Source organism: Rhodobacter capsulatus (assembly GCF_003254295.1).
Classification (GTDB): Bacteria; Pseudomonadota; Alphaproteobacteria; order Rhodobacterales; family Rhodobacteraceae; genus Rhodobacter; species Rhodobacter capsulatus.
Window position 1 is genome coordinate 142,820 of sequence record NZ_QKZO01000002.1, and the last position, 223,910, is coordinate 366,729.

Consider the following 223,910-nt stretch of genomic DNA (forward strand, 5'->3'; position numbering starts at 1 on the left):
CCGGCCGCTGAAGCTGCCCCGGTTGAAGCCCCGGCTGTTGAAGCTGCTCCGGTTGACCCGGTTGCCGCCGCGCTCGCCGCTGCCGAGGCTGCGAAACTCGCCGCCGAAGCCGCTGTCGCTGCCGCTGCCGCTGCCGAAGCTGCCGCCGCCGCCGCTGCCGCGCAATAAGCGCCGCGCGCCTGACATCGACAAACGCCGCCCCTCGGGGCGGCGTTTTCTTTTGCCCCGCCGCAAGCCGAACACAGATGCGCCAAAGAAAAAGGCCGCCCCGAAGGACGGCCCGTTTCCAATCTGCCTGACGGCTCAGATGCCGTCGCCGACGAAGGCCTTTTCCACCACGAATTCGCGCGGCTCGGAATTGGCGCCCTCGCGCAGGCCGTAGCTTTCCAGCACTTTCATCACGTCGACGTTGAAGGCGAGCGAGCCGCAGACCATCGCCCGGTCGGTCTCCGGGTTCATCGGCGCGATCCCCAGATCCTCGAACACCTTGCCCGAGGCGAGGTTGTCGGTGATCCGGCCCATGTGGTGGAAGTCTTCGCGGGTGGTGGTCGGGTAGTATTTCAGCTTGCCCTCGACCAGCTCGCCGATCAGCGGATCCTCTTGCAGCGCCTCGACCAGCTGGCGGCCGTATTCCAGCTCGGCCACCGTGCGGCAGGTGTGCATCATGATGACTTCGTCGAATTTCTCATAGGCCTCGGGCTCGCGCATGAGGGACGCGAAAGGCGCAATCCCGGTGCCGGTGGCGAGGAACCACAGCCGCTTGCCCGGCAGCAGCGCGTCGATCACCAGCGTGCCGACGGGTTTCGGGCGCAGGATGATCTGCTCGCCCACCTTGATGTGTTGCAGCCGCGAGGTCAGCGGGCCATCGGGCACCTTGATCGAGTAGAATTCCAGTTCCTCGTCCCAGGCGGGCGAGGCGATCGAATAGGCGCGCATGATCGGCTTGCCGTTGTCATCCAGCAGCCCGATCATCACGAACTCGCCCGAGCGGAAGCGCAGCGTCTGCGGCCGCGTGACGCGGAACGAAAACAGCGTGTCGGTCCAGTGCCGGACAGAGGTCACCGTCTGCGCATCGGGCAGGACTTTCGCGGGGGCAATCGGCGTGGTCTCGTTCACGGTCGTCTCGTCTTTGAGGCCCGAAGGGGCGATGAAGAAGCGCCGCACCGGCGCGGGTGAAGGCGCGGCAGGAAACATGCGCCGCAATTACCACAAAAGGCCGCGGCGTGCCATGACTATGGGCAGATGCCGCCTGCGACCTTTCGCGTCAAGCGATCACGCTGTCGCAACCGATCCGAAGAGGCGCGCGCGGTAATCATGCGCCTGCCAGTCGGCCCGGGCCAGCCATTGCGCCTCGCCCTGCCGGGCGGCCAGATCATCGGGGATCTCCACCTCGTCAAAGCCCGAGCGCCGCGCCATGCCGTATTGATCGGCGATGATCGGCCCGCTGGCGCGCAGCCGCCCCGTATAGCCCGCGTCGCGGATCAGCCGACCCAGCGTGAAGCCGCGCCCGTCCGAGAAGCTGGGGAACAGCACCTTGACCAGCTCTGCCCCCGCAACCAGCGCCGCCAGCGCCTCGGGCGCGGTGGTGGGGGGAACCTCGACGGCCACCCCGGTGAAATCCTCGGGCGCAAAGCCCGTATCGCGCACGATCACGCTCATGCCACCTTGTCCTTGTCGCTGCCTTCGGGGGCGTCCTCGGCCGGTTTGACCCGCACCATCTTGCCGCCGATGAAATGGATGCCGCATTCGGTCTTTTGCGAGCCGCGCCAACGGCCTGCGCGCGGATCTTCGCCCGGTTTCACCGGCGAGGTGCAGGGCGCGCAACCGATCGAAGGATAGCCCCGCGCCACCAGCGGATGCCGGGGCAGGCGGTTTTGCACCATGTATTCTTCCAGATCCTCGCGCCCCCAATGCGCCAGCGGATTGATCTTCATCCGGTCGGGGGTTTCGACTTCAAAGAAGTCGATCTCGGCCCGGGTCTGGCCCTGATAGCGCTTGCGCCCGGTGATCCAGGCGTCAAAGCCCGCAAGCGCCGTTTCCAGCGGCACGGTCTTGCGCAGATTGCAGCAGGCGTCGGTGTCGAACTGATAAAGCGTGCCATCGGGGTCATCGAGCGCCAGCGCGGCTTTCGTCGCGCGGATGGTGCGGATTTCCGACAGGCCCAGTTTCGAGGCGACCTCCTGCTGATAGGCGAGCGTCTCGGGAAACAGCATCATCGTATCGACGAACAAGACCGGCGTCGCCGGGGCGATCAGCGAGACCATGTGCAACAGCACGACCGATTCCGCGCCAAACGAGCTGACCATCGCCACCCGCCCGGTGTCGGGATCGGAAAGCGCCTTTTCCATCACCGAAATCGCGGCATGATGTCGATAGCGGTCATTCAGCGCCGCGACGCGGGGGCCGATGTCAGGCAGCATCCTGGGCCTCGTCATAAAGCGCCGCGCGGAAGGGCTCGCGGCCCAGCCGGTGCAGCGCCGCCAAAAAGCTTTCGTCCGCCGAAAGCCGCAAGGCCAGATAGGCGCGCACCAGCCGTTCGATCGCGGGAACGACGGCGTCATAGGCAAAGCCCGGCCCCATCTTTTCGCCGATCGCCGCCTCGGGCCCCTCGGCGCCGCCCAGGGTGATCTGGTAATTCTCGGCCCCGGCGCGGTCGAGGCCCAGAATGCCGATGGCGCCCAGATGGTGATGACCGCAAGCATTGATGCAGCCCGAGATTTTCAAGGGCAGCGGCCCGATGGTTTCGACCAGACCCAGCGTCTCGAAATGCTGCGCGATCTCTTGCGCGAGCGGGATCGAACGCGCCGTGGCCAGCGCGCAGTAATCCATCCCCGGACAGGCGATCATGTCGGAGATCAGCCCGACATTCGCCGCCGCCAGCCCGACCTTGCGCAGCGCGGCATGAAGGGCGGGCAGATCGGCGCGGGCGACATGGGGCAGAACGATGTTCTGCATGTGGGAAATCCGCAGCTCGCCATAGCCGTGCAGGTCGGCCAGATCCGCCACGGCGCGCATCTGGCGGGCCGAGACATCGCCCGGTTCCTCGCCCGGGGTCTTGACCGAGATCGTCACCACCGCATGATCGGGGCGCTTGTGATCGGTGACGGACTGCTTCGCCCAGGCCGCGAAAGCCGGATCCGTGGTCCGCGCCGCGGCAAAGGCGGCGGGGTCTTTCGCCACCAGATCGGGCAGGGCGAAATGCGGGGTGATTTCCGCCAAAAGCGCCTGATCGGCGCCGGTGAATTGCGGGCGGATACGCGCGAATTCCTGCTCGACCAGATCGCGGAAGGGCTCGATCCCGGTCTCGAACACGGTGATCTTGATGCGCGCCTTGTATTTGTTGTCGCGCCGCCCGATCAGGTTGTAGGCGGCCAGGATCGCCTCCAGATAGGGCAGCAGATCGGCTTTCGGCAGGAAGTCGCGCAGCTCGGGCGCCAGCATCGGCGTGCGCCCCAGCCCGCCGCCCACCAGCACGCGAAAGCCGGTTTCGGCGCCGCGGCGGATCAGCTGCAGACCCACGTCATGGGCGCGGATCGCGGCGCGATCCTCGGGGCTGCCGGTAATCGCGATCTTGAACTTGCGCGGCAGGAACTGGAATTCGGCATGATCCGAGGACCATTGCCGGATCAGCTCGGCATAGGGGCGGGGGTCTTCGATCTCGTCGGCGGCGGCGCCCGCAAAGGCATCGGTCGTGACGTTGCGGATGCAATTGCCCGAGGTCTGGATCGCATGCAGACCGTCATCGGCCAGCCGCTCCAGAATGTCGGGCGTGTCGGTGAGCTTGATCCAGTTGAACTGGATGTTCTGGCGGGTGGTGAAATGGCCATAGCCGCGGTCGAACCGGTCGGCCACATCGGCCAGCGCCCGCATCTGGTGCGACGAAAGCGTGCCATAGGGGATGGCGACGCGCAGCATATAGGCGTGCAGCTGCAGATAAAGCCCGTTCATCAGCCGCAGCGGGCGGAATTCTTCCTCGGTCAGGCTGCCGTCCAGCCGCCGCGCCACCTGATCGCGAAACTGCGCCACGCGGTTGCGCACGAAGGCTTCGTCGAAGTCGGAATATTCATACATTGGCGGATTCCTTGGGGGCGGCTTCCTTGGCGGCGGCTTCTTTCGTCGGGCGGATCGAGGGGCCCCTGGCGCGGAACTGCTCGCGCAGCGCCACCGGCACCGGGCCCTGCGGTTCTTGCGTCACATCCACCAGATAGACGCCGACGGCAACGGTAGGATGACCCATCGCGGAAAGCAGGCGCAGCTGCGCCTCGGCCTCGTCGGTCAGCACCTCGGCCTCTGCAATATCGCGCACCCAGTCTCCGCTGGCGGCGAAATAGACCACGTGACCGGCGCGCAGATCATTGGCGCTGACGACTTTCGGAACAAAGGAACGACTCATATCACGGCCTCAAGCGATTGGGCGGCGGCCGCGCGGGGGGCGAGACCGAACAGGATGACGGCGGGACCTTCCAGACGCGCGGCGGCGGCGGGCAGATCGGCCAGGGTGGTGGCAAGCACGCGCTCCTCGGCGCGGGAAACATTTTCTACGAGCGTCACCGGCGTCGTGGCAAGGGCGCCGTGCATCATCAGGCGGCCTTGCAGGAAACGTGCGGCCTTCTTGCCCATGTAGATCGCGGCGACCGCGCCCGGACGGGCAAGGCCCGCCCAATCCGCCTCGGCGAAACCCGCGATGTCATGGCCGGTGATCAGGCGCAGCTCCTTGTTGCGGCCGCGCTCGGTCAGGCTTTGCCCCAGGCTGGCGGCGGCGGCCGAGGCGGCGGTGATCCCGGGCAGGACGGTGAAGCCGATCCCGGCGGCTTGCAGCGCGTCCAGCTCCTCGCCCAGACGGCCGAAGACGCCCGGATCGCCCGATTTCAGCCGCAGCACATCGCGCCCGGCCTGCGCGAAGCCCAGCATCAGCGCGGTGATCTCGTCTTGCGGCATATGGGTGCCAAAGCCGGTCTTGCCCGTCTCGATCACCAGGGCCTGCGGCCCGGCCAGCGCCAGCACCTCGGCCGGGACCAGCCGGTCGTGCAAGATCACATCGGCCGCGCCAAGCGCCCGCGCCACCGCCAGCGTCAGATGATCCGCGCAGCCCGGCCCGGCCCCGGCCAGCGTCACATGGCCGGTGCGATGGTCCGTGCGGCGGGGAGCGGGGGTCTCGGGCGTGCGACGGGTCTGGGTCATGGCGGTCTCCTTTCGCGCAATATAGGAAATTTTTCCCCGCCTGCGCCATGCCCCCTTGCGAATAAGGAACTTCGTTTCCTATCCTGGGTCCGGCAGAGGAGATTTCCTGCGAAACGGGGGAAAAGGCGAATGGCGGTCCGGTTGGACGAGATGGATCGGAAGATCCTGTTTCAGATGCAGGAAGACGCGAGCCAGTCGCTCGACGAGATCGCGCGCAAGGTGGGCTCGTCGAAGACCCCGGTGTGGAACCGGATCCGCAAGATGAAGGATCTGGGCGTGATCGGGCGGCAGACGGTGCTGCTCGATGCCGAGGCGCTGGGGCTCGAGGCCTGTTTCTTCGTGCTGATCCGCACCTCGGAGCACGAGGCCGAGTGGCAGCGCCGGTTTCTGGCCACGCTGCGCGCCCGCCCCGAGGTGCTCGAGGCGCATCGGCTGGCGGGCGACATCGACTATATCCTGAAGGTGCGGGTGAAGAATGCGCGCGCCTATGATCTTTTCTATCAGGCGCTGATCTCCGAGGTGAAGATCTACAACGTCACCGCGCTTCTGAGCATGGAAGAGATCAAGTCGACGACGATCTTGCCGGTGTGAGGGGATCAGGCCGGGCAGGGGGGCGCTGCCCCCCTCTGGCCTGTCGGCCATTCACCCCCCGGGATATTTGTCCCAAGGTGAAAGGCAACCCGGTGCTGCTTTCACCTTGGTGCAAATATCCCGGGGGGAGTCCCGAAGGGACGGGGGGCAGCGCCCCCTTCTGCGTCAGGCCGCGTCGAGCGCGCTCAGGATCGCGCCGAAATCGGCGGCCTTGAGCGAGGCGCCACCCACCAGCGCGCCATCGACGTTCGAGGTGGCAAAGATCTCGGTCGCGTTCGAGGGTTTGACCGAGCCGCCGTAAAGGAGCCGCATCCCTTCGCCCTCGGCGCCGAAGCGCGCGACGAGTTCCGCACGCAGGAAATCATGCACTTCGGCAATCTGTTCCAGCGTCGGCGTGCGGCCGGTGCCGATCGCCCAGACCGGTTCATAGGCGATGACGGTATTCGCCGCCGTCGCGCCGTCCGGCACCGAGCCCGCCAGCTGCGCGCCCACCAGTGCCAGCGTCTCGCCCGCATCGCGCTGCGCTTCGGTCTCGCCAACGCAGATCACCGCGACCAGACCCGCGGCGCGGGCGGCGGCGGCCTTGGCGCAAACCATCTCCGAGCTTTCGCCATGATCGGCGCGGCGTTCGGAATGGCCGAGGATCACATGGGAGGCGCCGCAATCGGCCAGCATTTCGGCCGCGATGTCACCGGTATGCGCGCCTGCGGCCTTCATGTGGCAGTCCTGGCCGCCGACCGCGATCTTGCCCGCCGCCGTCGCCACCATCGCCGCGACCAGCGTTGCGGGCGGGCAAAGCAGCACTTCGGATTTCGGATCGGGATGCGCCGCGATCAGCGCCGCCACTTCGGCCAAGCTTGCCTTGGTGCCGTTCATCTTCCAGTTGCCCGCGGCCAATTTTCTGCGCATTCCTGCCTCCTTGCCAAAGTCGGGCGCAGATTAGGCAGGCGCGCGGCCCGTGCAAGCAAGAAATGGGCCTCAGCCCGCGGCGGTGTCGCGGAACTTCACCGATTCGCCGCAGCCGCAGCTTTCGACCACATTCGGGTTGCGGAACTTGAAGCCCGATTCGAGCATCGTTTCCTCGTAGTCGATTTCGGTTCCAAGCAGGAACATCTGCGCCAAGGGCGCGATCAGCACGCGGGCCGGGCCTTCCTCGACGACGATATCCATCGGATCGGCCTCGGCGGCGATTTCCATCGTATATTCCATGCCCGCACAGCCGCCCTTTTTCACGCCGATGCGGAACCCGGCGGCGCCCTCGCGCGCCATCAGATCGGCGATCTGCGCGACGGCGGCGGGGGTCAGTGTGACGGGGGGCTTGCCGGGGAGTGCGAACATGGGGGGCTCCTTTCGCCTCAAGATAGGCGCGCGGGGGCGGTCCGGCAAGCCTGCCGGGCCGCCCGGAGGGATCAGGGCAGGGCGGGATAGTCGGTGTAGCCCTCGGCGCCGCCGCCATACATCAGCGCCAGCCGCAGCGGGTTCCATTCCGCGTCCCGCTCCAGCCGCGCCACCAGATCGGGGTTGGCGATGAAGGGTTTGCCGAAAGCCACCGCGTCGGCCGTGCCCGTTGCCACCGCGGCCAGGGCGCTTTCGCGGTCATAGCCGTTGTTGGCGATATAGGGGGCGCGGATCGCCTCGCGCAGCGCTTCCAGCTCGCCCGCGGGCCAGTCGCGCGGGCCGCCGGTCTGGCCCTCGACCATATGGACAAAGGCCAGCGGCCGGTCGTTCAGCGCGGCGATGGCGGCGCCGAAAAGCGCGGGCGTGTCGCTGTCGAGGCCGATATTATTGGCGTTCGAGAAGGGCGAAAGCCGCACGCCGACCCGCCCCGGGCCCCAGACCGCGACGCAGGCATCGACGGCACCCAAAAGGAAGCGGATGCGGTTGGCGACCGGGCCGCCCCAGCCGTCGCTGCGGATGTTCGACGTGTCCCGCAGGAACTGGTCGATCAGATAGCCGTTCGCCGCATGCACCTCGACCCCGTCGAAGCCCGCCTGTTTCGCCAGCTGCGCCGCATGGCCGTAATCAAGGAAGGTGCGTTCGATGTCTTCCGCGGTCATTTCGCGCGGCATGCCGGTTTCGACGAAGCCCTTGCCGTCGAAGGTCTTCGAGGCCGCCGACAGCGCCGAGGGGGCGACCGGTGTCAGCCCGTCGATGATCGTTTCATGCGAGACGCGCCCGACGTGCCAGAGCTGGATCACGATCTTGCCGCCCTCGGCATGGACGGCCTCGGTGACCCGGGCCCAAGCCGCCGCCTGCGCCTCGGTGTGGATGCCGGGCGTCCAGGCATAGCCCTGTGCGATGGGCGAGATCTGCGCGCCTTCGGTGACGATCAGCCCGGCCGTCGCGCGCTGGCGGTAATACTCCACCGTCAGATCGGTGGGCATCCGGTCGGGCGCGCGATTGCGGGTGAGCGGCGCCATCACGACGCGGTTTGCGATCGAAATTTCCCCAAGCTGGCCGGGGGAAAACAGGGTGTCGGTCATCTGACCCTCCGTTCAAGAAGACCCCCACCGTAAAGGATCGGCGCAAGGGGACAAGGGCGCTGCCGCACAGGGGGGCCGTCCGCTCCGCACAGCCCGCCGCGCCCGCCCCCGCAAGCTCACATGAAGCCGAGTTCGAGCCGGGCCTCGTCCGACATCATGTCCATGCCCCAGGCCGGGTCGAAGGTCATCTCGATCTCGCAGCGCTGCACCCCCTCGACCGCCTCGACCGCGTCGGCAAGCCATTGCGGCATCTCGCCCGCCACCGGACAGCCCGGGGCGGTCAGCGTCATGGTGATGGCGACGACGCCGTCCTCGCCGATCCGGATCGTGTAGATCAGACCGAGATCGAAGATGTTGACCGGAATTTCCGGGTCGAAGACGGTGCGGCAGGCCTCGACCACCGAGGCGTAAAGCGGGTGCTCGATATCGGACGGGGCAATCAGCGGGGCCCCTTCGGGGAGCGCGTGTTCGGTGCTGGTCATGACTCTCTCGGGCTATTTCCTAGAGTTTATATAGGGTATCAGGGGGAGAGGTAAAGGCCGTCGGTGCGGGGCGGAAAGCCGCGTGCCAGGTGGGATTTCACCGAGGCGGGGCCTCGGCGACCCGGGCGGGGGCTCCGCCCCCGCACCCCCGGCGTATTTGCGCCAAGAAGAAACAAGCCGCGGCAAGCACGTCTTTCGGCGGCATGTCGCGTCCGTCAACGGGCAAAGGCCCTGTTTTTCCTTGGCAAAATACGCACTTCTTTTTTCGGGGGGGGCGGGGGGCGAAGCCCCCCGCGGGTCGCCTCGGGCCTGCCCGAGGCGAAAGCCTTCCCCGCCCGCGTGCAAACCCTGCCTGCGCGGGTCCCTTCCCCTTTCGGCACGGCGCTGCTACATGCGGCCGAAAGGAGCGCCCGATGACCCAGTTCAGCTTCACCCTGTCCGCCACCGACGGCGCCGCCCGCACCGGGGTGATCCACACGCCGCGCGGCGAGATCCGCACCCCCGCCTTCATGCCCGTCGGCACCGCCGCCACGGTCAAGGCGATGCTGCCCGAAAGCGTGCGCGCCACCGGTGCCGACATCCTTCTGGGCAACACCTATCACCTGATGCTGCGCCCGACGGCCGAGCGCATCGCGCGGCTGGGCGGGTTGCACAAGTTCATGAACTGGGAGCGCCCGATCCTGACCGACTCGGGCGGGTTTCAGGTGATGAGCCTTGCATCGCTGCGCAAGCTCACCGAGGAGGGCGTGACCTTTTCCAGCCATATCGACGGCTCGAAACATCACCTGAGCCCCGAACGCTCGATGGAGATCCAGAAGCTTCTGGGCTCGGATATCGTCATGGCCTTTGACGAATGTCCGGCGCTGCCCGCCGACGAGGCTGCGGTGGCGAAATCGATGCGGCTCTCGATGCGCTGGGCCGAGCGAAGCCGCGACGCCTTTGGCGACCGGCCGGGGCATGCGCTCTTTGGCATCATGCAGGGCGGCGTCACGCGGGAGTTGCGCGAGGAAAGTGCCCAGAAACTCAAGGACATCGGCTTTGACGGCTATGCGCTCGGCGGGCTGGCCGTGGGCGAGGGGCAGGAGGCGATGTTCTCGGTCCTGGACTATGCGCCCGGCTTCCTGCCCGCCGACAAGCCGCGCTATCTGATGGGGGTGGGCAAGCCCGACGACATCGTCGGCGCGGTCGAGCGCGGCATCGACATGATGGATTGCGTGCTGCCCTCGCGCTCGGGGCGGACCGGGCAGGCCTGGACGCGGCGCGGCCAGATCAACATCAAGAACGCCCGGCACATGGACGACCCGCGCCCGCTCGACGAAGCCTGCAACTGCCCGGCCTGCCGGAATTACTCGCGCGCCTATCTGCACCATGTCTTCAAGGCGCAGGAGATGATCTCGGGCATGCTGCTGACCTGGCACAACCTGCACTATTATCAGGATCTGATGGCGGGCCTGCGCGCGGCGATCGCGGCCGGGCGGCTTTCTGCCTTCGTGGCCGAGTTCCATGCCGAACGCGCGGCGGGCGATATCGACCCGCTTTAATGCCCGGCGATCAGGATGACGGCGGCGTAATGCGTCGCCGCCGCCGCAATCACATGGCCGTGCCAGATCGCGCGCGAAAACGGCATCCGCTTCAGCTTGTAGAACACCGTGCCCAGCAAATAGACGGCGCCGCCGATGCCCAGAAGGATCAGCACCGCCAGCGGCAGCCGCTCGATCAGCGGCCAGATCGCGACCAGGCCCAGAAGCCCCATGACAAGGTAAAGCAGGAACCCGGCCTTCTCGGCGGCATGAAAGAAGCCAAGCTTCATCACCATGCCGATCAGCGCCAGCGTCCAGATCGTCACGGTCAGCGCAATGCCCACCTTGCCGCCCAGTCCGATCAGCGCCATCGGCGTGTAAGTTCCTGCAATCAAAAGATAAATCGCCGCATGATCGAAGCGGCGCAGCACCGCGCGGGCAGGCGCGTAAAGCGTCAGGTTGTAGCCCGCCGAAAAGCCGAAAGAGGCGATCAGCCCGACCGCATAGACGACAAGCGGCCAGATCTTCGGCCCAAGCCCCGCCATCGCCGCCCAGACCATCAGCGCCGAGACCGCCGCGACGGCAAAGGTCACCCCCAGCACATGCATCACGCCATCGGCAAAATGCTCGCGGAACGAGTGGGCCAGCTCATGTCGTGTCATCGCAACCTCCGGGAATGGCGCATTCTAGCAGCCGGGGCGGGCAAGCCAAAGGCTGACGCTGCGTCAGCTGCGAGCCGGGCAGGGGGCGCTGCCCCCCGTCCTGCGGACTCCCCCCGAGGTATTTCGGGCAAGATGAAATTGCGGCCTTCATCTTGCTGCAAATACCTCGGGGTGCGGGCAGAGCCCCGCTCAGCCGAAGATCACAAGATCGGCGGCGCGGTTTCCGGTCGTCAGCAGACGCCCGTTCGGCAGGTCGTTCTCCTCGGTCCGGCGCGTGGCTTCCGCCAGTGGCAGGTCGGCCCAGCGCGCCATCAGGCGGCGGCGCAGCTCGGCCTCGGTCACGGCAAGCCGGACCGAAAGATCGAAAATTGGCGCCAGATCGCGCCAGCCCGGGCGGGTCAGCAGCAGGTAATTGCCCTCGACCAGGATCACCTGCGCCGTGGCCGGGATCACCGCGCCCGCAGGCACCACGGCATCGGCGGCGCGATCGAAGCTTGGCACCGCGCAGTCGCCGGTTGCCGCCTTGACCTGCGCCAGACAGGCGGCAAGGCCCGCGACATCGAAAGTGTCGGGATGGCCCTTGAGTGCGCGCAGGCCCTGCGCGTCCAGCCAGTCATTGGCGCGATGAAATCCGTCCATCGGCAGGATCGCGGCGCGTCCGGGGCTGCGGGCATTCAGCTGCCCCGCCAGTTCCGCCGCCAGCTGCGACTTGCCCGAGCCGGGCGCGCCCACCAGCGCCACCAGCACGCGCTCCTCGCCCAACTGCCCGATGTGGCCCGCCAGATCGGCGCGGTCCACCCGCAGCTCGGAGCCCATGAAGGCGCCGACATCGCCCATCGGGCCGTTGGAATCGCCCAGCCAGAATTCCGCCATCAGCCCATCGCCGCGACAAGGCGGCCGAGCGCCGCCACCGGGTCCTCCGCTGTCCAGATCTCCTCGCCCACGGCGAAGAAATCGGTGACGGGGGCAAAGTCGCGCACCAGAGCCTCGGTCAGCGCGCCTTCGGCCACCACCGGCACCTCGATCACCTCGGACCACCACTGGAACAGGTCGCGCTCGGCCCGGGCGCCGGTGCCAAGCCCGGTTTCGCCCACCGGACCAAAGCAGACGTAATCCGCCCCGGCCTCGCCCGCGGTCATGCCGTCATGCTGCGAGGCGGCGCAGAAACAGCCCACGATCGCCTCCTGACCCAGCTCCTTGCGGGCATAGCGCACGGTGCGGGCGCCATCGGTCAGATGCACGCCGTCAAGCCCGTGGCGTTCCACCAGCGCGATGTGGTTCTCGATCACCAGCGCGACATCGAACTCATGCGCCACCTGACGCACCGCATCGGCCGCGCGCATCACCTTGTCCTCGTCTTTCGTCGCCAGACCCAGACGCAGGCAGGCAATCTCCTGCGCGCCCAGCACGCGCGCCAGCAGCTGCGGGAAAACCTCCAGATCGAAGCTGGGCGGGGTGGCCAGATAAAGCTGCGGGCGATCCTCGGACATGATGGCTCCTTTCGGGTTTGGCGCCTTCTAGCGCAGGCCGCCCCGCCTTGCCAGCGGCTTTGCGCTTCTGTATCGGGGGGCATGACTTCGCATCCGACCCCCGTCTTCATCCTGATCCGTCCGCAGATGGGCGAGAATATCGGTGCCGCCGCCCGCGCGATGCTGAATTTCGCGCTGTCGACCCTGCGGCTCGTCGATCCGCGTGACGGCTGGCCGAACCCGAAGGCGGTGGCGATGGCCTCTGGCGCGGCGGGCAAGGTGCTCGATCATGCGGGGGTGTTCGCCACCACGGCCGAGGCGATTGCCGATTGCGATTTCGTCTTTGCGACCACGGCGCGCGGGCGCGAGCTGACGAAACCCATTTACACCCCCGAGGCCGCGATGGCCGAGGCGCGGGCGCGGATCGCCGCCGGTCAGCGCGTCGGCGTGATGTTCGGCCCCGAGCGCACGGGGCTGGAAAACGACGACATCATCCGGGCGAATGCGATCATCACCGTGCCGGTGAACCCAGACTTCTTCTCGCTCAACCTTGCGCAGGCGGTGCTGCTGACGGCGTATGAATTCGCCCGTCAGGGCAGCGACGCCCCCGCGATCGACCCCGGTCTGGCCGGGGCCGAGATGGCCAATGCGCTGGAAATCGAGAAGCTGGGCGATCATTACGAGGAACGCCTCGAGGCGGCCGGGTTCTTCTTCCCCGAGGGCAAGGCGCCGATGATGAAGCGCAATCTGCGCAACATGTGGAGCCGGTTCGGCCTGACGCGGGCGGATGTACAGACGCTGCACGGGATGCTGCGGCAGCTGCTGCGCAACCGCGACTGATCCGCCGGCCGGGCCGCGGGGGCGCGACATTTGCGCCAAGGGCCGCGCCCGCGCCCTGCGCCTGCGCCGAAAAACCCTGCCCGCCCCGGGGGTTGCGGGACGATCCGGGCCGCGCCGCCGCCCGGGCAAGCGCCAATCCCCTTGCCCCCGCCCGCCCCGCGCCCTAGTGTCGCGCGAAAGCGACAGGAGGCCCGCATGGGGATGAAACCCGTCAAGAACCGCTCGCGCGCGATCTTCGAGGAGGTGGGCGTCGAGACCCCGAAACAGATGCCGGTGGCGCCGAAGGGCGGCATGATCGACGCGCGGCCGAAAGGCGCGCGCAAGGCGCTGATGTTCTGGATGGTCTCGCTGATCGTGCTCGCGGTGCTGCAACTGGGGCTGGATGCGACGCCGGGCTTCGGCATTGCCGAGCTTGATCTGGTGCAGCCCTATACCGGGCTCGCGCTCTTTGCTGTCTGGGCGCTTGGCGCGCTGGGGCTGGCTGTCAGTCGCCGCCTGCCGCCGGGCTGGGGGATGCGCGTCGCCGGTCTGGGGCTGGGCTGCCTGCTGCTGGCGGCCTCCGACCCCGCGCCGATGTCCCAGCTTTCCAAGGCCTTGTCACCCGCCCCCGCGGCCGAGGTGCTGCCGCAAACGGGCGCCCTGCCGCCGCTGCAATTGCTGCCCGCAACCCCGCCGACGCCTGCGCCTGTGGTGGCGCCCCCGACCCCGCAGGAGCGGGTGGTGCAAGCCGCCAATCTGGTCGTGGCACAGATCGAACGGGCGCAGACGACCCTTGGCGCAGCCCCCTTTGCCACGCTGCGCCTTGGGCTGGCCTTCGCGCTCGCAGGCTTTGCCTTCTGGTATGCGCTCTTGGCCGCGCGGACCGAGGCTGCGCTGATCTCGGCGCGGCGTCAGGCGGAACCGGGGCTGGTCGGGCTGGCGACGGGGCTGATGCATCTGAGCTTCCTGCAACTGCTCGTGGGCGGGCTGGTGACCGGGATTGGCGCGGGGGCGGTTTTCACCGACTGGCCGTTGATGGGCGGCCTCTGGCTGCCGCCCGACATGCTCTCGCTGCAACCGATCTGGCGCAATGCGCTGGAAAATCAGGCGCTTTTGCAGTTCAGCCACCGGGCGCTCGGCTATCTGCTTGTGGTGCTTGCGCTTGTCGCGTTGATCCGGTCGCGCCGGTCGGTGCATGCGGTGACGCGCATGGCCTTCGTGCTGGCCGCGGTCTGGATGCTTCTGCAGGCGGTGCTGGGCGTCGTCACGCTGCTGCATGGCGATCCGCTGGCGCTGCGGCTGGCGCATCTGGGCGGGGCGCTGGTGCTCTGGCTCTTTCTCATCCGCGCGCGGTTTCTTGCGCGCTATCCGCGCGTGCAATCGATCCGGGGGATCAAATGACAGCTTTGACCGACCTGAAAGCCTACCTTCGCGAAACCGAGGCGCTTGGCCATGTGGCCGAGCGTCTGGGCTGGGATCAGGAAACGATGATGCCGCGCGGGGCGGCCGAACAGCGGGCCGAGGAACTGGCGGCGCTGGAATCGGTGCTGCATGCGCGCCGCACCGATCCGCGGCTCGAAGACTGGCTGGCCCGTGCCGAGGCGACGACCGAGGCGGATGCGCGGCTTCTGGATCTGGCCGGGCGCAATTACAACCGCGCCACCCGCATTCCGGCGCGGCTGGCCACCGAACTGGCGCGCCTCACCTCGCTTGCGCAGGGCGTCTGGGCCGAGGCGCGCGCGGCCGAGGATGCGGCCGCCTTCCTGCCGACGCTGGCGCAGATGGTGGCATTGAAGCGCGAGGAAGCGGCCTGCCTGTCGCAAGGCGATCTTTACGATGCGCTGCTGGATGATTACGAACCGGGCGCCACGCATCGCGCGCTTGGCGCGATGTTCGACCGGATGCGCCCGCGCCTTGTCAGCTTGCGCGAAAAGGTGCTGGGATCGGAACACCAGCCGCCCGCGCTGAGCCATGTCTTCCCCGAGGCGACGCAGCTGCGCCTTGCCCGCATCTGCGCCTCGGCCTTCGGCTATGACTGGACGATGGGGCGGCTCGATCTCGTGGTGCATCCGTTCTGCTCGGGCTCGGGGCGGGATGTGCGCATCACCACGCGGGTGTGCGAAAGCGACCCGTTCAACTGCCTTTATTCCACCATCCACGAGGTCGGCCACGCCTGCTACGAACAGGCGATTTCGCCCGACTATGCCTTCTCGCCGCTCGGCCGCGGCGTCTCGATGGGGGTGCATGAAAGCCAGAGCCGGATCTATGAAAACCAGCTTGGCCGCTCGGCCGCCTTCACCGGCTGGTTGTATCAGCGCATGCTGGATGCGTTCGGGGATTTCGGCGTGGCGGACGCGCAGGCCTTTCATGCGGTGGTGAACCGGGTCAATCCCGGCTTCATCCGCACCGAAGCCGACGAGCTGCACTACAACCTGCACATCATGCTGCGCTTCGATCTGGAACGGCAGCTGATCGCGGGCAAGCTTGAAGTGGCCGATCTGGAAGCGGCCTGGAACGCCCGGTTCCTGACGGATTTCGGGGTGGCGGTCGAGAAACCCTCGCAGGGCTTCTTGCAGGATGTGCACTGGTCCGCCGGCCTCTTTGGCTATTTCCCGACCTATACGCTGGGCAATGTCTATGCGGGCTGCCTGAACAGCGCGATGCGCGCGGCGGTGCCGGGGATCGATGCGGCTCTGGCCGAGGGCACGGCAAAACCCGCGACCGACTGGCTGCGGGAAAACCTGCAACGCCACGGCGGGCTGCGCCCCCCGCGCGAGACGATCGTCACCGCCTGCGGGTTTGAGCCTTCGGAAGAACCGCTGCTCGACTATCTCGAAACCAAATACGCGGCGATCTACCGGCTTTGAGGGCGAGGGGGCGCTGCCCCCGCCGAGGCGATGCCTCGGCCCCCCGGGATATTTCGGGCAAGATGAAAGGCATCCGGTTTCATCTTGCTTCAAATACCTCGGGGGGAGTCCCGCAGGGACGGGGGGCAGCGCCCCCCTACGCCATTGATGTAAAGCGGTTCGCGGGCGTCTCGATCACGCTTTTTGACGGCAGCGTCTGCGCGAAGCGCTCGGCCAGGGTCAGGGGCCCGGCGGTGATGCGGAAGTAATCATAGGCGCCGGGGCGGTCGAAGGCGCAAAGATACTGGAAATGCAGCCGGAAGAAGCGCCAGCGCAGTTGCTTCCAGCGCGCGGGCGAGAGTGTTTGCGTGAAGGCGGCAGACAGGATCAGCGGCTGGCGTTGATCGGCGGGGCTGACGCCCGAGACCTTGACCGGATCGCACAGCGCAAAGGCGCAGCCGTCGCCCGGGGCGGTGACATCGACCCAGGTCAGTTCGGTCCGCGTGCAAAGATAAGCCAGATCGCCGCGCAGCCGTTTCGCCTCGGGCAGGAAGCTGACCATCGGCACGACATGGCCCAGCGACAGGAAGCCGAGCCGCGGCCCCGGCGCAGGCACCCGGCCCGCGCGGATCAGATCGGCCAGAACCGAGACCGCCAGATGCGCGCCCGAGGAATGGCCGACGATCAGAACCTCGTCCCAGTCCTCGGTCAGCGCCTGCGCGATCGTGTCGGCAAAGCCGGCCATCCGGGTTTCGAGCGCGGCCGGATTGGCGCCGCCCCAGCGCGCGGTGAAGGCGTAATCATGCATCAGGTAATAGGCGTAGAAGGTGCCATCGTGCTTGCGAAACCAGCGCAGCACCGCCCAGGTGACGGCGGCACAGATCGCAAGGCCGAGCGCCCCGTCAAAGGCGAAATCGGGCAGTGGCCAAAGCAGCAGCGCGGCCAGCGCCGCCCCCGCGCCAAGTCCCGCCAGCGCCTGCAAGATCAGCGCGACGATCGGGTAAAGCGCCGCGATCACCGGGCCCTTGCGCAGCCGCATCAGCCGAAACAGCGCGCCTGAGCCGATATAGGCCCAGGCGGTACGCACCAGCTGCAGATAGGTCGCGGGGATCGAGGCCGCCATGCTGTCGCGCACGATATCGGCCCAGAGCAGCACCTCGATATCGGTCTCGACTGCCTGCCCGTCCTGGGTCGCGCTCACATGCCAGCCATAGGGGCCGCCCGCGCGTTTGGGCGCCAGCGCCAGCGCATAGCCCGAAATCGCCGCCTGCGCCGTGCCCTCGGTCCGGTACAGCTCGCGGTAGCGGCGGGGGGGGATCGGGTCATAGCCGGGGATGTAGAACACCCGGCGCTTGCGGACGGTCTGGCTCATCTTTGGGTCCTGCTTTTGCCTGTCCCGGTGATAGCGGAAAAAACGGCGCCGCGCTGTGACTTACGCCGCAGTCCAGCGGGCGACATTGGCGCGGATCGCGGCCATGCGCCGCTCCGTCTCGGGATGCGAGGAAGCCCAGGCCGGGGCGGCGCCCGCGCCCGCGCCCACAAGCCGGTCGAGCCGGGCGAAAAGGCTCAGCTGCGGCTCCGGGCCGATCCCCGCCTTGATCAGCAGCGCGGTGGCAAAGGCATCGGCCTCATATTCGTCGCGCTGGCTCAGACGCGCGGCAAGAGCGGTGGTGATCAGATTGGCGATCCAGATCCCGGCAAAGGGCACGATCCGGCCCAGCACGCCCACGAGCAGCAGCTGCAGCAGGTTCTGCCCGGTGAAGTCGATCATCCGCCGCCGCGCATGGCCGCTGGCGACATGGCCGATCTCATGGGCGATGACCGAGGCGAGCTCCTCGGCGGTGACCTGCCCGCTGCGGTAAAGCGCCAGAAAACCCTCGGTCAGGAAGACCCGGCCATCGGGGGCGGCGAGGCCGTTCACCTTGGGGTCATCGAGCACGAAGACGGGCAGGGAAGGGACCCCCAGCGCCGCGCGCAGCCGGTCAAGCACCGGGGCCAGACCCGGTTCCGCCAGCGGCACCGAGCGGGCGGAGAGTTGGCGCAGCAGGTTGCGCGACGAAAAATGCCACATCGCAAGCGCGGCAAGGATCGTCAGCAGGAAGGGCAGAAGGCGCAGAAGCATCGGCCAAAGATGGGGCCGGGGGCGGCCCGGGTCAATCCCCGCCGCGCCCTCAGCCAAGCAGCTTCATCGCCCGGGTGATGCCGTCAAGCGTCAGCGGGAACATGCGGCCTTCGAACGCCGCCTGGATCATCGCGATCGACTGTGTATAGCCCCATTGCCGTTCCGGCACCGGGTTGAGCCAGACATGGCCCGGCCATTGCGCCCGGGCGCGGGCCAGCCAGACCGCCCCCGCTTCGGCGTTCCAATGCTCGTTGGCGCCGCCGACATGGCTGATCTCATAGGGCGACATCGACGCATCGCCCACGAAAATGCATTTGTAATCAGGCCCGTAGCGGTGAAGCACCTCCCAAGTGGGGGTCAGCTCGTCCCAGCGGCGGCGGTTGTCGCGCCAGACCCCCTCGTAAAGGCAGTTGTGGAAGTAATAAGGCTCCAGATGCTTGAATTCGCTGCGCGCGGCGGAAAACAGCTCCTCGACCAGTTGCACATGCGCATCCATCGAGCCGCCCGCATCCAGAAACAGCACCACCTTGACCGCATTGTGCCGCTCGGGCCGGGTCTTCACGTCGATATAGCCGCTTTCGGCGCTGGCGCGGATCGTGCCGGGCAGGTCAAGCTCCTCGGCTGCGCCGTGCCGGGCCCAGCTTCGCAGCCGTTTCAAGGCCACCTTGATGTTGCGCGTGCCCAGTTCCACCCGGTCGTCGAAATCGCGAAATTCCCTTTTGTCCCAGACCTTCACCGCGCGCTGATGACGGCTCTCGGCCTGGCCGATCCGCACCCCTTCGGGGTTGTAGCCATAGGCGCCAAAGGGCGAGGTTCCGGCGGTGCCGATCCATTTGTTGCCGCCCTGATGGCGGCCCTCCTGCTCTTTCAGCCGTTCGCGCAGGGTTTCCATCAGCTTCTCAAACCCGCCCAGGGCTTCGATCTGCGCCTTTTCCTCGGGGGTCAGATGCTTTTCCGCCAGCTTGCGCAGCCAGTCCTCGGGCAGCTGCAACGCGTCCAGAACCGCCTCGGGCGGGATCGCGTCAAGGCCGCGGAAGCTTTCCGCGAAGGCCCGGTCGAAACGGTCAAGGTGGCGTTCGTCCTTCACCATCGTCGCGCGCGCGAAATAGTAGAAGCCGTCAATGTCAAAGCGGCAAAGACCCGCCGCAAGTCCTTCGAGAAACGCCAGATATTCGCGCGGACTGGCGGGCACGCCGTGACGGCGCAGGCTGTCGAAGAAAGGCAGGAACATCGAAAACCCCCCGCGCCGCTGCCAAGGCGCGGGGGTCAGCCGGGCCTCAGTTGTACCGAGCCCCGGCCCGCGCCAAAGCTGCCACTTCGGCCGCGCGTGCCTGCACGGCGGCATCCGAGCCGAAACCGTAGCGTGCCCATTGCGCCGAGTCGAGCCGTGCCTGCCGCGCCTGCGCCGGATTGCCCAGCGTTTCATAGGCCTCGGCGCGGATCAGATAAAGCGTCGCCATCAGCGCGGCGTTTTCCCCGGTCAGCGCCTGCGGAATCGCCCGGTTCACCAGCGCGATCGCATCCGAGGCCCGGCCCGAGGACAGTGCAAAGGCCGCCAGCTGCATGTCGACATGGGCCGACTGGATGCCCGCGCCGGGCGTCGCCCGGTAGATCGCGCCCGCATTGGCAAAGGCGGCAATCGCGGTCTCGGGGTCGTCATAGACGCTCAGCCGACCGAGCGCGAACCAGCCAAAGGCGGCCCTTGTGTCCTGCCAGCGCTGCGCCCCCGACATCTGGATCGCCGTCATCGCCGCCGCCTTGCGCGCGCCTTGCGAACCGCGGCCGATGGCGCGTTCGAGTGCAGTGACGAAGGCGCGCGGGGTCGGGTCTTCGGGCAGGCCGGTGACTTTGCCGCCGCCGGGATTGATCCGGGCGAAGACCGCGGGCAGTTTCGCCTGCACCTCGGGCACCGACATCCCCGAGCGCAATTCGGGCGCATAGACGGCGCGCAGCTGCATCATGTCGTAGCGGGTCAGGACGGTGTGGAAGTTGTCGTCGTTCCAGACCGAATTCGACAGCCGGTACAGGTCGTTCAGCGGCCCGAGCGCCTGGCTGGTCTCCTCGTGCAGGCAGTCGCGCAGCTCCTGCGGCGTCGCCTCGGCGGGGATGAAGACGGTGGCGGCGGTGCGGCGCTGCACCTTGGTCCAGTCGCCCGCGGCAGAGCGGCGGTTGGCGCGATACTCGGCCCAGGTGGCGGCATTGGGCACGACGAAACAGGCGGCATTCGGGACTTCGCGGCTCATCTCGGCGCGGGGCACGAAGGCGATGCTGATGCGGTTCGTGGCGCCCGCGCCGGTCGAGATCGGGATATGCGCCTCGCTGCGCAGCCGGGTGACGAGGCGGGACAGCTCGGTCGCGGCGGTGGGCGGCGCGGCGCCCTGCAGCGTGACGCTGATCGGCCCTTCGAAGCGCGAGAATTGCGGGATCGGGCGGCCCGATTCCAGCATGAAATTCAGTTCCATGAAGTCGCGCGCCAGCACGCTGTTGCCGGGCAGTGCCCCGGCGCGGGGGGCGGGGGTCGGCAGCCCGATCGTCGGATCGTCCAGCGGCATGTCGATCGCGGCGGTCGAGGCGCGCGAGGTCGGCACATCACGGCCCCCCGGCGCATCGGCACAGCCAGAAAGCGCAGCGGCCAGAGCCAGCCCCGAGAGGGCAGCGAAAGCGTGACGGGCCCGTGGCGCAATGCGCCCGGACCGGGTGGCTTCCGCGGGGGCAGCCGCGAAAACCGCCCGAGGCGGCAGACAGTTCAAACGCATGGCAGTGCGTATCCCAGGTTGTGGTGCCAACATTCGGCACAGGCCTTAAAAGCGACCAGTCATGCTTCGGGTTTCAATGAGATATTAATGTGGCAGGTCCAGATGTAGTGCCAAGACGAGGTCATGTACACGCCTTATTGTGGCCGTAATTCAATCGCTCGCGCCGTCTTTGGGTCTGGCGGGGAAACAGTGGCGGCGCTTCGCGGCGAATCATTGCCGCGATTTCAGCGCGTTCCCCCGCGTCCGGCCCGGGGATGTTTCCGGTTTTGAAACGGAAAATTTTTTAACACTTCGTTAATCACTATGTCGAAAACCTTGCGGCGGGCGGCCCCGGGGGCGGGTCGGGCGGCATTGATCCCGGCGCGGCGGGCAATCGGGGGCGATTACCGGCGGGCCCGGAAACGAAACGCCCCGGCCGGGGCCGGGGCGTTTGCAAGGGGCGGGGCGCTTCGTCGCGGGGGCGCGAATCGCGCCGTCTCAGCGGGCGCGGCGGCGTCCGCCGCGCGTGGCCGAAGCGGCGGCGGCCGAGGCCTCGGCGAAGCTCGCGCCCTCTTTCATCGCCTCGAGCACCTTCGAGAGCCGGATCCAGTCCATCGCATTGTCGTCGTGGTTCATCAGCAGGTTGGCGGCGCGGATCGCCTCCATCTCCTGGCTGCGGACCGGGTTCATGATCGCCGAGGTCATGCCCGCGCCGATCGCCATCGGCAGGAAGGCGGCGTTGACGCCATGCCGGTTCGGCAGGCCGAAACTGATGTTCGACGCACCACAGGTGGTGTTGACGCCCAGCTCGGTGCGCAGCCGGTTGACCAGCGTGAACACCTGCCGCCCGGCCGAGGCCATGGCGCCCACCGGCATCACCAGCGGGTCAACGACGATGTCATGCGCCGGAATGCCGAAATCGGCGGCGCGTTCGACGATCTTCTTCGCCACGGCAAAGCGCACGTCGGGGTCTTCGGAAATGCCGGTGTCGTCGTTCGAGATCGCCACCACCGGCACGTTGTATTTCTTCACCAGCGGCAGCACGCGTTCGAGCCGCTCTTCCTCGCCGGTGACGGAATTCAAGAGCGGACGGCCCTCGCAGGCGGCCAGGCCCGCTTCGAGCGCCGCCGGAACCGAGCTGTCGATGCAAAGCGGCACATCGGTGATCGCCTGCACCCGCAGGATCAGATCGCGCATCAGGGGCGGCTCGACGAAGTTGTTGTCGGCATAGCGCGGATCTTCGGCCATCTTGTTCGAAAAGACCGCGCCCGAGTTGATATCCAGCACCGTCGCCCCGCAGGCCACCTGTTCCAGCGCGTCCCTCTCGACGGTGGTGAAATCGCCCAGCTCCAGCTCGGCGGCCAGTTTCTTGCGGCCGGTCGGGTTGATGCGTTCGCCGATGACGCAGAAGGGCTCGTCGAAGCCGATCACCACGGTCTTCGATTTGCTTTCCAGAACGGTACGGGTCATGCCTCAGCCTTTCGTTTTGTCCGCGATCCAGGTCGCATTGGTCTTGATACCGCCGAGCGGGAAGAAATGCACCGCCTCGATGCCGAAATCGGGATGCTTGGCCTTGTGGCGGGCCAGATCCATCAAAAGATCGGTGGGCTCGAAGGGGGTGAGCAGTTTCGTCACGTCCTTGGCGCGCTTTTGCAGCACTTTCAAGGACGGGCCGACACCGCAGGAAATCGCGAATTTCAAGAGCGTCTGCAGCTTCGCGGGGCCCGCGATGCCGATATGCACCGGCATCTTGATGCCCTCGGCGGCCAGACGGTCGACCCATTGGATGATCGGCCCGGCCTCAAAGGCGAATTGCGTCACGATGGCCGTGTCGGCATCGGTCGCGTCGGCAAATTTCTGTTTCAGGGCAAGCGCCTGCATGACGATCTTGTCGGTGCCGTCGGCGTCGATGTCGCGGTTGCCCTCGGGGTGACCGGCGAAATGCAGCCGCTCGAACCCCGCGAAGGCGCCGGTTTCGACCAGCTGCATCGCATTGTCGAGGGTGCCCACCGGCGTCTTGACGCCGCCGCCCAGAAGCAGCGCCTGTTTCACCCCGGCCTCGCCCTTGTAGCGCGCCACCCAGTCGCGCAGCTGCAACGCGTCGCGGAGGATCCGGGCGGGGAAATGCGGCATCGGCTCGAAACCTTCGACGCGCAGGCGTTTCGCCGTGGCGACCATTTCCTCGATCGGCGTGCCCTCGATATGGGCGACATAGACACGGGTGCCCGCGGGCAGAAGGGCGCGGAAATCCTCGATCTTTTCGGCAGTGCGCGGCATCACCTCGATCGAGAAGCCGTCAAGGAAAGCGGTCAGCGTGCCGTTGGTGGGGGTCTCGGCCTCGCGGCGGAAGTTCAAAAGCGCCATCAGATCTCTCCGTCAGGGCGGCGGGCCTGGTCCCAGCCATCGTTGCCAATCAACCGCAGCAAGGCGGCGGTGTCGTAGTCGCAGAGAACCCGGGCCAGCTCGGCCTCGGCGGCTTCGGCATCCGTGCCGTCGCGGGTGCCGATCACCACCTTGCGCCATTCGGCCAGGTAAGCGTCGCTGTCCTTCGCGCCGATCTTCATCGCGCAGCGGTCGATCGCCTGCTCGAAGCGTTCGGGCAAAGGTTTCTTGACGGCCTTGCGACCGGTCCCGGCAATGATCTGCGCCGGGATGTCGCGCCAGAAGACGATCGTGATTTCAGCCATGTGCGTGATTCCCTCTGAGACAGGGATACGCCCGTTTGCGACGCGCCCGGTGACGGATTTCGACATGTTGCGCCAGATTGGCGACAACCGCGCAGGTTCCTTGGCCCTGCTGCGCCTGTCCTTGCATCTTCAAAAGATGCATCAAGATGATGAGGCGCGCCCAAGGCCCCGCCCGGTCGCCTTGCCCCGCGCGGCAGAGCCTCCGGCGGAGGTATTTGGGGCAAGATGAAATGGCGGCCCTTCATCTTGCTTCAAATACCTCGGGGGGAGGCCGCAGGCCCGGGGGGCAGCGCCCCCCGCCTTGCTTCGGCCTTGCGACGTCACGAAGATGTCATCGGGCGCTTGAACCTTCGGCCCCCCCGCGCTACCTAGGGGGTAACTTGAAATCGGAGGGCGTAAGATGGCGCCCAGGCGTCCTCGGGCTGCGGGCGCGATCCCGAAACTGGTCGAACGCGCCGCATCCCACCCCGCCGAGCCGGGCGAGCTTTATGCTGCGCTCGATCTCGGCACCAACAGTTGCCGGATGCTGATCGCCCGACCGAAGGGCGATCAGTTTCAGGTCGTGGACAGCTTTTCCAAGGCTGTTCAACTCGGTCAGGGGCTGGAAGCCTCGGGCCGGTTGTCGCGCTCGTCGATGGCGCGCACCGTTCAGGCTTTGCAGATCTGCCGCCGCAAGATCGAGACGCATGGCGTCAAGCGGATGCGGTTGGTCGCGACCGAGGCCTGTCGCCGCGCGGGCAATGCGCGGGATTTCATCCGCTATGTCCGGCGCGAGACCGGGCTGCCGCTGGAAATCATCCCGCCCGAGGAAGAGGCGCGGCTGGCGGTGATCTCCTGCGCCTCGCTGGTCAATCCGCGCAGCGAGCAGGTGCTGGTCGTCGACATCGGCGGCGGCTCGACCGAGCTTGTGTGGATCGACATTTCCAGGGTGCCGCATTCGGACCGGCCGCGCTCGATCATGCGGCTTTCGGGCGGCTTCGATCAGCCCGAGGGCGAGATCCCGCAGGCGCGGGTGGTGGACTGGATTTCCGTTCCGCTGGGCGTGGCCACGCTCAAGGACCAGTTCGGCGATGTCGAGGATGACGCCGCGCGATTCGCGCTGATGTCCTGGTTTTTCGAGGAAAAGCTGGCCGATTTCACCCCCTATGCCTCGGGGACGCCGCAGGAGGGGTTTCAGGTGATCGGCACCTCCGGCACGGTGACGACGGTTGCCGCTTGCCATCTGAACCTGAAGCGCTATGACCGCAACCGGGTCGATGGTCTGACAATGACCTCGGGCGAGATCGACGCGGTGATCCGCTCCTTCCTGACGCTCGGCCCCGAGGGACGCCGCGCCGATCCGCGCATCGGGCGCGACCGGCACACGCTGATCATGTCGGGGGCGGCGATCTTGCAGGCGCTGATGCGGGTCTGGCCGACGGACAAGATGTCGGTGGCCGACCGCGGCCTGCGCGAGGGGCTTTTGTATGCGCAGATGGCCGAAGACGGCGTGATCGAAGAAATGAAGCCGATCGAGGGAGAGATGAAATGACGAAACCCCCCAGCGGCAAATCGGGCGGTGCGGGCTCTGGCAAGAACACTTCGGGGCGCGGGCAGCGCGATCTGCGGGTGCGGGTGAAGACCGCAAAGGGGCGCAAGCTGTCCTCGACGCTCTGGCTGGAACGGCAGCTGAACGACCCCTATGTGGTGCGCGCGAAGAAAGAGGGCTATCGCGGCCGCGCCGCCTACAAGATCATGGAACTGGACGACAAGTTCCGCTTCCTCGTGCCCGGGGCGCGGGTGGTGGACCTTGGCTGCGCGCCGGGGGGCTGGTGTCAGGTCGCCGTCGCGCGGGTGAATGCGCTGGGCGAAAAGGGCGGCAAGAAGGTCGGCACGGTTCTGGGCGTCGATCTGCAGGAGATCGCGGCGATTGCCGGGGCCGAGCTGCATCAGCTTGATTTCCTCGAAGATGGCGCCGACGACAAGGTCAAGGCCTGGCTGGGCGGGCGCGCCGATGTGGTGATGTCGGACATGGCGGCGGCCGCCTCGGGCAACCAGCAGGTCGATCACCTCCGCATCATTACCCTGTGCGAACACGCCGCCTATTTCGCCTTCGACGTGCTGGAACTGGGCGGCACCTTTGTCGCCAAGGTGCTGGCGGGGGGCGCCGAACAGGGGCTGATGACGGTCTTGAAGAAGAATTTCGAGAAGGTGGTGAACATGAAGCCGCCCGCCAGCCGCAAGGACAGCTCGGAAAAATTCGTCGTCGCCACCGGCTTCCGCGGCAAGCGCCACGAAGAGGGGCAGGCGGAACCCGCCGAGGACTGAGCCTTAGACCAAAGTCGTAGCGCTGCGGCCTGCACTTGCGTGAGGCCGCAAAGCGCCTATCCTGCGGAAAGCACCGAAAAGAGGGGAGGCTTTCCGATGCGTCTTTCTGCCCCCACGCGCAACCATGCCGAGATCGTGCAAGCGGTCGTCGCCTCGTCCAATGCCGGGGCGCGGGCCGGTTTTGCCGCCAGTTGGCGCCGCTCGATGATCCATCACAAGCTGGACCCGGCGCGGGCGCGGGTTACCGACCGGCTGACCGCCGCCGATATCGCCGCCCGGCGCGAGGCGGCGGGGCTTTTGCTGCGCGTCGCAACCCCGGTGCTCGACCGGCTCGCCCGCGCCGCCTGCGAGGCGGGCTGTGCCGTCTTTCTGTCGGATGCCGAGGGGCTGGTGCTGGAAGAACGCATGCGCGAGGCCGACCGGCGGGCCTTTCACGGCTCGAACCTTGCCCCCGGATCGGACTGGTCCGAGGGGCGCGAGGGCACGAACGGCATCGGAACCTGTCTGGCCGAGGGGCGGCCCGTCACCGTCTGGCGCGATCAGCATTTCCGCGCCACCAACACCGGGCTGACCTGCATGGGCGCCCCCGTCTTTGGCGCGCGGGGCGAGCTGGCCGGGGTGATCGACGTCTCTTCCGCGCGCGAGGACATGACCGAGGGCTACGCCCGTCTGGTCGCGCTGACGGTGCAGGATGCGGCAAGCCGGATCGAAGCGGATCTGTTCCGCGCCTCCTTCGAGGGGGCGCGCATCCTCTCGACCGGCGCGGCCGAGGAGAGCCCGCAGGGGGTGGTGCTTCTGGCGCTTGACCGCGACGATCTGGTGATCGGGGCGACGCGGGCGGCGCGCCGCCAGCTGGGATTGGACGAGGCGCAGATGGGCCGGGTGCCTGCCACGGATCTCTTCGGCGCCAGGCGCGAGGCGGGGCAGGGCGCGCTGGCCGAGGCGCAGCGCGCCGAGATGGTGCGGGCGCTGGCGCGCGCGGGCGGCAATGTCTCGGCGGCGGCGCGCGATCTCGGCATCGGCCGCGCCACCTTTTATCGCAAGGCCAAGGCGCTTGGTCTGAGCGTGTAAGGGGGGGGGGGCGCTGCCCCCCTCTTGCCCGTGCCGGGCAATTCACCCCCCGGGATATTTGCACCAAGGTGAAAGGCAAGGGCGCTCCGGCCGGGGCGCCTTTCTCATGCCGTTTCACCTTGGCCGAAATATCCCGGGGGGTGAGGCGCAGCCGAGGGGGGCAGAGCCCCCCTTTCCCCACCTGCGACCCCGCGCCGCCTTTACGAATTTTGCGATGCTGCAGCTGCACCTGTCTCGTCCCTGAAACAGCTCCGCCATAACGGAAAAACAAAGCCGCTATGCAAGAATCGCAAAGAGGCGCAGTCTTTTCCCATCGACACCCCGGGGAGGGGGTCAGACCATCAGGGAGGACAAGATGGCCAACGACATGCCGCATGATTTCAAGGGGGTGATGGTGTCGCCCTTCAAGCCGCGCTACGACAATTTCATCGGCGGCAAGTGGACCCCGCCGGTGGGCGGCAAGTATTTCGACAACATCACGCCGATCACCGGCGAGAAGATCTGCGAAGTCGCGCTGTCGGGCGCCGCCGATGTCGAGATGGCGCTCGATGCCGCCCATGCCGCCAAGGGCGCCTGGGGCACCACCTCGGCCGCGCATCGCTCGAACGTGCTTTTGAAGATCGCCGACCGGCTGGAAGAGAACCTCGACCTGCTTGCCGCCGCCGAGACCTGGGACAACGGCAAGCCGATCCGCGAAACCACCGCCGCCGATATTCCGCTGTCCGTCGACCATTTCCGCTATTTCGCGGGGGTGCTGCGCAGCCAGGAAGGCTCGATGTCGGAAATCGACAATGACACCGTGGCCTATCATTACCACGAGCCGCTGGGCGTCGTCGGCCAGATCATCCCGTGGAACTTCTCGATCCTGATGGCGGCGTGGAAACTGGCCCCGGCGCTGGCGGCGGGCAATTGCATCGTCTTGAAACCGGCCGAGCAGACCCCGTCCGCAATCATGGTGCTGATCGACGTGATCAAGGACCTGCTGCCGCCCGGCGTTCTGAACATCGTCAACGGCATGGGGCCGGATGTCGGCGCGCCGCTCGCCCGGTCGAACCGGATCGCGAAGATCGCCTTCACCGGCTCGACCGAGACCGGCCGCAAGATCATGCAATATGCGACCGAAAACCTGATCCCGGTGACGCTGGAGCTGGGCGGCAAATCGCCCAACATCTTCTTCTCGGATGTGATGGCCAAGGATGACGCCTTCCTCGACAAGGCGGTCGAGGGCTTCGTTCTCTTCGCCTTCAACCAGGGCGAGGTCTGCACCTGCCCCTCGCGCGCGCTCATTCAGGAGGACATCTATGAAGAGTTCATCGCCCGCGCCATCGCCCGGGTGAAGGCGATCAAGCAGGGCGACCCGCGGCTGATGGAAACCATGGTCGGCGCGCAGGCAAGCCAGGAACAGCAGGACAAGATCCTGTCCTATCTGAAGATCGGCCGCGAGGAAGGCGCGCAGGTTCTGTGCGGCGGCGACGCGGCGAGCCTGGGCGGCGATCTGGCGAACGGCTTCTACATCCAGCCGACGATCCTCAAGGGTCACAACAAGATGCGGGTCTTCCAGGAGGAGATCTTCGGGCCGGTCGTTTCGGTCACCACCTTCAAGGACGAGGACGAAGCGCTGCACATCGCCAATGACACGATGTATGGCCTGGGCGCCGGCGTCTGGTCGCGCGACATCAACACCTGCTACCGCTTCGGCCGCCACATCCAGGCCGGGCGCGTCTGGGTCAACAACTACCACGCCTATCCGGCCCATGCGGCCTTTGGCGGCTACAAGCAATCGGGCATCGGGCGTGAAACCCACAAGATGATGCTCGACCACTACCAGCAGACCAAGAACATGCTGGTCAGCTACAACCCGAACAAGCTGGGCTTCTTCTGATCCCTCCCGCCCGGCCCGGGCCGCGTTTCGACGCGGCCCGACTGGTCTGTCTCAGGATTTCGCCGCGTCGTATTTCGCGGTCTTCTTCATCGACTTGGCGTGATTGGCAATCCAGTCCATGAGCGCGAGCAGCACCCCCGAGATGACGAAGACCAGATGGATCACCACCATCCAGGTGATCTTTTCCGGCGGATATTTGTCGATATCCATGAACACCTTGAGCAGGTGAATCCCGGAAATCGCCACGATCGAGGCGACCAGCTTCAGCTTCAGCGTCGAGAAATCGACCTCGCTTTGCCAATCCGGCCGGTCCTCGTGGTCGTGGGTGTCCATGCGCGAGACGAAATTCTCGTAGCCCGAGAAGATCACGATCAGGATCAGGTTCGCCGCCAGGCTCAGGTCGATCAGCGACAGCGCCCCCATCACCGCGTGATCCACCGTCAGCTGCGGAATTTCGAGCGCGAAATGGTAAAGCTCCAGCACGAAGGCCCAGAGCAGGATCGCCAGCGTGCCCACCAGCCCCAGATACATCGGTGCCATCAGCCAGCGGCTGGCAAAAAGCACCCGTTCGATCGCGCGTTCCATGAATACTCCGTTAATGTCTGCTCCGCCTAGATAGGGACGGCCCCGCCGCGCGCAAGAGCCGGGCGCCGACCCTCGGCTCAGCCGCCCTTGCGGAAGGCCGAGGGGGTCTTGCCGACCCGGGCCTGAAAGGCGCGGGTGAAATAGGCGGGGCTGTTGAAGCCAAGTGCTGCGGCGATGTCCTTGACCGGGGTTCCGGTCTCGCTGAGCAGCCGACGCGCCTCGTAAAGGCGGCGATCCTGCAGCAGCTCGGAGGCGGCCCGGCCACAGCTGATCCGGCACGAGCGCGTCAGATGCGTCGCCGTCACACCGAGCTGCGCGGCATAGTCCGCCACCCCCAGGCCAGAACGGAAATCGCGTTCGAGAACCGCGGCATAGCGGGTCACCAGCTTGCGCGCAGCCTCCGAGGCGCGGGGCTCGGCCGCCTGCGACATGCCCTGACGTTCGATGATCACGCTCAAAAGGCCCAGATAATGCAGCGCCGCCCGGTCCGATCCGGGGCGGTTGCTTTCCAGCTCGCGGATCACCGATTCGATCAGCCCCGAGATTTCCGCCTGCACCGGAGGTTCGCGCACGCGCAGATATTGCGCCGCATGCGGCAGCGTCAGGTCCGAATTCTTGCCGAAAAACACCGCCATGCCGGTGGTCTGGGTCGAGATCTCGAAGCCGTGCATCACCCCCGCGGGCAGGAAGGCGGCCGAATAGGGGCCATAGCCGCGGGTCACGCCGCCCATGGTGATGCGGCCCTGACCGCGGGTGAACCACAGGAAACAGGGTTCCGACAGAGCCCGCATCGCCTCGACCCGCCAGCGCCCGCCCTGGGCGAGCCGGGCGATCGGCACGATGCGCGGCACCGAGGGCGGCTCGGGCAAAAGCGACTTCGGCCGCGTGGGCTTGGCCGCGACAGACAGGGCTGGGGCGCCCGGGCGCAGGGTCTTGGCGAAGGGCGCGAGCGGGGGGGTCTTGAAAAGGGTCACGAAAGCTTCCGGGGCGGCGGCGGTCGGCCCAAGGATAGGGAAGATCCCCTTGTTAATCCAACGAAAAACGTGACCGCGCCGAAATTGGCACGGCCCGGTTTCAGCCCCGCAGGATGTTGTGCCAGCCCCCCATCCGGCCACGAAACCATGTGCGTTGCCGCTTCGCATATTGCCGCGAGGCGGCCTTGGCGCGCTCGGTCGCGGTGGCCAGATCGATCTCGCCGCGCAGATGCGCGACCAGCTCGGGGGCGCCGATCGCCTTGGCCCAGAGCGCCGCGCCGTCCCACTGGGGCAGCAGGGCGCGGACCTCGTCCAGCGCGCCCGACTCAAGCATCGTCTCGAAGCGGGCATCGATCCGCGCCGCCAGAAGGTCGCGCTCGGGCGAGAGCAGCAGCGGCACGGCGGCGGCCAGCGGCAGAAGCGGCGGCGGCGTCGCGTCCTGCCAGGCGGCCAGCCCGCGGCCGGTCGCCCGCATCACCTCCCACGCCCGTTGCACCCGCATCGGGTTCAGCCCGTCAACGCGGGCGGCGGTGGCGGGGTCCAGCTCGGCCAGCAGGCCCGCGTGCCCCTCGGTCAGGCGGCGGCGGTCGGCCTCGGCGCGGATCTCGGGCGGGGTCGCGGGAATTTCGGCCAGCCCCTCGGTCAGCGCGCTCAGGTAAAGCCCGGTGCCGCCGGTGATGATCGGGCGCGGCCCGGCGCCTGCGCGAAAGGCAGCAAGGATCGGGCCGATCTCGCGCAGCCAGGCGCCGACGGAATAATCCTCGCCCGGGGCGCGGTGGCCGTAAAGCGCATGGGGCGCGCGGGCTTCTTCCGCCGCGGAAGGCCGGGCGGAGAGCACGCGCCAGCACGACCAGACCTGCAGCGCATCGGCATTCACCACCACGCCGCCGGATTTTTCAGCGATTTCAAGCGCCAGCGCGGATTTGCCCGAGGCCGTCGCCCCCGCGATCAGCACCGGGCGGTCAGCGGGCAGGGCGGCAAGGTCGAACACGGCGATGATCCCGAGGCTGCGGTTGAGGTTGATCCCGGACGCCATTTGCGACATTTTGCGCCCCGATGACAACCAGGGACCGCCAAGGAGCCGCGATGACCGACACCGACGAACCGATCGTGAAATACAAACGCGTGCTTCTGAAGATCTCGGGCGAGGCGCTGATGGGCGATCAGGGCTATGGCCTGCACCCGCCGACCGTCGAGCGCATCGCCCGCGAGATCAAGTCGGTGCGCGATCTGGGCGTCGAGATCTGCATGGTGATCGGCGGCGGCAACATCTTCCGCGGCCTTGCGGGCTCGGCGCAGGGGATGGAGCGCACGACGGCCGATTACATGGGGATGCTGGCGACGGTGATGAATGCGCTCGCCATGCAGGGCGCGCTCGAATCGATGGGGGTCTTTACCCGTGTGATCAGCGCGATTCCGATGGATCAGGTCTGCGAACCCTACATCCGCCGCCGCGCCGTGCGGCATCTGGAGAAAAAGCGCGTCTGCATCTTCGCCGCGGGCACCGGCAACCCCTATTTCACCACCGACACCGCCGCCACACTGCGGGCGAATGAAATGTCCTGCGAGGCGATCTTCAAGGGCACCAAGGTCGATGGCGTCTATGACATGGACCCGAAGAAACACGCCCATGCGAAGCGCTACGATACCGTCAGCTATGACGAGGTGCTGCAAAAGAACCTTGGCGTCATGGATGCCTCGGCGATTGCGCTGGCGCGGGACAACAACCTGCCGATCATCGTGTTTTCGCTGGATGAGCCGGGCGGGTTCCGCACCATTCTGGCCGGGCAGGGCACCTATACCCGCGTGCAGGGCTGAGACCGGCGACATGTGACGCAACGGAACGGGTGTGCGCGCTTGGCCCCTATCCAAGCGCCGCCCGCCCCGTTAAGAAGACGAAAACGGAAAAAAGCGGGGGACCCCATGTCCGACGACATCGAAATCGACACCGACGACCTCGAACGCCGCATGGAGGGCGCGATGCATGCGCTGAAACATGAATTCGGCACGCTGCGCACCGGGCGGGCTTCGGCCTCGATGGTCGAGCCGATCATGGTCGACAGCTACGGTTCGCTGGTGCCGATCAACCAGGTCGGCACGATCAACGTGCCCGAGCCGCGGATGGTGACGGTGAACGTCTGGGACAAGGGCATGATCAGCAAGGTCGAAAAGGCCATTCGCGATTCGGGCTTGGGCATCAACCCGCAGACCAACGGCCCGATCATCATGCTGCCGATCCCCGAGCTGAACGAGGAACGCCGCCGCGAGCTGACCAAGGTCGCCGCGCAATATGCCGAACATGCCCGTGTCGCCATTCGCAACGTGCGCCGCGACGGCATGGACCAGATCAAGAAGGCCAAGGCGAACGGCATGTCGGAAGACGACGTGAAGTTCTGGGAAGCCGAGATCGAAGAGCTGACGAAAAAGCACATCGGTGTGGTCGACAAGGCGCTTGAGGGCAAGCAGGCGGAGATCATGCACGTCTGAGACGTGCGGAAAGGCAGATGATGACCGCGACCGAGCCCCGACCCGCGCCGACCGGCGGTGGCGTCACCGATTACGGCGTCTCGCATGTCGCGATCATCATGGATGGCAACGGCCGCTGGGCCAAGCAGCGCGGCTGGCCGCGGCTCGTCGGGCACCGAAAGGGTGCGGAACGGGTCAAGGAGATCGTCCGCGCCTGCCCCGATCTGGGGGTGAAATGGCTCACCCTTTATGCCTTTTCGACCGAGAACTGGAAGCGCTCGACCGAGGAAGTCCTTGGGTTGATGTCGCTTTTTGCCCGCTACATCCAGCGCGAGGCCGATGCGATGTCGGCCGAGGGGGTGCGGATGCGCTTCATCGGCGACCGCGGGCCGCTCGATGGCAAGCTGCGCGGGCTGATGGACGGGATCGAGGCGCGCACGGCGATGAATGCGCGCCTCAACCTGACCGTGGCGATCAATTACGGCGGCCGCGACGAGCTGCGCCGGGCGGCGGTCCTGATGGCCGAGGCGGTGGCGGCCGGGCGGCTGGCCCCCGAGGCGATCACCGAGGCGGTCTTTGCAAGCCATCTCGACACCGCGGCGATCCCCGATCCGGATCTGGTGATCCGCTCCTCGGGCGAGACGCGGACGTCGAATTTCCTGCCCTGGCAGGCGGCTTACGCGGAATATGAATTCACGCCGACGCTTTGGCCGGATTTCAACCCGGCGGCGCTGGCGGCGATACTTTCGCAATTTTCCGGCCGCGAGCGGCGTTTCGGCGGGGTGAAGGGATGAGCGGCAACTGGTCGGATCTGCGCGTGCGCACGGGCTCGGGGCTGGCGATGGTCGCGGCGGGGGCGCTGGCGATCTGGCTGGGCGGGCTGCCCTTTGTTGCGCTGGCGGTGCTGGTCACCGGGCTGATGATCTGGGAACTGGCGGCGATGACGCGCCCCGAGGGGGCCGCGTCCTGGCCTGCGGTCGCGCTTGGCCTGACCGCCGCTGCGGCGCTGTTTGTCGTCGTTTTCGGGCATCTGTGGTTTCTGACGCCGCTTCTGATCCTGCCCGCGGCGCTTGGCAGCTTCGTCACGGCCCGCCGCGACCGGGCGATTTTCGCCGCCTATGCGGTGCTGATCCTGCTGGCGGGCTATGCTTTGGTGGCGCTGCGCCTTGGCGTCGGGCCGGGGGTGATCTTGTGGCTGGTTTGCGTCATCGTCGCCTCGGACGTCGGCGGGTATTTTGCGGGCCGCGCATTTGGCGGGCCGAAATTCTGGCCCAGCGTCTCGCCGAAAAAGACCTGGTCGGGCACCGTGGCGGGCTGGGTCGGCGCAGGCGCCGTGGGCGGGCTTTTCGCCGCAGCGGGCCCGGGCGGGCTTGCGCTTGTCTGGCTTTCGCCGATTGTGGCGCTTGCCGGGCAGATGGGCGACATCGCGGAAAGCGCGATCAAGCGGCGGATGGGGGTGAAAGATTCCTCGGCCCTGATCCCCGGTCACGGCGGAGTGCTGGACCGGTTCGACGCGCTGATCGGCGCGGCTGTGGTGGTGCTTTTGCTTGTGCCCTTGATGCCGCAAACGCTTTTCGGAGGCTAAGTCATGCGACGCATTACGGTTTTCGGGTCCACCGGCTCGATCGGGGTCAATACGCTTGACCTGATCGCCCGCAGGCCCGGGGCCTTTCAGGTGGTGGCCCTGTCTGGCGGGCGCAACATCCGGCTTCTGGCCGAACAGGCGCGGGCCTTCCGGGCCGAGGTCGCGGTGACCGCGCATGAAGACTGCCTGCCCGCGCTGCGCGAGGCTTTGGCCGGAACCGGCATCGAGGCCACGGCAGGCAAAGCCGCGCTGATCGAGGCGGCGCTTCGTCCGGCCGACTGGATCATGTCGGCGATCGTCGGCGCCGCGGGGCTGGCGCCCGGGTTTGCCGCGCTGAGCCAGGGCACGACGCTGGCGCTGGCGAACAAGGAATCGCTGGTCACCGCCGGGCCGCTGCTGCTGGCCGAAGCCGCGAAACACAACGCGCGCCTGTTGCCGGTCGACAGCGAACATTCGGCGGTCTTTCAGGCGCTGGTGGGCGAGGAGATCGACGCGGTCGAGCGGGTGATCATCACCGCCTCGGGCGGGGCCTTCCGCGACTGGCCGATCGAGAAACTGGCGCAGGCGACGGTGGCCCAGGCCTCGACCCATCCGAACTGGGCGATGGGGCAAAGGATCACCATCGATTCCGCGTCCATGTTCAACAAGGCCTTGGAACTGATTGAAACCAAGGAATATTTCGGTGTGAAGCCCGAGCAGATCGAGGTGCTGGTGCACCCGGAATCGCTGGTGCACGCGCTGGTCGGCTTCAAGGATGGCGCGCTGATGGCGCATCTGGGCGCGCCCGACATGCGCCATGCCATCGGCTATGCGCTGAACTGGCCCGACCGTATCGACCTGCCCGTCGCGCGGCTTGATCTGGCGAAGATCGGCGCGCTGACTTTCCGCGCCCCGGATGACGCGCGCTTCCCGGCGCTGCGTCTGGCGCGCGAGGTGATGGCGATGGGCGGCACCGCGGGGGCGGCCTTCAACGCCGCCAAGGAAGCCGCGCTTGATGCCTTCATCGGCGAGGAGATCGGCTTTCTGGCGATGAGCCGTCTGGTCGAGGCGGTGCTGGCCGAGATGACCGCGCGTCACGGGCTTGGAAAACCGCTCGACAGTCTCGATATGGTGATGGACACCGATGCCACCGCGCGGGCGCTTGCGCGCAGCCTTGTGCCGACAGTAAGGACCTGACCCTTGGATTTTCTTCCCGACCTCGTTTCGATGCTGCAGACCGTGCTGGCCTTTGTCGTCGCGCTCTCGATCATCGTCACGGTGCATGAATACGGCCATTACATCGTCGGACGGCTGTGCGGCATCAAGGCCGAGGCCTTCTCGATCGGCTTCGGGCCGAAGCTGATCAGCCGGGTCGACAAGCATGGCACGGTCTGGAAGATTTCTCTTTTCCCGCTGGGCGGTTACGTCAAGTTTCTGGGCGATGCCAACGCCACCTCGGCGGGGGTGGACGAGGAGACCATGGCGCGGCTGAACGCCGAGGAACGCCGTCATTCGATGCATGGCGCGCCGCTTTGGGCGCGGGCGGCGACCGTTGCCGCGGGGCCGGTCTTCAACTTCATCCTGTCGATCCTGGTCTTTGCCGGGGCGATGGCCTGGGAGGGCAAGCCCGCCGTGCCGCCGCAGGTGGCCGAGCTGGTGGCGCTGCCCGGCGGCTCGGGCGATCTGCGCCCGGGCGACCGGCTTCTGGCGCTCGAAGGCGTCGCGCTGCCCGATTACGACCGCCTGCGCGAGGTGACGACGCCGGAAAAACCCTTCCTCAGCTATCGCGTGCTGCGCGAGGGCACCGATCTGGTCGTCGAGGGGCCGCAGCTGGCGCCGCCGCGCGCCGCGCAGGTGCTGCCGCAATCGGCCGCCGATGCCGCCGGGATCCGGATGGGCGACGTCATCACCGCGATCGACGGGCAGCCGATCTGGCGCTTTGAAGATCTGGTCGCCAAGGTCGGTGCGGGCAAGGGCGCGCCCCTGACGCTGGATCTGTGGCGTCCCGCCGAGGAGGACAGCGGCGGCAGCACGCTCTCGGTGACGCTGACGCCGAAGATCGTCGACATGCCGCGCCCGGATGGCAGTTTCGTCAGCGATTACAAGATCGGCCTGATCGCGGGCCCGGGCTTCAGCCCGGTCACCGAGGCGATCGGTCCGGTCGAGGCGCTGACCGGCGGGGCAAAGCAGACCTGGGCGGCGATCACCGCCTCGGTCTCGGCGATCCAGCATATCGTGCTGGGCAAGATTTCCAGCTGCAACCTGCGCGGCGCCATCGGCATTGCCGAGGGCTCGGGCGCGGCGGCCAAGGCGGGGGTGGCGGATTTCATCTGGTTCATCGCCATGCTCTCGACCGCGGTGGGCTTCCTGAACCTGTTCCCGATCCCGGTGCTGGATGGCGGCCATCTGATGTTCCACCTCTGGGAAGGCGTCACCGGCAAGCCGCCGTCGGACCGGGTGATGAGCCTGATGGTCTCGGTCGGGCTGGCTTTGGTGCTGATGGCCTTTGGCCTTTGGAACGATCTGGTGTGCTGAGACCGGACGGGGCGCGGGGCGGCGGCGCCGCAAATTCGCCCCGATCCGCCCTAATTAGGCCGTATTGAACGGGTATTTCCTTTCCGAAAGGCAAAGGAGACCCGATCATGCAGGCGGTTCTGAGCGAAGGATACCGGAGCGTCTCGCTCGTCTTCGATCTTGCGGCCGACCGCATTCTGGTGCCGGTGGCGATCTTCGTCGCGCTGGCCGGGGCTCTGGTGATCGGCATCGAGGTTTCGGCGCTGCTTTCCCCCGCCGATCCGGCCCTGTATCAGCTTTGACCGATCTACCATATCTCGCGCTTTCCTGGCGCCCGAACACGGTCTGTCGCTTTGACAAGGGCCGTCTTTCTCGCTAGTCACGTCAGAGAACTGCGCCAAGCGACCTGACGGGGAGAGTGCGATGACGATCCGGCTGCAACTTGCCAAGCCCAGGGCGAAGACCCGTCTGGGGACGCTCGCGACCAGCACATTCCTTGCCCTTGCCGTGCCTTGCGCCTTTGTCGCCGCGCCCGTGCTGGCGCAGGACTATGCCTTTCAAAGCGTGAAGATCGAGGGCAACGACCGGGTCGAACCGGCGACGATCCTCAGCTATGCCGGAATCGCCAAGGGCGCCAGGGTCAGCGCCGGGGCGCTGAACGACGCGTTTCAGCGGCTGCAGGGCTCGGGCCTGTTCGAAAGCGTCGAGATCGTGCCGCAGGGCGGCACGCTGCTGATCCGGGTCAAGGAATATCCGACCGTCAACGTCGTCGATTTCGAGGGCAACAAGATCCTCAAGGATGACAAGCTGGCCGGGCTGGTGAAGACGCAGCCGCGCAAGGTGTTCTCTCCGGCGACGCTCGAGGCCGATGCCGCCGCGCTCGCCGAGGGCTACGCCACCACCGGCCGTCTGGCCGCCCGCGTCGATCCGAAAGTGATCAAGCGCGACGGCAACCGCGTCGATGTCGTCTTCGAGATCAAGGAAGGCGCCGTCTCCGAGGTCAACCGCATCACCTTCACCGGCAACCGCTCCTTCTCGGACCGGCGTCTGCGCGACGTGCTGGGCACGAAACAGGCGGGCATCCTGCACCGGCTGATCCAGCGCGACACCTTCGTCCCCGACAGGGTGCAGCTTGACCGGCAGATGCTGGTCGATTTCTACCATTCCCGCGGCTATCCGGATGTGGAAGTGACCGGCGTCTCCTCGGAAATGACGCGCGACCGCGAAGGTTTCTTCATGACCTTCAGCATCCGCGAAGGGCAGCAATACAAGTTCGGCCAGATCACCACGGTGTCCGAAGTGGGCGAGCTTGACGCCAAGGAGTTCGAGGGGCTGGCAAAGATCCGCTCGGGCCGGATCTATTCGCCGACCGACATCGATTACGCCGTGACCCGGATGGAGGAAGTCGCGCTGCGCAAGGGCGTGAACTTTGTCCGCGTCGATCCGCGCATCACCCGCGATCCGCGCACGCAGACGCTGAACGTCGAATTCGCGCTGGTGCGGGGCGAGCGCGTCTTTGTCGAGCGCATCGACATCGAGGGCAACACCACCACGCTGGACAGCGTGATCCGGCGCGAGTTCAACACGGTGGAAGGCGACCCCTTCAACCCGCGCGAAATCAAGAACGCCTCGGAACGGATCCGCGCGCTTGGCTTCTTCTCCAAGGCCGATGTCGGCACGAAACCGGGCACCGGCCCCGATCAGGTGATCGTCGGCGTCGATGTCGAGGAACAGCCGACCGGTTCGCTGACCTTTGGCGCCAGCTACGGGGCTTCGGCCGGGTTCGGGATCAATGCCTCGCTCGAGGAAGCGAACTTCCTGGGCCGTGGGCAATATCTGGGCATCTCCATCGGCACGACCAAGGACAACCAGCAGAATTCGATCGACTTCATCGAGCCGCATCTTCTGGGCCGCGACCTGAAGGGGCGGTTCCGGATCTGGTACAACACTTCGGAAAGCGACAATTCCGATTACAACACCAAGATGATGGGGCTTACGCCCTCGCTCGAATTCCCGCTGGCGCGGAACGCGCGGCTGGAAATGCGCTACAGCTTCCTGAACAACGAGCTCTACGGTGTGACGGACTATGACGCCGATCCGGATAGCGATTCCGCGACGAATGATGCGGTCGGCTCCTCGTGGATCCTGAGCGACGAAGAGGGCAAGCGCAGCAGCATGGGCCCGGGTTATACCTACACGTTCGACACCCGCCGCACCGGCATCGACCCGCGCACCGGCTTCACCTTCCGTTTCAGCCAGGATCTTTATGGCCTGGGCGGCGATGTCGAGGCGCTGAAGACCACGGCCCTGTTGCGCGCCGAGCGCAAGGTCTGGAACGAGGATGTGACCTTGCGCGCCGAGCTGGAAGGCGGCGCGATCGCGGCGCGGGGCGATACCACGCTGACGGTTCTGGATCGCTTTTCGGGCAACAACAAGGTGCGGGGCTTCGAGGGCAATGGCTACGGCCCGCGCGATCTGAAGGTGCCGAACCAGGACGCCCTGGGCGGCAAGTATTATGCCGCGCTGCGGCTGGAAACCGAATTCCCGCTGGGCTTGCCCGAGGAATACGGCATCCATGGCGGTCTGTTCTGGGATACCGGCTCGGTCTGGGGGCTCGACAAGACCGCGGGCGGTCCGAGCCGCACCGATACGGTCGATGACTCGATGCATCTGCGCTCCTCGGTCGGTTTTTCGGTGTTCTGGGATTCCGCGCTTGGCCCGCTGCGGCTGAACTTCATGACGGCGCTGAAAAAGGAAGACTACGACGAGGAACAGAACTTCGATCTGACCATCGCGACGAAGTTCTGAGCCGATGCGGCGGATGCGCCAGCGCAAAGCCCTGACGGGGCCGGGGAGCCTCCCCGGCCTTTTGCGCCTGTGCCTTGCCGCGGCGGTGCTGGCGCTTGGCCTTGCGGCGCCGGTCCGGGCCGAGCCGGTGGCCCCGGCCGCGGTGCCGGTGCTGACGCTCGATTTCGAGCGGCTCTTCGATGACACGCTCTGGGGCAAGGCGATCGCCGCCGAGATGACCCGCGAGTCGACGGCGCTTGCGGCGGAAAACACCCGCATCGCCGATGACCTGATCGCCGAGGAAAAGCTGCTGACCGAACGCCGGGCGAAGCTGACGCCCGCGGCCTTTCGCGCCGAGGCCGATGCTTTCGACGAACGCGCGACGGGGATCCGCGCGGCGCAAAAGGCCAAGGCGCAGGCGCTGACGCAAAGCTTCGAGGCGGCGCAGCAGGCGTTTTTCGTCGCCTCCGGCCCGCTGATCGACGAGATCCTGACCCGCCGCGGCGCGGTGATGGTGCTCGATCGCCGGGCGATCATCCGCGGCCTGGAAGCCGCCGACATCACCGAGGATCTGGCGCGGCTGATGGATGCGCGTCTGGGCGCGGGCCCCGCCGCCGCGCCCGGCCAGCCCGGGTCCGGGGCGGGCGGCGGCGAATAGCCGCCCATGCCGATGCGCCCCGTCCTTGCCAAGCGGAACGCGCGACGCTAGCAACGGCCAAAGGCCCCGACCCTGCAGCAGGGCCCGTTTTGGAAGGATCGAAGATGAGCGAACCCGCCCCCCATACCAGCGCCGATCTGAGCCTGATCAAGCGGATCATCCCGCACCGTTACCCCTTCCTGATGGTCGACAAGGTGCGCGACATCGTGCCCTTCGAAAGCGCGGTCGGCATCAAATGCGTGACCAACAACGAGCCGCAATTCACCGGCCATTTCCCCGAGGAACCGGTGATGCCGGGGGTGATGATCGTCGAAGCGATGGCGCAGACGGCGGCGGTGGTCGTGGGCATTTCGATGAACGTGATCGACAAGCCCTTGGGCACCTATTTCATGGCGATCGACGCCTGCAAGTTCCGCCGCAAGGTGGTGCCGGGCGACGTGCTGGAAATGCGGGTGACGGTCAAGCGCGGCGGTGGCAAGGTATGGAAATTCCTCGGCGAATCCTTCGTCGAGGGGCAGCTGGCGGCCACCGCCGAATTCACCGCGATGATGGATCTGAAGGGCTGACCATGGCCGTTGACGCAACCGCCCGCGTGCATGTCTCCTCGGTGATCGAGCCGGGGGCGGTGATCGGCCCGGGCTGCCAGATCGGCCCGTTCTGCCACATCGGCCCCGAGGTCGTGCTGGCCGAGGGGGTGGAGCTGAAAAGCCATGTGGTGATCGCCGGCGCGACCGAGATCGGCGCGGGCACCGTGGTCTTTCCCTTCGCCTCGCTGGGGCAGATCCCGCAGGATCTGAAATTCAAGGGCGAAAAGACCCGGCTGGTGATCGGTGCGCGCAACCGCATCCGCGAATATGTGACGATGAACTGCGGCACCGAGGGCGGCGGCGGCGTGACCCGGGTCGGCGACGACGGGCTGTTCATGGCCAATGCCCATGTCGCGCATGACGTGCAGATCGGCAACCGGGTCATTCTGGTGAATTCGGTCGCCATCGCGGGCCATTGCGTGATCGAAGACGATGTGATCGTTGGCGGGCTTTCGGGCGTGCATCAATGGGTGCGCATCGGCCATGGCGCGATCATCGGTGCTTTGTCGATGGTGGCTTCGGATGTGATCCCGCATGCGCTGGTGGCGGGGCCGCGCGCGGGGCTTGAGGGGCTGAACCTTGTCGGGCTCAAACGCCGCGGTGTCGAACGTTCCGAAATTTCAGCATTGCGCGAACTTTACATGGCGCTTGGCGAGGGCAATTTCCGCGAACAGGCCCGCAAGCTCTCGGAAGAGGGGACGGAGAGCCGCCACGTTCGCGAAGTGCTTGATTTCATCCTCGGTCCCTCGGACCGCAGCTTCCTGACGCCGCGATGAGCGTGGGATCTGAAACCGCGCTGATCGCCGGGGGCGGCGCGCTGCCCGGGCTGCTGCTGCAAGCCGCGCCCGGGATGCTGGTCTGCGCGCTTGAAGGCCAGCCCGCTCCGGGCGGATCGGTGCTGCCGTTCCGCATCGAACGGCTGGTGCCGTTCCTCGACGCGCTGACGGATCGCGGCATCCGGCGTGTCTGTTTCGCGGGCGCGATGCAACGCCCGAAGCTGGAGCCCGAGCTTTTCGACGCCCGCACCGCCGCGCTGGTGCCGCGGCTTGTGGGCGCGATGCAAGCGGGCGATGATGCGACGCTGCGCGCGGTGATCGCGCTTTTCGAGGAATGGGAGTTCGAGGTGATCGGCGCCGACCGGGTCGCCCCGGGTCTTGTGCCGGGCGACGGGCTTTTGTGCGGCACGGTCGGCGATCAGGACCAGCTGGATGCTGCGCGCGCAGCAGAGATCGTCGCGGCCTTGGGCGCGGTCGATGTCGGGCAGGGCGCGGTCGTGGCGCGCGGTCTCTGCCTTGGGGTCGAGGCGCTTCCGGGCACCGATGCGCTGCTGGATTTCGTCGCCGCGCATCGCGGGCTGGTGCCGCTGCCGAAGGCGGGCGTCTTCTTCAAGGCGCCGAAACCGGGGCAGGATCGCCGCATCGACCTGCCCGCGCTCGGTCCGCAGACCGTGGCCAAGGTCGCCGCGGCCGGTCTTTCCGGCATCGTTTTCGAAGCGGGGGGCGTGCTGCTTCTGGACCGCGCGGCGACGATCGCGGCCGCCGAAGCGGCGGGGATCTTCCTTTGGGGGCGCTCTCCGTGAAGCTTTTCCTCGTCGCCGGCGAAGCCTCTGGCGACAAGCTTGGCGCGGCGCTGATGGCGGCGCTGACCGACCTTGTTCCCGGTGTGACTTTCGTGGGCATCGGCGGGCCGCAGATGGAAGCCCTTGGCCTGCAAAGCCTTTTCCCGATGGAAGAGCTGTCGGTGATGGGCCTTCTGGAAGTGCTGCCGAAATATCGCCAGCTGAAACGCCGCATTGCCGAGACGGCAGAGGCGGTGCTGAAGACGGCACCCGACGCGCTCATCACCATCGACAGCCCGGATTTCTGCCTGCGCGTGGCGCGGATCGTCAAGGCGGCGCGCCCGGCGCAAAAGACCGTGCATTACGTCGCCCCCTCGGTCTGGGCCTGGCGTCCCGGTCGCGCGGCGAAGATGGCCGAGGTGATCGACCACGTTCTGGCGCTTTTGCCCTTCGAGCCGCCCTATATGACCGCCGCGGGGATGAGCTGCGATTTCGTCGGCCATCCGGTCGTGGCCGAGCCGCGGGCCCCGGCCGCCGAAGCCGCCGCGCTGCGCCAGACCCTGATGATCGGCCCGGATCAGCCGGTGCTGCTGTGTCTGCCCGGCTCGCGCCGCGGCGAGGTGAAGCGGCTGATGCCACGCTTTGCCGCGACCGTTGCTGCGCTGCGGCGAGATCTGCCCGGGCTGCGCGTGCTCATTCCCACCGTGCGCGGCGTGGCGCCTTTGGTGCGCAAGCTGGCCTGTCGCTGGGACGAGGTGCCGAATGTGATTTCGGACCCGGCCGAAAAGCGCGCCGCCTTTGCCACGGCCAATCTGGCGCTTGCGGCCTCGGGCACGGTCAGTCTGGAACTGGCGGCGAACCGGGTGCCGATGGTGATCGGCTACCGGATGAACTGGCTCACCTGGCACATCACGAAACGCGCGATGCTGATCGACACGGTGACGCTGGTGAACCTTGTGTCCGAAACCCGGGCCGTGCCGGAATTCCTGGGCCCGGCCTGTCGGCCGAAACCCATGGCGCGGGCCTTGCAGGAATTGCTGCAAGATCCGCAACGCCGCGCGGAACAGGTTTCCGCAATGGAAACAACGATGCAGCGGCTGGGCGAGGGCGGCGAGGCCCCGGGCCTGCGCGCCGCGCGATCGGTTCTTTCCTTCCTTCAAAGGGGCTGAAGCACGACCCCTTCGGCCTGCAATTTGCTGCGCAGCAATTTCGCCATTTCAAGAGCTTGCGGCGTGTCGCCATGCAGGCAGACAGTGTCGATCCGCGCCGGGATGCGATGGCCGCTGGCGGAAAGGATCGCGCCCGCGTGCAGCATCGCCAGAATCCGCGCCGCGGCCTCCTCGGCGTCATGCAGCACCGCGCCCGGAAGCGACCGATCGAGCAGCGTTGCATCGTCGTTATAGGCGCGGTCGGCGAAAATCTCGCCCGCCCAATCGGCGGTCAGATCCCGCGCCGCAGTCTCTTGCGCGGTGGCCGAAAGCACCATCAGCTTCAGATCCGGCACGACGGAAAGCGCTGCCGCATAGCAGGTGCGGGCCAGATCGGCATCTTCGGACGCCATATTGGAGAGCGCCCCGTGCAGCTTGAAATGCCGCAATTTCAAGCCCTTGGCCTGCGCCACGGCGGCCATTGCGCCGGTCTGATACGCGATCAGATCGACCAGCTCGGGTTTCGACAGCGCCATCCGCGTGCGGCCGAAATGCGCCCGGTCGTCAAAGCCCGGATGCACGCCGAGGCCGACGCCTTTCGCGGCGGCCAGCGCCATCACCCGCGCCATTTCCAGCGGCCCGCCCGCATGCAGCCCGCAGCAGATATTGGCCGAGGTCACGACGTCCAGCAGCGCCGCATCCGCGCCCGCCCCTTCGCCCATGTCGGAATTGAGATCAAGTTTCATGCGTCCTCCTCGTCGCCGCGGATCATGCCCGAGATCAGCTGATAGGCCAAAAGATCGGTCATGTCGCGCGGATCGCGGGTCAGCGGGCGGAGCAGGCGGCGGATCTGCGCCAGCCAGAGCGCCTCGGGCGGCGAGGCGGTCTCGGCGGCATCGAGCGGGATTTCGACCAGCCTCAGGGCGGTTCCGGGGCGCGCCTGCGCGGCGCGGGGCAGATCAAGCGGGATCACCGTTCCAAGGCGCGGATAGCCACCGATGGTCTGGCAATCGGCGAGCAGCACAACCGCTTGTCCCGTCCCGGTCATCTGGATGTCGCCCGGGCCGATGAAATCCGAGAGCAAGCCCGAGGTTTCGGTGGCAAAAGCGGCCCCGTCTTGCAGCAGCGCCAGCCCCTGACGGCTGGCCGGACCGGCGCGGAAGCGGGTTGCAAAGGCGCGGGTCCGCGTTTCGGTGTCGAAAAGCGCGGTCTGCGGCCCCGCGATCACCCGCAGCGCGCCGCCGGTGAACCGGTCCTCCGGCGGCAGATGCTGCGGCGCGGCATCGGGGGCCGGATCGGCGCCGAAGGGCAGGCGCAGGCCCGCGTGAACCGGCGTGCCCAGCCCCGCCGCGGCAAGGGTGGCGCGGGCGCCGAGCGTTTCGGGTGTCAAAAGCCCGCCCGCGAGCGACAGATAGCCGTAAACGCCGCTCTCGCCAGGGCGCAGATCCAGGCATTCGCCGGGCGCGAGCAGATGGGAGGCGTTCCAGATCAGGGGTTTGCCATCGCGGCTGGCCTGCATCGGCGCGCCGGTGAGCGCAATGCGGCTGGGGGCGGTGACGCGAAACCGCCCGCCCGTCAGCGGCAGTTCCAGCGCGGCTTGCGGGCCGGATTGGCCCAGAAGGGCCGCGGCTTCCCAGAGCGCACGCCGGTCGGCGGCGCCCCCGGTCGACAGACCGAATGCGGTGTAGCCCGGCCGCCCCAGATCCTGCACCGAAATTCCGGGACCGGCGGAAATTACTTCCAGATATCCCGTCATTTCGGAAAACTCCGAATTGCACCCCCCAAAGGATCGCCTTTTTCGATCAGCATGGCGATGTTTTCGGCACTTGTCGGGGTGAATCGCAGAAAATCGCCCGGGCGCAGCAGGAAGGGCTCGGCGGCCTCGGCGGCAAAGGGACGAAAGGCGGTGCGGCCCAGCGCCCGCCATCCGGTGGGCGAGGGCGCGGCGAACAGCACGATCTGGCAGAGCGCGGTGGTGATCGTGCCCGCCGCGACCCGTGGTGTCAGCGCGGGCAGGCGGGGCATCTGCCAATGGTCGGGCAGGGTGCCCAAGTAAGGCTGGCCGGGCGCGAAGCCCAGCGCCAGAACCCGCAAGTTCGTTGCGCAAAGCTCTGAAATCAGGGTGGTTTCGCTGCGACCGGCAAGGGCTGCGGCCGCGGCCAGCTGCGGGCCTTCCACGCCGCCGAAACAGGCGGGCACCAGCCAATGCCGCGCAGCATCTTCCGGCGCCGCCGCATGGTCGAGACGGTCGCGCACCGCGCCAACGATGGCCGCGCGCGTCGTTTTCAGCCGGTCGAAGCGCAACAGGGCCGATCCCAGACCCGGCGCAACCTCGGTTTGTCCGGGCAGCGGATCGGCCGAAAGCGCCGCGGCAAGCCGCTGCGCCGCGGTGTTGGCGGCCTCCGACCAGGTGGTGGAAAAGCGCACCAGCAGGGCATCAAGGCCAAGCGGCAGGATCTCGGGCAGGCTCATTCGGCATCCAGCGGCAGCACGTCGACCGCCTGCCGCGTCTTGGCCCGGCCGGCCGTGCGCAAGGCGCCGCGGATCGGCGCCACGTCGTCGTAATCGCGCCCGATCGCGACGGTGACGAAATCCACCCCGGCGGTCTGGTCATTCGTCGGATCGAATTCGATCCAGCCCATTTCGCGCCCGACCCAGGCCCGCACCCAGGCGTGCATCGCATCCGCGCCCTCCAGCCGCGGCTGCCCGGGCGGCGGAAACGTGCGCAGAAAACCAGAGACATAGCCCGCGGGAATGCCGATGCCGCGCAGGGCGGCGATCATCACATGGGTGAAATCCTGACAGACGCCGCGGCCGCGGGCAAAGGCCTCGCGCGGGGGGGTGTCGACCGTCGTCGCCTCGGCGTCGAAGGTCATGTGCCGGTGCAGCGCATGGCCCACCGCGGCGATGGCGGCAGCGGCGGTCATCGTGCGGCTGGTCGCGGCGCGGGCAAAGGCGGTGATCTCGGGGCAGGGCACGACGCGCGGCGAGGCGCCCAGAAAATGATGCGGGGCGGTGGCGGCCAGTGTCGTCTCGGCCGCGACCTCGGCGCCAAGTTTCAGCAGCGACGGCGAAAGATCCAGCGGCACGGGCTGCGCCAGCCGTTCGATCCTTGCGGAAAGTTCGAACCGCACATCGGCGACGGGGCGGTGCCAGACCACCGAAGTCACCGCATTGCCGAAGAAATCCAGCCCCTCGCGGCGCTCGTCCGGGGCCGGGTCCAGCGTCAGCCGCCGCGCCACCACCCGCTGCGCTCCGGCAATGTCGGGCGGCAGCAGCCGCGCCAGATTGCGCAGATGGTCCGAGGGCGCGGCGTAATCGTAGTCGATGGCCAGTTTGATGTCGTAGCGCATGACCTACCCCAGATAGCTTTGCGTCACCAGGTTCGAAATTTCCGCCACCTCGGCGCGCAGCGTGAACAGCCGGTGCGTGGTGATGTCTTCGGGTGCGGCGACCGAGAGCAGGCTTTCGATCGGCACGATCGCCCGCGAAAGCGCCGCCAGCCGCCCGTTGTCGCGCGCATGCGGCAGATCGGCGGCCAAGGCCCGCATCCGCGCGATCTGAAACAGGATCGAGCGCGGGTTGTCGCCGTCCAGCGCCAGCAGATCCACCACCGTCTCGCGCGAGCGTTCCATGCGGTAGCGGCGCTGATGCGTGATCACGCTGTCGGCCACCTCGATCGCGATATCCAGACAGCCCGAGGGCGCCTTGGCATCGGCGAAAGTGGCCAGAACCGCCGCCAGCGCATCGGTGCGTTCCAGCGCGCGGCCAAAGGACAGAAAGGTCCAGCCGGAAAACCGATACATGTTTTCATGCACGAGGCCGGAAAAGCCGGTGATCTTGCGCAGCAGCACCGACATCGCGCGGGCGGCATCGTCGCCCGGTTTCGCGGTCTGGCTCATCGACCTTGCCGTGCGGGCAAGGTCCGCCAGCGCCGCCCAGCCGTCGGTCGAAAACCGGTCGCGGACCTTGGCGGCGCAACCGCGGGCGGCCTCGATCCGGTCGATCAGCGCGCCGGGCACCGGCTGGGTCGTGGTGATGCCATAGCCCGCAAGGAAGCCGCGCAAAAGCCGCAGCCGCGCGTCCTCGGCATTGTCGGTGGCGGCCAGGCGCAGGTGATAGGCGCGAATGAGCCGGATCGCGTCCTCGGTGCGTTCGACATAGCGGCCCAGCCAGTACAGATTGTCGGCCGAGCGCGCGGGCAGGATGCCGGGACTGGCCCGGCGCACGCCCTTTTCCGGCCGCGGCAAAAGGCTGTCTTGCCGCACCGGGCGGTCGGCGACGACCCAGACATCGGCCACCGCCCCGCCGCGCTGCATCGCCAGCGCGGTCGTGTCGCCAGATCGCCCGATGCGGGCATAGCCGCCCTTCATGAAGGTCCAGTTGCCGGTCGCATCGCGGGCGGCAAAGACCCGCACCGTCATCGGCCGCGGCTCGATCCGGTTCGCGCCGGTGCCGCTTTCGACCCAGGCGGGGGTGGTGGACAGCGTCACCGCCTCCTGTCCGACCAGCATCTGCCCCTCGGCCTCCAGCCAGTCGGAAATCGACGCCCGGGCCGTGCCGCGCAGGGTGCCGCCCAGCGCCGTCGCCGCGCCCAGATCGAAGGGCAGATCGCAGGCATAGGCCGAGCCGATCATCATCCGCTCGGCATGGTCGCGCACGAAGGCGCGTTCCTCGGCGCCGCCGCACCACCAGGTGGCGATATTGGGGATCTTCAGCGGCTGGCCGCGCAGCACCTCGCAGATGCGCGGCAGAAAGGCCATCATCGCCCGCATCTCCATCACGCCCGAGCCAAGCGCATTCACCAGCGCCAGATTGCCCGCGCGGATTGCCTCGACCAGACCCGGGGTGCCGATCTGGCTCGTGGCGTCCAGTTCCACCGGATCGGCAAAGGCCGCGTCGATGCGCCGCCACAGCACGCCAAGCGGCTGCGGCCCCTCGATCGTGCGGACCATCGCCTGGCCGTCCTGCACCAGCAGATCCTCGCCCTCGAGCAGCATCAGGCCCAGATAGCGGGCGATATAGGTGTGTTCGTAATAGGTGTCGTTCGAGGGGCCGGGCGTCAGGATCGCCGCGGCGCGTTCGCGCCCGCCCGGCGCCTGCGCCAGCCGCTCCAGCGCGGCGCGGAAGGTGCCGAAGAACCCGGCCAGCCGGTGGATATGGGCGCGCGGGAAGCGTTCGGGAAAGATCCGCCCGGTCGCCATGCGGTTTTCCAGCGCAAAGCCCGCCCCCGAGGGCGCCTGTGTGCGGTCGCCCAGCACGAACCAGCGCCCATCCGGGGCGCGGCCGATTTCAAAGGCCAGCACATGCAGGAAATGGCCGCCGCGCGGGGCAATGCCGACCATCGGGCGCAGCCATTGCCGTGATCCGGCGATCAGTTCCGCGGGCAGATGGCCCTCGCTCACCAGCCGCCCGGGGCCGTAAAGATCGGCCATGACGGCTTCCAGCAGATCCGCGCGCTGCCGCAGCCCGGCGCAGATCGTCTCCCATTCCGTTTCATGCAGGATCACCGGAACATGCGAAAGCGGCCATTCCCGTTCCGCCAGCGGATCGTTCGAATATTGCCGGAAGAAGACGCCTGCATCGCGCAGATATTGATCGGCGCGTTCGAACCGGGCGGTGATCTCGGCCGGGCTCAGCCGGGCGAAGCGCTCGACAAAGCGCTTCCAGACCGGGCGCATCTGCCCCCGCGCGTCGAACAATTCATCCGCCACCCCGGGCGAGAGCCGGTAATTGGCGAAAAGGTCATGCGCGGGGTGGGGCGGGGGCGTCTGGGTCATGGGGCACCGGGGCTTGAGCCTCACTCAAGCCCGATGGGACGGCGCAGGTCAAGGGTCAGCGGAAATTCCGGGTGCGGCGTCTCGGGGGCGGGGGCATAGGCGCCGGGGCTGTGGCCATGCGGCTCGAAGCGCGCCAGCCTGCGCGCCTCGGCCTCGTTGGCGTTGATGGGGAAGGTGTCGTAGCTGCGCCCGCCCGGATGGGCGACGTGATAGGTGCAGCCCGCCAAAGCCCGGCCCGACCAGCGGTCGTAGATGTCGAAGACCAAGGGCGTGTTCACCGGCAGCGTCGGATGCAGCGCCGCGGGCGGTTGCCAGGCCTTGAAGCGGACGCCTGCGACCGAGGTCCCCGCGGTGCCCGTGCGCGTCATCGGGACGGGTCTGCGGTTGCACATCACCGTATAACGGTCCTGATGCAGCGAGGTCAGCTTCACCTGCAACCGCTCGACCGAGCTGTCGGTATAGCGCACCGTGCCGCCGATCGCCCCGGTCTCGCCCAGCACATGCCAGGGTTCCAGCGCCTGGCGCAGTTCCAGATGCACCCCTTCGGCCTCGATCTGGCCGCAGAAGGGGAAGCGGAATTCCGATTGCGCCTCGAACCAGACCGGGTCGAAGTCAAAGCCATGCGCGCGCAGATCGGAGAGCAGGGCGAGCAGATCTTCCCAAAGGTAATGCGGCAGCATGAAGCGATCATGCAGCACCGTGCCCCAGCGGACGGGGCGGCCGGTGACGGGCGCGTTCCAGCAGCGCGCGATCAGCGCCCGGATCAGCAATTGCTGCGCCAAGGACATGCGCGGATGCGGCGGCATCTCGAAGCCGCGGAATTCGACCAGACCCAGACGGCCGGTGGGGCCATCGGGGGAATAGAGCTTGTCGATGCAGATCTCGGCGCGATGGGTGTTGCCGGTGACATCGATCAGCATGTTGCGCAGCAGCCGGTCCACCAGCCAGGGCGGCGGCAGGTTGCCGCCATGGACCGGATCACCGATCTGGGCGAGCGCGATTTCCAGCTCATACAAAGTGTCATGCCGCGCCTCGTCGATCCGCGGCGCCTGAGAGGTCGGCCCGATGAACAGTCCCGAGAAGAGGTAAGACAGGCAGGGGTGGCGCTGCCAGATCAGGATCAGCGATTTCAGAAGATCGGGGCGGCGCAGGAACGGGCTGTCATTCGGCGTCGCGCCGCCGACGACGACATGGTTGCCGCCGCCGGTGCCGGTGTGGCGGCCGTCGATCATGAACTTGTCGGCGCCAAGACGCGAGAGCCGGGCCTCGGCATAGATCGCCTCGGTCGTGGCGACGCAATCCTCCCAGCTGTGCGCGGGGTGGATGTTCACCTCGATCACGCCGGGATCGGGGGCGACGCGGATCACGTTGAGCCGTGGATCCTGCGGCGGCGCATAGCCCTCGATATGGATGGGCAGGTTCAGCTCGGCCGCCGTCGCCTCGGCGCTGGCGATCAGGTCAAGGTAATCTTCCAGCGTGTCGCAGGGCGGCATGAAGAGACAGAGCCGCCCGTCGCGCGGCTCGATCGCAATCGCCGTGCGCACCGCGCCCGTGGCCGGATCGGCGCCCTGTGCCAAAAGCGCCCCCCGCTCGGTCGGATCGCTCTCGGTCCGGGTCGATTTCTGCTGATGCTCGGGGCTGACCGCAGGCAGGAAGGCCGCCTGTTCACGGGCTTCCTCGGCGGCAAGCCGGTCGCTCTCGGCCTGGATCTTCGCGCGCCGTTCCGCAATGGCGGCGCTGAAATCCGGCAGCGGCCCGACCTCGACGGTCGGATCGGCGGGATAGGAATAGGGATAGGATTCGGGGGGCACATGGGGCAGCGCGCCGAGCGGCAGGCGGAACCCCACCGGGCTGTCGCCGGGCACCAGGAACAGATGCCCCCGCCGCGGCTTCCACAGTTCCGAGCGCCAGCGCCGCCCCTCGGCCCGGCCCTGCCAGGGCTGGATCGGCAGTACGAAGCCCGAGGGCTCAGTCAGGCCGCGGTTGAAGACGCGGGCATAACGGGCGCGGTCCTCGGGGTTCTTCAGCTTCGGGTTTTCCGGGCTGACATTCGGCGGCAGGTTCGCCTCTTTCAGGATCCATTCGCCCGGGTCCTCATAGGCGGGCTGGGCAAAGATCGGGTCAAGGCCCAGGTGCGTGGCAAAGCTTTCCATGAAGCGCCCGGCCTCGGCGGGGCCGACCCCCGTGGCGGCATTTTCCCGCGCGATCAGATCGGGGTTTTTCCAGACCGGCGCGCCGTCCTGGCGCCAGTACAGCGAAAAGGTCCAGCGCGGCAGGCTCTCGCCCGGATACCACTTGCCCTGCCCGTAATGCAGAAAGCCCCCCGGCGCGAAGCGGGCCTGCAAGCGGCGGATCAGATCATCGGCCAAGGCGCGCTTTTGCGGCCCGACGGCCTCGGTGTTCCATTCCGGCGTCTCGAAATCATCGACCGAAACAAAGGTCGGCTCCCCCCCCATGGTCAGCCGCACATCGCCCGCCCGCAAGGCGTCATCGACCCGGTGGCCCAGCGCATTCAGCCGCTCCCAGGCGGCGTCGGAAAAGGGCTTGGTGATGCGCGGATGTTCCGCCACCCGCTTGACCGTCATGTCAAAGGCAAAGCGCGTCTCGGGCGTGCCTGCGGCGGTGAAGCCCCCGGCGATCGGCGCGGCATTGCGGTAATGCGGCGTCGCGGCCAAGGGGATATGGCTTTCCCCCGCCAAAAGCCCCGAGGTCGGATCAAGCCCCACCCAGCCCGCGCCGGGCAGGAAAACCTCGACCCAGGCGTGCAGATCGGTGAAATCGACCTCGGTCCCCGAAGGACCATCGAGCGCCTTCACATCGGGGGCAAGCTGGATCAGATAGCCCGAGACGAAGCGGGCGGCAAAGCCCAGATGGCGAGCCACCTGCACCAGCAGCCACGAGCTGTCGCGGCACGAGCCGGAGGCCAGCCCCAGCGTCTCGTCGGGCGTCTGCACCCCGGGCTCCATCCGGATCGTGTAGCGGATTTCCCGCGCGATACGGGCGTTCAGCGCCACCAGAAAATCGACGGTGCGGGTCTGGGTGAAATCCACCGTGCCGATGAACCGCGCCAGCCGCGGCCCCTCGGGCTCGGGCGTGCGGTAGATCGAGAGATCGTCGCGCAGGTCTTCGGGATAGTCAAAGGGCCAGGTCTCGGCGGTTTCTTCCAAAAAGAAATCGAACGGGTTGTAGACCGTCATGTCGGCGACCAGATCGACCTCGATCTTGAACTCGGTCACCGGCTCGGGAAAGACGAAGCGGGCCAGCCAGTTGCCATAGGGGTCCTGCTGGTGGTTCACGAAATGGTCGCCGGGCGAAACCTTGAGGCTGTGCGAAATCACCCGCGTGCGAGAGTGTGGGGCGGGGCGCAGCCGGATGATCTGCGGCCCCAACGTCACCGGCCGGTCGTAGACATAATGCGTCAGGTGATGGATGGATGCGTGGATCGCCATGGTCTTCCCCCCGTGTTGCCCCGACTGTAGGAAGCCGGGCGGAGGATGCCATGGGAAACCGGCCCCGGCCGCGGGGCGGGCGGCGTTTTCCGGGCAACTGCCTGAAAATTGGGCGCCGCGCGTCTTGCACCAAGGTCGAATAGGCAGCCTGTCCCGGCTCAAGCACAGTTGCGACATGATCCGGTTCCTGCTTCTTTGGCTGGCCTTCGCGACCCCGCTTTGCGCGGAGGTGCTGACGCGCGATGCGCTTTCCGCGCTGATCCTGGCGCCCTATGAACTGGGGGAGCCGGTGAATGACAAGGGCGTCTGGACGCTTTTGAATTCGGGCGGGGGCGAGGCGGGATTTGTCTTTGAAACCGAACCCCTGGCGCCCTTGCCCGGGTTTTCCGGCGCGCCCGTCGACCTGCTTGTCCTGCTTGACCGCGAGGGGCGGTTCATCGACGTGCGGCTGCTGCGGCAAAACGAGCCGATCTTCGTGTCGGGTCTGGGCGAGGCGCCGTTCCGGGCTTTTCTGGAACAATATCGCGGCCATGCGATCACCGAGCCGCTGGTCGTCGGCACGCCCTATGGCGCGGGGGGCACGGCCTCGGACAATGTCTATCTTGATGGGGTGACGAAGGCGACGGCCTCGGTGCGGATCGCGCATGACTCGATCCTGGCGGCGACGCTGGCGGTCGCGCGCGACAAGATGCAGGGCGTGGCGGCAGGCCCCGCGCCAAGGCCAGATCTTGCGCATGACGAGGCCCTGTCGTGGAAAGATCTTCTGGATCAGGGGCTTGTTGGCCGGTTGCAGGTGACCGGGGCGCAGCTTGACGCGGCCTTTGCGGGCACGAAATGGGCGCAGGACGGCGCGGGCACCGACCCTGACGCGCCTTTCATCGACCTTTACGCGATCGACCTTGGCCCGCCCGCGCTGGCCCGGGCGGTGCTGGCCCCCGAGACTTTGGCCGAGATCGCCCGCTTCACCGCCCGCGCCCCCGATGACGAATTGATCCTGCTGATCGAGGCGGGGCAGCATGGGCTGGTCTCCGACGCCTTCGTGCGCAACACCGCGCCCGACCGGCTGACGGCGGTGCAGGACGGCCTGCCGCTGGTCTTGCGCGATGCCGACATCCTGCCCGAACTGGCCGCCGCTCTGCCGCCCGAGTTGAGCGAGGCGACGAAGATGGTGGTGCGGCTCGACCGCCGTCTGGGCTTCGATCCGACCCGGCCGTGGGAGCTGCGGCTGCAGGCCGTGCGCGAACACGGGATGTTTCAGGCCGAGGTCGGCTCGGCGCATTTTCCGCTCACGCTGCAGACGCCCGAGCGGTTTTTCCTGCGTCCCGCCGCGCCCGACCGGCTCAGCCCCTTTCACGTGGCGCTGCGCCATCGCGCCGCCGATCTTTGGGCGCTGGGCGGGTTTCTGGCGCTGTTGATGGTGGCGCTTTTTGCGCAATCGCGGCTGGCGGGGCTGCGCGCCTTCACCCCGGTGCGGCTGGGCATCCTGTCCGTCGTCATCGGCTTTGTCGGCTTCTGGGGACAGGGGCAGCTTTCCATCGTCACGGTGATGGCCGTCGCGCGCGGGCTGGTTGCGGGCGGGCTTGACGTGCTGCTTTATGATCCTTTCGGGCTGGCGGTCTGGGCGGCGGCGGGGATCGGCTTTCTGCTCTGGGGGCGGGGGTTCTTTTGCGGCTGGCTTTGCCCCTTTGGCGCGGTGCAGGAATTCGCCCATCACGCCGGGCGGCTGTTGCGCCTGCCGCAGATCGAGCCGCCCGCAAGCCTCGCCCGGGCGCTGCTCTGGACTGGTCCGATTGCTGCAACTGGACTTATCGCTGTGGCCTTCCTTGCCCCCCAACATGCGGAAGCGGCGGCGGAAATCGAGCCCTTCAAGACCGCGATCACGATGCATTTCGACCGCAACTGGCCCTATCTGATCTGGGCGATTGGCTGGATCGCGGTGTCGATGGTCTGGTTCAAGGGCTTTTGCCGCTCGCTCTGCCCCTTGGGCGCGGTGATGCGGCTTGGGGGGCTGATGCGGCTGCGCGCCTTCATCCCGCGGCGTGCGGACTGCGGCAAACCCTGCCAGCTGTGCCGCGTGCGCTGCGCCTATGGCGCGATCAAGCGCACCGGCGAGATCCGCTATTCAGAGTGTTTCCAGTGTCTTGACTGCGTTGCGATCCATGACGACAAAAGCCGCTGCGTGCCCCTGGTGCTCGCGGCGAAACGAAAGGCTCGGGCATGAAGCGGCGGCGGTTTCTGCAGATCGTGGCGGGGGCGGCGCTGATCGCCCAAGGCGCGCGGGCCGAGACCTGGACGGGCCGGGCCTTTGGCGCCGATCTGCGGATCACCGCGCCCGGCGCCCTGCCGCTGGCCGAGATCCACGCCGAGATCGCCGCGATCGAGGCGACGTTTTCGCTTTACGCCGACAGCGAATTGACCCGGCTGAATGCGACCGGCCGCGCTTCGGGCTCGGACCGGATGCGGTCCGTGCTGGCGGTGGCCCGGCGCGTGCATGACCTGACGCGCGGGGCGTTCGATCCGACGGTGCAGCCGCTTTGGCTTGCGCTGGCCGAGGGCCGCGATCCGCTGTTGCCGCGCGCGGCAATCGGCCTGCATCGGGTGCAGATCGGGCGGGACATCGTGCTTGCGCGCGGGCAGGCGCTGACGCTGAACGGCATCGCGCAGGGCCATGGCGCCGATGCGGTGGCCGGGATCTGTGCCCGGGCGGGACTGGGCGACTGTCTGATCGACATGGGCGAGTATCGCGCCCTGGGCGGGCCGTTCCGGCTGGGCATCGCAGACCCCGAAGCCGGGCTGGTGGCAACGCGGATGCTGACGGACGGGGCGATGGCGACATCCTCGCCCGCCGCGATGGCCTTTCCGGGCGGCAGCCATATCCTTGGCCCGCATGGACAAATTCCGCGCTTCTCGACGGTGACGGTGGCGGGCGCCAGTGCCACGCTCTGCGATGCCGCCTCGACGGCCTTCGTGCTGATGCAGCGCGACGAGATCATCGCGGCGGCGCAAAGGCTGCGGCTGCGCGCGGTGACGGCGGTGGATTTTCAGGGCAATTTCGAGACGCTGGTCTAACGCGCCGGCGCCTCGAAGCTGATCCTGTGATCGGCGAAGATCTGCGCGATCCGGCCATCGGCCAGCGCCGCGGCGATCGCATCGTCGACCGCATAGCCAAGGTCGCGATGCTGAAAGGACAGCGCCAGCCCCAGCGTCCAGCTGGGCCGTGCGAGCCCCAGCAGCGGCGGCGTGTGCACCCCGATGCCGGGGGCAAGATGGGCCTCAAGCTCGGCGCGCGGCCCCATCGCCGCGCTGACCTGATGTGCCGCAAGCCCCGCCATCGCCGCGCCCGTGGTTCTGTAGCGATGCACCTTGTCCGCCGCCGCCCCATGCGCCAGCGAGGTCAGGAAGAAATCCGAAAGCGAGTCATTCTCGACCCCCACCGGATCGTAGCGAAACACCGCAGGCACCGGCGCTTTGTCCGGATAGCTGGCCTTGTCATAGGCGATCGCCAGCCGCTCGGTCGCATATTGGCCGGTGAAGACGACCTGATCGAAGCGGCACGCGTAATCGACGTCATAGGGCACATGGCCCATGAGATCAGAGACATGCCCGCCCACCGCCGCGCCGCGATAGACATAGTTCAGCAGATCGGCATCGAGCGTCTCGCCCGGTTGCACCAGCCGGATCCGCGCCACCACCCCCAGATCGGCGGCGATCAGCCGGGCGATCTCGACATCGATGCCCTGCGGCCGACCGCCCTCCGCCCAGGACCAGGGCTTGTAGTTCTCATACAGCGCCACCTCGATCCAGCCGTCCTCGCGGATGCGGTCCAGGCTGCGGCCGATGTCCTGCGCGGGGCTGTTTTGCAGCTTCTGTTCGGGGGGCAGCCCCTCGCAGGCGGCCAGCGCAGCCAGCGGCGCCAGAGCGGCAAGCCCGCAGAGCAAAACCAGGGTCCAGATCCGCGCCGACAGGGTCATTTCGCCGCCGACAGGCCCAGCGTCAGCAACTCGGCCGCGTGCTTGAAACTGGCCTTGTCCGCGCTCAGCACCTCGGCGGCGCGGCTGACCGTGCTGTCGGCCACCGGCGCCCCGGAAAAGGTCTTCACCCCGGAATTGATCTGTTGCAGCTCTTCCTTGACCGCCACGCCATCCGCCGTGCCCGCCTCCAGATCGGCGACGATCGCCCGCAGCCGGTCAGTGTGGCTGTCAAGCGCCCCGTCCTCGGGCCGGGTCTCGATATAGGTGCGGATCGCCCAGCCCGCCTTTTGCCCCAGCACCGGGCCAAAGGCGGGCATCTTCGTCGTGCCGTCCTGGGTGTAGCCGTGCTGGAACCGCTCGGCGAACCATTCATCGCCATATTCCTCGGCCTCGAGAAAGCGCAGATCCGGCGCCAGCCCCCCCGAAACCGCGCCCAGCCCATGGCAGCGCGCGCAATTCTGGTTGAAGCCGGAATCGCCGATCTTCACCGCCGCCTTCCAGACCTCCTCGCCCGCCGTGTCGGCGCGATAGGGGTTTTCGGTCAGCCATTCCTCGCCCACCTCGGGCAGGGCATCGGTGTTCACCGGCTGCGGCGCCACATCGCCATGCGCCAGAAGCGGCCCCGGAAGACCGGCCAGCAGCAGGGCCGCAAGGAAACGGCGGTTGCGGACGTCGAGCATCTCTCTCTCCCTAACGATCGGTGCTGCCAAGGTGGTAACGGCGCGGGCCTGTCCGCGGCCATTCGACCTTGGTCGGGGGGGGCGGGGTCTGCCGCGATCCTGCCCCAGCCGCGGTCGGGGGCGTATTGGCCATTGGTCTAATAGGAAGGCCGGGGGGGCGCGGTTAGCCTTTGCGCACCGAATGAGGGAGGAGACGATGATCAGAATGACGCGCCGGGCCGCGCTGGCCTCGGGCCTTGCGGCGATGCTGGCCGGGGCCGCCCCCGCGCGGGCGCAGGATCTGCCGGTGCTGACCGTGGCGGCGCTGGAAGGCGGCACGGTGAGCTGGGAACTCGACACGATCCGGCATTACGGTCTGGACACCGCGAACGGGTTCCGGCTGCAGGTGCTGGCCGTCGCGGGCAACCCCGCGGCCGAGGTGGCGTTGCAGGGGGGCGCGGCCGAGGCGATCGTGACCGACTGGTTCTGGGTCGCGCGGATGCGCGCCGCGGGCAGGGATTTCACCTTCATCCCCTATTCGCGCGCGGTCGGCGGGCTTTTGGTCAGGCCGCAAGCGGGGATCGTCGATCTGACGGATCTGAAAGGGAAAAAGATCGGCATCGCGGGCGGGCCGCTGGACAAGAGCTGGCTGATCCTGCGCGCCTATGCGCGCCAGAAATACGGCATGGATCTGGCGAAGGAGACCGAGCAGGTCTTCGGCGCGCCGCCCTTGATCATGGAGGCCGCGCTTTCGGGCGAGGTCGATGCGGCGATCAACTTCTGGCATTTCGGCGCCAAGATGCAGGCGCGGGGGATGGAGACGCTGGTCTCGACCGCGGACGCGGCGACGGCGCTGGGGCTGGACCCGGAAACGCCGCTTCTGGGCTATGTCTTCTCGGAGCAGCTCGCGCAGGACAAGCCCGCCGCGGTGGCCGGTCTGCGCGCGGCTTCAAAGGCGGCCAAGGCGCTTCTGGCCAGCGATGACGCGGCCTTTGCCCGGCTGCGCGCGATCATGAATGCGACATCCGATGCGCAATATCTGGCGCTGGTGGCGGGCTATCGGGCGGGCATCCCGACCGATGCGCCGGTCGATGCGGCCGCGGCCGACAAGATGCTGAAGCTGATGGCCGGGATCGGCGGCGAGGAGCTTCTGGGCCCGGTCCGGGATCTGCCCCCGGGCACATTCCTGGCGAACTGATGGTCAGCATGGCGCGCAAGCCGCAACCCGTCGCGGGGGGGGCGATCATCGCCCCTTCTGCCATGCCGGGCGGGCGGGAATGGCGCGCGGTCGGGCGCACGGCGGTTTCGATCCTGGCGGCGCTGCTGCTTTGGGCGGCGATCGCGGCGGTGCTGGGCGATCCGTCCCATGCGCCCGGGCCGCAGCAGGTGCTGCCGCAGCTGGCCGAGGGGCTGGTCTCGGGGCGGATGCTGCCCGATCTGGGCGCGACGCTGGCGCGGGTGGGGGCGTCCTTCGCTCTGGCGATGCTGGCGGGGACGGTGCTGGGCATCGTGCTGGGCCTGTCGCGGCGGGTGAACGACTGGTTCGACCCCTGGCTGACGATCTGGAACAACATCCCGGCGCTGGTGCTGATCGTGCTGTGTTACCTCTGGATCGGGCTGAACGAGACCGCGGCGATCACCGCCGTCGCCTTGAACAAGGTGCCGCTGGTGGCGGTGATCCTGCGCGAGGGCGTGCGGGCGCGGGACCCGGCGCTGTCGGAAATGGCCCGTGTCTTCGGCATGGGATTTGTCGCGCGGCACCGCCATATCCTGATCCCGCAGCTGATGCCGCATCTGATCGCCGCGGCGCGGGCGGGGCTTTCGCTGATCTGGAAGGTCGTGCTGGTGGTCGAATTTCTGGGCCGCTCGAACGGGATCGGCTTTCGCATCCATCTGAATTTCCAGATGTTCGACATTGCCGGGGTGCTCGCCTGGGCGGCGGCTTTCGTCTGCGTGATGCTGGCCGTCGAATGGCTGATCCTGGCGCCGCTTTCGGGGCGGGCGAACCGCTGGAGACGGGAATGATCGCGCTTGATCTGACGGAAAAGCGCTTTGGCGCGACGGTCATTCTGGGCGCGCTGCGCCTGCGGGTCGAGCCGGGCGAGGTGCTGGGGATTGCCGGGCCCTCCGGCTCTGGCAAATCGACGCTGCTGCGCATCCTGGCCGGGGTGGACACGCGGTTTCGCGGCACGTTGCAGGGGCCAAGCCGCCGCGCGATGGTGTTTCAGGAGCCCAATCTGATGCCCTGGCGGCGGGTGGTGGACAATATCATCCTGCCGACCGGGGTCGATGCGGCAACCGCCGAGGCCTGGCTTTCCCGCGTCGGTCTGGCGGGCTATGGCGCGCATTGGCCGGGGCAGCTGTCGCTGGGTCAGGCGCGCCGGGTGGGGCTGGCGCGGGCCTTTGCGGCGCGGCCCGAGCTGCTCATTCTGGACGAGCCTTTCGTGTCGCTTGATGCGGGCCGGGTCGAGGAACTGCTCGAGCTGACGGCGGATCTGATCGCCGAGACGCGCCCGGCGGTGGTGCTGGCCTCGCATGCGGCGCTGGAGTTGGACCGGCTGGCCACGCGCCGCGCGCGGCTCTCGGGCCGTCCGGCGCGGCTGAGCGAGGGGTGACGATCTGGCCAAGGCCATCGCCTTGGCCCTGCGGAACAGATGCCCCAAGACCGCCCAGGGCCCAAAGGCCCTCGGGCAGCGCCCGCCCCGCCCATGGCGGGCGCTTCTCGCCCGCCGGGCCGGGCGCTGCCCTCTGACATTGCTTGCGGAAGCGGTCTTGTCGCGGGCGTGGCGCTGGCGGGCGGGGAAAGGCGATGCCTTTCCTGATCCGCCCGATCCGGGCCTACTCCCCCTTCGGCCGCCGTGTCCGCGCCGGTTCATAGCCCCAAAGCGCCAGCGCGAAGAACACCGCCGTCGCCCCCGCCGTCACCGCCAGCGACAGCGCATTGCCTTGCAGATAAAGCGAAAACCGGATCAGCTCGACCGCATGGGTGAAGGGGTTGAGACGGCAGATCCAGGCCAGCGCGGGCGAGGCCTCCTGCATCTTCCAGATCGGGTAAAGCGCCGAGGACAGGAAGAACATCGGGAAGATCACGAAATTCATCACCCCGGCGAAATTTTCCAGCTGCCGGACCCGGGCGGACAGAAGCAGGCCAAGCGACCCCAGCATCAGCCCCGAAAGAAGCAGCGCGGGCACGGCGGCCAGATAGCCGAGCGGCGGCAGATGGATGCCATAAGCCCAGCCCACGCCCAGAAAGACCGCCACCTGCACCAGCCCGACCAGCGCCCCCGCCAGCAGCTTCGTGCCCAGAAGGAACCAGCGCGGCCAGGGCGCCGTCAGCATCAGCCGCATCGTGCCGCTTTCGCGGTCATTGACCAGCGAAAGCGCGCTTTGCATGGCGGAAAACAGCAGGATCATCCCGCACAGCCCCGGCGCGATATAGGTTTCATAGGTGATATAGGTGCGATAGGGCGGAATGATCGACATCCCCAAAGCGGCGCGAAAGCCCGCGGCAAAGACGAAAAGCCACACCAGCGGGCGCACCAGCGCCGCCAGAAAGCGTTCTCGCTGGCTCAGGAACCGGGCCAGTTCGCGCGCCATGATGGCGCCTGCGGCGCGCAGGGCTCTGGTAGTGGCGGCCCTCATGCTACGGCTCCGGTCCGGGCCAGAAACCAGTCGGGCAGGGGTGTGGCGCCCCGCAAGCCGCCGACCGCGCCCGCGGCGGCGACGCGGCCGCGATGCAACAGCACCATGTCGTCGCTGTCGCGCAATTCATCGACCAGATGCGTCGCCCAAACCACGCTGATGCCGGTTGCGGCCAGATCATGCACATGCGCGGTGATCGCGGCGCGGGCGGGCGCATCCAGCCCCACCGTCGGCTCGTCGAGCAGCAAAAGCCGCGGCCGGTGGATCAGCGCGCGGGCAATCTCCATCCGCCGCCGGTGCCCGCCATTGAGCCTGCCGACTTTTTCCCCCGCCCGTTCCGCCATGCCAAGCCGGGTCAGGGCTTCCTCGATCCGGGCCTCGGTCTCGGGGCGCGTCAGCCCCTGCAGCGCCGCGAAATAGCGCAGGTTCGCCGCCACCGTCCGGTCCAGATCCTGCGTGGGCTGCTGGAACACCACCCCGATCCCGGCCAACGCCGCGCGCGGGGCGCGGCCCATGTCCACCCCCGCGACGCTCACCACGCCGGGGCGCGGCCGGATCAGCCCGGTCAAGACCGCCATCAAGGTTGATTTGCCCGCCCCGTTCGGGCCCAGAAGCGCGCAAAAGCGCCCCGCGGGCAGGGTGAAGCTGACGGCGTCAAGCGCGGTCTTCGCGCCCCAGCGATGGCTCAGCCCCGCGACGGCAAGGGCGGGCTCAGTCAATGGTGATCGCCAGACGCTGATCGGACCCTTTTGCCCCCGGGATTTCAAGCACATAAGACCCGGGCTTCACCGCGACGAAGCCGATTTCCATCGTGCCCGCCTGATCGAATTCGATCGAATGCAGCCCCATCGGGCGGATTTCCAGCCCCTCGATCACCACCTCGTCGACCCAGATCGCGCGGAAGAAATCGCCGCCCGAAAGCCCGATCTCGCCCGAGCCGTCGGCGGTGATCTCGACCTCGTAATAGCGGCCCGATTTCAGCGCCCAGGGCCCGCCCAAGGGCTCGCCGACCGAAAGCATCACCTCGGGCAGGGTCTGTTTGTTCGGCCCCGCCAGAAGGCCTGCGGGGGCGTCATCATCTTCGGCCAAGGCCGGGGTGGCCAAGGCAAGGGCGAGCAGCAGCGGGAAAAGGCGCATGGGAACTCCTATTGCGGGGTGGGGCGGGCGGCGGCCCCCCAGGGGAAGCGGCCGACCTTGATCGTGGCAAGGGGCTCTAGCGTGGCGAGGTCGATCACCGTCACATCGCCTGAAACCCCGTTCGTGGTGAAAAGCCGGGTCTGATCGGGCGAAAGCGCCATGTGCCAGACGCGGCGGCCGACCATGATGTAGCGCTCGACCTGCAGGGTCTTGGCATCGACCACGGCCAGATGGTTGGCGGGGCCGAGCGCCACGAAAACCCGGGCGGCATCGGGCGAGAACCTCATCCCCACGGGTTGCAGCTTTTCCGCCCGCACGCCCGGAATTTCAAAGGAAATCTTGCCCTTCTCGGTCTGTGTTGCGGCATCGAACACCGTCACCGTGCCGCCGATTTCGGAACTGACCCAAAGTTCCGCGCCATCGGGAGAAAATTCGGCGTGCCGCGGGCGGCTGTCGACCAGCGTGTTCGCGACGATCCGATGCGTCGCCGTGTCGATCCAATGCGCCATGTTGGTGGTTTCCGAGGTCGTCACCTGCAGCTTGCCGTCGGGGGAAATCCCCATCCCCTCGGGCTCGACGCCGACATCGATCTGCGCCACCACAGAGCGGCTTTGCGTGTCGACGACGGTGGTGATCGCGTCATCCTCGTTCGCGATGTACAAAAGCCGGTCATCGGGGGCGAGCACGAATTGCTCGGGGTCCTCGCCCGAGGGCAGGTCATGCAGGATCGCCCCGGTGTCCGGGTCCATCACCTGCACCGCGTCGCTGTCCGAGGCGCAGATGTAAAGCCGCTTGAAATCGCGCGAAAAGGTGATGCCGCGCGGGCGTTCGCCGGTGGGGTAGGTGGCCTTGACGGCCAGCGTCGCCACGTCGATCACGCTCACCGTGTCGTCGGATTCGTTCGTCACCCAGATTTCATCGGCCATCGCGGGCGTGGCGAGCAAGGTGGTCAGCAAAAGGGCGCGGATCATAGATTGGCTCCGAAGGCTTTGCACAGGGTTTCGGGGCGGTCGGTGCCCAGCGTGTCAAGTTCGTTCGTCTGGTGCAGGAAGCCTTCCAGCGGGGCCATCGCCACCACGGCGCGCTCGGTCACCAGCGGCATCGGCTGGCGCATCTGCCCGTCCCAGGGGCGGAAGCTGACCGGCTGGCCGAGGAAGGCGGCGATCCGCGCCTTGTCCGAAAGCAGGAAGCTGCGCAGGTCCGCGGGATCGGCGGTCCCTGTGCGGGTGCGCGCATCCGAAATCGCGGCGATGGCGGCCCAGGCCGAGAAATCCGCGTCCTGCATCGGGCGGCTTGCGGTCTGGCGAAAGCGCACTTGCAGCTGTGCTGCGCCGTAGTCTTCGACCACCTCGGTCCAGCCTTTCGCACTCAGCCCCTCGGAGCCCGCGACGGGGCGCGGCAACCAGGTGTTGAAGGGGATGTAGCGGGCGAAATCGCCGCGTTCGTCGGCCACAAGCAGCAGGTCATGTTCGGGCAGATCTTGCGTGAAGAGCGGCACCTCGGCCGCGCCGGACCGGCGCATGTCGGCAGTGAGCGGCCAGTCCTTTTCGCCCGCAAGCGTCAGGCCGAATTTCGCCAGGCTGGTTTTCAGCGCCGCGGCAAAGGCGCGGTCCTCGGGCTGCGGGCCGGTGATCAGCGCAAGGCTTTGCCAGCGTTTCGCCCGCAATTGCTGCGCCAGCGCATCGGTGCGCATCGCGGTCGAGGGCAGCGTGTGCAGCACATTCGCCCGGCAGTCCTCGTTGCGCAGCCGCGGCTCGGGGGCGCCGGTGTTGAAGATCAGCGCCCCCGCGGCCTCTGGCAGATCGGCGAGCGCGAGCAGATCGGCGGCTGGCGCGCGCACGATCAGCACCCGGGCGCCCGTGGCCAGAACGCGTTTCGCGGCGGCCAGAAAGTCCTCCTCGGGGGCTACAACAGTTTCGTGCAACGCCCAGTCGATCTTGAGGAATTTTCCCGTCGTCGCGATATCGGCCAGGCTGAGCCGCGCCCCTGCAAGGCCCAGATCGGCCGGATCGCCGGTCAGGTTCGACAGCACCGGCGGCGGCGTCAGCTGCCGTTCCAGCCAGTCCAGCCGGACCGTCTCGGCAGCAAGCGGCGTGCAGGCCAGCATCAAGGCTGCGGATAGGACAAGGTTTTTCATGGTTTCCCCCCGGGTCTCAGGCTTCCCGCCCCGGCGCGCGGGCGCAATACGACCAAGGTCTAAGGCGGGCGCATCGGGCCGCGTGCTAGCCTGCGCAAAAGCCCGGAGGTGATGATGCGAAAGATGCTTCTGTGCGCCGGGCTGATGCTGGCGCTGGCTGCGCCGGTTCGGGGCGAGGAGGCGGGGCAGGGCGATCTGAACCCGCCCGAGATGAGCCTTGAGCGGGTGTTGCGCGATGTCGGGCGGGGCGAGACCTCGATGACCCATTGCGCGAGCGGGTATTTCCTGACGAAATCGGGCGATCATAGCGCGGCGCGCGCGGTCTTTGGCCTTTGCGCCGAACGTGGCTGGACCGGGGCGATGACCTGGATGAGTCAGCTCGACGACAACGGGCTGGGCGGCCCCGAAGACCCGGCGGCGGCGGCCGAGTGGAACCGGCAGGCCGCCGCGGCGGGCGATCCGGTCGGGTTGTTCAACCGCGGTCTGGATCTTTTGCGCGGGCGCGGCGTTGCGCGCGACCCGGCGGCGGGGCGGCAGTTCGTCGATCGGGCCGCCGCGGCGGGTCTGGGCGATGCGCAACGGCTGCAGCGCGCGGGCTACGACTGGCGCGAAGTCACCCCCGATGCCGACGAGGCGCGGTACCTGCCGCAGGGCTGAGGCGCCGGTTTCGCCGTGCCCTGCGACCAAAGTCCAATGGCGCGTTTGATGCGGATCAACCGAGGCTGCGGCAAGCGGAATAGACTGGCGCCGAATGATCAGGAGAATTGGCCATGAGAAAACGTTTCATCCTTGCCGCCGTGCTGGCCGCGGCCCTTGCCTCTGGCGCGCAGGCGGACCCGACCGAGCGCATCAAGATCGACGCCGGGCGGCAGTTCTTTGACGCCAACTGCCACCGCTGCCATTCGGTCGAGGCCGACAAGGCGAGCTATGGCCCGTTGCTGGAAGGCGTCGTCGGGCGCCGCGCCGGGTCGTTCCCCGGCTATCCCTATTCGAAGGCGTTGCAGGCGGCGGGCTTCGTCTGGACCAAGGGCGCGATCCGCGCCTGGATCGAGGCGAATGACCAGCTTGTTCCCGGCACGAAGATGCGCCATGTCGGCATCACCGATCCGACGGTGCAGGATTTCATCGTCGAATATCTGGCCAGTCTGAAGCCCTGAGGGGCGGGCGGCGCGGATCTGGCCGAGGCCATCGCCGAGGCCCTGCGCATCATCCGCCCCGCGACCGCCGGGGGCCCAAAGGCTCTCGGCCAGCGCCCGCCCCGCCCATGGCGGGCGCTTCTCGCCCGCCGGGACGGGCGTCGGCCTCTGCTGTGCCTCGCCGATGCGGTTCTCCGCCCCCCCCCCGGTCGAAACGGGCGGGGAAAGGCGATGCCTTTCCTTCTCCGCCCGAAACAGGCCGCTCTGCAGGGGTCGTAAGACCAATGGACAATACCCGCCGCTGCCGCCCCCGCCGATACTTCGCGAAGCCGTGATCAGACCTGTGCGGGGCGTGATCGGACAACAGGGAGGAATAAGACAGATGAACCGTTTCGTTCTGGCCGCGGTGGTGGCCCTGACATGTTTCGGCACCGCGCAGGCGGGCGGCGTGACCGAGGAGGATCTGCGCAACGACCAGCAGACCGCGGGCGACGTGGTGACGAACGGCATGGGGCGCGATCTGCAGCGGTTCAGCCCGCTTGCTACGCTCAACCGCGACAACGTCAAGAACCTGATGCCCGCCTGGGCCTTCAGCCTGGGCGGCGAGAAGCAGCGCGGCCAGGAAAGCCAGCCGATCGTCTATGACGGCGTCATGTACATCACCGGGTCCTATTCGCGGCTTTACGCGATCGACATCCACAGCGGCAAGGAGCTCTGGCAATACGACGCCCGCCTGCCCGAGGGCATCCTGCCCTGCTGCGACGTGATCAACCGCGGCGCCGCGATCTATGGCGACAACGTCTATTTCGGCACGCTCGACGCCCGCATCGTCGCGCTGGATCGCAAGACCGGCGACGTCAAGTGGAACAAGAAGATTGCCGATTACAAGGAAGGCTACAGCTATACCGCCGCGCCCCTGATCGTGAACGGGCTCGTCATCACCGGCAATTCGGGCGGCGAATTCGGCATCGTCGGCGAGGTGCAGGCGCGCAATGCCGAAACCGGCGAACTCGTCTGGACCCGGCCGATGATCGAGGGGCATATCGGCACGCTGAACGGCAAGCCCTCGACGATGACGGGCACGCTGAACGCGACCTGGCCGGGCGATCTGTGGAAGACCGGCGGCGGGGCAACCTGGCTTGGCGGCAGCTATGATGCCGAGACCGACACGCTGATCTTCGGCGCGGGCAACCCCGCGCCCTGGAACAGCCATCTGCGCAACGCGGGCAAGCCGGTCGAGGGCAACAAGGGCGACAACCTTTACGCCGCCTCGCGCGTGGGGATCGACCCGGCGACGGGCGAGATCAAGTGGCACTTCCAGACCACCCCGCGCGAGGGCTGGGATTTCGACGGCGTGAACGAGGTCGTGGGCTTCGTCGACAAGGACGGCAACAAGCGCTTTGCCACCGCCGACCGCAACGGCTTCTTTTATGTGCTCAACCGCGCGGACGGCAAATTCGTCAACGCCTGGCCCTTCGTGAAGAACATCACCTGGGCCAAGGGCATCGGTCCGGATGGCCGGCCGATCTACAACGAGGACAACCGCCCCGGCGCCCCCGATGCCGCGGCCGAGGGCGGCAAGGGCCAGCAGATCTTTGCCGTGCCGAGCTTCCTGGGCGGCAAGAACTGGATGCCGATGGCCTACAGCCAGACCACGGGGCTCTTCTACGTCCCCTCGAACGAATGGGGGATGGACATCTGGAACGAGCCGATCACCTACAAGAAGGGCGCGGCTTACTTGGGCGCGGGCTTCACGATCAAGCCCTTGTTCGAGGATTACATCGGCTCGCTCAAGGCGATCGACCCGAATACGGGCGCGGTGAAATGGGAATACAAGAATGACGCGCCGCTGTGGGGCGGCGTGATGACCACCGCGGGCAAGCTGGTCTTCACCGGCAACCCCGAGGGCGAGTTCCTGGCGCTGGACGCCGAGACCGGCGAAAAGCTGTGGTCGTTCCAGACCGGCTCGGGCATCGTCGGCCAGCCGATCACCTGGGAACAGGACGGCGAGCAATATGTCTCGATCATCTCGGGCTGGGGCGGCGCGGTGCCGCTTTGGGGCGGCGAGGTGGCCAAGCGCGTCAATTATCTGAACCAGGGCGGCACGGTCTGGACCTTCCGGCTGCCGAAACAGCTCGCCTCGGTCAACTGAGGGCGCCATCACGGCAGCGGGCGTCCGGGGGACCCTGGGCGCCTTTTGCCTGCGCCGGGCCAATGCGACCATTGGACAATACGGGGGCGGCGCTATGATTGTTAGGGTGGAGAGACACTTATCGCCCAGGGGGCGGAGAGAGACAGGACAGGCCCGATGACCCCGGAACCCGCCGCCGCCGCCAGCCCGCGCACCGATTTCCGCTCGGCGCTGATCGTCGATGACCACCCGCTGTTTTGTGACGCGCTGGCGATGACGCTGCAGGCGGTGGCCGGGATCGAGGAGATCGCCAGCGCCGACAGTCTGGAAACCGCGCTGATCCGGGTCGAGACCGCCGAGGGGGCACCGGCCGACGTGCTGGTGCTGGATCTGAACCTGCCCGATGTGAACGGGCTGGACGGGCTGATGCGGCTGCGCCAGGCGGCGCCAGACATGCCGATCGTGGTGGTGTCCTCGATCGACGATCCGCGGGTGATCCGCGCCGCGATCTCGGCGGGGGCGGCGGGCTTCGTGCCGAAACATTCGCGCCGGGAATTGTTCCGCGCCGCCTTTGCCGCCATCGCGCGCGGCGAAATCTTCGTGCCGGAATCGACCGGCGACAGCCTTGCCACCGGCGACGGCATGAGCCCGCAGGACGAGGCCATTCGCCGCCTCAGCCTGCTGACGCGGCAGCAGGCGAACATCCTCGAACAGATCTGCGCGGGCAAGATGAACAAGCAGATCGCCTATGACCTGTCGATCGCCGAAACCACGGTCAAGGCGCATGTGACGGCGATCATGCGCAAGCTGGGCGTCTATTCGCGCACCCAGGCCGTGCTTTTGGCGCGCGAGGCGCAGATCAATGCGCCCTTGCCGGAAGGCTGGCGCAAGCCCTAGGATGCGCGCGGAAGTTGAAATGCCAAAGCGGCAGGAGGAGGCTGCGATGGATCACCCCGACAGCGGGCTTTGGCGGGGGCCGGCCGCCGCCGTGCCCGCGCGCGCGGCGGTCTCTGCCGATCTGCCCGATCCCTTGCCGCGTCTGGCGCGGGCGCTCGGCCCCGGGCCTTTCGCGCAGGTCTTCCTGTTTGCCAGCCCCGAGGCCGATCTGGCGGCGCTGGCCGCCGCGGCCCCCGCAGTCTTCGGCGCGGCGCGGGTCTGCGGCTGTTCCACCTCGGGCGAGATCACCGGGCGCGGCTATGACAGCGGCCAGATCGTCGCCTTTGCCCTGCCCGCCGCCGGGTTCGAGGTCGAGCAGCTGGTGATCGAGCGGCTGGATGCGCTGGATCCGCGGACGCTGATTGCCGAGGCCCTGCGGGCGCGGCAGGCTTTGGGGCGGCGCGCGCCGGACTGGCCCCACGAGGCGGCGGTGCTGCTGATCGACGGGCTTTCGGGGCAGGAGGATGCGCTGGTGGCGGCGCTTTCGGGTGGCTTGGGCGCGGTGCCGGTCGTCGGCGGCTCGGCGGGGGACGGGGCGCGGTTCCGGACGGCCCCGGTCTTTGCCCGCGGCCAGCTGCGCGAGAATGCGGCGGTGCTGACGCTGATCCGCTCGGCCTGGGAATTGCGGCCGTTCAGCTTTGCGCATCAGCGCCCGACGGCGCGGCGGATGGTGGTGACGCGCGCCGATCCCTCGCGCAGGCTGGTGGAGCGGATCAACGACGAACCGGCGGCGCGGGAATATGCCCGTGCGCTGGGGCGGCTGCCCGAGCAGCTGACGCCGTTCCTGTTTGCCGCGCATCCGCTTCTGGTGCGGGCGGGCGGGCGGCATCATGTGCGCTCGATCCAGCAGGTGGCGCCCGATGGCGGGCTGACCTTCTTTGCCGCGATCGACGAGGGGCTGGTGCTGACGCTGGCCGAGCCGGTCGACATGGTGGCGCATCTGCGCGCGGAGCTGGCGGGCCTGTGCGCGGGCGGGCGTCCTGCGGTGATCCTGGCCTTTGACTGTTTCTTTCGCCGCCTTGAGGCCGAGGGGCGCCAGCTGGGCCGCGAAATGTCCGAGCTGCTGATGCAGCACGGGGTCTGGGGGCTGTCGACCTATGGCGAGCAGGTGGGGGCGATGCATGTGAACCAGACCCTGACCGGGCTGGCCTTTTACCCGCCCGAGGCGCGCCGATGAGCCCCGAGGACCTGCAGGCGGCGCAGGCGCTGGTCGATCCCCGCGATCCGCCCGAGCGGCAGACCGAGAAGCTTCTGACCATCGTCGGCGCGCTGATCCGCCATGCCGAGGAAACCCCGAAGGATCGCGGCGCCGCCTGGGTGCAGTTCGAACGCGCCGCGATGCTGGAAGAACAGGTCCGCGACCGCACCCGCGATCTGGAACGGGCGCTCGATCTGCTCAATGCCTCGAATGCGCGGCTGGCCGAGGCGCATCGCGAGACCGAGGCGGCGCGGCTCAACCTCGCCTCGGCGATCGAGACGGTGCAGGAGGGATTCGCGCTGTTCGATGCGAATGACGTGCTGGTGATGTGCAATTCGCGCTTCAACGCGCTGTTGCCCGACATCCGCGCGCAGATGAAACCGGGGCTGACCTTCACCCGGTATGTCGAGATCGCCGCCGGGTCCCGCCATCTGGGCATGCCCGACGGGATGACGCGGAACGACTGGGTGCGGATGCGGCTGATGCGGCATCAGCAGCACCATTTCATCCTGACCCAGCAGATGGGCGAGGATCGCTGGGTGCAGGTGTCCGAACATCGCACCCGCGAGGGCGGCACGGTGATCCTGCAGACCGAGGTGACCGATTTCATCCGCCGCGAACGCGAGGCCCGCGGGCGACGGCTGGACGATCAGGCCGCGGTGCTGCGGCCCACGCTCGAACATCTGAAGATCGGCGTCTGTCTGTTTGACGTGCGGCTGCATCTGCTGGTCTGGAACGAGCGTCTGGCGGAATTTCTGACCCTGCCGCGCAACCGGCTGTGGCGGGGGATGCATTTCGACGCGCTTCTGGAACAGGTGCGGGGCCAGTTCATCTTTCCGGGCGGCCATTCGGCGCGGCAATTGTCGGATTGGGTGCGGCGCGCGCGCAGGCTCGAGACCTTTCAGATCGAGGTCACCCGCGACGGCGGGCAGGTCTACGAGATCTTCGCGCAAGAATTGCCCGATGGCGGCTTCGTGGTGTCTCTGGAGGACATCACCGAGGTCCGCTCGACGCTTGCCGAGTTGAGCCGGGCGAACGAGACGCTGGAGGCGCGGGTGACCGAGCGCACCTGCGAACTGGAAGATGCGCTGGCCAGTGCCGAGCGGGCGAATGCGTCGCGGGCGCGCTTCGTGGCGGCGGCAAGTCATGACCTGTTGCAGCCGCTTTCGGCGGCCAAGCTTTATCTGGCCAGCCTTGGCGATGACGCGCTGACCGCACCGGCCCGGCGGACGCTGGAGAAGGCGCAGAACGCGCTGTTGTCGGTCGAGGGGATTCTGGGCGCGCTTCTGGATATCTCGCGGCTCGAATCGGGGCGGGCGGCGATCGACCCTTCGGCCGTGCCGCTCGGGCCGGTATTCCGGCAGCTGGCCGATGAATTCGCCCCGGCGGCGGCGCTCAAGGGCTTGCGGCTGCGGGTGCGCCCGACCGAAGCGGTGGTGTTTTCCGACCGCGCCTATCTGCGCCGGATCCTGCAGAACCTGATCTCGAATGCGATCCGCTACACCGCGCGGGGCTCGGTTCTGGTGGCGGCACGCCGACGCGGCGGGCTCTGGCGGGTCGAGGTGCGCGATTCGGGCCAAGGCATCGCCGAGGAACATCAGGACCTGATCTTTCGCGAATTCCAGCGCATCGACGCCCATGCCTCGGCCTCCGAGGGGATGGGGCTGGGGCTGGCCATCGTCGAACGGGCGGCGGCGCTTTTGGGCCATCCGCTCTCGCTGCGCTCGGCCTCCGGCTGCGGCGCGACCTTTTCGCTCGATCTGGCGCAGGCGGCGCGGCCGGTCACGCGCGTCGAACCGGGGCGGGCGGTGCCGCTGGCCCGCGATGCCGAAGCTTCGGAGCTGGTCGTGCTGCTGGTCGAGAACGACCCGGAGCTGTCGCGGGCGATGGTGCAGCTGCTGGAGACATGGGGGGTGAGCGTGTTCGACGTCCCCTCGGGCGAGGAGGCGCTGGCGCTGGTCGCGGCGACCGGGCTGGTGCCCGACCGCTGTCTGATCGACTATCAGCTGGGCGCGGGGATGAGCGGGCTGGACTGTCTGGCGGCCCTGCGGGCGCGGCTGGGGCCGGTGTCGGCGCTGATCGTCACCGCCGACCGCAGCGAGGCGCTGGGCGCCGAGGCCCGGGCGCTGGGGGGGGCCGTGCTGCAAAAACCGATCCCGACCGAGGCGCTTTCAGAATTCCTCTTTGGCGCCGGATCGGGCGGCGCGGCCGCTACGCTGTGACGATCCAGCCGCCGCCGAAGATCCGGCTGCCTTCGGTTTCGTAAAAGACGCAGGCCTGACCGGGGCTGACGCCTTCTTCGGGCTCGATCAGCTCGACCTCGGCGGTGGTGGCCGAGAGCGGCCGCAAGATCGCCGGCCGCGGCGCCCGGGTGGAGCGGATCCTCACCGAGACCTCCCGCTCCGGGCGGCTTTCGAACGGCTCGTCGCCCAGCCAGTTGATTTCGGCCACCCGCAAAAGCCGCGTGGCAAGCGCCTCCTTCGGGCCGACGATCACCCGGCGCGTGTCGGGATCAAGCTTCACCACGTAAAGCGGATGATCGCCAAGGCCGCCGATGCCCAGGCCGCGGCGCTGCCCGATGGTGTAATGGATCACGCCCTTGTGATGACCCAACACTTTGCCCGCAAGATCGACGATCTCGCCCGGATCGGCGGCGCCGGGGCGCAGCTTCTCGATCACGCTCGCATAATTTCCGTTTGGCACGAAGCAGATATCCTGGCTGTCGGGCTTGTCGGCGACAACGAGACCGAATCTGGCTGCCAGCTTGCGGGTCTCCGCCTTCGACGGCAGATGGCCGAGCGGGAATCGCAGGAAGGCGAGCTGCTCGGGCGTGGTCGAGAACAGGAAATAGCTCTGATCGCGCATCGGATCGGCGGCCGAGTGCAGCTCGGGCCCCTGGGCGCCCAGCTTGCGCTGGATGTAGTGGCCCGTCGCCATGCAATCGGCATCGAGATCGCGGGCGGTTTCCAGCAGATCCTTGAACTTCACCCGTTCGTTGCAGCGGATGCAGGGCACGGGCGTCGCCCCGGCCAGATAGGCATCGGCGAATTCCTCGATCACCGCTTCGCGGAAAGTGTTTTCGTAATCAAGGACATAGTGGGGGAAGCTCATCGCCTCTGCGACGCGGCGGGCATCGTGGATGTCCTGTCCCGCACAGCAGGCGCCCTTTTTCGCCAGCGCCGCGCCGTGGTCGTAAAGCTGCAAGGTCACGCCGATGACATCGTAACCTTCCTCCTTCAGCATCGCGGCCACGACCGAGCTGTCGACGCCGCCCGACATGGCAACGACCACGCGGGTCTCGGCGGGCGCCTTGGGCAGGCCCAGCGAATTCAGGGGAAGATCTTTCGGCATCGCAACAGTCCTTTAACCAGACCTGCACGAATATAGGAAAATGCGATCTACTCTCAACCCTTGGCTAAACCCAGCGTTAAGGCCCTCGGCGCATTCTGCCCCCATGAAGACGAGGGGGGTGAGCCCATGTATCTGAAAAAAGTGGATGGCCCGCGCGCAGTTACGCTGCCCGACGGGACGATTCTGACCCGGGCCGATCTGCCGCCGAAGGAAACGCGTCGTTGGGTGGCGTCGCGCAAGGCGATCATCGTGCATGCGGTGACGCATGGGCTGATCGGACGTTCGGAAGTGCTTGAACGTTACGGATTATCGGAGGAAGAATTCGATATCTGGGCCGAAGCGGTCAAGAAACACGGCATTGCAGGGCTGAAAGTGACGGCGATCCAAAAGTACCGACAACTTTAAGTTGCAAATGAACAGAATCCTGCGACAGTAACTACGTGTTAACCATTTGGTGACAAGGTCGAACGTGATCGAGGGATTAATGCGGAGAACCCAGGATGCGGATTTTGTTGGTGGAGGACGACCCGACGACCTCTCGCAGCATCGAGCTGATGCTGACCCATGCCAACCTCAACGTCTACTGCACCGACCTCGGTGAAGAAGGCATCGACCTTGCGAAGCTTTACGACTACGACCTGATCCTGCTCGATCTGAACCTTCCCGACATGAACGGGCTCGAGGTGCTGCGTCAGCTGCGATTGGCTCGTGTCGACACGCCGATTCTGATCCTGACCGGTGCCGATGACACCGAGAACAAGATCAAGGGCTTCGGCTTTGGCGCCGATGATTACATGACGAAGCCCTTCCATCGCGAAGAGCTGGTGGCCCGGATCCATGCGATCATCCGCCGCTCGAAGGGGCATTCGCAGTCGATCATCCGCACCGGCAAGATCTCGGTCAACCTCGACGCCAAGACGGTGGAAGTGGGCGGCAAGCCGGTGCATCTGACCGGCAAGGAATACCAGATGCTGGAGCTCTTGAGCCTGCGCAAGGGCACGACGCTGACCAAGGAGATGTTCCTCAATCATCTTTACGGTGGCATGGACGAGCCCGAGCTGAAGATCATCGACGTCTTCATCTGCAAGCTGCGCAAGAAGCTGGCCGAAGTGACGGGGGGCGAGAACTATATCGAGACCGTCTGGGGCCGGGGCTATGTGCTGCGGGACCCTGATCAGGGCGACCTCGACCGCCGCATGGTCGTGGGCGCCTGAGCAGCGGCTTCGCACTGGACGCTCCTTGCGGCTGCCCCTAAATGGGACAGCCGGAGGAAAGACATGATGAGCGCAGCACCGTTTTCGGACCTGGACAGCCTGACCCGCGCCGAGGCGGAGGCGGAATTGCCCGCGCTTGTTGCGCGGATAGAGGCGGCGAATCATGCTTATCATACCCTCGATGCGCCCGAGATTTCGGATGCCGACTATGACGCGCTGAAGCGGCGTCTGGCGGCGATCGAAGCGCGCTTTCCTGATCTGGCGCAGGCGGACAGCCCGACGACGCGGGTTGGCGCTGCCGTGGCCGAAGGATTTGCCAAAGTCGCGCATGAGATTCGCATGCTCAGTCTGGAAAACGCCTTTCTGGATGCGGATGTGGCGGATTTCGACGGGCGGATGCGCTGCTATCTCGGCCTCGGGCCCGAGGTGGCCTTGCCCTGCACTGCGGAACCGAAGATCGACGGGCTCTCGCTGTCCTTGCGCTACGAAGACGGGCTGCTGGTGCAGGCCGCGACCCGGGGCGATGGCGAAGTGGGCGAGAATGTCACCGAAAACGCCCGCACCATTGCCGACATTCCGCAGCGCCTGACCGGGGCGCCCGCCGTGCTGGAAGTCCGGGGCGAGGTCTACATGAGCCACGCCGATTTCGCGGCGCTGAATGCGCGGCAGGCGGACCGGGGCGACAAGAGCTTCGCCAATCCGCGCAATGCCGCGGCGGGTTCGCTGCGCCAGCTCGACGCCCGGATCACCGCCTCCAGACCGTTGAAATTCTTCGCCTATTCCTGGGGTGTTCTGTCCGCCCCCTTGGCCGATACGCAAATTGGCGCGATCGAACGGCTCAAGGATCTCGGGTTTCAGACCAACCCGCTGACCCGGCTTTGTGCCGATACCGGGGAGATGCTTTCCCATTACCGCGCGATCGAGGCGCAGCGGGCGGTGCTGGGCTATGACATCGATGGCGTCGTCTACAAGCTCAACGACCTTGCCCTGCAGGCGCGGCTTGGCTTTCGGTCGACCACGCCCCGCTGGGCGATCGCGCATAAATTCCCCGCCGAACTCGCCTGGACCCGGCTGGAAAAGATCGAGATTCAGGTCGGCCGCACCGGGGCGCTGTCGCCCGTCGCGCGGCTGGCCCCGGTCACCGTCGGCGGTGTCGTCGTCTCGAATGCCACGCTGCACAACGAGGATTACATCGCCGGGCTCTCCTCGAAGGGCGAGGTGATCCGCGACGGCAAGGACATCCGCGAGGGCGATTGGGTGCAGGTCTACCGCGCTGGCGACGTGATCCCCAAGGTCGCCGATGTCGATCTGTCGCGTCGCGATCCTGCCTCGCAGCCCTTTGTTTTCCCGCATCTTTGCCCGGAATGCGGCTCCGAGGCGCTGCGCGAGGAAGGCGATGCCGTGCGCCGCTGCACCGGCGGTCTGATCTGCCCCGCACAGGCGGTGGAGAAGCTGAAACATTTCGTCTCGCGCGCCGCTTTCGACATCGAGGGGCTGGGCGCAAAACAGGTCGAGGCCTTTTACAAGGATGGCTGGATCCGCGAACCGGCCGAGATCTTCACCCTGCAGGCGCGCTTCGGCGCGGGCCTGCAACAGCTGAAAAACCGCGAAGGCTGGGGTGAGAAATCCGCGCAAAACCTGTTTCAGGCGATTGAGGACAAAAGGAAAATCCCGCTTGCCCGGCTGATCTTCGCGCTTGGCATCCGCCATGTCGGCGAAAGCTCGGCGGCGCTTTTGGCGACGCATTATCTGACCTGGGAGCGGTTCGAAGCCGCGATGAGCGCCGCCGTGCCCGAGAGCGCCGACTGGCAGGAACTGCTCAGCATCGATGGTGTCGGCGAGACTTTGGCCGCTTCGGTGACCGCGGCCTTCCATCCCGGCGCCGAACGCGACGCGATCGACCGGCTGGTGGCGCATCTGAGCGTCGAGCCCGCCACGCCGCGCGCAAGTGACAGCCCGGTGGCCGGTCTGACCGTCGTCTTCACCGGCACGCTCGAACGGATGACCCGGGCCGAGGCGAAAGCCCGGGCCGAGGCGCTGGGCGCCAAGGTCGCGGGCTCGGTTTCGGCCAAGACCGACATTCTGGTGGCCGGTCCGGGCGCCGGGTCGAAGGCGAAGAAGGCGGCGGAACTGGGCGTCAAGGTGCTCGACGAGGAGGCCTGGCTGCGCCTCATCGGGGCGACATGACCGGGCGGCCTGCCGCGCTCTTTCCGCTTTTCGCCGCGATCGAGACCCTGCCGGGGATCGGGGCGAAGACGGCCAAGGCCTTGGAAAACCTTGGTATTACCCGCCCGCGCGATGTGCTGTTCACGCTGCCGCAGGCGGTGATCGACCGCCGTCCGGTCAGCTCGATCCGCGATGTGACACCGCCGCTGACGGTGACGGTTGAGGTCGAGGTGCTGACCCATATGGCGGCGCGCAACCGTGCGGGCCCCTCGCGCGTGCTGGTGCGCGATGGCGCAGGGGTGGAATTCACCCTCGTCTTCTTTCACGCCCGCGGCGATTATCTGGAGAAATTGCTGCCCAAGGGCGGGCGGCGGCTGGTCTCGGGGCGGCTTGAGCTGTTCGACGGCTTCGCGCAGATGGTGCATCCCGACCATGTCCTGCCGCTGGACGAGGTCGGGAAACTGCCGCGCTTCGAGCCGGTCTATCCGCTGACGGCGGGAGTGACGCAGCGTGTCATGGCGAAGGCGACCGAGGGGGCGCTGACCCGCTTGCCCGAGCTGCCGGAATGGATCGATGCCGCCTTGAAGGCCCGCGAAGGCTGGCCCGGCTGGGCCGCGGCGCTGCGGGCGGCGCATGCGCCCGAGGCGCAGGCCGACACCGCGCCGACCGCCCCCGCGCGGCAGCGTCTCGCCTATGACGAGCTTTTCGCGCATCAGATGACCCTGGCTCTGGCCCGTCGTCAGGCCCGCCATCCGAAGGGCCGGATCACCGAGGGCACCGGGGCCTTGACGGCCAAGGTTCTGAAATCGCTTCCGTTTCATCCCACCGGGGCGCAGTTGCGCGCCAGTCGCGAGATCGCCGCCGACATGGCGAGCCCAAGCCGGATGAACCGTTTGCTGCAGGGCGACGTGGGCGCGGGCAAGACGCTGGTCGCCTTCCTTGCGCTGCTTACTGCGGTCGAGGCGGGCGGGCAGGGCGTCTTGATGGCGCCGACCGAAATTCTGGCGCGGCAGCATTGCGAGGGGCTGGGTACGCTCGCCGCGGCCGCCGGGGTGCGGATGGAGGTTCTGACCGGTCGTGACAAGGGGGCGGAACGGGCGCGCAAGCTGACGGATCTGCGTGAGGGGCGGATCCAGATCTTGCTGGGCACCCATGCGGTCTTTCAGAAAGATGTGTTTTTTCAGGATCTTCGGCTGGTCATCATCGACGAGCAGCACCGTTTTGGGGTGACGCAAAGGATGGAGCTGGGCGCCAAGGGCGAGATGGCCGATGTGCTGGTGATGACAGCGACGCCGATCCCGCGCTCGCTGGCGCTGGCGCAATATGGCGACATGGATGTGAGCCTTTTGGATGAAAAGCCGCCCGGGCGGCAACCGGTGACGACGGCGCTGATCTCGACCGCGCGGATCGGCGAGGTGGTGGCGCATCTGGCCCGCGCCGTGGCCGAGGGGCGGCAGGCCTATTGGGTCTGTCCGCTGGTCGAGGAAAGCGAACGCGTCGATCTGGCCTCGGCCGAGGAGCGTTTCACGCATCTGCGCATGGTGCTGGGCGAGGGGGTCGTCGGGCTGGTGCATGGGCAACTGCCGCCCGCCGAAAAGGACGCCGCGATGGCGGATTTCGTGGCGGGAAAGACCCGGGTTCTGGTCGCGACGACGGTGATCGAGGTGGGGGTGAACGTGCCCGATGCCTCGATCATGGTGATCGAACGGGCCGAGACCTTCGGTCTGGCGCAGCTGCACCAGCTGCGCGGCCGGGTCGGGCGGGGCGCTGCGAAATCGACTTGTCTGATGCTCTATCAGGCGCCGCTGAGCGAGAGCGGCGAGCGGCGGCTGTCGATCCTGCGCGACAGCGAGGACGGATTTCGCATTGCGGAAGAAGACCTTGCGATGCGCGGCGCGGGCGATGTGATCGGCACGGCGCAATCGGGTCTGCCGCGGTTCCGCATCGCCGATCTGGAACGGCAGGCCGGATTGATGGCGCTGGCACAAAGCGATGCGCGGACGTTGCTGGCGATGGACCCGGGGCTGAACAGTCCGCGCGGGCAGGCGGCGCGGATGCTGATGTGGCTTACCGAGCAGGATCGGGCGATCCGGCTGATCGAAGTCGGTTAAATGTTCTTAAAATGTTCTTGACGCATCGGCTGGAACATGAGAACAAAATGGCAACAGGAAGGAGACCTGAGATGCAGCACCGTCCGACCCCGTTTTTCGCCCGTGAGACCGCCGAATTGGCGCAGGATATGCTCGGGGCGCTGTCGCTTTGCGCCACTTTCCTTGCCGTGCTTTACTTGCCCGGCCTGTTCTGACCGTCACTGCCACGCGCTTTCGCGACCCTGACGTCACATCACGGCCGCCTGTCCCCAAGGGCTTTGCCCGGAAAGCGCTTCCTGCGCCGCCATCCCCGGATGGCGGCGTTTTTTTACAGCCGATAGGCCAGACGCAGCCCGCCCCAATGCCGCCCGGAAACGAAGATCGGCGCCGAGAGATCCTTCATCAGCACGAAATTGCCGCCGCCCATGTCGCGCCGGTAGATCTGCAACAGGAAAGGCGCGGTCGATTGCCCGGCGCGCAGCCCGACGCGGTCGTTGAAAATGCGCCGGTTGCGGCAGTTCGCGGCGTTCCAGACCGGGTCCGGCCCCTGCGGCTGCGAGAATTTCCGATTGTGCGTCGGCAGATAGCCGTTGCGATCGACGGCGGCGCAAAACACGATCTCAGGCGAGAGGCTCAGCACCCGTTCCTGCACCGCGGGCAGAACGGCGTCGGTGAAGCCGGTGAAGGGCGCCATCACCTGCGCCGGATTGCTGCCCGCGATCGGGCTGTAACGCGCCTCGAAGAGCGTGCCCGCATTGATCCGGCCCGCGGAAATGCCCGCCTCGAACAATTGGCCCACCTCTTCGGCGGCGGATTTCACCGCCTCGATGAAGGTATTGTCGGCCAGCGCGCCGCCCAGCTCGACCGCCTCCTGCACGATGGTCTCGCCCGCGATGATCAGGGTCCGGGTCTTTTGCGTCGCCGCATGCACCTCGGTCGAGGTTTGCTGCATGCCATCGGCCATGCGCCGGAACGCCGGGCCGAAGGAGGCATTGGCGCTGTTCACCTCGGCGGCGCGGGTGGCGATTTCGGTCACCGCCGCGCGGGTCTGCGTCAGCCCGCCGAGCATCCGCCCAAGCGCCGCATCGGTGCCCGAGGCGCCGGTCAGCACCGCATCGGCATCGGTCGAAATCGCCCCGGCCTCGTCATGCAGGGCGCGGATCGAGCCGGTCAGCCCGCCCACGGCACTGCCGATCCCCTCGGAGGCGGCGGCGGTCTTGCGCGACAATTCGTTGATCGCCTCGGCCACGACGGCAAAGCCGCGGCCCGCGTCGCCCGCCCGGGCCGCTTCGATTTTCGCGTTGATCGCCAGGATGTTGACCTGCATCGCCACGGATTTGATGCCGGCGTTTTCCGCCTGAACCCGGGTCAGGGTCGCGTTCAGCTCCTCCATCCGCGCGATCGCCGAGCGCACCCAGCTGGCAATCGTCTGCGCATGGGCCGAGGTCTCGCGCAGCTGCGCCGCCGTCTCCTCGACCATGCCCAGCGTCGCATCGGCGCTCTGGCCGACGCGCTGCGCGCCATCCAGCACCCGGGCATTGGCGTCCTGCACCGTCTCGGCCGCCGTCTGCGCGCTGCGCAACAGCGCAAGCTGCGAATCCGCAAGCTTTTCCAGCGCCTCAAGTGCACCGGCCACCTCGGCGACATCCCGGCCGAGATCGAGCGCGTCGGTCGCGATGCGGGTGATGCGCCCTTCGGAGCTGGTCGGAAGGGACGGGGAGGGAGCGGGCTGGGTCATGCAAGGTCCGGATGAGTTTCAGCCCACCATCGCATGCGCCCCTTGCACAAGAGTTAAGGTCCGTTCTCAAACTGCCGACAAGGCCGCCAAAGTCGCCTCCGGCGCGAGCAGAATCGAGGCGTGGCGGTTCGGATAGTCGCGCGCGGCGGTCAGAACCTCGTATGGCGCGAAGGGCGCGGCGGGCACCGGGCCACCCCGGAGCATGGTGGCCAGAGCCTCGCACAGCGCCGCCACCTCGGCGCGCGAGCGCCCGATCACCGCGGCGCCGAAAATCGCGGCCGAGGCCTGGCCCAGCGCGCAGGCCTGCACGGTCTGCGAAAAGGCGGCGATGCGCCCGCCCTCCAGCCGCAGCGCCACCGAGACGGTCGAGCCGCAAAGCGGCGCCCGTTTCGTCGCGCGCAGCGCCGGATCGGGCAGGGGCTCGGTATGCGGGATCGCGGCGGCCAGCGCCAGCACGCGATCGGCATAGAGTTTGAAAAGATCGGCATCGCTCATGGCTTTTCCCCGCAGGCTGCGCAGGTTAGATAGACCGGGACACGCAGGGAGGAAAGCATGGGTTTCGATCCGCAGAGCCTGAATTATGATGCGAACGGTCTGATCCCGGCGATCGCGCAGGAGGCGGGCACGGGCGAGGTGCTGATGATGGCCTGGATGAATGCCGAGAGCCTGGCGCGGACGCTGGCGACGGGGCAGGTGACCTATTGGAGCCGCTCGCGGCAGGCGTTCTGGGCCAAGGGCGAAAGCTCGGGCCATGTGCAGAAGCTGGTCGAGCTGCGGATCGATTGCGACCGCGACTGTCTGTTGCTGCTGGTCACTCAGGCGGGTCCGGCCTGTCACACCAACCGCCGGTCCTGTTTCTACACCGCGCTGCGCGGCGGCGAAGAGGTCGAGATTCTGACGCCGATGGCGGAGTGAGCGCGACGCCCGACGGCTTTCGGCCGCTTGCGGGCGGCAAGCCCTCTCGAAGTCAAGATGGTGCGGGTGGTCGGACTCGAACCGACACTCCTCGCGGAAACAGAGTTTGAGTCTGTCGCGTCTACCATTCCGCCACACCCGCACGTTGCACCGCCTGCAAGGTAGAGCCGGGTCGAAGCCAGGCCGCGGGCGGTCTTCTGCTGGCCGGTCGGGGCGGATCCGCTCCGTCCCGGCCGGTTTCTCGCATCTACCCTTGCGCGCGGGATCTGACAAGAGCAAACGGCGCGGCCGGTTCAGGGCGTGGTCCGGCTGAAACTGTCGCAGGCCGTGACCTGGCCGGTCTTGAAGCCCTGGGCGAACCAGAACTGGCGCTGATCCGAACTGCCATGGGTGAAGCTGTCGGGCATCGGGCGGCGGCCCGCATGGCGCGCCAGCGTGTCATCGCCGATCCGCGCCGCCGCCCGCATCGCCTCGGCCACGTCGCCGCGCTCGAGCGTGCCGAGATCCGCGGCGGCATGATGCGCCCAGACCCCGGCGAAGCAATCCGCCTGCAGCTCGAGCCGCACCGAAAGCGCATTCGCCGTGGCCGGGTCGGCGTTCGCGCGCGCGGCCTCGACCCTGTCGAGCAGGCCAAGCTCGTCCTGCACGCGATGCCCGATCTCATGTGCCACCACATAGGCGGCGGCAAAATCGCCCGCGGCGCCAAGCTCTTGCGAGAGCCTGTCGAAAAAGGCCGTGTCCAGATAGACCTTGCCATCGGCCGGGCAGTAGAACGGGCCGGTCGCCCCCGAGGCGGTGCCGCAGGGCGAGCGCGTCAGCTGCGAAAACAGCACCAGAACCGCCGGGTGATAGACCCGCCCCAGATCGTTGCGGAAGATCCCGGCCCAGATCTCCTCGGTATCGGCCAGCGTCACCGAGACGAAATCGCCCATCGCCCGGTCGCGCGCGCTCAGCGCGCCGCCGTCTTCCACCTGCGGGGCCGTCCCGCGCGGCAGCCCGTCACCGTGCAGCCCGTCCCTGTGCAGCCCGTCGCTGTTCAGAAGCGGCGTCAGATCCACCCCGAAGACCCAGCCCGCCAGCACCAGCGCCAGAAGGCCAAGCCCGCCCGCGCCGCCGGGCGAGATCCGCCGCCCGCCGCGCCGGTCTTCGATATTGTCGCCGCCGCGACGGTCTTCGATATTGTCGCCGCCGCGCCGGTCCTCGATGTTGTCGCTGCCGCGACGGCCTTGCCACCTCATCGCGCCCCTCCCGATCACGGTTGCGAAATTAGCCCCGCAAAGCCGCCCCGGACAGGGGGAAAACGTCGCGCCCCGGCTTGACGCCGCCCCCCCGCCTTGCGATGCACGGCCAGGATGCCGGAACCAGCCGCGGGGACCCATGTTCGAACGACTTTACCGCTGGACCCTCGGATTGGCCGGACATCGCCGCGCGGATTGGGCGCTTGGGGTCATTTCCTTCACCGAAAGCTCGTTCTTTCCGATCCCGGCCGATGTGCTTTTCGTGCCGATGGCGCTGGCGCGGCCCGAAAAGATCTGGCGCTATGCGCTGATCGCCTCGGTCACCTCGGTGCTGGGCGGGATCTTCGGCTGGTGCATCGGTCATTACGCCTTCGACCTGCTGGCGCGGCCCTTCCTGGAAGCGACGGGCAAGATGGCGACCTTTGAAGCCCTGAGCGACGGCGCGGGCACCTGGGCGATCCTGCTCATGCTGGTCACCTCGGGGCTGGCGCATATCCCGCCGATGAAGGTGGTGACGATCCTTGCGGGGGTGCTCAGCTTCGATCCGGTGCTGTTCATCCTCTCGGCCATCGTCGCGCGCTCGGCGCGGTTTTACGGCCTTGGCTGGCTGCTGGCGCGATTCGGCGAACGCATCGCCAGCTTTGTCGAGCGCCGTCTGGCCTGGGTCGCAGGCGGGGTGCTGCTTGTGCTGGCCGCGGCCTGGTTTGCCCTGAAAGGAGCCTGAACATGTCCCCGATCCTGACCGCGATGCTGACCCCGCGCGGGCTTGTCGCGCTTGCCGCCGCCGGTTCGGCCGCGGTGCTGATCGCGGCGCTGGTGTTTCAGGCGCTGGGATTTCCGCCCTGCGATCTGTGCGTGCTGCAGCGCTGGCCGCATCTGGTCGCGGCCATTCTGGGGGCGCTGATGCTGCTCTTGCGGCTGCCGATGGCCTTTGCCGGTTTCGGCGCGCTGGCGGCCCTGACCACGAGCGGCTTCGGCCTTTATCATTCCGGCGTCGAGCGCCACATCTTCGCCGGTCCCGACAGCTGCACCACGAACCCGATTGCAAGCCTTTCGGCGCAGGATCTGATGGCGCAGATCTCCGCCGCGCCGCTGGTGCGCTGCGACGAGATCGCCTGGCAGGTCCTGGGCGTCACCATGCCGAACCTGAACGCGGTCGCCTCGCTGGTCTTTGCCGGCCTCTGGATCGCCGCGGCCTTGAGCGATCGTCGCGCCCGCCGCTGAGCGCCAAGGGCGTATTTGAGCCAAGAAAAAGCAGCCGGCTTTTCCTGGTCCAAATACGCAAAATCCGGCCTTTGCCCCCGGGTGCGCCATTCGCCGTTGCACCCAAGCCATGGGTTGCGATATAAGACGACACAACAAAATCTGGCAGAAGAAGCCCCGCGTGACCGATATCATCGACACCTCGGACCCCTCCGGCGACACCCCGAAACGTGCCCACCATGCGGGCCCGGTGGTTTCCATCGCCGAGGAAATGAAGACCGCCTATCTCGATTACGCGATGAGCGTGATCGTGAGCCGCGCCATTCCCGACCTGCGCGACGGGCTCAAACCCGTGCACCGGCGCATCCTTTATGCGATGCATGAAACCGGCAACACGCATGACAAGCCCTATCGCAAATCGGCGCGTCCGGTGGGCGACGTGATGGGGAAATACCACCCGCATGGCGACGCCGCGATCTATGATGCGCTGGTGCGGATGGCGCAGGACTTCTCGATGTCGCTGCCGCTGCTGGACGGGCAGGGCAACTTCGGCTCGATGGACGGCGACAGCGCCGCGGCGATGCGCTACACCGAAGTGCGGATGGACAAGCCCGCCTCGTTCCTGCTGGCCGACATCGAAAAAGACACGGTCGATTTTCAGGACAACTATGACGGCAAGGACCGCGAACCCACGGTTCTGCCGGCGCGGTTCCCGAACATGCTGGTCAATGGCGCGGGCGGCATTGCCGTCGGCATGGCGACGAACATCCCGCCGCACAATCTGGGCGAGGTGATCGACGCGACGCTGGCGCTGATCGAAAACCCGGATCTGAGTTCGGAAGCGCTGATGGACTATGTGCCCGGCCCCGATTTCCCGACCGGCGCGCAGATCATGGGCCGCGGCGGCGCCCGCAAGGCCTATCTGGAGGGCCGCGGTTCCGTCATCATCCGGGCGAAAACCCGGATCGAGGAGATCCGCAAGGACCGTTTCGCGATCATCGTCGACGAGATTCCCTATCAGGTGAACAAGGCGACGATGATCGAGAAGATGGCCGATCTGGTGCGCGAAAAGAAGCTCGAGGGCATTTCCGGCATTGCCGATGAATCCGACCGCGTCGGCGTGCGGGTGGTGATCGAACTCAAGCGCGACGCCACCGCCGATGTCGTTTTGAACCAGCTTTACCGCTTCACCGCGCTGCAAACCTCCTTCGGCTGCAACATGCTGGCCTTGAACGGGGGGCGTCCCGAACAGCTGACGCTGCGCGATTTCCTGAGCCATTTCATCACCTTCCGCGAGGAAGTGGTAGCGCGGCGCACGGCTTACGAGCTGCGCAAGGCGCGCGAGCGCAGCCATATCCTGTGCGGTCTGGCCGTGGCCGTGTCGAACGTCGACGAGGTGGTGGCGACGATCCGCTCCTCGAAGGATCCGGCCGAGGCCCGCGACCGGCTGATGGCACGGCGCTGGCCCGCGCATGAGATCGTCGAATATCTGCGGCTGATCGACGATCCGCTGCATCCGGTCAACGACGACGGCACCTACAACCTGTCGGAAGTTCAGGCCCGTGCCATTCTGGACCTGCGGCTGCAGCGCCTGACCGCGATGGGGGTGCAGGAAGTCACCGAGGAACTCGCCGAACTTGCGGGCAAGATCCGCGATTATCTGGCGATTCTGGCCTCGCGCGAGCGGATCATGGAGATCATCTCGAATGAGCTGCGCGAGGTCCGCGCCGCCCATGCCGTGCCGCGCCGCACCGAGATTGTCGACTGGGCCGGGGATCTCGACGACGAAGACCTGATCGAGCGCGAGGACATGGTGGTGACCATCACCAGCGGCGGCTACATCAAGCGCACGCCTTTGGCCGAATTCCGCGCGCAACGCCGCGGCGGCAAGGGGCTCGCCTCGATGGCAACCAAGGAAGACGATGTCGTCACCACGCTCTTCGTTGCCAATACCCATACGCAGCTTTTGTTCTTCACCACCGATGGCATGGTCTACAGCCTGAAATGCTGGCGCCTGCCCTTGGCCGGGCGGACGTCCAAAGGCAAGGCGATCGTCAACATCCTGCCGATCCCGCAAGGGGTCAGCGTCGCCTCGCTGATGCCGGTCAACGCGCCCGAGGAAACCTGGGAGGAGTTCCAGGTCTTCTTCGCCACCTCGGATGGCGACGTGCGCAGGAATGCGCTCTCCGATTTCGCCAAGGTGATGCGCAACGGCAAACGCGCGATGGAGCTGCCCGAGGGCGTGACGCTGGTTGACACCCGGATGTGCCACGAGGACGACGACATCATGCTGGTGACGGCCTCGGGCCGCGCCATCCGCTTCCCGGTGCCGGAGGTGCGGATCTTCAAGGGCCGCTCCTCGACCGGCGTGCGCGGCGTGCGGCTGGCCGAGGGCGACAAGGTCGTCTCGATGTCGGTGATCCGCCATTTCGAGGCCGAGCCCTGGGAACGCGAAGCCTTCGTCAAGCGCTACCGCGCGGAACTGGGCGGCGAGACCGAGGACGAGGCCGAGACCGAACGCGATGCCGAGGACGAGGCCGAGGGCAGCGAAGGCGTGCTGTCTGACGCCCGTTATGCCGAAATGCTGGCGGCGCAGGATCTGATCCTGACGATCACCGCCAAGGGGCTGGGCAAGATCTCCTCAAGCCACAGCTATCCGGTGCGCGGCCGCGGCGGTCAGGGCGTCACGGCCTTTGAAAAATCGATGCGGGGCGGGGCGCTGGTGGCCTCCTTCCCGGTCGAGCCGACCGATCAGGTGATGCTGGCGACCTCGACCGGGCAATCGATCCGCTGCCCGGTGGCGGGGATCTCCTTCCGCTCCCGCGCGGCCGGGGGGGTGAAGGTGTTCAACACCGGCGCCGAAGAAGAGGTCGTCTCGGTCGCCCGCGTGGCCGATCCGGGCGATGACGAGGCCGAAGCGTAAGACCAAGAACAAACCATGAGGTTGAAGATGCAGAAGATTGTCCCTCTGGCGCTGGTTGCGGCGCTGCTTCCCGTTGCCGCGCTGGCCGAAGGTTCGGTGCGCGGGGCGGAGATTGGTTTCAGCTGGTCGGGGCTGGCCGAGGGCCAGCAGCGGCACAAGAACAATCTCGCGCTTGAAGGGGCGGTGGAATATGGCTTCACCCCGGGCTTTGCCGCGCAGATGGACGTGGCGCAGCACCATTTCACCAACAGCAACGACGAGGCGACGAACGTCACCCTGCATGCGATCGGCCATGTGAATGACGGCTTCGCGGTCGGCGGCTTTCTGGGCCACGAATGGGTTGGCGGCAATCACATGGAGCATTACGGGCTCGAGGCCACGCATGACTTCGGCCTGCTGACGCTTGAGGGCAATGCGACGCTGCTGAAGAATGACGGCAATGATGCGACGATCCTCGGCCTTGATGGCCGCTATGCGCTGACCGACGCGCTGTCGCTGGGCGGCCGGGTGGAGACGGTCAATGCCGATCACGGCTCGGACACCACCGCCTTTGACGCGACGGTGGGCTATGCGATGCCCTCGGGGGTGAAGATCGACGGCTCGCTCGGGCTGGTCGATGGCAACCAGTCGGACCGCGAGCTGACTGTGGGGCTGGGCGTGAAGCTGTTGATGGGCGGCAATGGCGTCACCTTCGGCAAGCGCGGGTTGTCGCAGTCGATCATCGGCAACTGACGCGGTTAAGCCATTCTCAAGACATCCATGCTTTTCTGTCTCTGCCCGAGGGAGAAAAGCATGGATCTTTATCACTGCATGATCGAGCTGAAGAGCGATGCCAAGGCCCTGGCCTTTGCCGCCTCGGTCGAACAATGGATGAGCGAGCTGAAGCAGGAAGGCCTGATCGGCGGCTGGCGGCTGATGCGGCGCAAGATGGGGCTGGCCTCGGGGCCGCATACGGGCTTCATCCTGGAAGTCGAATTCGAAAGCATGGCGGCGCTGGAAAAGGCGTTCCGGTCGGTCGCGCAATTCACCGAGGGCGAGATGCGGCATTACGAGCTGATGCATGCGATGATCGCCTCTTATTCGGTCGGGCTGTACCGGCCTTTCCCCGATGCCGAACGGCGCGAGCGCATCGCGCTGATCTGATCCCGCCATCCGATACCGTTGCACGCGGCCCCCCGGGGCGGTATCAGGCGGCATGGACACACTTCACATCATCGGCGCCGGTCTGGCCGGCTCGGAAGCGGCGTGGCAGGCGGCACAGGCGGGGGTCCCCGTGGTGCTGCATGAAATGCGGCCGCGCGTGGGCACCTTTGCGCATCGTTCCGGCGATTTCGCCGAAATGGTCTGCTCGAATTCCTTCCGCTCGGATGACGACGAAAGGAACGCCGTCGGCCTTCTGCATTGGGAAATGCGCGCGGCGGGCGGGCTGATCATGACCACGGCCGACCGCCATGCCCTGCCTGCGGGCGGGGCGCTGGCGGTGGACCGCGAGGCGTTTTCGGCCGCCGTCACCGCCGCCTTGCGGGCGCATCCGCTGATTTCCGTCTCGGAAGAAGAGATCACCGAGTTGCCCACCGACGGGCATTGGATCATCGCCACCGGGCCGCTGACCTCGGGCGCCTTGGCCGAGAGCATCCGGGCGGTGACGGGCGCCGACAGCCTTGCGTTCTTCGATGCGATCGCGCCGATCGTGCATGCCGAAACCATCGACATGTCCGTCGCCTGGCGGCAAAGCCGCTATGACAAGGGCGAGACCGAGGAAGAACGCACCGCCTATATCAACTGCCCGATGACGAAGGATCAGTACGAGGCCTTCATCGACGCGCTGCTGGCGGCCGAAAAGACCGAGTTTCACGAAGGCGAAACCGCGGGGTATTTCGACGGCTGCCTGCCGATCGAGGTGATGGCGGAACGCGGCCGCGAGACGCTGCGCCACGGGCCGATGAAGCCGGTCGGGCTGACCAATGCCCATGATCCGGCGACCAAGGCTTACGCGGTGGTGCAGCTGCGCCGCGACAATGCGCTTGGCACGCTCTACAATATCGTCGGCTTTCAGACCAAGATGAAGTATGGCGCGCAAACCGCTGTTTTCAGGATGATTCCGGGGTTGGAGCAGGCGTCTTTCGCGCGTCTGGGCGGGATTCACCGCAACACCTTCCTGAACTCGCCGACGCTGCTCGACGATCAGATGCGGCTGCGCGCGCGCGCGAACCTGCGCTTTGCGGGTCAGGTCACCGGGGTCGAGGGCTATGTCGAAAGCGCCGCGATGGGGCTTTTGGCGGGGCGGATGGCGGCGGCCGAGATCAAGGGCGCCAGCCTGCCCGCGCCGGGTCCCGAGACCGCGATGGGCTCGCTTGTGCACCACATCACTGGCGGCGCGGTGGCCAAGACCTTCCAGCCGATGAACGTGAACTTCGGCCTGTTTCCGCCGCTCGACGACGCGCGGGGCGGGCGGCGCGGTCGCAAGGACCGCTACAAGGGCTACACCGATCGCGCCAAGGAGGTCTTCACCGCCTGGCTCGCCGATCAGGCGTGATCACCCGCTTCGCCCCTTCGCCCACCGGCCCGCTGCATCTGGGCCATGCCTATGCGGCGCTGATCGCGCATGACATGGCGCGGGCGGCGGGCGGGCGGTTTCTGCTGCGCATCGAGGATATCGACCGCGCCCGCGCGAAACCGCAGTGGGAGGCGCAGCTGCTTGACGATCTGCGCTGGCTCGGGATCACCTGGGACGGGCCGGTGCTGCGGCAGTCCGACCGTCTGCCCGTTTATCGCCAAACCCTTGAAAAGCTGTGGCAAAAGGGGCTGCTTTACAGCTGTGCCTGCAGCCGCCGCGACATCGAACAGGCGGCCTCGGCGCCGCAGGAGGGGGTGCCGCTTGGCCCCGACGGCATTGTCTATCCCGGCACCTGCCGCGACAAGGGCCGCCCGCGCCCGGGCGAAGGCCTGCCCGACACCGCGCTGCGCCTGCGCATGGACTTTGCCGCGACCGCAACCGGCTTTGACGAAACCGGCTTTGACGAAACTGGCCCCGCCCATCGTGGCCGTCACCGGATCGACCCCGAAACGATGATCCGCAGCGTCGGCGATATCGTTCTGGCCCGGCGCGAGATGGGCACTTCCTATCATCTTGCGGTGGTGCTCGATGATGCGGCGCAGGGCGTCACCCATGTCAGCCGCGGCGAAGATCTGTTCGAGGCGACCTGCATCCATGTCACGCTGCAGCGCCTGCTGGCTCTGCCGGTGCCGGTCTATCACCACCACGGCCTGATCCGCGACCAAGCGGGCAAGCGTCTGGCCAAGCGCGACGATGCCCGGGCGCTGGCGAACTACCGTGCCGAGGGGGCCTCGCCCGCCGATATCCGCCGCCTGATCGGCCTGTAGGTTGCGGTTGGCCGGGCCCCGCCGCTGCAACCGGCGGTTGGATTTTCCACCGGCATCGCGTATGAACATCCCACTGTTTGCCAAGCAGTTTGCGAGGAATTCATGCGATTCGCTGTTTTTGCGGCGGCGTCGGGCCTGATTTTGGGGGCCTGCGACGTGACCAAGACCGATTTCCCGGTCCGCACCGAGGCCGTTCGGGCCGAGGTCGAAGAAATGTCCACCAATGTCATCGTGGTCAAGCTGACGGCCGACAACATCGAGGCCTTCAACACGCCGCGGGATCTTTCGGGCAGCCGGGCCTCGCTCTCCTCTGCCGCCTGGGATTACCGGGTCGGCGTGGGCGACGTGCTTGATGTCACGGTCTGGGACCATCCCGAGCTGACACAGGCGGCGGGCACCGGGCGCACGGTCGAACAGGCGGGCCAGCGCGTGCAGGCCGATGGCACGTTCTTTTACCCCTACGTCGGGCAGGTGCCCGCGCGCGGCAAGACCCCCGAGGCGATCCGCGACGATCTGCGCCAGAAGCTTGCGGCCTTCATCCCCGATCCGCAGGTCGAGGTGCGGGTGGCCAGCTACAAGAGCCAGTCGGTCTCGGTGACGGGCGAGGTGGGCAGCCCCAGCCGCCAGCCGCTGACCGATGTGCCGCTGACGCTGCTCGATGCGATCGACGCGGCGGGCGGGCTGACCGAAACGGCCGATCCGCGCGCGGTCACCATCCGGCGCGGCGGGCGCAGCCATCAGGTCGACATGAAGGCCTTTCTGGAACAGGGCATCGGCGCCAACAACCCGGTGTTGCAAAACGGCGATGTCATCAGCGTCGGGCGGCAGGAGGTGCAGGAGGCCTATCTGCTGGGGCAGATCGTCAAGCCCTCGACGATCGATCTGACGCTGGAGAACATCACCCTGACCCAGGCGCTGACCCGGGTTGGCGGGCTGGCCGAGGACAAGGCCGATGCCCGCGGCATCTTCGTCTTCCGCGACGAGCCGATGGGGATCACCGTCTATCAGCTCGACGCCTCGAACCCGACCGCCTATCTGATCGGCACCCGCTTCGTTTTGTGGCCGCAAGACGTGATCTATGTGACCTCGGCCCCGGTCTATCGCTGGAACCGGCTGATTTCGAGCATCTTGCCGACGGTGACGGTGGTGAAGACCACCGGCGACATCAGCACGGATTGAGCGCCATGTTCCGTTCGGTTCTGGTCGTCTGTGTCGGCAATATCTGTCGCTCTCCGCTGGGTGAAGCGGTTCTGGCCCGGGCGCTGCCGGGGCTGCGGCTGTCCTCGGCGGGGCTGGCGGCGGTGGTGGGGCAGGGCGCCGATGCCGATGCGGCGCGGGCCGCGGCCGAGGTCGGGCTGGATCTTTCGGGCCATGTCGCGCGCCAGCTGACCGCCGGGATCGGCGCGGCGCAGGATCTGATCCTGGTGATGGAACCGGGCCACCGTGCCGAGATCTTCCGCCGTTTTCCGGCGCTTTCGGGGCGGGTGATGCTGTTTGACCACTGGACCGGCGGGCAGGGCATCGCCGATCCGTTCCGCCGCGATCTGGCCGTGCATCGCGCGACGCGCGACCGGATCCTGGCCGCGGCGCAGCCCTGGATCGCGCGGCTTGGCCGCAACGACGAAAACGGCGCCTCCGCCTGACGCTTGGCCGGGCGGGGCCTGCTTGCGGGACCCTTCGTCCCGATCTGATGTTTGATTGATTGACAGGAAAGCCGATGACCAGCACTGCCCCCCGTCCGACCCCGGAACAGACCGACGAGATCGATCTGATGGAGCTTGCGGCGCATCTTTGGGCGGGCAAGCTCTGGATTGCCGGGATCACCGCGGCGGCGCTGGCGCTGGGGGTGTTTTCGGTGCTGCGCGCGACGCCGGTCTATCAGGCCGAGGGGCTGTTGCAGCTGGAGGCGAAATCGGGGGCGCTGGCGCTGCCCGAGGGGATGCAGGAACTGCTCAGCGGCGATCTGGGCGCGAAATCCCCCGGCGAGGCCGAGATGGCGATCATGAAATCGCGGATGGTGATGAGCGAAGTGGTGCAGGGGCTGAACCTGCAGATCGTCGCCGAGCCGCGGCCCTGGCCTGTGCTGGGCATGTTGCCGGTGCGGCTCGGGGTGCCGGATCTGCTGTTTCCGGCCTTCCAGCATGGCAACGAGGCGATCGCGATCAGCGTTCTTGACCTGCCCGAGGCGCTTTTGGGCGAAGATCTGTGGCTGCGGATCACCGCACCGGGGGAATTCCGGCTGACCCTGCCCGACGGCGCGGTGCTGGAGGGTCCGATGCGGCGGCGGCTGTCGCTGCCCGAGGCGGGGGTGACGATCCTTGTCGACCGGCTCGAAGGGCCGGTGGGGCGCGAATTTCTGGTTTCGAAACAGGCGCTGCCCGACAGGGTGCAGGAGTTGCAGGAAAACTTCGCCGTCGCCGAGGCGCCGAAGGGCTCGTCGATCCTCAAGGTCAGCTATCGCGATCCGGTGCCCGAGCGCGCCGAGCGGATTCTGGATGCGATCGCCCAGGCCTATGTGAGCCAGAACGTCAGCCGCTCCGCCGCCGAGGCGCGCAACTCTCTCGACTTCATCGACGCGCAGCTGCCCAAGGCCGAGGTGGCGGTGGCAGCGGCGCAGGATGCGCTGAACGCCTATCGGCAGGCGCAGCAATCGGTGGATGTCGATTACGAGACCAAGGCGCTTTTGGACCGCGCGACGCAGATCGAGACCGAACTGAACGCGCTCACGCTGAAGGAAGAAGAGCTGAAGGACCGCTTCACCATCAATCACCCGGTCTATCTGGCGTTGCTGCAAAACCGCGCCACGCTCGAGGCGCAGCTGGCCGAGCTGCGCAAGACGACGGCCAACCTGCCGGAAACGCAAAAGGAAATCTTCAACCTGAGCCGCAATCTGGAAGTGGCGCAGCAGGTCTATGTGCAGCTTCTGAACCGGCAGCAGGAATTGCGGGTGGTGCAGGCCTCGACGGTGGGCTCGGTGCGGATCATCGACACCGCCTATGCAAGCGACATCAAGGTGTCGCCGCGGGCGGGGCGGATCATGGCGGTGGCGCTGCTGCTGGGGCTGGTGCTGGGGGCGGCGGCGGTGTTCGGGCGGCGGCTGCTGAACCGCGGCATCCGCGGCGCGCAGGAGTTGGAAAAGCTCGGCCTGCCGGTCTTTGCGACGGTGAATTTCTCGCCCGAGGCGGCCAACCATCGCCGCCGCAAGGGCGCCTTGCCGATCATGGCGCTGAGCAACCCGGACGATCTGGTGATCGAGGCCCTGCGCAGCCTGCGCACCTCGCTGCATTTCGGCATGCTGGATGCGCGCACGAACACGGTGCTGATCACCTCGGCCGCGCCGGGGGCGGGCAAGAGCTTCACCTCGGTCAATTTCGCCGCGGTGGCGGCGCAGGCGGGGCAGCGGGTGTGTCTGGTCGATGCCGATCTGCGCAAGGGCTATCTGCGGCGCTATTTCGGCCTGGACCGGAGCCATCCGGGGCTGTCGGACTATCTGGCGCGCGAACGCACGCTCGAGGAGGTGCTGACCGAGGGCCCGATCGCCGGGCTGTCGGTGATCACCTCGGGGCGGTTTCCGCCGAACCCTTCGGAACTTTTGATGCGGGCCGAATTCGAGGCGCTGCTGCAGGCGCTTTCGGCGCGGTTCGATCTGGTGATCATCGACAGCCCGCCGGCGCTGGCGGTGACCGATCCGGTGGTGATCGGCCGCTTCACCGGGGCGCGGATCGTTGTCGCGCGGCATCTGGAAACCATGGCGGGCGAGATCGAGGCGGTCAAACGCGCCTTCGAGACCGCGGGCAGCACGATCACCGGGGCGATCCTGAACGGCTACAAGGTCGAGGAGGGGGCCCGCTACGGCGGCGCCCATCATTATTACAACTACCGCTATGACTACAAATCCGACCGGCGCTGACGGGCGCGGCGGCATCGCTGCGGCAGGCCCGACACGCCGGGGTGATATCGCGCGGGTTTCGCTCTGCTTTCGGTTGACTGCGCCGGTCGGACGAAGCAGGTTGGGTGAAAGTTCAAGGTATAATAGCGGCAGGGCAGTGACAGAATGTCGAGACCGTCGAAAGCAATTTTTCTGATCTCTTCCCTCGGCCTGCTTGCGGGACTGTCGGGCCTTCCGGCCGCGGCCGGGCCGACCGGGACGGCCTGGGGCTACAACAGTTACGGCGTGCCCGGGCTGATCGACATGCCCGGCGCCTTCGGCCGCGAAGACGGCGAGCTGAGCTATGGCGTCAGCCATTTCCAGAACCAGACCCGGCATGCGCTGACCTTCCAGATCTCCGAGCGCTTCTCGGCCTCGTTCCGCTATGCGCTGCTTTACAACATCCGGCGTCATCCCGGCGGCACGGTCGGGCCCTATCGCTATGACCGCAGCTTTTCCGTGCAGTATCGGTTCCTTGACGAGGGCAGCTACCGCCCGGCCTTCGCGGTCGGGATCAACGACATCGTCGGCACCGGGATCTATGGCGGCGAATATGTGGTGGCCAGCAAGACCCTTTCGCCGCAGCTGCGGGCCTCGCTCGGGCTGGGCTGGGGGCGGCTTGGCTCTCATGGCGGCTTCAGCAATCCGCTGGGCGTGCTGGCGAGCCGGTTCAAGACCCGGCGCATGCGGACCTCGGACGGGCTGGGGGGCTCGTTCAACGCCGGGGAATGGTTCCATGGCGATGCGGCCTTCTTCGGCGGGCTGGAATGGCGCCCGAACGACCGCTGGCGGCTGGTGGCCGAATATTCCTCGGATGATTACGCCCGCGAGGACGGCGCCGCCTTCGACCGCAGATCGCCGCTGAACTTCGGGGTGGATTATCACCACAACGACCGCACCACGCTGAGCGCGCGCTATCTCTACGGCTCGGAACTCGGGCTGCAGGTCACCTATGCGCTGAACCCGAAACAGCCGCGCATGGGCTCGGGGCTGGATGCCGCGCCGCCGCCCGTCGTGCCGCGCGCGGGCCTGGCCGGGCAAAGCCCCGATCTGGACGACAGCGCGCTGATCGCCGCCGTCCGGACCGCGCTGGACAAGGAGGGGCTGAGCCTGCACGGGCTTGCCCGCGACGGCGACACCCTGCGCATCCAGATCGGCAATGACCGCTATCCGATCGCCGCCCAGGCCACCGGCCGCGCCGCCCGCGCGCTGACCGGCCTCGCCCCCGCCCATGTCGAGCGCTTCGAGATCCGGCTGACCGAAAAGGGGATGCCGGTCTCCTCGGTGCTGCTGCGCCGCGCCGATCTGGAGGCGCTGGAATTCCACCCCGTCGCCTCCGATCTGATGCGCGCCCGCACCCGGATCGCCGATGCGCCGCAGTCGCTGGCGCCGAACGGCGGCCATTTCCCGGCCTTCACCGCGGCGCTGGAACCCTATGTGACGCCAAGCTTCTTCGACCCGGATTCGCCTTTGCGCATCGATGCCGGGGCGGCGGCCACGGCCCGGTATGAGCCGATGGCGGGCCTGGTTTTCTCGGGGCGGCTGCAACAGAAACTGGCGGGCAACCTTGACAAGACCATCCGCCCCTCGACCTCGGTGCTGCCGCATGTGCGCTCGGACGGCTATCTTTACGCCAAGGGCAGCGACACCAGCCTGACCGAACTGACCGCCGCCTGGTATCTGCGGCCGGGGCGGGACCTTTATGGCCGGGTGACCTTCGGCCTTCTGGAACAGATGTATGGCGGGGTGTCCTCGGAACTGCTCTGGAAGCCGCAAAACAGCCGCCTCGCGCTGGGGGCCGAGGTGAACTGGACGAAGCAGCGCGCCTTTGACGACATGTTCGGCTTTCGCGATTACGATGTCGCCACCGGCCATGTCTCGGCCTATTACCAGTTCGACGGCGGCTTCATGGGGCAGATCGATGTCGGCCGCTATCTGGCGGGCGACACCGGGGCGACGCTGACGTTGGCGCGCGAATTCGACAACGGCTGGAAGATCGGCGCCTTTGCCACGCTCACCAATGTCTCCTCCGAGGATTTCGGCGAGGGCTCCTTTGACAAGGGGATCAGCCTGACGATCCCGATCGACTGGATCACCGGCAAGCCGGAACGGCGGGCGATCAATACCACGATCCGGCCGGTGCAGCGCGATGGCGGCGCGCGGCTTTCGGTGCCGGGGCGGCTTTACGAAACCGTGCGCGGCCAGCAGGCCTCGGCGCTGGATGCATCCTGGGGGCGGTTCTGGAAATGACGGGAAAAGCGCTTGTTCTGCTTGCCTGCGCCGCGGCTCTGGCCGGTTGCGGGCCCTCGCCGCGGCACCAGGCCGAGCTGGCCGCCGCCGCGCAGCCGTTTCTGACCGCGCCGCTGATCCGCGCCGATCTGCCCGCGCGCAAGGCCCGGGCGGTGCTGCGCCCGGTGGGGCAGAATGGCACCGTCAGCACCTGGCAGACGCTGGACCGGATCACGCTCTCCTTTGACGACGGCATTCTGGTCGCCAGCCGCGGTCTGGGCGACGATCTGATGGGGGCCGATGCCGCCCCCACCCGCGCCGCGCTGGCCGGGCAGGCGGAGGGGGTCTACCGGCGCAAGCTGCGCTATCTGACCGGGGACAACCATTCGACCTGGCTGACGGCGGGCTGTGTGATGCGGGCTCTGGGGGTTGAAAACGGGCTGCGCCGGTTCGAGGAAAGCTGCCGCGCGCGCGACCACGCCTTCACCAATGTCTTCGAGCTTGATTCGGCCGGGAGGGTGGCAAAATCCCGGCAATGGCTCTCTCCCGCTTTGGGATATGTTGATATCGGGCCATTCAACCTAGGCGAAACTGAGGCAATGCCCGGCAGAAGCGGCTGAAATGCCCTTGAAGCGGCGTGACAAGCTTTGCAGACAAGGCCCCGCATGGTAGTCTGGGTCAAATTTTTCGGGAGACGATCATGAAGAAAATCTGTCTTGCATGCCTTCTTTGCGCCCTGCCGTTCGCGGCCCAGGCGCAGCAAGTTCCGGGCGCGGCGCGGGTCTCGACCAAGGCGCCCGCGGCACAGCCCGCGACCGTCAAAACCCCGGCCGCCAAAACTCCGACCGCCAAACCCGGCGCGCCCGGCGGCGCGGCGGCTGAGGCGAAAGAGGCCGGTGTCGAACCTGAAGCCACCGGTTTCCTGCCGCTGCTTGGTGGTCTTGGTGCCCTTGGCGGCGTGGCCGCGGCCGGTGTGGTGGCGGCGGCCGTGGCGGGCGGCGGCGGCGGTGCCACCACCGACACGCAATAAGCACGGCGCCGAACGGCCGTCTTCCGGCGGGGCCGACAGGCTCCGCCGGTGCTGATCACTGCGGCCTCAGCATTGCGGATAGCCCATCCGGATCAGCTCTGCGCCGCTGACCTTGTAATAGCCGTTGGTGATGTAGCGCGCCTTGGTCATGAACCACGAGCGCAGCGGCTCGCTGTAATTGCGGGCCATCACCTGCGACCAATAGTCGAAATCGCGCTGCGGCAATGGAATGCCGTTCTTGCTCGGGCCGTGAAAGCCCAGCACGGCATCCGGCGCGACGCAGACATTGGGCAGGCTCAGATACATCGTGCAGGCCGACAGGCAGGTGCCGCGCAGCTCGACCCGCTGCCCCATCGAGCGCATCCGGTCGATCTGGTCGCTGCGTTTGCCAAGATAGCCGCCCCGGTCCGCGGTGACGATGATCGGATTGGTGGCCAGATACATGTCCTGCGCCCGGGATGCCCCCGGCGGCATGCCGACCAATCCAAAGACCATGAAAGCGCCTGCGATCCTGCGCGCGGCAAAGCGCGGCAGGACCCGCAGACGGGTTGCCTGTTCCCACATAAGATTACCCCTTCGTTCCCACTTCACGTCGGGGGGATGGCCCTCACCATCATGCTTCCCCGACACCCGGAAGCCAGCAGACAGCAAGGATCTTAAGGAGTGGTGAGCGGGGCCCGGACCGGGGCGCGTTCTTCGTCTCAAACTTGAGGCGAATGACCGGGATTTTTCGCGGGCCGCGCCGTGCCGGGCCGATTTCCCGCGCCGATTTGCGGCCTGCCCGGGCGAAAGCCGCGCAGATCGAACATGCTTAACGGATCGGTAGTGTTTTCCTGCGCATCCTGTGATAGCGAGTGTGGAAAAAGGTTCGAACGGATGTCGGCTCTTCTCATCTTCCCGGTTTGCGCGATCCTGTGGATGGTTCTCAATGCCAGGCTCGGGCTCGTGCGGGACCAGCCGCCGCAATATGACGCGGAGGCCGCCGCGCCGCCCGCGCCCGATCCGGACGCCGAGGCCGCGCCGCCGCAGACGCAGGTGACGCGCGCCTGAGGGCCGCCGGTTCCGGCAGCCCGGGCGCTGCCTTGACCCCGTTCCGGATTGGCTGCGGTCTTCAAGGGCTTGCGGTACGCCGGAATTGACGGGGCCCTTCATGGATGGCATGGCAGGGGCAAAGGGCGTGACGGCGCCGCAGCTTGCGCCGATCTGTGCCGGGGGCGCGACGCCCTTTGTCGATGAACGGAGACATGCCTTGAGCGCAGACCTTCCCCGCGTCCTGATCACCGGCACCGCCGGTTTCATCGGTTTCCACCTTGCCCGGCAGCTGCTGGCCGAGGGCTGGCGGGTGCAGGGCTATGACGGGATGACCGATTATTACGATGTCGCGCTCAAGCAGCGCCGCCATGCGATCTTGCGCGACCATCCGCATTTCACCGCGACCGAGGCGATGCTGGAAGATCAGCCCCGCTTCGATGCCGTGGCCGACGCCTTCCGCCCCGAGGTGATCGTGCATCTGGCCGCCCAGGCCGGGGTGCGCTACAGCCTTGAAAATCCGCGCGCCTATCTCGACAGCAACGTGATCGGCACCTTCACCGTGATCGAGGCGGCGCGGCGGCTGAAGGTGAAACACCTGCTGATCGCCTCGACTTCCTCGGTTTACGGTGCCAACACCGAGATGCCCTTTGCCGAGACCGACAAGGCCGACACGCAGCTGACGATCTATGCGGCGACGAAAAAGGCCAATGAAAGCATGGCCCATGCCTATGCGCATCTGTGGAACCTGCCGACGACGATGTTCCGCTTCTTCACCGTCTATGGTCCCTGGGGGCGGCCGGATCTGGCGCTTTACAAATTCGTCGATGCGATCCTTGATGACCGGCCGATCGACATTTACAACCACGGCGAGATGTATCGTGACTTCACCTATATCGATGACCTCGTGCGCGGGATCCGGCTTTTGATCGATGCGGTGCCGGTGCGTCCGGCGGATGGCGTGGTGCCCGCGGGCGACAGCCTGTCGCCGGTGGCGCCCTATCGCATCGTCAACATCGGCAATTCCGACAAGGTGCGGCTGCTCGATTTCGTCGAGGCGATCGAGGCCTGTCTGGGCAAGACGGCGATCAGAAACTACATGCCGATGCAGAAGGGCGATGTGCCCGCGACCTTTGCCGATGCGACGCTGCTGCACAGCCTGACCGGCTACCGGCCGCAGACCGATTTCCGCGACGGCATCGCCCGCTTCGTGGCCTGGTATCGCGACCATTACGCGAAATGACCGGGCTTCGGGCCGCTGCCGCCGCGCTGTGAAAGCCGCGGCGGCCGTGCTATCGTTGCGGCGAACGGGCCTTTGGGGCGGGAGAGACGAAGATGAGATCTGCGGTGGTTCTGGCGGTTCTTGGCAGTCTGGCGCTGGCGATGCCCGCGCCGACGCTGGCGCAATCGGCGCCGAAGACCGGAAGCCAGACCGAAAAGGACGAAAGCAAACCCGCAGTGGTCCTGCCCGAGGGCGACCTGCCCGTCGGCCGCGCCACCAACCTGGTGTTCCTGCTGCCGCTTCTGGGCGGGGTGGCGGGGCTTGCGGCGCTTTCGGCGGGCGGCGGCGGCGGCAGCTCGACCCCCTCCACCAACTGAGCGCCCCCGGATCGCGCCGTCTTACTCGGCGACGGCGTTGACCGAAGAGACCAGCAGCGAGGGCGTCAGCGCCTTGATCACGTTGCTCCAGTGCTGCACCGGCTGGGCGGCGACGAAGATCACGTCATTGGCATGCAGATCGAAGCGCGTCGCCAGCAGCATCGCCGCCATGTTGCCCGCGTCCAGATGCCAGGCGGTGATCGCGTCATATTCCAGCGGATCGGCAGAGCCGCGCAGCACATAGATCTCTTTCGGGTTCGAACTGGCCGTGCTCAGCCCGCCGCCCGCATCGTAAAGCGCATCCGCCAGCGTCGCCTTGCGGTCGAAGGGCAGGGGATAGCGGCTTTGCTTGCCGATCTCGCCGGTGAGATAGACGTGATCGCGCGCCTCTGCCCCCAGATCGAGCCGCGTGGCAAAGGTCTCGCGCGCCTCGGACAGCTCGGACCGGCGCAGCGCCACCTCGGTCTGCAGCGCCTCGAGCCGCGACTTGCGCTCGGCCTGACGGAAATTCGCCAGCGTGATCTGCTGCTCGAAATAGGCCGCCGCCCTGTCCAGCGCATAGCCGCTGTCGACGAACAGGCTGTCGCCCGCCGCAAGCGGCAGCTGCCCCACCGCGGGGTCGTCCTGCACCGCCTTCAGCGGCATCTGGTAAAGCTTGCCGCCGCGATGCAGCCGCACCAGCGCAGTATCCGCATCGGCGGATTTCACCCCGCCCACCGCCGCCAGCGCCGCGTCCAGATGCAGCGGCGCCAGCGTCACCGGCACCACCCCGGGCGCCGCGACATCGCCGCCGATCGCCACGTTCTGCGAGCGGAATTCGGCGATTTCCAGCGAGAAGGTCGGGTCGATCTTCCGGTCGAGGAAGCTTTGGAACAGCGTCGCCTCGGCATCGTCGACGGTCTGACCGGCGATCTGCACCCGCCCGACCGTCGGCACCGAGATCGTGCCGTCATCTTGCACCGTATAGCCCTGCCGCGCGGTCTGCGCGGCAAGGATGCCGGTCAGCTGCCCGACCGTGCTGCCGTCGCGCGGCGTGGCCAGCAGCACGACATCGCCGACGCCGATCCGGTAGCTTGCGGGGGCAAGCGGCGGCGGCAGGCGCATCTGCGGCGGTGCGGGGCGCGCGAGGCGCGGCAGCGTCGCCTCGGGCGCGGCGACGGGCGCGGCCAGCGTGCCGCCAAGGCCCGCGGTCTGACGGAAATAGCCGGGCAATTGCCGCGGCTGATAGGGGGCGGCATTGGCCACCAGCACCGATTCCGCGGTGATCGGCAGGACGCGGACCTTGCCCTCGGCGCTGACGCCGGGGCGGACCTTGGCGCCATGATAGGCGACGCCGCAGCCGCCCAGTGCCTGAGAGAGCATCGTCGCGGTCAGCAGCACGGTCAGCAGGCGCAAGGTCATCTCCGGGGCAACGCGCTTCCGGGCAACGGCGGGCGCACTGCTTCCGCTCTAGGCCGCGGGCGCGAGATTCGCAATCTGGCCGTGCCCCGCCGTGCCCCGCCGGGCGAGGCGGCCGCGCCGGTCAGGCGCCGGTGCGGCGCAACACCACCCCGGCCGTGCGCAGGATCAGCGCAAGATCGCGGCGCAGCGACAGGGTTCGGCCATAGGTCTCGTCGAAATGCACCCGCGCGGCAAAGGTGGTGTCGTGGCGGCTGACGATCTGCCAAAGCCCGGTCACGCCCGGACGCATCCGGTAATAGGCCCGCCCGCCCGCCTGACGGTAAAGCGGCTCTTGCGCGGGCAGGAAGGGACGCGGGCCGACAAGGCTCATGTCGCCCTTCAGCACGTTGAAGATCTGCGGCAATTCATCAAGGCTGAGCTTGCGCAGCCAGGCGCCCGCGCGGGTGATGCGGGGGTCGTGGCGCAGCTTCTGATAGGTCGCCCATTCGGCGGCGATGGCGGGATCGCGGGCGCAGATCTCGGCCAGCACGCCTTCGGCCCCGGGAACCATGGTGCGGAACTTGTAGCAGGCGAAGACCCGCCCGTCCTGCCCGACGCGGGGCTGGCAAAACAGCGCCGGATGGCCGTCGCGCCGCACCCAAAGCCAGATCAGCCCGATCACCGGAAGCAGCACCGGCAGCATCAGCACCGCCAGCACCAGATCGACCAGCCGCTTGCCGAGGCGGGCGTAAAGCGCGCGCAAGGCACCGCGCCGGGGCGCAAGGCTGCGGTCCAGCGCGACAAGGTCTTCGGCCGAGGATCCGATGTCGTAAAAGGCCATCTCTCACTCCCAGAGGTCAGCTCAAAAGGTCTCAGCACCAAAAACGATCGCATGGTGTGATCTTTCGCAGATCACGCGTTAACCCATTGATTACGAGTATGGCGCAAATGAGACGCGACCGGTTCCAAATGGCGGCACTGCGCCCGGGCGGGACCGGATTGTTGCGCGCCCCCCCGACAATGCGGCGGTTGCCGCGGCGCGGTGGAAACCACTTAGCCTGTAGGGCAAACTCTGCTAGGACGGGGCGAATTGCGGGGACGCCGATCTTGCAAGCCCCGCCCGACGGTTTCGATGGAATGCAGATGAACGCTCCCCACTCTCCCGCCGAACGTCCCGCGCCCGAGGACGAGATGATCGATCTGGCGCAGGGGCTGCGCAGCCTGCGCGCGGGCTGGCGGACGATCGCGGCCAGCTTTGGCGTCGCGGTGGCGCTGGGGCTGCTTTATGCGCAATTCCTCGCGACGCCGGTCTATACCGCCAAAGCCACCGTCGTTCTGGAAACCCGCAAGCCGCAGGTGATCGACCTCGAGGGGATGATGGGCGGGCTGACCGGCACGTCGGACGAGCTGAACACCGAGGTCGAGGTGCTGCGCTCGCGCGGGCTGGCCGAGAAGGTGGTGGCGGCGCTGGATCTGGGCGCGGACCCGGAATTCAACGCGACGCTGGGGGCGCCGTCCTTGCGGGCGCGGCTGCGCGGGCTGTTCGGCGCGGCTTCGGCGCCCGATCCGGCGGCGATCCGGGCGGGGGTGGTGGATGCGGTTCTGGCGCATCTTGCGGTGCGCAACCTGCCCGACAGCTATGTCTTTGAAGTCGCCGTGCAATCCGAAGACCCGCAAAAGGCGGCGCGGATCGCCGATGCCTGGACGAAGCGCTACATCGTCAACCAGATCGAGGTGAAATTCGAGGCGACCGAACAGGCGACGGTCTGGCTGGGCAACCGGGTGGCCGCGCTCAAGCGCCAGCTCGAGGCGACCGAGGAAAAGGTGAAATCCTTCAATGTCGGCACGACGCTGATTTCCGAGGACTCGCTGGCGGCGCTGCAGGTGCAGCTCAAGGATCTGCGCGAGCGGATCGCCGACACCACGCAGGCGGCGGCGCGGGCTTCGGCGCGGGTCACGGCGCTGGAAGCGGCGCGGACGCGCGATGAAAAGGTCGCGGCGGCGGGCGAGGTTGCGCTGGAGCGGCTGGCGGCCGGGAACGGCGCCGAATTCGACACGCAATTCGCCCGGCTGCTGGCGCGGGCGCGGCTGGAACGGGCGCGGGCCGAGGATCAGCTCGCCGCGATGCGGCGCACCGAGACGACGCTCTCGCAGCAGATCTCGCGTCAGGGCGATGACATGATCGCGCTGCAGCAACTGACCCGCGAGGCCGAGGCGAACCGCACGCTTTACGAATATTTCCTTGGTCGGCTCAAGGAAACCTCGGCGCAGCAGGGCATCCAGCAGGCCGACAGCCGGGTCCTCTCGGCGGCGGTGGTGCCGAGGTCGCCGACCGCGCCGCGCAAGGGGCTGATCCTGGCGATGTGCGGCGTGCTGGGGCTGATCGCGGGCGTGGCGATCGTGGTTTTGCGCGACCTTTTGCGCAATGGCTACCGCACCGCGCGCGCGCTTGAGGAGGACACGGGGCTGGTCGTGATGGGGCAGATCCCGGTCATTCCCGGCGCGACGCGGGGCGAGGTGCTGGCCTATCTGGCGGCGAAACCCTCCTCGGCGGCGATGGAGGCGGTGCGCAACCTGCGCACCTCGGTGCTGCTGTCGAATGTCGATGCGCCGCCGCAGGTGATCATGCTCACCTCCTCCGTGCCGGGCGAGGGCAAGACGACGAATGCGCTGGCGCTGGCGATGAATTTCGTCGGCATCGGCAAGTCGGTGCTGCTGATCGAGGGCGACATCCGCCGCAACATGCTGGCGGAATATTTCCCGCAGCATGCCGGGCGCAAGGGGCTGGTCTCGCTGCTCTCCGGCGCGGCCGGGGTGGACGAGGTGGTGATCGCCGATCCCGATCTGGGCCTGTCGCTGATCATGGGCGAGCGCAGCCGGGTCAATGCCGCCGATCTGTTCATGTCCGACGCCTGGAAGGCCTTCATCGCGCAGATGCGGCGCCGCTTCGACTATATCCTGATCGACACGCCGCCGGTTCTGGTGGTGCCCGATGCCCGGATCATCGCGCAATCGGCCGATGCGGCGCTGTTTTCGGTGCTCTGGGACGGCACGGCGCGCAGCGAGGTCTTCGAGGCGCTGCAGCTGTTCGAGAGCGTGCACCAGAAGGTCAGCGGCCTGATCCTGAGCCGGATCGACACCGACCGGATGCAGCGCTACGGCCGGGGCGGCAGCTACGGCGCCCGCAGCGGGGCGCATGCGGAGTATTACCGCGACTAGTTAGTTGCGACCCTTGGCCGCGATCGGTGGCCGCGCTCAGCGCTGCGCGGGGTCGATCCGCCGCAGCGAGATCTTGCCGGTCAGCGGCCCGGTCCATTGGCTGGATTGCACGATCTCGCCGGTCTCGGGCACCACCCAGTAGAAGTTGTAAAACCGCGCCAGCGGGCCGCGGCAGGCCTCGGTCACCGTGCGGGTGGTGACCGCGCGGGCGCCGATGCGGAGGGTCTCGGTCTCGCCCGGGGTGATCTGGCAGCGAAAGGCCCGCGTCACCGCATGGTCATTGCCGTCGATCAGCGTCATCAGCCGTGTCGATGTCCCGGCCGAAAGCCGGTGCACCAGCGCCGCGCTTTGCGCCACCTCCGCGGCCATCACATCGGCGCCAAAGCCGCGGCTGCCGACCAGCACGCCGCCCTGAAACATCAGCTGCGCGCCATCGGCGGCGATCATCGTCTCGACGCCGTCGGGCTCCGATACGGTCTGCCGCCGCAGCACCGCAATCGCCTCCGGCCGGGATTCGACCGCCGCCGCAAGGGCCGGGGCGCCCGCGCGCTCGGCCGCGGCAAATTCCGGGTTCGGGTCAGCCGCGCGCGCGCCCAAGGGCAGCGCCCCGGTCAGCAGCGCCCGTGTTCCCGGGTCCGAGGAACAGCCCGCAAGAGCCGCCAGAACCGCAAAAGCCGTCAGAACCCGCCGCCTGTTCATCGCCAGAACTTGCCCCATTGATCGGAGAGCGTCTGGGCATTCGTGCCGCGGACCTCGTCGTAAAGCCGATGCGCGATCGCCACCCGGGCGCCGCCGTCGCGCTGGATCGGCCGGATCGTCTGCGCAAAGCCGCGCCGCGAGGGCTCGCCGGTCAGCCAGTCAAGCGGGATCGTCAGGCTGATGCCCTTGTCAAACGAGCCCTCGCCGAAATCGTCAAAGGAAATGCCGGTCAGGGTGAAGAAGGCCGCGACGCGAAAGCCGTTGTCGAATTCGCGCGCCAGCGTCAGCGTGCCGCCCCAGTCGCCCGCCAGATAGCGCCCCAGATCCAGCTGGCCGCGGTAGCTGTCGCCAAAGTCGTAATAGGCCGAGGCATGGCCGGTGGTGACGTGATAGTCGATCAGCCCCAGCCGCGCGGCGGGATCGCGCTGCGCGACATGGTTCAGCTCGGCGCCAAGGGCGAGGCGGCTGCCCTGCGGATACCACAGGATCTCGCCCGAGACGCCCGCGAACATCTGTTCGAAATAGCCTGCCGAGACCCGGCCATAAAGATCGCCCCCGGGCCGGACCAGGTAATCGGCGCTCAGCTGCACCAGCTGCGGCCCCGAAAGCTTGTCGTAAAGCGGCGCATCGGAACGCACATGGTGTTGAATCGAATTCGAAATCCGGCTCGATTGATCGAGCGTGCCAAAGGCTTTCTGCCGGATCAGCGTTTCGACCGAAAGGCCCGGCGCCAGCCGGTAGCTGGCACTGGCCGCCAGCCCGACATCGGCGCGCAGCGGGCTGTCGGGGTCGAAAAGCGCGGTGCGGAGATAGGGCAGAAGGCTCCAGTCAAGCGCCGGATAGACGCCCGGATCGGGGGCGAGCCGCGCGGGCGCATCGGTGATGTCTGCGCGGGCGAAGCTTTGCCAGCTGCCGTCCCAGGCATGTTCCAGCTGATGCAGGTCGGCGCGGCGAAAGCTGGCCCGCGTCGTCGGCATGCCCTGTGCGGTCAGGGTGATCTCGAAGCGTTCGATCCCGGCGTGCAGGCTGTTGGCCATCGCGCGCACCGCCCGCCCCAGCGCCTGCGGCGCGGCGCGATAGCGGGGATTGGCGAGCACGACCCGGGCGCGGGCGCCGTCCTCGGCATAGCTTTCCAGCCGCAGCCCCTCCCGCGTCAGCGCCGATGCCAGACGGCTGCGGCTGGCGCCTGTGTCCCCGGCGGGCCAGCCCAAAGCGGCGATTTCGGCGCGCGGCAAAAGCGGCGGCACCGCCCTTTCACGCCCGCCCGGCGCCCGCGGCGCGCGCGGATCGAGCTGATAGCTGAAGCCAAGCCCGAGCTGCGCCCCGCCGATCACCGCGGCCGTCAGCGTCAGCGCCTCGCTCGCCTGCCAGCTCAGGCCAAGGTTCACCGGGCTGCGATGCGCAAAGCCCATGCTGGCGACCTCGCGCCGATAGGCGTCGGAGGAATATTCGACCGCGAGCCGCAGCCGGTCGTTCACCTGATAGGAGAGCCCGCCAAACAGCGCCGCCTCGCCGCGGAAGAAACGGTTGAACGAGACGCGGCCGGTTTCCGACAGGCTTGTCAGGCCCGGCCGGGTCTCGAAGCGATCGCCGAGCCCCGCCAGCGGGTTGCGAAACCCGTGATAGGAGCCCAGCCGCCCCCAGCCGATGCCGCCGCTCAGCGCCAGCCGGTTGTCAAGGAACCGCTTCGTCGCGACCAGATATTCCGCGCCGAAAACCCCGGTGCCGCCGAAATCGCGCAAGCCCACCGCAAGCGCCGGAAACCGCGGGCTTTCGGTGCGAAAGACATAGTGCAGATCGAAGCTGCGGTCGTAAAGATCGGCCTCGGGCGTGTCGAAATAACCGCGCAGGATCGAATAGCGAAACACCCCCGACAGCCGCGGCGTGATCTGGAACTGCAGCGTGTTGCGAGTGTGCCCGCCCAGAAAGAGCGAGGTCCAGGCCAGCATGCCATCCGGCGCCGCCGTCGCCTCTGGCATGTCGATCAGCCCGGGGGTGCCGTAGCTTGAAAGCCCCTCGGCGCGGGCGGGCGCGGAAAAGCCGCTCAGCGCCGCCAGTGCAAGGCCGGTCAGCGCAAAGCCGGTCAGCGTCGGGGCAGCCGCGGGAAAGCGCAGGCGGGCCATCGGCTCAGGCGCCGATCCGGGCCAGGCTGGCGCGGATGCCCGCGACGAACCGTTCCTCCGAGAAATCCGCCGCCCGTGCGACGCAGGCCGCGGTGCAGTCGCGCCCCAGCCCCGAGGCCTCGAAGCGCTCGACCGCATCGACCAGCGCCTCGACCGATTGCTCGTGAAAGAACAGCCCGGTTTCCCCCTCGACCACCGTTTCCAGCGCCCCGCCGCGGCCCAGCGCGATCACCGGCCGCCCCGAGGCCATGGCCTCGACCGGGACCATGCCGAAATCCTCCTCGCCCGGGAAGATCAGCGCCTTGCAGCCCGCCATCAGCGCCTTGAGCTCGGCAAAGGGCCGCTTGCCCAGGATCTGCGTCCGCGGTCCGGCCTGCCGCGCCAGCGCCTTCGCCAGCTTGTCGGGACCGCCCAGCATCTTGAAGGGCAGGCCCAGACGGCGAAACGCCTCGACCGCGATATCGGGGCGCTTGTAATGCGTCAGCTCGCCCACCCACAGATAGTAATCGCCGCGCTCCGCCGCGGGGATCGGGGCGAATTCCTGCACCGCCACCGGCGGATGCACGACATCGGCGCCGCGGCGCCAGTATTTCTCGATCCGCCGCGCCACAAAGGCGGAATTGGCGACGAAGCCGTCGACGCGCGCGGCGCTGGTCACGTCCCATTGCCGAAGCGGATGCGCCAGATGCGGCATCATCAGCCGCGTCAGCCCGCCCGCGCCGTTCAGGTAAAGCGTGTATTGGTCCCACAGATAGCGCATCGGCGAATGACAATAGCACAGATGCGGGGCGTTCGGCGGCGCGATCACCCCCTTGGCCGGACCCGATTCCGAGGAGATCACCAGATCGTAGCCGCTCAGATCCAGCTCTTCGAGCGCGCGCGGCATCAGCGGCAGGTATTTCTGGTAAAGCCGCGGCGCAAAGGGCAGCCGCCCGACCCGGGTCTGAAAGATCGCATGGCGGCGCAGCGCGGGCGAGATCCGCTCGGGCACGACGACATGGGTGAAGATGTCGGCCTGCGGAAACATCCGGCACAGCGCTTCGAGCACCTTTTCACCGCCGCGCATCCCCACCAGCCAGTAATGGATCAGCGCCACCCGGCGCCCGTCGGCCGCCCCGGCCGCGAAAGGATCACTGTCTTGCACGGTCATCGGCTGCCCCCAAATCCGCCCGCGGCAGCGGCGCTGCCGGTTGCCCGTTCCGGCGCGACAGGGCTCACCCCGGCCTGTCGGGCCCCGGCCGTTATCGGGGCAAGTCAGGGCCCGGCGCAAGAGGGTTTCCGCGCCCCGCCGCGGCTCAAAGCTCGAGGATCCGGCGGGGATGCGACCGGCCGCGCAGAATGTCGCGCAGCGCCAGCCAGTTGCCCGCCGCCCGGGCACGGCGGTCGATCCAGGGCTCGGGCCGGGCCATTTTCAGGTGATTGGCCAGAAGGTTGCGCAAAGCCAGCCGGGCGGCAAAGCGCCCCCGCATCGAGCCCTTGCGCCACAGATACCAGGGATTGGCGATCTGGCTGTAGCCCAGCCGCCGCCCCGCCGTCTCGCGACCCGATTTCGTGCCGCGATGCACGCCGGCAAAGGCGTCTGTCCTGATCCGCCCCCCGGGCAGGCGGGCGGCGAAATCGCTGTCCTCCTGCCAGGCGTAAAGCGGCAGGGTCTCGTCGAACCGCGCCGGGCCGATCGCCGCCATCCGGTAGGCCATGTTGCAGCCGTAAAGGCTTTGAAGCCCCGCGCGCAGGATCTGCGGCGCGGCGCGCGGCGCGGCCTCGTAATCCGCGATCTTCGCGCGGGCCTGCGCATCGTCCAGCCCGGGGCCCAGGATGCCGTCGGCCAGCACAAGGCCGGTCATGCCGTTCACCTCGGGCCAGCGGGCAAAGGCGGCGACGATGCCTTCCAGCGCATCTTTGGCGGGGACGAAATCATCGTCGAAAAACACCACCAGATCGCAATCGCCGCTGATCCGGTCCAGGCCCGCATTGCGCTGCAGGCACAGGCCCTTGCGGGTCAGCACCGTCTCGGCGCGGGTTTCGGGGCCGAACAGCGGCGCCGGATCGAAGCCGATGTCGCTCTCCTGATGGCCGATCAGCAACAGCCGGTCGGGGGCGCGGCTTTGACGCTGCAGATGCGGCATCAGCTCGCGCAGGATGTCCGGCCGTCCGACCGAACAGATCACCACCGCGATACGGGTTTTCGGCTCTGCTGTCATGTCCTGCCCCGGGTCTGCCTGTCCGGGTGATGGCGGGCGCGGGGCGCGATGTCAACAAAGCGACGCCCCGGGCGACACGAAGCGGTTGCCGCGCCGGGGCAAAGCCGTCACAGTCGCCCCGCGCCGCAGGCGCGAGAGCGAAGGAAAGACCTCGCCGCAAGCGCGAGGGCGAAAGGAAAATCGGTGCCGAAGATCGTCATCCTCAACGATGCCAGCCTTGCGCGCGGCGGGGCCACCGGGTTGGCGCTTCTGCAGGCGCGGCTGCTGCGGGCGCGCGGGCTGGCCGTGGTCTTTGCCAGCGCCGATCGCGGCGCGGGGGCCGCGGCGCTGCGCGACATCGGCGTCGAGGTGCATCTGGCGGGCGCGCAGCCGCTGACCGAGGCGCCCGCCCATGTCGCGGCGACGCGCGGGCTTTACAACCCGGCGGTCGCGCGGATGCTGGCGCGGGTGATCGCCGCCCATGACGGGCCCGACACCGTCTATCATGTCCATTCCTGGTCGAAGACGCTGACGCCCGCGGTCTTTGCCGCGCTGCGGCCGGTGGCGCCGCGCGTCTTCATTCACGCGCATGATTTCTTTCTGGCCTGCCCGAATGGCGGCTTCATGGATTATCAGGCGATGCGGCCCTGCGATCGGCGCGGGCTCTCTGCCGCCTGCCTGACGACACAATGCGACAAGCGCAGCTTCGCGCAAAAGCTCTGGCGCAGCACCCGGCAAGCGATCTTGCACCGCAGCCTGCCGCGCCGGGCGCCCTGGGGCGGCATCGTGCTGATCCATCCGGCGATGGCGCCGCGCTTCGTGGCGCAGGGCTATCCGGCCGAACGGCTGCGGGTGCTGCGCAACCCGGCCGAGGCGCTGTCGCCCCGCCGCATCCCGGCCGAGACGAACCGCGGCTTTCTGTTCATCGGCCGGGTCGAGGCGGAAAAGGGCATCGAGGAGCTGATCGCCGCGGCGCAGGCGGCCGGGGTGGCGCTGACGGTGGTGGGCGAGGGGCCGCTGCGCGGGCCATTGTCGCGCGCGCATCCGCAGCTGCGCTTCACCGGCTGGCTTGACCGTGCCGCGATCCTGGCCGAGGCGCAACAGGCCCGCGCCGTCGTCATGCCCTCGCGCTACCCCGAGCCCTTCGGTCTGGTCGCGGCCGAGGCGGTGCTGTCTGGCCTGCCGGTGATCCTGTCCGAACCCGCGCTTCTGGCCCCCGAGATCGCGGCGCGGGGGCTGGGCTGGGTCTGCGACACCCGCGACCCGGCGGCCTTTGCCGCGCTGTTGCGCCTTGTGGCCGATCTGCCGCCCGCGGCGCTGCGGCAGGTCTCGGACGCGGGCTTTGGCGCCAGCGCCGGTCTGTGCCTGACGCCAGACAGCTGGTGCGACGGGCTTCTGGATCTTTACGCGGGCGTCACGGGGCTTTCGGACCCGGACCCGCGCTGAGCGCCGCCAGCAGCCGGTCAAGATCCGCCCCGGCCTCGGCGATCACCGCGGGGTGGCGCGAAAAATCCCCGCCCTTGGCGGCCAGCTGTCCGACCCGCTCCGCCGCCGCCTCCGGGGCCAGCCTGGCGGCATCGGCGAGCCAGCCCTCCTGCCCGACCGAGGCGAGGAAGGCGTCGAGCTTGTCATCCCATTTCAGCGCCAGAACCGGCACGCGGCTCGCATAGGCGGCGATGACCGCATGCATCCGAAAGGCGATCAGCGCGGCGCAGGGCGCGATCACCGCGGCGAGGTCTGCCGGAGTTTCGGGCTGCATGATCTCGGCGCCGAGCGCGCGCAGATCGGGGGCAAGCAGGGCCAGGGTCTCGCGGTCCTCGGGGGCGCCATTGGTAAAGACGCGCAGCCGCGCGCCGTCACGGCACAGCCTGCGGGCAAGGGCGCGATACCAGCGCAGCAGATCGGCGGCGCCAAGCGTGGTCTGCGCATGATAGCGCAGCGCCAGATGCGACATCACGCAAAGCCCGATCGGTGCTGCGGCATCCGGCGCGCGCGGCGGCAGGGCCCAGGTCAGCGCGGTGAGCAGCCCGGGGTCGCGCACCTGCCTGGCGCGCTGCCCGGTCGCCTCGGCAAAGCGGGCATCCCAGCGCGCGCAGGAGGGCGCATCGCGCAGGAAGACCGCCCGCAGATCGACGCCCGCAAGGGCGCGGCGCAGGCGACGGTGGCCCTCGGCGCTCCAGTCGGCGGCCATGCCGCAGGCGTGAAACGCCACCGGCAGCCCGCGGTCCCGCGCCGCGGTCAGCGCCAGCGCAAGCTTGGTCGGAAAATTCAGATCGTGATCGGACAGAAGATTGCCGCCGCCGATCACCATGGCCGTGGCCCCGGCCAGTTCGCGCGCATAATGCGGCGCCCATCTGCGCGCCGAGGCAAGGGCGAGCGGCGCCCGCACCGCCTGCGCGCGCAGCCCGGGCGGCATCGCCTCCAGCAGCCGCAGCACCCGGCCGCGCCCGGCCAGTCCCTGCCCGTAGCCCGTCCGCGCCGCCAGATCGATCGAGCCCGCCGCGGCGCCCCGCGCCCGCAGCCCGGCCTCGAGGCAGTCCGACAGCAGCCCGTCGCCCAGATTGGGGCTGAACTTCACGTTCATCAGGCGGATCAGGGGGGCGGGCGGCATCGGGGGCTCCGGTTTCGGCGGTCCGGCCAGCTAGACCGGAATGCGGCACGATGGCAAGCGAAGCGCGGCGAAAGGTCTTGAAACGCGGGCCCCTGCCGGGTCAGATTGGGCCTCGGGGGCAGGGGAATGCCGATGGAGGATCTGCAGGTAGCGCTGAGCGACCCGGCGCAGGACACCGGGGTTCTGGTGATTGGCGGCGGCATCGGCGGGCTGGCCGCGGCCGATGCGCTGGCGCGGGCGGGGCACCGGGTGGTGCTGCTGGAAGCCGGGGACCGGCTGGGCGGGATGCATCATTCGGTCGAGATCGGCCCCTACAGCTTCGATCTGGGCGCGATCTTTTACGAGGAGACGGCGGCGCTTTTCGACCTTGCGCCGGGGCTGCGCGATCTGTGCCCGCAGGTGCAGCGGGTGCAGTGCCGGATCGATCCCGAAGGCGCACTGTGCCATTACCCGATCGAGCTGCGCGATCTGCGCCGCTGGCCGCGGGCGCGGCTGGCGGTGGCGGTGGCGGCGATGCTGGCGGCGCGGCTGTTGCTGCGGCGCGACGGCACGCTGGAGCGGGCCTGCGTGAACCGGCTCGGGCCGGTGTTTTACCGCGGCACCGGGCTGCGCGATTACGTGGCGCGGTTCAACGTCAGCCCGCCCGAGGCGATCGACGAGGAATTCTTTGTCGACCGGATGCGCTTCGTGCATCGGCAGACCGATTTCGCCGCGATGGCGCGGGCGGGCTGGAACGGGCTGCGCCACGGCGCCTTCCGGGTGACACCGCGGGACCCGCTGCGGGTGCGCCCGCGCGCGGGCTATGGCGAGCTTTTCGAGCGCATTCGCGCCCGGCTTGAAGCCGCGGGAGTGCGCGTCGTGCTGCAGGCGCCGGTGACACGGATCGAGCGCGAGGCGCCGGGGCGGATGGTCGTCACCAGCCCGGCGGGGCGGTTTCGCGCTGCCACCGTGGTCGGGGCGGCGCCCCTTGACACGCTGCACCGCGCGGTCTTCGGCACGGAAAGCGGCTTTGAAAGCCTGTCGCTGCTGACGCTTTTCGTCTCGGCGGGCCGGTTTGCGCCCGGCGCGGGCAATCTTCTGTTCAATTTCCACGCCGAGGGGCGCTGGAAACGCGCCACCTTTTATTCGCGCCTTTATCCCGATCCGGCGATCGCGCGCGAGTATTTCTCGGTCGAGGCGACGCTTCTGCCCGGCGAGGCGCTGACCGCCGAGGCGGTCTTTGCCGCGTTTCGGGCGCAGTGCCTGCGGCTGGGTCTGGCCGAGGATCTGCGGCTGGAAGGCGCGGTGACGACGCCGCAGGCCTATCCGCTTTACCGCCCGGGCCAGCTGGCCCGGCGCGCGGCGGTACTGGAGCGGCTGGTGCAGGCGGGGGTGCTGCCGGTCGGGCGGCAGGGGCGGTTCGAATATCTGCCCACCGCCAGCGGCGTCGTGCGCCGGGTACAGGAAGAGCTGACCCGCGCGGGGCTTTCCCACGCGGGTCGCGACGGTCAGCCGTGACGGGGCTCAGACATAGGTGAAGGTGGCGTCGCTGACGCGGCCCGCCGCATCTTCGAGCAGCGCGATGACATGGCCGTCGATCGACACCGCGACATCGTTGCCGTTCACCGTCTCGTAGCTGGCCTGGCCCGCGAAGCCCTTGAGCTGGATCGTCTCGCCAAAGGAGAAATCGGTGATGACATCGGTCGCATCGGCGGTGCGCGCGACAAAGACGAAGGTGTCACACCCCGCGCCGCCGCTCAGCGTGTCGGCGCCGAAATCGCCCGAAAGCGTGTCCGATCCGCTGCCGCCAGAAAGCCGGTCGGCGTCCTTGCCGCCGTAGATCTCGTCATTGCCCGCGCCGCCGTCGATGCGGTCGGCGCCCGCGCCGCCCAGAAGCAGGTCATTGCCGGAGCCGCCCAGAAGGGTGTCGTTGCCGTCATTGCCGGCAAGGGAATCGGCGCCGCCAAGGCCAAGAACGAAATCGTTGTCCGCCCCCGCGCTCAGCCGGTTGTCGGAATTGTCGAGCACGTTCAGCTTGAGCGCCTTGAACAGATCAAGAAGGTTGACTTGAAAAAACGGAAAGCCACGCATCTGGGGTCCTTTCGGGTCTGGGTCGCGCAGAGGATCCTCCGGCCCCGGCAGGACCGGCCCCGGCGCCCCGCGCGAAGGGGGAAGACGACCCGCATCCTGCCGTGATGGTTATGAAAGAATTAAGGCCGAAATGGTTAATAATTGCGGCCGGGCGTCGAGCCGCCCGATCAGCCGGAAAAGGCGGACAGGCTGACCACCCGCAGCCGCCAGCCCAGCAGCAGCGTGCCCGCGCCCAGCGCCGCCGCCGCCGCAAGGCCAAGGCCAAGCCCGACAAGCCCGGCGCCGAAACCCGCCTGCAGCTCTGGCCAGACCAGCGCCAGCGCCAGCCCGTAGCCCAGCACCAGCCCGACCGCGCGCAAAAACGCCCGCAGCGCGGCGCCGATCGCGATGCCCTCGCGGCGCAGCAGCCACAGCGCGGCGGCGGTGCCCAGAAGGCTTGTCCCGGCCTGGCTCCAGGCCAGGGCGCCAAGGCCGAAGGGCGCCGCCAGCGCCACCGCCAGCACCGTGGCAAGGGCGAAGACGAGGTTGAACATCATGCCAAGCCGGGTCTTGTGCTGCGCCGCCAGCGCCGGTTCGAGCAGCAGCCCGCCCAGCCCGAAGACTGCCCGCATCGCCATCGCATAGGTCACCCCGATCCCGGCCGCATAGGCGGGGTTGAAGACCTCGGTCATCAGGGTGGGGGCAAAGACGATCACCGTCGCCGCGACGCCGCCGGTCAGCACCGTGACCGTGCCCGCAAAGCGCGCGATCAGCCCCGAGAGGTCGCGATCCTGCCGCGCGGCGGCGCCAAGCTGGGTCAGCGCGAAGCTGGACATCGGCTGTTGCACCACCTCGACCGCGCCGCCCGCGATGCGGTTGCCAAAGCGGTAAAGCCCGGCCTCGGCGGTGGTGAACATCAGCCCCAGCAGCAGATCGCCCGCGTAAAGCTGCAAAAAGCTCAGCAGCCGCGACCCGTAAAGCCCGCCCGAATAGCGCAGCGCCTGCCGCGCCAGCGCCGGATCGAAGCCGCGCCCGGGCCGGATCGGCGTCAGCAGGGTGTAAAGCAGCTGCGCCGAGAGCACGCGCAGGAAGCGGAACGCCACCAGCGCCAGCAGCGATTGCCACCACCAGAGCAGCAAAACGCCCCCCACCAGCGCGATGGCATTTTGCAGGAACATGATCAGGAAATGCCGGTTCACCTGCTGGCGGCGCAACAGCACCGCCGAATACCAGGCGCCCAGCCCCGCGACCGGCTGCACCAGCGCCAGAAGCTGCAGCACCCGGTTCAGTTCGGGCGCATGCAGCGCCGCGGCGATCTGCGGCGCCGCCAGCGCCAGCAACGCCGAGGCGGCGACCGAAAGCCCCGCCAGCAGCCAGAAACTGGTGGCCTCGACGGCGCGGTCGTCCTCTTTCGCGGTGACGATGAAATGGTAAAAGCCGGTGTAGCTGAGGGTCTGGATCAGGGTGATGAAAACGATCGCCAGCGCATAGACGCCATAGTCGGCCGGGGTCAGGAACCGCGCCGCCAGCAGGGTGATGACCAGGGTCGAGAGCTGCTGCGTCGCCCGCGCGACAAAGGCGAAGACCGCAAGCGCGCCGCGACGGCCGCGACCGGGCCGGATCCCGGGGCCCGGGACCGCAGCCGCGGGACCGGGGGGCAAATCGCTGGTCATGGGCTGCCACTGTCCCCTATACTGTCCGGGTGCCGTGAAGGCGCCAGACCGCCTTCGAGAGCAAGGCATATCGGAAATCACCCCGGCGTCAACGCCCCCAGCTCGGACCCGCTCTGGCTTCATGCAATTCGTCTCCAGCACGCTTTTTGGTCTGGCCTTGGTGATCTGGGCGCTTTGGCGCGGCCCGTCGGGGGCGGTGGTGGCACTGTTCGCGGCGATCCCCTTTGGCATGATGGCGGCGATCAACCTGCCCGCGCTGGGCAACACCTCGCTTCTGGCCAGCGATCTGGTGGTGGTGACGCTGGCGGGCATGGTGCTGGTGCGGCGCGGGATCGCCCGCGATCTCGCCCGTCTGCTGGCGCCGCGCGGGGCGGGGATCGTGCTGGCGCTGTTCCTGGCCTATGCGGTCTTCGCGACGCTGTTCTATCCGCGCCTGTTTGCGGGGGCGACGCAGGTTTTCAGCCTCGCCCGGGCGGGCAATGAGGCGGGGATCGTCAGCCAACCGCTGGCGCCGGGCGGCGGGAACCTGTCGCAGCTGTTGCGGATGCTCCTGAGCACGCTGCTGTTTTTCGCCGTCGCGCTGGTCACCGCGCGCCGCCCCGAGCCGCAGATCGTGCTGCGCGCGATGACGGCGGTGACGCTTTGCCATGCCGGTCTGGGCCTTCTGGACATCGCCACCCAGGCGACCGGGACAAGCTTTGTCCTGCAGCCTTTGCGCACGGCCAATTACGCGCTGATGCTGGGCAACGAGATGGCCGGGCTGAACCGGCTGATCGGCGGGTTTTCCGAGGCCTCGTCCTATGGCTACGTGCTGATCGGGCTGATCGGCTTCTGGCTGGGCCATGTCTATCACGACCGGTCGGGGCGGCGCTGGCCGGTGGCGCTGCTGGCGCTTCTGGGGCTCTTGTGGCTGCGCTCGACCTCGTCTTCGGCCTATGTCGGCGGGCTCTTGCTGCTGATCGTCTTCGCGCTGCCGCGGCTTTTCGAGCTGACCCGGCGGCGCCGGGTCGGGGTGCCGCGGCGGGCGGCGCTGGTGGTCTTTGGCGGGCTTGCGGCGCTGGTTCTGGTGCTGCTCGTGCTGGGGGCGCTGTATCAGACCCTTCCGGCGGTGGCGCAATTCCTTGACCGGGCGCTGCTCGACAAGCTGTCGACGCAATCGGCCGAGGAGCGCGGCAGCTGGGATGCGCAGGCCTATCGCAACTTTCTTGACACCTGGATGCTGGGGGCGGGGCTTGGCTCGGTGCGGGCGTCGAGCTGGATCGCGGCGACGCTGGGCACGACCGGGCTGATCGGGCTTGGGCTGCTTTTGCTCTTCCTGTGGCGGTTGTTCCGGTTGCGGTTCGACCGGGCGGATGCGGCGCGCTGGCAGCTGGCCGCGGCGCTGAAACTGGGGATGGCGGGCTGCCTGTGCCGGGCGCTTGTCGTCAAGTCGAGCCCCAATCTCGATTACATCTTTCTGGGCATGGCCGGTCTTCTGGTCGGGCTGTGGCTTGGCGGCCGCCGCCCGGCCGCGCCCCGGCGCCGCCCGCAACCGGGAGCGAAGATCCGATGACGACAGCCGAGCCCTGGCGCGAGGGGCTGAAACGCGGGCTGGGGCAGGGCGTGCGGCTGCTTTGGCCGCAGCAATGCCGCTTTGACCGTGCCGTCTTTCTTCTGGCGCATATGCGCTGCGGCTCGACGGCGCTGTCGAACATCCTGTGTTCGCGCCCCGACATCAGCGGTTACGGCGAGGCGCATGTCCGCTATGACGGCCCCGGCGCGCTGGGGCGGCTGGTGGTCAATCAGGCCCGGCGCGGCAGCTGGCGGTCCGGGGCGGCGCATCTGTTCGACAAGATCCTGCACGACCGCCATGACGCGCAAGCCCCGCCCGGGTTCTTTGCCGCGCGGGCGATCTTTCTGGCGCGACGGCCGGGGCCCAGCATCCGCTCGATCCGCGATCTTTTCCAGGGCATTGGCCGGGAGGAAGAATATCCCGACGATGCGGCGGCGGCGCGCTATTACATCACCCGGCTTGATGCGCTGGCGCGGCTTTGGGCGCAGTTCCCGCCCGATCGTCGCGTCGGTCTGACCTTTGGCGCGCTGATCCGCGACCCCGAGGCGGAGCTTTCGCGGATTTCCACCGCGCTGCGGATCGTTCCGGCGCTGGAAAACCGCTATGTCAGCCCCGCGGCCTCGCGCCGGGGCGGGGGCGGTGATCCGACGCAAAGCGGCCGCTTCACCCGGATCGAGCCGCGCCGCGACGACCCGGCCCGCGATGCCGCCGTGCCGCTCGACATCCCGGAAGCGCTGCGCGATCAGGCCGAGGCGGCCTATCTGCGCTTCGAGGCGATGATCCGCGCCGGTTGAACCGGGCGCTACAGGAACCGCCCGCCGCCCGCGTCGCGCCAGGCCCGCAGCGCCGGTTCCAGCCGGTCGCGGGTCGGTAGCCCGGCGGCCTCGGCCCAGAGCGGCAGGATGTTGGTCGAGATCATCAGCTTCTCGATCCGCTCGGGATGGATGCCCAGACCGGTGGCCGAGATCGGCCGCAAGGCCGCCGCCGCCGTCTTTAGCACCCCGGCGGGCAGCATCACCGTGCGCGCCTTCGGAAAGGCGACGCGGCGGAAGGTCTCGACGATCTCCTCGATCGTGTAGCGGTTCGCATAGGCGCCGTTGAGCAGCACGCTGCGCTCGCGCCGATCCGCCGCCGCCAGCATCCAGTCCAGCAGATCGGCGACATGGATGCAGGATTTGATCGTGTCCCTGCGGCCCGGATAGACGAAAAACCCCTTTTCCAGCATCCGCGCCAGCCGGGTGAAATTGCCGCCCTCGCCCAGACCGAAGACGACGGCGGGGCGAACGATCACCAGACGGCGGTCCGGGGCGGCCTCGAGCCAGTCGCGGTGCAGATCTTCGGCGATGCGCTTCGAGCGGCCGTAATCCGACACCGGCGCGGGGGCGGTGCTTTCGTCCTTGGCGGCCTCGTCGGGGCCATAGACGGAAATCGAGCTGGTGAAGACGATCTGCCCGCAGCCCTGCCGGGCGGCAAAGCGCGCCACCTCGCGGGCGCCGCGGACATTGGCGTCGTAATATTCCCAGGGCGCGTGACCGGGCGTCGTATGCACCGCCGCCAGGTTGAAGATCCGCGCCACCGGCCCCGAAAGCGTCAGCCCGGAAAGGTCGCGCACGTCGCCGATCCGGTACTCCACCCCGGCGACCGGCCGCGCGGGCGGGCGCAGATCGAGGCTGAGGATCCGTGCCGCGCCCGCGGCGCGCAGGCGCCCCAGAAGATGCGTGCCGATGAAGCCCGAGCCGCCGAAGACGACCTGGGTTGCGCCATTGGGGTCGAAATCTCTCATGCTCTCATCCCTTCGCGCCCTGACCGCGGGCATAGGCGTCGTCATAGCGGATGATGTCATCCTCGCCCAGATAGGCGCCGGTCTGCACCTCGATCAGCACCATCGGCATCTTGCCGGGGTTTTCCATCCGGTGCACCGCGCCCAAGGGCACATAGACGGACTGGTTTTCCGTCACCAGCGTCACCCGGTCATCGACGGTCACCCGCGCCGTGCCCTGCACGACGATCCAGTGTTCCGACCTGTGGTGGTGGCTTTGCAGGCTCAGGCTGGCGCCCGGATGCACGACGATGCGCTTGACCTGAAAGCGGTCGGCCAGCGCCAGCGTCTCGAACCAGCCCCAGGGCCGGTGATCCTTGGGAAACTGCTCCGCCTGCTTGGCCTTGCGCGTCCTGAGCGCCTCGACCGCCTTTTTCACCTCCTGCGCCCGGGACATGTCGGCGACCAGAACCGCATCGTTCATCGCCACCGCGATCACATTCGTCAGCCCGATGCCGACCAGTTCGACCCCCTCGCTTTCCGAGCGCAGCAGGCTGTCGTGACATTCGATCGCCGTCGCCCCCTGCGAGGTCGCCACCCCCGCCGCATCGCGCGGTTGCGCCGCCCAGACCGCATCCCAGCCGCCAAGGTCCGACCAGTCGCCGTCAAAGGGCACGGCGCAAAGGTTCGTCGCCCGTTCCATCACCGCATAGTCGATCGAGATGTCGGGGGCCTGCGCCCAGGCCTTGGGATCAAGGCGCAGGAACCCCAGATCGGCGCGCGCCGCGGCCAGCGCGGCCTCGACCGGGGCCACAACCTCGGGCGCATGGGTTTGAAAGGCGGCAAGCATGTCGGCGGCGCGAAACAGGAAAATCCCGGCGTTCCACAGATAGGTGCCCGCCGCCAGCATGGCCTCGGCGCGGGCCAGGTCGGGCTTTTCGACAAAGCGGGCCAGCGGCACCGGCGCCCCCCCGGGGAGGGGTTGCGCGGTCAGTTCCAGATAGCCATAGCCGGTTTCGGGGCGCGCGGGCGGGATGCCGAAGGTGACGATCTGCCCCGCCGCCACCGCGGGCAGGCCGCGGGTGACGGCATGGCGAAAGGCCACCGCATCGGGGATCGCATGATCCGAGGGCGCGACGAGCAGCACCGCCTCGGGGTCGGTTTCCAGCACATGCAGCGCGGCGGCCAGCACGGCGGGGGCGGTGTTGCGGCCCTCGGGCTCGATCAGGATCGCGCCCGGATCGATGCCCGCCTCGGCCAGCTGTTCGGTGACGATGAAGCGGAAATCGCTGTTCGTCAGCACCACGGGGGGCGCGAAGCCCGGGCCGTGCAGCCGCCGCGCCGAGGCCTGAAACAGCGTTTCCGGGCCCAGAAGCGGCACGAATTGCTTCGGATAGGACTTGCGCGAGAGCGGCCACAGACGGGTTCCGGAGCCGCCACAGAGAATCGTCGGATAGATCATCGGCGGCCCCCTCGGGATGGTGAAAGTCGTGACGGTGCAAGTCTGGACAGTGCAAGGCAAGCACGAAGGCGGCGCGGCCGCAATTCCCTATTTCCGGCCCAGCGCCGCGGCCACCGCTTCCATCGCGTCGCGCAGCAAGTCCTGTGCCGCGGTGGCGGTGGCGGCCTCGGTGTAAAGTCGGAATTCGGGCGCATTGCCCGAGGGGCGCAGATGCAGCACCCGCCCGTCCTGCAGCCCGATCCGCAGCCCGTCGGTGCGGTCAAGCGCGGTCTCGGTGCCGAAGCGGGCCAGAAAGGCGGCGCGGGCGGCGTCATCTTGCGACAGCCGCGCCAGAAAGGCGGCGCTGGCCTCCGTCGGCGTGTCGGTCAGCCGGTCCGAGGCGGTCACCCGCGCGGGCAGGGCGGCGACCAGCGCGGCCAGGCCTTGCCCCGCGCGCCGGGCGGCGACGAGCGGGGCGAGCAGCGGCAGCACCGCATCGCGGGTGCGCAGGGCGGGCAGCGGACCGGCCGGACCCGCCGCGTCAAAGCCGAGCAGAAAGCCGCCATTCGCCTCGAATCCCACGACTTTCGCGGCGGGATCTTGCGCCCGCGCCGCCGCCATCGCGGCGATGACAAAAGGCGAGCCGATCTTCGTGCGGGGGATGGCGTCGAAATCGGGAAGCTGTTCCAGCAGCGAATTCGACGAAACCGGGGTGCAGATCACCCGCGCGCCCAGCGCCCGCGCCGTCAGCACGCCCAGCAGATCGCCCGCGATCACCTGCCCGGTGCCGTCGGTCAGCATCGGCCGGTCGGCATCGCCATCGGTCGAGAGCACCGCCGCCAGATCGTGGGCGCGGCACCAGGCGGCCAGCTGCGCCCGGGTCGCGGGATCGACCGCCTCGGTATCGACGGGGATGAAGCTGTCTGAGCGCGCCAGCCGCACCACCGTCGCACCAAGCGCGTGCAGGATATCGTGCAGCAGATCGCGCGCCACCGAGGAATGTTCGTAAAGCCCGAGCCGCAGCCCCGAAAGCGCCGTGGCACCAAAGGCGGTGACGTAACGGGCGACATAGGCCTCGGCCGCCGCGGGGGCGGGGGTCAGCCGCCCCTCGGGCTGCGGCGGGGCCGTCTGGCCCAGGGCGGCCATGATCGTCGCCTCCTCCGCCTTGGTGATCTCGCCGCTGGGGGTGTGGAATTTCAGCCCGTTGCGATCGGCCGGGATGTGGCTGCCGGTGACCATCACCGCCGCCGCGCCGGACGCCATCGCCGCCATCGCCAGCGCGGGGGTGGGCAGGGCGCCGCAATCGCTGACCGCAAGCCCCGCCGCGCGCGCCGCCGCGATCACATCCGCCGCGATGCGGCCCGAGGAGGGGCGCAGATCCCGGCCGACGAACAGGCCGGTGCCGGTCGGGCAGGCGGCGAGGAAGGCCGCGACATGGGCGCCGATCAGCCCGGGCGTCAGATCGACGACACGTCCGCGCAGGCCGCTGGTTCCGAATTTGGGGGGCATCGCTGTCCTCTCGGGTTTTGCCCCGTTCTAAGGGCCGGGCGCGGCGCTGTCGAGCAAGCCGGTTCCGGGCGGGTTGCATGGCCTTTTTGGAGAACTTTAGCCATTCGTCCCGGGCCGTCCGGCACAAGCTAAGGCTTTGTTAAACCCCCGAGGCTCTACTGGCCGCGGGCGCTTGCGAGGCGTCCGGGGGGGCGTGCCTTGGCATGCCAGGACTTGGGGTGATCAAATGACTGAATTGTTCGCACGCCTTAGGGCGGGGCGGAGCCTTGCGCTTGTTCTTGTGACCATGGTCGGGGCGGGTCTGACCGGCCTGACGCCGTTTGCGCCGGGCTCTGCTGCGGCACAAAGCCTGCCTGCGGGCGAAGGCCAGCCCGCGCCGGTGATCGTGCGCAACGATCTGGGCGGCGATGTCGGCGCCTTTGCCAACCGCATCCGCGCCATGGCCGCGGCGGGCCAGACCGTCGAGATCCGCGGCGCCTGCTATTCCGCCTGCACGATGTATCTGGGCCTGCCCGGCAGCTGCATCAACCGCAACAGCCAGTTCGGCTTTCATCGCCCCAGCTATTTCGGCACCGCGCTGGCGCCCGAGGAGTTCGATTTCTGGTCCCGGGTGATCGCGGCGCATTATCCGCCCGCCCTGCGCGACTGGTATCTGCGCGAGGGCCGCTACAGCGCGGGCCTGCGGACGATCTCGGGGGCGCAGCTCATCGATCTTGGCGTGACGGAATGTCACCGCGCCTGAGCGCGGTCCTGAAGCTTGCCGCGCTCAGGCGCGGCAGGGCCGGACCGGGCGCCGCCAGAGAACCGGCGTTCCGGTCCGCAAGTCGGGCAGGCGATGGGGCAGGTGAGGGGAGAGGCGATTCGGCCGCGCGGCGGTCTTGCCCCGGTCAGAGCGCCGCGAAACCGGCGCGGATTTGTGCAGGCCGGAACGGTTAACCATTTCGGCGTCGAACTTTGTTCAATCCTGTCAGGGGGGCGTGCCGATCCCGGCGAATTTGCGGCATCGCAGCAAGCTCGGGGCGAAAGCCTCTAGGACAGAGCTGAAATCTACCTTAAGATGAATGAAGTGTTAACGGTGCACCCTGTGCGCATTCCTTGAAATACAGTTCTCAACTTCGGGTAGGTAGTGATGATCCACTCGGCCGCGTTTTCCTTTTCGCTGATCGCCAGTCTTTCCGTAGCCCTGACGATCATCCTGACGCAGCGATTTCATGGGCATCTGACCCATGACAGTCACAGCGGCGTGCAGAAGTTGCACCATATCCCGACCCCGCGGGTCGGCGGGCTGGCCCTGTGCGCCGGGATGGTTGCGGGCGGGGTGCTGTTGCCCGAAGACACGCGGGGCGTGTGGTGGGTGATGTCGCTTTCGGCGCTGCCCGCCTTTGTCTTCGGCCTGATCGAGGATGTGACGAAGCGGGTGGGGGTGAAAACCCGGCTGCTGGCGACGATCTGCTCGGGCCTGATCTTTTGCGTCGCCTCGGGCTATCATCTGACGCAGGTCGGCCTGCCCGGTCTGGATCTGCTTTTTGCCTTCGCCGCTTTCGCGATCCCGTTCACCGCTTTCGCGATGGGGGGGATCGCCAATGCGATCAACCTGATCGACGGGGTGAACGGTCTGGCCTCGGGCACGTCGATCATCATCCTCGCGGGCTTCGGGGTGGTCGCGGCCGGGGTCGGGGATCAGCAGCTTCTGGGGATCTGCCTGGTGCTGGCGGGGGCGCTTGGCGGCTTTTTCCTGATGAACTTCCCGATGGGGCGGATCTTTCTGGGCGATGCCGGGGCCTATGCGACGGGGTTCATGCTGGCGGCGCTGGCAGTGGCACTGCCCGCGCGCAACCCGGAGGTCTCGCCGCTGATCGGGCTGCTGGCGCTGTCCTATCCGGTGACCGAGACGATGGTCTCGATCCACCGCCGTCTGGTGCGTGCGGGGACCAATCCCGGTCAGCCGGACCGGCTGCATCTGCACAGCCTGATCTACCGCTCGCGGGCGCGTCGGCTGGCCGGACTTCTGGGCGCGCCGCAGTTGCGCAACGCGCTGTCGGGTCTGGTGGTGATGGGGCTGCCCTTCGTCTCCACCGTGATGATGGTGCTGTTTTGGGACAGCACGGCGCTGATCCTTGCGGCGATCGCACTGGTGAGTGCGGTCTATCTGGTGATCTACCGCAAGGTGGCGCTTCTGGGCGGGATCACCCCCGCGCTGCGCGGCAGGGTGATGTCCGAGGCCTGAGCGGGCCTCCGGCCCCGCGCCCGGAGCATCGCCAAGCGCCGAGATCCGTTTGCGCAAGCGCCGACCCGGGGCTTGCGCAAGGTCTTTTCGGTTCAGGGCCTGATCGCGGAGGGGCGTGGTGGGTGATGAGAGACTCGAACTCCCGACATCCTCGGTGTAAACGAGGCGCTCTACCAACTGAGCTAATCACCCTTCGCGGTGCTCTTACCCTGCTGCGGGCTGCAACCGCAAGGGGCATCTGGGCGGGCGTGTCGGCGGGCATCTTTGGCCGGATCAGCCGCCGATCTTCGCCAGATCGTAGGGCGTGTCCTGATAGATCGCATTCACCCAATTGCCGTAAAGCAGATGCGCGTGGCTGCGCCAGCGGTTCATCGGCAGCTGCGACGGGTCGTCGTCGGGGTAGTAATGCGCGGGCACGTTGATCTGCTTGCCCGCCGCCACGTCGCGGTCGTATTCGTCCTTCAGCGTTGTGCTGTCATATTCGAAATGGTTGAACACATAAAGCGCGCGGTGGCAGGCATCCTCGACCAGACAGGGGCCGGTGTCGTCGCCCGCGATCAGCGTGCGCAGCCCCGCCCGGTCCAGTTCGTCCTGCTTCATCTCGGTCCAGCGGCTCACCGGCACCAGCACGTCATCGGAAAAGCCGCGCAGATAAGGCGAGGTCGGCGCCAGATTGCGGTGGCGGAAACAGCCGAAGGCCTTGGCGTCGAGCATGTGCTTGGCAACATTGTGGAAGTGATAGGCCATCGCCATCCCCCCCCAGCACACGCCGAAGGTCGAAAACACATGGCTCTGCGTCCAGTCGAAGACGCGCTGCAGCTCGTCCCAATAGGTCACCTCCTCAAAGGCCAGATGCTCGATCGGGGCGCCGGTCACGATCAGCCCGTCGAATTTCTCGCCCGAGGCCGCGATCTCGGCGAAGGGGCGGTAGAATTCGGCCATATGTTCGGCGGCGGTGTTCTTCGTCTGATGCTCGGTCATCCGGATCAGCTGGAAGTCGATCTGGATCGGCGTCGCGCCGATCAGCCGGGCGAACTGGTTCTCGGTCTGGATCTTCTTCGGCATCAGATTGAGAAGCCCGATGCGCAGCGGCCGGATTTCCTGCCGCGCGGCGCGTTCGGGCGTCATCACCATCACGCCTTCCTGCGACAGGATGTCGAAGGCGGGCAGCGTGGCAGGCAGGGTGATGGGCATTGTCGTTCCGATACTTGGCCGATATTTGGCAGAGATGTGCAGAGGCCTCAGGCGGGCAGCGCCGAAGCTATGAGCGATGTAAGGTCTTTCTCGTCGCGCACAAGGGCGACATCTGACGCGGCGATCTTGACCCCCCAGTTCCGCGCCATCGCCGCATAGCGCGGCTGACGGTGATCCAGCGCCTGATGATAGGTCCAGCGGATGAAATCGTCCGGGTTCACCTCGTCTTCGCGCAGGCCGCGCTCGACGCGGTATTGCAGCCATTTCTTTTCCAGAAAGGCGGGCTGGTAATACATCGGCTTCGGCGCGCGGTCGAAGCGGCGGACCAGCTCCTCGGTATGTTCCGCGCTGCCCTCGATCCAGACCATCAAGAGGTGATCAGAGAGTTCGCGCAGGATCTTGTCGTCCGGGTCCTCGGGGTCGACCACCTCGCAGATCGAGCCGCCGCAGTCGCAGACGAAATGCGGCAGGCCATAGATCGCCTGCGAGCGGTCGATGAAATAGGTCGTGTCCATCAGCGCGGCCTGTTCGGCGCCGCGATGCTGGTTTTGCCGGATCATGTAATCCTCGAACGTCAGCCCGCCCTTGGCCTCGGAGCCGGGCTTGCCCAGATAGGTCGAAAGCGGCGCCAGATTGTCGAAGGTGATGTTCGAGGCGATATAGACCGAGTCGGAGAGCAGCAGCTCCGCCAGGAACGGGTTCTTCATCGCCTCGCGCTTGAAGTTGTCGGCGATATATTCGCCCATGTAGCGCGTGCCGATGCGGTAATCGACCGAATAATGGAACCAGCCCGTGGGCGCGGCGCGCAGCATGTTGGCCAGATAGGTCTTGCCCAGACCGGACATGCCGAAGAACAGCACCCGTTTGCGGCTGGCCGTCCGCCATTCGGCGCGGTTTGCGTAGATCATGCGAGCCCCCTCGTTTGGCCCGGGTTTAGCGCGCGTCGCGGGCGTCGTCACGCGGTTTTGGCCGCGAATTGATGAGCCAAAGTCCCGCAGCCAGCACGGCAAAGCCCGAAATCGCATGCGGGCCGAGTCGCTCGTGATAGACAAGCGCGCCTGCGACGATGGCGACAGGCGGAATGAGCAGCGTGACAAGCGAGAGGTTGCCCGCCCCCGCGATGGCCAGGATGCGGTAATAGATCAGATAGGCCAGCGCCGAACAGCCAAGGGCCAGCCAGATCAGCCCGGCCCAGACCTCGGCGCGGTAATCGAAGCTGGGCAGGCCCTCGAAGATCAGCATCGCCGGGGCCAGCCAGACGACCGCGCCGGTCAGCATGCCCGCGGCGGCGACCTCGGGGGCAAGGCCGGTGATCGCCTGTCGCGCATAGGCGCCCGCAAACCCATAGCTGAGCGAGGCGCCGATGATCGCCCATTGCGCCGCCGAGGTGAGGGTGAAGCCGCCCAGCGCGGCAGGGCCGATGGCGAGGATGACGCCCGCAAAGCCGATCAGCACGCCCGCAAGGCGGCGCCGCGTCAGCGGCTCGTCGGGAAAGACCGCGGCGGCAACTAGGACGCCGAAAAGCGCGGTCGAGGCGTTGAGGATCGCGGCCAGTCCGCTGTCGATATGCTGCTGGCCCCAGACGATCAGCGCGAAGGGAATGGCATTGTTCAGCGCCCCCATGATCAGGAAGCGGATCAGGAACCGTGGATCGGCGGGCAGGGGCAGGCGGCGCAGCGCGACCCAGAGCCACAAAAGAACGGCGCCGCCGGTGACGCGAAAGGTGACGGTGGTCAGAAAGCCGGTGCCGGTCAGCGCGGCGCGGTTCGACAGGAAGGAGGTGCCCCAGATCAGGGCAAGGGCCGCCAGAAGCGCCCAGGCAAGCGGGGGGATGCGGGTCGTGGTCATGATGGCCGCACGTTAGCCGGGGCAGGGCGGGCAGGCCACCCGGAACTTGTGCCAAGGACAATTGAAAAGCCCGCCGAAGCGGGCCTTTCGTGAATTTCGGAACTGCCGGAAAGATCAGAAGCTGACGCCCACGCGCACGCCCGCGCCCCAGCCCGAGTTGCCCGAAAAGTCGCCGTTGACGGGCGAATTGGTCGTGGCATCGCCGATATCGACATAGCGCACGCCCAGCGTGACCTTGACGTTCTCGGTCGCCTGATAGGTGCCCGCCAGCGCGATCGAGCGGAAACCATCGGTCGGGCCAAGCTGGCCGGTCCGCTCGTCGCTTGCCCCCTCGTAGCCGAGCACGACCGCGCCCGACCACTGGTCAGAGAACTTGCGGCCAAGGCCGAGCGTGTAGGTCGTCGTATTGGCCTTGTAGTCGACCAACGACCCAAGCCGACCCAGCGGGCCGGGGCCGTCAGGATCGATCCCGGAATAGACCGGGGGCGTGATGTCGAACTGCTTCCAGTGCACCCAGCGCACCGAACCGAAGACCAGCGTATCCTTGGCGACGCCGGTCTGGAACTCGAGGTTCACCGATTCCGGCACCGTTGTAGAGAACAGCGTCGGCACCGGCGAGAAGTTTTCATTCGCGGTGAAGTCATGGGTGATCTTCGAATTGTAGGTCAGCGCCACCCGCGCCGCGATTTCCGGTTTTTCCCAGGCGACGCCCACCAGATAGCCGAAATCGGTCTCGGTCGAGGAACTCATGCGGTAGCCGCCAAGGCCCGGCACGCTGACGGCCGGAAGGCTGACCACGCCGGAGGTGCGCAGCGCCCGGACGCCGCCGATGAGCGAGACATTTTGCGGCATCTTGTAGCGCATCATCGCCGTCAGCGACATGTTCTCGACCTCGGCGGTGGTGCCGCGCAGCGGATAGCGGGAGTCGATGGGATAGCCCACATTCGCGCCGATGGCGTTTTCCAGCACCAGCGCGAAGTCGATCTTCTCGTTCAGCGCGCGCTTGTAACCCAGGCTGTAGGTGCCATAGCCCCCGGTCATGTCGCCCGAAGACACGGCACCGCCGCCGACCGTGCCCGAGACATCCGGGCTGAAGCCGCCAAAGTTCAACTCGGCGTAGTTTCCTTTTTCGAACAGGATCCCCACCGACTGGCTGGACCGTTCAATACCCCCCGCAGTGGCGGCTGTCGCGCCAAGGGCAAGGGCGCTGGCCGTCATCAGTATTTTTTTCATGTGATTCTCATCCCTAGAGCGTGTTGGACTCTTCTCCCGATAGCGACCCTATCACGCTGTTAAGGTGAATCCATTCGGGCTGCGGCCTGACGTCACGTCCGCGTGAGGTTACCGTAGGGTCATGTGGCCGAACTGCCACGAAATGACGTAAACACAACGGTTTAGTTGCCGCAGGTGCGAGGGCGGGCGGCGGTTTTGCGCTGCGCTGCCGCATCCCGGGGCGGGGCGGGGTGCACGCCGGGGTTGTGCGGATCCGGTCTCAGATCAGCGCCCCGATCAGCCGCCACAGACCGAGCCCGAAGAGCCATAAAGCCGACAGCGCGCCCGCGATGCCAAGCGCAAACCAGAGCGTCGGCCGTGGTGCCGGGATCTCGGGCAGGTTGCGGGGCGGGGTCGGGGGAGTTTTCTTGCGCGTCATCGGGGCCTCCGGGGGCATTAACCCTGAATTAGGTAAACAGGGCTTTAATGGCGCCATGGACAGGATCGAGATCACGACTTTTGCGCCCGCCGAACCGGGGGCTTTCGATGCGGCGGTGGCGCGACTTTCGCCCGCGGCGGCCTTGCAGGCCCGGGCGGTCTATGGCGAGATCGCGGCGGCGGCCGGACGCGGGCTGCGGCGGCTGCAGATCCACGCCGGGGGGCGGCGGATCGGGTTGGCGCAGGTGCTGGGGCGGGGCGGGCTGTGGCTGTGCAGCCGCGGCCCGGTCTTTGCCCCCGAGCTGTGCGAAGACACAAGGCGACGGGCGCTGCGCGCCCTGGCGCGGGCGTTGCCGGGGCTGCTGATCGCCACGCCCGAGGTGCCGGTGGCGGGTTTCGGGCTGGTGCCGCTTGTCACCGCGCGCCACCAGGCGCTTTGGGATCTGACCCCCGAGGACACCGCCCTGCGCGCCGCTCTGCAGGGGAAATGGCGCAACCGTCTGGTGGCGGCGGAACGTTCCGGGCTGCGGGTCAAGGTCGAGCCCACCGCCGATTGGCTGATCGCCGCCGAGGCGCAGCAGCGCCGGGACCGCGGCTATCGTGCCCTGCCGCCCGGTTTCGTCGCCGCCTGGGCGCAGCGTGACCCCGGATCGGTGCTGGTGCTCTCGGCGGGCACGGCCGGGGCGCCGCGGCTGGCCGGGGTGATGGTGCTGCGGGCGGGGGCGGGGGCAAGCTATCATCTGGGCTGGTCGGGGCCCGAGGGCCGCGCGGCGGGGGCGCATAATCTTCTGCTCTGGCAGGCGGCCTTGCGGCTGCGCGCGCAAGGCGTGCGCGGCTTCGATCTGGGCGACATCAATTCCGAGGCCGGGGCGGGGCTGATGCGCTTCAAGCTCGGCACCGGCGCGGCGGTGCAGGCGCTTGGCGCCACCGTCTGGGTGCTGCCGGGCCGGGGCTGAGCCGGGGTCTGCTGCCGATTTGCCCTTTCTTTGCCGAAGCTCTTCTGCAAGATTTCCGCCCGATCCCGCATGTCCGGCGTTCCGACATGCCCCAGCCAAGGCAGACCGACACGATGGCCCCTGTTTTTCCGCAATCCACGCCCTCCGGGTTGTGGCGGCGCACCCCTCCCGCGATCTTTCCGCCCGCCCTCGGCCTTGCGGCGCTGGCGCTTGGCTGGCGCAAGGCGGCGCAGGTCTTCGATCTGCCCCCCGGCCTTGCCGAGGCGCTGAGCGGGGCGGTCACGCTTTTGTGCGCCTTCGTCTTTCTGACCTATCTGGGCAAGCTTCTGCGCCGCCCCGCGGTCGTGCTGGAGGACCTGCGCATCCTGCCCGGCCGGGCCGGGCTCTCGGCCGCGGTGCTGATGCTCTATCTGCTGGCCGCGATCCTCGGCCCCTATCTGCCGCAGGCGGCGATGGCTGTTCTGGCCGGGGCGGGGGCGCTGCATCTGGGGCTCTGCGCGGCGATGCTTTACGTTTTCGCCACCGGCCCGGCCGAGCAGCGCCGGGTCAATCCGACCTGGCATCTGCTGTTTTCGGGCTGGATCGTGGCGGCGCTGGTGGCGGCGCAGCTTGGACTGGCGACGGTGGCGGCGGCGCTGTTCTGGGTCGCGCTGATCTGCGCGCTGGCGATCTGGAGCCTGTCGCTGCGGCAACTGTCCCGCGAGACCGTGCCCGCGCCGCTGCGCCCGCTTCTGGCGATCCATCTTGCCCCGGCGGCGCTTTTGGGCACCACCGCGGCGCTTTTGGGCGCGCTGGCGCTGGCCTGGGTCTTCGCCATCGGCGCGGCGCTGCTTCTGGCGCTGTTCGTGCTGCGCGGGCGCTGGCTTCTGGCGGCGGGCTTCTCGCCGCTCTGGGGCGCGCTGAGCTTCCCGCTGGCGGCGACGGCCACGCTCTGGCTCTCGCTCGGCGATCTGTGGCGCCTTCCCGGCGCGGTGGTTCTGGTGGCGGCGACGCTGATCATTCCGGTCCTCGTCACGCGCCTTTACAAGATGTGGGCAAAGGGCGATCTGGCGGCGAAAACCGGCGCCGCCCTCGCCTGAGGGGTTGCGTCGGGGGCCAAGCCATGAAACAGGGACGTGCCAACCGTTCCCTGCCGATGGAGTCCCCCATGCAGATTCGCGAGGCCCTCACCTTCGATGATGTCCTTCTGGTTCCCGCAGCCTCAAGCGTGCTGCCCTCGGAGGCCGATGTTTCGACCCGCGTCACGCGCTCGATCCGTCTGAACATTCCGCTTCTGTCCTCGGCGATGGATACGGTGACCGAGGCGAACATGGCCATCGCCATGGCGCAGGCGGGCGGCATGGGGGTGATCCACCGCAACCTGACGGTGGAGAAACAGGCCTCCGAAGTGCGCCGCGTGAAACGCTTCGAATCCGGCATCGTCTACAACCCGATCACGCTCACGCCCGACCAGACGCTGGCCGATGCGAAGGCGCTGCGCGAACGCTACAATGTCTCGGGTTTTCCGGTCGTCGATGTGGCGGGCAAGGTCGTCGGCATCGTGACGAACCGCGACATGCGCTTTGCCACCGATGACGCGACCCCGGTGCATGCGATGATGACGCGCGAGAATCTGGCGATGCTGCGCGAGCCGGCCGACCGCGACGAGGCGATGAGCCTGATGAAAGCCCGCCGGATCGAGAAGCTTCTGGTGGTGAATGCCGAGGGCAAGCTGACCGGGCTTCTGACGCTCAAGGACAGCGAACATTCGGTGCTGCACCCGCAGGCCTGCAAGGACGACAAGGGCCGTCTGCGCGTCGCCGCCGCCTCGACCGTGGGCGATGCGGGCTATGAACGCTCGGTCGCGCTGATCGAGGCGGGCTGCGACCTGATCGTGATCGACACCGCGCACGGGCACTCCGAAGGCGTGGCGAAGGCGGTCGAGCGGATCAAGATCTATGCCCCCGGCATTCAGGTCTGTGCGGGCAATGTGGCGACGGCCGAAGCGACGAAGGCGCTGATCGGGGCGGGCGCGGATGCGGTCAAGGTCGGCATCGGCCCGGGCTCGATCTGCACCACGCGGATCGTCGCGGGGGTCGGCGTGCCGCAGCTCTCGGCGATCATGGATGCCTGTTCGGGCGCGGGCGACGTGCCGATCATCGCCGACGGCGGCATCAAGTTCTCGGGCGATTTCGCGAAAGCCATCGCCGCGGGGGCGTCCTGCGCCATGGTGGGCAGCGCCATCGCGGGCACTGACGAATCCCCCGGCGAAGTGATCCTCTATCAGGGCCGCTCCTACAAATCCTATCGCGGCATGGGCTCGCTCGGCGCGATGGCGCGCGGTTCGGCCGACCGCTACTTCCAGAAGGACGCCGCCTCGGACAAGCTCGTCCCCGAGGGGATCGAAGGGCAGGTGCCCTACAAGGGCCCGGTGGCGACGGTCATCCACCAGATGGTGGGGGGGCTGCGCGCGGCGATGGGCTACACCGGCCATGCCACCGTGGCCTCGATGCAGGGCGGCTGCCAGTTCGTCCGCATCACCGGCGCCGGGCTGAAGGAAAGCCACGTCCATGACGTGCAGATCACCCGCGAAAGCCCGAACTATCGCATCGGCTGAGACCGGGTCGCAGACATGACAAAGGCCGGGGGAAACCCCGGCCTTTTGCCTTTGCCCCAAAGCCCTGCGCGCTCTTTCATCTTGCGAAAAATACCTCGGGGGGTCCGGGGGGCAGCGCCCCCCGGCGGGTCGCCGCGGGCAAAGCCGCGGCGAAAGTCTCACCCGGCCCGGAAATGCTTGGCGAGCTTCAACCCCTGGCCCTGATAGTTCGAGGCGATCCCGGCGCCGTAAAGCCGCTCCGGCCGTTCGGCCATGCGCTCATAGACCAGCCGGCCCACCACCTGCCCATGTTCCAGCACGAAGGGCGCCTCGTGGCAGCGCACCTCCAGCACGCCCTTGGAGCCCTCGCCCCCCGCCGCGCCATGGCCGAAGCCCGGGTCGAAGAAGCCCGCGTAATGCACGCGGAATTCGCCAACCATCGCCAGATAGGGCGCCATCTCGGCGGCGAAATCGGGCGGGATCACCACCGCCTCGCGGCTGACCAGAATATAGAAGGCGCCGGGGTCCAGAATGATCCGCCCCTCGCGCGTGCGCAGCTCTTCCCAGAAATCCGAGGCCGGGTAATGCGCGATCCGGTCCAGATCGATCACCCCGGTATGCGGCTTCGCCCGGTAGCCGACCAGATCGCCCGCCGCGGGCCGCAGATCGACGGAAAAGCCGAGGCCATGGTCGATCACCGCCCCGCCGCTCCCCATGCCGCTCACCAGCGGCTCAGCCGCATGCAGCGCCTTCAGCTCCGGGTCCGAGAGCGCCGCTTGCCCGGCGCGGAAACGGATCTGGTTCAAACGCATCCCCGGCCGCACCAGCACCGAAAACGAGCGCGGGCAGATCTCGGCGTAAAGCGGCCCGGCGTAACCCTCGGGAATGCGGTCGAATTCGGTGCCGTCATCGGTGATCACCCGGGTCAGCAGATCGAGCCGCCCGGTCGAGCTTTTCGCATTCGACACCGCGGTCAGACCGGCGGGCAGCGCCAGGCGCTCCATCAGCGGCACCAGATAGACGCAGCCCTTTTCCAGCACCGCGCCCTCGGAAAGGCTCATCCGGTGCATCTCGAACTCGGCCAGCTTCGTCTCGACCCGCTGGCCGCGCCCGGCCAGAAACGAGGCGCGGATGCGATAGGCGACCTCGCCCAGGCGCAGATCAAGGCTGGCGGGCTGGATCTGTTCGGGGGTCACCGGACGGGCGGCGGCAATCTCGCCGCGGGCGATCATCGCGCGCAGGGCGCGGTCGGGAAGAACACCATGCATCATCGCGGCCTCGCGCAACAGGAGTTGGTCAAAAAAGAACGCCCACTCCGCAAGGAGTGAGCGTTCTTTTGATGGTCGGGCCGGTGAGATTCGAACTCACGACCTTCCGCCCCCCAGACGGACGCGCTAACCAGGCTGCGCCACGGCCCGACGAGGCGCATATAGAGCCATTGCGCCCCCGGGTGCAAGCGGCAAAACGCAATTTTTTGCACGGACTTGCGGGCGGGGGCGGCGGGCATCCTCAGCGCCGCGCCGGAACCGGCCGGGGCGGCTGCGCCAGACGGCCCGCCAGCCGCACCAGACGGTCATGCGCCGCCAGAAGCCGCATCCGTTCGATCGGCGATAGCGCGTCGGGGGCAAAGCGCGTCAGATCCTCGCGCAAGGCGCCCAGCGGGTTGGCCGTCGGATCGATCTGTCCGGCCGCGGCCAGCTCCACCTGCAGCGGCGCGGTGCCGCTCAGGATCAGCGACACCACCCGGTCGAGCGGATCGAATTCCGACGCCGGTTCGGGCGCGGGCGCGGGCTCTGGTTCGGGTTCCGGTTCCGGCGGGGCGGCGAAGACAAGAATCGGCTCGGGTGCGACGAAAGCGGGCGCCGCCGGGATCTCGGTCACGGCCGAAATCGGCTCCGGTTCCGGCTCGAACAACGGTTCCGGTTCCGGCACAGGCTCGGGGACCGGGGCTGGTTTCGGCGCGGCTTTCGGAGGCGGCGCAATATAGTCGAACAGCGAGCCCTGAATCGGCAGTTGCGGCTCCGGTTCCGGGACAGGCGCGGGCTCCGGGGCGGGGGGCGGCACGGGGTCCGGCTCGGGCTCGGGCGTCTCCACCGCCGCAGGACGCGCCAGCGGCCGGGGCGCGATGAAGCGATAGGCGATGTCCTCGAAGGGCGGCTCGTCCTCGATCCCCGCCTCGGTTTCGGGTGCCGTCTCAAGCGCCGCCGCGACCGGGCTCTCGGGCACCGGCGCGGGCAGGGGCGCGAGATCGGGGGGAAGCGCAGGTTCGGGCGGCTCCGCCTCGGCGGCCGCCCGCGTCGCGGCGGCGACCTGGGCGGCGAGTTCCGCCTCGGCCTTGGCCCGGGCCGCTTCCGCCCGGGCATTCTCGGCCTCGCGGCGCAGCCGTTGCAACTCGGCGCGCACCGCCTCGGCCTCGCGGCGGGCCTGCTCGACCGCCGCCTGCGCGGCTTCCAGCGCCCGCGCCTCGGCCTCGATCCGGGCCCGCTCGATCCGACGTTCCTCGTCGATCCGGTCCAGATCTTCCGGGGTCAGCGACGGCGCGGCCTCTGGGCCCGCAGCGTCCAGATGCTCGGCCGCTGCGGCATCCGGGACAGAGCCTGCCAGACCCTCCGCGGGTTGCGGCTCTTCGGGGAGGAGGGCCGATTCTTCCGCGGCGCATTCCTCGGGCGTTTCCGGCAACAGCTCGGCGACCGGATCTTCCAGCACCGCTTCGGCGGCCGGTTCCGGCGCCTCGGGCAAGAGGGCCGCTTCTTCCGCGGCGCATTCCTCGGACGTTTCCGTCAGAAGCTCGGCGACCGGATCGTCCAGCACCGCTTCGTCGGCCGGTTCCGGCTCCTCGGCGAGGAGGGCCAGTTCTTCCGCGGCGAGTTCCTCGGGCGTTTTCGGCAACAGCTCCGCGACCGGATCGTCCAGCACCGCTTCGTCGGCCGGTTCCGGCGCCTCGGGGAGGAGGGCCAGTTCTTCCGCGGCGCATTCCTCGGACGTTTCCGGCAACAGCTCCGCGACCGGATCGTCCAGCACCGCTTCGGCGACCGATTCCGGCTCCTCGGGGAGGAGGGCCAGTTCTTCCGCCGCAAGTTCCGCGGGCGTTTCCGTCAGAAGCTCGGCGACCGGATCTTCCTGCACCGCTTCGTCGGCTGATTCCGGCTCCTCGGGCAGGAGGGCCGCTTCTTCCGCCGCAAGTTCCTCGGGCGTTTCCGGCAACAGCTCGGCGACCGGATCTTCCAGCACCGCTTCGGCGGCCGGTTCCGGCGCCTCGGGGAGGAGGGCCGCTTCTTCCGCGGTGAATTCCGCGGGCGTTTCCGTCAGAAGCTCGGCGACCGGATCTTCCTGCTCCGCCTCGGCGGCTGATTCCGGCTCCTCGGAAACAAACCCCGGCATTTCCGCCGCGCATTCCCCGGGCGTTTCCGGCAACAGCTTGGCGACCGGATCTTCCTCGATCCCCTCGAACCTCGGGTCCGACGCGGCCAGGCTTTCGGGGATGGGCTCGCGCGGCAGATTCGCGCTCAGCATCTCGGCGCCAAGCGCCGAAACCTTTTTCGCGCCTTGTGATTTCAGCCGCGCCTGCGCCTCCTTGATCGGCAGCGCCTCGACCTGCAGCAGGTGCTTGATCCCCACCAGAAGCGCGACATCGGCCGGGCGGTAATAGCGCCGCCCGCCCGCCCGCTTCACCGGCTTGATCTGCGGAAATTTGCTTTCCCAGAATCGCAGCACATGCGTCGGGGTTTCGAGGAGCTCTGCCACCTCGGTAATCGTGCGGAAGGCCTCGGCTGACTTCGTCATCGCGGCGCGATCATCCCCTGCTCGGGCTCAATTCGGTGAACCGGTTCAACCGGTCCTATTTTGCGTTGCCTTCGGCAACCCGGTCCTTCATCAGATGCGAGGGCCGGAACGACAGCACCCGACGCGGCGAAATCGGCACTTCCTCGCCGGTCTTCGGGTTGCGCCCCATGCGCGAGGTCTTGTCGCGCACGGAAAACGTGCCAAAGGACGAGATCTTGACCGTCTCGCCGCGCACCAGCGCGTCGGACATGTGTTGCAACACGGTTTCGACCAGCTGCGCGGATTCATTGCGGCTCAGCCCGACTTCGCGGAACACGGCCTCGCTCAAATCCATGCGGGTCAGGGTTTTCTCTGACATCTCAATCCCCCCGGAACGATATGGATCACGATGGGGGCAAGTATTTCCCGAGTCAATATCAATGGCTTGCGCGGCAAGGTTGAGACGGCTTTTTCCGCCGCAATCGCGTCTTTACCAGCGCAGGACGACCGATCCCCAGGCCAGACCGCCGCCAATCGCCTCGGTCACGATCAGATCGCCCGCCTTGATCTGCCCGCGCGCCCGCGCCGTCGAGAGCGCGAGGGGAATCGATGCGGCAGAGGTGTTGCCGTGATCGGCCACCGTCACCACCACCCGCTCCATCGGCACCTGCATCCGTTCCGCCGTGGCGGTGATGATGCGCAGGTTCGCCTGATGCGGCACGATCCAGCTCACGTCGTCGGGCGTCAGACCGGCCTTTTCAAGCGCCGTATGCGCGGTCTCGGCCAGTTTTTGCACCGCATGCTTGAAGACCGCATTGCCCTGCATCCGCAGATGGCCGGAGCGGCCGTTGGTCGACACGCCGCCATCGACGTAAAGCAATTCCCGGTAGCGGCCGTCCGAATGCAGGTCGCTCGCCAGAATGCCGCGGTCCGCGGCCGTGCCCGTGCCCTCGGCCGCCTCAACGATCAGCGCCCCCGCGCCGTCGCCGAAAAGAACGCAGGTGCCACGGTCGGCCCAGTCCATGATCCGCGAAAACGTCTCGGCGCCGATCACCAGCACCCGTTTCGCCTGACCCGACAGGATCATCCCGTTCGCATTCGCCAGCGCAAAGACGAAGCCGGCGCAGACCGCCTGCACGTCAAAGGCAAAGGCGTTGGTGTTGCCAAGCCCCGCCTGCACCATCGTCGCGACCGACGGAAAGGTGAAATCCGGCGTCGAGGTCGCCACCACGATCGCGTCGATATCACCCGCGTTCAGCCCCGCATCGGCCAGCGCCGCCTCGGCCGCCTTGATTGCCAGCTGCGAGGTGGTCTCCCCCTCGGCGGCGAAATGGCGCCGCTCGATCCCGGTGCGGGACCGGATCCATTCATCCGTCGTGTCGAGCTTGCCCTCGAACTCGGCATTCTCCACCACGCGGGCGGGCAGGTAATGCCCCACGCCACGGACCACCGCTCTGATCGTCATTTTGCGTTCTCGATTCCTGCCTCCGGCGAGGCTGCATCCTGACCGTTTGCTGACGCAAGGGCAACCCGGGCCGCAAGACGTTCGGCAAAGCCCAGACCGGCCAGCCGCGCCGCAAGGTCGATGGCCGCCGCCACCCCCGTCGCATCGGCGCTGCCATGCGACTTGATCACGGTGCCGTTCAGGCCCAGAAACACCCCGCCATTGACCCGGCGCGGGTCGATCTTCGCCTTCAGCCGCTTCAGCGCGCCCACGGCCAGCAGCGCCCCGATCTTCGAAAGAAGGCTCGAGGTGAAGGCTTCGCGCATCAGCTCGCCCGCGAATTTCGCCGTGCCCTCGCCGGTCTTCAGCGCGACATTGCCGGTGAAGCCGTCGGTGACGATCACGTCGACGCGCGATCCGGGCAGGTCGGTGCCCTCGACGAAGCCGACAAACTCATAGCCGCCCGCGGTCTCCATCGCGCCGATCATCTCGGCGGCGGTCTTCAGTTCGGCATGGCCCTTGTGTTCCTCGGTGCCGACATTGAGCAGACCGACCCGCGGCCGCTCCAGCCCCAGCGCGTTGCGGGCATAGGAGGAGCCCATCAACGCATAGGTCAGCAGATCCCGGGCCTCGGCCTTCACATCCGCGCCCATGTCCAGCATGATATTGAAACCCGAAGGATTCTTGCAGGGCCAGAAGGCGGCGATGGCGGGCCGGTTCACGCCGGGCATCTTGCGCAGCCGCAGCATCGAGACCGCCATCAGCGCGCCGGTATTGCCGCAAGACACCGCGACCTGCGCCGCGCCATCGCGCACCGCATCGATCGTCGACCACATCGAGGTGTCCTTGCCGCCGCGCATCACCGCCGCGGGCTTGTCATGCATCGTGACCACGCCGGTCGCGTGACGGATCGTCACGCAAGAGGCCAGCTTGCGCGCCTTGACCAGCGGCGCCAGCTCGGCTTCGGGGCCGTGCACGAGAAATTTCAGATCGGGATAGGTCCGGCGCGCGAGGGCGATCCCGTCAAGGACGGCCGCGGGGCCCCGGTCGCCCCCCATTGCATCGATCGACAGCACGAGCGGGGCGGAAACCGGGACGCCGGAAATCAAAGCGCCGGAACTAACCGGCGCTTGAGCGGCTGCAGGACAGCCGCGACTTGACGTAACGTCAGCTTCCGCTCCCGCCGCGGTCGTCTCCTGTTTGAACAGTTTGACCATGGCGGAGGGACGGGCTTACGCCGCGTCGTCGTCCAGATCGACTTCGGCCGCTTGCGCAACCACTTCGCGGTCGTCGTAGTGGCCACAGGCGCCGCAGACATGGTGCGGGCGCTTCAGCTCACCACAGTTCGGGCACGAAGCCGGGTTGGCGGCCACAAGGGCATCATGCGCGCGGCGCATGTTACGACGGGAGCGCGTGACTCGGTTCTGCGGGACGGCCATGTGTCTAACCTCGGTTCTGGGGGCGCAAGGCCCTGTTTTTCCTGGGGTTTCGTCACGGCAGCCAGTGGCGGACCGGGGGCGAACCCTGCGTTCGAATGAGGCCGGGAACATACTGTAGTTCCGCCCCGTTGCAAGCCCTTTTTGCAGCTTTTTTCGGCACCGTCACAACCGCGTCGCAATCGGGCCGAAATGCCGCGCTCAGGACTTGTCGTCTTCCCCCCCGGTCTTGCCGCCCAGAAGGCTTTTCAGATTGGCGAAGGGACGGGTGTCCTCGTCGCGGATCGGTGCGGCCCCGGGCGGGGCGGCCTGCGCCGCGACCGGCGCGGCATCGGGCGCATGCGGATAAAGCGGCAGCGCCAGTTCCAGCACCTCAAGCGCGACCGCGCCCAGATCGATGCGGTCGGGCAGCGGCTCGGCATCGGTATCCTCGGGGATCTCGATTTCCTCGCCCGCGGGCGTTTCCATCTGCGCCAGATAGCGCCGGGCGACGGTTTCGCGCAAATCGGTGCGGACCGGCGCCAGCGTCACCACGCAGGCCTGCACGGCGCGGGCGGTGAATTCGGCGTCCAGCGCCCAGTCGTTGCGGCCGGTGGGCGTCAGCGTCCCCTTGAGCCGCAGGCTTTCCAGCGCCTCGATGCCCGCCCAGGCGGCGATGGCGGCGCAGGTGGCGGCATCGGGGGCGATGTCGAAGCGGGTGGGCTTGCGCGCGGCCAGTTCGGCGGGGCGCAGCGCATGGCTGAAGGGCAGGGCGTCGGTGTCGGTCATCACGGTCTCCGGGATCGCAGGCGGGTCAGGACGGTCGAGGCGCTTGAGGGCGGCGGCATCCTGTTGTAATCGGGATAGAAGGCCCGAGGTCACGAGGCAAGAGGGGGTAGGCTTGAGCAGCACGTTCGGAATTCGCCGCATGGCGCGTTATGTCACCGTTGCGGCGGTGCTGTTCGCGGCGGGCTGCACCCCGATCTATCAGAACCACGGCTATGTGCCGACCGAAACCGACCTGGCAAAGATCGAGGTCGGCAGAAGCTCGCGCGAGGAAGTGTCGGCGGTGATCGGCCGTCCCTCCTCGATGGGGGTTCTGCAGGGCTCGGGCTGGTTCTATGTCGGCTCGCGCTGGAAGCATTACGGCGCGCGGGCGCCGCAGGAAATCGACCGGCAGGTGGTGGCGATCAGCTTCGACGACACCGACATGGTCGAGAATGTCGAGCGCTTCGGGATGGAGCGGGGCGAGCTTGTGGTGCTGTCGCGCCGGGTGACGAAGAGCAACATCAAGGGGCTGGGCCTGATCCGCGAGCTGATGGGGTCGTTCGGGCGGGTGTCGGCGGGCAAGCTGCTCGACGACTGACCGGGGCCGGGTCCCGTCACCGGGTGCCATCAGACGGGGCCCGCCACCGGGTCCTGTCGCGCGGGTCCTCCCGAACGGGGCGCTTCGGTCGCAGCCGAATGTCTTTTCGCTGTCAGGTCTTTGCCGTAGGATCGGCGCGACTGATCCGGGGGAGCCGATGTTTTCGCTTTCGAGGGGCCGTTACGCGGCCCGACTCGCACAATCGCAGGCGGATGTGCAGGCGGCGCAGGCACTGCGCTGGCGGGCCTTCGTCTCGGCCCGCGGCCGGGGCCTGGCGGCGGGCGAGGCGCGCGATGCCGACGCGTTCGACGATGCCTGCCGCCATGTGCTGGTCGAGGAGACGGGCAGCGGGCGGCTGGTCTGCTGTTTCCGTCTGCTGCCATTGGAAAGCGGGCGCGAGCTGCACCGCAGCTATGCGGCGCAATTTTACGACCTGACGCCGCTTTCGGCCTATGCCGGGCGGATGCTGGAGATGGGCCGCTTCTGCGTCGATCCCGACTGCCGCGATCCCGATATCCTGCGGCTGGCCTGGGGGGCGGTGACGCGGCTTGTGGATGCCGAGGGAATCGAGATGCTGTTTGGCTGCTCCTCGTTCCTGACCACCGATTTCGACAGTTGCGCCGATGCCTTCGCGGTTCTGGCCGAGCGCCATCTGGCGCCGAAGCGCTGGCGAGTGCGGGTGAAGGCGCCCAAGGTGATCCGCTATGCGCGTCGGCTGCTTGGCCGCAAGGGCGATCCGAAACAGGCGATGCTGAAGATGCCGCCGCTGCTGCGCAGCTATTTGGGCATGGGCGGCTGGGTTTCCGATCATGCGGTGGTGGACGAGGATCTGGGCACGCTGCATGTCTTCACCGGCCTTGAAATCGGCGCGATCCCGCCCGAGCGCGCCCGCGCGCTGCGGCTGGTGGCCGGGTAGGGGGCTCTGCCCCCCGCGGCTGCGCCGCGTCCCCCGAGGTATTTTCGGCAAGATGAAGCCGGGCCGCAGTTTGTCTTTCATCTTGCCTGAAATACCTCGGGGGTGAGGGGGCAGCGCCCCCTCCCCGTTGACCTTTTCGCGCCGCCCGGCTAGCGAAATGGCATGGCACGCGCACCTCTTCTTCAGCTCTCCTCGATCTCGCTGACCTTCGGCGGCAATCCCCTTTATGACGGGCTCGACCTGACCGTGCAGGAGGGCGACCGCGTCGCCCTTGTCGGCCGCAACGGGTCCGGCAAATCGACGCTGATGAAGGTGATGGCGGGGCTGGTCGAACCCGACAAGGGCGCCCGCACCGTGCCCACCGGCACCCGCGTCGGCTATATGGAGCAGGAGCCGGATCTTTCGGCCTTTGCGACGCTGGGCGATTATGCCGCCTCGGGGCTCTCCGAGGCCGAGCGCTACCGCATCGAGATGGTGGCCGAGGGGCTGAAATTCCGCCCCGAGGCCCCCGTCGCCACCGCTTCGGGCGGCGAGCGGCGCCGTGCGGCTTTGGCGAAACTGCTGGCCGAGGCGCCCGAGCTGATGCTGCTCGACGAGCCGACGAACCACCTTGATATTCAGGCGATCGGCTGGCTGGAGGATTTTCTGCGCGACACCCGCACGGCTTACGTGCTGATTTCGCACGACCGCGCCTTTTTGCGCCATCTGACGCAGGCGGTTTTGTGGATCGACCGCGGCGCGGTGCGGCGGCTGGAAAAGGGCTTCGAGCATTTCGAGGACTGGCGCGAAACCACCTGGGCCGAGGAGGACGAGGCCCGCCACAAGCTTGACCGCAAGATCAAGGCGGAAGCCAAATGGGCGGTCGAGGGGATCTCGGCACGGCGCAAGCGCAACATGGGCCGGGTGCGCGCGCTGCAGGCGCTGCGGGCCGAACGCGCCGGGCAGATCCGCCGTCAGGGCACCGCCTTGATGGAGCTGGACAGCGGTCCGGCCTCGGGCAAGCGGGTGATCGAGGCGAAGGGGCTGGAGAAACGCTTTGGCGACAAGACGATCGTCAAGGGCTTTGATCTGCGCGTGCTGCGCGGCGACCGGGTGGCTTTCGTCGGCCCGAACGGCGTTGGCAAGACGACGCTCTTGAAAATGCTGACCGGCGAGCTGGCCCCGGATGCGGGCAGCGTCACCCATGGCACCAATCTCGAGATGGCGGTCTTTGATCAGACCCGGTCGACGCTGGATTTCTCGATGACGCTTTGGGACGGGCTGGTGAACGATCCCGAGATGCGGGTCTCGGGCCGGTCCGATCAGGTGATGGTGCGCGGCCAGCCCAAACATGTGGTGGCCTATCTCAAGGATTTCCTGTTTGACGAAAGCCAGGCCCGGGCGCCGATCGGCTCGCTTTCGGGCGGCGAGAGGGCGCGGCTTTTGCTGGCGCGGATCATGGCCAAGCCCTCGAACCTTCTGGTTCTGGACGAGCCGACGAACGATCTGGACGTCGAGACCCTCGATCTTTTGCAAGATATTCTGGGCGAGTATGACGGTACCGTGCTTCTGGTCAGCCACGACCGCGATTTCATCGACCGCGTCGCCAGCACGACGATCGCGATGGAGGGGGACGGCCGCGCCACCGTCTATGCGGGCGGCTGGAGCGATTATCAGACGCAACGGGCGCTGACCGAGGCGCCCGCCGCCGCGCCCGAAAAGGCCGCGCCGAAAAAACCGGCCGAGGCGCCGAAGGAAACGGCGAAGAAATCCGGCCTGACCTTCACCGAGAAGCATCGGCTCGAGGCGCTGCCCGGGATCATGGAAAAGCTCGAACGCGAGATCGGCAAGCTGCACGAGCTGCTCTCGGACCCCGATCTCTTCACCCGCGAGCCGGTGAAATTCGCCAAGGCCTCGGAGATGCTGGTCGAGCGCGAGGCGGCGCTGGCCGCAGCCGAGGAAGAATGGCTGGCGCTGGAGGAAAAGGCGGCGTCGTGACCCGGCCCCGGGGGGCGCAATCATCGCTGGCTCCGGCTCCTCCTCTGTGGGATGCTGGCGGCATGCGTCCCGTGTCATTCGAGGTCACGATGAAAACTCTTCCGCTGTTGCTGCTTGTCCTTGCCGCCTGTACCGAAGCCACCCCGCCCGCCGACAAACCTGCGGGCATGGCCAATCCGGCCGCCGTCTTCTGTGTCGATCAAGGCGGCGAGGTGCTGCTCAACGACATGACGCCGGGCGGCGACGCCACCTGCAAGCTGCCCGACGGGCGCAAGGTTGGCGAATGGGAATATTTCAACGAACACCACCGCCCCGAGCCCGCCGCGCCCGCTGACGCAGCGTAACGTTCAAACCGGCTTCCCCTTCACCTTGGCGCAAATATCCTGCGGGGGTCCGGGGGCGCAAAGCCCCCGGCCTTTTCGCGGGGGATTGCATGACCACGGGCCCATTGGCAGGACTGCGCATCGTCGAGATCTCGGGCTTGGGGCCGACGCCCTTCACCGCGCAGCTGATGGCCGACATGGGGGCCGAGGTGATCCGCATCGCCCGCCCCGGCGCCCGGGGCGCTGCGGCGCATGTGCTGGGGATGGCGGTCGATCCGCTCGACCGGGGCCGCGACGTGCTGGAGCTGGATCTGAAAGCGCCCGAGGGCAAGGCGGTTGCGCGCCGCCTGATTGCCCGCGCCGATGCGCTGATCGAGGGGATGCGGCCCGGCGCGATGGAGCGGCTGGGCCTTGGCCCCGACGCCTTTCCCGAAAACCCGCGGCTGGTCTATGGCCGGATGACCGGCTGGGGCCAAAGCGGTCCGCTGGCGCAGACCGCGGGGCATGACATCAATTACATCGCGCTCTCGGGCGCGCTGGCGGCCATCGGCACGCCCGAGACGCCGGTTCTGCCGCTGAACCTTGTCGGCGATTTCGGCGGCGGCGGGCTTTATCTGGCCTTCGGGATGCTTGCCGCGATTCTTCATGCCCGCGCCACCGGGCAGGGGCAAGTGATCGATGCGGCGATCACCGACGGGGTGGCGCATCTGATGGGGATGATCTCGGGGATGGCGGGGCAGGGGCTTTGGGCGGCGCCGCGCGGCGGCAATCTGCTCGATGGCGGCGTGCCTTACTACGGCGTCTATCGCTGCGGCTGCGGCGGGCATTTCGCCATCGGCCCGCTGGAGGATAAATTCTGGGCGGAGTTTCAGCGCCTTGCGGGCTTTGTCCCGGGCGATTTGCCCGACCGGTCCGAGCCGTGCAACTGGCCCGCCCTGCGTGCGGCGCTTGCGGCGCGGTTTGCCGAACACAGCCGGGCGGAGTGGGAGGCGATCTTTGCGGGATCGGATGCCTGCGCGACGCCGGTCCTCAGCCTGAGCGAAGCGGCGGCGCATCCGCACAACCGCGCCCGCGGCGCCTATCTGCTGCATGAGGGGCTGCGCCAGCCCGCCCCGGCGCCGAAACTGTCGCGCACGCCCGGCGCGATCGGGGCGGGATCGGCGCAAAACCGGATCCCGGCGGCCGAGGCACTGGCCCGCTGGGGGCTCGCGTGAAGGTTGGCGTCTCGCATGAAAAAGGGGGCCGAAGCCCCCTTGCGACACCCGGTTGACGCGATCAGCCGCGTTCGTCGGCGACGATCTGCGCCATCACCTCGGCGGGGGCATAGCCGCGCAGAAGCTGCCCGCCCACCACAAAGGCGGGCGTGCCCGCAATCGCCATCCGCTCGGCCAGCTGCGCATTCGTCCGCAGCACCGCCGTCACCGCCTCGGTGTTCATCTGCGCCAGCACCGCCTTGGCGTCGATCTTCTGCGCCTCCGCCAGCCGCTGCAGACTGTCGAGCGTGATGTCGCCGCGCACCGCCATCAGCGCGTCATGCACCTTTTCATAGGCCGCGTCGCCCGCCACCTGCCGCGTCGCCACCGCAAACCGCGCCGCCAGCACCGATTGCTCCGACAGGATCGGGAATTCCTTGACCACGAAGCGGATCTTGCCGTCCTTCTTCAGCACCTCGTCGACAACCTCATAGGCCTTCTTGCAATAGGTGCATTTGTAATCGATGAATTCGACCATCGTCACGTCGCCCTCCGGGTTGCCGCCAACCCAGTCGCCCGCGAAGTTGAAGATGTCCTCGGCGTTCGACTGCACCAGAACCTTGTCATTGTCGGCCTGCGCCGCCTGCTGGCGCTCCTCGAGCTTGTTGATCGCCTCGACCAGAACCTCGGGGTTTTCCATCAGATAGGTTTTCACCGCCTCGCCGAAGGCGGCCTTGTCCGCGGCACTCATCGCCGAAAGATCCAGCGCGGCGGCGGGCGTGCCAAGAATGGCGGCCATCGTCAGGGCGGCAAGGGAGAGGTGTTTCATCGTGGTCCTTTCGGGGCCGTATCAGATCGGCGCGAGAGTGGCCAAAGCCCGCCGCCTGCGCAAGGGAAAAGCAGACCGGCCTTGCCGGTTTCGCCATTGACCCGGGCGGCTTGCGGGCCTATGGCCGCCGCCAAACCACGGAGGAAGCGATGCGTTTTTCGAACCGGGGACAGGTCGATCCCTTCATCGTGATGGATGTGATGGAGGCCGCCCGCGCGGCCGAGGCGGCCGGTCGGCACATCATTCATATGGAGGTGGGGCAGCCCTCGACGCCTGCGCCCGCGGCTGCGCGCAAGGCGATGGCGGCGGCACTGGAGCGGGACAGTCTTGGGTACACGGTGGCGCTTGGCCTGCCCGAGCTGCGCCGCGGCATCGCCGATCTTTACAAACGCTGGTACGGTGTCGATCTGAACCCCGATCGGGTTGTCGTCACGCCGGGCTCTTCGGGGGCGTTCATCCTGGCCTTTTCGGCGCTGTTCGATGCGGGCGACCGGGTCGCGCTGGGGGCGCCGGGCTATCCGAGCTATCGGCAGATCCTGCGTGCGATGTCGGTGACGCCGGTCGATATCCTGACCCGGGCCGAGAACCGCTTCCAGCCCGTGCCGTCCGAGATCCCGGCCGACGTGCAGGGGTTGATCGTCGCCTCGCCGGGCAATCCGTCGGGCACGATGCTGGGCCGGGCCGAGCTTGCCGCGCTGATGACCACCGCGGCCGAGCGCGATCTGGCCTTCGTCTCCGACGAGATCTACCACGGGCTGCATTACGAGGGCCGCGCCGTCTCGGCGCTGGAAATCGGCGACGCGGCCTGCGTGATCAACTCGTTTTCGAAATATTTCAGCATGACCGGCTGGCGGCTGGGCTGGATGGTGGTGCCCGAAACCCATATCCGCACCGTCGAGCGGCTGGCGCAGAACCTGTTCATCTGCCCGCCACACGCGTCGCAAATCGCGGCCCTTGCCGCCTTGGACGCGACCGAGGAGCTGGAGGCGAACCGGGCCGTCTATGCGGCGAACCGGGCCTTGATGCTCGACCGTCTGCCGAAGGCGGGCTTCACCAAGATCGCGCCGCCCGATGGCGCCTTCTACATCTATGCCGATGTCTCCGACCTGACCACGGATAGCCGCGCCTTTGCCGCGGAAGTGCTGGAACAGGCGGGCGTTGCCGTCACGCCGGGGCTGGATTTCGACCCGGTGCGGGGCGCCACCACGCTGCGCTTTTCCTATGCCCGGGCGACGGCGGATATCGAGGAAGGGCTCGACCGGCTCGCCCGCTTCATGGCGAACCGCTGAGCAGGGATTCCCGTGCCGGGGCGCTTGCGTTATAGTGGCGAAAAACGGAGCAGGCATGGCACGGATCTTCCTCGTTCTCGCGGCGCTTTTGGCGCTGGCGGTCCCCGCATCGGCGCGGGAGCCGCAGCTTTCGGCGTTGGCCCGGATTGAGCCCGCGCGCACCTCGATTGCCCAGCCCTCGGCCTTCGTGACCGAGGTGACGCTGGGGCTGAGCCAACCGGTGCCGTTCCGGGCCTTTTTGCTCGACAGCCCGCCGCGGCTGGTCGTCGATTTCCGCGAGGTGGATTTTTCTGCCGCCAATCCAAAGGATTACGCGCAAAAGGGGCTTTTGGGCGAAATCCGCTGGGGCGCCTTTCGGCCGGGCTGGTCGCGCTTTGTCGCCGAGCTGACCGGGCCGGTGCGGCTGGTCTCGGCCGAGGAGCGCACGGGCGAGACGCCGAACCTGCATCTGGTGCTGGAACGGGTCGAGGCCACCGAATTCGTCGCTCGCGACGGCGCCGCGCAATCGGCGCTGTGGGATCTGCCGCAGCCCGCGCCGACGGCCAAACCGCATCGGCGTCAGGACGGATCGGCGCCGCTGCGGGTGGTGCTGGACCCGGGTCACGGCGGGCTGGACCCCGGCGCCGAGGCGGATGGCTATTCCGAAGCCGTGCTGGTGCTGACCTTCGCGCGCGAGCTGAAGGAGGCGCTGACCCGCGCCGGCATCGAGGTGAAGATGACGCGCGAGGAAAACATCTTCGTGCCGCTCGATACCCGGCTGACGGTGGCGCATGATTTCGAGGCCGATCTGTTCCTGTCGCTGCATGCCGACGCCCTGCCCGAGGGCGAGGCGATGGGGGCGACGGTCTATCTGTTCGACGAGACCGCCTCGGACAGCGCGGCGCAGAAGCTGGCCGAGCGCCATGACCGCGCCGATCTCTTGGCGGGGGTCGATCTGGCGGGGCATGACGATGCGGTGGCGGGGGTGCTGATGGATCTGGCCCGCACCGAAACGCAGCCGCGCGCGGTGCGCTTTGGTCAGGTGCTCTCGGGCGCGATCAAGGGCGAGGGGCTGCGGATGCATCGCCATCCGGTGCAGGGCGCCGATTTCGCCGTGCTGCGCTCGCCCGACATTCCCTCGGCGCTGCTGGAACTTGGCTTCATGTCCTCGGACATCGACCGGGCGCGGCTGCATGACGCGGCCTGGCGGACGCAGATGGTGGCGGCGATCACCGCGGGGGTGCAACGCTGGGCCAAGGCCGATGCCGCCGAGGCGCGGCTGTTGCGGCAGTAACCCGGCCCGGGGCGCGGCGCCGCTTTTTGCAATGCAGCAGATGCATGGCCGAATCGCGCCTGGCGAATGGGTGACGGTTTGTCGCGGTCATGCCGTTGGAATTGCTCAAGTTTTGGGCAGCAACTTTGCGGCTGTGCAAAGTGGCGTTAACATTTCGACGGGTTTTGCAACATTTTTGACAGGTTTCGCCGCGGGTATCGCGGCGGTCGCGCAAGAATCTTTCGCTGCACTGCCGCGACGCTTTGCAGATCGTTAACGCGACGATACCGAGACCCGTCAAAATGAGGAGGACGGGATGACACCCATGCATGAGAAGATCCTCGCCAAGCCCGAGTTCAAAGCGCTCGTGGCCCGGCGGAACCGGTTTTCGCTGACCCTGACGGCGCTGATCTGCGCCGTTTATGTGGCTTACATCGGCTTTGCGATCCTGCGGCCCGCGGCCTTTGCGGCGCCGCTTCTGGGGTCGTGGAGCACCGGGCTGATCGCCGGTTTCGGCGTGCTGGTGCTGTCCTTCCTTTTGACCGGCCTCTATTCGCACCGCGCCAATGGCGAGTTCGACCGGATGCTGAAATCCGTTCTGCGCAACTGAGGCCGATGATGACCCGATACATTCTTGCGGCGGCGCTGGCCGTCATGGCGGGACCCGCGCTTGCGGCGGGCGAGGCGATCCAGGGCGCGGTGCAGCAGGCGCCGACGAACTGGACCGCGATCGCGATGTTCCTGTTCTTTGTCGTCGCCACGCTGATCCTGACCGGCTGGGCGGCGAAACGCACGAAATCCACCGCCGATTTCTACACCGCGGGCGGCGGCATCACCGGCTTTCAGAACGGTCTCGCCATCGCGGGCGATTACATGTCGGCGGCGGCATTTCTGGGCATTTCCGGCATGGTCTTTGCCAAGGGCGTCGATGGCGCGATCTATACGGTCGGCTTCACTGTCGGCTGGCCCTTCATCCTGTTCCTGATCGCCGAGCGGCTGCGCAATCTGGGCAAGTTCACCTTTGCCGACATCACCTCGTTCCGGCTGGAGCAGACGCGCATCCGCACGCTTTCGGCGCTTGGCGCGCTGACGGTCGTGGTCTTCTACCTGATCGCGCAGATGGTGGGGGCGGGCAAGCTGATCCAGCTTTTGTTCGGTCTTCCCTATAGTTACGCGGTGATCCTCGTGGGCGTGCTGATGGTGCTATACGTCACTTTCGGCGGCATGCTGGCCACGACCTGGGTGCAGATCGTCAAGGCGGTGATGCTGCTCTCGGGGGCGACGCTTCTGGTGATCCTCGGCCTTGCGCAATTCGGCTTTTCGCCCGAGCGGCTGATGGCCGAGGCGCTGGCCAATCACGCCAAGGGCGCCGAGATCCTGCAGCCGACGCCTCTGGTGACGGATTGGGTGTCGGGCGTGTCGCTCGCCTTGGCGCTGATGTTCGGTCCGGCCGGTCTGCCGCATATCCTGATGCGCTTCTTCACCGTGCCCGACGCGAAAGAGGCCCGCAAATCCGTCTTCTATGCCACCGGCTTCGTCGCCTATTTCTTCGTTCTGACGACGACGATCGGGTTTCTGGCGATCACCCTTGTCGGCAAGAACCCCGAGTTCCTCGATGCCAAGGGCATCATCGGCGGCGGCAACATGGCGGCCATTCACCTGGCGCAGGCGGTCGGCGGGAACGTCTTCCTCGGCTTCATTTCGGCGGTGGCTTTCGCGACGATTCTGGCGGTGGTGTCGGGGCTGGCGCTGTCGGGGGCCTCGGCCGTCGCGCATGATCTTTACGCCAATGTGGTGAAAAAGGGCGCCGCGGCCGACAAGGCGGAGATGCGGGTCTCGCGCATCGCGACGCTGGTGCTGGGCGTGCTGGCGATCGTGCTGGGGCTGATGTTCGAGAACCAGAACATCGCCTTCATGGTGGGGCTGGCCTTCGGTCTGGCGGCTTCGGTGAACTTCCCGGTTCTGTTCCTCTCGATCTTCTGGAAGGGCATGACGACCAGGGGCGCGTTCATCGGCGGGCTGATCGGGCTTGTGGTGTCGATCATGCTGGTGGTGCTGGGCCCGGCGGTCTGGGTCGATGTGTTCAAGTTCGAAACGCCGATCTTCCCCTGGTCGCAATATGCGCTCTTCTCGATGGCGACGACCTTTGGCGCGATCTGGCTTTTTTCGGTCACCGACAAATCGGCCCGGGCGGCACTGGACAAGGCGGGCTATGGGGCGCAATTCGTGCGCTCGGAAACCGGGCTTGGCGCGGCGGGGGCCGTGGCGCATTGAGCTTTCGCCTCGGGCAAGGCCCGAGGCGACCCGCGGGGGGCGGCGCCCCCCCCACCCCCCAAAGCAAAAAGGGCGTATTTGGCCAAGGAAAAGCATGGCTCAGCTACGGTTTCACCGTTTCGAAAGGCTCCGCTGCGGCGGGGCCTTTTCGTTTTGCTCCAAGGCGGTTAGGTGTGGGCCAAAGGAGTGCCCATGACCCCCGCTGCCCGTATTGCCGCCGCCATCCCCCTGCTTGACGCCATCGCGGCGGGCGAGCCGGCGGAGCGGGCGCTGACGAACTGGGGGCGGGCGCATCGCTTCGCCGGATCGGGGGATCGGGCCGCGGTGCGCGATCATGTCTATGATGCGCTGCGCTGCCGCAGCAGTTTTGCCGCGCTTGGCGGGGGGGCGGACGGGCGCGGGCTGATGCTGGGGATGTGCCGGGCGGCGGGGATCGATCCGGCCACCGTCTTCACCGGGGCGGGCCATGCCCCGGCGCTTATGACCGAGGCGGAAGCGGCAGCGCTTGCAAGGCCCGTGCCCGCGGCGGCGGATCTGGCTGCAAGCGATTGGCCGGACTGGCTTTTGGGGCAGCTGCGCGCCGATCTGGGCGCCGATTTCGACGCCGTTTCCGAAGCGATGCGGGCGCGGGCGCCGGTCTTTCTGCGGGTCAATCTGGCCAGGGCCACCGTGCCCGAGGCGGCGCAGGCGCTGGCGCAGGAGGGGATCGCGACCGAGCCGCATCCGCTGGCGGCCACGGCGCTGCGGGTTCTGTCCGGGGCGCGCAGGATTGCCGCCTCGCAGCCCTATCTGCAGGGTCTGGTCGAGCTGCAGGATGTCGCCTCGCAGGCGGCGATTGGCGGGCTGGCGCTGCCCGAGGGCGCGCGGGTGCTGGATTACTGCGCTGGCGGCGGCGGCAAGGCGCTGGCGCTGGCGGCGGCGCATCCGGGGGCGCGGATCACCGCGCATGACATCGATCCGGGCCGGATGAAGGACATTCCCCCGCGCGCGGCGCGGGCCGGGGCGCGGATCGCGCTGGCCGCGCCCGGCAAGGTCGCGGGCGTCTTCGATCTGGTGCTGGTCGATGCGCCCTGTTCGGGCTCGGGGACCTGGCGGCGGACGCCGGAGGCGAAATGGCGGCTGACCCCGGCGCGGCTGGCCGAGCTGACGGCGCTGCAAGATCAGATCCTGGACCGGGCCGCAGCCCATGTTGCGCCGGGCGGACAGCTTCTTTACATGACCTGTTCGCTGCTTTCGGCCGAGAATGACGCGCGGCTTTCGGCCTTTGTGCAACGTGGCGGATTAGCGCTTGCGGAGTGCCGCCGCTATTCCCCGCGCGACGGCGGGGACGGGTTCTTCGCGGCGCGTCTGTGTCGATTGTGAACGTAACGAGAACTTTCGTGATACATCTTTAGGTTGAGCGCCGTTTTTGTTAATCAGGCTTTAACCGAAATCACCCGCAATGCGAGGAAACGATTCTGCGCAGGAAGACGCCAGTGGTACATCCCGATCAGCCCATGCAGGCCCTTGGCCGGTCCGCGGCCATGATTGCGCCCGGAGCATTGGTGCTGCTTGTGCTTGGCCTTGCGGCCGGGACGGCGGGCTATTTCGTGCAAGATCGGGTGCTGATGACGCTGTTGCTGTCGATGTCGGGCAGTTTCCTGCTGCTCGCGGTGGTGGCGAAACTGGCGCAGCGGCATCTGGCCCGGCGGCGCACCCAGGTTGCGGGGGCGATTTCCGCCTTCATCATGCATGACGCCTCGCCCTCTTTCACCACCGATGCCGAGGGCGAGATCGGCTATCAGAACCGTGCCGCGGTCGAACGTTTCGGCTCGCGCGGGGGGCAGACGCTGACCCGGGCTCTGGGCGAGATCTTTGCCAATCCCGGCGCGATGCTGACGCGGCTGCAGTCGAAGGCGACGGCGCTTGGCGCGGCGCGCGAAGATATGGTGACGCGGCGCGGCCATGTGCGGCTCTCGGTGCATCAGATCGAGGGCGGCGGCTTCCTGTGGCGGCTTGAGGACATGGCCGAGCGGCCGGTGGGCGGGCGCGGCGCGGAAAGCATCTCGCTGCCGATGCTGACGGCGTCGAAATCGGGCACCATCCTCTTCATGAACGAATCCTTGCGGCGGCTGGTGGGCGAGCGTGTCCGCACGCTGGACCGGATCTTCACCGAAGTGCCGATCCGCTCGGGCGAGGAACAGGAAATCACCACGATCGAGGGGCCGCTGCGTTGCATGGTGGCGCAGATTGAGGGCGCGGGCGGGCGCGACGAGATTTACCTGATGCCCGTCGCACCGGGCCGGGCGCCAAGCACCGATCCGGTCTCGTTCGAGGCGCTGCCGGTGGCGTTGATGCGGTTGACGGTGGATGGCCGGGTGATCGAGGTGAACCGGGCCGCGCGCGGGCTTTTGGGGCAGATCCCGGCCTCGACGAAGCTGTCGGAGCTGTTCGAGGGGCTGGGCCGTCCGGTCGATGACTGGGTTGTCGATGCGGTGGCCGGGCGGACGGAACGCCGCCCCGAGGTGCTGCGGGCGCGGCGCGGCGACCGCGAGGTCTTCTTGCAGGTGACGCTGGCGCGGGTGATCGAGGAGGGACGGCCGGGTCTGATCGCGGTGCTTTCGGATGCGACGCAGCTGAAGACGCTCGAAGGTCAGTTCGTGCAAAGCCAGAAGATGCAGGCGATCGGCCAGCTTGCGGGCGGGGTTGCGCATGATTTCAACAACTTGCTGACGGCGATTTCGGGGCATTGCGACCTCTTGATGCTGCGCCACGACAAGGGCGACCCCGATTACACCGATCTCGATCAGATCAGCCAGAACGCCAACCGGGCGGCCTCGCTGGTCGGGCAGCTCTTGGCGTTTTCGCGCAAGCAGACGCTGAAGCCGCGGATCATCGATCTGCGCGACACGCTGTCGGATCTGACGCATCTGCTGAACCGGCTGACCGGCGAAAAGGTCGTGCTGACGCTGACGCATGACCCCAATCTGGCGCCGATCCGCGCCGACAAGCGCCAGCTGGAACAGGTGATCATGAACCTCGTCGTCAATGCCCGCGATGCGATGCCGGGCGGCGGCGAGATCCGGATCGAGACCGAGAACCTGCATCTGATCGAGGATCTGAAACGCGACCGCGCCGCGGTGCCGAAGGGCAATTATGTCGTCGTCAAGGTCACCGACGAGGGGGTGGGGATCCCGGCCGACAAGCTGGGCAAGATCTTCGAACCTTTCTACACCACCAAGAAACCGGGCGAGGGGACGGGGCTGGGCCTGTCGACCGCCTACGGGATCGTCAAGCAGACCGGCGGCTATATCTTCTGCGATTCGGTGCTGGGCTCGGGGACCTGTTTCACGCTTTTCCTGCCGGCGCATGACCGGCCCTCGGAGATCGAGCAGGAACCGGCGCTGCCGACGATGGAACTGCCGAGCATCGAGGAAAATTCCGCCGCGATGGTGCTTCTGGTCGAGGATGAGGCGCCGGTGCGGGCCTTTGCCTCGCGGGCGCTGAAACTGCGCGGCTATACGGTGTTCGAGGCCGAGAATGCCGAGGAAGCGCTGCGGATTCTGGAAGACGATCAGCTGCAGTTCGACGTCTTCGTCACCGATGTGATCATGCCCGGCATGGATGGCCCGACCTGGGTCGCCGAAGCGTTGAAGACCCGGCCGGACACCGCCGTCGTCTTCGTCTCCGGCTATGCCGAGGACGTGTTCCGCGAAGGCCGTCCGCCGACCCCGAATTCGGTGTTCCTGCCCAAGCCCTTCTCGCTGAGCGAGCTGACGGCGACGGTGCAGAACCAGATCGCCCGCCGGGCGCGGGCCTGAGGGCGGTCAGGCGAGGCTGTCGTAAAGCCGGAAATCGGCGGCCATCGCGCGTTTCAGCGCCGCCTCGGTCTCGGGCTGCAGCGCGACATCCGCCGCGGGCGGAACGTTCACTCGCGACAGCGTGATGGCGCAATCGAGCCGGTCTTCGAGGAAATTCATGAACGCGTCGATTTCCTCGTAGCGGAAGATGCGATCGACCCGCGGCAGCCCGTCAGGGCCGCACAGATGCGCCGATTGCGAGCCGATATCGGCCTGCGGCGGCGGCTTCGGTGCCATGTAATCCTGCGCGAAAGCATCGAAGCTTTTGCCCGCCATCGGGTGATCGGGGTCTTCCATGTCGTCGCGGGTGCGGAACCGATACCAGGACCGCAGCCAGCCGATCGGCTCGCGCATCAGCGCGACGGTGGTGAAGGGCGCCCCCGCCCGGGCCGCAAGCCAGGGGGCGAGCACCTGATGATAATCGGTGGCGCTCATGTGCTTCATCGGGGCGGGGCGCTGCATCGAGACGCTGGCGAGTGATTCGAGCGCCACCTCGACCGCGGTCGAGCCCGCCTTGGGCGTTGCCAGAAAGACCAGTCGTTGTTCCCAGAAAATCAGCATGTTCCGGTGCCTCCCGAGACTTTCCGCCCCTGCTTACTGAAAGACCCCGGCGCGGTAAAGCCGGGCCGCGTGGTTTCTGCGGCGGCCTTAACCGGTTCTTAACCATGCGGGCGCAGGCTGATTGTGGAGAATTTTATTGCAATGTTCCGCAATTGTACTCATATGATGAGAACAAGACGGGAACGGATGCGATGCGCTCGGTCGATTGCCGCGCGGCACGCCCTGTGGGATAAGGGGACGACAGATGGCAACGACGGGCTTGTTCGAGATGAACGACAAAGGCAAGGCAGACAAGCAAAAGGCGCTGGAATCGGCCCTTGCGCAGATCGAACGGCAGTTCGGCAAGGGCTCGATCATGAAGCTTGGTGGCGACAACCCGCCGCCGGAGATCGAGGCGACCTCGACCGGCTCGCTTGGGCTTGACATCGCGCTTGGCATCGGCGGCCTGCCGAAGGGCCGGATCGTCGAGATCTACGGGCCGGAAAGCTCGGGCAAAACCACGCTGACGCTGCATTGCATTGCGGAAGAGCAGAAAAAGGGCGGCGTCTGCGCCTTTGTCGACGCCGAACATGCGCTGGACCCCTATTATGCGAAGAAGCTGGGCGTCAGCCTTGAAGATCTGCTGATCTCGCAGCCCGACACCGGGGAACAGGCGCTGGAAATCGTCGACACGCTGGTGCGCTCGGGCGCGGTCAGCCTTGTCGTCGTCGACTCGGTGGCGGCGCTGACGCCGAAGGCCGAGATCGAGGGCGACATGGGCGATGCGACCGTCGGCGCGCAGGCGCGGCTGATGAGCCAGGCGATGCGCAAGCTGACCGCCTCGATCGGGCGCTCGAACTGCATGGTGATCTTCATCAACCAGATCCGCATGAAGATCGGCGTGATGTTCGGCTCGCCCGAGACGACTTCGGGTGGCAATGCGCTGAAATTCTACGCCTCGGTGCGTCTGGATATCCGCCGCACCGGCGCGATCAAGGACCGCGACGAGGTGATCGGCAACCAGACCCGCGTCAAGGTGGTGAAGAACAAGGTGGCGCCGCCCTTCCGCGAGGTCGAATTCGACATCCTTTACGGCGAGGGCATTTCCAAGGTCGGCGAGCTGGTCGATCTGGGCGTCAAGGCGGGCGTGGTGGCGAAATCGGGCGCCTGGTATTCGCATGGCGACGAGCGCATCGGCCAGGGCCGCGAGAATGCGAAACAATTCCTGCGCGACAATCCCGACATCGCCTATGAGATCGAGGACAAGATCCGTGCCAGCCACGGGCTTGAATTCGGTGTCGATCCGACCGCGGAAGATCTGACCGAGGAGTGAGGCCGCAAGGCCGCTGCCCTTGGAGCCGCGCCAGAACGGCGCGACAGGCGGCCGGGTTTCCCCCGGCCGTTTTGCTTTCTGGACAGGGCCGGGCCGGGCCGCTAAACGGGGGGAAATCCGCAAAAAAGGCTTGCCCATGCCCAGTCTGAACGACATCCGGTCCACCTTCCTTGCCTTCTTCGAAAAGAACGGTCACCGCGTGGTGGAAAGCTCTCCGCTGGTTCCCCGCAACGACCCGACGCTGATGTTCACCAACTCGGGCATGGTGCAGTTCAAGAACTGCTTCACCGGGGTGGAAAAGCGCGACTATGTCCGCGCGACGACGGCGCAGAAATGCGTCCGCGCCGGGGGCAAGCACAACGACCTTGACAACGTCGGCTATACCGCGCGCCACCACACCTTCTTCGAAATGCTCGGCAACTTTTCCTTTGGCGATTATTTCAAGGAAAAGGCGATCACCTATGCCTGGGAGCTGCTGACCAAGGATTTCGACATTCCGAAATCGAAGCTTCTGGTCACCGTCTATCACACCGATGACGAGGCGGCGGCGATCTGGAAAAAGGTCTCGGGTCTGACGGATGACCGCATCATCCGCATTCCGACCAAGGACAATTTCTGGCAGATGGGGCCGACCGGCCCCTGCGGCCCCTGCACCGAGATCTTCTTCGATCACGGCGATCACATCTGGGGCGGCCCGCCCGGCTCGAAAGACGAGGACGGCGACCGGTTCATCGAGATCTGGAACAACGTCTTCATGCAGAACGAGCAGTTCGAAGACGGCTCGATGGTCGAGCTGGAGATGCAGTCGATCGACACCGGCATGGGGCTGGAACGGATCGGCGCGCTGCTTCAGGGCAAGCACGACAACTACGACACCGACCTGATGCGCAGCCTGATCGAGGCCTCGGCGCAGGCGACCTCGGCCGATCCCGATGGGGCGGGCAAGGTGCATCACCGCGTCATCGCCGACCATCTGCGCTCGACCTCGTTCCTGATTGCCGACGGGGTGATGCCCAGCAATGACGGGCGCGGCTATGTGCTGCGCCGGATTTTGCGTCGCGCCGCGCGGCATGCGCATATGCTGGGGGCGAAAGACCCGGTGATGCACAAGCTGGTGCCGGCGCTGGTGCGGCAGATGGGAGCGGCTTACCCCGAGCTTGTCCGCGCCCAGGCGCTGATCGAGGAGACGCTGAAGCTCGAGGAAACCCGGTTCAAGGTCACGCTGGAACGGGGCCTGAAGCTGCTGGATGATGAACTCGCCGCTCTGCCCGAAGGGGCGGAGCTGCCGGGCAACGCCGCCTTCAAGCTTTACGACACCTATGGCTTCCCGCTCGATCTGACGCAGGATGCGTTGCGCGAAAAGGGCCGCACCGTCGACACTGCGGGCTTTGACGCCGCGATGGACGAGCAAAAGGCGAAGGCGCGGGCGAGCTGGTCGGGCTCGGGCGAGGCCACGGATGCGAAACTCTGGTTCGAGATTGCCGAACGGGCGGGCGTGACCGAATTCCTCGGCTATGACACCGAAACCGCCGAGGGGCAGATCCAGGCGCTGGTGATCGAGGGCGCCGAAGTGCCCGAGGCCACGGGCGCGGTGCAGATCGTCGTCAACCAGACGCCGTTCTATGCCGAATCCGGCGGTCAGGTCGGCGATCACGGCATCATCCGCACCGACAGCGCCGAGATCCGCATCACCGACACGAAAAAGGTCGCGGGCGTCTTCATCCATATTGGCGAGGTCACCGAGGGCAAGGTCACCAAGGGCCAGCCCGCGAAGCTGGAGGTCGATCACGCGCGGCGCTCGGCCATTCGGGCGAACCACTCGGCGACGCACCTTCTGCACGAGGCGCTGCGCCGCGCGCTTGGCGATCACGTCGCGCAAAAGGGCTCGCTGAATGCCGAGGACCGGCTGCGTTTCGACTTTTCCCACGGCAAGGCGATGACGGCCGAGGAGCTGATGACGGTCGAGGCCGAGGTGAATGCCTTCATCCGGCAGAACACCCCGGTCGAAACCCGGATCATGACGCCCGACGATGCCCGCGGCCTTGGCGCGCAGGCGCTGTTCGGCGAGAAATACGGCGACGAGGTGCGCGTCGTCTCGATGGGCGAGCTTCTGGGCTCGGGCAAGGGCAATGACGGGCGGACCTACAGCCTTGAACTTTGCGGCGGCACGCATGTGAAGCGCACCGGCGACATCGGCGCCTTTGTGGCGCTTGGCGAAAGCGCATCCTCGGCCGGGGTGCGGCGGTTCGAGGCGCTGACCGGACAGGCGGCGCTCGATTGGCTCAAGGCGCAGAACGCGCGGCTCTCGGATGTGGCGGCGCTGCTGAAAACCTCGCCCGCGGAAGTGGCCGACCGGGTCAAGGCGCTGGCCGAGGAACGCAAGGCGCTTGCCAATGAAGTGGCGCAGCTGCGCCGCGAACTGGCCATGGGCGGCGGTGCGGCCGGTGGTCCGGAAGTTCTGGAAATCAAGGGCTTGCGCTTCATTGCTCAGGTGGTGTCCGGGGTGTCTGGCAAGGATCTTCCGGCGCTGGTCGATGGGCTGAAGGACAAGGTCGGCTCGGGCGCGGTGCTGGTTGTGGCCGATACCGGCGGCAAGGCGGCCTGCGCGGCGGGGGTGACGGCGGACAAGACCGGCACCGTTTCCGCGGTCGAGATCGTCAAGATCGCCGCGGCGGCTTTGGGCGGCAAGGGCGGCGGTGGCCGCCCAGACATGGCGCAGGCGGGCGGGGCCGATCCGGCGAAAGCGCCCGACGCCGTGGCCGCGGTCAAAGCCATGCTGGAGGCGCTCTGATGCCCTCGGCGCTCTGGATTGCCCATGTGAAGGTGCTCGACGCCGAGGCTTACGGCAAATATGCCGCCGCGGCCGGTCCGGCGATTGCGGCGCATGGCGGGGTCTTCCTCGCCCGCGCCACCCGCTATGTGCAGCTGGAAGGCAATGATCGCGCCCGCAATGTGGTGGCGCGGTTCCCCAGCCTCGAAGCCGCGGTCGCCTGCTATAATTCCGAGGCCTATCAGGCCGCTTTGTCGCATGCCAAAGGCGCCTCGGAACGCGATCTCGTGATCGTCGAGGAGAACGCCTGACTTTCGCCCCGTCCCGGTTTGCGTTACTGTAACAGCATCATGTCAACGCCAACCGGGGCGGAGCCAACCGCCTGTTTGGGGCCGGAAAATGTGCCGTTGGGCAGCCTATGTCGGGGAACCGATCTTTCTTGAGGATATTGTCTCGAAGCCGGGACATTCGCTGATCCACCAGAGCCATTGCGCCACGCAATGCCACACGGCGATCAATGCGGACGGTTTCGGTCTGGCCTGGTATGGCGAGCGCCCCGAGCCCGGGCTTTACCGCGATGTCATGCCCGCCTGGTCGGACCCGAACCTCAAGTCGCTGACGGCACAGGTGAAATCACCGCTTTTCCTGGCCCATGTGCGGGCCTCGACCGGCACCGCCACCTCGCGCAACAACTGCCATCCCTTCGTCGTCGGCCGCTGGAGCTTCATGCACAACGGCCAGATCGGCGGTTACAACGCCTTTCGGCGTGCGGGGGAAATGATGATCCCCGATCACCTTTACTCGCACCGCAAGGGCGCCACCGACAGCGAGGCGCTGTTTCTGCTCGCTTTGTCCGAGGGGCTGGATGACGACCCGAAAGGCGCCCTGGAGCGGGCGACGGCGCGGCTGGAATCGCTCTCGCGCGAGCGCGGGCAGGGGCCGCACATGCGCCTGACGGCCGCCTTTTCCGATGGCCAGCGGCTTTATGCGGTGCGCTATGCGTCGGACGAATTGGCGCCGACGCTTTATCACCGCTGGTCCGACACCCGGCAGGGCCGGGCCGTCGTCTCCGAACCGCTCGAGGATGGCGAGGGCGACTGGACCCCGGTGCCGCCGGGCTCGTTCTGCATTTTCGACGGCGCGTCGCTCGCCATCGAACCCTTTGCCCCGCAGCGCCCGGCGGTGGCCGCCTAGGCGGTTCTGCTGTTCCCTCGCGCCTGCAATTGCGCTACTCCGCAAGGACAAAGTTGCGAGGAAGCCGATGATCCGCCTGCACAATACCAAGACCCGCCGCAAGGAAACGTTCCGCCCGCTCGATCCGCAAAATGTGCGGATGTATCTCTGCGGGCCGACCGTTTATGACCGCGCCCATCTGGGCAATGCGCGGCCGGTCGTGGTCTTTGACGTGCTCTATCGGCTCTTGCGCCATGTCTATGGCGCGGATCACGTGACTTATGTGCGCAATTTCACCGATGTCGATGACAAGATCAACGCGACGGCGCTTGCGCGCAAGGAGGCGGGCGCCCCCGGCACGCTGGAAGAGCTGATCCGCGCCCGGACCGAGGAGACGATCGGCTGGTATCACGCCGACATGGACGCGCTTGGCGCGCTTCGCCCCGATCACGAGCCGCGGGCGACCGATTATATCGGCGCGATGATCACGATGATCGCCGATCTGATCACCCGCGGCCATGCCTATGCCAAGGACGGCCATGTGCTGTTCCGGGTGCGCAGCTATACCGAGTACGGCGCGCTTTCGGGCCGTTCGGTCGATGACATGATCGCGGGGGCGCGGGTCGAGGTGGCGCCCTTCAAGGAAGATCCGATGGATTTCGTGCTGTGGAAGCCGTCCGACGACGATCTTCCGGGCTGGGACAGCCCCTGGGGTCGCGGCCGTCCGGGCTGGCATATCGAATGCTCGGCGATGTCCTATAAACTCTTGGGCGCGTCTTTCGACATTCATGCGGGCGGGATCGATCTGCAATTCCCGCATCATGAAAACGAGATCGCGCAAAGCTGCTGCGCCCATCCCGAGGGCGGCTTCGCGAATTTCTGGCTGCACAACGAGATGTTGCAGGTCGAGGGCAAGAAGATGTCCAAGTCCTTGGGCAACTTCTTCACCGTGCGCAATCTGCTGGATCAGGGCATCCCGGGCGAGGTGATCCGGTTCGTCTTCCTGCAGACACATTACGGCAAGCCGATGGACTGGACGGCGGAAAAGGCGGCGCAGGCACAGGCAACCTTGCACCGATGGCGTCAGCTTACGGAGTTTGTTAAGCCGACAACTCCTTCAAAGAAAATTCTGCAAATTATCTCGGATGATTTGAATACAGCGGAGGCTATTGCAGAGCTCTCTAAAATTGCTGAACGGAAAGACGCTGGAGTGTTGAAAGCTTCAGCCAATATCCTCGGTTTGCTTGAGGATGAATTCGGCGATTGGAGTTGGCGGCGACGCCCGGTCAAGGATTTTAGGAATATCCCCGAATGGCATCCATCTCAGGCTTGGATTGCTAAATTGGTGACTGATTCCACCGCAAATATACAAGGTGCGATTCGGGCGATTAATTCTGTAGGAATTAAGGCTTTCTCTTTCCCGAAGTATGATTTCAAGTTGCCTGATATGAGAATAATGAACGAATCCTTTTTGAATGCGATCCGTAAGATGACGCAACACCTTGACTATATTAACAGTGAATACGCGGAGGAGATGCAATTCCTTGGAAATGCGACATTCGATAAGCTTGATGAACAAACTCTAAAGGCACTTCGCGCCTTCGGATTGGTCGATTTGATGCGCCAAAGGGCTGAAGCTAAAGTAGATAAAGATTATTTTAAGGCGGACGCAATTCGTGACGTTTTTGAGAACGCTGGAATGCGAGTTGTTGATACAAATAACGGACCAAGTATTGAATTCATGGATTGCTTTGATTTTTCAAGTTTGCCGAAGTCTATACTAAACCGAGAGGAGGGTGACGATGAGTAAAGAACGCCTCTACCTCTACGACACCACGCTTCGCGACGGCCAGCAAACGCAGGGCGTGCAGTTTTCCGTGCCGGAAAAGATCGCCATCGCCGAGGCGCTCGATGAGATCGGTGTCGATTACATCGAGGGCGGCTGGCCGGGGGCGAACCCGACCGACAGCGATTTCTTTGAGGCGCGGCCCAGAACGCGGGCGACCTTTACCGCCTTTGGCATGACAAAACGCGCCGGACGCTCGGCCGCGAATGATGACGTGCTGGCGGCGGTGATGAATGCGGCCACGCCCGCCGTCTGTCTGGTCGGCAAGACGCATGATTACCACGTGACCGCCGCGCTTGGCATCACGCTTGAGGAAAACCTTGAAAACATTCGCGCTTCCGTCGCCCATATGGTGGCCGAGGGGCGCGAGGCGCTGTTTGACGCCGAGCATTTCTTTGACGGCTACAAGGCAAACCCCGACTATGCGCTGTCCTGCTGCCGCACGGCGTATCAGGCCGGGGCGCGCTGGGTGATCCTGTGCGACACGAACGGCGGCACCTTGCCCGCCGAGGTGGGCGCGATCACCGCCGCCGTCATCGCCGCGGGGGTGCCGGGCGATCATCTCGGCATCCATTGCCATGACGACACCGGCACGGCGGTGGCGAATTCGCTGGCTGCGATCGACGCGGGGGCGCGGCAGGTGCAGGGCACCTTGAACGGTCTTGGCGAGCGCTGCGGCAATGCCAACCTGACCGCGCTGATCCCCACGCTACTTTTGAAGGAACCCTATAAAAGCCGTTACGAAACAGGCGTTTCCGAGGTGAAGCTCACAGGCATCACGCGGCTTTCCCGCCGTCTTGACGACATCCTGAACCGGGTGCCGCTGCGCTCCTCTGCCTATGTCGGCGCCTCGGCTTTCGCGCACAAGGCGGGGCTGCATGCCTCGGCGATCCTGAAAGACCCCTCGACCTACGAACATGTCGCGCCCGAAACGGTGGGCAACACCCGGCTGATCCCGATGTCCAATCAGGCCGGGCAGTCGAACCTGCGCGCGCGGCTGGCGGCGATGGGGATTGCGGTCGATCCGAAAGACCCGCGGCTGGTGCAGATCCTGGACGAGATCAAGGCGCGTGAGGATCGCGGCTATGCCTATGACGGCGCCCAGGCCAGCTTCGAGCTGGTGGCGCGGCGCGTGCTGGGGCTTTGCCCGCAATTCTTTGAAATCAAACGCTATCGGGTGATCGTCGAGCGGCGCAAGAACCGCTATGACCAGATGGTCTCGGTGTCCGAAGCCGTGGTCGTGGTGAAGATCGGCGGCGACAAGATGCTGTCGGTCTCCGAAAGCATGGATGCCGAGGGGCATGACCGCGGCCCGGTGAACGCGCTGTCAAAAGCCCTGGTCAAGGATCTTGGCCCCTACACCAGCTGCATCGAGGACATGAAGTTGGTCGATTTCCGCGTCCGCATCACGCAGGGCGGCACCGAAGCCGTGACTCGCGTCATCATTGACAGCGAGGACGGTCACGGCCAGCGCTGGTCGACCGTGGGGGTCAGCCCGAACATCGTCGATGCCTCGTTCGAGGCGCTGCTGGATGCGATCATCTGGAAGCTGATCCGCGACGGGGCCGAACCGGCATGAGCGATCCGGTCGCGCTTTGTGCCGAGCGGCTGGCGGCGGGCGATCCCGACCGGTTTGCCGCCGTCATGGCCTGCCCGGTGTCGGATCGGCCCGCGCTGTTTGCGCTTTACGCGGCCAATCTGGCGATTGCGCAGGCGCCCTGGGCCAGCGCCGAGCCGCTGGTGGCGGAGATGCGGCTGCAATGGTGGATCGATGCTTTGGAGGCCCTGGCGGCGCAGGGCAGGCCGGTCCCGCAGGAGATCGGACCGGCCTTGCAGGCCTTGCCCGAGGCCGCTTTGCGGGGCCTGATCACTGTCGCCGAGGCCCGTCGTGTCGATTGTCACGGCGAGGCTTTTGCCGATGCGGCGCGGCTTTGGGACTATCTGGATGCGACCTCGGGGGCGCTGGCGGCGGCGGCCGGAGCCTGTCTTGGCGCCGGGTCCGAGGCTGCTCTGCACGCGCACGGGACCGCGGCGGGATTGGCGAACTGGTTGATTGCGCTGCCCGAATTGACCGCACGGGGGCGGCTGACCTTGGCCGGGGCAGAGCCCGGGCTGCTGGCGGATCTGGCGCGGGATGGGCTGACGCGGCTTGCGGCGACGCGGGGGGCCTTGCGGACTGCGGCGCCTGCGGCGCGGCTTGCGGCGCTGAGCGGATGGCAGGCGGCCGCGGTGTTGCACCGCGCGGCGGGGGCGCCCGAACGAATCGCGGCGGGGGCCTTGCGCGGCTCCGAATTCAGCCGTCGTCTCGGGCTGTTGCGGGCGCGTCTGGCGGTGTGATCTTGCGCAAGAAAAGAGCGCAAACACCCGTTTCGCTTAAGTGAATCTTCAAAAGTTCCGGTCATGTTCCAACGAGTGCCCCGGGGCACGGCCTCGTTTTGCCCGCCCGGGCGCTGCGCTGGAGATCCGGAATGCCCTTTCTCAAAAGCCTCAAGCTGCGCTTGAAGCTGCCTATGATGCTGGTGACGATTGCCGTGGGCGCGCTCGCGGTGATGGGGGTTTCCTCTTATCATGAGGCGCGCAACCTGCTGCTGGAGCAGGGCAGCCAGCGTCTTGAACATACGTTGCAGACGCGGGCGCAAGGTGCGCAGGGCTGGGCCGATCAGGTGCAGTCGGAACTGCGGGCGATGGCGGGCAATCAGGGGACCGCGCGGTTGATGCGCGATTTCTCGGGCGCCTGGAAGATGCTGGGCGCGGGCGCGGCCGACAATCTGCTTCATGCCTGGGTCGAGACCAACCCGCATCCCGAGGCGGAGCGTTGGAAGCTTGATTTCGCAGGCGATATCAATGATTTCGGGATCATTCACCGGCGCGCGCATCCGGGCTTCGTGACGCAGTCGAAGGAACGCGGTCTGGCCGATCTGTTCTTTGTCGATCCGCAGGGGCGGGTGCTTTATTCGCTGCGCAAGGGGCCGGAATTTGCCGCCGACCTGACCGATCCGGCGCGGCAGGCGACCCCGCTTGCGCGTGTCGTCGCGCAGGCGCTTTCCAGTCCCGACCAGGTGCCGCAGATCTCCGAATTCGTCGCCGCAGGGCCGGGTGGTGCGCCGGTCGTCTATCTGGCGCAGTCCGTGCGCAGCGCCGAAGGCGTCTCGCTGGGCGTTCTGGCCTTCGCGGCGCGTCTGGACCCGCTGCTGCAGATGGTCACCGCGCCGCAATCGCTGGGCGAAACCGGGCAGGCCTATCTGGTCGATGGCAGCGGGATCTTGCAGACGCCGCTGCGGGCGGGCGCGGTCAGCCCGGGAACGACGGTGAACACGCCCGCCGTGAGTGCGGCGCTGGCGGGCGAAACCGGGCGGATCGAGCAGACGGGCGTCGACGGTGGCAGCGTTCTGGCGGTGCATGCGCCGTTGCAGGTGTTCGGGCGTCCGATGGCGCTGGTGGTCGAGCAATCCGACCGCGAATTGTTCGCCCCGGCGCGGGAGCTGGCGCGGAAGCTGGGCGTGAATGCGGCTTTGCTGATCGCGGTTCTGGCAGCGATCTCGACCTGGATGGCGCGCGGGATCGCCCGTCCGCTGCAGGAGCTTGCGGCGGCGGTCAATCGGATCAGCCGCGGTGATCACGCGCTGCGCGTGCCCGGGACGGGCGCGCGGGACGAGGTCGGCGAGATCGCCCAGGCGGTCGAGGCTTTGCGCGGTGATCTGGCCGGTTCCGAAGCCACCCGCCACGCGGCGATGGTGCAGGGGACGGCCTTTCGCAATTCCTCGGCGGCGCTGATGGTGGTCGGCTCCGATCTGACCATCACCTATGTGAATACGGCGCTGATCAGGCTGGTCGAGGCGAAACTGCCGGATTTCCGCCTCCGTCAGCCCGATCTGCAGCCCGAAACCCTTGTGGGTCAATCGCTTGCGGCGCTTTATCCGCTGACCGCCGAGATCGAGACCCGGCTGCAGGATCCGGCGCAACTGCCGTTCCGGCGCGATGTCGCGGTGGGCGAAGGCCGGTTTGGCGTCGATTTTTCCGAGATTCGCATGCCCGATGGCGCGCAGCTGGGCTTTGTCGTCGAATGGCGCGACGTGACCGAGCTGCGGATGACCCGGGCGCTCTTGAACGCGCTCGACAGCACCCAGCTGATGCTGGAGTTTTCGCCCGCGGGTCGGGTTGCGCGCGGCAATGCCAATCTGCTGGCGGCGCTTGGCGAGACCGAGGCGACGCTGGCCGGGCGCAGCCACGAGGGTCTGATCGAGGGCGAGGGGGCGCTGGCCGGGTTCTGGTCGCGGCTGGAACGGCTCGAGCCGGTGATCGGCCGCTTCGCGCTGATCCGGGCCGATGGCGCGCGTGTGGTGGCCGAAGGCAGCGTCACGCCGGTGCCGGACCGGGCCGGAAACATGCTCAAGATCGTGCTGATCGCCAATGACATCACCGAAGCGGAACAGGCGCTGGAGCGGGCGCGGGCGCGCAACGAGACGATGCTGGCCGAGCAGCGCGGCGTGGTCGAGGCCTTGCGCGTCGGTCTGGAAGATCTGGCCCGGGGCGATCTGGGCAGCCGGATCGTGCGGGAGTTCCCGCCCGAATACGAGCAGCTGCGGACCGATTTCAACAATGCCGCCACCACGCTTGGCGCGGCGATGCTGGTGGTCATCGACAATGCGCACAACATCGACGGCGAGGTGAGCGAGATCACCAATGCGGCCTCGGATCTGAGCCAGCGCACCGAACGGCAGGCGGCGACGCTGGCCGAAACGGTGACGGCGCTGGACCAGCTGACCACCTCGATCGGCGCCGCGACGGCGAGCATCTCCGAAGCGGATCAGGTGGTCGAACGCGCCCGGATCGGCGCCGAAAGCTCGGGGCGGGTGGTGCAGGAGGCAGTTTCCGCCATGGGCGAAATCGCCGAATCGTCGCAAAAGATTTCGCGCATCATCGGGGTGATCGAAGACATCGCCTTCCAGACCAACCTGCTGGCGCTGAATGCGGGCGTCGAAGCCGCCCGGGCGGGCGAGGCCGGGCGCGGCTTTGCCGTCGTCGCCTCGGAGGTGCGGGCGCTGGCGCAGCGTTCCTCTGCCGCGGCGCAGGAGATTTCCGGCCTGATCAGCACCTCTTCGGATCATGTGCAGGTCGGGGTCGATCTGGTCGGTCAGACCGGGCAGGCGCTGGATGGCATCCTGGTCTTGGTCAATGATATTTCCGGGCGCGTTTCGAAGATCGCCTCCTCGGCGCGCGAACAATCGACCGGCCTGTCGGAGATCAACCGCGCGATGATCGAGCTGGATCAGGTGACACAGCAAAATGCCGCGATGTTCGAGGAAACCACCGCCGCCGCGCAGGCGCTCAGCCGCGGGGTGCAGGCGCTGACCGCCACCACGGCGCGTTTCCGGGCGCCCGAGCCCGCCGATGCGCCAGAGCCCGCCGAAGTGGTCGTGACGCCGCCTGCGGTCGTCGCGCCTGCCGTGAAGCTGCGCCCGCCGAAAGCCTCCGTGCCGCCACGCAGTCGCGGCGCGCTGGCGATTGCCGAAGATGGGAGCGAATGGGTCGACTTTTGAGACTGAACCGCAAATGGGCGCACCGTCGCCATAACGGGAAATGAAATGACACCGAAACGCGTTTTGATCGTCGATGACTCCCCGACCATTCGGGCCTTGATCCGGACCAAGCTGGCCGCGGATCCGCGCATTGTCGTGGTCGGCGAGGCGAGCGATCCCTTTGAGGCGCGGGAAAAGATCAAGGCCCTGTCCCCCGACGTGCTGACGCTTGACGTCGAGATGCCGCGGATGAACGGGCTCGAATTTCTCGAAAAGCTGATGCGGCTGCGGCCGATGCCGGTGGTGATGATCTCGACCGAGACCCAGAAGGGCTCGGCCGCGGCGCTGGAAGCGCTGTCGCTCGGCGCGGTCGAATGCGTCGGCAAGCCGAGCTTCGACCGGCTTTCGGACACGTTCCTCAATCTGGCCGAACTGCTGGTCGCGGCGGCGAATGCGCGGCTGCGCAGCCCGGGGCCGCGCGCGCAGATCACCCCCGCCGAAGATTTCAAATGGAACGGCAAATGCGTTCTGATCGGGTCTTCGACCGGCGGGGTGGATGCGCTGGAGACGCTGCTGTCGGGCTATCCGCGCAACTGTCCGCCGACCTTGATCACCCAGCACATGCCCGAGGGCTTCCTGACCAGTTTTGCCCGTCGGCTGGATGGGCGGATGGTCCCCTCGGTCGAGCTGGCCCGCGACGGCGCGCCGCTTTTGCCGGGCAAGGTCTATCTGGCGCCCGGGGGCGAGTATCATCTGGCGGTCAGCCCGGCAGAACCGCCGCGCTGCAAGCTGGTCGCCAGCGACAAGCGCAACGGCCATCGGCCTTCGGTCGAGGTGCTGTTCGATTCCGCCGTGCCGATCGCGCAGAAGGTGGTTTCGGTGATGCTCACCGGGATGGGGCGCGACGGAGCGGAGGCGATGAAACGTCTGCGTCAGGCCGGGGCACGTTGCCTGGCGCAGGATGAAGCGACCTGTGTCGTGTTCGGCATGCCACGCGCCGCGCTCGAGATCGGGGCCGCCGAGAAGGCGGTGCCGATCGGCAAGATGTCCCAGTCGGTGTTGCAATTGTGTGCCGACAGTCAGATGCAGTTCAAATCGTCACGGGGGTAATAACCATGGCAGGACATCACAAGACCCTCCATATCGCGCAGGGCGAGTTCATCACCGCCAAGGGGGCCGAGGCGTCGATCTCGACCATTCTCGGGTCCTGCGTGGCGACATGCCTTTATGACGAGGGCGGCCAGGTCGGCGGGATGAACCATTTCCTGTTGCCCGATGGCGCGGGGGCCTCGCTCAATTCCGCCCGTTTCGGCGTCAATGCGATGGAATTGCTGATCAACGCGCTGATCAAGGATGGCGCCAATCGCAAGCGCCTGAAGGCGAAGGTGTTCGGAGGCGGTCGGATGATCGCGGGGCTGACCGACATCGGGCAGAAGAATGCGGAATTCGTGCTCGATTTCCTGCGCCGCGAGGGGATCGAATGCACCGGGCAGAGCCTTGGCGGCACCCAGGCGCGCCGGGTCGAGTTCTGGCCCGGAACCGGCCGGGCGCGGCAGCGGCTGCTGGGCGAGACCCGCGTCGTCGAGACACCGCCGGTCCCGGCGGCGGGCAACGGCGTCGAGCTGTTCTGACCGCGCGCGAGGGCAAGACCGGCCCCGGATCGGCAACGATCCGGGGTTTTTGCCGTGCCCGCCGCCAAGCCCGCCCCCAATGTCCGCCGCCATGCTTGCCGGTGCGACCGGGCCGAAATGAAAAAACACCGACGCGACCGGCAGGTCGACATCGGTGCGCTTGGGCGCTCAGTCAGGAGGTCAGCGGTCGATCTGGGCGGTCGGCTGCGCGACGGGAAGAGCCGGTGGTTCGAACCGCCTCAGAACCACTGGATCTCCCCTTGTTCTTCTTGCTGGACCTCGTGCCGTTGCTGATCGGGGTCGAGGTTCGTGGCCAGCTCGTGCAGGCGCAGCCGCGACAGGATCGGCACGGCGTGAAGCTTCACATCCTGCGGCATTTCGGTCGAGACGGCCGACATCAGACGGCCGAGATCCTCCAGCGCCTGGGTGATCCGGTCGATCCCCTGCAAGCCGCGGATCGCCGCCGCATCGGTGTGATCGGCGAAATGGCACAGCGAAATCGCGCGCTGCACCTCCGAGGAGAGCCGGGCGAGCGTATCGAGTTCATCGCCGATGCGCGCGGCAAGGGCGTCGAGCGGAAGATCCCTCCGCTCGATGGGGATGGAGGCGATGCTGGGAAGCTCGATCATAGCCGACCCACCACCGCTTCGATGCAGCTGCGCAGTTCCTGCGGCGTGAACGGCTTTTTCAGGAAGTTGTTCATCCCGAGACGCTTGCCGGTGTCGATGATTTCGCGATCGGCGCGGCCGGTGATCAGGATGAAGCCGAGCCCCTTGGTGCGCGGACTGGTGCGCAGCGCGTGAAGCAGCTGCAGCCCGTCCATTCCGGGCATGTTGTAATCCGAGATCACCAGATGGACCGGTGTCTTTTCCAGGATTTGCAGCGCCCCCGGCCCGTCGGTCGCATAGCCGACCTGGCGGATGCCCATCGCGTCCAGCGCTTGCGTGATCAGACCTCGGCTGGTGGACATGTCATCCACGACCATGACCCTCAATTGATCTCTCAGTGCCATTTCGGGCCTCCGATCGGGCTTTCCGCTTTGGGAAGCTTGTAAGTTGTGATGCCGGCTGTCGCGAGCTGGCATGGCGGGTCGAGCGGGATGCGTTCGGAATGACCGACGAACATCCATCCGCCCGGGGTGAGCACCGATTCGAAGCGACGCCACAGGCGCAGCTGATCTTCCGGGCTGAAATAGATCACGACGTTGCGGCAAAAGACGATGTCGAACCGGCCCCGCATCGGCCAGGTGGTATCGTGCAGGTTCAGTTCGCGGAACGACACCAGGTTGCGCAGCATCGGCACGATATGGATACCGTCGCTTTCGACGCTGACAAAGCGTTGCAGCGGCTTCGGAATCGTCGCGAGGGTGCTCTCTTCATAGACCGCCGCACGGCCGCGGGCGATCATCTGCGGATCGATGTCGGTCGCCAGCAGCCGGATGTCGAGCCGGGCCAGATCCTGCGCCATGTCCGCAAGCACCATCGCGATCGAGAACACTTCCTGCCCGGTCGAGCAGCCTGCCGACCAGATCCGGACCTTCTTGCCCGCGCGGGCCTGTTCGATCAGCGGCGGCAGGGTCGTCGAGCGCAGGGTCTCGAAGTGATGGTTTTCGCGGAAGAACTGCGTGACATTCGTGGTCAGGGCCGAGACCATCGCACGCCGTTCCTCGTGCCCCTCGTCCGAGGTGATCAGGCGGATGTAGCTGCCGTAATCCTTCAGGCCGAGGGCGCGCAGGCGTTTGCCAAGCCGCGACTGCACCATCGAGGTCTTCCCCGGGGCGAGGACGATCCCGGCCTGCTCATAGAGAACGCGGGCGATCGCCGTCAGTTCGCTTTCGTTTGGAGCGGGGGGAACCGCCAGTTGGGGATGATGCTGTGTCATGCCGCCTCGGCGTTCTCGTCCGGCAACACGGCGCTGAGGTCGAGGACGCGGATCATGCGACCGTCGACGATGGTCAGCGCTTCGATGAAGCTGTGGGCGCAATCGGCCGCCAGTTCCGGCGGCGGTTGCAGTTCGGTGCGCGGCAGCGCCAGGATGTCGGAGACCGCGTTGACCAGAAGGCCCGCGGTTTGCGACCCCACCTGCACCACGATGATGACATTGCGGGCATCGCCCACCACCGGTTCCATCCCGAGCCGGACCGAGAGATCGACCACCGGCAGCACGGTGCCGCGCAGGTTGATCACGCCGCGCACATGCATCGGCGCATGCGGCAGCGGCGTCGCCCGGGTCCAGCCGCGGATTTCGCGCACGGACATGATGTCGACGCTGTATTCCTCGTCGGCAAGCCGGAAGGACAGGAGTTCGACTTCGGAGGAATTTTGCGAGCTTTTTTCCAGGGGCATGGCGGTCATCCTGCAAGAGCGAAGGCTGGGCTCCGGGTACGTCCGGAAGCGTTTTGAACAAGGTCGGGCGGGTCGAGGATCAGGGCGATCTGACCATCGCCAAGAATGGTGGCGGCGGCAACGCCGGGGATATGGCCGTAGCTGCGCTGCAGCCCCTTGATCACCACCTGCCGCTGTTCGAGGATCGAATCGACGACAAGGGCGGAGCGGGTGCCGTTTTCCTGCGCCGTGAGCAGCACGATGCCGCCCGCATAGCTGGATTTCGGCGCGCGGTAGCCAAGTTCTGCCCCCAGATCGTAAAGCGGCACGAAGGCGCCCCGGACATGGATGACGTTGGTGTTCGGACCAAGGGCGCGGATGTCCTCGTCGGTGAGCGTCGCGGTTTCGAGGATCGCCGAGAGCGGCACCACAAGGGTTTCGCCCGCCACATTCACCACCATGCCATCAAGAACGGCCAGCGTCAGCGGCAGCGAGATCGAGAAGCGCGTGCCCTTGCCGGGTTCGGAATGGATGGTGATGCGACCGCCGAGCGACTGGATCGCCTGACGCACGACATCCATGCCGACGCCGCGGCCCGACAGCGCCGAAACCTGATCCGCCGTCGAAAAGCCGGGCAGGAACAGCAGGTTGTCGATTTCGCTGTCGCTCAGCTGCGCATCCGGCGGGATCAGCCCCTTGGAGATGGCGATTTCGCGCACTTTCGGACGGTTGATCCCGGCGCCGTCATCGGCGACTTCGATCACCACCCGGCCCGAGCGATGCTGGGCCGAGAGCGTGATCACCCCTTCGGCGGTCTTGCCCGCGGCGCGGCGCTTGTCCGGCCGTTCGAGCCCGTGATCGACGGCGTTGCGGATCATGTGGGTGAGCGGATCGGCCAGCCGTTCGATCACCGTCTTGTCGACTTCGGTCGCCTCGCCCTCGGTGCGCAGACGCACCTCCTTGCCGACGGCGCCCGAGGCTTCGCGCACGATCCGCGCCATGCGCTGGAACAGCGGCTTCACCGGCTGGGCGCGAATCATCATCACGCTGTCCTGGATGTCGCGGGTCAGCATCATGAAGGCTTCAAGCCCGGTCATCACCGCCGAATTCGGCGGCAGGCCGGCTTCGGCCACGCTTTGCGCCAGCATCGCCTGGTTGATCACCAGCTCGCCCACGAGGTTGACCAGCCGGTCGATGCGGTCGAGATCCACCCGCACCGTCGCCGAGGGCTCGGAGGCGGCTTCGCGCGGCGCCGCGCCACCAGCCGGGCCAGCAGCTGGCGCGGTCGGCTGGTCAGCCGCGGCAAAAGGGGGCGGAGGGACCTCGGCCCGGGGTTCGGTCTTGGGCATCGGGACGATCTCGGCCCGCGGCGCCGGAGCGGGGGCGAGCGGAACCGGATCTTCCGGGTCCTGCGCCAGCGGCGGCAGATCGGGCAGCCCGGGGAGGCCGAAATCGGGCAGCGAGAGCCCGCCCGCATCGGACGGCGCGGTCTCGGCCGTGCCCTGGGTGATTTCGATCTCGCAGACGTCTTCGACGAAGTCGAACACCTCGCGGATGTCGAAATCGGTGACGTCACCGGCGATTTCGACCGTCCATTCCAGCCAGGAACCTTCGGGATCGAGCGATTCGAGCGTCGGCAGGCGGGTCAGATCGCAGCGCGTGGTGCAGCTGCCCAGCTTGCCGAGCGCGCGCAAAAGGTGCAGCGGTTCGTTGCCCGAGCTGAAAAGCGCGGCCGCGGGACGGAAGCGCACCGTCCAGACCGGGGTGGTCGGCGTTTCCTCGACCGTGCCGAAATCGAAGGCGAGCCCCATCGGCTGGAAATCGGTCACTTCTTCTTCGACGACCGGACCGGCGCCGCCGCCGATCAGGGCTTCGAGCGCGACGAGGCAATCTTCCGAGCCATCCGGCGGCGGGGCGGCGTCGCGGGCCGCGCGGACATGGTCTTGCAGGAAATCGGCCGCCTGGAAGAACAGCTTCATCGCCTCGGGCGTGATCGTCATGCGCCCCGAGCGCAGCTCGTCGAGAACGGTTTCGTAGCGGTGGGCAAAACCGACTAGCGCATCAAGCCCGAAGGCCCCCGCGCCGCCCTTGATGGAATGGACCGCGCGGAAGACGATGTTGATCGTCTCGTTGTCATGGTTGCCCTCTTCCATGTCGGACAGGGCATCCTGCAGGCTTTCGAGCAGCTCTTCGCATTCGACGAAGAAACTGGCCCGGATTTCTGCCATCGGGTCCGTTGCCATCTCGCTCTCCTTAGCCGGTAACCATTTGCAGCGCCTTGACCAGCTTCGGCGGGTCGAAAGGCTTCACGATCCAGCCGGTGGCCCCGGCGGCACGGGCGCGCGCTTTGAGTTCCGGCGCCGATTCGGTGGTCAGAACGAGGATCGGCGTCGCCCGGTGCTTGTCTTGCGCCCGCACCGCCTCGATGAAGCCGAAACCATCGAGGCGCGGCATGTTGATGTCGGAAATGATCGCATCGGGGGCGATGCCATCGAGCACCTCGAGCCCGTGGACCCCGTCTTCGGCCAGGTGCAAGGTGATCCCCGCATCGGTCAGAGCGAGTTTCAGCATGTCGCGGATGGTGCGGCTGTCATCGACCGCCAGAACAGTCAGGCTCATGCGGCCTCTCCGGTTTGAAGATCCGCGGGGGTGACACCGAAGACGGCAAGAGCGTCGTCGAAAGCCTCCGAACGCGGCGTGATGATGAGGGAAGTTCCGGCCAGCCGGGCGCTTTTGGCGGCGGAAGCGAGGACTTGCAGCGCCAGACCGCCCAGATGGGTGACGGCCGAGGCATCAAGGACGAGATCGGCACCGGATGCACCGCGCAAGGCCGTACAAAGCGGTGTGACCTGAGACAGGTCGAGCCGGGAGGCAAGCGCAATCGTGGTCATTCCGACCTCGCCAAAATATGGGTTTGGAAAACGGACACGTGTTCCCCTTTCATTCCTGCATGAAAGAGGATTAGCGGCTGCGGGTTAAATAAGGTTTGACGACACAGGGTTTTTCCGCCCCTTCCTGTCGTCTTTTACGCAGTTCGGTCAGATCCGCGGCGCCAGCGCATGCAGATGCGCCGCACAACCGACGAGCGCGGCGTAATCATCTTCGATCACCCGCAGCGGGAAAACGGCGAGAAAGTCGGAAAACCGGCCCTTGGCCTGCATCGCCGCGGCAATGCCGAACTCGGCCAGAAGCGGGGTGAAGGCGCGGGCGACGCCGCCGCACAGATGGATGCCACCGAAGGGCAGGTGAACGAGCGCCAGATCGCCCACGACCGCGCCGAGATGGCGCACGAAAATGCGCGCCGTTTCAAGGCCAAGCGGGCTGCGGGCGGTGATTTCGGCCATCACCTCGGCGGCGGAGCGGCTTTGCGGCTGCCCGGCCTCGGCGGCGACAAAAGCAAAGACGCGCTCCAGACCGCGGCCCGACAGCACATCCTCGACCGCGGCGAAACCATGCGCCGCCTCGACAAAGCGCATCAGGCGGATGTCTTCGTCGGTGACGGTGGGCAGCGTGACATGGCCGCATTCCGAGGCGGTGACGATGCGTCCGCCCGGCGCTTCGTGCACGGGGGCGGCGTTGAAGCCGGTGCCGATGCCGATGACAAGCTGCGCCGAGCCGGGACGGGCGGGCTGGCCGGGCAGCACCGTCGCAACGGCTTCGGGGGCAAGATGGCCCAGCGCATGGCCCTGCGCCTGCAGGTCGTTCAGCACCGCGACCGTCTCGGCGCCGGTGACGCGGGCGATGGCGGCGCTTTCGATCACCCAGGACAGATTGGTCATATGCGCCACGCCATCGCGCACCGGCCCCGCCGCGGCGACGCAGGCGCCTGCCAGATCGGTGACGCCCTCGGTCTGCATGTAGTCCGCCAGGATCGGCTCCAGCGCGGGCCGCCCGGCATTGGCATAGCGGCGGATCGATTCGGGCAGGAGCCGTCCGTGCTCGGACAGCGCCACCCGGGTGTTGGTGCCGCCGATATCGGCCAGAAGCGCGTAACGGTTCGGGGTGGCAGTGATCATCTCAGCGCTCCAGGGCCTTCCTGACCGCGTGATAGGATGCCTTGGGGGTGCGCTGCAAGCTTTCGAAATCGACATAGACCAGACCGAAGCGGCCCGAATAGCCCTCGGCCCATTCGTAATTGTCCAGAAGCGACCAGGCGTAATAGCCCGCAAGCGGCACCCCCGCGGCGATCGCGGCGCGGCAGGCCTGCAGATGGGCGGCCAGATAGGCGATGCGGTCGGCGTCGACGCAGCGGCCATTGATCAGCCGGTCCTCGGCCGCCATGCCGTTTTCGGTGATGTAAAGCGGTGTCGTGCCGGTGTAGTCGCGCTGCAGCCGGATCAGCAGATGGCGCAGCCCATCGGGGCAGATTTCCCAGCCCAAAGCGGTTTGGGGAAGCGGACCGGGCCGCTCGGAAGTGCCGGGCCAGGGACCGGCGGCGGGCGCGATGCGCTTGGCGGTGTAATAGTTGATCCCGAACCAGTCCAAGGGTGCTGTGATGGTGGGGAAATCCTGCTCCCAGCCCTTGGGCAGATGGGGGGCGAAGCCTTCCAGAACCTCCTCGGGGTAGCGGCCCAGAAACATCGCCTCGACGAAGAAGCGGTTGAAGATCGCGTCGTAACGCCTTGTCGCCGCGTGACATTCCGGGGTATCTTCTGCGGGCAGGGCATGTTCGAAATTGCACACGGCGCCAAGGTTGCTGACCCCCTCGGCACGCAGCACGCCGATCGCCGTGCCATGCGCCAGACAAAGGTGATGCATCGCCCGGGCCGTCGCGCGGATGTCGCGCAGGCCCGGTGCATGCAGGCCGAGGAAATGCGAGAGCCAGCCCACGCACCAGGGCTCGTTGATCGGCGCAACCGACCAGAGCCGGTCGCCCAGCCGCTGCGCGATGATGCGGGTGAAATCGCCAAACCATTGCGCCACGTCGCGGTTGCGCCAGCCGCCCAGATCGGAGAGCGCCGCGGGCAGTTCCCAATGGTAAAGCGTCAGCGCCGGTTTCAGCCCGCGCTCCAGCAGGCCATCGACCAGCCGGTCGTAGAAATCGAGCCCCTCGGCATTCACCGCGCCGCGGCCCTCGGGCAGGACGCGCGCCCAGGAGGTGGAAAAGCGATAGGACTCAAAGCCCGCCGCCGCCACAAGATCGAGATCCTCGGCCCAGCGGTGGTAGTGATCACAGGCGCGGGCGCCGGTGTCCGCCCCCTTCACATTGCCCGGCGTGGCGGCGAAAGTGTCCCAATGCGTCGGGCCTGCGCCGCCGAACCCATGCCCCTCGATCTGATAGGAGGAGGTGGCGGCACCAAACAGGAAGCCTTGCGGAAAGGCCTGGCGCGGGGGCAGGGCGGTCATGGATTTTCTCTCAAAGACAGAAGGTTGCGGGCCGGTCCTGTGGAGCTTCCGACGACCAGAACCGCTTCGAGCAGCTCCGAGGCGGGCTCGGGCGGCGGCGCCTCGATCATCCGCAAGAGCATCGTGGCACAGCGCCGCCCGGCCTCGCGCACCGAAGAGCGGGTGGCGGTGAAGATCGGTTCCTCGGCGCCGTTCTTCAGATAGCCAAGCTCGTCGTCATGGGTGACGATCGAGACATCGCGGCCCATGACCAGACCTTCCTCCCACAGCGCGCGGCGCACCCCCATGGCCGAAAGCAGCGAGGAGGTCAGGAAAGCCGTGGGCGGCTCGTTCCGGCGCAGCATGGCGCGGGCGGCATCATGGCCCTGCGCCTCGGTCATCTCGCCCGCCACCATCAGGCCGGGATTGGCGGTCAGATCGGCCGCCGCCAGCGCGCGCTCGAAGCCGCGGCGGCGGCGCAGCGCGAAATCCATCGTCTCGATCCCGTTCACCAGCGCGATGCGGCGGTGGCCAAGGTCGAGCAGGAACCGCGTCGCCCGTTCAAAGGCGCGGGAATTGTTCACGTCGACAAAGGCATAGGGCCGTGTGATGCCCGAGGCGCGGCCATGCACGACAAAGGGCAGGCCCAGATCCTCGAGCAGCGCGATCCGCGCATCGCCCGCCCGCGGCCCGTGCAGGATGATGCCATCGACATTGCCCTTGGAGCGGATCTCGCGATAAGCGCGGTCCTGATCGGCGTCGGGCACGAGGGTCAGAGCCATGTCATAGCCCGCCCGCGCATAGACCTCGCCGGCGCCGGCGATGAAATCGGCAAAGACCGGATTGACGATCTCGTGCTGGGTCGAAATCGGGATCACATGGCCGATCGCCATCGCCCGGCCGGTGGCCAGCCGCTTCGCCTGGGTGTTCGGCCTGTAGTTGTGCTGCCGCGCCGCCGCCTCGACCCGGGCCCGCGTCGCCTCGGCGACTTCGGGAAAGCCGTTCAGCGCCCGGCTGACGGTGGTCGGCGAAAGCCCCAAATGCTGCGCGAGGTCTTTGAGAGTCATGGCGGGGTCCGGCGTGACCGCTATTCAAAGCGGTTTGGATGGGGCAAGCGTAATCCTCTTGCCCGGGGGGCGTCAATCGGATCGTGGCGCGGTGACGGATGCTGCCATTGCAGCATGAATCCGCGTGAGTGCTGCAACTGCAGCTTGTGCCGCGGTTGACTTTGAAACCGCTTTGGAGGACGCTTTCGCATCCAAAGCGCTTTGGGGTTGAGTCGGATTGCCCCGGTCAGCAGGGGTCAAGGGCCGGGGGGCCGGTCTCGGGAGGACGCAATGACGAAACATCTTTTGCTGGGCGCAGTGGTGCTTGCGCTGGCCACCTCGGGGGCGCTGGCGCGCGAGATGAAATTCGCCCCGGGGGAGGATGCCCGGTTTCATTGGGACAGTTTCGACAGCTTCAAGGCGCGCCACGACCTGACGGGGCAGAAGCTGGTGATCGACGGTCCCTGGGGCGGGGTGGACAAGGCGCTGTTCGAAACCGTGCTGGCGGCTTTCGAGGCGGCGACCGGGGCGCGTGTTGATTATAACGGCGGTGACGGCTTCGAGCAGCGGATCATGGTCAATGTCGAGGCCGGATCGCCGCCCGATATCGCGGTGGTGCCGCAGCCGGGGCTGGCCGCGGATCTGGCGCGGCGGGGCAAGCTCGTGCCCTTGGGGGCAGAGGCGCAGGCTTGGCTGGCCGGGAATTACGCCGCCGGGCAAAGCTGGGTCGATCTGGGCAGCTATGCCGGGCCCGATGGCACGAAGGCGCTTTATGGCCTGTTTTACAAGATCGACCTGAAATCGCTGGTCTGGTTCAGCCCCGAGAATTTCGAGGATGCGGGCTATGAGGTGCCGCAGACGATGGAAGAGCTGAAGGCGCTGACCGAGAAGATCGTGGCAGACGGCGGCACGCCCTGGTGCATCGGGCTGGGGTCTGGTCCCGCGACGGGCTGGCCCGCGACCGACTGGGTCGAGGACATGATGCTGCGCAACAACACGCCCGAGGATTACGACGCCTGGACGACGAATGCGCTGCCCTTTACCGACCCCAAGGTTCTGGCCGCGATCGACGATTTCGGCTGGTTCGCAAAAACCGACGCCTTTGTGGCCGGGGGCGCGGGGGCCGTGGGCGCGACCGATTTCCGCGACAGTCCGAAGGGGCTCTTCACCTCGCCGCCGCAATGCTACTTGCACCGGCAGGCCTCCTTCATCCCGAGCTTCTTCCCCGAAGGCACGCAGATCGGCGAGGATGTCGATTTCTTCTATTTCCCGGCCTATGCGGGCAAGGATCTGGGCAAGCCGGTGCTGGGGGCGGGCACGGTTTTCGTGATGACGCGGGAAAGCCCGGCCGCCAAGGCCTTTTTCGACTTCCTGCAAACGCCGATCGCGCATGAGATCTGGATGGCGCAGACCGGCTTCCTGACGCCGCTGAAGACGGTGAACCCCGAGGTTTACGGCGATGCGACGCTGAAGAAGATGGGCGAGATCCTGCTCAACGCCTCGACCTTCCGCTTTGACGGCTCGGATCTGATGCCGGGGGCCGTTGGCGCGGGCACGTTCTGGACCGGCATGGTCGACTACGTCGGCGGCAAGGACAGCGCCAGCGTCGCGGCGCAGATCCAGAAATCCTGGGACGCGATCAAGTAAGCGCAACCGACGGGGCCCGTCGGGCGGCGTGCCTCAAACGCTTCGGGGAGGGGGCGGATGGATCAGACCTTGATCGCGCAGGCGGTCTCGGCGGTGTCGACCATCGTCACTGGCGTCTTCGGCTGTGTCGCCTGGTTCTGGCTGTCGAACCTGGCGCTGGATGCGGTGCTGCCGCCGCGCGGGCCGAAGATCGGCCGCAATCTGGCGCGGGCGGCGGCGATCCGGCCCTGGCTTTTTCTGGGGCCGGCGCTGATCGCCCTGGCGGTCTATCTGGTCTATCCGATCTTCGTTTCGATCTGGCTCTCTTTTCATGACAGCCGCGGCGAGACCTTTGTGGGGCTGTCGAACTACCGCTGGCTTCTGGCCGATGGCAAATTCCATGAATCCTTGCGCAACAATGCTTTGTGGCTCGTTTTTGTGCCGACTTTGGCGACGCTTTTCGGCCTTGTTGCCGCCGCCTTGACCGATCGCATTCGCTGGGGGAATGTCGCGAAATCGCTCATCTTCATGCCGATGGCGGTCTCTTTCGTCGGCGCCGCAGTGGTGTGGAAATTCGTCTATGACTACCGCGGCGAGGGACAGGCGGAGATCGGTCTGCTCTCGGCTCTGGTGACTTCCTTTGGCGGCACGGCACGCGCTTGGCTGACGGTGCCGGGCTGGAACTCGTTCCTGTTGATGCTGGTGCTGATCTGGATCCAGACCGGCTTTGCCATGGTGATCCTCTCGGCGGCGCTGCGCGGTATCGCCGAGGAAACTATCGAGGCCGCGACGATCGACGGGGCCACGCCGGTGCAGATCTTTTTCCGCATCAAGGTGCCGCAGATCTGGGGCACGATTGCGGTGGTGTGGACCACGATCACCATCACCGTGCTGAAGGTCTTCGACATCGTGCTGACGATGACGAACGGGCAATGGGGCACGCAGGTGATGGCCAACCTGATGTTCGACTGGATGTTCCGGGCGAATGACACCGGGCGGGCCTCGACCGTGGCGCTGGTGATCATGGCTCTGGTGACGCCGATCATGGTCTGGAACATCCGCAATGCGAACCGGGAGATGCATGGATGAGGGCACGGGGCGCAGAGGGCCTGGCCGGGCGGTCTTCGGCGCTGGTCTGGGCGGTCAATCTGGCGGCGGCGGCGCTGGTGCTGCTCTGGACGATCCCGACGCTGGGCTTGCTGGTATCGTCGTTCCGCGACCGTGACCAGATCATCACCTCGGGCTGGTGGCGGGCCGCGTTTTCGGCCACGGCCACCGATTTCGTGCGCGCCGGAACGGCCGCGGACAAGAATCGGGAGGGCGATGTTTTTGTCATATCCCGCAATGTCTTGCCGCCGAAAGCTGAGCTGAAATCCTGGGGGGTGTCGTCAAAGGCGCCCGCCGCCTATGCCCCCGGAGAGACGGCCGAGCTGAAGGACGGGCAACGTCTGACGGTTGCAGAAAATGGCGATTATCGGTTGACCTCTCCGACAGCTTTTGCCGAGGGGCGCGGCATGCGGATCTTCGTCACCACGGTCGCCCCACCGCGTCTGACCACTGAGAATTATGCCCGTGTGATCACAGCCGAGGGGATCGGACGGGCGTTCTTGAACACGATGACGGTGACGATCCCGGCAACGGTGATCCCGATCCTGATCGCCGCCTTTGCCGCCTATGCCTTGGCCTGGATGCGGTTTCCGGGCCGCGCGCTTTTGGTGGCGGTGATCGTCGGGCTTCTGGTCGTGCCGCTGCAACTGGCGCTGATCCCGCTTTTGAAACTGCACAATCAGATCGGCCTCAATCAAAGCTACCTCGGCATCTGGCTCGCCCATACCGGCTTCGGCCTGCCGCTCGCCATTTACCTTTTGCGCAACTACATGGTCGGCCTGCCGCGCGAGATCATCGAGTCGGCCCGCGTCGATGGCGCCACCGAATTCCAGATCTTTCGCCGCATCGTGCTGCCGCTCTCCTTCCCGGCGCTCGCCTCCTTTGCCATTTTCCAATTCCTCTGGGTTTGGAACGACCTCCTCGTAGCCACTGTTTTCCTTGGGAATTCCACCGATACCCAGGTGATGACCGGGGCTTTGCGCGCGCTTTTGGGCTCGCGCGGCGGCGATTGGGAAATCCTGGCGGCCTCGGCTTTCGTCTCGATCGCGGTGCCGCTTTTCGTCTTCTTTGCGTTGCAGAAATATCTGGTGCGCGGTCTTCTGGCCGGCTCGGTGAAAGGTGGCTGAATGACCTTCCTTGAGAAATCCCCCGACTGGTGGCGCGGTGCGGTGATCTATCAGATCTACCCGCGCAGCTTTCAGGACACCAATGGCGACGGGGTCGGCGATCTGCCCGGGATCACCCAGCGGCTGGATCATGTGGCGCGCCTTGGCGTCGAGGCGATCTGGATTTCGCCCTTTTTCACCTCGCCGATGAAGGATTTCGGCTATGATGTCAGCGATTATTGCGATGTCGATCCGCTTTTCGGCACGCTGGCCGATTTCGATGCGCTGATCGCGCGGGCGCATGATCTCGGACTGAAGGTGCTGATCGACCTTGTGCTCTCGCATACCTCCGACCACCATCCGTGGTTTCAGGAAAGCCGCCAAAGCCGGACGAACCCGAAAGCCGACTGGTATGTCTGGGCCGAGCCGAAACCCGACGGCACGGCGCCGAACAACTGGCTGTCGATCTTTGGCGGTCCGGCGTGGCAATGGGATGCCCGGCGCGAGCAATACTATCTGCACAATTTCCTGACCGCGCAGCCCGATCTGAATTTCCATTGCCCGGCGGTGCAGGAGGCGCTTCTGGCCGTGGCGAAGTTCTGGCTGGATCGGGGGGTGGATGGCTTCCGGCTCGATACGATCAACTTTTATATGCATGATGCCGCGCTGCGCGACAACCCGCCGCTGCCGGTCGAGGAGCGCAACGATCAGACCGCACCAAAAGTTAATCCCTACAATCACCAGCGCCATATTTACGACAAGAACCACCCGCAGAACATTGTTTTTATGCGAAAATTGCGCAAACTGATGGAGGGCTACAGGGCCGCCGCCGTGGGCGAGATCGGCGACAGCCAGCGCGGCCTCGAGATCCTGGGCGAATACACTTCGGGGACGGATGCGATGCAGATGTCCTACGCCTTCGAGCTGCTCTCGGGCCATGCGCCGCTTGCGGCCGAGCATATCGCCGAGGTCTTCCGCAAGCTCGAGACGGTCGCCCCCGAAGGCTGGGCCTGCTGGGCCTATTCGAACCATGATGTTGTGCGGCACATCAGTCGCTGGTCGCTCTCTGATCCGGCGGTGCGGTGCTATACGACGTTGCTGATGTGCCTCAAGGGCTCGGTCTGCCTCTATCAGGGCGAGGAACTGGGCCTGCCCGAGGCCGAGATCGCCTATGAGGATCTGCAGGACCCCTATGGCAAGGAATTCTGGCCCGAGTTCAAGGGCCGCGATGGCTGCCGCACGCCGATGGTCTGGCAGGGCAACGAACCGCAGGGCGGGTTTTCGACGGCGAAACCCTGGTTGCCGGTTCCCGCCTCCCATTGCGCGCTCGCGCCTGATGTCGTCGAAGGCGATCCCGGGGCACTGATCCACCATTATCGCCGGGCGATTGCGCTGCGCCAGGCCCATCCGGCGCTGCGGTCGGGCGCGATGACCGCGATCGCGGCCGAGGCGGGCGTGCTGCGGTTTTTGCGCTCGGAAGGTGAAACCGACCTGCTTTGCCTGTTCAACCTGACCGATAATCCGGCACCTGTCAGCTGTCCGGGGGAATGGGACGCGGTCGACGGCGCCGGTCCGGTCGCGGGTGTGGTGGCGCTGCCTCCTTGGGGCCATGCGATCTTGCGCCGGAGCGGAGGCCGCCATGGCTGATCTGAAACTGACCGGCGTCGGCAAATCCTATGGCGAGGTGGATGTGCTCAAGGACATCGACCTCGACATCAGGGCGGGCGAGCTGATCGTTTTCGTCGGCCCTTCGGGCTGCGGAAAATCGACTCTTTTGCGGATGATCGCGGGGCTGGAACGGATCACTTCGGGCGAATTGCGCATCGATGGTGTGCGGGTGAATGACATGCCGCCCGCGCAGCGCGGCATTGCGATGGTGTTTCAAAGCTACGCGCTTTACCCGCATATGACGGTGCGCCAGAACATGGAATTCGCCCTGAAGATTGCGAAGAAGCCCCGGCAAGAGATTGACACCGCTGTCGAAAATGCAGCCCGCATCCTGCAGCTGACGCCCTTTCTCGACCGGCTGCCGAAGGCGCTTTCGGGCGGGCAGCGTCAGCGCGTGGCCATCGGCCGGGCGATCGTGCGCGATCCCAAGGTCTATCTGTTCGACGAGCCGCTCTCGAATCTTGATGCCGCGCTGCGCGTCGCGACGCGGATCGAGATCGCGCAGCTGAAGGAAGCGATGCCCGAGCGCACGATGATCTATGTCACCCATGATCAGATCGAGGCGATGACGCTGGCCAGCCGCATTGTCGTGCTGGCGAACAAGGGCATCGCCCAGGTCGGCACGCCCTTGCAGCTTTATGAGCACCCCGAAACCGAATTCGTCGCGCAATTCATCGGCTCGCCGCAGATGAACCTGCTGCCGGGTGTGATCACGGCCACCGGGATGCGGACTGTGATCACGCTGGACGGGGGCGGCACGGCGGAATCGACTGTGCCGACGACCGGCGCCGATCTGGGATTGCGTGTCAATATCGGCGTGCGGCCCGAGGATCTGACCGTGATCACAACCGGGGGGCTTTTCACCGGCACGGTCGAGATCGTCGAGGCGCTTGGCGAGGTGACGCTGCTTTACTTTGCGGCGCAGCCGGGGGCGCCACATGTGATCGCGAAACTGCCGGGCATTCATGCCGGTCTGCGCCATCAGACGGTTCGCCTGACTGCGGCGCCGGAAAAGGTGCATCTGTTCGACGCCGGTCGGTCGCTTCTTTATCGCTGATGTCGCAAACCGCGCATGAAGCCGCGCCGTCGTCAGGTAAAACGGGGAAAGACCCAAGCGGAGGTGCGCGATGAGCGAAGAGATCGAACAGGCGGCAGGCGGACGGCGGGCGCGTGGCGGTGGCGGGGCGGCCCGGCGGGCGGAACGCACGGCTGTCCGGGTCGAATTCGCGAAATACATCGAGCGCAACATCCCGAACCTCGAGATCCTGAACGAGGAAGCGCTGCAGCTGATCGAAGCCAATGCCGAGACGGTGCTGGAAGAGATCGGCGTCAATTTCGTCGAGAACCCGGCGGCGCTGGATCGCTGGCGCGCGGTGGGCGCCGATGTGCAGGGCGAGCGCGTGCGCTTCCCGAAGGGCCTTGCGCGCGCGCTGTGCAAGACCGCGCCCGCAAGCTTCGTGCAGCATGCCCGCAACCCCGAGCGCAATGTCACCATCGGCGGAAAAAGCCTTGTGCTGGCGCCGGTTTACGGGCCGCCCTTCGTGCGCGATCTGGAGGGCGGCCGACGCTATGCGACGATTGCCGACTTCCGCAATTTCGTGAAGCTGGGGCAGATGTCGAAATATCTGCACCATTCGGGCGGCACCGTCTGCGAACCGACCGATGTGGCGGTGAACAAGCGTCACCTCGACATGCTGCACGCCCATATGACGCTGTCGGACAAGCCTTATATGGGCTCGGTCACCGAACGCTCGCGCTGCGTCGATTCGATCGAGATGTCGAAGATCCTCTTTGGTGAGAAATTCGTCGACGAAAACACGGTGATGACCTCGCTCGTCAACATCAACTCGCCGCTGACCTTCGATCCGATCATGATGGACGCGCTGGAGGTCTATGCCGCCGCCAATCAGGCCTGCATCGTCTCGCCCTTCATTGTCGGCGGCGCGATGGCGCCGGTGACGGTTGCGGGCACGCTGACGCAGGTGCTGGCCGAGGTGATGGTGGCCGTCGCCTACAGCCAGATCATCCGCAAGGGGGCGCCGGTGATTTTCGGGGCCTTCGTGACCTCGATCGACATGAACTCGGGCGCGCCGACCTTTGGCACGCCCGAGGCGGCGCAGATCACGCTGGGCGCCGGGCAACTGGCGCGGCGGATGGGCCTGCCGTTCCGTTCGGCGGGCGCGTTCTGCGGCTCGAAACTGCCCGATGCGCAGGCCGCCTATGAGACGGCGAACACGCTCAATATCGGCCTGCTCTCGGGCGTCAACTTCATGCTGCATGCCTGCGGCTGGCTCGAAGGCGGTCTGGTCTCGTCTTACGAGAAATACGTGATGGATGCCGATCAGCTGGGCGTGCTGCATCGCCTGGCGGCCGGGATCGACATGAGCGCGAACGGTCAGGCGATGGAGGCTTTGCGCGAGGTCGGCCCGGGCGGTCACTTTCTGGGCTGCGGGCATACGCAGGCCAACTTCAAGGATGCGTTCTGGAAAACGGATCTCTTTGATTACAAGCCCTTCGAGACCTGGGACGAGGAAGGCGCGCGCGACACCGCGACGCTCGCAAGCGTGCGGGTGAAGAAGATGCTGGGCGAGTATCAGGCCCCGGCGATCGATCCGGGCCTCAACGAGGCGCTGGCCGATTATGTCGCCCGGAAAAAGGCCGCGGTGCCGGACGCCTTCCTGTAAGAACACGGCCGGAACACGCCGCGTGCCAAGTCGCAATTCCCCCCGGGCGCCGCGCGTCCGGGGGTTTTCGTTGCGCCAAAGGCGGTGGACGATCCCTGCGGGGCTCTTTATGATCCGCGTCCGAAAGGCGATTGCCCTTGTCGACATTCAGCATCGCCCCGGGATCGATTTCGGATTTCCGGGGCATTGAAAGCGGAAAACACCTTCGATGACGTCAAGCTGTCCCCCGGGCGCCGTTCCTGAAATATCTATGAAACAAGGTCTTGCGGGGCTTTCCTCACATGCGCGCCTGTCGGTTGCGCCGATGCTCGACTGGTCCGATCGGCATTGCCGGGTCTTTCACCGGATGATCTCGCGCCAGGCGCTGCTTTACACCGAGATGGTCACCGCCCCGGCGGTGATCCATGGCAAGCGCGCGCAGCTGCTGGATTTCAGCCCGGCCGAACATCCGGTGGCGCTGCAGCTTGGCGGCTCCGATCCGGCCGAACTGGCCGAAGCCGTGCGGATCGCGCGCGACTGGGGCTATGACGAGATCAACCTGAATGTCGGCTGCCCCTCGGACCGGGTGCAATCGGGGGCTTTCGGGGCGATGCTGATGAAGACGCCCGATCTGGTCGCCCGCTGTGTCGCGGCGATGCGGGACGCCGCCGCGGTCGAGGTGACGGTGAAATGCCGGATCGGCGTCGATGATCAGGTCCCCGAAGAGGTGCTGCCCGCCTTTCTGAAAACCGTCTCCGAGGCCGGGGTCACCCGGTTCATCCTGCATGCCCGCAAGGCCTGGCTGCAGGGGCTGTCACCAAAGGAAAACCGCGAAATCCCGCCGCTCGACTATCCGCTTGTCCATGCGATGAAGCGCGAATTTCCGCATCTGCATCTGAGCCTGAACGGCGGGGTGGCGACGCTCGATCAGGTCGAGGCGCATCTGGCCGCGGGGATGGACGGGGTTATGGTCGGCCGCGCCGCCTATCAGGAGCCGATGGCGGTTCTGGCGGGCGCCGATGTCGCGCTTTGGGGGCAGGGCGAGGTGCTTTCGGCCGTCGCGGTCGCCGAGGCGATGAAGCCCTATATTGCCGATCATCTGGCGGCGGGCGGGCGGCTGCACCAGATCACCCGGCACATGCTGGGCCTGTTTCACGGCCGGCCCGGGGCGCGCGGCTGGCGGCGCGTGCTGTCCGAGGGGGCGACGCGGCCGGGCGCGGGCCTGGCCCTTTACGATCAGGCGCTGGCCGAAGTGACGCGCGAGGCGTAAGATGGACTCTCTGACGACGATCCTGCCGCTTTTCGCGATCCTGCTGGCGGTCGGCGCTGTCGCCGGGGTGCTGGCGGGGCTGCTGGGGGTGGGCGGCGGCATCGTGCTTGTGCCTGCCTTCTTCTATCTTTTCAACGGGCTGGGCTATGGTTCCGATGGGCTGATGCAGGTCTGCGTCGCCACGTCGATGGCGACGATCATCATCACTTCGACGCGCTCGGTCACCGCCCATGCCCGCAAGGGCGCGGTCGACTGGCAGCTTCTGCGCGACTGGGCGCCCTTCGTGGCGGCGGGGGCGCTGGCCGGGGTGGTCCTTGTCTCGCATCTCGACACCCATGCGCTGACGGTCATCTTCGGCACTTTGGTGATGGCGATCGCGCTTTACATGGCCTTCGGCAAGCAAGGCTGGCGCATCGCCGAGGGGATGCCGGGGCCGGGATTGCGGCTTTGGTTCGGGCCGTTGATGGGGGCGGTGTCGGTGCTGCTCGGCATCGGCGGCGGCTCGATCTCGACGCCGATGCAGACGCTGCACGGCATCCCGATGCACCGCGCCGTGGCGACCTCGGCGGGCTTCGGCGCGATCATGGCGGTGCCCTCGACCGTGGCCTTTCTGCTGACGCCGGTCGAAAACGCGCCGCCCTATACGGTGGGGGCGATCAACATTCCGGCGCTGCTGGTGATCGGCGCCACCACCGCCGTCACCGCCGCCTGGGGCGCTGCACTCGCGCATCGGCTCGATCCGAAACCGCTCAAGCGCATCTTCGCGGGCTTCCTGATGCTGGTCGCGCTGAACATGCTGCGCAAGGCGCTGTTCTGAGCGCCGGAAGGGGTCCGGGGAAGGCAAGGCCGTCCCCGGTCGGGGGGTTCGGGGGGCCGAGGCCCCCCGATTTCCCCTCAAAGCCCGGTGCGTTTCGCCGCGTCCCAAAGCGCATCCATCTCGGACAGATCGCTGTCGGCGGGCCGCTTGCCCGCCTTCGCCAATTTCGCCTCGATGAAGGCAAACCGCCGGGTGAACTTGCCATTCGCCGCGCGCAGACAGGCTTCCGCATCCAGCCCCAGATGCCGCCCCAGGTTCACCATCACGAACATCAGATCACCATATTCCTCGGCGATTTCCGCGGGGCCAAGCGTCTCCCGGGCCTCGACCAGCTCGTTCGCCTCCTCTACGATCTTCGCCACCACCTCGGCGGTCGAGGGCCAATCAAACCCCACCCGCGCCGCCCGCTTTTGCAGCTTCAGCGCCCGCGTCAGCGCCGGAAGCCCCAGCGCGACGCCATCCAGCACCCCGGTCTCGGCCTTGGCCGCGCGCTCGGCGGATTTGATTTTCTCCCAATCTTCCGTCTGTTGCGCGGCGCTCTTGAGACGGCTTTCGTCCCCGAACACATGCGGATGCCGGGCGATCATCTTCGCATTGATCCCGCGCAGCACATCAAGCAGCGAAAAATGCCCGGCCTCGGCCGCCATTTGCGCGTGAAAGACCACCTGAAGCGCCAGATCGCCCAATTCGCCCGAAAGCTCGCCCCAGGCCTCGCGCGCGATCGCATCGGCGACCTCGTGCGCTTCCTCGATCGTATAGGGGGCGATACTGGCGAAATCCTGCTCGATATCCCAAGGGCAGCCGGTCTCGCGATCGCGCAGACAGGCCATGATCGCCGCCAGCCGCTCGGTTTCCGCCCCCACGCTGTCGGTTTGCACGAAGATCCCCGGATCGGTCGGTTTCGCCATTGCCTCTTGCCCCCTGCAGGTCCATCTAATCCAGTATCGCTTTCCAAAACCCAGAGTCCACCATGCCCGTGATCAACCGCATTGCCGCCCTTGCCCCCGAGATGAAGGAATGGCGGCAGTGGCTGCACCGTCACCCCGAACTGGAATTCCAGCTGCCGAAGACCGCCGCCTTCGTGGCCGAACGGCTGCGCGAAATCGGCGTGGACGAGATCCACGAGGGCATCGCCACTTCCGGCATCGTGGCGCTGATCCGGGGCCGTCAGGACGGGCCGGTGATCGGGCTGCGCGCCGACATGGACGCGCTGCCGATCGACGAGATCACCGGGGTCGATTATGCCTCGGAACACGAAGGCAGGATGCATGCCTGCGGCCATGACGGCCACACCACGATGCTGCTGGGTGCGGCCAAGTATCTGGCCGAGACGCGGAATTTCGCGGGCACGGTGGCGCTGCTCTTTCAGCCCGCCGAGGAAGACGGCGGCGGCGGCGAGGTGATGGTGCGCGAAGGCGTGATGGAGCGCTTCGCGATCACCGAGGTTTACGGCATCCACAACGCGCCCAATCTGCCCTTTGGCCATTTCCACACCACCCAGGGCGCGCTGATGGCCGCGGTCGATACCGCCTGGGTCACGGTGACGGGGCGCGGCGGGCATGGGGCGACGCCGCATGAATGCATCGACCCGATCCCGGCGATCACCGCGATGGTCGGATCGTTGCAGACGATCGTCTCGCGCAATCTTTTCGCGATGGATGAGCTGGTCGTCTCGGTGACGCAGATCCATGTCGGCACAGCGAACAACATCATCCCCGAAACCGGCTGGTTCTGCGCCACGATCCGCTCCTTCACCCCCGATGTCCGCGCCATGGTCGAGCGCCGCTTCCACGAGATCGTCGAGGGCACGGCGGCGGCCTTTGGCGTCTTGGTCGAGATCCGCTATGACAAGGGCTATCCGCCCACCATCAACGATGGCGAAAAGGCCCGCTTTGCCGCCGAGGTGGCGCGCGAGGTCTCCGGCCCCGAGGCGGTGAAGGACGATGCCGGGCGCGAAATGGGCGCCGAGGACTTTTCCTACATGCTCGAGGCACGGCCGGGCGCCTATCTCTTCCTCGGCACCGGGCCGGGGGCGGGGCTGCACCATCCGGCCTTCGATTTCAACGACGAGGCGGCGCCGATCGGCGCGAGCTTCTTCGCCCGGCTGGTCGAGCGCGCGCTTCCGACCCGCTGAGGCGGGGGCTCTGCCCCCGTCCGCAAGCGGCGCCCCCGGGATATTTGCGCCAAGGTGAAATCCAATCCGTTCCCTTTCACCTTGGTCCAAATATCCCGGGGGTGAATTCGGCGCAGCCGAAGAGGGGGCAGCGCCCCCTTTTTCCTGACACAACCGTGATCGCGGCTTCGGCCTGCCGCGACTGCCTTGCCATTGCGGGGGGCCGCGGCTAGGGTGCGCGCCGAAAACCGGGGCATCGCCCCCACGGCCCTAACGAAAGGACCATGCCATGTTCGTCTCTCCCGCCTATGCCCAGGATGCCTCTGCCGCCGCTGGTGGCCTGGCCGCCTTCGGCCAATTCGTGCCGCTGATCCTGATCTTCGTGATCATGTATTTCCTGCTGATCCGCCCGCAGCAAAAGAAAGCCAAGGAGCACAAGGCGATGGTCGACGCGCTGCGGCGTGGCGACATGGTGCTGACCCAGGCCGGCATCATCGGCAAGATCGTGCATCTGCGCGAAGATGGCGAGGTCGAGATCGAGATCGCCAAGGACATGAAGGTGCGGATGATCCGCAGCGCCGTCGTGCAGGTTCTGTCGAAGACTGAACCGGCCGCCAATACCTGACCTGATCCGGGGCCGCGCCGCCATGCTGCAGATTTCGCTTTGGAAGCGTCTAGTCATTCTGGGTCTGTGCCTTGCGGCATTGATCACGGCGGCGCCCAACATGTTCTATGCCCGGGTCGAGGGGCATAACGACGCCGTTTCCGCCTTCGAGAAGACCGGGGCGATGACCGAGACCCAGGTGGCCGCCAAGGCCGCCTGGCCCGATTGGGCGCCCTCGGCGCTGGTCAATCTGGGGCTCGATCTGCGCGGCGGCGCGCATCTTCTGGCCGAGGTGCATCTGGGCGAGGTCCACAAGGCCCGGATGGATGCGCTTTGGCCCGAGGCGCGCAAGGTTCTGGCGGCCGAACGCGCCACCATCGGCGCGATTCGGCGCGTGCCCTCGCCCGAGGGGGAATTGCGCATCCAGATCGGCGAGCGCGCGCAGATCGCCCGCGCCGTCGAAGCCGCCCGGACGCTGGCGAGCCCGGTGGTCAGCCTGACCGGGGTCGGCCAGTCCGACTACGAGGTGACGGCCGAGGGCGACACCGTCGTCTTCCGGCTCTCGGAGGCGGAACAGAAAGCCACCGATGACCGCACCATGCAGCAATCGCTGGAAATCGTGCGTCGCCGCGTCGATGCCGCGGGCACGCGCGAACCGACGATCATGCGCGAAGGCACCGACCGCATCCTGATCGAAGTGCCCGGCATCGGCTCGGCGCAGGAGCTGAAGGATCTGATCGGCACCACCGCCAAGCTGACCTTCCATCCGGTGCTCGGCACCACCTCGAATCCGAATGCGCCGGTCGCCTCGGGCAATGAACTTCTGCCCGATGCCGAACGGCAGGGGCTTTATCACCTGCTGGACGAAGTTCCGGTGGTGACGGGTGACGATCTGACCGATGCGCGCCCGACCACCGACGACAACGGCGCCCCGGCGGTGTCGTTCCGCTTCAATGTCAGCGGCGCGCGCGCCTTTGGCGATTACACCGCCAGCCATATCGGCGAGCCCTTCGCCATCGTTCTGGACGGCAAGGTGATTTCGGCGCCGACGATCCAGGCGCATATCGCGGGCGGATCGGGGATCATCACCGGCCGCTTCAGCATCGAGGAGGCGACCGATCTGGCGCTGCTTCTGCGCGCCGGTGCGCTGCCTGCAGGCATGACCTTCCTTGAGGAACGCACGATCGGGCCGGAGCTGGGCGCCGACAGCGTCAAGGCGGGGATGGTCGCCTCGCTCATCGGTTTTGCCGCGGTCGTGGTCTACATGATCGCCTCCTACGGGCTTTTCGGCTTCTTTTCCTCGGTGGCGCTGTTCATCAACATCGCCTTCATCTTCGCCGTGATGGGCGCGATCGGCGGCACGATGACCCTTCCCGGGATCGCCGGGATCGTGCTGACCATCGGCACCTCGGTCGATGCCAACGTGCTGATCTACGAACGCATGCGCGAGGAAATCCGCGCTGGCAAATCCCCCGTGCGGGCGATCGAGCTGGGCTTTGACAAGGCGATGTCGGCGATCATCGATGCGAACGTGACCTCGTTCCTGTCCTCGGCGATCCTGTTCGTGCTGGGGGCCGGGCCGGTGCGCGGTTTTGCCGTCACCACGATGATCGGCATCGCCGCCTCGATCTTCACCGCGATCTGGGTGGTCCGGCTGATGATCGTCATCTGGTACGGCTGGCGTCGTCCCAAGACCATCGTCATCTGAGGAGGAACCATCCATGGCTTTCCGTCTGAAACTGGTTCCCGAAAAGACCAACTTCGACTTTTTCCGCTGGCAATGGGCGACGTTCGGCGCGGCCGTGGTGCTGATGATCGCCTCGGTGATCCTGCCGCTGGTGATCGGGCTGAACTTCGGCATCGATTTCAAGGGCGGCACGACGATCCGCACCGAATCCACGACGGCGGTCGATGTCGGCGTCTATCGCGCCGCGCTGGAGCCGCTGGATCTGGGCGACGTGATCATCTCCGAGGTGCGCGATCCGAGCTTTCGCGCCGATCAGCATGTGGCGATGATCCGCATCCAGATGCAGGGCGATGGCCAGGGCGCCGAGGGGCAGGGCGCGCAGGGCCAGGAGCTGGTGAACAAGGTCGAGACCGCGCTGACCTCGGTCGATCCGGCGCTGCAGATCACCTCGTTTGAATCCGTCGGCCCCAAGGTTTCGGGCGAGCTGGTCTGGACCGCGGTTTGGTCGCTTTTGGCGGCGACCGTGGTGATCATGTTCTACATCTGGGTCCGGTTCGAATGGCAATTCGCGCTCGGCGCCGTGGTGGCGCTGGTGCATGACGTGCTGCTGACGGTCGGGCTTTTCGCCGTGCTGCAGCTGAAGTTCGACCTGACCACGGTGGCGGCGCTGTTGACGATCACCGGCTATTCGATCAACGACACCGTCGTCGTCTTTGACCGGCTGCGCGAAAACCTGATCAAATACAAGACGATGCCGCTGCGCGATGTGATGAACCTTTCGGTCAACGAGACGCTCTCGCGCACCGTGATGACCGGCATGACGACGCTTCTGGCGCTGGTGCCGATGCTGATCTGGGGCGGCGACGTGATCCGCGGCTTCGTCTTCGCCATGGTCTGGGGGGTGTTCACCGGCACCTATTCCTCGGTCTATGTGGCGAAGAACATCGTGCTGTTCATCGGGCTCGACCGCAACAAGGAGAAGAAGGACCCCTCGGACAAGTTCTTTTCCGGAGGGGCGCAAGATGCAAAGCCGTGAGGCGGGCTTCGGAGCGGCGCTGCCGATCGACGGCTACGGGCCGGGGTTCTTCCGCATCGCCGGGGCGGTGCACCCGGGCGGCCTTCTGATCCGCGCCGAGGCGGCGTCAGCCTGGACCGGCTTCGACGATCTTGCGGCGCTGCGCGCGCTGGCCGGGCAGGTTGATCTGCTGCTGTGCGGGATGGGTGCAGATATTGCGCATCTTCCCAAAGGCTTGCAGGTAGAACTTGAAGCGCTTGGACTGCTGGCCGAGCCGATGTCCACCCCCGCCGCCGCGCGCCACTACAATGTGCTTCTCTCCGAGGGCCGCCGCGTCGGCGCGGCCCTTTTGCCGATGCCGGGCGCGGTGCCGACGGCATGACGCTGCTCACCGTCGAAAATCTCACCGTCAGCCGCGGCGGCCTTGCCGTGCTGGAAGGGGTGAGTTTTTCGCTTGCTTCGGGCCATGCGCTGGTGCTGCGCGGCCCGAACGGGATCGGCAAGACGACGCTTCTGCGCACTTTGGCCGGGCTGCAACCGCCCTTGGCCGGGCGGGTGTCGATGCCGCCCGAGGGCATTGCCTATGCCGCCCATGCCGACGGGCTGAAGGCCACGCTTTCGGTGTGCGAAAACCTGCAGTTCTGGGCGGCGATCCATGCCACCGACGGGGTGGAGACGGCGCTGGCGCGGATGAACCTGCGGGCGCTGGAACACCGCGCCGCCGCAAGCCTCTCGGCCGGGCAGAAGCGCCGACTGGGGCTGGCGCGGCTTCTGGTCACCGGGCGTCCGGTCTGGGTGCTTGACGAACCGACGGTCTCGCTCGATGCCGCCTCGGTCGCGCTTTTTGCCGAAGCGGTGCGGGCGCATCTCGCCGAAGGTGGCGCGGCGCTGATGGCGACGCATATCGATCTGGGTCTGACCGAGGCCGCAATGCTGGATCTGGCGCCGTTCAAGGCCCGCCCGCCCGAGGCGGGCGGCCATCGCGGCGCCTTCGATCACGATTTTGACGGAGCCTTCCTGTGAGCCGCGGCGCCCGGATCCTGCCGCAAAAGGGCGTATTTGTGCCAAGAAGAAACCGCATGGCTTTTTCTTGGTCCAAATACGCGCTTGCCGACATCGGCCGCGGGCGGAGGGCCTTGCCATGAGGGCGCTATTGTCGCGTGACTTGCGCTTGGCGATCCGCGCCGGGGGCGGCTTCGGGCTCGGGCTGGCGTTTTTCCTGATCGTGGTGACGCTGGTGCCTTTCGGCGTCGGTCCGCAGGGAGAGGTTCTTGCCCGGATCGCCAGCGGCATTCTGTGGCTGGGGGCGCTGCTGGCCTGTCTTCTGTCGCTTGACCGGATCTTCGCGCTCGATTTCGAGGATGGCTCGCTTGATCTTCTGGCCACCGCGCCGATCCCGATGGAGGCGGTGGTGACGATCAAGGCGCTGGCGCATTGGATCACCACCGGGCTGCCGCTGGTTCTGGCGGCGCCGCTCTTTGCGGTCTTGCTGCATCTTCCCGCGCCCGCTTATCTCTGGCTCGAGATCTCGCTGCTTCTGGGCACGCCGGCGCTCTCGGTGCTGGGCACCTTTGGCGCTGCGCTGACGGTGGGGCTGAAGCGGGGCGGCCTGCTTTTGTCGCTGCTGGTGCTGCCACTTTACGTGCCGACGCTGATCTTTGGCGCCGAGCTGGTGCGGCGCGGCGCCGAGGGTCTGGCGACGCAGGTGCCGCTGGCGATGCTGGCGGGGATCACCGCCGCCACCGTGGCTTTGGTGCCCTTTGCCTCGGCGGCGGCGATCCGGGTCAATTTGCGGTGAGACCTGTTCCAGCTTGATGCGAGTCAATTCGCGCCGTGGCAAAGCGTGACATGTCCGACGGGACGCGAGAGGGAGGAGAGCCGATGTCGATCTGGGAATATGCAAACCCGGTCAAGTTCATGCAGACTTCGGGCCGGCTTCTGCCCTGGGTCGTGGGCGCCACCGTTCTGACGCTGGTGCCCGGGCTGGTCTGGGGGTTCTTCTTCACCCCGGTCGCGGCCGAGTTCGGCGCGACGGTGAAGGTGATCTATGTCCATGTTCCGGCGGCGACATTTGCCATCAACATCTGGGTGATGATGCTGGTCGCCTCGCTGATCTGGCTGATCCGGCGTCACCATGTTTCGGCACTGGCCGCAAGGGCGGCGGCGCCGATCGGCATGGTGATGACGCTGATCGCGCTGGTCACCGGCGCGCTTTGGGGGCAGCCGATGTGGGGGACCTGGTGGGAATGGGACCCGCGGCTGACCTCCTTCCTGATCCTGTTCCTGTTCTACCTGGGCTACATGGCGCTGTGGGAAGCGATCGACACCCCCGACACGGCCGCCGATCTGACCGGCGTTCTGTGTCTGGTCGGCTCGGTCTTCGCGGTGCTGTCGCGCTATGCGGCGATCTTCTGGAACCAGGGGCTGCACCAGGGCGCGACGCTCAGCCTCGACAAGGAAGAGCATATCGCGGATGTTTATTGGCAGCCCCTGGTGCTTTCTATCGTCGGGTTCGGGTTTCTGTTCGTGACGCTGCTGCTGTTGCGCACCCGCACCGAGATTCGCGCCCGCCGTATCAAGGCATTGGAGCAGAGGGAGCGCATGGCATGATGCCCGAGTTCGGAAAATACGCGGTCACGATCCTTGCCTCCTGGGGGGTGACGCTGGTGCTGTTGGCGGGGCTGATCGCGGCCACGCTGATCCGCGGCGCGCGGGTGAAACGGGCGCTGAAGGCGCAGGAAGAACGGATGAAGAACGATGGCTAAGCCCTTGATGTTTCTTCCGCTGTTGGTGATGGCGGGCTTTGTTGGCGCGGGCTTCTTGGCGATGCAGCAAAATGACCCGAATGCCATGCCGACCGCGCTTGCCGGCAAGGAGGCGCCCGCGGTCCGGCTTGAACCGCTGGGCGCGGAGGTGCCCTTCACCGATGCCGATCTGCGCGATGGCAAGATCAAGCTGGTGAACTTCTGGGCCTCCTGGTGCGCGCCCTGTCGGGTCGAGCATCCGAATCTGATCGCGCTGAAACAGGACGGGTTCGAGATTATGGGTGTGAACTGGAAGGATACGCCCGACAAGGCGCAGGGGTTCCTGGCCGAGATGGGCAGCCCTTACACCAGGCTTGGCGCCGATCCCGGCAACAGGATGGGGCTCGACTGGGGCGTGGCCGGGGTTCCGGAAACCTTTGTGGTCGATGGCGCGGGACGTATCCTGACCCGCATCGCCGGGCCACTGACCGAGGATGTGATCACACGCAAGATCTATCCGCTTCTGGCGGGCCCGGCGGAATGAGGGTCTGGGCCCGGATCCTGTCCGGGCTGTGATCACTTCTGCGGATCGGTGAAACGGACCGTGCCGATGAAGGGCAGGTTGCGGTGGTTTTGCGCATAGTCGAGCCCGTAGCCGACAACGAATTCGTCGGGGATTTCGAAGCCGGTCCAGCGCGCCTTCACATCGACCTCGCGGCGCGACGGCTTGTCGAGCATGGCGCAGCATTCGATCCGCCGTGGCGCACGGGCGCGCAGCATTTCCATCACTTTCGAAATCGTATGCCCGGTGTCGACGATATCTTCCACGACCAGCACGTCACGCCCGCCAATTGTGCCGCGCAAGTCCTTGAGAACGCGCACTTCCCGCGTGGAAGTTGTTTCGTTCCCATAGCTTGAGGCTTCGAGGAAATCGACCTCGCAGGGCACGCCGATCTCGCGGATCAGATCGGCGATGAAGACGAAGGAGCCGCGCAACAGCCCCACCACCACCAGCCGGTCGGTGTCCCTGAAGGCCTCGGTGATTTCGGCGCCAAGCGCCTCGACCCGGGCCGCGATGGCTTTGGCCGAGATCATCTGGTCGATTACGTAACCGTCTTGCGACATCGTTCCTCCTGCGGCCTCTCGGCCCTTGCAATTCGGTTGCTTTATCGCAAGAAGAGGCGCGGGAAAAGGGAGACGGGCACGATGCCGCGGCACACCGAACAGCGTATGATGCCCTATTCGGCGGCGCAGATGTATGCGCTTGTGGCCGATGTCGCGCGCTATCCCGAGTTCTTGCCCTGGAATTCCGCCGCCCGCATCCGCGCCCGCAAACCCGGACCGCGTCCGGGCACCGAATTGATGGAAGCGGATCTGGTGATCTCGTTCAAGGTGTTCCGCGAGCGTTTCGGATCGCGCGTGGTGCTGGACCCCGACAACTTCCGCGTCGATACGCAATATCTCGACGGGCCGTTCAAGCACATGCATTCCTGGTGGCAGTTCTCGGACCGGCCGGGGGGCTGCGAGGTCGATTTCTTCGTCGATTTCGAATTCAAGAACGCGCTGCTGCAGGGGGTTATCGGGATCGTCTTCGATCAGGCGATGCGGATGATCGTCAAGGCCTTCGAGGATCGGGCGATCGCGCTTTATGGCTGGTCGGGGCGGGTTCAGGTCTGACGGCCGTGGCCCATGGTATATGAAAAAGGCCGCCCTTTGGCGGCCTTTCTGTTTTAAGACAAGGGGTTGCGATCAGGAGTTGAAGTCATAGGCGCGCTCGCCATGGGTCGAGATGTCAAGCCCGTTGGTCTCGGCTTCCTTGTCGACGCGCATCGGGAAAACCAGCGCGACGGCGCGGGCGATGCCCCAGGTCAGTGCGATCGTGTAGAAGCCGACGATGAGAAGCGCCCCGAACTGTGCGGTAAAACTTGCTGCACCATAAACTGCCACCATGATCGTGCCGAAGATGCCGCCGACGCCATGCACGGCGAAGACATCGAGCGAATCGTCCAGTTTCAGCCGTTCGCGCACGATCAGCACCGATTCCTGGCACAGAATCCCCGCGACCGTGCCGATAATCACCGCCTGCAGCGGCGAGACATAGCCCGAAGCGGGGGTCACCGAGGCAAGACCGGCAATGGCGCCGGTGACGATGCCCACCAGCGAGGCCCGGCCGAACTTGAGCCTTTCCCAGAACATCCAGGACAGCGCGGCGGCGGCGGCGCTCAGATGCGTGGCGGTGATCGCCATCGCCGCGGTGCCGTCGGCGGCCAGTTCCGAGCCGCCGTTGAAGCCGAACCAACCGACCCAAAGCAGACCCGCGCCAATTGCCACCATGCCGGGGTTGTGCGGCGGGGTGTGGCGGTTGCGGCGCGGCCCGATCATCACCGCCAGCAGCAACGCCGCCAGCGCCGCGGTTTCATGCACGACGATGCCGCCGGCAAAATCCCGCGTGCCCTTGTCGCCGAAGATCCCGCCATCCGACAGGAAGCCCGCGCCCCAGATCCAATGCGCGACCGGCGCATAGACCAGCAGCATCCAGAACGCCGAAAAGGTGAGGACCCACCAGAAATTCACCCGCTCGACAAAGGCGCCCAAGATCAGCGCCGGTGTGATCACAGCAAAGGTCATCTGGAAGGCGAAGAAGAGAATCTCGGGCAGGGTGCCGCGCAGATCGTCTGCGGTGACGCCGATCATCCCCAGACGTGACAGGCCGCCCCAGACACCCCCGACATCGCCAAAGGCGATCGAATAGCCTGCGAGCAGCCACAAAAGGCTCATCGCCGCCGCGAGCGCGAAGCACTGCATGAAGATTGACAACACGCTGCGGGCCCGCACCAGCCCGCCATAGAAAAGCGCAAGGCCGGGCAGCGTCATCAACAGCACGAGTGCCGTCGCCATGCTGACCCAGGCGGTATCTGCCCCGTTCATCCCGAATCCTCCTCGTCGGTTTGGCAGCGGCGAAACATGCCGAAACCGCCGTGAAAAGGCGCATGTGGACGGCGGGGGCGCTCAAATCATGGGCGTATTCGGGTTGCACAAAGCATGAGCGCAAAATTTGCGCCAAGCCGGGAATTGCGGCGGATTACGAAAGCGCGGCCGCCAGCAGCGACAGGGCGCGATCGCAGGATTTCGCCCGCACGGCCGAGCGGCCAAGGGCACCGAACTCCTGTGTTTCGCTGCGCGTTTCGCCGCCACGCCGGGCAAGGCCGAAACAGACCCGGCCTTCGGGTTTGAAGTCCGACCCGCCGGGACCGGCGATGCCGGTGATCGACACCGCCAGATCGGCGGCGGAACGGGCCAGCGCGCCCTCGGCCATTTCGCGGGCGACCTGTTCCGAAACCGCGCCAAAGGTCTCCAGCGTCGCGGGCGAAACGCCCAGCATTTCGACCTTAGCGGCGTTCGAATAGGTGACGAAGCCGCGGTCGAAGACGCTTGACGATCCGGGGATTTCGGTCAGGGCGACAGCGACCATGCCGCCGGTGCAGCTTTCCGCCGTGGCAATGCGTATGCCCTTTTCGTGCGCCGCATCAAGCACTTCCACGGCGATCATCGGATGACCCCGTGCCAGAGACCGGCCGCGATCACGGTGCAGATCCCCGCAAAGAGCCCCGCCCAGAGATCGTCGAGCATCACCCCCGCCGCATCGCCGCGACGGTCGGCATGGCCGACAAGCCAGGGCTTCCAGATGTCGAAAAGCCGGAAGAACAGGAAGGCCGCCACCGGACCCGGCCAGACCATCGACATGTCCCGCAGCCAGAACCCGGCGGCGGGGAAAATCAGCGCAACGCCGATGCCCGCCACCTCGTCGATGACGATTTCCGACGGGTCCTCGCCCGGGCGGTCGCGCAATTCACGCGCCACCGCCCAGAAGCCCAAGGCCGTGATCACAGCCGTTGCCGCCACAAGCGGGCCAAATCCGGCAAAGCGTTCGACCGCCCAAAGCAGGGCCAGGCCCGCCGCCGTGCCCCAGGTGCCCGGCGCCGGGCGCAACCGGCCGACAAAGCCGAAGGTGGTGATGGCCTGCAGCCAGCGGGCGGTCATCTCACGCGCCGATCAGCGTCACGGTGGCGATCGAGGCGATGCCTTCCTCGCGCCCGGTGAAGCCCAGCCGCTCCGAGGTCGTGGCCTTGACCGAGACGCGCGAGGGCTCGATCTCCATGATCCGGGCGAGTTCCGCCGCCATCGCGACCGCATGCGGGCCGACCTTGGGCCGTTCGCAGATCAGTGTCACATCGGCATTGCCGATCCGGAAGCCTTTCGATTTCGCCAGTTTCGCCGCATGGTCCAGAAAGATCCAGCTCGCGGCGCCCTTCCATTGCGGATCGCTCGGCGGAAAATGACGGCCGATATCGCCCTCGGCCAGCGCGCCATAGATCGCGTCGGTCAGCGCATGCATGCCCACATCGGCATCGGAATGGCCCAGAAGCGCCTTCACATGCGGCACCTTCACCCCGCAGAGCACCACATGATCGCCCTCGCAAAAGGCGTGCACATCATAGCCGTTGCCCAGTCGCACATCCATCGTCTGCCCCTTTCTTTCGCGCAGGATCGCCTCGGCGCGGGCGAAATCCGGCGCATAGGTGATCTTCAGATTGTCTTCATGCCCCGGAACGATCGCCACGGAAAGCCCCGCGTGACGGGCGACCTCGACATCATCGGCGGCACCGCCCGGATGGGCCCGGTGCGCGGCCAGAATCTCGGGGAAACGGAAGCCCTGCGGCGTCTGGGCGCGGTAAAGCCCCCCGCGGTCCTGCGTGCCCGCCACCAGACCGGCCTCGCCGCGCCAAAGCGCATCGGTCACGGCCAGCGCGGGCGCAGCCCCCGGGGTGGTGTCGAGCGCCGAGAGAACCGCCGCCGTCACCGCAGCCGGAACCAGCGGCCGCGCGCCGTCATGGATCAGGACGCGCGTCACATCCGAGCCTTCCAGCGCCTCCAGCGCGTTCTTCACGCTTTCCGACCGCGTCGATCCGCCCGCGACCAGCACGACCGAGCCGCCCAGCAGATCCATGCCAAGCCCCATGTCATCGGGATGCAGCACGACCAGAATCCGGCCCACCCCGGCGAAAGCCGCAACCGTCTGCGCCAGAACCGGCCGCCCGGCCAGCTCGCGCCATTGTTTCGGCAGGCCTTCGCCCGCCCGCGTGCCGCGACCCGCCGCGACGATGATCACCGCAACCGTCATGATGCCTCCTTGCTTGCCAAAGGCTTAGGACATGCGCCGCGCGGGCGCAATGCACACAGAGCCGCAGCTGATTGCCTGTAATTTGTGCAATTGCCGATTTTCCCGCCCCTGTGATGGGTCAGATCACCGGACGCAATTGTGATTCCCGCCGCCGGTCGCTACTTCCTTGAGCAGTTGCAAGAGAGAGACCAAGTGACGATAAGCCTCGACAGCCTTCGCCTCGACCCTCCGGTGCTTCTGGCGCCGATGGCGGGCATCACCGATCTGCCGTTCCGGCGCATGGTGGCGCGGTTCGGCGCGGGGCTGGTCGTGTCGGAAATGGTCGCAAGCGGCGAGATGCTGACCGCCAAGCCCTCGGTCCGGGCCAAGGCCCAGGCGGAACTGACGGCGGGCCTGCCGACCTCGGTGCAGCTTGCGGGCCGCGAGGCGGCGCCGATGGCCGAGGCGGCGAAGATCGTCGCCGACATGGGCGCCGAAATCATCGACATCAACATGGGCTGTCCGGCGAAAAAGGTGACGGGCGGGCTTTCGGGCGCGGCGCTGATGCGCAATCCTGATCATGCGCTGCGGCTGATCGAAGCGGTGGTGGGCGCGGTTGACCTGCCGGTGACGCTGAAGATGCGGCTGGGCTGGGACGGCGATCAGCTGAACGCGGCCGAGATCGCCGCCCGGGCCGAAGCCGCGGGGGTGAAGATGATCGTGATTCATGGCCGCACGCGGATACAGTTTTACACCGGTACGGCGGATTGGCGGGCAATTGCCGCGATCCGGCAGGCGGTTTCGGTGCCGGTGGTGGCGAATGGCGACATCGTCGATGCCGCCTCGGCGCGGACGGCGCTGGATCACAGCGGGGCCGCGGGGGTGATGGTGGGGCGCGGCGCGCAGGGGGCGCCGTGGCGCTTGGCGCAGATCGCCGCGGCGCTGTTTGGCACGGCGGTTCCGAAGCTTCCGGCGGGATCTGAATTTTCCGACTTCGTGTCAGAGCATTACGAGGCGATCCTCAGTTTTTACGGCCGCGATCTGGGCTTGCGCATCGCGCGCAAGCATCTGGGCTGGTATGCCGAGGCCGCCGCCGCGCCGCTGCGCGCCGAGATGATGCGCGCAACCGATCCCGCCGCCACGCTCGCGCTGATCCGCCACGCCTTTTCCGACAGGGAGGCCGCATGAACCTGCCCCCGCCCGGCATCATCTGGAACTCGCTGCCGCTGCCCGCGCTGATGCTGGACGTCAACGACCGGGTCATCGAGATCAACCCGGCGGCCGAACTTTTCCTCAACCTCTCGGCCCGCGCGCTCAAGGGCCAGGCCCTGGGCGAGCGGCTGGCGATCTCCGCGCCGCTGGAAGAGATTTTCGCCCGGGTGCGCAAGAACCGCTCGGCTTTGTTCGTCAACGACGTCGATCTGACCACGGGCGAACGCGCGCCGGTGCAATGCAACCTGCAGGCCGCGCCGATCGCCGACGACCCGGAAACGGTGCTGTTGCTGATTTCGCCCCGGGAAATCGCCGACCGGCTGGGCCGCGCCAGCATGGTGAAATCGGCGGCGCGTTCGGCGATCGGCATGGCCGAGATGCTGGCGCATGAGATCAAGAACCCGCTGGCGGGGATTGCGGGGGCGGCGCAGCTTTTGTCGATGGGGCTGTCGGGCGAGGATCTGGAGCTGACCGATCTGATCGTCGATGAAACCCGCCGCATCGTGAAGCTTTTGGAACAGGTCGAGCAGTTCGGCAATGTCCGCCCGCCCGAGATGAAACCGGTGAACGTCCACGATGTGCTTGATCGGGCACGGAAATCTGCGGGCGTGGGGTTTGGCGCGCATATGCTGATCGTCGAGGATTACGACCCATCGCTGCCGCCGACCTTGGGCGATGCCGACCAGCTGACACAGGTGTTCCTGAACCTTTTGAAGAACGCCTCCGAGGCCGCGAAGGGGCAAGGCACGATCCGGCTGCGCACCTTTTACGATTATGCGCTGCGGCTGCGGCGGCCCGATGGCGGCGGGCAACGTCTGCCGCTGCAGGTCGAGGTGATCGACGACGGTCCGGGCATTCCCGCCGATCTTGCCAGCTCGATCTTTGAGCCCTTTGTTTCCGGACGCGAGAACGGCACCGGCCTTGGCCTCGCGCTCGTGTCGAAGATCATCTCCGAACACAACGGCTGGGTCAGCGTCGAAAGCGCCCCCGGCCGCACCCTTTTCCGCATTTCCTTGCCCGTCGCCCCGAAGGAGCTTTGACAGATGGATGGCACCGTTCTTGTCGCCGATGACGACCGCACGATCCGCACCGTTCTGACCCAGGCGCTGACCCGCGCCGGCTGCAAGGTCCATGCGACGGCGTCCCTGATGACGCTGATGCGCTGGGTCGAGGAGGGCAAGGGCGATCTGGTGATTTCCGACGTGGTCATGCCCGATGGCAACGGGCTCGAGGCGCTGCCGCGGATCGCGCGGGAACGGCCGGGCCTGCCGGTGATCGTGATCTCGGCGCAAAACACCATCATGACGGCGATTCAGGCGGCCGAGGCCGATGCCTATGACTATCTGCCCAAGCCCTTCGATCTGCCCGATCTGATGAAACGGGCGGCCCGCGCGCTGGAACTCAAGCGCCGCGCGCAGGTGGTGCCGAAGGTGATCGAGACCTCGCGCCCCGAGGGCACCGATCTGCCGCTTGTGGGGCGCACGGCGGCGATGCAGGCGCTTTACCGGCTGGTGGCGCGGGTGATGAACGCCGATCTGCCGGTGATGATCATGGGCGAATCCGGCACCGGCAAATCCCTGATCGCCAAGGCGATTCACGATTTTTCCGACCGTCGCACGCTGCCCTTCGTGGTGGCGCAGGCGGCTGATCTTCTGGGCGCGGACGGGCCATCAAGCTTGCTCGCGCGCGTCAAGGGCGGCTCGCTCGTCTTCGACGAGGTCGGCGATTACGACGACGAGACGCAGGGCCGGATCGTGCGGATGCTCGATGCGCTGCCCGATCCCGCGCCGCGGATCATGGCGACGACGCAGGTCGATCTGGGCGCGCTGATGGAGGCGGGCCGGTTCCGGCAGGATCTTTACTACCGTCTGGGCGGGGTGACGCTGGCCGTGCCCGCGCTGCGCGAAAGGGTCGAGGACATCCCGCTTCTGGCCGAGCATTTCCTCGGCCGGGCCGAGCGCGACGGTCTGGGCATGCGCCGCTTCTCGGCCGAGGCGATGGGGCTGGTGCGCGCCTATGCCTGGCCGGGCAATGTGCGGCAGCTGGAAAACACCGTGCGGCGGCTCGTCGTGACGGCGTCCGAGGAGGAAATCACCCGCGCCGAGGTGGAATTCGTTCTGGGCAACCAGCCCGCGGTCGAGCCGTTGCGCGGCGCGGGCGGCGAGGGCGAGAAGCTGTCCGCCTCGATCGCGCGGCATCTGCGGCGCTACTTCGACCTGCACGGCGGTAACCTGCCGCCGCCCGGGCTGTATGACCGGATCCTGGCGGAAATGGAAGCGCCGCTGATCGAGATCGCGCTGGATGCCACTGGCGGCAACCAGGCCAAATGTGCCGATCTTTTGGGGATCAACCGCAATACCTTGCGCAAAAAGATCACCGATCTGGATATTCAGGTGACAAGGCGGCGCAAACTGATGTAAATGGGCCACAGGTAATTGTGGCAAATCCACCTCACGGGATTCGCCGCGGCGGAGAACCGGGGGACCCGTCGTGTCCATGACGAGGAGTGGCTCAGCTTGGGAGAAGCTGGCGCGGCTGCGGCGCCAGCGCCGGGTGCAAAGCGGCTTCGTCTTTGGCCTTGCGGTGCTGGGTCCGGCGCTGGCGATCATCACCTTTGTCGTGCTGGGGCCTTTGGGGCAGGGCGCCGACAGCATCGCGCTGCGGCTGACGCTTCTGGGCGACTTCATCTATTTCCTCGTTCTGGCCGGGCTGATTCTGCTGCGGCTGACGCAGATGATGGCGGCGCGGCGGGCGCGGGCGACGGGCTCGCGGCTGACGCTGCGGCTGACCGGGGTCTTTGCCGGGATCGCGCTGGTGCCGACCGTGCTGGTGGCGCTGTTTGCCGGGCTGACCGTCAATATCGGGCTGGAGGGCTGGTTTTCCGACCGGGTGCGCTCGGTCGTCGGCACCTCGCTTTCGGCCGCCGAAGCCTATCAGGAGGAACACCGCCACGATCTGGTGCAGGATGCCGGGGCGCTGGCCGGGTTTCTCAACCTGCGCCGTCAGGCGGCGACCTTCGCCGATGACGGCGATCTGCGCGAATGGCTGGTGGCGGGGCAGCAGGGCATTCAGCGCGGGCTCAAGGAAGCCTATGTGATCGATGGCGGCGCCGCGATCATCGCCCGCGGCGATCGCTCTTATCTCTTCGACTATGAAACCCCGGCGCCCGAAAAAGTGGTCGCGGCGGCCAGCGGCGACACCGTCCTGATCGAGGATTGGTCGAATTCGGAATTCCGGGCGCTGATCAAGCTCGATGCCTATGTCGACCGCTATCTTTATGTCTCGCGCGCGGTCGATGGCCAGATCCTGTCGCTGCTCGACAACACGCGCGAAACTGTCCATCTTTATCAGCAGCTTGAGACCTCGCGCGGGCGGGTGCTGTTCGAATTCGGGCTGATCTATGTCGGTTTCGCGCTGATCCTGATTCTGGCGGCGATCTGGGCGGGGCTGTGGTTCGCCGAACGTCTGTCGCGCCCGATCGGGCGGCTGGCGGCGGCGGCCGAGCGCGTCGGGGCGGGCGATCTGGATGCGCGGGTGATCGAGGAAGAGGGCGATGACGAAATCGCCACGCTGGGGCAGGTCTTCAACCGGATGACCGGCCAGCTCAAGGGGCAGCGCGCCGAACTGGTCGCTTCGCACCGCGAAACCGACGGGCAGCGGCGGATGTTCGATTCCGTGCTCTCCTCGGTCACTTCGGGGGTGATCGGGCTGGATGCCGAGGGGCGGATCGACTTTCTCAACCCCTCGGCGGTGCGGATCCTGAAGCTGGCCGCCGCGCGCGACACCGATCGTCCGCTGGCCGAGGCCGTTCCGGAATTCGCGTCGCTTTTCCAGAAGTTGCAAGACGGTCTTCATGCTGTCGTGCAAGAAGAGGTGCGGGTTTCCCGCGAGGGGCGGCTGGAAAGCCTGCTGGTGCGGATGGCCGAGCGCCGTGCCTCGGGGCAGCGCGAGGGCTATGTGGTCGCCTTTGACGACGTGACCGAGCTGGTCTCGGCGCAAAGGATGGCGGCCTGGGGCGATGTGGCGCGGCGGATCGCGCATGAGATCAAGAACCCGCTGACGCCGATCCAGCTTTCGGCCGAGCGGATCAAGCGCAAGTTCACCCGCCAGATCGCGCCCGAAGAGGCCGAGGCGCTGGCGCAACTGACCGGGGTGATCATCCGCCAGACCGATGATCTGCGCCGGATCGTCGATGAATTTTCGCGCTTTGCCCGGATGCCGGAACCCGACCGGCGCGATCATGACATCGTGGCCCTGACCCGCGATGCGGTGCTGTTGCAGGACGGCGCGTTGCACGGGGCGAAGCTGACCGCCGATCTGCCCGAGGGGCCGGTGGTGGTCGAACTCGACGCGACGATGATTTCCCAGGCGCTGACCAATCTGATCAAGAACGCCGGCGAGGCGATCGAAAGCCTGATCGAAAAGGGCGCCCCCGAAGGCTATGTTCCGCAGGTCCGTGTCAGCCTGAGGGTCGAGCCCGAGGCGGTCGAGATCCGCATCATGGACAATGGTATCGGCCTGCCGCCCGACCGGGCGCGGCTTTTCGAGCCCTATGTGACGACCCGCGCCAAGGGCACCGGGCTTGGCCTGTCGATCGTCAAGAAAATCATCGAGGAACACGGCGGCATGTTGGCTCTGACCGATGCGCCCGCCTTTGCAGAGGGCGCCCGTCCCGGCGCCTGTGCCGAAATCAGACTGCCCCGCGCCCGCTCCGGGCTGCGCGCCATCAAGGATAGTGAGCCATGAGCGACATTCTCATCGTCGATGACGAAAAGGACATCCGCGACCTGATCGCCGACATCCTCAAGGACGAGGGCTATGCGACGCGGACGGCAGCGAATTCCGACGCCTGCATGGAGGCGATCAATGCCGAGGCCCCGGCGCTGATGATCCTCGACATCTGGCTGAAGGACAGCCGGATGGACGGGATCGACATCCTGAAGACGGTGAAGCGCGACAACCCGGATATTCCGATCATCATCATCTCGGGCCATGGCAATATCGAGATCGCGGTCGCCGCGATCAAGCAGGGCGCTTACGATTTCATCTCCAAGCCCTTCAACATCGACCAGCTGATGGTGGTGATTTCGCGCGCCATGGAAACCAGCCGGTTGCGGCGGGAAAATTCCAGCCTGCGGCGGCGGGATCTGCATTCGGGCGAGATGATCGGCAATTCCGCGGCGTTCCGGCGGCTCAAGGACCAGCTCGACAAGGTGACGAGATCGAACGGGCGGGTGATGCTGACCGGCGATCCCGGCTCGGGCAAGGAATCGGCGGCGCGTTACATCCACCAGCATTCGACGCGGGCGGCGGCGGCTTTCGTGACGGTGAATTCCGCCACCATCGCCCCCGAGCGCATGGAGGAGGTGCTGTTCGGCCGCGAAACCCCGGAACGCGGAATTGAAAAAGGCCTTCTGGAACAAGCCCATGGCGGGGTGATCTATTTCGACGAAGTGGCCGAGATGCCGCTTGGCACGCAATCGAAGATCCTGCGCGTGCTGACGGAACAGCAATTCACCCGCGTCGGCGGGTCCGACAAGGTGCGGGTCGATCTGCGGGTGATTTCCTCGACCACGCGCAACCTGACCGCCGAAATCGCCGCCGGGCGGTTCCGGCAGGAGCTTTACGACCGGCTCAATGTGGTGCCGATCGCCGTGCCCTCGCTCTCCGAGCGGCGCGAGGATGTGCCGCTGGTCGCGGGTCATTTCATCGAGGTGTTCAACCGCACCCAGGGCCTGGCGCTGCGGCCTCTCTCCGAGGAAGCGGTGGCCAGCCTGCAGACGATGGACTGGCCGGGCAACATCCGCGAATTGCGCAACGTGATCGAGCGGGTGCTGATCCTGGGCGACGGCACCGGGCCGATCGAGGCACGCGAGCTGCCGGGCAATGCGACGCTGCCCGAGGAGGGGCGGATCGTGCTCGGCGGGCAGCTGGCGTCGTTGCCGCTGCGCGAGGCGCGGGAATTGTTCGAACGCGAATATCTGCTGACGCAGATCAACCGCTTTGGCGGCAACATCTCGCGCACGGCGGCCTTTGTCGGCATGGAACGCTCGGCGCTGCACCGCAAGTTGAAATCGCTCGGTGTCGTCACCTCGGCGAAATCCGGGCGCGGCGGGGCGGGCTTCGACGAGGCCGAAGAGGACGAGATCGAGGCCGCGGGCGACGAGGTCTGAGGCCGCAAGGCCCCAGATCGCAGCCAGATCGCAGCCGGACTGCGCCCCGCGGGCGACAGGAAACGTCAAATTCCGTGCTCCGGGCGCAAGTCTCTGCTTTTTGGCTGGAATCTCTTGCACCTTTGCGCATACTTGCTTTGGGAGACCGAAACCGGCCCCGCGCGACAGGACAAGACAGAAAAAAAGGCATAAGAAAAAATGGCTGCCGACAAACAGAACCTTCAGGACGCCTTCCTCAACCACGTCCGCAAGACCAAGGTTCCGGTCACGATCTTTCTCATCAACGGGGTGAAACTGCAGGGCGTGATCACCTGGTTTGACAACTTCTGCGTGCTTTTGCGCCGCGACGGCCAATCGCAGCTGGTCTACAAACACGCGATTTCGACGATCATGCCCGGCTCGCCGATCTCTCTGTACGAGGGCGAAGACTGAGCGATCCCATCCTTTCCAAAGACCGTCCGACCCGCGTCTGGGTGCTGCACCCGGACCTGAAGGCGGTCGATGCCCGGCGCGAGCCGGAATTGCGTCTGGCCGAGGCTGTCTCGCTTGCGTCTGCTTTGCCGGATCTGCAGATCATGGGCCACGAGATCGTGCGCCTGCCCAAACCCCATGCGGGGCATCTCTTCGGCACCGGCAAGATGGCCGAGCTGAAGGAACGCCTGCAGGCCGCCGAGGTCGATCTGGTGCTGGTCGATGGTCCGGTGAGCCCGATCCAGCAGCGCAACTTGGAAAAGGAATGGGGCGTCAAGCTTCTGGACCGGACCGGGTTGATCCTCGAGATCTTTGCCGACCGGGCGCGCACGCGCGAGGGCGTGCTGCAGGTGGACCTGGCGGCGCTGTCCTATCAGCGCACCCGGCTGGTGCGGGCCTGGACCCACCTTGAACGGCAGCGCGGCGGCTTCGGCTTTGTCGGCGGTCCCGGCGAGACGCAGATCGAGGCCGACCGGCGGGCGATCGACGATCAGGTGATCCGGCTGAAGCGGCAGCTGGCGAAAGTGGTGAAGACGCGCGAATTGCACCGCGCCGCCCGGCGCAAGGTGCCCTTTCCCATCGTCGCGCTGGTGGGCTATACGAACGCCGGAAAATCCACGCTTTTCAATCGCATGACCGGGGCCGAGGTGCTGGCGAAAGACATGCTTTTCGCCACGCTCGATCCGACGATGCGCGGCCTTGTGCTGCCCTCGGGGCGCCGCATCATCCTGTCCGACACCGTGGGCTTCATCTCGGACCTGCCGCATGAGCTGGTGGCGGCCTTCCGCGCGACGCTGGAAGAGGTGCTGGAAGCCGATCTGATCTTGCATGTGCGCGACGTCTCTCACCCCGAGACCGAGGAACAGGCCGAGGATGTCGGCGAGATCCTCGAATCCCTTGGCGTGTCCGAGGATGTGGCGCTGATCGAGGTCTGGAACAAGATCGACGCGCTCTCCGAGGCGGTGCGGCAAGGCCTTCTCGCACAGGACGCGCGGCGCATGGATGTGCAGGCGGTCTCGGCGCTGTCGGGCGAGGGGATCGGCGCGCTGGTGGCGGCGATCGAGGCGCGTCTGGGAGAGGCCTGGATCGAGGAAGATCTGGATCTGCCCTTCACCGCGGGCAAGGAACATGCCTGGCTGCATGCCCAGGGCGTGATCCGCGACGAGCGGCAGGGCGAAGACGGCTGGCAGCTGCGTCTGCGCTGGACCGAGGCGCAGAAGTCGAAGTTCGCCGCACTTTAGCTTTGCGTCACAAGCCTTTGAAAGGGCGTATTTAAGCCAAGAAAAGCGGATGTCTTTTTCTTGGTGCAAATACGCCCTTTCGCGCTTACTCGGAAGCGCCGAGCGGCTCCAGCCGGGTGATCCCGGCGGCGGCGGCGCGCGCAAGCTCCGGGTCGAGCGACATCGGCACATATTCGCCGCGCCGCCACAGATCGGCCAGATCGTCGTAATGGGACGAGAACGGATGGCCCGATTGCCCGGTGGCGATGATGAAGACCGAGGAATCCGGGTCGGCGAAATCATAGACGCCGCGATAGCCCGCGCCGTGGATATTGGCGAAGGGATCGGGGCCGCTGCCCGCGGTCAGGCCGCGGTTGAGGGTGAAATCCCCCCCCGAGGTCGATTGCCGGATGTTCATCAGCCAGCCAAGCAGCGGATTGCGCCCCAGAACCGCGTGATCATGCCGGGCCTCATGCGCGTCGCCCCAGCGCCAGCTTTCGATCTGCGGCCCGTATTTCTCCTTCAACTCCAGAAGCGCCGCATCCAGCGAGACCCGGGCGATGTCGGTGCAGGTTTCCGAGGGCGCCGATTGCAGCACGTCGCACCAGCGCGCGGCGCCATCGACGTTGCGCAGCACCTTTTCGAGGAAGAGCGGCTCGATATGGATGAATTTTGCGGAGAGTTCCGGGCCCAGCTCGTCGCGGATCAGCCGGTCCTGAAATTCGCGCATCCAGGCGGCATAGATCAGCGGCTCGGGCAGGTGTTCGTTCATGTCGCCGTCCCAGGCGGCCAGAAGTTCCAGCGCACGCTGGCGAAAGCGCTCGGGCGTGCCTTCGGGCGCGGGCGTGCCGGTGAACCACAGATCGGCACCCACAAGCGGCAAAAGCCCGCGCGCCGCCGGGGAAACCGTGTCGGTCTGCACCGCGATGAAGCTTTCGCGCGAATGCACCTCGCGCTCGCCCATCAGCCGGGTCAGGCGCGCGACGCGCTGGCTGTCGCCCCAATCGTAGCTGACATGCAGCGGAAACGGCCGGTCGATCAGCTTGTTGTTGGTGTTCACCACGATCCCGCCCTCGGGGTCGAGCAGGCGGGGATTGCTGTCATAAGGCAGCCGCCCATGCCAGCGGTTCGCCAGAAGCCAGCCCGGTTGCGGCATCCGCCCCTCGGTCGCATTGGCCGGATCGCGCAGCGGCAGCGCGCCGAGCGTCACCAGCCCGACCGAGGTCGCATCGGCCAGCGTCAGATTGAGCGCGGGGGCAAGGAAGCCTTCGCCCGCCGCCACCGCCTCGGGCACGGTCTTCGATTGCATGATCTTCAGCGCCGCGCTCATCGAGGTATCGGCGGTCGACAGCGCCGACCAGCCAAGGCTGATCACATGGCCGGGCGGGGTGATCTTGCCCAGATCGAAGTGACCCGAGGGCAGCACCGGGCCGTTTTCGGTCCAGCGCAGCGTCAGCGTGATCGGCGCGGCATCCTTGACGGTGACGATCACCTTGCGGGTGGTGAATTCGGCCCAACCCTCGGGGCTGCGGTAACGCCCGGGGGTTTTCGGATCAAGCTCCTCGACGAACAGGTCCTCGTCATCGGCGAAAGCGGCGGTGATGCCCCAGCCAAGCTGGTCGCTGCGGCCGGTCAGGATGGCGGGAATGCCGGGGATGGTGGCGCCGATCACACCGCCGGTCGAAAGCTCGAGCCGGGCCAGATACCAGGGCGAGGGGGCGGAAAAGGCCGCATGCGGGTCATTGGCCAAAAGCGAGCCCCCCGCGGCCGAACGCGCGGGGGCGGCGGCGAAGGCGTTCGAGGCGGCGGCGAAATCACGATGCGCAAAGGGCGAGAGCGGCTCTTCGGCATCCGTCGCGGTCTGCAGCTGCGCGGGGTCAAGCCCCGGGAAAAGCTCGGCATAACGGGGCAGGGCGATGGTGCCGGGGCCGGGCACCGCGGGCATCAGATCCGCCGCCCAGCCCTGACCCAGCATCGAGAGTTGCGCGCGCAGAACCTCGGTGTCGATCTGCGTGGCGTTCTGCACCGCCATCAGTTTCAGCAGCGCGATCGAATCGGCCGGGGTCCAATAGGCGATCTCGGCATCGAACAGGAAGAATTCGGGCGCCCCCCGACCCAGCGCGGCGCGGTTCACCTCTTCGATCCAGGCGTTCACGCCGCGCGCATAGGCTTCAAGCGCCGAGGCCGTCACCGGATCTTGCGCCGCGACCGAGGTCTGGGCCGCGCCGTAAAGATCGAGCCGGCGCATCAGCTCGTCGGTTTTCAGGGTCTTTGCGCCGAAGACCTCGCTCAGCCGGCCCTGCACCGTGCGGCGTGCCAGCGTCATCTGCCACAGCCGGTCCTGCGCATGGGCCAGACCCAGCGCGAAATAGACATCGGCATCGGTCCTGCCGAAGATATGCGGCACATCCTCGGTCGTGCGCACGATCTCGACCGGGGCCGAGAGCCCCTCCATCTGATAGGTCGCGTCGTAATCGGGCAGCGAGCGGGTGGCGAAATACCAGACCCCGAAAGCCGCAAGCACGGCCAGCGCAAGCAAGGTCGTGACGATGCGGACCAACCAGGTGAACAGCCGATACATGCGAGGACCTTTGACCGGGATTTGACGCGAAGAATTGACGGGGCAGGCGGGGGCGTTACTAAGTCACGGGCAGGCAATGTTCAACGCGCAAACGCGTGCAGGGGGATGGCGATGGCCAAGGTGGCGTTTCTGGGCTTGGGGGTGATGGGCTTTCCGATGGCGGGCCATCTGGCGGCGCGCGGCCATGCGGTGACGGTGTGGAACCGCACTGCCGCCAAGGCCGAGGCCTGGGGAGAGAAGCACGCGGGCAGCCGCGCGGCGACGGCGGCCGAGGCGGCGGCGGGGGCGGAGTTCGTGCTGGCCTGTGTCGGCAATGACGACGATCTGCGCCAGGTCTGTCTGGGCGCGACGGGGGCTTTCGCCGGGATGGCGCCGGGGGCGATCTTTGTCGATCACACCACGGTTTCGGCGCAGGTGACGCGGGAGCTGGCGGCGCTGGCCTCTGAGAAGGGGCTGGGCTTCGTCGATGCGCCGGTCTCGGGCGGGCAGGCGGGGGCGGAGAATGGCGTTCTCTCGGTGATGTGCGGCGGCACAGAGGCGGATTATGCCGCCGCCGAGCCGGTGATGGCGGCCTATGCCCGGATCTGTCGACGGCTGGGCGAGAGCGGCGCGGGGCAGCTGGCGAAGATGTGCAACCAGATCGCGATTGCCGGGCTGGTGCAGGGGCTGGCCGAGTCGCTGCATTTCGCCGAAAAGGCCGGGCTTGATGCCGGGGCGCTGGTCGAGGTGATTTCGCAGGGCGCGGCGGGCAGCTGGCAGATGGCGAACCGCGCGCAGACGATGGCGGAAAACCGCTTCGATTTCGGTTTTGCCGTCGACTGGATGCGCAAGGATCTGGGGATCTGTCTGGCGACCGCGAACGAGACCGGGGCGAGCCTGCCGGTCACGGCGCTGGTCGATCAGTTCTACAAGGATGTGCAGAAGCTGGGCGGCGGGCGCTGGGACACGTCAAGCCTGATCGCGCGGCTGCGCGCGATCGGCTGAGCGCGAGGGGGGGGCGCTGCCCCCGGCTTCGCCCCCAAGGATATTTGCACCAAGGTGAAAGGCACAACGGGTTTCCCTTCATCTTGCCGCAAATACCTCGGGGGTGCGGGGGCAGCGCCCCCGCGCGCCTTCCACAAGAGAGAGGCCGCAAGAGAAAGGGGACCTTGCGGCCCCCTGGTGTCAGAACGGAATGTCGTCGTCGAAATCCGAGCGGCCACCGCCACCGCCGCCCGACGAGGGGGCCGATGCGCCGCCGCCGCCGCCACCATAGCCCGGGCCGTCATCGTAGCCGCCGCCATAACCGCCGCCCTGCGCGCCGCCGCCGTAATTGCCACCGCCGCCACCGCCCGAGCCGCCGCCATCCCGGCCGCCGAGCAGCGTCAGGTTGCCCGTGTAGGGGCGCAGCACCACCTCGGTCGTGTAGCGTTCCTGGCCCTGCTGGTCGGTCCATTTGCGGGTTTCCAGCTGGCCCTCGATATAGACGGTCGAGCCCTTGCGCAGATATTGCTCGGCGATCTTCGCCAGCGGCTCGTTGAAGATCGCGACGGAATGCCATTCGGTGCGCTCCTTGCGCTCGCCCGATTGCTTGTCGCGCCAGGATTCCGAGGTGGCGATGCGCAGGTTGCAGACCTTGCCGCCATTGGCGAAGCTGCGCACCTCCGGGTCGCGCCCGAGGTTGCCCACCAGAATGACCTTGTTCACCGATCCCGCCATGAAACTCTCCGTAGTGGCCGGAGCGACCCGGCGATTGTTCGAAATGACCCCGAACGGGGCCGCGGCAAGGCGGCCCCGTTCGGGAGCGTCGGCAATACTTTGCCCATAAATCGGGCCGCGGCGCAAGACGCTAGGCAGGCGGGCCGATTGCGCCTATAGTTCCGGCCGAAGAGGGCACCTGCAGGGTTGTTTATGCGAAAAATCGTTGCAGCGGTTGGGCTTGCGATGGCCGTGACGGTCAGCCCGGCTGTCGTCACCAAGGCCGATGCCGAGGGGCTGGTGCTGGGGCGGGCCTCGTCGAAGGCGCAATCGACCGTGCGGCGCAATCAATTTGCGCTGCTGGATGGTCGGCTTTCCGGGCAATATGACAATTCGGTGCGGCTGCGCCCCGATGCGCCGAAGGGCGGGCTGGGATCCTCGGGGGCGGTGCCGCGCTACAGTGGCCGCTACAAGGGCGAATATCTGGCCCATGCCAAGGCGGCGGCGGCGCGGCACGGCGTTCCGGAGGATCTGTTCCTGCGCCTTGTGCAGCAGGAAAGCGGCTGGAACCCCGGGGCGGTCTCGCCGAAAGGGGCGACGGGGCTGGCGCAGCTGATGCCGGGCACGGCGCAGCTTCTGGGCGTCGATGCGACCGACCCGATCGAGAATCTGGACGGCGGGGCGCGCTATCTGCGGATGATGTATGACCGTTTCGGCGACTGGCGGCTGGCCCTGGCCGCCTATAACGCCGGGCCCGAGGCGGTGGACAAGGCCGATGGCGTGCCGAATTATCAGGAGACGACGAATTACGTGAAGGTCGTCTACGGCGGCTGACGTCTGAGCTTCGATCTGCATCCAAATGAAAAGGCGCGGAAAATTCCGCGCCTTTCAGGTTTTCGGAGGATCGTCTTCAGGGAATGATGCGGGTGTATTTCGTCCCGGCCAGCGAGGCGCCGACGATCAGGCCGGACTGGCCGAAGACCTGCACCACCACCGGCGCGAGCGTCGTGGTGGTGTCGGTGCCGATTGCGGCGCCGCCATCGGGCAGGGCGTAGCGGGCATCGGCGCCCAGTTCCCAGCCATCGGCGCGGCGGAAATCGGCGAGCGCCTTTTCGGTCATGAAGAACAGCGCATGGGCATATTGCTGCGCCCCGATCTGAAAGCCGACCGAGGCCGAGGCGGCGGAATAGTAATCCACCGTGACATCGTTGATCCGCAGCGCACCGCGCCCGAAGGCGCCGCCGAAACCGAAACTCGCCTCGGTCATCAGCGGCATGTAAAGCACGCCGACCGATTTGCTCATCAATTGCTGCGTCGAGGGGAAGCTGCGCAACATGTAGTCGCGCGTGGCATTGACCCGTGCATCGATCGTGGTGCCGCCGTTCGAGCCCACGCCATTGCCGCAGGCGGCCAGACCAAGGCTGGCACCGCCGAGCACGAGAAGGGACCGTCTGGAAAGTTCTGTCATCTGCTCGCTCCGTGTCTTTCCGGGCCTGAACGGGCCGGTTGGAGCGAGATTAGCGCAGCCGCGGGCGCTTGTCACTTGCGCCCGCGGCCGAGGACAGCGGATGCGCGGTCAGGCGCCGATCAGCTTCGCCGCGGCAGGGGCGAAATAGGTCAGAACACCATCGCAACCGGCGCGGCGGAAGGCCATCAGGCTTTCCAGCATCACCTTGTCATGGTTGAGCCAGCCGTTCTGCACCGCCGCCATCAGCATCGCATATTCGCCCGAGACCTGATAGGCATAGGTCGGCATCCCGAAGGCGTCCTTCACCTGACGGCAGATGTCGAGATAGGGCATGCCCGGTTTCACCATCACCATGTCGGCGCCCTCGGCGATGTCGCGGGCGACATTGCGCAGGGCTTCCGCGCTGTTGGCGGGGTTCATCTGATAGGTCTTCTTGTCGCCCTTGAGCGCGCCCGAGGCGCCGACCGCATCGCGGAACGGACCATAGAAGGCCGAGGCATATTTCGCGGCGTAACTCAGGATGGCGATATCCTTGTGACCGGCAGCCTCCATCGCCTGCCGGATCGCGCCGACGCGGCCATCCATCATGTCGGAGGGCCCAAGGATGTCGGCCCCGGCCTCGGCCTGGGCAAGCGCCATCTTCACCAGCGCCTCGGTGGTTTCGTCGTTCAGGATGATGCCGTCGCGCACCAGCCCGTCGTGGCCGTTGGCGTTATAGGGATCGAGCGCGATATCGGTCATGATCGCCACTTCGGGCACCGCCTGTTTCATCGCCGCGATCACCCGGTTGGTGAAGTTGTCGTGCTGCCAGGCCATCTCGCAGGTCTCGGTCTTCACCGCCGGATCGGTGTAGGGGAAGAGACAGATCGCGGGAATGCCCAGCGTCGCGGCGTCCTCGGCGGCCTTGAGAGCCCCGTCCATGGTGCGGCGGACAACCCCCGGCATCGAGGCGATCTCGACATCGGCGCCGGGAACATCGGTGATGAAGATCGGCCAGATCAGGTCCTTGACCGACAAGCGGTTTTCCTGCGCGAGGTCACGCAGGGCTTCGGTGCGGCGCATCCGGCGCAGGCGATTGGTGGGAAAGGGGGGGGTGATCAGGGTCATGGGCGGTCTCCTTCGTCGCCGTGGGTGCCACGGATCGCAGACCGGCTCAAGCCCCGCATTGTCGCGCCCGCGCGAAGGCGCGCTTGCAACCCGGTCCCCGATGCGCGAAACCGGGGCGAGGCAACGGGCGGGCAAGACCTTGGACATTCTGCAAACGATCTTCGATCTGATCGACATGCGGTCGTTTTCGAACCTCTGGTACTGGATCGCGCTGGCGGTGACCTGGTCGACGGCCTCGCATTACGTTCTGGGCGTGCCTTTCGATCTGATCTTGCGGGCGCGGCGCCGGGGCGGACCCGTGGCCGAGGACATGCTGATGCTGACCGCGGTGAACGTGCGCCGGTTGCTGTCGATCGGCCGCGAGGCGGGGGTGATGCTGACGCTGGTTACCTCGTTCCTGCTCAGCCTGATCCTGGGGCTGGGCTTCGTCTTCCGGATCGAATTCGCCCAGGCGGTGGCGCTGATCCTGGTGCCGCTGAGCGGGGTCGGGCTTTTGAGCCTGCGCACCGCGGCGCGGCTGGAGCCGGTTCTGGCCGAAGCGCCCGAGGTGGAGGTGGTGGCGCGGATCCTGTTGCGGCATCGGGTTTCGGTGCAGGCGATCGGGATGGGCTCGATCTGTTTCACCGCGCTTTGGGGCATGTTCCAGAATCTGCAGCTCTCGCCCTTCGGCTGAGGCCTTGACAGGTCCGCGCGTTCCGATACCTCTCGCCCATGCAGCATTTCCTTCTCTCCGGCGCCCCCGAGGGCCATGACGCGAAACTTCTGGTCAAGGAATTGGCCAGGGGAAAGCCCGTCCTTCATGTCGCGCGCGATGACCGCCGCCTCGAGGCGATGCGGGCGGCTTTGGCCTTTTTCGATCCGCAGGCGGTGGTTCTGACCTTTCCGGCCTGGGATTGCCTGCCCTATGACCGGATCTCGCCCAATCCCGAGATCTCGGCGGCGCGGATGGCGACGCTCGCGGCTTTGGCAAAGGGTGTGATCACGGGGCCCTTCGTGCTGCTGACCACGCTTTCGGCGGCAACGCAGCGGCTGCCCGCGCGCGATCTGGTGGCGGGGGCGAGTTTCTCGGCGCGGGTCGGGCAGCGCATCGATGACAAGGCCTTGAAGGAATTTCTGGTCCGCATGGGGTTTTCGCCGGTCTCGACCGTGTCGGAGCCCGGCGATTATGCGGTGCGTGGCGGCATCATCGACATCTATCCGCCGGGCGAAGGCGGGCCGGTGCGGCTGGATCTGTTTGGCGATGTGCTGGATGGCGCGCGGCGCTTCGATCCGGCGAACCAGCGCACCACCGAGAAACTCTCGCAGATCGATTTTGCCCCGGTGAGCGAGGTGATCCTAGATCCGGCCTCGATCACCCGGTTCCGGCAGAATTATCGGATCGAATTCGGTGCGGGCGGGACGGATGATCCGCTTTATGAAGCGGTGTCGGCCGGGCGCAAACATGCCGGGATGGAACATTGGCTGGGGTTTTTCCACGACCGGCTGGAGACTCTGTTCGAGTATCTGCCCGATGCCACCGTGATTCTGGACGATCAGATCGAGCCGCAACGGGCGGCGCGCTGGGACAGCATCGCCGATCAATATGACACAAGGCGCGAAGCGATGAACCGGCGTGACCGGCTGGATACGGTCTACAAGCCCGCGCCGCCGGATCTGCTCTATCTGGACGGAACAGCCTGGGAGACCGGGCTGGCCCGGCATCGCGTGCTGAAGCTGCAGGTGCTACCCGCGCCGCCCGGGCCGGGCATCCTGAATGCCGAAGGCCGCATCGGACGCAATTTCGCGCCCGAACGTCAGCTGGAAAATGTAAGCCTTTTCGGGGCCTTGAAGGATCATGTGCAAGCAAGGCTGCGGTTTGGGCCGGTGGTCATCGCGAGCTGGTCCGAAGGCGCGCGCGAACGTCTGAAAGGATTATTGGAAGACGAAGGTCTGAGCGGCGCGCAGCTGATTTCCGATGCGCGCGGCATCGACGGGCTGGGGCTTGCGGTCTGGCCGTTGGATGCCGGCTTCGAGGCCGAGGGGCTGACGGTGATCTCGGAGCAGGATGTTCTGGGCGACCGGCTGGTGGCGAAACCGCGCCGCAAGCGCAAGGCCGAGAATTTCCTGACCGAGGCGCAAAGCCTGTCTCCGGGCGATCTGGTCGTGCATGTCGATCACGGCGTCGGCCGCTACAGGGGGCTGGAGACCGTGACGGCGCTTGGTGCACCGCATGACTGCGTGCTGCTCGAATATGCCGGGGGGGATCGGTTGTATCTGCCGGTCGAGAATATCGAGCTGCTGTCGCGCTACGGCCACGAGGAAGGGCTGCTCGACAAGCTGGGCGGTGGCGCCTGGCAGGCGAAAAAGGCAAAGCTGAAGGAGCGGATCCGGCAGATCGCCGACCGGCTGATGCGGATTGCCGCCGAACGGCTGCTGCGCCCGGCGCCGATCCTCGAGGCGGCGCATCACGACTGGGAGGCCTTCGCGGCGCGCTTCCCCTATACCGAGACCGACGACCAGATGGCGGCGATCGAGGATGTGGTGACCGATCTTGCCGCCGGGCGGCCGATGGACCGGCTGGTCGTCGGCGATGTCGGTTTCGGCAAGACCGAGGTGGCGATGCGGGCGGCCTTTGTCGCGGCCAGCTCCGGAATGCAGGTGGCGGTGATCGCGCCGACGACGCTGCTGGCGCGCCAGCATGCCAAGACCTTCCTCGAACGGTTCCGCGGCACGCCCCTGACGGTGAAGCCGCTGTCCCGTTTCGTCTCGGCCAAGGAGGCCAATGCGACGCGCGACGGGCTGGCGGATGGCACGGTGGATATCGTGATCGGCACCCATGCGGTGCTGGCCAAGAGCGTGAAATTCCGCAACCTCGGCCTGTTGGTCATTGATGAGGAACAACATTTCGGCGTTCAGCACAAAGAACGGCTGAAGGAGATGCGCTCCGAAATCCATGTGCTGACGCTGACCGCGACACCGATTCCGCGGACATTGCAGCTCAGCCTCACCGGGGTGCGCGATCTCTCGATTATCGGCACGCCGCCGGTCGATCGTCTGGCGATCCGCACCTATGTGAGCGAGTTCGACACCGTCACCATCCGCGAGGCGCTGCTGCGCGAACATTACCGCGGCGGGCAAAGTTTCTACGTCGTGCCGCGGATCACCGATCTGGCCGAGGTCGAGGAGTTCCTGCGGACCCATGTGCCCGAGGTCAGTTTCATCGTCGCGCATGGGCAGATGGCGGCGGGGGAACTCGACGACCGGATGAACGCGTTTTACGACGGCAAGCATGATGTGCTGCTGGCGACGACGATCGTTGAATCGGGGCTCGATATTCCGACGGCGAACACGATGGTGGTGCACCGCGCCGACATGTTCGGCCTGTCGCAGCTGTACCAGATCCGCGGTCGGGTCGGGCGCTCGAAACTGCGCGCCTATTGCTATCTGACGACGAAGCCGCGTCTGCCGCTGACGCCGCAGGCGACGAAGCGGCTGCGGCTGCTTGGCAGTCTCGACAATCTGGGCGCGGGGTTCTCGCTCGCCAGCCAGGATCTGGATCTGCGCGGCGCGGGCAATCTTCTGGGCGAGGAGCAGTCGGGCCATATCAAGGAAGTCGGCTACGAGCTTTATCAGGCGATGCTCGAGGAGACGATCTCGAAGCTGAAATCGGGCGAGCTGACCGAAACGACCGGCGACGGGGATTGGTCGCCGCAGATCAATCTTGGCGTTCCGGTCATGATTCCAGAGAGTTACATCCCCGATCTTGATGTGCGGCTGGGGCTTTACCGGCGGCTGTCGAACCTGGCAAGCAAGGTCGAGATGGAGGGCTTTGCGGCCGAATTGATCGACCGCTTCGGGCCGCTGCCGAAGGAAGTGAACACCTTGATGCTGGTCGTGCGGATCAAGGCGATGTGCAAACGGGCGCAGATTTCGCGCATGGATGCCGGGCCGAAAGGCGCCACGGTGCAGTTCCATCTCGACAAGTTCCCGAACCCGGCCGGGCTTGTCGACTTCATCAGCGCCGAACGCGGGGCCGCGAAGATCAACGGCAACAAGGTCGTGGTCCGGCGGGACTGGACGAGCGATGCCGAGAAGATCAAGGGCGCCTTCGCGATTGCCCGCGATCTGGCCGAAAAGGTCGTTGCGGGCAAGAAGGCCGAGAAGAAAAAGGGGGCGTGACGCCCCCTAGCCGTTTTCGCGCACAAGCCCCATCAGGATCACGGCAAGGCTTGAGCAGGTGAACGTCGCAATGACGATCGGCAGCGCGGTGCCGTCGAACATCAGCCCGACCGGGGCGGCAATCAGCACCGCGCCCATCGTCGAGAGCGCCGAGACGACCGAGGCCGCCAAACCGGCGAGATGGCCCATCCGCTGCATAGCCAGCGCGTTCAGATTGCCGAAGGTGATCCCCGCCATCATGAAGACCGTGACCGTCCAGGCGAACAGGAAGGCGAAGCCATGGGGCGGCGTCACGGCCCCGCCGAGGATCAGCGCCAGCATCGCGCCCGAGGAGACGACCTGCATCATGTAGGTTCCCCGCACCATCCGGCGCATCCCCAGACGCATCACGAAGAGCGCGTTGAAAGCCGTGCCGGAGCCCGCCAGAATCGCCATCAAAGCAAACCATTTCGGAAAGCTCTCAACTGCACCGAAGGCCGCAAACAATTGTTGTGACGAGGAAAGCAGCGCGAACATCTGTCCGAAGCCAAGTGTCATCGTCAGGATGCAAAGCCGCACGTCGCGATCGCCGAGAACCTCCTTGGTGCCCGCCCAGAGCAGGCCCGCCCGCAACGGGCGCCGCCGCTCGGGCGTCAGGGTTTCGGGTTGGCGCAGGCTCAGCCAGGCGAGGCCGATCAGCGCGAAAAGGATGAAGGCGTAGAACACGCCGCGCCAGCCCGCGAACCCGATGATCAGCTGTCCGGCCGAGGGGGCGAGCGCGGGAACAAGGATGAAGACCATCATGATGAAGGCGGTCACCTTGGCCATTTCGCGCCCGGAATACATGTCGCGCACCAGCGCCATCGGCACGATCCGTGGCGCCGCGGCGCCAAGACCCTGCACGAACCGCGCCGCCAGCAACACTTCGAGGCTTTGCGCCTGGGCCCCGATGACGGCCCCGATCACGAAGATGCTCACGCCGACGACGATCGTCCGCTTGCGCCCGATCGCATCCGAAAGCGGACCGGCGACGAACGTGCCCACGCCCATGCCAAGGACGAAGAAGGTCAGCACAAGCTGCGCGCGGTTGATCGACTCGGGAGAGAGCTTGGCCGCGATCTCGGGCAGCGCAGGCAGCATCGCATCGATCGAAAATGCGACCGTGGCGGCCAGAAGCGCCATCAGCGCGGTGAATTCGAAGACGGGAATGCGGGCGGGCGCCGCAGATGCGTGAGGGTCGGACATGCACAGCCTTTCAGGGTTGCGCAGAACCATATCCGACTGCGCGCCGAAAACCAGAGCGCAGTCCAGCACATTGCCGTGCAGGGCTGCACAGCTATGTCGCAGCGATCTCGTCGAGGATCTGCATCCAGAGCCTGGCGGGCTGCGCGCCTGTGATCACATGAGTATTGTCGAGAATGAAGGTTGGCACCGAAACAATGCCGCGTTCGCGCGCATGCGCCGCGCGGGACCGGATCGTCTGGGCATCTGCGTCAGTCGCAAGCAGGCGACGGATCATGCCTGGCTCCAGCCCGGCCTCGGCGGCGATCTTCACAAGGATGTCGGTCTGTCCGATATCCTGCCCATCCCGCCAATAAGCGCGCAGCAAGCCGGACATGACCGCAGTCTGCGCGCCTTCGATCCCGGCCCAATGCAGCAGGCGGTGGGCGTTCAGCGTATTGGGCATTCGGGCGATTATTGGCATGTTCAACGCCACCCCGGCGGTTCGGGCGGCTTCAAGCACGGGCAGGTCGGCCTGATCGGCTTGCGCACCGAACCGCGCGCGCAACCAGGCTCCGCGGTCCATCCCTTCGGGCGGCAGCGTCGGATTGAGCTGGAACGGCTGCCAGGAGATCAGAAACGGATGACCGGGACGTGCTTCCAGCGCACGGTCAAGTTGCGCTTTGGCAAGATAACACCAGGGACATGTCGGGTCTGCGAAAATATCAAGCGTGATCATTTGGTTGAGGCCCTGTCTGCAAGTGTCGGCCAGAGCTGGCGCAGGGCCTTTCGGTCGATCTTGCCATTGCGGTTGCGCGGCAGGGCCGGGAAATGCTGGTAGATCCGGGGTTGCTTGTACCGCGCCAGATGCGCCTTGGCATGCGCGGCAAGCGCCTCGGCCGAGGCCGATCCCGTATGGGCCAGAGCGATCAGGCTGGTTTCTTCCGACAGGCGCAACTCGATCGCGGCGACTTCGCCCGCCTCTGGGCAGCTGACCATCGCAGCTTCGACTTCCAGCGGACTGACCCGGAAACCGCCCGCGTTCATCATGTCGTCGCCGCGGCCCTGATAGGCGATGGCGCCGGTCTCGGTCATCCGCACGACGTCGCCGGTGCGGAAC

The 223,910-nt window shown here is 66.9% G+C and carries 206 protein-coding genes, 3 tRNA genes and 1 pseudogene (1 of these 210 cut by a window edge); 116 read left to right on the forward strand and 94 right to left on the reverse strand.

Annotated elements, in window-relative coordinates; translation table 11 throughout:
* The 7 genes from LY44_RS17805 to cobA form a co-directional block, all read right to left on the reverse strand.
* The coding region (locus LY44_RS17805; RefSeq protein ID WP_211310143.1) for a hypothetical protein at positions 1 to 192 on the reverse strand (192 nt) is incomplete at its 3' end.
* Between the two features lie 111 nt (positions 193 to 303).
* On the reverse strand, positions 304 to 1,194 hold the full coding sequence (locus LY44_RS03080) for a ferredoxin--NADP reductase (protein WP_394325845.1): 891 nt from the start codon (positions 1,192 to 1,194) through the stop codon (positions 304 to 306).
* Positions 1,195 to 1,272: 78 nt separating this feature from the next.
* Positions 1,273 to 1,659 carry a DUF934 domain-containing protein gene (locus tag LY44_RS03085; RefSeq protein ID WP_055208697.1) on the reverse strand — a complete coding sequence of 129 codons (387 nt, stop codon included), beginning with the start codon at positions 1,657 to 1,659 and terminating at the stop codon, positions 1,273 to 1,275.
* Positions 1,656 to 2,420: a phosphoadenylyl-sulfate reductase gene (locus LY44_RS03090; protein WP_055208695.1), complete on the reverse strand. Its 765-nt coding sequence runs from the start codon at positions 2,418 to 2,420 to the stop codon at positions 1,656 to 1,658. The genes LY44_RS03085 and LY44_RS03090 overlap by 4 nt, the downstream gene beginning before the upstream one ends.
* The gene (locus LY44_RS03095; RefSeq protein WP_055208691.1) at positions 2,410 to 4,071 is read right to left on the reverse strand and encodes a nitrite/sulfite reductase; all 1,662 of its coding nucleotides are present in this window, start codon (positions 4,069 to 4,071) and stop codon (positions 2,410 to 2,412) included. Before LY44_RS03095 ends, LY44_RS03090 begins: the two co-directional genes overlap by 11 nt.
* Positions 4,064 to 4,393: a DUF2849 domain-containing protein gene (locus LY44_RS03100; protein WP_055208690.1), complete on the reverse strand. Its 330-nt coding sequence runs from the start codon at positions 4,391 to 4,393 to the stop codon at positions 4,064 to 4,066. Before LY44_RS03100 ends, LY44_RS03095 begins: the two co-directional genes overlap by 8 nt.
* Positions 4,390 to 5,181 (reverse strand): uroporphyrinogen-III C-methyltransferase, encoded by a 792-nt coding sequence (gene cobA, locus LY44_RS03105; protein WP_111395950.1) that lies wholly within the window; start codon positions 5,179 to 5,181, stop codon positions 4,390 to 4,392. Before cobA ends, LY44_RS03100 begins: the two co-directional genes overlap by 4 nt.
* Positions 5,182 to 5,310: 129 nt before the next feature.
* Between cobA and LY44_RS03110 the strand changes: the two genes are divergently transcribed.
* The gene (locus LY44_RS03110) at positions 5,311 to 5,772 is read left to right on the forward strand and encodes an Lrp/AsnC family transcriptional regulator (RefSeq protein ID WP_055208687.1); all 462 of its coding nucleotides are present in this window, start codon (positions 5,311 to 5,313) and stop codon (positions 5,770 to 5,772) included.
* Positions 5,773 to 5,937: 165 nt separating this feature from the next.
* On the opposite strand, the gene tpiA is transcribed toward LY44_RS03110, so the two are convergent.
* From tpiA to LY44_RS03130, 4 genes are all read right to left on the reverse strand, one after another.
* Positions 5,938 to 6,681, reverse strand: coding sequence for a triose-phosphate isomerase (tpiA, locus tag LY44_RS03115; RefSeq protein WP_055208684.1), 744 nt, complete (start codon positions 6,679 to 6,681; stop codon positions 5,938 to 5,940).
* A 69-nt stretch (positions 6,682 to 6,750) separates the two neighbouring features.
* On the reverse strand, positions 6,751 to 7,110 hold the full coding sequence (locus LY44_RS03120) for a HesB/IscA family protein (protein WP_055208683.1): 360 nt from the start codon (positions 7,108 to 7,110) through the stop codon (positions 6,751 to 6,753).
* Positions 7,111 to 7,181: 71 nt separating this feature from the next.
* Positions 7,182 to 8,255: an alkene reductase gene (locus LY44_RS03125; RefSeq protein ID WP_055208681.1), complete on the reverse strand. Its 1,074-nt coding sequence runs from the start codon at positions 8,253 to 8,255 to the stop codon at positions 7,182 to 7,184.
* Between the two features lie 116 nt (positions 8,256 to 8,371).
* Positions 8,372 to 8,737, reverse strand: coding sequence for an SUF system Fe-S cluster assembly protein (locus tag LY44_RS03130; RefSeq protein WP_055208679.1), 366 nt, complete (start codon positions 8,735 to 8,737; stop codon positions 8,372 to 8,374).
* Positions 8,738 to 9,150: 413 nt separating this feature from the next.
* Between LY44_RS03130 and tgt the strand changes: the two genes are divergently transcribed.
* Positions 9,151 to 10,278: a tRNA guanosine(34) transglycosylase Tgt gene (tgt, locus tag LY44_RS03135; protein WP_055208677.1), complete on the forward strand. Its 1,128-nt coding sequence runs from the start codon at positions 9,151 to 9,153 to the stop codon at positions 10,276 to 10,278.
* Here the strand turns inward: tgt and trhA are convergent.
* The 3 genes from trhA to LY44_RS03150 form a co-directional block, all read right to left on the reverse strand.
* Positions 10,275 to 10,919: a PAQR family membrane homeostasis protein TrhA gene (gene trhA, locus LY44_RS03140; RefSeq protein WP_013067327.1), complete on the reverse strand. Its 645-nt coding sequence runs from the start codon at positions 10,917 to 10,919 to the stop codon at positions 10,275 to 10,277. The genes tgt and trhA overlap by 4 nt on opposite strands.
* 189 nt (positions 10,920 to 11,108) lie before the next feature.
* Positions 11,109 to 11,792, reverse strand: a complete 684-nt coding sequence (locus LY44_RS03145; protein WP_223230737.1) for a nucleoside/nucleotide kinase family protein — start codon at positions 11,790 to 11,792, stop codon at positions 11,109 to 11,111.
* The gene (locus LY44_RS03150; RefSeq protein WP_055208675.1) at positions 11,792 to 12,409 is read right to left on the reverse strand and encodes a thiamine phosphate synthase; all 618 of its coding nucleotides are present in this window, start codon (positions 12,407 to 12,409) and stop codon (positions 11,792 to 11,794) included. The genes LY44_RS03145 and LY44_RS03150 overlap by 1 nt, the downstream gene beginning before the upstream one ends.
* 81 nt (positions 12,410 to 12,490) lie before the next feature.
* On the opposite strand from LY44_RS03150, the gene LY44_RS03155 reads away from it, so the two are divergent.
* The 3 genes from LY44_RS03155 to LY44_RS03165 all read left to right on the forward strand — a co-directional run bounded on the left by LY44_RS03155 (position 12,491) and on the right by LY44_RS03165 (position 16,074).
* Positions 12,491 to 13,228, forward strand: a complete 738-nt coding sequence (locus LY44_RS03155; protein WP_055208673.1) for an RNA methyltransferase — start codon at positions 12,491 to 12,493, stop codon at positions 13,226 to 13,228.
* A gap of 195 nt (positions 13,229 to 13,423) precedes the next feature.
* Positions 13,424 to 14,608, forward strand: coding sequence for a COX15/CtaA family protein (locus tag LY44_RS03160; protein WP_081029194.1), 1,185 nt, complete (start codon positions 13,424 to 13,426; stop codon positions 14,606 to 14,608).
* The gene (locus tag LY44_RS03165) at positions 14,605 to 16,074 is read left to right on the forward strand and encodes a carboxypeptidase M32 (protein ID WP_055208670.1); all 1,470 of its coding nucleotides are present in this window, start codon (positions 14,605 to 14,607) and stop codon (positions 16,072 to 16,074) included. Before LY44_RS03160 ends, LY44_RS03165 begins: the two co-directional genes overlap by 4 nt.
* A 136-nt stretch (positions 16,075 to 16,210) precedes the next feature.
* On the opposite strand, the gene LY44_RS03170 is transcribed toward LY44_RS03165, so the two are convergent.
* The 7 genes from LY44_RS03170 to LY44_RS03200 form a co-directional block, all read right to left on the reverse strand.
* Positions 16,211 to 17,425: a hypothetical protein gene (locus LY44_RS03170; RefSeq protein ID WP_055208668.1), complete on the reverse strand. Its 1,215-nt coding sequence runs from the start codon at positions 17,423 to 17,425 to the stop codon at positions 16,211 to 16,213.
* Between the two features lie 60 nt (positions 17,426 to 17,485).
* Entirely contained in the window at positions 17,486 to 18,175 is a 690-nt protein-coding gene (locus tag LY44_RS03175) for a M48 family metallopeptidase (protein ID WP_055208665.1), read from the reverse strand.
* Between the two features lie 49 nt (positions 18,176 to 18,224).
* A complete protein-coding gene (locus LY44_RS03180) occupies positions 18,225 to 19,406 on the reverse strand; it encodes a vWA domain-containing protein (RefSeq protein WP_055208663.1) in 1,182 nt (393 codons plus the stop codon).
* A 46-nt stretch (positions 19,407 to 19,452) separates the two neighbouring features.
* Positions 19,453 to 20,931, reverse strand: a complete 1,479-nt coding sequence (locus LY44_RS03185) for a DUF2927 domain-containing protein (protein WP_317617991.1) — start codon at positions 20,929 to 20,931, stop codon at positions 19,453 to 19,455.
* Between the two features lie 477 nt (positions 20,932 to 21,408).
* A complete protein-coding gene (locus LY44_RS03190) occupies positions 21,409 to 22,380 on the reverse strand; it encodes a methyltetrahydrofolate cobalamin methyltransferase (protein ID WP_055208661.1) in 972 nt (323 codons plus the stop codon).
* A 3-nt stretch (positions 22,381 to 22,383) separates the two neighbouring features.
* Complete coding sequence (locus LY44_RS03195) at positions 22,384 to 23,274, reverse strand: methylenetetrahydrofolate reductase (RefSeq protein WP_055208659.1); 891 nt, start codon at positions 23,272 to 23,274, stop codon at positions 22,384 to 22,386.
* Entirely contained in the window at positions 23,274 to 23,597 is a 324-nt protein-coding gene (locus LY44_RS03200; protein WP_055208657.1) for a virulence factor, read from the reverse strand. Before LY44_RS03200 ends, LY44_RS03195 begins: the two co-directional genes overlap by 1 nt.
* A 400-nt stretch (positions 23,598 to 23,997) precedes the next feature.
* Here LY44_RS03200 and LY44_RS03205 point away from each other — a divergent pair, with 400 nt between their 5' ends.
* The 4 genes from LY44_RS03205 (at position 23,998) to adh (ending at position 28,857) form a co-directional block, all read left to right on the forward strand.
* Positions 23,998 to 25,128, forward strand: a complete 1,131-nt coding sequence (locus tag LY44_RS03205) for a Ppx/GppA phosphatase family protein (protein WP_055208654.1) — start codon at positions 23,998 to 24,000, stop codon at positions 25,126 to 25,128.
* A complete protein-coding gene (locus LY44_RS03210) occupies positions 25,125 to 25,904 on the forward strand; it encodes an RlmE family RNA methyltransferase (protein ID WP_055208652.1) in 780 nt (259 codons plus the stop codon). The genes LY44_RS03205 and LY44_RS03210 overlap by 4 nt, the downstream gene beginning before the upstream one ends.
* Positions 25,905 to 26,000: 96 nt before the next feature.
* Positions 26,001 to 26,975: a GAF domain-containing protein gene (locus LY44_RS03215; protein ID WP_055208650.1), complete on the forward strand. Its 975-nt coding sequence runs from the start codon at positions 26,001 to 26,003 to the stop codon at positions 26,973 to 26,975.
* A 355-nt stretch (positions 26,976 to 27,330) separates the two neighbouring features.
* Positions 27,331 to 28,857, forward strand: coding sequence for an aldehyde dehydrogenase (adh, locus tag LY44_RS03220; protein WP_055208647.1), 1,527 nt, complete (start codon positions 27,331 to 27,333; stop codon positions 28,855 to 28,857).
* A gap of 51 nt (positions 28,858 to 28,908) precedes the next feature.
* Here the strand turns inward: adh and LY44_RS03225 are convergent, their stop codons facing one another.
* From LY44_RS03225 to miaA, 3 genes are all read right to left on the reverse strand, one after another.
* The gene (locus tag LY44_RS03225) at positions 28,909 to 29,442 is read right to left on the reverse strand and encodes a TIGR00645 family protein (protein ID WP_055208646.1); all 534 of its coding nucleotides are present in this window, start codon (positions 29,440 to 29,442) and stop codon (positions 28,909 to 28,911) included.
* A gap of 77 nt (positions 29,443 to 29,519) precedes the next feature.
* Positions 29,520 to 30,416, reverse strand: coding sequence for an AraC family transcriptional regulator (locus tag LY44_RS03230; RefSeq protein WP_223230738.1), 897 nt, complete (start codon positions 30,414 to 30,416; stop codon positions 29,520 to 29,522).
* Between the two features lie 100 nt (positions 30,417 to 30,516).
* Positions 30,517 to 31,452: a tRNA (adenosine(37)-N6)-dimethylallyltransferase MiaA gene (gene miaA / locus LY44_RS03235; protein WP_394325848.1), complete on the reverse strand. Its 936-nt coding sequence runs from the start codon at positions 31,450 to 31,452 to the stop codon at positions 30,517 to 30,519.
* Between the two features lie 50 nt (positions 31,453 to 31,502).
* On the opposite strand from miaA, the gene pyrH reads away from it, so the two are divergent.
* From pyrH to lpxB, 13 genes are all read left to right on the forward strand, one after another.
* Positions 31,503 to 32,234 (forward strand): UMP kinase, encoded by a 732-nt coding sequence (gene pyrH / locus LY44_RS03240; RefSeq protein ID WP_055208644.1) that lies wholly within the window; start codon positions 31,503 to 31,505, stop codon positions 32,232 to 32,234.
* 105 nt (positions 32,235 to 32,339) lie between these two features.
* Complete coding sequence (gene frr, locus LY44_RS03245; protein ID WP_055208642.1) at positions 32,340 to 32,903, forward strand: ribosome recycling factor; 564 nt, start codon at positions 32,340 to 32,342, stop codon at positions 32,901 to 32,903.
* Between the two features lie 20 nt (positions 32,904 to 32,923).
* A complete protein-coding gene (uppS, locus tag LY44_RS03250) occupies positions 32,924 to 33,676 on the forward strand; it encodes a polyprenyl diphosphate synthase (protein ID WP_055208963.1) in 753 nt (250 codons plus the stop codon).
* The gene (locus LY44_RS03255) at positions 33,673 to 34,467 is read left to right on the forward strand and encodes a phosphatidate cytidylyltransferase (protein ID WP_055208641.1); all 795 of its coding nucleotides are present in this window, start codon (positions 33,673 to 33,675) and stop codon (positions 34,465 to 34,467) included. The genes uppS and LY44_RS03255 overlap by 4 nt, the downstream gene beginning before the upstream one ends.
* A 3-nt stretch (positions 34,468 to 34,470) precedes the next feature.
* Positions 34,471 to 35,643: a 1-deoxy-D-xylulose-5-phosphate reductoisomerase gene (dxr, locus tag LY44_RS03260; protein WP_055208639.1), complete on the forward strand. Its 1,173-nt coding sequence runs from the start codon at positions 34,471 to 34,473 to the stop codon at positions 35,641 to 35,643.
* Positions 35,644 to 35,646: 3 nt separating this feature from the next.
* Positions 35,647 to 36,981, forward strand: a complete 1,335-nt coding sequence (rseP, locus tag LY44_RS03265) for an RIP metalloprotease RseP (protein ID WP_081024328.1) — start codon at positions 35,647 to 35,649, stop codon at positions 36,979 to 36,981.
* A gap of 107 nt (positions 36,982 to 37,088) precedes the next feature.
* A complete protein-coding gene (locus LY44_RS17810; RefSeq protein WP_160320011.1) occupies positions 37,089 to 37,262 on the forward strand; it encodes a hypothetical protein in 174 nt (57 codons plus the stop codon).
* 121 nt (positions 37,263 to 37,383) lie between these two features.
* Positions 37,384 to 39,768, forward strand: coding sequence for an outer membrane protein assembly factor BamA (bamA, locus tag LY44_RS03270; protein ID WP_055208637.1), 2,385 nt, complete (start codon positions 37,384 to 37,386; stop codon positions 39,766 to 39,768).
* Between the two features lie 13 nt (positions 39,769 to 39,781).
* On the forward strand, positions 39,782 to 40,405 hold the full coding sequence (locus tag LY44_RS03275; protein ID WP_160320010.1) for an OmpH family outer membrane protein: 624 nt from the start codon (positions 39,782 to 39,784) through the stop codon (positions 40,403 to 40,405).
* Positions 40,406 to 40,509: 104 nt separating this feature from the next.
* A complete protein-coding gene (fabZ, locus tag LY44_RS03280) occupies positions 40,510 to 40,971 on the forward strand; it encodes a 3-hydroxyacyl-ACP dehydratase FabZ (RefSeq protein WP_055208633.1) in 462 nt (153 codons plus the stop codon).
* A gap of 2 nt (positions 40,972 to 40,973) precedes the next feature.
* The gene (lpxA, locus tag LY44_RS03285; protein ID WP_055208632.1) at positions 40,974 to 41,768 is read left to right on the forward strand and encodes an acyl-ACP--UDP-N-acetylglucosamine O-acyltransferase; all 795 of its coding nucleotides are present in this window, start codon (positions 40,974 to 40,976) and stop codon (positions 41,766 to 41,768) included.
* The gene (locus LY44_RS03290; RefSeq protein ID WP_055208630.1) at positions 41,765 to 42,571 is read left to right on the forward strand and encodes an LpxI family protein; all 807 of its coding nucleotides are present in this window, start codon (positions 41,765 to 41,767) and stop codon (positions 42,569 to 42,571) included. The genes lpxA and LY44_RS03290 overlap by 4 nt, the downstream gene beginning before the upstream one ends.
* Positions 42,568 to 43,719 carry a lipid-A-disaccharide synthase gene (gene lpxB, locus LY44_RS03295; protein WP_055208628.1) on the forward strand — a complete coding sequence of 384 codons (1,152 nt, stop codon included), beginning with the start codon at positions 42,568 to 42,570 and terminating at the stop codon, positions 43,717 to 43,719. The genes LY44_RS03290 and lpxB overlap by 4 nt, the downstream gene beginning before the upstream one ends.
* Here the strand turns inward: lpxB and LY44_RS03300 are convergent.
* Genes LY44_RS03300 through LY44_RS03325 form a run of 6 tightly spaced genes read right to left on the reverse strand, consistent with a single transcriptional unit; the run spans position 43,707 to position 52,927 of the window.
* Entirely contained in the window at positions 43,707 to 44,444 is a 738-nt protein-coding gene (locus LY44_RS03300; protein WP_055208626.1) for a LamB/YcsF family protein, read from the reverse strand. The genes lpxB and LY44_RS03300 overlap by 13 nt on opposite strands.
* Entirely contained in the window at positions 44,441 to 45,454 is a 1,014-nt protein-coding gene (locus LY44_RS03305) for a 5-oxoprolinase subunit C family protein (RefSeq protein ID WP_055208624.1), read from the reverse strand. The genes LY44_RS03300 and LY44_RS03305 overlap by 4 nt, the downstream gene beginning before the upstream one ends.
* A complete protein-coding gene (locus tag LY44_RS03310) occupies positions 45,451 to 46,170 on the reverse strand; it encodes a 5-oxoprolinase subunit B family protein (protein ID WP_055208622.1) in 720 nt (239 codons plus the stop codon). The genes LY44_RS03305 and LY44_RS03310 overlap by 4 nt, the downstream gene beginning before the upstream one ends.
* Positions 46,167 to 47,051: a transglutaminase family protein gene (locus LY44_RS03315; protein ID WP_055208620.1), complete on the reverse strand. Its 885-nt coding sequence runs from the start codon at positions 47,049 to 47,051 to the stop codon at positions 46,167 to 46,169. Before LY44_RS03315 ends, LY44_RS03310 begins: the two co-directional genes overlap by 4 nt.
* Positions 47,052 to 47,054: 3 nt before the next feature.
* Positions 47,055 to 49,478 carry a circularly permuted type 2 ATP-grasp protein gene (locus tag LY44_RS03320; RefSeq protein ID WP_055208618.1) on the reverse strand — a complete coding sequence of 808 codons (2,424 nt, stop codon included), beginning with the start codon at positions 49,476 to 49,478 and terminating at the stop codon, positions 47,055 to 47,057.
* Positions 49,479 to 49,498: 20 nt separating this feature from the next.
* Positions 49,499 to 52,927: a transglutaminase family protein gene (locus LY44_RS03325; RefSeq protein WP_055208616.1), complete on the reverse strand. Its 3,429-nt coding sequence runs from the start codon at positions 52,925 to 52,927 to the stop codon at positions 49,499 to 49,501.
* A gap of 175 nt (positions 52,928 to 53,102) precedes the next feature.
* Here LY44_RS03325 and LY44_RS03330 point away from each other — a divergent pair, with 175 nt between their 5' ends.
* A complete protein-coding gene (locus LY44_RS03330) occupies positions 53,103 to 55,148 on the forward strand; it encodes a 4Fe-4S binding protein (protein WP_055208614.1) in 2,046 nt (681 codons plus the stop codon).
* A complete protein-coding gene (locus LY44_RS03335; protein WP_055208612.1) occupies positions 55,145 to 55,996 on the forward strand; it encodes an FAD:protein FMN transferase in 852 nt (283 codons plus the stop codon). Before LY44_RS03330 ends, LY44_RS03335 begins: the two co-directional genes overlap by 4 nt.
* Here LY44_RS03335 and LY44_RS03340 read toward each other — a convergent pair.
* Both LY44_RS03340 and pedF read right to left on the reverse strand, forming a co-directional pair.
* A complete protein-coding gene (locus tag LY44_RS03340) occupies positions 55,993 to 56,898 on the reverse strand; it encodes a substrate-binding periplasmic protein (protein ID WP_055208610.1) in 906 nt (301 codons plus the stop codon). The two genes, LY44_RS03335 and LY44_RS03340, sit on opposite strands and share 4 nt — an antisense overlap.
* Positions 56,895 to 57,578, reverse strand: a complete 684-nt coding sequence (pedF, locus tag LY44_RS03345) for a cytochrome c-550 PedF (RefSeq protein WP_055208608.1) — start codon at positions 57,576 to 57,578, stop codon at positions 56,895 to 56,897. The genes LY44_RS03340 and pedF overlap by 4 nt, the downstream gene beginning before the upstream one ends.
* Before the next feature lie 196 nt (positions 57,579 to 57,774).
* Between pedF and LY44_RS03350 the strand changes: the two genes are divergently transcribed.
* The 3 genes from LY44_RS03350 to LY44_RS03360 are packed head-to-tail and all read left to right on the forward strand — an operon-like array spanning position 57,775 to position 60,172.
* Complete coding sequence (locus LY44_RS03350) at positions 57,775 to 58,755, forward strand: ABC transporter substrate-binding protein (RefSeq protein WP_055208606.1); 981 nt, start codon at positions 57,775 to 57,777, stop codon at positions 58,753 to 58,755.
* Positions 58,755 to 59,582 (forward strand): ABC transporter permease, encoded by an 828-nt coding sequence (locus tag LY44_RS03355; RefSeq protein ID WP_317617992.1) that lies wholly within the window; start codon positions 58,755 to 58,757, stop codon positions 59,580 to 59,582. Before LY44_RS03350 ends, LY44_RS03355 begins: the two co-directional genes overlap by 1 nt.
* Complete coding sequence (locus LY44_RS03360; RefSeq protein WP_055208605.1) at positions 59,579 to 60,172, forward strand: ATP-binding cassette domain-containing protein; 594 nt, start codon at positions 59,579 to 59,581, stop codon at positions 60,170 to 60,172. Before LY44_RS03355 ends, LY44_RS03360 begins: the two co-directional genes overlap by 4 nt.
* Positions 60,173 to 60,395: 223 nt before the next feature.
* Here the strand turns inward: LY44_RS03360 and LY44_RS03365 are convergent, their stop codons facing one another.
* The 5 genes from LY44_RS03365 to LY44_RS03385 are packed head-to-tail and all read right to left on the reverse strand — an operon-like array spanning position 60,396 to position 64,473.
* Positions 60,396 to 61,199: an ABC transporter permease gene (locus tag LY44_RS03365; protein WP_055208603.1), complete on the reverse strand. Its 804-nt coding sequence runs from the start codon at positions 61,197 to 61,199 to the stop codon at positions 60,396 to 60,398.
* Positions 61,196 to 61,918, reverse strand: coding sequence for an ABC transporter ATP-binding protein (locus tag LY44_RS03370; RefSeq protein WP_055208601.1), 723 nt, complete (start codon positions 61,916 to 61,918; stop codon positions 61,196 to 61,198). Before LY44_RS03370 ends, LY44_RS03365 begins: the two co-directional genes overlap by 4 nt.
* Positions 61,911 to 62,336: a cupredoxin domain-containing protein gene (locus LY44_RS03375; RefSeq protein ID WP_055208599.1), complete on the reverse strand. Its 426-nt coding sequence runs from the start codon at positions 62,334 to 62,336 to the stop codon at positions 61,911 to 61,913. The genes LY44_RS03370 and LY44_RS03375 overlap by 8 nt, the downstream gene beginning before the upstream one ends.
* A gap of 8 nt (positions 62,337 to 62,344) precedes the next feature.
* Positions 62,345 to 63,307, reverse strand: coding sequence for a YVTN family beta-propeller repeat protein (locus LY44_RS03380; RefSeq protein WP_055208597.1), 963 nt, complete (start codon positions 63,305 to 63,307; stop codon positions 62,345 to 62,347).
* Positions 63,304 to 64,473 (reverse strand): ABC transporter substrate-binding protein, encoded by a 1,170-nt coding sequence (locus LY44_RS03385; protein ID WP_055208595.1) that lies wholly within the window; start codon positions 64,471 to 64,473, stop codon positions 63,304 to 63,306. Before LY44_RS03385 ends, LY44_RS03380 begins: the two co-directional genes overlap by 4 nt.
* Before the next feature lie 114 nt (positions 64,474 to 64,587).
* Between LY44_RS03385 and LY44_RS03390 the strand changes: the two genes are divergently transcribed.
* The 6 genes from LY44_RS03390 to LY44_RS03415 all read left to right on the forward strand — a co-directional run bounded on the left by LY44_RS03390 (position 64,588) and on the right by LY44_RS03415 (position 72,096).
* Positions 64,588 to 65,130, forward strand: a complete 543-nt coding sequence (locus tag LY44_RS03390; RefSeq protein ID WP_055208960.1) for a tetratricopeptide repeat protein — start codon at positions 64,588 to 64,590, stop codon at positions 65,128 to 65,130.
* A gap of 113 nt (positions 65,131 to 65,243) precedes the next feature.
* Positions 65,244 to 65,630: a c-type cytochrome gene (locus tag LY44_RS03395; protein WP_055208593.1), complete on the forward strand. Its 387-nt coding sequence runs from the start codon at positions 65,244 to 65,246 to the stop codon at positions 65,628 to 65,630.
* Positions 65,631 to 65,991: 361 nt separating this feature from the next.
* Positions 65,992 to 67,761, forward strand: coding sequence for a PQQ-dependent methanol/ethanol family dehydrogenase (locus LY44_RS03400; protein WP_055208591.1), 1,770 nt, complete (start codon positions 65,992 to 65,994; stop codon positions 67,759 to 67,761).
* Positions 67,762 to 67,917: 156 nt separating this feature from the next.
* Positions 67,918 to 68,637 (forward strand): response regulator, encoded by a 720-nt coding sequence (locus LY44_RS03405; RefSeq protein ID WP_055208589.1) that lies wholly within the window; start codon positions 67,918 to 67,920, stop codon positions 68,635 to 68,637.
* A 46-nt stretch (positions 68,638 to 68,683) separates the two neighbouring features.
* Positions 68,684 to 69,853, forward strand: a complete 1,170-nt coding sequence (locus LY44_RS03410) for an FIST N-terminal domain-containing protein (RefSeq protein ID WP_055208959.1) — start codon at positions 68,684 to 68,686, stop codon at positions 69,851 to 69,853.
* Positions 69,850 to 72,096, forward strand: coding sequence for a hybrid sensor histidine kinase/response regulator (locus LY44_RS03415; RefSeq protein WP_055208587.1), 2,247 nt, complete (start codon positions 69,850 to 69,852; stop codon positions 72,094 to 72,096). The genes LY44_RS03410 and LY44_RS03415 overlap by 4 nt, the downstream gene beginning before the upstream one ends.
* On the opposite strand, the gene mnmA is transcribed toward LY44_RS03415, so the two are convergent.
* Entirely contained in the window at positions 72,086 to 73,225 is a 1,140-nt protein-coding gene (gene mnmA, locus LY44_RS03420; RefSeq protein ID WP_055208585.1) for a tRNA 2-thiouridine(34) synthase MnmA, read from the reverse strand. The genes LY44_RS03415 and mnmA overlap by 11 nt on opposite strands.
* A gap of 126 nt (positions 73,226 to 73,351) precedes the next feature.
* Here mnmA and sciP point away from each other — a divergent pair, with 126 nt between their 5' ends.
* From sciP to LY44_RS18410, 5 genes are all read left to right on the forward strand, one after another.
* On the forward strand, positions 73,352 to 73,630 hold the full coding sequence (gene sciP, locus LY44_RS03425) for a CtrA inhibitor SciP (RefSeq protein ID WP_013067386.1): 279 nt from the start codon (positions 73,352 to 73,354) through the stop codon (positions 73,628 to 73,630).
* 95 nt (positions 73,631 to 73,725) lie between these two features.
* Positions 73,726 to 74,439, forward strand: a complete 714-nt coding sequence (gene ctrA / locus LY44_RS03430) for a response regulator transcription factor CtrA (RefSeq protein WP_013067387.1) — start codon at positions 73,726 to 73,728, stop codon at positions 74,437 to 74,439.
* A 66-nt stretch (positions 74,440 to 74,505) separates the two neighbouring features.
* Positions 74,506 to 76,626, forward strand: a complete 2,121-nt coding sequence (gene ligA, locus LY44_RS03435; protein ID WP_055208958.1) for an NAD-dependent DNA ligase LigA — start codon at positions 74,506 to 74,508, stop codon at positions 76,624 to 76,626.
* The gene (recG, locus tag LY44_RS03440; protein ID WP_055208581.1) at positions 76,623 to 78,716 is read left to right on the forward strand and encodes an ATP-dependent DNA helicase RecG; all 2,094 of its coding nucleotides are present in this window, start codon (positions 76,623 to 76,625) and stop codon (positions 78,714 to 78,716) included. The genes ligA and recG overlap by 4 nt, the downstream gene beginning before the upstream one ends.
* A 71-nt stretch (positions 78,717 to 78,787) precedes the next feature.
* The gene (locus LY44_RS18410) at positions 78,788 to 78,910 is read left to right on the forward strand and encodes a hypothetical protein (RefSeq protein WP_262985710.1); all 123 of its coding nucleotides are present in this window, start codon (positions 78,788 to 78,790) and stop codon (positions 78,908 to 78,910) included.
* Positions 78,911 to 79,023: 113 nt separating this feature from the next.
* On the opposite strand, the gene LY44_RS03445 is transcribed toward LY44_RS18410, so the two are convergent.
* Positions 79,024 to 80,433 (reverse strand): methyl-accepting chemotaxis protein, encoded by a 1,410-nt coding sequence (locus tag LY44_RS03445; protein WP_055208579.1) that lies wholly within the window; start codon positions 80,431 to 80,433, stop codon positions 79,024 to 79,026.
* A 66-nt stretch (positions 80,434 to 80,499) separates the two neighbouring features.
* The gene (locus tag LY44_RS03450) at positions 80,500 to 80,928 is read right to left on the reverse strand and encodes an iron-sulfur cluster assembly scaffold protein (protein WP_055208577.1); all 429 of its coding nucleotides are present in this window, start codon (positions 80,926 to 80,928) and stop codon (positions 80,500 to 80,502) included.
* 57 nt (positions 80,929 to 80,985) lie between these two features.
* On the opposite strand from LY44_RS03450, the gene hisI reads away from it, so the two are divergent.
* Positions 80,986 to 81,348, forward strand: coding sequence for a phosphoribosyl-AMP cyclohydrolase (hisI, locus tag LY44_RS03455; RefSeq protein WP_055208575.1), 363 nt, complete (start codon positions 80,986 to 80,988; stop codon positions 81,346 to 81,348).
* A 58-nt stretch (positions 81,349 to 81,406) separates the two neighbouring features.
* Here the strand turns inward: hisI and LY44_RS03460 are convergent.
* Together LY44_RS03460 and ypfJ are read right to left on the reverse strand one after the other, a co-directional pair.
* Positions 81,407 to 81,490, reverse strand: a tRNA-Leu gene (locus LY44_RS03460).
* Positions 81,491 to 81,641: 151 nt separating this feature from the next.
* On the reverse strand, positions 81,642 to 82,586 hold the full coding sequence (gene ypfJ, locus LY44_RS03465) for a KPN_02809 family neutral zinc metallopeptidase (RefSeq protein ID WP_055208573.1): 945 nt from the start codon (positions 82,584 to 82,586) through the stop codon (positions 81,642 to 81,644).
* 139 nt (positions 82,587 to 82,725) lie between these two features.
* Between ypfJ and LY44_RS03470 the strand changes: the two genes are divergently transcribed.
* From LY44_RS03470 to LY44_RS03530, 13 genes are all read left to right on the forward strand, one after another.
* Positions 82,726 to 83,310, forward strand: a complete 585-nt coding sequence (locus LY44_RS03470) for a YqaA family protein (RefSeq protein ID WP_055208571.1) — start codon at positions 82,726 to 82,728, stop codon at positions 83,308 to 83,310.
* A gap of 2 nt (positions 83,311 to 83,312) precedes the next feature.
* A complete protein-coding gene (locus LY44_RS03475; RefSeq protein WP_111395952.1) occupies positions 83,313 to 83,810 on the forward strand; it encodes a disulfide bond formation protein B in 498 nt (165 codons plus the stop codon).
* A gap of 250 nt (positions 83,811 to 84,060) precedes the next feature.
* A complete protein-coding gene (gyrA, locus tag LY44_RS03480) occupies positions 84,061 to 86,712 on the forward strand; it encodes a DNA gyrase subunit A (protein WP_236692503.1) in 2,652 nt (883 codons plus the stop codon).
* A 27-nt stretch (positions 86,713 to 86,739) separates the two neighbouring features.
* Positions 86,740 to 87,444, forward strand: coding sequence for a hypothetical protein (locus LY44_RS03485; RefSeq protein ID WP_139182423.1), 705 nt, complete (start codon positions 86,740 to 86,742; stop codon positions 87,442 to 87,444).
* 60 nt (positions 87,445 to 87,504) lie between these two features.
* On the forward strand, positions 87,505 to 87,855 hold the full coding sequence (locus LY44_RS03490) for a DUF6614 family protein (RefSeq protein ID WP_013067686.1): 351 nt from the start codon (positions 87,505 to 87,507) through the stop codon (positions 87,853 to 87,855).
* Positions 87,856 to 87,907: 52 nt separating this feature from the next.
* Positions 87,908 to 89,248, forward strand: a complete 1,341-nt coding sequence (gene trmFO, locus LY44_RS03495) for a methylenetetrahydrofolate--tRNA-(uracil(54)-C(5))-methyltransferase (FADH(2)-oxidizing) TrmFO (protein ID WP_055208566.1) — start codon at positions 87,908 to 87,910, stop codon at positions 89,246 to 89,248.
* The gene (gene gluQRS, locus LY44_RS03500; RefSeq protein WP_055208564.1) at positions 89,245 to 90,096 is read left to right on the forward strand and encodes a tRNA glutamyl-Q(34) synthetase GluQRS; all 852 of its coding nucleotides are present in this window, start codon (positions 89,245 to 89,247) and stop codon (positions 90,094 to 90,096) included. Before trmFO ends, gluQRS begins: the two co-directional genes overlap by 4 nt.
* Before the next feature lie 102 nt (positions 90,097 to 90,198).
* Entirely contained in the window at positions 90,199 to 91,275 is a 1,077-nt protein-coding gene (locus tag LY44_RS03505) for a polysaccharide export protein (protein WP_055208562.1), read from the forward strand.
* Positions 91,276 to 91,280: 5 nt separating this feature from the next.
* Entirely contained in the window at positions 91,281 to 91,739 is a 459-nt protein-coding gene (locus tag LY44_RS03510) for an arsenate reductase/protein-tyrosine-phosphatase family protein (protein ID WP_055208560.1), read from the forward strand.
* Between the two features lie 74 nt (positions 91,740 to 91,813).
* Positions 91,814 to 94,006 (forward strand): polysaccharide biosynthesis tyrosine autokinase, encoded by a 2,193-nt coding sequence (locus tag LY44_RS03515; protein WP_055208558.1) that lies wholly within the window; start codon positions 91,814 to 91,816, stop codon positions 94,004 to 94,006.
* A 144-nt stretch (positions 94,007 to 94,150) separates the two neighbouring features.
* Positions 94,151 to 96,274 carry a YjbH domain-containing protein gene (locus tag LY44_RS03520; RefSeq protein ID WP_055208557.1) on the forward strand — a complete coding sequence of 708 codons (2,124 nt, stop codon included), beginning with the start codon at positions 94,151 to 94,153 and terminating at the stop codon, positions 96,272 to 96,274.
* Positions 96,271 to 96,873 (forward strand): YjbF family lipoprotein, encoded by a 603-nt coding sequence (locus LY44_RS03525; RefSeq protein ID WP_055208555.1) that lies wholly within the window; start codon positions 96,271 to 96,273, stop codon positions 96,871 to 96,873. Before LY44_RS03520 ends, LY44_RS03525 begins: the two co-directional genes overlap by 4 nt.
* Positions 96,874 to 96,953: 80 nt before the next feature.
* Positions 96,954 to 97,283: a hypothetical protein gene (locus tag LY44_RS03530; RefSeq protein WP_055208553.1), complete on the forward strand. Its 330-nt coding sequence runs from the start codon at positions 96,954 to 96,956 to the stop codon at positions 97,281 to 97,283.
* A gap of 66 nt (positions 97,284 to 97,349) precedes the next feature.
* Here LY44_RS03530 and LY44_RS03535 read toward each other — a convergent pair whose 3' ends face one another.
* Positions 97,350 to 97,778, reverse strand: a complete 429-nt coding sequence (locus tag LY44_RS03535; RefSeq protein ID WP_223230740.1) for a hypothetical protein — start codon at positions 97,776 to 97,778, stop codon at positions 97,350 to 97,352.
* A gap of 381 nt (positions 97,779 to 98,159) precedes the next feature.
* Here LY44_RS03535 and LY44_RS17815 point away from each other — a divergent pair, with 381 nt between their 5' ends.
* From LY44_RS17815 to LY44_RS03545, 3 genes are all read left to right on the forward strand, one after another.
* Positions 98,160 to 98,333 (forward strand): hypothetical protein, encoded by a 174-nt coding sequence (locus LY44_RS17815; RefSeq protein WP_160320009.1) that lies wholly within the window; start codon positions 98,160 to 98,162, stop codon positions 98,331 to 98,333.
* Between the two features lie 199 nt (positions 98,334 to 98,532).
* Entirely contained in the window at positions 98,533 to 99,555 is a 1,023-nt protein-coding gene (locus LY44_RS03540; RefSeq protein ID WP_055208955.1) for an NAD-dependent epimerase/dehydratase family protein, read from the forward strand.
* A 92-nt stretch (positions 99,556 to 99,647) separates the two neighbouring features.
* On the forward strand, positions 99,648 to 99,911 hold the full coding sequence (locus tag LY44_RS03545) for a hypothetical protein (protein ID WP_055208549.1): 264 nt from the start codon (positions 99,648 to 99,650) through the stop codon (positions 99,909 to 99,911).
* 21 nt (positions 99,912 to 99,932) lie between these two features.
* Here LY44_RS03545 and LY44_RS03550 read toward each other — a convergent pair whose 3' ends face one another.
* Positions 99,933 to 101,312 (reverse strand): polysaccharide biosynthesis/export family protein, encoded by a 1,380-nt coding sequence (locus LY44_RS03550; RefSeq protein WP_173644526.1) that lies wholly within the window; start codon positions 101,310 to 101,312, stop codon positions 99,933 to 99,935.
* Between the two features lie 121 nt (positions 101,313 to 101,433).
* Positions 101,434 to 102,132 (reverse strand): sugar transferase, encoded by a 699-nt coding sequence (locus tag LY44_RS03555; RefSeq protein WP_065118312.1) that lies wholly within the window; start codon positions 102,130 to 102,132, stop codon positions 101,434 to 101,436.
* Between the two features lie 302 nt (positions 102,133 to 102,434).
* Here LY44_RS03555 and LY44_RS03560 point away from each other — a divergent pair, with 302 nt between their 5' ends.
* Positions 102,435 to 104,510: a GumC family protein gene (locus LY44_RS03560; protein WP_055208952.1), complete on the forward strand. Its 2,076-nt coding sequence runs from the start codon at positions 102,435 to 102,437 to the stop codon at positions 104,508 to 104,510.
* A gap of 36 nt (positions 104,511 to 104,546) precedes the next feature.
* Here the strand turns inward: LY44_RS03560 and LY44_RS03565 are convergent, their stop codons facing one another.
* The 4 genes from LY44_RS03565 to LY44_RS03580 all read right to left on the reverse strand — a co-directional run bounded on the left by LY44_RS03565 (position 104,547) and on the right by LY44_RS03580 (position 109,533).
* Entirely contained in the window at positions 104,547 to 105,209 is a 663-nt protein-coding gene (locus LY44_RS03565) for a YjbF family lipoprotein (RefSeq protein WP_160320008.1), read from the reverse strand.
* Entirely contained in the window at positions 105,206 to 107,332 is a 2,127-nt protein-coding gene (locus LY44_RS03570; RefSeq protein WP_055208546.1) for a YjbH domain-containing protein, read from the reverse strand. Before LY44_RS03570 ends, LY44_RS03565 begins: the two co-directional genes overlap by 4 nt.
* A 4-nt stretch (positions 107,333 to 107,336) precedes the next feature.
* Entirely contained in the window at positions 107,337 to 108,482 is a 1,146-nt protein-coding gene (locus LY44_RS03575; protein ID WP_055208544.1) for a glycosyltransferase, read from the reverse strand.
* Between the two features lie 145 nt (positions 108,483 to 108,627).
* The gene (locus LY44_RS03580) at positions 108,628 to 109,533 is read right to left on the reverse strand and encodes a glycosyltransferase family 2 protein (RefSeq protein WP_055208542.1); all 906 of its coding nucleotides are present in this window, start codon (positions 109,531 to 109,533) and stop codon (positions 108,628 to 108,630) included.
* A 183-nt stretch (positions 109,534 to 109,716) separates the two neighbouring features.
* On the opposite strand from LY44_RS03580, the gene LY44_RS03585 reads away from it, so the two are divergent.
* Complete coding sequence (locus LY44_RS03585) at positions 109,717 to 110,958, forward strand: glycosyltransferase (RefSeq protein ID WP_055208540.1); 1,242 nt, start codon at positions 109,717 to 109,719, stop codon at positions 110,956 to 110,958.
* Here the strand turns inward: LY44_RS03585 and LY44_RS03590 are convergent.
* Positions 110,927 to 112,123 (reverse strand): polysaccharide pyruvyl transferase family protein, encoded by a 1,197-nt coding sequence (locus LY44_RS03590; protein WP_055208538.1) that lies wholly within the window; start codon positions 112,121 to 112,123, stop codon positions 110,927 to 110,929. The two genes, LY44_RS03585 and LY44_RS03590, sit on opposite strands and share 32 nt — an antisense overlap.
* Before the next feature lie 132 nt (positions 112,124 to 112,255).
* On the opposite strand from LY44_RS03590, the gene LY44_RS03595 reads away from it, so the two are divergent.
* Positions 112,256 to 113,620 (forward strand): FAD-dependent oxidoreductase, encoded by a 1,365-nt coding sequence (locus LY44_RS03595; RefSeq protein ID WP_160320007.1) that lies wholly within the window; start codon positions 112,256 to 112,258, stop codon positions 113,618 to 113,620.
* A 6-nt stretch (positions 113,621 to 113,626) separates the two neighbouring features.
* On the opposite strand, the gene LY44_RS03600 is transcribed toward LY44_RS03595, so the two are convergent.
* A complete protein-coding gene (locus LY44_RS03600; RefSeq protein WP_055208535.1) occupies positions 113,627 to 114,193 on the reverse strand; it encodes a calcium-binding protein in 567 nt (188 codons plus the stop codon).
* 167 nt (positions 114,194 to 114,360) lie between these two features.
* A complete protein-coding gene (locus LY44_RS03605) occupies positions 114,361 to 115,845 on the reverse strand; it encodes an oligosaccharide flippase family protein (RefSeq protein WP_081024324.1) in 1,485 nt (494 codons plus the stop codon).
* Positions 115,846 to 115,966: 121 nt separating this feature from the next.
* Between LY44_RS03605 and LY44_RS03610 the strand changes: the two genes are divergently transcribed.
* Together LY44_RS03610 and LY44_RS03615 are read left to right on the forward strand one after the other, a co-directional pair.
* Positions 115,967 to 117,397 (forward strand): hypothetical protein, encoded by a 1,431-nt coding sequence (locus LY44_RS03610; protein ID WP_055208533.1) that lies wholly within the window; start codon positions 115,967 to 115,969, stop codon positions 117,395 to 117,397.
* Positions 117,394 to 118,191: a sulfotransferase family protein gene (locus LY44_RS03615; RefSeq protein WP_055208950.1), complete on the forward strand. Its 798-nt coding sequence runs from the start codon at positions 117,394 to 117,396 to the stop codon at positions 118,189 to 118,191. The genes LY44_RS03610 and LY44_RS03615 overlap by 4 nt, the downstream gene beginning before the upstream one ends.
* Positions 118,192 to 118,199: 8 nt before the next feature.
* On the opposite strand, the gene LY44_RS03620 is transcribed toward LY44_RS03615, so the two are convergent.
* The 3 genes from LY44_RS03620 to LY44_RS03630 form a co-directional block, all read right to left on the reverse strand.
* Positions 118,200 to 119,180, reverse strand: a complete 981-nt coding sequence (locus LY44_RS03620; RefSeq protein WP_055208531.1) for an NAD-dependent epimerase/dehydratase family protein — start codon at positions 119,178 to 119,180, stop codon at positions 118,200 to 118,202.
* A 4-nt stretch (positions 119,181 to 119,184) separates the two neighbouring features.
* Positions 119,185 to 120,618 carry a mannose-1-phosphate guanylyltransferase/mannose-6-phosphate isomerase gene (locus tag LY44_RS03625; RefSeq protein ID WP_055208529.1) on the reverse strand — a complete coding sequence of 478 codons (1,434 nt, stop codon included), beginning with the start codon at positions 120,616 to 120,618 and terminating at the stop codon, positions 119,185 to 119,187.
* 87 nt (positions 120,619 to 120,705) lie between these two features.
* A complete protein-coding gene (locus LY44_RS03630; protein WP_055208527.1) occupies positions 120,706 to 122,106 on the reverse strand; it encodes a phosphohexomutase domain-containing protein in 1,401 nt (466 codons plus the stop codon).
* A gap of 226 nt (positions 122,107 to 122,332) precedes the next feature.
* Here LY44_RS03630 and LY44_RS03635 point away from each other — a divergent pair, with 226 nt between their 5' ends.
* Together LY44_RS03635 and LY44_RS03640 are read left to right on the forward strand one after the other, a co-directional pair.
* Positions 122,333 to 122,848, forward strand: a complete 516-nt coding sequence (locus tag LY44_RS03635) for a hypothetical protein (protein WP_065118310.1) — start codon at positions 122,333 to 122,335, stop codon at positions 122,846 to 122,848.
* A gap of 387 nt (positions 122,849 to 123,235) precedes the next feature.
* Positions 123,236 to 124,333 (forward strand): MraY family glycosyltransferase, encoded by a 1,098-nt coding sequence (locus LY44_RS03640; protein ID WP_055208523.1) that lies wholly within the window; start codon positions 123,236 to 123,238, stop codon positions 124,331 to 124,333.
* Between the two features lie 116 nt (positions 124,334 to 124,449).
* Here the strand turns inward: LY44_RS03640 and LY44_RS03645 are convergent.
* The 6 genes from LY44_RS03645 to LY44_RS17820 form a co-directional block, all read right to left on the reverse strand.
* A tRNA-Val gene (locus tag LY44_RS03645) sits at positions 124,450 to 124,525 on the reverse strand.
* An 81-nt stretch (positions 124,526 to 124,606) separates the two neighbouring features.
* The gene (locus LY44_RS03650) at positions 124,607 to 125,527 is read right to left on the reverse strand and encodes a homoserine O-succinyltransferase (RefSeq protein WP_055208521.1); all 921 of its coding nucleotides are present in this window, start codon (positions 125,525 to 125,527) and stop codon (positions 124,607 to 124,609) included.
* Between the two features lie 47 nt (positions 125,528 to 125,574).
* Complete coding sequence (locus LY44_RS03655) at positions 125,575 to 126,435, reverse strand: hypothetical protein (RefSeq protein WP_055208520.1); 861 nt, start codon at positions 126,433 to 126,435, stop codon at positions 125,575 to 125,577.
* Between the two features lie 25 nt (positions 126,436 to 126,460).
* Positions 126,461 to 127,375, reverse strand: coding sequence for a DMT family transporter (locus LY44_RS03660; protein ID WP_055208518.1), 915 nt, complete (start codon positions 127,373 to 127,375; stop codon positions 126,461 to 126,463).
* A 114-nt stretch (positions 127,376 to 127,489) separates the two neighbouring features.
* Positions 127,490 to 128,608 carry an outer membrane protein transport protein gene (locus LY44_RS03665; RefSeq protein WP_055208516.1) on the reverse strand — a complete coding sequence of 373 codons (1,119 nt, stop codon included), beginning with the start codon at positions 128,606 to 128,608 and terminating at the stop codon, positions 127,490 to 127,492.
* A 259-nt stretch (positions 128,609 to 128,867) separates the two neighbouring features.
* Positions 128,868 to 129,026 carry a hypothetical protein gene (locus LY44_RS17820; RefSeq protein WP_160320006.1) on the reverse strand — a complete coding sequence of 53 codons (159 nt, stop codon included), beginning with the start codon at positions 129,024 to 129,026 and terminating at the stop codon, positions 128,868 to 128,870.
* Positions 129,027 to 129,081: 55 nt separating this feature from the next.
* On the opposite strand from LY44_RS17820, the gene LY44_RS03670 reads away from it, so the two are divergent.
* The 3 genes from LY44_RS03670 to guaB all read left to right on the forward strand — a co-directional run bounded on the left by LY44_RS03670 (position 129,082) and on the right by guaB (position 132,577).
* Positions 129,082 to 129,981 carry a GNAT family N-acetyltransferase gene (locus LY44_RS03670; protein ID WP_055208514.1) on the forward strand — a complete coding sequence of 300 codons (900 nt, stop codon included), beginning with the start codon at positions 129,082 to 129,084 and terminating at the stop codon, positions 129,979 to 129,981.
* A 113-nt stretch (positions 129,982 to 130,094) separates the two neighbouring features.
* The gene (locus LY44_RS03675) at positions 130,095 to 131,060 is read left to right on the forward strand and encodes a TDT family transporter (RefSeq protein WP_055208511.1); all 966 of its coding nucleotides are present in this window, start codon (positions 130,095 to 130,097) and stop codon (positions 131,058 to 131,060) included.
* A 68-nt stretch (positions 131,061 to 131,128) separates the two neighbouring features.
* On the forward strand, positions 131,129 to 132,577 hold the full coding sequence (gene guaB, locus LY44_RS03680; RefSeq protein WP_055208510.1) for an IMP dehydrogenase: 1,449 nt from the start codon (positions 131,129 to 131,131) through the stop codon (positions 132,575 to 132,577).
* Positions 132,578 to 132,735: 158 nt separating this feature from the next.
* Here guaB and LY44_RS03685 read toward each other — a convergent pair whose 3' ends face one another.
* The 8 genes from LY44_RS03685 to LY44_RS03720 all read right to left on the reverse strand — a co-directional run bounded on the left by LY44_RS03685 (position 132,736) and on the right by LY44_RS03720 (position 139,966).
* A complete protein-coding gene (locus LY44_RS03685) occupies positions 132,736 to 133,824 on the reverse strand; it encodes a 2'-deoxycytidine 5'-triphosphate deaminase (RefSeq protein ID WP_055208949.1) in 1,089 nt (362 codons plus the stop codon).
* Positions 133,825 to 133,896: 72 nt separating this feature from the next.
* Positions 133,897 to 133,974, reverse strand: a tRNA-Pro gene (locus LY44_RS03690).
* A 91-nt stretch (positions 133,975 to 134,065) separates the two neighbouring features.
* Positions 134,066 to 136,339: a MerR family transcriptional regulator gene (locus tag LY44_RS18210; protein WP_055208508.1), complete on the reverse strand. Its 2,274-nt coding sequence runs from the start codon at positions 136,337 to 136,339 to the stop codon at positions 134,066 to 134,068.
* A gap of 55 nt (positions 136,340 to 136,394) precedes the next feature.
* Complete coding sequence (ihfA, locus tag LY44_RS03700; protein WP_013067636.1) at positions 136,395 to 136,697, reverse strand: integration host factor subunit alpha; 303 nt, start codon at positions 136,695 to 136,697, stop codon at positions 136,395 to 136,397.
* Positions 136,698 to 136,808: 111 nt separating this feature from the next.
* On the reverse strand, positions 136,809 to 137,783 hold the full coding sequence (locus LY44_RS03705; RefSeq protein WP_055256365.1) for a beta-ketoacyl-ACP synthase III: 975 nt from the start codon (positions 137,781 to 137,783) through the stop codon (positions 136,809 to 136,811).
* The gene (gene plsX, locus LY44_RS03710) at positions 137,780 to 138,871 is read right to left on the reverse strand and encodes a phosphate acyltransferase PlsX (protein ID WP_055208504.1); all 1,092 of its coding nucleotides are present in this window, start codon (positions 138,869 to 138,871) and stop codon (positions 137,780 to 137,782) included. The genes LY44_RS03705 and plsX overlap by 4 nt, the downstream gene beginning before the upstream one ends.
* A gap of 123 nt (positions 138,872 to 138,994) precedes the next feature.
* Positions 138,995 to 139,201: a 50S ribosomal protein L32 gene (rpmF, locus tag LY44_RS03715; protein WP_013067633.1), complete on the reverse strand. Its 207-nt coding sequence runs from the start codon at positions 139,199 to 139,201 to the stop codon at positions 138,995 to 138,997.
* A 198-nt stretch (positions 139,202 to 139,399) separates the two neighbouring features.
* Positions 139,400 to 139,966: a YceD family protein gene (locus LY44_RS03720; protein ID WP_111395954.1), complete on the reverse strand. Its 567-nt coding sequence runs from the start codon at positions 139,964 to 139,966 to the stop codon at positions 139,400 to 139,402.
* 112 nt (positions 139,967 to 140,078) lie between these two features.
* Here LY44_RS03720 and LY44_RS03725 point away from each other — a divergent pair, with 112 nt between their 5' ends.
* The 5 genes from LY44_RS03725 to LY44_RS03745 all read left to right on the forward strand — a co-directional run bounded on the left by LY44_RS03725 (position 140,079) and on the right by LY44_RS03745 (position 144,973).
* Positions 140,079 to 140,543: an outer membrane protein assembly factor BamE gene (locus LY44_RS03725; RefSeq protein ID WP_081024321.1), complete on the forward strand. Its 465-nt coding sequence runs from the start codon at positions 140,079 to 140,081 to the stop codon at positions 140,541 to 140,543.
* Positions 140,544 to 140,700: 157 nt separating this feature from the next.
* Positions 140,701 to 141,459, forward strand: coding sequence for a GNAT family N-acetyltransferase (locus LY44_RS03730; protein ID WP_055208500.1), 759 nt, complete (start codon positions 140,701 to 140,703; stop codon positions 141,457 to 141,459).
* A gap of 162 nt (positions 141,460 to 141,621) precedes the next feature.
* Positions 141,622 to 143,436 carry an ABC-F family ATP-binding cassette domain-containing protein gene (locus LY44_RS03735; protein ID WP_055208498.1) on the forward strand — a complete coding sequence of 605 codons (1,815 nt, stop codon included), beginning with the start codon at positions 141,622 to 141,624 and terminating at the stop codon, positions 143,434 to 143,436.
* Positions 143,437 to 143,525: 89 nt separating this feature from the next.
* The gene (locus LY44_RS03740; protein WP_055208496.1) at positions 143,526 to 143,780 is read left to right on the forward strand and encodes a putative hemolysin; all 255 of its coding nucleotides are present in this window, start codon (positions 143,526 to 143,528) and stop codon (positions 143,778 to 143,780) included.
* Between the two features lie 89 nt (positions 143,781 to 143,869).
* Positions 143,870 to 144,973 (forward strand): CaiB/BaiF CoA transferase family protein, encoded by a 1,104-nt coding sequence (locus tag LY44_RS03745; protein WP_055208493.1) that lies wholly within the window; start codon positions 143,870 to 143,872, stop codon positions 144,971 to 144,973.
* 61 nt (positions 144,974 to 145,034) lie between these two features.
* Here the strand turns inward: LY44_RS03745 and LY44_RS03750 are convergent, their stop codons facing one another.
* The gene (locus tag LY44_RS03750; protein ID WP_055208491.1) at positions 145,035 to 145,781 is read right to left on the reverse strand and encodes a DsbA family protein; all 747 of its coding nucleotides are present in this window, start codon (positions 145,779 to 145,781) and stop codon (positions 145,035 to 145,037) included.
* 149 nt (positions 145,782 to 145,930) lie between these two features.
* Between LY44_RS03750 and LY44_RS03755 the strand changes: the two genes are divergently transcribed.
* The 6 genes from LY44_RS03755 (at position 145,931) to LY44_RS03780 (ending at position 154,396) form a co-directional block, all read left to right on the forward strand.
* Positions 145,931 to 147,070, forward strand: coding sequence for a pyridoxal phosphate-dependent aminotransferase (locus tag LY44_RS03755; RefSeq protein ID WP_055208947.1), 1,140 nt, complete (start codon positions 145,931 to 145,933; stop codon positions 147,068 to 147,070).
* Positions 147,071 to 147,125: 55 nt separating this feature from the next.
* Positions 147,126 to 148,343 carry an N-acetylmuramoyl-L-alanine amidase gene (locus LY44_RS03760; RefSeq protein ID WP_055208489.1) on the forward strand — a complete coding sequence of 406 codons (1,218 nt, stop codon included), beginning with the start codon at positions 147,126 to 147,128 and terminating at the stop codon, positions 148,341 to 148,343.
* A gap of 295 nt (positions 148,344 to 148,638) precedes the next feature.
* Positions 148,639 to 148,932, forward strand: a complete 294-nt coding sequence (locus LY44_RS03765; RefSeq protein ID WP_055208487.1) for a DUF485 domain-containing protein — start codon at positions 148,639 to 148,641, stop codon at positions 148,930 to 148,932.
* An 8-nt stretch (positions 148,933 to 148,940) separates the two neighbouring features.
* A complete protein-coding gene (locus LY44_RS03770) occupies positions 148,941 to 150,596 on the forward strand; it encodes a cation acetate symporter (RefSeq protein ID WP_201778575.1) in 1,656 nt (551 codons plus the stop codon).
* Positions 150,597 to 150,788: 192 nt separating this feature from the next.
* Positions 150,789 to 151,958: an RsmB/NOP family class I SAM-dependent RNA methyltransferase gene (locus tag LY44_RS03775; RefSeq protein WP_055208482.1), complete on the forward strand. Its 1,170-nt coding sequence runs from the start codon at positions 150,789 to 150,791 to the stop codon at positions 151,956 to 151,958.
* Between the two features lie 134 nt (positions 151,959 to 152,092).
* Positions 152,093 to 154,396 (forward strand): ATP-binding response regulator, encoded by a 2,304-nt coding sequence (locus LY44_RS03780; RefSeq protein ID WP_055208480.1) that lies wholly within the window; start codon positions 152,093 to 152,095, stop codon positions 154,394 to 154,396.
* Positions 154,397 to 154,402: 6 nt separating this feature from the next.
* Here the strand turns inward: LY44_RS03780 and LY44_RS03785 are convergent, their stop codons facing one another.
* Positions 154,403 to 154,996: a hypothetical protein gene (locus LY44_RS03785; protein WP_055208478.1), complete on the reverse strand. Its 594-nt coding sequence runs from the start codon at positions 154,994 to 154,996 to the stop codon at positions 154,403 to 154,405.
* Between the two features lie 244 nt (positions 154,997 to 155,240).
* On the opposite strand from LY44_RS03785, the gene recA reads away from it, so the two are divergent.
* The 10 genes and pseudogenes from recA to LY44_RS03835 all read left to right on the forward strand — a co-directional run bounded on the left by recA (position 155,241) and on the right by LY44_RS03835 (position 169,247).
* Positions 155,241 to 156,308 (forward strand): recombinase RecA, encoded by a 1,068-nt coding sequence (recA, locus tag LY44_RS03790; protein ID WP_055208476.1) that lies wholly within the window; start codon positions 155,241 to 155,243, stop codon positions 156,306 to 156,308.
* 136 nt (positions 156,309 to 156,444) lie between these two features.
* Positions 156,445 to 159,099 (forward strand): alanine--tRNA ligase, encoded by a 2,655-nt coding sequence (gene alaS, locus LY44_RS03795; RefSeq protein WP_055208474.1) that lies wholly within the window; start codon positions 156,445 to 156,447, stop codon positions 159,097 to 159,099.
* A complete protein-coding gene (locus LY44_RS03800; RefSeq protein ID WP_013067477.1) occupies positions 159,099 to 159,389 on the forward strand; it encodes a DUF1330 domain-containing protein in 291 nt (96 codons plus the stop codon). The genes alaS and LY44_RS03800 overlap by 1 nt, the downstream gene beginning before the upstream one ends.
* Before the next feature lie 88 nt (positions 159,390 to 159,477).
* Entirely contained in the window at positions 159,478 to 160,272 is a 795-nt protein-coding gene (locus tag LY44_RS03805) for a class II glutamine amidotransferase (RefSeq protein WP_055208472.1), read from the forward strand.
* A 67-nt stretch (positions 160,273 to 160,339) separates the two neighbouring features.
* Positions 160,340 to 161,521 (forward strand): annotated as a pseudogene (gene cysS, locus LY44_RS03810) (cysteine--tRNA ligase); the annotation flags it as partial.
* Positions 161,522 to 162,053: 532 nt separating this feature from the next.
* Positions 162,054 to 163,676, forward strand: coding sequence for a citramalate synthase (gene cimA / locus LY44_RS03815; protein ID WP_055208470.1), 1,623 nt, complete (start codon positions 162,054 to 162,056; stop codon positions 163,674 to 163,676).
* Positions 163,673 to 164,434 (forward strand): squalene/phytoene synthase family protein, encoded by a 762-nt coding sequence (locus LY44_RS03820; protein ID WP_055208468.1) that lies wholly within the window; start codon positions 163,673 to 163,675, stop codon positions 164,432 to 164,434. The genes cimA and LY44_RS03820 overlap by 4 nt, the downstream gene beginning before the upstream one ends.
* A 131-nt stretch (positions 164,435 to 164,565) precedes the next feature.
* Positions 164,566 to 167,637: a methyl-accepting chemotaxis protein gene (locus tag LY44_RS03825; RefSeq protein WP_055208466.1), complete on the forward strand. Its 3,072-nt coding sequence runs from the start codon at positions 164,566 to 164,568 to the stop codon at positions 167,635 to 167,637.
* A gap of 45 nt (positions 167,638 to 167,682) precedes the next feature.
* Entirely contained in the window at positions 167,683 to 168,726 is a 1,044-nt protein-coding gene (locus LY44_RS03830; protein WP_055208464.1) for a protein-glutamate methylesterase/protein-glutamine glutaminase, read from the forward strand.
* 5 nt (positions 168,727 to 168,731) lie between these two features.
* Positions 168,732 to 169,247 (forward strand): chemotaxis protein CheD, encoded by a 516-nt coding sequence (locus tag LY44_RS03835; protein ID WP_055208462.1) that lies wholly within the window; start codon positions 168,732 to 168,734, stop codon positions 169,245 to 169,247.
* A 239-nt stretch (positions 169,248 to 169,486) separates the two neighbouring features.
* Here the strand turns inward: LY44_RS03835 and LY44_RS03840 are convergent, their stop codons facing one another.
* The 10 genes from LY44_RS03840 to LY44_RS03885 all read right to left on the reverse strand — a co-directional run bounded on the left by LY44_RS03840 (position 169,487) and on the right by LY44_RS03885 (position 177,963).
* A complete protein-coding gene (locus LY44_RS03840; protein WP_055208460.1) occupies positions 169,487 to 169,876 on the reverse strand; it encodes a hypothetical protein in 390 nt (129 codons plus the stop codon).
* Positions 169,873 to 170,259 carry a response regulator gene (locus tag LY44_RS03845; protein WP_055208458.1) on the reverse strand — a complete coding sequence of 129 codons (387 nt, stop codon included), beginning with the start codon at positions 170,257 to 170,259 and terminating at the stop codon, positions 169,873 to 169,875. Before LY44_RS03845 ends, LY44_RS03840 begins: the two co-directional genes overlap by 4 nt.
* The gene (locus LY44_RS03850) at positions 170,250 to 171,128 is read right to left on the reverse strand and encodes a CheR family methyltransferase (protein ID WP_055208456.1); all 879 of its coding nucleotides are present in this window, start codon (positions 171,126 to 171,128) and stop codon (positions 170,250 to 170,252) included. Before LY44_RS03850 ends, LY44_RS03845 begins: the two co-directional genes overlap by 10 nt.
* The gene (locus LY44_RS03855; protein ID WP_055208946.1) at positions 171,125 to 171,592 is read right to left on the reverse strand and encodes a chemotaxis protein CheW; all 468 of its coding nucleotides are present in this window, start codon (positions 171,590 to 171,592) and stop codon (positions 171,125 to 171,127) included. The genes LY44_RS03850 and LY44_RS03855 overlap by 4 nt, the downstream gene beginning before the upstream one ends.
* A gap of 5 nt (positions 171,593 to 171,597) precedes the next feature.
* Positions 171,598 to 173,814 (reverse strand): chemotaxis protein CheA, encoded by a 2,217-nt coding sequence (locus LY44_RS03860; RefSeq protein WP_055208454.1) that lies wholly within the window; start codon positions 173,812 to 173,814, stop codon positions 171,598 to 171,600.
* Between the two features lie 10 nt (positions 173,815 to 173,824).
* Positions 173,825 to 174,190 (reverse strand): response regulator, encoded by a 366-nt coding sequence (locus LY44_RS03865; protein WP_013067490.1) that lies wholly within the window; start codon positions 174,188 to 174,190, stop codon positions 173,825 to 173,827.
* Positions 174,187 to 174,462, reverse strand: a complete 276-nt coding sequence (locus tag LY44_RS03870) for an STAS domain-containing protein (RefSeq protein WP_055208451.1) — start codon at positions 174,460 to 174,462, stop codon at positions 174,187 to 174,189. Before LY44_RS03870 ends, LY44_RS03865 begins: the two co-directional genes overlap by 4 nt.
* A 147-nt stretch (positions 174,463 to 174,609) precedes the next feature.
* Positions 174,610 to 175,587 (reverse strand): glucokinase, encoded by a 978-nt coding sequence (locus LY44_RS03875; protein ID WP_055208450.1) that lies wholly within the window; start codon positions 175,585 to 175,587, stop codon positions 174,610 to 174,612.
* Between the two features lies 1 nt (position 175,588).
* Positions 175,589 to 176,917, reverse strand: a complete 1,329-nt coding sequence (locus tag LY44_RS03880; protein WP_055208448.1) for a GH1 family beta-glucosidase — start codon at positions 176,915 to 176,917, stop codon at positions 175,589 to 175,591.
* Positions 176,914 to 177,963: a LacI family DNA-binding transcriptional regulator gene (locus tag LY44_RS03885; protein ID WP_055208447.1), complete on the reverse strand. Its 1,050-nt coding sequence runs from the start codon at positions 177,961 to 177,963 to the stop codon at positions 176,914 to 176,916. The genes LY44_RS03880 and LY44_RS03885 overlap by 4 nt, the downstream gene beginning before the upstream one ends.
* Positions 177,964 to 178,233: 270 nt before the next feature.
* On the opposite strand from LY44_RS03885, the gene LY44_RS03890 reads away from it, so the two are divergent.
* The 8 genes from LY44_RS03890 (at position 178,234) to LY44_RS03925 (ending at position 188,199) form a co-directional block, all read left to right on the forward strand.
* A complete protein-coding gene (locus LY44_RS03890; RefSeq protein ID WP_055208446.1) occupies positions 178,234 to 179,589 on the forward strand; it encodes an ABC transporter substrate-binding protein in 1,356 nt (451 codons plus the stop codon).
* 57 nt (positions 179,590 to 179,646) lie between these two features.
* Positions 179,647 to 180,657, forward strand: a complete 1,011-nt coding sequence (locus LY44_RS03895) for a carbohydrate ABC transporter permease (protein ID WP_055208444.1) — start codon at positions 179,647 to 179,649, stop codon at positions 180,655 to 180,657.
* The gene (locus LY44_RS03900) at positions 180,654 to 181,802 is read left to right on the forward strand and encodes a carbohydrate ABC transporter permease (protein WP_055208442.1); all 1,149 of its coding nucleotides are present in this window, start codon (positions 180,654 to 180,656) and stop codon (positions 181,800 to 181,802) included. The genes LY44_RS03895 and LY44_RS03900 overlap by 4 nt, the downstream gene beginning before the upstream one ends.
* Entirely contained in the window at positions 181,803 to 183,428 is a 1,626-nt protein-coding gene (locus LY44_RS03905) for an alpha-amylase family glycosyl hydrolase (protein ID WP_055208440.1), read from the forward strand.
* A complete protein-coding gene (locus LY44_RS03910; protein WP_055208438.1) occupies positions 183,421 to 184,506 on the forward strand; it encodes an ABC transporter ATP-binding protein in 1,086 nt (361 codons plus the stop codon). Before LY44_RS03905 ends, LY44_RS03910 begins: the two co-directional genes overlap by 8 nt.
* Positions 184,507 to 184,576: 70 nt before the next feature.
* On the forward strand, positions 184,577 to 186,133 hold the full coding sequence (locus tag LY44_RS03915) for a trimethylamine methyltransferase family protein (protein ID WP_055256363.1): 1,557 nt from the start codon (positions 184,577 to 184,579) through the stop codon (positions 186,131 to 186,133).
* 250 nt (positions 186,134 to 186,383) lie between these two features.
* Positions 186,384 to 187,382, forward strand: coding sequence for a tRNA dihydrouridine(20/20a) synthase DusA (gene dusA, locus LY44_RS03920; RefSeq protein ID WP_055208434.1), 999 nt, complete (start codon positions 186,384 to 186,386; stop codon positions 187,380 to 187,382).
* Position 187,383: 1 nt separating this feature from the next.
* The gene (locus tag LY44_RS03925) at positions 187,384 to 188,199 is read left to right on the forward strand and encodes a sulfite exporter TauE/SafE family protein (RefSeq protein ID WP_055208432.1); all 816 of its coding nucleotides are present in this window, start codon (positions 187,384 to 187,386) and stop codon (positions 188,197 to 188,199) included.
* Between the two features lie 77 nt (positions 188,200 to 188,276).
* On the opposite strand, the gene mazG is transcribed toward LY44_RS03925, so the two are convergent.
* Positions 188,277 to 189,107 carry a nucleoside triphosphate pyrophosphohydrolase gene (gene mazG / locus LY44_RS03930; RefSeq protein WP_055208430.1) on the reverse strand — a complete coding sequence of 277 codons (831 nt, stop codon included), beginning with the start codon at positions 189,105 to 189,107 and terminating at the stop codon, positions 188,277 to 188,279.
* 62 nt (positions 189,108 to 189,169) lie between these two features.
* Between mazG and LY44_RS03935 the strand changes: the two genes are divergently transcribed.
* The 10 genes from LY44_RS03935 to LY44_RS03980 all read left to right on the forward strand — a co-directional run bounded on the left by LY44_RS03935 (position 189,170) and on the right by LY44_RS03980 (position 196,906).
* Positions 189,170 to 190,333, forward strand: coding sequence for a M20 aminoacylase family protein (locus tag LY44_RS03935; RefSeq protein ID WP_055208427.1), 1,164 nt, complete (start codon positions 189,170 to 189,172; stop codon positions 190,331 to 190,333).
* Positions 190,334 to 190,601: 268 nt separating this feature from the next.
* Positions 190,602 to 190,937: a preprotein translocase subunit YajC gene (yajC, locus tag LY44_RS03940; RefSeq protein WP_111395955.1), complete on the forward strand. Its 336-nt coding sequence runs from the start codon at positions 190,602 to 190,604 to the stop codon at positions 190,935 to 190,937.
* A gap of 22 nt (positions 190,938 to 190,959) precedes the next feature.
* Entirely contained in the window at positions 190,960 to 192,624 is a 1,665-nt protein-coding gene (secD, locus tag LY44_RS03945; protein ID WP_055208425.1) for a protein translocase subunit SecD, read from the forward strand.
* 13 nt (positions 192,625 to 192,637) lie between these two features.
* A complete protein-coding gene (gene secF / locus LY44_RS03950; protein ID WP_055208423.1) occupies positions 192,638 to 193,639 on the forward strand; it encodes a protein translocase subunit SecF in 1,002 nt (333 codons plus the stop codon).
* On the forward strand, positions 193,626 to 194,000 hold the full coding sequence (locus LY44_RS03955) for an Mth938-like domain-containing protein (protein WP_055208420.1): 375 nt from the start codon (positions 193,626 to 193,628) through the stop codon (positions 193,998 to 194,000). Before secF ends, LY44_RS03955 begins: the two co-directional genes overlap by 14 nt.
* The gene (ccmA, locus tag LY44_RS03960) at positions 193,997 to 194,641 is read left to right on the forward strand and encodes a heme ABC exporter ATP-binding protein CcmA (protein ID WP_055208418.1); all 645 of its coding nucleotides are present in this window, start codon (positions 193,997 to 193,999) and stop codon (positions 194,639 to 194,641) included. Before LY44_RS03955 ends, ccmA begins: the two co-directional genes overlap by 4 nt.
* A 118-nt stretch (positions 194,642 to 194,759) precedes the next feature.
* Complete coding sequence (ccmB, locus tag LY44_RS03965; protein ID WP_055208416.1) at positions 194,760 to 195,416, forward strand: heme exporter protein CcmB; 657 nt, start codon at positions 194,760 to 194,762, stop codon at positions 195,414 to 195,416.
* 83 nt (positions 195,417 to 195,499) lie between these two features.
* A complete protein-coding gene (locus tag LY44_RS03970) occupies positions 195,500 to 196,228 on the forward strand; it encodes a heme ABC transporter permease (protein WP_055208414.1) in 729 nt (242 codons plus the stop codon).
* Positions 196,225 to 196,383: a heme exporter protein CcmD gene (gene ccmD, locus LY44_RS03975; protein WP_055208412.1), complete on the forward strand. Its 159-nt coding sequence runs from the start codon at positions 196,225 to 196,227 to the stop codon at positions 196,381 to 196,383. Before LY44_RS03970 ends, ccmD begins: the two co-directional genes overlap by 4 nt.
* Positions 196,376 to 196,906, forward strand: coding sequence for a DsbE family thiol:disulfide interchange protein (locus LY44_RS03980; RefSeq protein ID WP_081024319.1), 531 nt, complete (start codon positions 196,376 to 196,378; stop codon positions 196,904 to 196,906). Before ccmD ends, LY44_RS03980 begins: the two co-directional genes overlap by 8 nt.
* Positions 196,907 to 196,938: 32 nt before the next feature.
* Here LY44_RS03980 and hpt read toward each other — a convergent pair whose 3' ends face one another.
* The gene (gene hpt / locus LY44_RS03985) at positions 196,939 to 197,487 is read right to left on the reverse strand and encodes a hypoxanthine phosphoribosyltransferase (RefSeq protein ID WP_055208408.1); all 549 of its coding nucleotides are present in this window, start codon (positions 197,485 to 197,487) and stop codon (positions 196,939 to 196,941) included.
* An 81-nt stretch (positions 197,488 to 197,568) separates the two neighbouring features.
* Here hpt and LY44_RS03990 point away from each other — a divergent pair, with 81 nt between their 5' ends.
* A complete protein-coding gene (locus tag LY44_RS03990; protein WP_055208944.1) occupies positions 197,569 to 198,039 on the forward strand; it encodes a type II toxin-antitoxin system RatA family toxin in 471 nt (156 codons plus the stop codon).
* 72 nt (positions 198,040 to 198,111) lie between these two features.
* On the opposite strand, the gene LY44_RS03995 is transcribed toward LY44_RS03990, so the two are convergent.
* The 4 genes from LY44_RS03995 to LY44_RS04010 all read right to left on the reverse strand — a co-directional run bounded on the left by LY44_RS03995 (position 198,112) and on the right by LY44_RS04010 (position 201,544).
* Complete coding sequence (locus LY44_RS03995) at positions 198,112 to 199,290, reverse strand: ammonium transporter (protein ID WP_055208406.1); 1,179 nt, start codon at positions 199,288 to 199,290, stop codon at positions 198,112 to 198,114.
* A 154-nt stretch (positions 199,291 to 199,444) separates the two neighbouring features.
* Positions 199,445 to 199,912 (reverse strand): CinA family protein, encoded by a 468-nt coding sequence (locus tag LY44_RS04000; protein WP_055208404.1) that lies wholly within the window; start codon positions 199,910 to 199,912, stop codon positions 199,445 to 199,447.
* Complete coding sequence (locus LY44_RS04005; protein WP_055208402.1) at positions 199,909 to 200,403, reverse strand: phosphatidylglycerophosphatase A family protein; 495 nt, start codon at positions 200,401 to 200,403, stop codon at positions 199,909 to 199,911. Before LY44_RS04005 ends, LY44_RS04000 begins: the two co-directional genes overlap by 4 nt.
* Position 200,404: 1 nt before the next feature.
* Positions 200,405 to 201,544, reverse strand: coding sequence for a bifunctional 2-C-methyl-D-erythritol 4-phosphate cytidylyltransferase/2-C-methyl-D-erythritol 2,4-cyclodiphosphate synthase (locus tag LY44_RS04010; protein WP_055208400.1), 1,140 nt, complete (start codon positions 201,542 to 201,544; stop codon positions 200,405 to 200,407).
* A gap of 192 nt (positions 201,545 to 201,736) precedes the next feature.
* On the opposite strand from LY44_RS04010, the gene dusB reads away from it, so the two are divergent.
* The 7 genes from dusB to hflX all read left to right on the forward strand — a co-directional run bounded on the left by dusB (position 201,737) and on the right by hflX (position 210,620).
* Complete coding sequence (gene dusB / locus LY44_RS04015; RefSeq protein ID WP_055208398.1) at positions 201,737 to 202,711, forward strand: tRNA dihydrouridine synthase DusB; 975 nt, start codon at positions 201,737 to 201,739, stop codon at positions 202,709 to 202,711.
* Positions 202,708 to 203,775, forward strand: a complete 1,068-nt coding sequence (locus LY44_RS04020) for a two-component system sensor histidine kinase NtrB (protein WP_055208392.1) — start codon at positions 202,708 to 202,710, stop codon at positions 203,773 to 203,775. The genes dusB and LY44_RS04020 overlap by 4 nt, the downstream gene beginning before the upstream one ends.
* A 3-nt stretch (positions 203,776 to 203,778) precedes the next feature.
* Entirely contained in the window at positions 203,779 to 205,155 is a 1,377-nt protein-coding gene (locus LY44_RS04025) for a response regulator (protein ID WP_023923418.1), read from the forward strand.
* A 76-nt stretch (positions 205,156 to 205,231) separates the two neighbouring features.
* Positions 205,232 to 207,481 carry a sensor histidine kinase NtrY-like gene (locus LY44_RS04030; RefSeq protein WP_055208391.1) on the forward strand — a complete coding sequence of 750 codons (2,250 nt, stop codon included), beginning with the start codon at positions 205,232 to 205,234 and terminating at the stop codon, positions 207,479 to 207,481.
* Positions 207,478 to 208,908, forward strand: coding sequence for a nitrogen assimilation response regulator NtrX (gene ntrX / locus LY44_RS04035; protein ID WP_055208388.1), 1,431 nt, complete (start codon positions 207,478 to 207,480; stop codon positions 208,906 to 208,908). The genes LY44_RS04030 and ntrX overlap by 4 nt, the downstream gene beginning before the upstream one ends.
* A 198-nt stretch (positions 208,909 to 209,106) precedes the next feature.
* Positions 209,107 to 209,340 carry an RNA chaperone Hfq gene (gene hfq, locus LY44_RS04040; RefSeq protein WP_013067525.1) on the forward strand — a complete coding sequence of 78 codons (234 nt, stop codon included), beginning with the start codon at positions 209,107 to 209,109 and terminating at the stop codon, positions 209,338 to 209,340.
* Complete coding sequence (gene hflX, locus LY44_RS04045) at positions 209,337 to 210,620, forward strand: GTPase HflX (protein ID WP_055208386.1); 1,284 nt, start codon at positions 209,337 to 209,339, stop codon at positions 210,618 to 210,620. Before hfq ends, hflX begins: the two co-directional genes overlap by 4 nt.
* 85 nt (positions 210,621 to 210,705) lie before the next feature.
* Here hflX and LY44_RS04050 read toward each other — a convergent pair whose 3' ends face one another.
* Positions 210,706 to 213,180: a penicillin acylase family protein gene (locus LY44_RS04050; protein ID WP_055208384.1), complete on the reverse strand. Its 2,475-nt coding sequence runs from the start codon at positions 213,178 to 213,180 to the stop codon at positions 210,706 to 210,708.
* A 111-nt stretch (positions 213,181 to 213,291) separates the two neighbouring features.
* Between LY44_RS04050 and LY44_RS04055 the strand changes: the two genes are divergently transcribed.
* On the forward strand, positions 213,292 to 214,164 hold the full coding sequence (locus LY44_RS04055; RefSeq protein ID WP_055208943.1) for an NAD(P)-dependent oxidoreductase: 873 nt from the start codon (positions 213,292 to 213,294) through the stop codon (positions 214,162 to 214,164).
* Positions 214,165 to 214,344: 180 nt separating this feature from the next.
* Here LY44_RS04055 and ssb read toward each other — a convergent pair whose 3' ends face one another.
* Positions 214,345 to 214,878 (reverse strand): single-stranded DNA-binding protein, encoded by a 534-nt coding sequence (gene ssb, locus LY44_RS04060; RefSeq protein WP_055208382.1) that lies wholly within the window; start codon positions 214,876 to 214,878, stop codon positions 214,345 to 214,347.
* Between the two features lie 192 nt (positions 214,879 to 215,070).
* Between ssb and LY44_RS04065 the strand changes: the two genes are divergently transcribed.
* The gene (locus LY44_RS04065) at positions 215,071 to 215,691 is read left to right on the forward strand and encodes a lytic transglycosylase domain-containing protein (protein WP_055208380.1); all 621 of its coding nucleotides are present in this window, start codon (positions 215,071 to 215,073) and stop codon (positions 215,689 to 215,691) included.
* A 76-nt stretch (positions 215,692 to 215,767) separates the two neighbouring features.
* Here the strand turns inward: LY44_RS04065 and LY44_RS04070 are convergent, their stop codons facing one another.
* Complete coding sequence (locus LY44_RS04070; RefSeq protein WP_055208378.1) at positions 215,768 to 216,325, reverse strand: lipid-binding SYLF domain-containing protein; 558 nt, start codon at positions 216,323 to 216,325, stop codon at positions 215,768 to 215,770.
* Between the two features lie 108 nt (positions 216,326 to 216,433).
* Positions 216,434 to 217,432 carry a porphobilinogen synthase gene (gene hemB / locus LY44_RS04075; RefSeq protein WP_055208376.1) on the reverse strand — a complete coding sequence of 333 codons (999 nt, stop codon included), beginning with the start codon at positions 217,430 to 217,432 and terminating at the stop codon, positions 216,434 to 216,436.
* Positions 217,433 to 217,571: 139 nt separating this feature from the next.
* On the opposite strand from hemB, the gene LY44_RS04080 reads away from it, so the two are divergent.
* Positions 217,572 to 218,105 carry a component of SufBCD complex gene (locus LY44_RS04080; protein ID WP_065118319.1) on the forward strand — a complete coding sequence of 178 codons (534 nt, stop codon included), beginning with the start codon at positions 217,572 to 217,574 and terminating at the stop codon, positions 218,103 to 218,105.
* Between the two features lie 38 nt (positions 218,106 to 218,143).
* Positions 218,144 to 221,590, forward strand: coding sequence for a transcription-repair coupling factor (mfd, locus tag LY44_RS04085; RefSeq protein WP_055208372.1), 3,447 nt, complete (start codon positions 218,144 to 218,146; stop codon positions 221,588 to 221,590).
* Between the two features lie 6 nt (positions 221,591 to 221,596).
* Here mfd and LY44_RS04090 read toward each other — a convergent pair whose 3' ends face one another.
* From LY44_RS04090 to LY44_RS04100, 3 genes are all read right to left on the reverse strand, one after another.
* Entirely contained in the window at positions 221,597 to 222,814 is a 1,218-nt protein-coding gene (locus LY44_RS04090; RefSeq protein ID WP_055208942.1) for a multidrug effflux MFS transporter, read from the reverse strand.
* Positions 222,815 to 222,905: 91 nt separating this feature from the next.
* Positions 222,906 to 223,529, reverse strand: coding sequence for a DsbA family oxidoreductase (locus LY44_RS04095; protein WP_055208370.1), 624 nt, complete (start codon positions 223,527 to 223,529; stop codon positions 222,906 to 222,908).
* Positions 223,526 to 223,910: the final stretch of a class I adenylate-forming enzyme family protein gene (locus LY44_RS04100; RefSeq protein WP_055208368.1), read on the reverse strand. Its footprint extends 1,154 nt past the window's final position; only the last 385 of its 1,539 coding nucleotides appear in the window; the start codon falls outside the window, past its right edge; its stop codon occupies positions 223,526 to 223,528. The genes LY44_RS04095 and LY44_RS04100 overlap by 4 nt, the downstream gene beginning before the upstream one ends.

What these genes read in the sequence shown, in the direction of transcription:
- LY44_RS03080 (WP_394325845.1), bottom strand. Translation starts at nt 1,194, where the DNA reads ATGTTTCCTGCCGCGCCTTCACCCGCGCCGGTGCGGCGCTTCTTCATC.
- LY44_RS03085 (WP_055208697.1), bottom strand. Translation starts at nt 1,659, where the DNA reads ATGAGCGTGATCGTGCGCGATACGGGCTTTGCGCCCGAGGATTTCACC.
- LY44_RS03090 (WP_055208695.1), bottom strand. Translation starts at nt 2,420, where the DNA reads ATGCTGCCTGACATCGGCCCCCGCGTCGCGGCGCTGAATGACCGCTAT.
- LY44_RS03095 (WP_055208691.1), bottom strand. Translation starts at nt 4,071, where the DNA reads ATGTATGAATATTCCGACTTCGACGAAGCCTTCGTGCGCAACCGCGTG.
- LY44_RS03100 (WP_055208690.1), bottom strand. Translation starts at nt 4,393, where the DNA reads ATGAGTCGTTCCTTTGTTCCGAAAGTCGTCAGCGCCAATGATCTGCGC.
- cobA (WP_111395950.1), bottom strand. Translation starts at nt 5,181, where the DNA reads ATGACCCAGACCCGTCGCACGCCCGAGACCCCCGCTCCCCGCCGCACG.
- LY44_RS03110 (WP_055208687.1), top strand. Translation starts at nt 5,311, where the DNA reads ATGGCGGTCCGGTTGGACGAGATGGATCGGAAGATCCTGTTTCAGATG.
- tpiA (WP_055208684.1), bottom strand. Translation starts at nt 6,681, where the DNA reads ATGCGCAGAAAATTGGCCGCGGGCAACTGGAAGATGAACGGCACCAAG.
- LY44_RS03120 (WP_055208683.1), bottom strand. Translation starts at nt 7,110, where the DNA reads ATGTTCGCACTCCCCGGCAAGCCCCCCGTCACACTGACCCCCGCCGCC.
- LY44_RS03125 (WP_055208681.1), bottom strand. Translation starts at nt 8,255, where the DNA reads ATGACCGACACCCTGTTTTCCCCCGGCCAGCTTGGGGAAATTTCGATC.
- LY44_RS03130 (WP_055208679.1), bottom strand. Translation starts at nt 8,737, where the DNA reads ATGACCAGCACCGAACACGCGCTCCCCGAAGGGGCCCCGCTGATTGCC.
- tgt (WP_055208677.1), top strand. Translation starts at nt 9,151, where the DNA reads ATGACCCAGTTCAGCTTCACCCTGTCCGCCACCGACGGCGCCGCCCGC.
- trhA (WP_013067327.1), bottom strand. Translation starts at nt 10,919, where the DNA reads ATGACACGACATGAGCTGGCCCACTCGTTCCGCGAGCATTTTGCCGAT.
- LY44_RS03145 (WP_223230737.1), bottom strand. Translation starts at nt 11,792, where the DNA reads ATGGCGGAATTCTGGCTGGGCGATTCCAACGGCCCGATGGGCGATGTC.
- LY44_RS03150 (WP_055208675.1), bottom strand. Translation starts at nt 12,409, where the DNA reads ATGTCCGAGGATCGCCCGCAGCTTTATCTGGCCACCCCGCCCAGCTTC.
- LY44_RS03155 (WP_055208673.1), top strand. Translation starts at nt 12,491, where the DNA reads ATGACTTCGCATCCGACCCCCGTCTTCATCCTGATCCGTCCGCAGATG.
- LY44_RS03160 (WP_081029194.1), top strand. Translation starts at nt 13,424, where the DNA reads ATGGGGATGAAACCCGTCAAGAACCGCTCGCGCGCGATCTTCGAGGAG.
- LY44_RS03165 (WP_055208670.1), top strand. Translation starts at nt 14,605, where the DNA reads ATGACAGCTTTGACCGACCTGAAAGCCTACCTTCGCGAAACCGAGGCG.
- LY44_RS03170 (WP_055208668.1), bottom strand. Translation starts at nt 17,425, where the DNA reads ATGAGCCAGACCGTCCGCAAGCGCCGGGTGTTCTACATCCCCGGCTAT.
- LY44_RS03175 (WP_055208665.1), bottom strand. Translation starts at nt 18,175, where the DNA reads ATGCTTCTGCGCCTTCTGCCCTTCCTGCTGACGATCCTTGCCGCGCTT.
- LY44_RS03180 (WP_055208663.1), bottom strand. Translation starts at nt 19,406, where the DNA reads ATGTTCCTGCCTTTCTTCGACAGCCTGCGCCGTCACGGCGTGCCCGCC.
- LY44_RS03185 (WP_317617991.1), bottom strand. Translation starts at nt 20,931, where the DNA reads ATGCGTTTGAACTGTCTGCCGCCTCGGGCGGTTTTCGCGGCTGCCCCC.
- LY44_RS03190 (WP_055208661.1), bottom strand. Translation starts at nt 22,380, where the DNA reads ATGACCCGTACCGTTCTGGAAAGCAAATCGAAGACCGTGGTGATCGGC.
- LY44_RS03195 (WP_055208659.1), bottom strand. Translation starts at nt 23,274, where the DNA reads ATGGCGCTTTTGAACTTCCGCCGCGAGGCCGAGACCCCCACCAACGGC.
- LY44_RS03200 (WP_055208657.1), bottom strand. Translation starts at nt 23,597, where the DNA reads ATGGCTGAAATCACGATCGTCTTCTGGCGCGACATCCCGGCGCAGATC.
- LY44_RS03205 (WP_055208654.1), top strand. Translation starts at nt 23,998, where the DNA reads ATGGCGCCCAGGCGTCCTCGGGCTGCGGGCGCGATCCCGAAACTGGTC.
- LY44_RS03210 (WP_055208652.1), top strand. Translation starts at nt 25,125, where the DNA reads ATGACGAAACCCCCCAGCGGCAAATCGGGCGGTGCGGGCTCTGGCAAG.
- LY44_RS03215 (WP_055208650.1), top strand. Translation starts at nt 26,001, where the DNA reads ATGCGTCTTTCTGCCCCCACGCGCAACCATGCCGAGATCGTGCAAGCG.
- adh (WP_055208647.1), top strand. Translation starts at nt 27,331, where the DNA reads ATGGCCAACGACATGCCGCATGATTTCAAGGGGGTGATGGTGTCGCCC.
- LY44_RS03225 (WP_055208646.1), bottom strand. Translation starts at nt 29,442, where the DNA reads ATGGAACGCGCGATCGAACGGGTGCTTTTTGCCAGCCGCTGGCTGATG.
- miaA (WP_394325848.1), bottom strand. Translation starts at nt 31,452, where the DNA reads ATGGCGTCCGGGATCAACCTCAACCGCAGCCTCGGGATCATCGCCGTG.
- pyrH (WP_055208644.1), top strand. Translation starts at nt 31,503, where the DNA reads ATGACCGACACCGACGAACCGATCGTGAAATACAAACGCGTGCTTCTG.
- frr (WP_055208642.1), top strand. Translation starts at nt 32,340, where the DNA reads ATGTCCGACGACATCGAAATCGACACCGACGACCTCGAACGCCGCATG.
- uppS (WP_055208963.1), top strand. Translation starts at nt 32,924, where the DNA reads ATGACCGCGACCGAGCCCCGACCCGCGCCGACCGGCGGTGGCGTCACC.
- LY44_RS03255 (WP_055208641.1), top strand. Translation starts at nt 33,673, where the DNA reads ATGAGCGGCAACTGGTCGGATCTGCGCGTGCGCACGGGCTCGGGGCTG.
- dxr (WP_055208639.1), top strand. Translation starts at nt 34,471, where the DNA reads ATGCGACGCATTACGGTTTTCGGGTCCACCGGCTCGATCGGGGTCAAT.
- LY44_RS17810 (WP_160320011.1), top strand. Translation starts at nt 37,089, where the DNA reads ATGCAGGCGGTTCTGAGCGAAGGATACCGGAGCGTCTCGCTCGTCTTC.
- bamA (WP_055208637.1), top strand. Translation starts at nt 37,384, where the DNA reads ATGACGATCCGGCTGCAACTTGCCAAGCCCAGGGCGAAGACCCGTCTG.
- LY44_RS03275 (WP_160320010.1), top strand. Translation starts at nt 39,782, where the DNA reads ATGCGCCAGCGCAAAGCCCTGACGGGGCCGGGGAGCCTCCCCGGCCTT.
- fabZ (WP_055208633.1), top strand. Translation starts at nt 40,510, where the DNA reads ATGAGCGAACCCGCCCCCCATACCAGCGCCGATCTGAGCCTGATCAAG.
- lpxA (WP_055208632.1), top strand. Translation starts at nt 40,974, where the DNA reads ATGGCCGTTGACGCAACCGCCCGCGTGCATGTCTCCTCGGTGATCGAG.
- LY44_RS03290 (WP_055208630.1), top strand. Translation starts at nt 41,765, where the DNA reads ATGAGCGTGGGATCTGAAACCGCGCTGATCGCCGGGGGCGGCGCGCTG.
- LY44_RS03300 (WP_055208626.1), bottom strand. Translation starts at nt 44,444, where the DNA reads ATGAAACTTGATCTCAATTCCGACATGGGCGAAGGGGCGGGCGCGGAT.
- LY44_RS03305 (WP_055208624.1), bottom strand. Translation starts at nt 45,454, where the DNA reads ATGACGGGATATCTGGAAGTAATTTCCGCCGGTCCCGGAATTTCGGTG.
- LY44_RS03310 (WP_055208622.1), bottom strand. Translation starts at nt 46,170, where the DNA reads ATGAGCCTGCCCGAGATCCTGCCGCTTGGCCTTGATGCCCTGCTGGTG.
- LY44_RS03315 (WP_055208620.1), bottom strand. Translation starts at nt 47,051, where the DNA reads ATGCGCTACGACATCAAACTGGCCATCGACTACGATTACGCCGCGCCC.
- LY44_RS03320 (WP_055208618.1), bottom strand. Translation starts at nt 49,478, where the DNA reads ATGACCCAGACGCCCCCGCCCCACCCCGCGCATGACCTTTTCGCCAAT.
- LY44_RS03325 (WP_055208616.1), bottom strand. Translation starts at nt 52,927, where the DNA reads ATGGCGATCCACGCATCCATCCATCACCTGACGCATTATGTCTACGAC.
- LY44_RS03330 (WP_055208614.1), top strand. Translation starts at nt 53,103, where the DNA reads ATGATCCGGTTCCTGCTTCTTTGGCTGGCCTTCGCGACCCCGCTTTGC.
- LY44_RS03335 (WP_055208612.1), top strand. Translation starts at nt 55,145, where the DNA reads ATGAAGCGGCGGCGGTTTCTGCAGATCGTGGCGGGGGCGGCGCTGATC.
- LY44_RS03340 (WP_055208610.1), bottom strand. Translation starts at nt 56,898, where the DNA reads ATGACCCTGTCGGCGCGGATCTGGACCCTGGTTTTGCTCTGCGGGCTT.
- pedF (WP_055208608.1), bottom strand. Translation starts at nt 57,578, where the DNA reads ATGCTCGACGTCCGCAACCGCCGTTTCCTTGCGGCCCTGCTGCTGGCC.
- LY44_RS03350 (WP_055208606.1), top strand. Translation starts at nt 57,775, where the DNA reads ATGATCAGAATGACGCGCCGGGCCGCGCTGGCCTCGGGCCTTGCGGCG.
- LY44_RS03355 (WP_317617992.1), top strand. Translation starts at nt 58,755, where the DNA reads ATGGTCAGCATGGCGCGCAAGCCGCAACCCGTCGCGGGGGGGGCGATC.
- LY44_RS03360 (WP_055208605.1), top strand. Translation starts at nt 59,579, where the DNA reads ATGATCGCGCTTGATCTGACGGAAAAGCGCTTTGGCGCGACGGTCATT.
- LY44_RS03365 (WP_055208603.1), bottom strand. Translation starts at nt 61,199, where the DNA reads ATGAGGGCCGCCACTACCAGAGCCCTGCGCGCCGCAGGCGCCATCATG.
- LY44_RS03375 (WP_055208599.1), bottom strand. Translation starts at nt 62,336, where the DNA reads ATGCGCCTTTTCCCGCTGCTGCTCGCCCTTGCCTTGGCCACCCCGGCC.
- LY44_RS03380 (WP_055208597.1), bottom strand. Translation starts at nt 63,307, where the DNA reads ATGATCCGCGCCCTTTTGCTGACCACCTTGCTCGCCACGCCCGCGATG.
- LY44_RS03385 (WP_055208595.1), bottom strand. Translation starts at nt 64,473, where the DNA reads ATGAAAAACCTTGTCCTATCCGCAGCCTTGATGCTGGCCTGCACGCCG.
- LY44_RS03390 (WP_055208960.1), top strand. Translation starts at nt 64,588, where the DNA reads ATGCGAAAGATGCTTCTGTGCGCCGGGCTGATGCTGGCGCTGGCTGCG.
- LY44_RS03395 (WP_055208593.1), top strand. Translation starts at nt 65,244, where the DNA reads ATGAGAAAACGTTTCATCCTTGCCGCCGTGCTGGCCGCGGCCCTTGCC.
- LY44_RS03400 (WP_055208591.1), top strand. Translation starts at nt 65,992, where the DNA reads ATGAACCGTTTCGTTCTGGCCGCGGTGGTGGCCCTGACATGTTTCGGC.
- LY44_RS03405 (WP_055208589.1), top strand. Translation starts at nt 67,918, where the DNA reads ATGACCCCGGAACCCGCCGCCGCCGCCAGCCCGCGCACCGATTTCCGC.
- LY44_RS03410 (WP_055208959.1), top strand. Translation starts at nt 68,684, where the DNA reads ATGGATCACCCCGACAGCGGGCTTTGGCGGGGGCCGGCCGCCGCCGTG.
- LY44_RS03415 (WP_055208587.1), top strand. Translation starts at nt 69,850, where the DNA reads ATGAGCCCCGAGGACCTGCAGGCGGCGCAGGCGCTGGTCGATCCCCGC.
- mnmA (WP_055208585.1), bottom strand. Translation starts at nt 73,225, where the DNA reads ATGCCGAAAGATCTTCCCCTGAATTCGCTGGGCCTGCCCAAGGCGCCC.
- sciP (WP_013067386.1), top strand. Translation starts at nt 73,352, where the DNA reads ATGTATCTGAAAAAAGTGGATGGCCCGCGCGCAGTTACGCTGCCCGAC.
- ctrA (WP_013067387.1), top strand. Translation starts at nt 73,726, where the DNA reads ATGCGGATTTTGTTGGTGGAGGACGACCCGACGACCTCTCGCAGCATC.
- ligA (WP_055208958.1), top strand. Translation starts at nt 74,506, where the DNA reads ATGAGCGCAGCACCGTTTTCGGACCTGGACAGCCTGACCCGCGCCGAG.
- recG (WP_055208581.1), top strand. Translation starts at nt 76,623, where the DNA reads ATGACCGGGCGGCCTGCCGCGCTCTTTCCGCTTTTCGCCGCGATCGAG.
- LY44_RS18410 (WP_262985710.1), top strand. Translation starts at nt 78,788, where the DNA reads ATGCAGCACCGTCCGACCCCGTTTTTCGCCCGTGAGACCGCCGAATTG.
- LY44_RS03445 (WP_055208579.1), bottom strand. Translation starts at nt 80,433, where the DNA reads ATGACCCAGCCCGCTCCCTCCCCGTCCCTTCCGACCAGCTCCGAAGGG.
- LY44_RS03450 (WP_055208577.1), bottom strand. Translation starts at nt 80,928, where the DNA reads ATGAGCGATGCCGATCTTTTCAAACTCTATGCCGATCGCGTGCTGGCG.
- hisI (WP_055208575.1), top strand. Translation starts at nt 80,986, where the DNA reads ATGGGTTTCGATCCGCAGAGCCTGAATTATGATGCGAACGGTCTGATC.
- ypfJ (WP_055208573.1), bottom strand. Translation starts at nt 82,586, where the DNA reads ATGAGGTGGCAAGGCCGTCGCGGCAGCGACAACATCGAGGACCGGCGC.
- LY44_RS03470 (WP_055208571.1), top strand. Translation starts at nt 82,726, where the DNA reads ATGTTCGAACGACTTTACCGCTGGACCCTCGGATTGGCCGGACATCGC.
- LY44_RS03475 (WP_111395952.1), top strand. Translation starts at nt 83,313, where the DNA reads ATGTCCCCGATCCTGACCGCGATGCTGACCCCGCGCGGGCTTGTCGCG.
- gyrA (WP_236692503.1), top strand. Translation starts at nt 84,061, where the DNA reads ATGAAGACCGCCTATCTCGATTACGCGATGAGCGTGATCGTGAGCCGC.
- LY44_RS03485 (WP_139182423.1), top strand. Translation starts at nt 86,740, where the DNA reads ATGCAGAAGATTGTCCCTCTGGCGCTGGTTGCGGCGCTGCTTCCCGTT.
- LY44_RS03490 (WP_013067686.1), top strand. Translation starts at nt 87,505, where the DNA reads ATGGATCTTTATCACTGCATGATCGAGCTGAAGAGCGATGCCAAGGCC.
- trmFO (WP_055208566.1), top strand. Translation starts at nt 87,908, where the DNA reads ATGGACACACTTCACATCATCGGCGCCGGTCTGGCCGGCTCGGAAGCG.
- LY44_RS03505 (WP_055208562.1), top strand. Translation starts at nt 90,199, where the DNA reads ATGCGATTCGCTGTTTTTGCGGCGGCGTCGGGCCTGATTTTGGGGGCC.
- LY44_RS03510 (WP_055208560.1), top strand. Translation starts at nt 91,281, where the DNA reads ATGTTCCGTTCGGTTCTGGTCGTCTGTGTCGGCAATATCTGTCGCTCT.
- LY44_RS03515 (WP_055208558.1), top strand. Translation starts at nt 91,814, where the DNA reads ATGACCAGCACTGCCCCCCGTCCGACCCCGGAACAGACCGACGAGATC.
- LY44_RS03520 (WP_055208557.1), top strand. Translation starts at nt 94,151, where the DNA reads ATGTCGAGACCGTCGAAAGCAATTTTTCTGATCTCTTCCCTCGGCCTG.
- LY44_RS03525 (WP_055208555.1), top strand. Translation starts at nt 96,271, where the DNA reads ATGACGGGAAAAGCGCTTGTTCTGCTTGCCTGCGCCGCGGCTCTGGCC.
- LY44_RS03530 (WP_055208553.1), top strand. Translation starts at nt 96,954, where the DNA reads ATGAAGAAAATCTGTCTTGCATGCCTTCTTTGCGCCCTGCCGTTCGCG.
- LY44_RS03535 (WP_223230740.1), bottom strand. Translation starts at nt 97,778, where the DNA reads ATGGTCTTTGGATTGGTCGGCATGCCGCCGGGGGCATCCCGGGCGCAG.
- LY44_RS17815 (WP_160320009.1), top strand. Translation starts at nt 98,160, where the DNA reads ATGTCGGCTCTTCTCATCTTCCCGGTTTGCGCGATCCTGTGGATGGTT.
- LY44_RS03545 (WP_055208549.1), top strand. Translation starts at nt 99,648, where the DNA reads ATGAGATCTGCGGTGGTTCTGGCGGTTCTTGGCAGTCTGGCGCTGGCG.
- LY44_RS03550 (WP_173644526.1), bottom strand. Translation starts at nt 101,312, where the DNA reads ATGACCTTGCGCCTGCTGACCGTGCTGCTGACCGCGACGATGCTCTCT.
- LY44_RS03555 (WP_065118312.1), bottom strand. Translation starts at nt 102,132, where the DNA reads ATGGCCTTTTACGACATCGGATCCTCGGCCGAAGACCTTGTCGCGCTG.
- LY44_RS03560 (WP_055208952.1), top strand. Translation starts at nt 102,435, where the DNA reads ATGAACGCTCCCCACTCTCCCGCCGAACGTCCCGCGCCCGAGGACGAG.
- LY44_RS03565 (WP_160320008.1), bottom strand. Translation starts at nt 105,209, where the DNA reads ATGAACAGGCGGCGGGTTCTGACGGCTTTTGCGGTTCTGGCGGCTCTT.
- LY44_RS03570 (WP_055208546.1), bottom strand. Translation starts at nt 107,332, where the DNA reads ATGGCCCGCCTGCGCTTTCCCGCGGCTGCCCCGACGCTGACCGGCTTT.
- LY44_RS03575 (WP_055208544.1), bottom strand. Translation starts at nt 108,482, where the DNA reads ATGACCGTGCAAGACAGTGATCCTTTCGCGGCCGGGGCGGCCGACGGG.
- LY44_RS03580 (WP_055208542.1), bottom strand. Translation starts at nt 109,533, where the DNA reads ATGACAGCAGAGCCGAAAACCCGTATCGCGGTGGTGATCTGTTCGGTC.
- LY44_RS03590 (WP_055208538.1), bottom strand. Translation starts at nt 112,123, where the DNA reads ATGCCGCCCGCCCCCCTGATCCGCCTGATGAACGTGAAGTTCAGCCCC.
- LY44_RS03595 (WP_160320007.1), top strand. Translation starts at nt 112,256, where the DNA reads ATGGAGGATCTGCAGGTAGCGCTGAGCGACCCGGCGCAGGACACCGGG.
- LY44_RS03600 (WP_055208535.1), bottom strand. Translation starts at nt 114,193, where the DNA reads ATGCGTGGCTTTCCGTTTTTTCAAGTCAACCTTCTTGATCTGTTCAAG.
- LY44_RS03605 (WP_081024324.1), bottom strand. Translation starts at nt 115,845, where the DNA reads ATGACCAGCGATTTGCCCCCCGGTCCCGCGGCTGCGGTCCCGGGCCCC.
- LY44_RS03610 (WP_055208533.1), top strand. Translation starts at nt 115,967, where the DNA reads ATGCAATTCGTCTCCAGCACGCTTTTTGGTCTGGCCTTGGTGATCTGG.
- LY44_RS03615 (WP_055208950.1), top strand. Translation starts at nt 117,394, where the DNA reads ATGACGACAGCCGAGCCCTGGCGCGAGGGGCTGAAACGCGGGCTGGGG.
- LY44_RS03620 (WP_055208531.1), bottom strand. Translation starts at nt 119,180, where the DNA reads ATGAGAGATTTCGACCCCAATGGCGCAACCCAGGTCGTCTTCGGCGGC.
- LY44_RS03625 (WP_055208529.1), bottom strand. Translation starts at nt 120,618, where the DNA reads ATGATCTATCCGACGATTCTCTGTGGCGGCTCCGGAACCCGTCTGTGG.
- LY44_RS03630 (WP_055208527.1), bottom strand. Translation starts at nt 122,106, where the DNA reads ATGCCCCCCAAATTCGGAACCAGCGGCCTGCGCGGACGTGTCGTCGAT.
- LY44_RS03635 (WP_065118310.1), top strand. Translation starts at nt 122,333, where the DNA reads ATGACTGAATTGTTCGCACGCCTTAGGGCGGGGCGGAGCCTTGCGCTT.
- LY44_RS03640 (WP_055208523.1), top strand. Translation starts at nt 123,236, where the DNA reads ATGATCCACTCGGCCGCGTTTTCCTTTTCGCTGATCGCCAGTCTTTCC.
- LY44_RS03650 (WP_055208521.1), bottom strand. Translation starts at nt 125,527, where the DNA reads ATGCCCATCACCCTGCCTGCCACGCTGCCCGCCTTCGACATCCTGTCG.
- LY44_RS03655 (WP_055208520.1), bottom strand. Translation starts at nt 126,435, where the DNA reads ATGATCTACGCAAACCGCGCCGAATGGCGGACGGCCAGCCGCAAACGG.
- LY44_RS03660 (WP_055208518.1), bottom strand. Translation starts at nt 127,375, where the DNA reads ATGACCACGACCCGCATCCCCCCGCTTGCCTGGGCGCTTCTGGCGGCC.
- LY44_RS03665 (WP_055208516.1), bottom strand. Translation starts at nt 128,608, where the DNA reads ATGAAAAAAATACTGATGACGGCCAGCGCCCTTGCCCTTGGCGCGACA.
- LY44_RS17820 (WP_160320006.1), bottom strand. Translation starts at nt 129,026, where the DNA reads ATGACGCGCAAGAAAACTCCCCCGACCCCGCCCCGCAACCTGCCCGAG.
- LY44_RS03670 (WP_055208514.1), top strand. Translation starts at nt 129,082, where the DNA reads ATGGACAGGATCGAGATCACGACTTTTGCGCCCGCCGAACCGGGGGCT.
- LY44_RS03675 (WP_055208511.1), top strand. Translation starts at nt 130,095, where the DNA reads ATGGCCCCTGTTTTTCCGCAATCCACGCCCTCCGGGTTGTGGCGGCGC.
- guaB (WP_055208510.1), top strand. Translation starts at nt 131,129, where the DNA reads ATGCAGATTCGCGAGGCCCTCACCTTCGATGATGTCCTTCTGGTTCCC.
- LY44_RS03685 (WP_055208949.1), bottom strand. Translation starts at nt 133,824, where the DNA reads ATGCATGGTGTTCTTCCCGACCGCGCCCTGCGCGCGATGATCGCCCGC.
- LY44_RS18210 (WP_055208508.1), bottom strand. Translation starts at nt 136,339, where the DNA reads ATGACGAAGTCAGCCGAGGCCTTCCGCACGATTACCGAGGTGGCAGAG.
- ihfA (WP_013067636.1), bottom strand. Translation starts at nt 136,697, where the DNA reads ATGTCAGAGAAAACCCTGACCCGCATGGATTTGAGCGAGGCCGTGTTC.
- LY44_RS03705 (WP_055256365.1), bottom strand. Translation starts at nt 137,783, where the DNA reads ATGACGATCAGAGCGGTGGTCCGTGGCGTGGGGCATTACCTGCCCGCC.
- rpmF (WP_013067633.1), bottom strand. Translation starts at nt 139,201, where the DNA reads ATGGCCGTCCCGCAGAACCGAGTCACGCGCTCCCGTCGTAACATGCGC.
- LY44_RS03720 (WP_111395954.1), bottom strand. Translation starts at nt 139,966, where the DNA reads ATGACCGACACCGACGCCCTGCCCTTCAGCCATGCGCTGCGCCCCGCC.
- LY44_RS03730 (WP_055208500.1), top strand. Translation starts at nt 140,701, where the DNA reads ATGTTTTCGCTTTCGAGGGGCCGTTACGCGGCCCGACTCGCACAATCG.
- LY44_RS03735 (WP_055208498.1), top strand. Translation starts at nt 141,622, where the DNA reads ATGGCACGCGCACCTCTTCTTCAGCTCTCCTCGATCTCGCTGACCTTC.
- LY44_RS03740 (WP_055208496.1), top strand. Translation starts at nt 143,526, where the DNA reads ATGAAAACTCTTCCGCTGTTGCTGCTTGTCCTTGCCGCCTGTACCGAA.
- LY44_RS03745 (WP_055208493.1), top strand. Translation starts at nt 143,870, where the DNA reads ATGACCACGGGCCCATTGGCAGGACTGCGCATCGTCGAGATCTCGGGC.
- LY44_RS03750 (WP_055208491.1), bottom strand. Translation starts at nt 145,781, where the DNA reads ATGAAACACCTCTCCCTTGCCGCCCTGACGATGGCCGCCATTCTTGGC.
- LY44_RS03755 (WP_055208947.1), top strand. Translation starts at nt 145,931, where the DNA reads ATGCGTTTTTCGAACCGGGGACAGGTCGATCCCTTCATCGTGATGGAT.
- LY44_RS03760 (WP_055208489.1), top strand. Translation starts at nt 147,126, where the DNA reads ATGGCACGGATCTTCCTCGTTCTCGCGGCGCTTTTGGCGCTGGCGGTC.
- LY44_RS03765 (WP_055208487.1), top strand. Translation starts at nt 148,639, where the DNA reads ATGACACCCATGCATGAGAAGATCCTCGCCAAGCCCGAGTTCAAAGCG.
- LY44_RS03770 (WP_201778575.1), top strand. Translation starts at nt 148,941, where the DNA reads ATGACCCGATACATTCTTGCGGCGGCGCTGGCCGTCATGGCGGGACCC.
- LY44_RS03775 (WP_055208482.1), top strand. Translation starts at nt 150,789, where the DNA reads ATGACCCCCGCTGCCCGTATTGCCGCCGCCATCCCCCTGCTTGACGCC.
- LY44_RS03780 (WP_055208480.1), top strand. Translation starts at nt 152,093, where the DNA reads ATGCAGGCCCTTGGCCGGTCCGCGGCCATGATTGCGCCCGGAGCATTG.
- LY44_RS03785 (WP_055208478.1), bottom strand. Translation starts at nt 154,996, where the DNA reads ATGCTGATTTTCTGGGAACAACGACTGGTCTTTCTGGCAACGCCCAAG.
- recA (WP_055208476.1), top strand. Translation starts at nt 155,241, where the DNA reads ATGGCAACGACGGGCTTGTTCGAGATGAACGACAAAGGCAAGGCAGAC.
- alaS (WP_055208474.1), top strand. Translation starts at nt 156,445, where the DNA reads ATGCCCAGTCTGAACGACATCCGGTCCACCTTCCTTGCCTTCTTCGAA.
- LY44_RS03800 (WP_013067477.1), top strand. Translation starts at nt 159,099, where the DNA reads ATGCCCTCGGCGCTCTGGATTGCCCATGTGAAGGTGCTCGACGCCGAG.
- LY44_RS03805 (WP_055208472.1), top strand. Translation starts at nt 159,478, where the DNA reads ATGTGCCGTTGGGCAGCCTATGTCGGGGAACCGATCTTTCTTGAGGAT.
- cimA (WP_055208470.1), top strand. Translation starts at nt 162,054, where the DNA reads ATGAGTAAAGAACGCCTCTACCTCTACGACACCACGCTTCGCGACGGC.
- LY44_RS03820 (WP_055208468.1), top strand. Translation starts at nt 163,673, where the DNA reads ATGAGCGATCCGGTCGCGCTTTGTGCCGAGCGGCTGGCGGCGGGCGAT.
- LY44_RS03825 (WP_055208466.1), top strand. Translation starts at nt 164,566, where the DNA reads ATGCCCTTTCTCAAAAGCCTCAAGCTGCGCTTGAAGCTGCCTATGATG.
- LY44_RS03830 (WP_055208464.1), top strand. Translation starts at nt 167,683, where the DNA reads ATGACACCGAAACGCGTTTTGATCGTCGATGACTCCCCGACCATTCGG.
- LY44_RS03835 (WP_055208462.1), top strand. Translation starts at nt 168,732, where the DNA reads ATGGCAGGACATCACAAGACCCTCCATATCGCGCAGGGCGAGTTCATC.
- LY44_RS03840 (WP_055208460.1), bottom strand. Translation starts at nt 169,876, where the DNA reads ATGATCGAGCTTCCCAGCATCGCCTCCATCCCCATCGAGCGGAGGGAT.
- LY44_RS03845 (WP_055208458.1), bottom strand. Translation starts at nt 170,259, where the DNA reads ATGGCACTGAGAGATCAATTGAGGGTCATGGTCGTGGATGACATGTCC.
- LY44_RS03850 (WP_055208456.1), bottom strand. Translation starts at nt 171,128, where the DNA reads ATGACACAGCATCATCCCCAACTGGCGGTTCCCCCCGCTCCAAACGAA.
- LY44_RS03855 (WP_055208946.1), bottom strand. Translation starts at nt 171,592, where the DNA reads ATGCCCCTGGAAAAAAGCTCGCAAAATTCCTCCGAAGTCGAACTCCTG.
- LY44_RS03860 (WP_055208454.1), bottom strand. Translation starts at nt 173,814, where the DNA reads ATGGCAACGGACCCGATGGCAGAAATCCGGGCCAGTTTCTTCGTCGAA.
- LY44_RS03865 (WP_013067490.1), bottom strand. Translation starts at nt 174,190, where the DNA reads ATGAGCCTGACTGTTCTGGCGGTCGATGACAGCCGCACCATCCGCGAC.
- LY44_RS03870 (WP_055208451.1), bottom strand. Translation starts at nt 174,462, where the DNA reads ATGACCACGATTGCGCTTGCCTCCCGGCTCGACCTGTCTCAGGTCACA.
- LY44_RS03875 (WP_055208450.1), bottom strand. Translation starts at nt 175,587, where the DNA reads ATGATCACTGCCACCCCGAACCGTTACGCGCTTCTGGCCGATATCGGC.
- LY44_RS03880 (WP_055208448.1), bottom strand. Translation starts at nt 176,917, where the DNA reads ATGACCGCCCTGCCCCCGCGCCAGGCCTTTCCGCAAGGCTTCCTGTTT.
- LY44_RS03885 (WP_055208447.1), bottom strand. Translation starts at nt 177,963, where the DNA reads ATGACTCTCAAAGACCTCGCGCAGCATTTGGGGCTTTCGCCGACCACC.
- LY44_RS03890 (WP_055208446.1), top strand. Translation starts at nt 178,234, where the DNA reads ATGACGAAACATCTTTTGCTGGGCGCAGTGGTGCTTGCGCTGGCCACC.
- LY44_RS03895 (WP_055208444.1), top strand. Translation starts at nt 179,647, where the DNA reads ATGGATCAGACCTTGATCGCGCAGGCGGTCTCGGCGGTGTCGACCATC.
- LY44_RS03900 (WP_055208442.1), top strand. Translation starts at nt 180,654, where the DNA reads ATGAGGGCACGGGGCGCAGAGGGCCTGGCCGGGCGGTCTTCGGCGCTG.
- LY44_RS03905 (WP_055208440.1), top strand. Translation starts at nt 181,803, where the DNA reads ATGACCTTCCTTGAGAAATCCCCCGACTGGTGGCGCGGTGCGGTGATC.
- LY44_RS03910 (WP_055208438.1), top strand. Translation starts at nt 183,421, where the DNA reads ATGGCTGATCTGAAACTGACCGGCGTCGGCAAATCCTATGGCGAGGTG.
- LY44_RS03915 (WP_055256363.1), top strand. Translation starts at nt 184,577, where the DNA reads ATGAGCGAAGAGATCGAACAGGCGGCAGGCGGACGGCGGGCGCGTGGC.
- dusA (WP_055208434.1), top strand. Translation starts at nt 186,384, where the DNA reads ATGAAACAAGGTCTTGCGGGGCTTTCCTCACATGCGCGCCTGTCGGTT.
- LY44_RS03925 (WP_055208432.1), top strand. Translation starts at nt 187,384, where the DNA reads ATGGACTCTCTGACGACGATCCTGCCGCTTTTCGCGATCCTGCTGGCG.
- mazG (WP_055208430.1), bottom strand. Translation starts at nt 189,107, where the DNA reads ATGGCGAAACCGACCGATCCGGGGATCTTCGTGCAAACCGACAGCGTG.
- LY44_RS03935 (WP_055208427.1), top strand. Translation starts at nt 189,170, where the DNA reads ATGCCCGTGATCAACCGCATTGCCGCCCTTGCCCCCGAGATGAAGGAA.
- yajC (WP_111395955.1), top strand. Translation starts at nt 190,602, where the DNA reads ATGTTCGTCTCTCCCGCCTATGCCCAGGATGCCTCTGCCGCCGCTGGT.
- secD (WP_055208425.1), top strand. Translation starts at nt 190,960, where the DNA reads ATGCTGCAGATTTCGCTTTGGAAGCGTCTAGTCATTCTGGGTCTGTGC.
- secF (WP_055208423.1), top strand. Translation starts at nt 192,638, where the DNA reads ATGGCTTTCCGTCTGAAACTGGTTCCCGAAAAGACCAACTTCGACTTT.
- LY44_RS03955 (WP_055208420.1), top strand. Translation starts at nt 193,626, where the DNA reads ATGCAAAGCCGTGAGGCGGGCTTCGGAGCGGCGCTGCCGATCGACGGC.
- ccmA (WP_055208418.1), top strand. Translation starts at nt 193,997, where the DNA reads ATGACGCTGCTCACCGTCGAAAATCTCACCGTCAGCCGCGGCGGCCTT.
- ccmB (WP_055208416.1), top strand. Translation starts at nt 194,760, where the DNA reads ATGAGGGCGCTATTGTCGCGTGACTTGCGCTTGGCGATCCGCGCCGGG.
- LY44_RS03970 (WP_055208414.1), top strand. Translation starts at nt 195,500, where the DNA reads ATGTCGATCTGGGAATATGCAAACCCGGTCAAGTTCATGCAGACTTCG.
- ccmD (WP_055208412.1), top strand. Translation starts at nt 196,225, where the DNA reads ATGATGCCCGAGTTCGGAAAATACGCGGTCACGATCCTTGCCTCCTGG.
- LY44_RS03980 (WP_081024319.1), top strand. Translation starts at nt 196,376, where the DNA reads ATGGCTAAGCCCTTGATGTTTCTTCCGCTGTTGGTGATGGCGGGCTTT.
- hpt (WP_055208408.1), bottom strand. Translation starts at nt 197,487, where the DNA reads ATGTCGCAAGACGGTTACGTAATCGACCAGATGATCTCGGCCAAAGCC.
- LY44_RS03990 (WP_055208944.1), top strand. Translation starts at nt 197,569, where the DNA reads ATGCCGCGGCACACCGAACAGCGTATGATGCCCTATTCGGCGGCGCAG.
- LY44_RS03995 (WP_055208406.1), bottom strand. Translation starts at nt 199,290, where the DNA reads ATGAACGGGGCAGATACCGCCTGGGTCAGCATGGCGACGGCACTCGTG.
- LY44_RS04000 (WP_055208404.1), bottom strand. Translation starts at nt 199,912, where the DNA reads ATGATCGCCGTGGAAGTGCTTGATGCGGCGCACGAAAAGGGCATACGC.
- LY44_RS04005 (WP_055208402.1), bottom strand. Translation starts at nt 200,403, where the DNA reads ATGACCGCCCGCTGGCTGCAGGCCATCACCACCTTCGGCTTTGTCGGC.
- LY44_RS04010 (WP_055208400.1), bottom strand. Translation starts at nt 201,544, where the DNA reads ATGACGGTTGCGGTGATCATCGTCGCGGCGGGTCGCGGCACGCGGGCG.
- LY44_RS04020 (WP_055208392.1), top strand. Translation starts at nt 202,708, where the DNA reads ATGAACCTGCCCCCGCCCGGCATCATCTGGAACTCGCTGCCGCTGCCC.
- LY44_RS04025 (WP_023923418.1), top strand. Translation starts at nt 203,779, where the DNA reads ATGGATGGCACCGTTCTTGTCGCCGATGACGACCGCACGATCCGCACC.
- LY44_RS04030 (WP_055208391.1), top strand. Translation starts at nt 205,232, where the DNA reads ATGACGAGGAGTGGCTCAGCTTGGGAGAAGCTGGCGCGGCTGCGGCGC.
- ntrX (WP_055208388.1), top strand. Translation starts at nt 207,478, where the DNA reads ATGAGCGACATTCTCATCGTCGATGACGAAAAGGACATCCGCGACCTG.
- hfq (WP_013067525.1), top strand. Translation starts at nt 209,107, where the DNA reads ATGGCTGCCGACAAACAGAACCTTCAGGACGCCTTCCTCAACCACGTC.
- LY44_RS04050 (WP_055208384.1), bottom strand. Translation starts at nt 213,180, where the DNA reads ATGTATCGGCTGTTCACCTGGTTGGTCCGCATCGTCACGACCTTGCTT.
- LY44_RS04055 (WP_055208943.1), top strand. Translation starts at nt 213,292, where the DNA reads ATGGCCAAGGTGGCGTTTCTGGGCTTGGGGGTGATGGGCTTTCCGATG.
- ssb (WP_055208382.1), bottom strand. Translation starts at nt 214,878, where the DNA reads ATGGCGGGATCGGTGAACAAGGTCATTCTGGTGGGCAACCTCGGGCGC.
- LY44_RS04065 (WP_055208380.1), top strand. Translation starts at nt 215,071, where the DNA reads ATGCGAAAAATCGTTGCAGCGGTTGGGCTTGCGATGGCCGTGACGGTC.
- LY44_RS04070 (WP_055208378.1), bottom strand. Translation starts at nt 216,325, where the DNA reads ATGACAGAACTTTCCAGACGGTCCCTTCTCGTGCTCGGCGGTGCCAGC.
- hemB (WP_055208376.1), bottom strand. Translation starts at nt 217,432, where the DNA reads ATGACCCTGATCACCCCCCCCTTTCCCACCAATCGCCTGCGCCGGATG.
- mfd (WP_055208372.1), top strand. Translation starts at nt 218,144, where the DNA reads ATGCAGCATTTCCTTCTCTCCGGCGCCCCCGAGGGCCATGACGCGAAA.
- LY44_RS04090 (WP_055208942.1), bottom strand. Translation starts at nt 222,814, where the DNA reads ATGTCCGACCCTCACGCATCTGCGGCGCCCGCCCGCATTCCCGTCTTC.
- LY44_RS04095 (WP_055208370.1), bottom strand. Translation starts at nt 223,529, where the DNA reads ATGATCACGCTTGATATTTTCGCAGACCCGACATGTCCCTGGTGTTAT.